Source organism: Paenibacillus sp. TY11 (assembly GCF_059772165.1).
The window spans coordinates 57,672-288,357 of the sequence record NZ_JCBAIQ010000003.1; the positions used below are offsets into that span (position 1 = coordinate 57,672).

Genomic DNA, 230,686 nt, shown 5'->3' on the forward strand with positions numbered 1-230,686 from the left:
ATCCTTAATGCAACATGGGGTTAATACCAAGCAAAGTATAGAAAGAAGAGGTGTATGTATGACGATTTTGGAAGTCAAAAATGTCAGCAAACTCTTTGGTCCTCACGCAGAGCAAGGTGTTCCGCTCCTGGAGCAAGGCTGGGGCAAGGAAAAGCTGGCCAAAGAAAAACAGATTACTGTTGGTGTCAATAAGGCCAACATGGAAATTAAGCAAGGTGAAATTTTCGTGATTATGGGACTATCGGGCAGTGGCAAGTCCACTTTGGTGCGAATGCTAAATCGCTTGATTGAGCCTACCTCCGGTGAAATTCTGGTTCACGGCAAAGATCTCCGTAAGATGAACAAAGAACAACTCCGCGAAGTTCGTCGTAAAACCATCAGCATGGTTTTTCAAAAGTTCGCCTTGTTCCCACATCGGACTGTATTGGAAAATGTAGAATACGGTCTTGAAATTCAAAAGGTAGAAAAAACACAACGTCAGGAAAAGGCGCAACAAGCGCTGGAATTGGTTGGTCTTAAAAACTGGGGCGATAAAATGCCTGATGAATTGAGTGGCGGTATGCAGCAGCGTGTCGGTCTGGCACGGGCGCTGGCTAATGACCCTGAAGTGCTTCTGATGGATGAAGCGTTCAGCGCATTGGACCCTCTCATTCGCCGTGACATGCAAGATGAGCTGCTGGAGCTTCAAGATAAAATGAAGAAAACGATTGTGTTTATCACCCATGATCTGGATGAAGCGCTGCGGATTGGTGACCGGATTGCATTGATGCGGGACGGGGCGGTTGTACAAATCGGTACACCGGAAGAAATTATGATCCAACCGGCTAACTCTTATGTAGCCCGCTTCGTCGAGGATGTGGATCTGTCCAAGGTATTGACGGCTGCTCATGTCATGCTTCGTCCAGAAACAATCACCTTGGATCGGGGTCCGCGTGTTGCTCTGGAATTGATGCGGGAGCGTGGGATTTCCAATCTGTTCGTCATTGACCGCACCAAAAAGCTACTGGGTGTTATTAACGCCGAGGATGCTGTTCATGCACTGCGCAACAATTTGAAGATTGAAGATATTTTGATAACTGACGGACCGCAGGTTGCTGCCGAGACTGTCATTAATGATTTGTTTGAAATTACAAGCTCGTCCAAGGTGCCGCTGGCTGTGGTCGATGACAAGCAGAAGTTGCTAGGCGTTATCGTCCGTGGAGCATTGCTCGGCGCACTTGGTGGAGATGTAACTACTACAACTAAGGAGGTGAATGCCCATGATACCGAAACTGCCAATCGCTGAGTGGATTCAATCCATTGTAGACTGGATGGGTATTCATCTGGCTGGATTGTTTAATGTTATTTCTTCCGTTATTGAAGCCGTAGTAGGCTTTTTCTCTGGCCTGTTCATGCTTCCGCACCCTCTGGTGTTCATCGTGATCATCGGGATTATTGCCTTTATGATCGGGCGGGTTCAGCTTACACTGTTTACTGTCATCGGCTTCTTGCTGATTGATAATCTCGGCTATTGGAGTGAAACGATGAATACGCTCGGACTGGTCATCACGTCTGCGCTCGTATCCATTGTTATCGGGATTCCAATCGGGATCTGGTGTGCATACAGTAAATCCGCGTCACGCATTATCACGCCTTTACTTGATTTTATGCAGACGATGCCTGCGTTCGTGTACTTGCTCCCAGCGGTTACCTTTTTCAGCTTGGGTGTTGTACCGGGTGTTATCGCATCTGTTATCTTTGCTATCCCCCCAACCATTCGCATGACAAACTTGGGGATTATGCAAGTATCGGGTGAGCTGATTGAAGCCTCTGATGCTTTCGGTTCAACATCGGCGCAAAAGCTTTTCAAAGTGCAGCTTCCTCTGGCATTGCCTACCTTAATGGCTGGTATTAACCAGACGATTATGCTGTCACTGTCCATGGTTGTTATTGCTTCCATGATCGGTGCGGAAGGCATCGGTGCTGTTGTGTACCGTGCTGTGACACAGCTGCAAATCGGTAAAGGTTTTGAAGCCGGCTTGGCTGTCGTCGTCCTGGCAATTGTGCTTGACCGTTTTACGCAAAACCTGTTTAAACCTACGCAAAGAGGCAAAAGCCGCGTATCCAGCAAGCAAAAAGTATGGATTACTTCTGCAGTTACAGCTGTCATTTTGATCGCTGGTGCATCCCAATATTTTGTTGGAACGGATCATTCCGCATCTGGCAAAGGTAACGCTGCTGCCAATCCGGTTGGCGAAGAGGTTAATTACAAAATTATCGGTATTGATGCCGGGGCAGGTATTATGAAATCGACTGCCAAAGCAATTGAGGACTATAATTTGTCTGATTGGAAGCTGGTAGAAGGTTCCGGTGCAGCCATGACGGCCACACTGGACAAAGCCATTAAAGCGAAAAAACCGATCATTATTACAGGTTGGACTCCTCACTGGATGTTCAACAAGTATGATCTTAAATATTTGGAAGATCCTAAAAAGTCTTATGGTGAAGCCGAGGGTATTCACACGATTGCCCGTAAAGGATTGCAGCAGGACGCTCCTATCGCTTATGAGTTTCTGAAACGTTTTAAATGGACACCAGAAGATATGGGTGAAATGATGGTCGCCATTCAAGCAGGAACCAGTCCTGAGCAAGCTGCCAAGGATTGGGCAGAGAAGCATGCCGATAAGGTTCAGGAATGGACTCAAGGACTGCAACCTGTCAATGGAGACACCTTCAAGCTGAGTTATGTGGCTTGGGATTCCGAAATTGCCAGTACGAATTTGCTCAATTATATTTTGGAAAACAAATTGGGCTACAAAGTAACCGCGCTGCAAGTTGAAGCAGGTCCTATGTGGACGGGTGTCGCCAGTGGTGATGTAGATGCCTCACCAGCTGCATGGCTGCCGTTAACACATGCGGATTACTGGGCTAAATACAAGGATAAGCTCGACGATCTTGGTGCTAATATGACTGGGGTTAAAACGGGGTTGGTTGTTCCAGCTTACATGAATGTTAAATCCATTGCGGAATTGCAGAATAACGGAGCTGCTTCGGCTCCAGCTTCCGCCGCTGCTGAGGACTTTGGCAAGGAGGTCGGCTATCGTATTGTCGGTACCGACCCTGGCGCCGGACTGATGAAGCTGACCGCTAAAGCTATTAATGACTACGGCTTGTCCGACTGGAAGCTGCTTGAAAGCTCTGGGGCTGCCATGACCGCTACACTGGATAAAGCAATCAAAGCCAAGCAGCCTATCGTCGTAACGGGTTGGACTCCTCACTGGATGTTTAACAAGTATGATTTGAAATACTTGAAAGACCCTAAAAAAGCGTATGGTGATAAGGAAGAAATCCATACGATTGCCCGCAAAGGCTTAAAGCAGGATGCTCCTGTGGCTTATGAATTTCTAAGCCGCTTCAAGTGGACTGCGGAAGATATGGGTGAAGTGATGATCGCGATTCAGGGCGGTACTGCCCCACAGCAAGCCGCCAAGAACTGGGCCGATAAGCATCCTGACAAGGTACAGGAATGGATCAAGGGCTTGCAGCCCGTCAACGGTGATCCTTTAAAACTGAGTTACGCTGCTTGGGATTCTGAAATTGCCAGTACGAACGTATTAAAGTATGTATTGGAGCAAAAATTGGGCTACAAAGTAACGGCCCTACAAGTGGAAATCGGCCCGATGTGGACCGGCGTGGCCGGCGGAAGTGTGGATGCTACCGCTGCCGCCTGGCTTCCATTGACGCATGCCGATTATTGGGCTCAATACAAGGATAAAGTAGATGACATCGGAATCAGCATGACTGGCGTTATGTCCGGACTTGTCGTTCCATCCTATGTGCCGATTGATTCTATTGAAGACCTAAAGACGCAATAATATTTATTCCGCTTTTATACAATACGAATAAGCAAAAGGCAGATCAGGTTTTACTCCTGATCTGCCTTTTTATTATATTCATAGTTAGAGTTGCTCTCAGCTTTTGAGCGTGAAACCTTCTTGAGCGGGCACATCGGCATGCTGCCCTGTCGTCTGATGCTGTCTAAAGAATAACGGATAGATGGCAAAGGACACCAGCAGACTCACACAGCCAATGACGCCCAGAGCAATCATATCCTTGAAGACGTATGTGATATCCAGTCCTTTGAGAGTAATGTTCCGTACAGCATCCAGGTAGTACGTCAGTGGCAATATTTCAGCAAGCCCCCGCAAGAAGCCGGGCATTGCTTCCAATGGCCACGTATAGCCTGACAGCATAAAGGAAGGAACAGCAATCAGCATCAGGGTTTGGGTCGCATCCACTCTAGTCTTGGAAAATAGACTGAATAGGAATCCTAATCCGCACAAAGCAAAGTTAAAGACCAGCGACACCAAAATCAACGGCAGTACCTGTCCCCTGAACGGAATATCGAAGCATAGAGCGCTGATACTGAATACAGTCAGCACATTGAAGGCTCCCGCCGCATAATACGGTGCCAGCTTGGCAATAGCCAAACGCCAAGGGGTATTTTTCCATGCGCCAAATCTTCCCCAAGTCCCTGCTTCCTTATCACGCGTGCATGACAACGCAATACCAAGCAGCAAACACTGCTGGAGAGCCGCAGAAATAACCCCTAATGGCATGAAAAGCTTATAATCATATACTGGGTTAAACAGCACTCTGGATCGGAACGGGATGGTACTCAGCGTCGAGGCGGCCTGATCGGCGTTCATTCCCTTTTGCTTCATGGAATTGACCGATACTCCGGCGCTCACGCTACTGATGACCTGATTAGCAATCCGGCTGGCGCTATTGGAATACATCATATTACTACCGTCAATCAGCGTAAGCACGGGTGGATTTTCCCCATGCTTAAGCCGAGTGGTGAAGTTGTCGGGAATGACGATTCCGACCTTAGCTTCCCCGGTCTCCACCTGACGGACTGCATCTTCCTGATTGGTCGCTTGCCGTGTCACGGCAAATGAGTCGGTCGAATCGAACGCTTGAATGATTTGGCGACTGAGCTGCGAATTATCTCCGTCATACACCGTGACAGGCATCTCGGTAATCCGCTGATGTGAATACAGGAAGCCGAACAGTATCGTATACACAATCGGCGTAATCAGCAGAATAGCCATAAAGCGGCGGTCCCGGAAGATGCTCAGCCATTCCTCGCGAAACACATCGCGGATACGAAGTCTTTCCTGTGGATCCTGCATATTACTGCGCCCCTTTGCCTGTAAACAGAACCGTAGAGCCCGTTGGAACCGAAGCAGCAAGATCCGGCAATGCTACCTTAACGCCGAAGGAACGGACATCCTTGTCACCGGAGCTTTGGCTCGGTTTTTGAATGGCAAAGTCAGCAGCAGATTCTAACAGAATTACTTTACCCTTCAGCTCCTTGCCGCCCGACAGCAATTTAATTTGGACCGTATCCCCTGCTTGAAGACCGTTCAGAGACGTTTCCGGTACATAGAATTTAGCCCAACGCTGTGTCGAAGTTTCAATGGTATAGACCGGGAACCCTGCGCTAGCCATTTCACCCAAGCTAAGCGACTTGGATTTTACTATTCCATCCTCGGACGCACGCAGCGTAGTGTAGCTCAAATAGGTCTGAGCTTCCTGAAGTGCGGCTTCCGCTTGGGCTACCTGTGCATTGGCACCTGCAACCGCAGATTGTGCCTGCTCAACCGTGGATTGCGCCGCCTTCACAGCGGATTGCGCTTGTTCTACCGAAGCCTGAGCGGCTTTGACATCTTCCTGCTGCAAAGCAACTTTACCTGCACCTGCCTGTGCTTCCTTCACCGCGGCCAATGCCTGACGGTACTGTGCTTCAGCCGCCGTAATTTCTTCCTTGCGGCTTCCCTCACGTACCATATTCAGTTGTTGAGAAGCAGAGTTGTACTTGGCTTCTGCCTGTTGATGGTCAAGCGTCGCTTGATCCAGTGACGCTTGTGTTGCTGCCCCGGCCTCTTGCAGCTTTTTGGCGCGCTCCAAATTTTTAACGGTCAGATCCAGTGTTTCTTTGGCTGCTTTCACAGCTACTTGCGCTTGCTCCAGCTCTTGTGGTCTTGCGCCGCTCTTGAGGGCGTCCAGCTTTGCTTTGGCTGCGCCCGCAGCCGCTTGTGCCTGTTCAATCTGGCTGGATGAAGCCTGTGCAGTCACGCCGACCGCTGTCGACCCCTGGCTCTTTTTGGCCTGAGCTGCGCTCACGGTAGCCTGTGCCTGGCCTACTCCTGCTTGAGCCTGCAACACACCGGCTTTTGCTTTGGATACATTACTCTTGGCTGCCAGCAATGCCGCCTGTGCCTGCTTCACTTTATCTTCCAGCTCACGACTTTCCAGATGGGCTAACACTTGCCCCTTTTTCACCTGATCGCCTTCTTTGACGAGCATCTGGTCAATCCGTCCTGCCATTTTAAAGCTGGCATTGAGCGTATCCGACTCCACATAAGCCGTAGGAATGGAAGAAGACTGATCCGCAGACAAGCTGCTTCCATCTCGTTGAAAAGCGGTCAAAGCATAAATTCCTACCGCGATTAAAACAATAAGTACGGCGAAAATCGTATATTTTTTAGCTTTCATGTTCTCATCACTCCACCTGTCTATTAATGTTGCATTCCCAGCGCGTTACATACAAATACTTCAATACTTTCGCGAACCTCCTGCAGATTCATAGTTTCGCCCCAAACCATCGACCGCATCGGAGCGAAAATGTAAATACCGAATAAGCAATTGGCCGTCGTTTTGGCATCCAGCTTACTTGAAATTTTCCCATGAAACTTACCGGAATCGATCTCTGCCTCCATAAAATCAAAATAGTCAGCCAGTACCTGCCTAATATTAAAATGCTGTTCCTGTGAGACCCATCCCTTACTGACCAGGAGACGGCAAAAGTCCGGCTCTCTCCCAATGAACTCAATATGTACTTGGATCAACTTGCGAACCCTAAGTTCTACCTGATCCATAGGAACCTGAGCCATCGCTTCATGGATATCCTGGACAAAACGCTCCATCCCCATTTTCAGAATGTAGATGTACAATTCTTGCTTGTTTTTAAAATTGTAATACAGGGTTCCCTTGGCTATGCCGCATACCTTGGCGATTTCCTCCATATTTGTTTCATTAAAGCCTCGTTCGGAAAAAGCTTTGAGTGCGCCATTAAAAATAATTTCCTTCGTCTGCTGTTTCATGCTTCCTCCTTTTTTGAACTGACCGTCCAGTACAAAAATTATGTATTTATTATAAGCCCATTTTTAGTTATCCAGCAATAGGAAATGTGCAAAAATGGCCATTTTAGACAGATCGTCTAAACGCTTATTCTAAAAGGGGAAATGAAAATGCAAAAACGGACCGAATAAGTGAGGGGGTCACTCATTCGATCCGTTATTTCATAAAATCGGCTGATAAGGGGGCGCATACTACGGTTTATCAGTCGATTTTAAGGGAAGGCCGACTATTTTTTCACAGTTTGATTGTATTGCGCAATTTTGCCTGTAATTTCTTGTGCGGCTTGATCCAGTGCCTGTTTTGGCTCTTGCTGACCACTCAGAACTGCCTCGATTGCACCTTCAACGATTTGACGCGCTTCTGGGAATACGCCCATCACTGCGCCTTGGGTAGCGGTGGATTGCGCCGATGCGTGCAATTGGTCAACCGCCGTCTGGAATTGCGGGTATTTTACCATATTGTCTTTGAGTACCTTCTCGTCATAGGCCGCTTTCGTGATCGGGAAGTACCCGGTATTCACACTCCATTGTGCCTGTACAGCTGGGGAAGCAACGAATTTAATGAACTCCCATGCTGCCTTTTGCTGGGCTTCAGGCTTGTTATTCATGATGTACAAGCTCGCGCCGCCTACAACCACACCGCCTTCTTTGGCTTCATTGGCTCTTGGCAGGAATCCTGTGCCTACTTCAAATTTATCGCCAACCTGCTCCACGATATTACGCAGCGAAGCGGTGGAATCCAGCGTCATAGCAATTTGTCCTGCGGAAAAAGCTTTTGCGGTATCGTCCGAGTTACGTCCCAGATTGGATACGACCTTCTCATCCATCATTTTCTTCCACCACGTCAGCGTTTTCACACCGGCATCGGAATTCAGCAGTGATGCCGTTGCCGCTTGATTGCGTCCATTGCCATTATTCACATAATCCGCGTTCTGATTGGCAAACAGTTGCTCCATAAACCAGCCGTAGATGGCAATGGATGCACCGGATTTACCATCCTTGCTCAAGGCTTTGGCAGCTTTTTCGAATTCATCATACGTTTTCGGAGGATTGGCCGGGTCAAGTCCCGCGGCTTTGAATGCATCCTTGTTATAGTATAAAATCGGGTTTGACGTATTGAACGGCATTGCGTTCAATTTACCATCAATCGTGTAGTATCGTGTAATATTCGGCTCAAGCTGCGACAGATCGAACTTGTCTGCATCAATAAATTGTTGTACGGGTGTGATCATTTTGGAGTCGATCATGAATTTACTACCGATTTCATATACCTGAATGATGTCCGGTCCACTGTCGGAACCAAGCGACGCTTTCAGCTTGTTCAAGCTGTCATCATATTTGCCTTGATATACTGGCTCTACCTGAATGTCCTTATGACTGGCGTTAAAGTCAGTAGCGATCTGCTTAATCGCTTTTTCACCGTTACCGGACATCGAATGCCACCAGGTCAGCTTCACTGGAGAACCGGCTGCTGCCCCTGCATCACTACCATTACTCGGCTTCTCTGCCGCTGTATTGTTGCTACAACCTGCTGCAACCACCATGGCAGTCAGAATAAGCAGGGTCAAAGCACTTTTCAGACGAAAAAATCTCATAATCTCTCTTCTCTCCCTTGGATTAAATGATTCTTGAATTGGCATTCTCTTACGAGATTTTTGTGTAGTAAAGCTCTGTATATAGGCTGCTTGCGCAGGTGTTGCTGTTCACTTGAAGGTAAATTCTCTTCAAACAATAGATAAGAAGCTTAATTGGGCATGTATGTTCAGCCTTTAAGTGCACCCGCTGCCATTCCACGTACCAACTGCTTTAGTCCAAAGATCAGCAGGAGCAGAGACGGTAAAATGACAAGTGCCGTACCCGCGAACACAAGATTCCATGAAGTCGATTCCTGAAATTCGAGCATGGATATTCCGATCTGTACCGTACGCATACTCTCGCTATTCGTGATCAGTAAAGGCCAGAGGTACGAATTGTACATGTTCAGGAACGAATACACAGCCAATGTTCCGAGCGCAGGCCGCGATAACGGAAGCACATGGAACAGAAAGTAACGGATATGTCCGCACCCATCCATACGAGCTGCCTCAAACAGTTCCTTTGGAAGCTGGAGAAAAAATTGCCTTAACAAGAATGTCCCGAATGCCGTCGCCAGAAAAGGGACCGTTAACCCTTGATACGTATCAAGCCAGTTCCAGCTCCGTACCGTCAGGTAGTTTGGAATAATGGTGACTTCCCAGGGGATCATCATCGTCGCTACAAACATGCTAAATACGAAGTTCTTTCCCTTGAATTCCATTTTGGCAAAGGCATAGGCCGCCAAGCTGGCTGTAATCAGCTGCCCAATCATGGTCAGACCCGAAATGAGAAATGTATTTCCAATAAAGGCTGCAATCGGAACGATTTCAAACACTTCAGTAAAATTGGCCATATGAAAGGAATGCGGGAAAAAGCTTGGTGGGTAAGCACTCGCTTCCTCTGGTGACATGACCGCCATAAAAAACGTATAAATAACCGGATATAAAATCAGAGCAGCTGCAATCGTAAGCAGCACATACAGCAATGTTGAATTCAGGTGTCGTTTCATTGGTAATGCACCTTTCTTTCCACCCATTTGAACTGAATCATCGTGAGCAGCAGAATGACGGCAAACAAGACAATGGCCTGCGCGCTCCCCGTTCCGAACCGGAAATTAACAAAAGCTTCGTGATATATGGAATACACGAAGACATTCGTACTGTTCACCGGACCGCCTTTGGTCAAAATGTTAATTTGAGCGAAAGACTGGAAGGCTCCAATGATGGAAACTACCGTCACAAAAAAGATCGTCGGCGATAACAGTGGCATGGAGATACGCCAGAACGTAACCAGCGGGCCAGCTCCGTCCATTTTGGCACTTTCATACATGTCATCTGGAATCCCTTGAAGTCCGCTCGATAAGATAATGTAATTGAAGCCAAGATTCATCCAGATGGTCATCATGGCTACTGAGAACAGCGCCCAATCCGGGCTGGTCAGCCACGGAACCGGATTAATATGTAGCAGGGAAAGCACATAGTTAAACATCCCCAGTGTCGGATGAAAAAGAAATTTCCAAATGACCGCAGATGAACCGACCGACAACACCATCGGCAGCGAAAAGGCAAACTGGAAGATACGCATTCCCCGTAGTTTACTATGTGTAAGTGCAGCCAGCACCAGCGCCAGTAAAATACCCACAGGTACCGTCAATAGCGCGAAAAGGAGCGTGACCTTAATCCCTTGTAGAAACTGTCCCGAGCTGAAAAGTGTAGCAAAGTTCTCTAACCCCACATAAGCTGCAACGTTTCCTGCAGGATCTGTAGAATGCAAGCTGAGATAAACAGACTTCATCATCGGGTAAAACATAAATACAGCAAACAAAATGAGCGATGGAGCCAAAAAGGTATACGCCAGCGCGTTTTCGCGCAGTCTTTGAATTTTTAGTGAACCCGTGCGTATGCGGGCTTTAGACGAAGCCCGTTGCTGCCCCCTCGTCCCCAGTCCCATAGATTTGTTAAGCTCACCCAAAACGGAACGCCCCTTTCTTTTCAAACCAACCTCAGTAAGTGTATCGTTTCGATGTAAAGGGAACATCAAGTGGACTGGAGTAAAATGTTAATGTTTTGTCTCTTTGTAAAAGCAACTCCCTATAGAGCGGCTCCTTATCGTTCCTATGCCTACAACAATGTTATTCTGCCGCTGATTCTGTACAATCTGCTGGTAACACTGTTGAGCTAACGTTTGATCCATTCAGTCAGAAGACAAAAAAACTCCAGCTTCGTAATATGCCGATGGTCGGCTGTTCACGAATTTGGAGGTTTAACGTATTTATTTTACATTTGATAAACGAAGGATTACATATGAAATGAATGATCACTTACCTCTATACCCGATTCCTGGCCCAGAACAGCTATAAAATACTCCAACGTGTCTGCATTCGGAAGATACATAAATACCTCACGCACATTCCGGTTCATCAGAATAACATTTTCGCTTGAATCCAATAAATCCTTTTCCAGCTTGGTCCGATGAAATATGATGATAGTTGATGAACTTCACCCATGAAGTACCGAAAGTGGAACAATAAAAAATCAGCCGTTTGGGCGTCACCGCCAGTATTTCACAGCACGGTGTGTCCTGCGGGCTTGGTTGCCATTCATTAGAAGAAGGGGAGGCGTGGGGCAAAAGCTGGTACAGAACAAGGCAACAGCCACATTTGTAGACAGTAATCGGTTATATTTCATTAGACATCTTCTCCATTCTGACGTTTTCTCACATTAACCTGCCAAGGTGTAGAAATACTCCCTGACATTGTGAAACGGGTACGAGAAGAAAGACATGAAGTCTGCAACCATACCTTTCATCATCCATCCTTACATCATATTTCACATAACAAAGCTCTGTCTGAATGGATCAGGGCTGGCCAGCATCGTTTAAGCAACGGGTACCGAAACCCATCTTTTCCGTCCACCGAGTAGTTCCTATACCGACTCGCTCGTCAAATCATCTAAAAAAGGACTGAAAAATGATTTTATGGTCTTACCATCATGTACTTCGTAATGCTCGTAACAGTGACATCGTCCTCATGCACGATTATGTACATCAAAGTACATAAATCGTGATGCTTTAAAAATCATTTTACCTGAGCTGAAAAAAGATGCTTTACCTTCGTTACCGTATCCGAGCTGCTTGCCAATCGCAAGAAGCTCGAAAAACTTATTGAGGTGAATAAGTAGCTGGATGAGGGTGGGATTTGTAAGATCGTAAAAAAGGCTTCCCAGAGTTTATTTAACTTGGAGGAAGCCTTTTCTGTTTCTCACTTATAAATAGAATAATAAGAAAAAATACAACAAATTATTAAATTAATATGTTTGTAATTGTGAGCTTGCTGAACTGTTGTTAACATATAAAAATAATTTGTATGTAGAGCTAAAGTAACCATTTATTTTAACCCAAGTAAATGTAAAGGTTGCACGAGCAGGTCTTGAGTCAGTCTGTTTAGGTTGATCAACAACCAAATTTTCTCCACTTGAGTATCCCCCAATTATATCAACATAAGGATCATAAGCGTATAACCAGTTCCTCCTGAGGCATATCCCCCTGAAACATCATTTGGAGTAACAACATTTTCTTCCTTTATTTTCGCGTTTGTAAGATCTATTGTTGACTGAATTACGGAACCATCAGGAAATGTGGTTCTTTGTATTTTCAAACCATCCGATGACTCTATTTCACTTGTAATACCAGTACCTTTTTTTTCTGGATTGTCAGAATGAGGAAGTTCCCCTGCCTTAATCTTTTCTATTAGGCTTTGTTGTACTTCTTCAGAAAGACCCAAATCATTTAAATGATCAGATATCTTATCTTAATCCTGACTTGGAAATGTAACAGAAGGGACCTCACTTGCAAAACTCTAACGGGTGCCACTGAAAGTAAAAGAGAAGCGTACAATATTGCAGATGCTACAACTTTTTTCATGTTCTTCCTCCTATAATATGGTATGATACTGTCGAAGATTAACATATTATAGATTTATATGTAGAATTCACTTAAAGATTGGAGAATATTTTATGTTTGACAAATTATTTCTTCATGAAATATCTATACTTTTTCTCTTAGGAAGTGAAATACTGCTCTTAATTTTTGCGCTCATTTTTATCATTAACATTTTCAAAAAAAACAAAGCTATGCATCGATTGGATGAGATTTTGGCAGAAACAACCCAACTAACAAAATCGCAGTAAGGAGAGGATTCTAATAGGGACCTGGACTATATCTGTAACCATGATCTACTGGTTCTGCTTTATTCATATTTTTATATGTTCATGTGCGTTGATCTACCTCTTTAAAATAAGAAAAACAAATAAATTATTCCATAGAAAAATAGAATTGCTCAGTAAGCATTTAGAAATACTAAAAGAGCAGCTAGACAAAAAATATTAAGTTCCAGAGAGGTTATTAATATTAGACACTATTCGGCTACCTTGAAAAGCTAACTGAGTTGTCTTGAGGAATATATAATCTTTTTCAACAAAATCACCAAAAAATGCCTCTCACAAGTTCAATGAACTCATGAGAGGCATTGATCTACTTCAGAGTGATCAAACAAGGTTATCTTTAAGCGGAAATTCCCTTATTACATCATGCCACCCTCTTAGATTTAGTCTCATCAATCACCGCAATTAATCTTATGACCTGTTCTATAGCTTGTTTCCTTCCCTTTACCAAAATTTTAATTACTACATTCGTTCTCGTTCTACGAAATTATGATTTTTCAGTGTGACCTTTTGTGATTTTAAAATATCGTATTGATCCCACAGCAAATCGGTCTCATCAACAGCTTCTTTACAATTTTTTATTGAGGTATACAAAGTAGCCACAATTCTCTTCCTGAGGTCTAATATGCCAAAGATAAATTTCAGAAACGAGGAATGGCATACGCTTCTTCTTGGCAAGCTAATGTGAGAATACGTAAGAACGGAGAAGAAGCCTGATGAAATATAACCGTTTGCTGTCCGCTGGAATCGTTGTTTCTTTGCTGTGTGTCAGCTCTTGCCCCACTCCATATACGAATGCACAAGCTACATCATATGCCTCCCCTGCTCCTACAAAGGGAAGAGCCTATTACGAAGAACGGGGCGACATTGTATGGGAAGTTCCTACCCATCGTAAGCTTATCGCTCTCACATTCGACGACGGACCGGACGAAAGCAATACGCCTGCCATTTTGGATTTACTTAAAGAATATGATGCTAAAGCGACATTTTTTGTCGTCGGCAGTCGTGTAGAAAAGCTTCCACATCTTGTAAAGCGGGAACGAGAAGAAGGACATGAAGTTGGCAACCATACCTTCCTTCATTCATCCTTTCAGTATATTTCCCGTAACAAAGCTCTGTCCGAATTGGATCAAGGCCAGGCGAGCATCGTTCAAGCAACTGGTGCAGGAACGCATCTTTTTAGGCCCCCCGGCGGCTCCTATACCGATTCGCTCGTTAAGCTCTCCAAGGAGAAAGGGTTGAAAATCATTTTATGGTCCTGGCATCAGGACACCCTAGATTGGCGAAAACCCGGTGTACAACGTATCGCTAATAGAGTGCTTCGCAACGCCCGTAACGGCGACATTGTCCTCATGCACGATTATGTACATCAAAGTATACAAACCGTTGAAGCCCTGAAAATCATTTTACCTGAGCTCAAGAAGAGAGGATTTACCTTCGTCACTGTATCCGAATTACTCTCCAACCGAGAAAAACCAGATGGGCTGATTGAAGTAAATAAGTAGTAGATAGATACCAAAAGACTCCGCCAAACTTACTCACCGACGGAGTCTAATATACTATATGTATCAACTAAACTCTAAAGATCGAGCACCGGTACATTACCTTCCAGCCAGTTTAGCTGACTGTCTACCATAAACTGAACAGAACCATGAAGTTACATGGTTTATCAGCAGCCCCTTCTAAACCATTCATTCTGGGAAAGAGACCTAAGCATCTTTAAAGACAAATCGGGCTGGTTCACTTCCATATTCAGCTACTTTGCGGATATAACCAGGAGACGCATTTGCCATCCACATACCCGCCATCGTATGAACAAGAATCTGTTTCAAAAAAGCCTAGCTTACCTGCTGAAAATGCTGTCAACAGCCGCTTGATGATATTTATAAATAGAAAGTAACCTCCAATACTTCATGCTACAAAAATAGTTACCACTCTGAAAAGCACAGCACAACAAAATCCTCGCCGGCCAGTTAAGGTCAGCGGGGATTTTTAAGGTATTTTCGAGTTGTTATTTACGATTATCTTTTTCCAACATTGCGGTTATCACCGTCGCGACGTCTTAAACCTGCCAATCCAATTAACCCCAAAAGACCAAGCCATCCCCAATTATCATTATCATCATCATCGTTATTATTAGTAGTCTGCATTTGTGTTGTACCATTGTCGTTTGTGCCCATATTTGTTCCATTGTTTTCAGCAAATGCTACTGCCGCTCCAAAACATGAAATCATTAATGCAACAACGACCATTATCTTCAATTTTTTTAACATACCTAAACCACTCCTCTAAGTTGTGTTTGCAATCAATTCTTTAATGAATTTAGTATGCCCAGTAGAACTTAATTCGTATACATTATTTGTAATGACAGTTTTGCTCTTACCTTCACATTAAATCTTCACTACTGGGAATCATAAATTTGTACATCAAAAAATAAACAAGGAGTGATTTTTACAATGGGTATCCTAAGTGGGAATCCAAAAGACGAGCCCATGCACTACGGAGAAATTTATAGTGTGTGGCAGTTTTCTGCATTAGCAAAGGGCAGCGTTTCATTTTACCAGGCATTTTTAAACCACGCAGGAGACAAAGAACTCAAAAAAATACTGGATGATCTTATTGATCAAGCTAAACTGGAAATCAAAGAATGCGACACATTGCTTACTGATAATGGTATTGCTCCAGCCCCTACTATGCCTGAAAGACCGCCTGTGAAACTTGAGGATATCCCGGCTGGTGCAAGGTTTACTGATCCCGAAATAGCAGCTAAAATCGCATTAGATACCTCTATGGGATTGACATCTTGCAGCCAAGCTATGGGTCAATCCATTAGAGAAGACATCGGGGCTTTATTTGCGAAATATCATCTCACTAAGACTGCTTTGGGAGTTCGTATTTTACAAATGAACAAAGAAAAGGGTTGGCTGATACCTCCCCCTCTTCAATTAAAACGACCAGAACCTGTTAAAGCATAAATTTCTGTACGTTTCTTCAACACACTGGTCCTTAGATTAGATTCTTCAACAAAAATCCCCGCTAACCTTAACTGATCGGCGGGGATTGGAAATTTACGGATTCTACTTTCAAGAACAGAAAGAGCGGCGGCGATGTCCTTTAGCTTCATCTCTCCGCCGCTCTCCATCCACATCTGTTTTGCCTTGTCCTGCTCGGGACTGCGTTCTCTTGCCCTGTTACACAATCCCCCTAGCCATTCGTTCAAAAGCTTTTAATTGCTCCTACTAGTTGGCTCTCTTGATTGAATTTGTTTTCCTACATGCTCATCCAAAAAGCGATCTACTCTTTGGAAATATTCAGTAGGGTAATGGTTGACGGCATCGATGTGCTCCGTATTTTGCGGGTACCATACTTCTGCACTTGGGTTATCTTTTAAGGACTCGTAAATAATTTCTGTATTTTTATAACTAATTTGCTGATCTCCAGTACCATGAATGAGCATAACTGGCTTGTCTTGCATCTTTTTTACCGCATCCATAGGAGATATGGAATCAAGATCAACCTTAAAGACCCAATTTGCCATCCATGTCGATGTATAACTGAATGGAAACGCAGGTAACCCTGAAAAGAAGGGCAAACCCTCTCTCAAAAATAGACCAGCATTGCGAAAAGGGCTATCCGCAATTACGGCTTTGATGTCATCAGTTTCACTTGCGGCTAGCAAAGAAGTAGCAGCCCCCATTGAAAAGCCGATAACTCCAATGTTATCACCCGTATGGTCTCTGGATTTTAAATAGCTTACAGCTCCTAGCAAATCGTATTTTTCATTGAGGCCCAGTGTAATCAAATCACCATCGGATTTACCTTGCGAGCTAAGGTCAAATGCCAATACATTGTAGCCTTTGGGAACAAAATGCTCTACTAACTTTTGGGTCCGCCCTTTGACTAAACGATTGCTCGTATATCCATGGACGACAATAATCGTCTTATTATTTGCTTTACCAGAAAGACCACTTGCAGGAAAGAAAGAACCTCTAATCGTATTATCATTTTTCAAACTCTTGAACTCGACCTCTTCATAGGGAGTTTTATCGATATTCAATCCGTAGCTGACATTAGTGTCTCTAGGATGGTGCAACAAGGTGTCTACTACTTTATAAGATATAAAAAATACAAGAGCCATTACAAGCAAAAGCACGATTCCTAGGCTCCATAAAATTTTCTTCCGTTTTTTCACACGAACGTTAAATGTCAGATCGGGTTGTAATGATGTTTGACTCATTCAGACTCCTCCAGTTTTTCTTTAGGTTGTATGGGTGCGAACAAATAAAAGGCATGCCCCTTCAGATTTTCCCACTCGGGATGATGAATAATACTTTCTCCAAGAGTTAAGCCCACTCCATTTAAAAAAGAGATATAGGCACGAGAGATCATTGCTGGAGAAAAGCTTTTGTTGAATTCTCCCATTAACTGTCCCTTGGCATAGACGCATTCGATCGCATCTGTCATTACCTTTATACTTTCAAGGACCTTCTGTGTAAGTTCAGGGAATCTTATTCGCTGTCCTAAGACAGATTGAGCAAGCCGCAATTCATTTGTATAGAAGTAGATATGGTTGAATTGTTCTTCCACCATGTTCTTAATCAATACGCCCGGCGTCCCCTCTTGTTGTAGACAAGCAAGCGATTTCACCTGAATATCAGCAAGCGGCTCAAGGACAGCGGCGTAGAATAAAGCTTCTTTGCTAGGGAAATATTGAAAAATGGTTCCAGGAGTCACTCCCACACTCTGCGCAATGATAGCCGTTGTGGTAGTAGAATATCCACTTTCTGCGAACAGGACAACAGCCTCTTTTAGGATACGTTTACGCCGCTCCAGTCTTTTTTCTTCATTGATGGGTCTTGCCAAATGTATTCCCCTCTCTTTAAACTAAACTTTAATTAATTAAATGATTGGTTATTTAATTAATAATATATCTTTAATTACGACTTAAAGCAAGGGTAAAATTTATCTTACTTACGAGCAGAATGAAACTCAACAAATAAAAACAGGCCGGAGTGCTGCCCAGCATGCGCCTCCGGCAACAGAAGCTCCCACCAGCATATGTTGCAAGAGCTTCTACAATAATTGATTCACGCGAACATCTCACCAATGACAAGTTAACTTAAGCCTCACTACGATGTAGTAGTGCGTCATGTTGTTCGGTGTCTGTTCCCATTGTGCTTATCCCTCGACTTTCCGTTATGATGGAATGCGAGATAGCGGATGTCTGGAAAATGCCACGCGTGGCGAGCCGCTATCTCAGCAGTGGATACCCTGGATTGATGGAGGAACGTTAGTGCATCCCTCTTTTAATTTATCTGGGCATAAGAAAAAACCACCCAATGATAGATAGGTGGTCTCATAAATCATCATTTTCAATTGGTAAAAGGAGCTGTCTTCTCCCAGTACCGATCAGCTTCTGAAAGGTGATTTATAACATCATTTGTAACACTAAGGTAGATATTTTCACGGGACTTAGACTCGTCATAACGAAACCAATTTCCGTTGTTGAGTCTCATACGATTATCAGGATGTAAATCATGTGCCGTAACTTTGTTAGGAGGTATCTTCTCCCCCCAATAACATGTGAATCCCTCTGAAGAGCAAACTGCGATTTCAATAACAAACTGTTTCCTTTAAAGAACTGATCATAGTGGCTCTTTTAATTGACATACCGGACCTCTATTCGTTTAAGTGTTAAGCCAATTATAAACTATTGATGATTTAAACTGTTGGCCAAACCATCAAAGCAACACTGGCTTAATTCCAGTAGCTTCCTGGTGTGATTTTATAGAAAAGGGCTCCCTCTCGGGAGCCCTTTAAATAGCGGTATTACAGGGTTTTTGGACCCTTTGTTACATCATGCCGCCCATTCCACCCATGCCGCCCATGTCAGGCATTGCAGCCTTTTCTGGTTCTGGCTTGTCGGCGATAACCGCTTCGGTAGTCAGGAACATAGCCGCTACGGATGCAGCGTTTTGCAATGCATAACGAGTTACTTTCGCAGGGTCTACAATACCAGCTTCGATCATGTTTACCCAGTCGCCAGTAGCTGCGTTAAAGCCTACGCCAACTTCTTCGCGTTTCAGACGCTCAACGATTACAGATCCTTCTTCACCTGCGTTAGCAGCGATGGTGCGGATTGGGGCTTCCAGAGCGCGCAACACGATGTTAACACCTGTTTGCTCGTCTCCTTGCAATTCAACAGCTGCAACTGCTTTGTATACGTTCAGGAGCGCTACGCCACCACCGGATACGATACCTTCTTCAACCGCAGCACGGGTTGCGTTCAGGGCATCTTCGATGCGCAGTTTGCGTTCTTTCAATTCTGTTTCAGTAGCCGCACCGACTTTGATCACTGCTACACCGCCGGACAATTTAGCCAGACGCTCTTGCAGTTTCTCTTTGTCGAACTCGGAAGTGGTTTCTTCCAGTTGCGTACGGATTTGGCTAACACGAGCGTCGATGTCGGCTTTGTTTCCAGCGCCGTCAACCACAATCGTATTTTCTTTTGTGATACGCACTTGACGTGCTGTACCCAGTTGGTCTACGGAAGCTGTTTTCAGGTCCAGACCCAGTTCTTCCGTGATGACTTGACCGCCTGTCAGGGCAGCGATATCTTGCAGCATTGCTTTACGACGGTCACCAAAGCCTGGAGCTTTAACAGCTACAGCATTGAATGTACCACGCAGTTTGTTAACAACGAGCATGGCCAGCGCTTCGCCTTCGATGTCTTCAGCGATCAGAACGAGTGGCTTGCCTTGTTGTACAATTTTTTCAAGCAACGGCAAAATTTCTTGTGTATTTGTAATTTTTTTGTCTGTGATCAGGATATACGGATTGTCCAGTACAGCTTCCATTTTGTCCGTATCTGTAATCATGTACGGGGAAATGTAGCCACGGTCAAACTGCATACCTTCAACCACTTCCAGCTCTGTTGCAAAACCGCGGGATTCTTCAACCGTGATTACACCGTCTTTGCCCACTTTTTCCATAGCTTCAGCGATCAGTTCGCCTACTTCATCATCAGCAGCGGAAATACCGGCTACTTGAGCAATGGATTGTTTGCTTTCGATTGGTTTGGAGATGGCTTGCAGTTCAGCAACAGCTGCTTTAACCGCTTTGTCGATCCCTTTACGGATACCGATTGGGCTTGCACCAGCAGTTACGTTTTTCAAACCTTCTGTGATGAGGGCTTGAGCCAAAACAGTAGCAGTAGTAGTACCGTCACCAGCTACATCGTTAGTTTTGGTTGCTACTTCTTTAACCAGTTGAGCGCCCATGTTTTCGAACGCGTCTTCCAGCTCGATTTCTTTTGCAATCGTTACACCGTCATTGGTGATGAGCGGGCTACCGAATTTTTTCTCCAGTACAACGTTACGGCCTTTCGGTCCGAGTGTTACTTTAACAGCGTTAGCCAATGCGTCTACCCCGCGCAGCATGGAGCGGCGAGCGTCTTCACTGAATTTAATGTCTTTAGCCATTTGTGATAAACCTCCCTATGGATTATGAATGATTTGTTTCGATTCCTATATTCAGGTCTTGTCCGGGTTCCGGTTAACCGATGATCGCGTGGATATCGCTTTCTTTCATAATCAAATATTCTTTACCTTCATATTTGATTTCCGTTCCAGCGTATTTAGAGAAAATGACACGGTCGCCTTCTTTTACTTCCAGAGGAATACGGGCACCGTCTTTCAATGCGCCTGCGCCAACCGCGATAATTTTGCCTTCTTGCGGCTTTTCCTTGGCAGAGTCAGGAAGTACGATCCCGAAGGAAGTCGTTGTCTCTTGCTCAATTGCTTCCACCAATACGCGTTCACCCAAAGGTTTGATCATGAAAAAATAGCCTCCTTATTAAGTGTTTTATTCTGTAATTTGGTTGTTATGTTGTATGTATTAGCACTCGACAGTCGTCAGTGCTAACAACCAACTTTATGATACTCAACTTGAGATTGAATTTCAAGTCCCTAATGTATTTTTTATGGGAATTTTTATGGACAGCCCTTCTCGATTATATCCATCTATCTTAAAAATAACCGTTGCCTCAAGGCTAATGGTTATTTTTAAGGCAGCTAAGCTGCTCTATATACGCTGTTCATCATCTGCAAGTTGCCATGTAGCTAGCGGATCCGAATAAATCATTTACTAAGCCAATTCAGGTCCTGCCTTATTATTCCGCAGCTATACGCAATTTGGCCTCCCGTTCCTCCTGTGCACGCAGTTGCCTGCGGTACACGACCGATGACAAATATACGCTCACTTCATACAATACCAGTAACGGAATCGCCACCAAAAAATCGGATATAAAATCCGGCGGGGTGATAACAACCGCGACAAAAACAAGCAGAAAATAAGAAATTTTCCGCCATTTGCGAAGCCTCATCGGAGTTAATACACGAATCCCCGTCAGAAACATGATAAGCAGGGGGAGTTCAAACAGTAGCGCTACAGGCAGCACAATATTAAACATAAAGGTGAAATATTGTGCGATACCGTACGTTTCCTGCAATCCCATACTTTTGGTGACGGACGACGTAAACTGAATCGCCATCGGGAAAATAATGAAATAGGCAAAAGCTGTCCCAATGATGAACAAAAGCAGCACATAAGGCACATACCGCAAAGTCGCACTCCGTTCTTGCGGCCTTAATCCGGGGCTGACAAACTTCCACAGTTGGTAGCAGGCAAACGGTAGCGCCACCGCAATCCCAATGATCATAGCGATCTTCATGTAGATACCAATCCCGTCCCAAAAGGAAAACGCGTTTAACTGAAAAGCTTGCGCCGAACCGGAGCGAATAAGCCAGTCATAGACAGAACCCGCCGCGAACAGACCACCAGCCAGTGCCAATACAAATACAATTAGCACATAGATAATTCTGCGGCGAAGCTCACCCAGATGTTCCATTAACGGCATTTCATGCTCTGATGGTGTCAAGTCCATTCCTCCTTTCTGAACGGAACGCAGCAGCGCCTCCTAAAAAATAAAGCCCTTCACTGAAGAAGAGGCTCTTGTTCATTGTACAAGCATGAAGAATTAATAACTAAATCTATGACAAGCGTTTATCTTCAGACTGAGGCTGAACTTCTGAAGACGTCGTTTGCGATGCTTTGACCACGCTATCTTTGCTGTCTTTACGCTCAGTCCGTTCATCTTCAGATAAAATATCGCGTGCCCCGTTTTTAAACTCACGGAATGTACGCCCTACAGCTCGACCCAGCTCAGGCAGCTTGTTCGGACCAAATAGCAGCAGCGCCAGAATAATCAACAAAATATAACCCGGTGCTCCAATATTGGGCATGTGTAGTAATCCTCCTTATGTTGACGGACAAAATAAGAACCTTCGCCCGTATATGGCCTTATAAATTCTTACAGGTATCATACCACACACGATGTGCTGCCTTCTACCGGAACTGGCCTGTCACCATAAGCAACGCTTCCGGGAGTTGATCCATAATCGCCGCCAAATTTTCATGCACACCTTTGGGCGTTCCTGGCAAATTGACGATCAGTGTACGTCCGCGTATCCCCACAATTCCACGGAATAGCATGGCCGCCGGATTTTTCTGCATCACGATCATTCTCATGGCTTCCGCCATGCCTGGCACTTCCCGTTCCACGACCCGCCGAGTCGCCTCGGGTGTCACATCACGGATCGCCAGCTCGGTTCCGCCCGTAGTTAGCACCAGGTCTGCATGAAAATAGTCAGTCATTTCGATTAAAGCTGCAATAATTTCATCCGGTTCATCGGGAACGATCCGGTATTCTACAATCTCTCCGCCCAGTTCTTCTTCGATGAGTTCCCGGATGACCTGTGCGCTTGTATCCTCACGCTCTCCCCTTGCCCCTTTATCACTGGCTGTCAGGATCGCCGTTTTCCACACCATAAGATCACCCTTCTCCTATCATGAAAGAATACTTTCTCTTCTGAAAATCAGAAACAGCCACGCTGCATCCTCCATCACATCACAGTACCCTCTCGGCGACAATGTTGTCTATGTCAAGGTTCCCGGTGGTCCTCCCTTTGAAAATCCCCATGCTTGCCACCTGTTTTCGATTGCAGCATGGTAGGGCCGATGATCATATCTTTTTGCAGCGCCTTGCACATATCATACACGGTTAACGCTGCGGCTGAAGCCGCTGTCAAAGCTTCCATTTCTACACCTGTCTTGCCCTCAGTCTTCACTTCAACTTCAATGTGAAGCACATCATGTCCATTATCAGAAAAAGTAATGTTCACGCCTGTCAGGGCCAGCGGATGACACATCGGAATCCAGTCCGATGTTTTTTTCGCGCCTTGAATCCCTGCGACCTGGGCCACAGCAAGAACATCGCCCTTGCCGATTCTTCCTTCTTTTACAGCCGTCAATGTAGCCGGGTTCATCGTAATCTGAGTCACGGCGACTGCTGTACGAATCGTAGACGTTTTACCCGAAATATCTACCATACGAGCCCGTCCCTGTTCGTTAAAATGAGTAAAGGAATCCACGACTCCCTCACAGCTCCTTTCACATACCCAACTTTGCTTCATTCATCATTAGTCGATTTTGCATGATCACAATCTAAGGGCCCTTCTGGAGTAAACAGCACGTCCACTCGCAAATCCCTTGGCTCCATGGGCACCTGCTCCAGCAATTGTCCCGGCAGCAGCAGCGAGACATAAAGCGGACCCGCGCAGCCGTTGTTACGCTTCTCTGCCTCTACCTGTACGGTAAAGCGGTCATAGTAGCCTCCGCCGTAGCCGATCCTGCCCCCACGACGATCAAAGGCCAAGCCTGGCACAACAACCCAGTCGATTCCCGCCCACATTTCAGGCGACCATTCCTCGCATGTGGGCGCAGGCTCAGGGATGTTCCATATACCGGGCACAATATCCCCGTGCAGATCCATCTCCCTCAGCTCCATGGTCCGGGTTACCGGGTTCACTCTTGGAGCCAGGACACGATCTCCCTGTGACCAGCAATGCTCAATGAGGGGGGTCGTCGAAATCTCGCTGCCAAAAGAGAGATAGCTAAATAATGTTAGCTTATCCCCGTTTCTGTCTATTCTAAGCTGCTCCCATGCCTCGATTGCATGCCGACAGGCCACAGCCGATGCCTTCTGCCTTGTCAGCGGGTCCATGGAGTCCCGCGCTTCCCGTTGCTGCAAGCGCAGCGCGTTCTTCACATTATAGACATCCATACATCCGCCCTCCCGCACAATCTTCGATAATGATTTAAAACGTTACTATTGGTTCATTTGTCAGTAAGTGCTGTACGTTGCAAGTTTTTTTCATTCTTTTTCACTTCTCGTTTAAGTTTATCATTGTTTATACAAATTGACTACACGCGGCTCAAGGGTTTACGGGGTGATAGCAGTGCAATAGTGGGTAATTTCATGTAAACTGGAAGGAAGGTACCTGCGAAGAAAGCAGGGAGAACTGTGCAAAATGTAATGGAGGAACGATACGCTATGCTATTGCAAGTAACCGGAATTACAAAATCCTATGGAATTGAGCCCGTTCTGAACGGGATTAACCTTCAAATATTGGAACGTGAACGCATTGGATTGGTAGGTGTGAACGGTGCCGGCAAATCGACCCTGCTCAAAATCATTGCTGGTGAAATATCCTATGACAGTGGACAAATTTTCAAGGCGAAGGAGACCAGCATCGGTTATTTGGCGCAAAACAGCGGCTTGAATTCTGACCGTTCTATCTGGGGAGAAATGATGCTGGTGTTCACTCCGCTGATCGAAGCGGAACGGGAACTGCGGCAAATGGAGCAGGAAATCGCCGACTCGGCCAATGCTCAAAACGAAAAACGCTACGCAGATCTGCTTGAACGCTATGCACGACGATCAGACTGGTTCAAGGATCACGGCGGTTATGAAATGGAGACCCGTATTCGCAGCGTGCTGCACGGCATGGGCTTTGGCTCATTTGCACCTGAGACGCCTGTAGCTACCCTGAGCGGGGGACAGAAAACTCGGCTTGCGCTAGCGCGCATCCTACTGCTCGCCCCAGATGTACTTATGCTCGATGAGCCTACCAACTATCTGGATATTCAAACACTGACCTGGTTGGAAGACTATTTGCGCGGCTACTCCGGCTCTCTGCTGGTCGTATCACATGACCGATATTTTCTGGATCGACTGGTAACGACTATTATTGAAATCGAACGCCATCGTTCCACCCGATATACAGGCAACTACAGCCGCTACATGGAGTTAAAGGCTGCCGAGTACGAAACGAATCTTAAGCATTACGAAAAGCAACAAGGAGAAATCGCCCGTTTAGAAGCATTCGTACAACGTAATATCGTGCGAGCTTCCACGACCAAACGCGCTCAAAGCCGTCGCAAGCAGCTAGATAAAATGGAGCGTATGGATCGACCCATGGGGGATTTGAAAAAGGCTCATTTTTCCTTTGAAACAGCCCATATGTCAGGTAAGGAAGTGCTGGAGGTGCGCGATCTCTCCGTGGGGTATGAAGGTAAGAAGCCTTTATTCCAGCACGCATCGTTCGACTTAAAACGTGGAGATACGGTAGCTCTGATTGGTCCGAACGGGATCGGGAAATCGACGTTGCTCAAATGTCTGACCGGATCACTTAAACCTGCTGCCGGATCCATCCACTGGGGCACGAAAATCAAAATCGGTCTGTATGACCAGGAGCAGACGAACCTGAACCCCGCCAATACCGTACTGGAGGAGTTGTGGAGCGAGTACCCTCATATGGAGGAAGCACGGATACGTACAGTGCTGGGTAATTTCCTGTTTAGCGGTGATGATGTACTGAAAAAGGTAGCTGCATTAAGCGGCGGGGAAAAAGCCCGCGTATCTCTGGCTAAGCTGATGCTGCGCGAAGCCAACGTATTAATTCTAGATGAGCCTACCAACCATCTGGATCTGTTTAGCAAGGAAGTGCTGGAAGCTGCTTTGATGGACTATGACGGTACGCTGTTGTTCATTTCCCATGACCGTTATTTCCTGAACAAAATGGCGGAACGTGTCATTGAGCTTCATCCTGGAGGGATAGAACATTTCCTGGGGAATTATGATGACTATGTAGCCAAAAAACAGGAGTTGGAGGAAATAGCGCAGGAAGCTCTGGAGGCAAGTCAGGCCACACGCGGCAAACCATCGACTGCCTCTGCATCCGTGACAGACGAGACCACGCCCAAATCACGCGCGGCCACCTATGCGGCAGACAAACAAGCCAAAAGCGAGGAACGCAGCCGTCAACGCAAGCTGGAGGCATTGGAAAACCAGATCAAAACGCTGGAAGAACAAATTTTAGGGCTGGAGGAACAAATGACCCTGCCTGAGATTTATCAGGATTATACGGCGCTTCAGGATATTCAAGCACAACTCGACACCCATAAACAGGAATTGACTGAAACCTATGCGTCTTGGGAGGAACTGTTAGAGGAATAAAAGCTACTGCATAAAATCTTAGCCTTAAAAATTTCACATTTTCCTCATCTATCTTTTTGCACACAACATTATCCACAGCTTATGTTTACGAATGATTTTGAAAAATGGCCTTTTAGGCCATTTTTTTATTGATAAAAAGCCGTTTTCAAATGAAAACCAAATTTATCCACCCTTTTATCCACATTATCCACAGATTTCACAAGAGCTAAAGGTGTTAAATATCCCCCAACTTGCTATCTCCAAAAAGTCTTAGCCTGCTTGCTTCGAGCTTGATTATCCACATTTCAAAGGGTGTATGTGGATAACTTTGTTCACAACTTGACAAATCACATCATTGTTCGGGCAATATCAAAACTTCAGATTTTTTTGATGAATCATGAAAAATCGTGAACGATTGTGACGAATAATGCGGGAGAATGAGATGCTGCAATTCATTTGCTCAAACTCCTGTATTTTGTCCTCTTGAATTTATATTTTTATTATTTTATAGAGCGGAACAAAAAAAGACACGACCTCAAATGTGCCGTGTCCTGCCTATTCTTCTTCAATTAAGTTTGAACAGACCACTCTTCCAGAGACAGCCCTGGATCAGCTTTCATGTCCAATGAGGTAAATTCTCCGCGCTTCCACTTGGCATATGCCGCGGCACCGATCATCGCTGCATTATCTGTGCAATATTTCATGGATGGTACAAGTAGCTCAATTCCTTCACGCTCACAGCGCTCCCGCAATGCTGTACGTAGTCCGCGATTAGCAGCAACACCGCCGCAAAGTAGCAGCTGCTTCGCACCGTATTCACGCATGGCACGAATCGCTTTTTCCACCAGCACCTCTACGACTGACTCTTGAAAGCCTCTTGCGATCGCTCCGGCATGAACGGTTTCACCGCGCATTTTCGTCTGGTTAATCACATTCAGCACGGCAGATTTCAAACCGCTAAAGCTAAAATCATAAGAATCCGGCTCCAGCCATGCACGCGGCAAAGTAACAACTTCTTCCGATTCATGGGCCACACGATCCACATGCGGACCGCCGGGATACGGAAATCCAATCGCTCGCGCTACTTTGTCGTAGGCTTCCCCCACCGCATCATCCCTTGTACGACCAATGAGTTGAAAATGACCTTCGGACTCCATCAACACCAGCTCTGTATGCCCTCCCGACACAACGAGAGCAATACACGGATATACGATATCATGCTCCAGCTGATTCGCATAAATATGTCCCGCTATATGGTGCGTCCCGATTAACGGCTTGCCGAACGCCATAGCAGCACTCTTGGCGGCAACAATACCTACCAGCAATGCGCCAACCAGTCCTGGTCCTTGTGTCACGGCAACCGCCGAAATCTCGCGGGGGGTAATTCCCGATGTTTGCATGGCCTCGTCCAGCATGTAGGTGATGCTCTCCACATGTTTGCGCGATGCCACCTCTGGCACAACACCGCCAAAGGCTTTGTGTGTTTCAATCTGACTCGAAATCAGATTCGAAAGCACCTCTGTGCCATTTTTCACGACGGAAACAGCCGTCTCATCACAACTCGTTTCCACTGCCAGTATATAGCAAGGCTCGCCGGAGGCGGAGCCTGTACCTGCTTTTTCCTCTTGCGTCATTGCTTCTGCACGCTTCCTTCCTGTTCACCGGATGCCCCATGAGCGGGAAGATCCGCCCACATGATCACGGCATCCTCATTATTATCCGAATAATAGCCTTTGCGCACACCTGCGGGCTTAAAGCCTTTTTTCTCATACAATCCCTGAGCGATCCGGTTCGTTACCCGAACCTCCAGCGTCATACGTTCCATCCCTAAATAAGAGGCGGTCTGCATCAGCTCATCCAACAGCTTGTCCCCAAGCTTGCGTCCGCGATAAGCCTCACGAACCGCAATATTCGTAATATGGGCCTCATCCATAATCGTCCACATGCCTGCGTAACCAATGGCATGTCCGTCTAGTTCCATAATCATATATTTAGCGAAATGATTCATCGTCAGCTCATTGCGGAATGCTTCCTCCGTCCACGGCAGCGTGAACGCTTCATGCTCAATCTCCAGCACATCGGGAATATCATCCAGTTGCATCAAGCGAAACTCAAGCTTTTCTTCCCGCTGTATGTTCTTTGCCATGTTGTTCACCGCTCTCTTCAGCGCTGACGAAGCAGATTGGCTTCCGCCTCCGCCAGCTGGGTATAATTCGGAACCAGCGTATGTAGCTCGTCATGTTCCTGACGAAGCAGCTTATCCGCCCCAAGGCGGCCAACCCATCTTCCTTCCAGCTCATAAGGTACGATACGAAGCTCGCTCCATGCACGCAGGCGCTCGGCTGTTTCGGCGTGAACCGCCGTTTCACCGACTAGCCAAATGACCGGAGGACGCTCTTCAGAAGGCAAAGCCTCCAGCCGTTGCAGCAAGTCATCGGTCCAAGTGGTCATCAACCGGATTGCATCTGGCTCCAGCCGTTGCGGGCTCTCGGTGTCCTCAACTGTATTCATGGCGAACAGCCCCGTGTAAACCTGACCACGGCGCGCATCCAGCACAGGCACAACCCAGTCTCCTGCCTTCGCTCCGGACGGACCGTTATTCACAAACTCAGCTTTATCTTCTTGCCCCTTCATCTCAATGCCGCGATTCCAACCACCCCACGCCAAAGCCTGTAAAGTGGATATGGACGTCACCGGGATGCCCCAGGCCCAAGCTAGTGTTTTGGCTGCGGTCACCGCAATCCGGATACCGGTGTAAGAACCCGGTCCGACACCTACTGCAATGCCATCTACATCATCTCGTGTCAGCCCATCTTCGTTCAGCAGCCGTTCCAGCTCGGAAATCACATGCACTGAGTGATTACGTTCGCCATAGATGTTGCTTTCTCCCAGTAGCTCTCTTCCGTTCATCAAGGCAGCCGCCATCACGGTCGTCGCTGTATCTAACGCCAAAAACCGCTCACGCGGCTTTACATTCACATCTGTATGCTCTCTTTGCATGGTTCAAACTCCATTCTCCCGCAAACTGCGGCACCATTGTTCATAAGGCTCGCCGTACCCGGTCAGGTGAATCAGGCGCTCCCCCACATCCGTTGTTTCTATATACATGTGAAGCCGCTGCTCCGGCAACATATCCGGTATAATACTACCCCATTCCACCAGACATACTCCTGTCCCGTAAAAATATTCATCCAGCCCGAGATCCTCCGCCTCGTCCTGGGTAATCCGGTACACATCCATGTGATACAAAGGCAATCGGCCTTCGTACTCCTTAATGAGGGTAAAAGTTGGGCTATTTACGATACCCGGCACACCTAAATGGCTGGCAAAAGCCTTGGAAAAAGCAGTTTTACCCGCTCCCAGATCTCCATCCAGCACAATCACCGTTCCGGGAACCGCCTGGGCTGCCAAAAAACCTGCCAAAGCCCCGGTCTGTGCCTCTGAGACAGAACGGAACGTAAACTGTTCCTGCGAAATTGTCATATCATTTAATCACCTTTCGTCCGAATCGGACCGTTCCAACTTGTTCTTTATTATATAGTTCACCTTATGTCGCCGCAAGGCATGAAGACATGCTATTGTAAGTTAGGTGATACACACAGGGAGGGAATGAACCGATGGGACAAAACGTTCTACTCATTATTGATGTTCAGCAAGCTATGTTCATGTATGATGAGAAGCTGTATCGTGAGCAGGAAGTTGTAGCGCATTTGCAACAGCTTTTGGCCAAAGCCAGAGCTGCAGGTACACCAGTGATTTTTGTGCAGCATACCGATGAAGCGGATGAGGATTTCCGGGAAAACAGTGTAGGCTGGGCTATAGCCGACGTGGTGCGTCCTCTTCCCCATGAACGAATTGTCCGTAAATCGTCCTGGGACAGCTTTTATCAAACCGAATTGGAACACGTACTCAAGGAATTGGGAGCCGATCAGCTGATTATTGCCGGGATGCAGACCGAGTTTTGTCTCGATACGACTTGCCGAAGCGCCTATAGTCTGGGATACCAGAACAATGTGCTTGTATCAGATGCACATAGTACTTTTGATAGTAAGGTGCTGAGTGGCGAACAAATTGTAGCTCATCACAATGCGATGCTCGGTAATCGTTTTGTGCGTTTGCTTGCGACAGCGGATGTACATTTTTCGTGAGTTGTTGAAGTGAAACTTTTACGTTCCAAGCCGATTGCTTTCAAGCAAGTCGGCTTCTTTTTTGTTTACCCCAAAAACCACAGAATAAAAAACACTGACGTTATAACGTCAATGCTATTTCTAACACAGGTATATGGATTCTACATAATCAATGCCTGTTTTTTTAGGTGCTATAAGTCGGTTATGAATCTGCATAGGGAGGGCTTTTTTATTTCTCAGCGATGAGCTAGATGCCATTTGCGAAGAAAACTTTTTCACGTGTTGATTGGAAATTTCATTTTTAACATAAAATCCAATTGATAATCATTATTTTCAGAAAAACCAAGAAATTAACAGAAAACATTAGAATGGCCTATATATTTTGGAGTATATGGCTTTATAAACAAATGTATATAGATATATGTATATATTTGAACATTGAGCAAAATCTGCATTGGGACTATGATGAAACTGGTTTTAATTTCCAATGTAAGAAAGAAGGCGATCGAACCGTCACACTCTCCATCTTAGGCACCATGATATGCCCGCATGCAAATGTACCTTGCAGTCGTTGCGTTTCGTAAGTAAGAACGGAAATTACCAATTGAATTGCAATCATGGATGTATTGTGTCTTGAACACAGCGAAAGGAATGTGAGTTTTTAATGAAAAAAGTAGCTTTAGTAAGCCCGTTGAGAACAGCGGTCGGCTCTTTTAACAAAACCCTTGCGCCTCTAAGCGCTCCTGAACTGGGAGCAACTGTGATGACAGCATGCCTTCAGCAAAGTAAATTAGAGCCTTCTTTGATCGATCAGATTTATTTGGGAAATGTTCTTCAGGCGGGCAATGGCCAAAATCCTGCCAGACAGGCGGCACTAAAAGCCGGTATCCCTATTGATGTACCCGAAACAACGATAAACACGGTTTGCGGTTCAGGACTTCATGCCGTTGCTTTAGCTTACAATTCAATATTGGCTGAACAAGGCAACATCGTCTTGGCCGGAGGCATGGAGAGCATGTCGAATGCCCCTTACCTGCTAAGGAATGCAAGAAACGGCTACAAACTTGGCAACGGTGAGTTGGTAGACTCCCTGGTGGCCGACGGTCTTACGTGCCCGATCAACCATTACCATATGGGAATTACCGCAGAAAATGTTGCCGAGAAATATGGAATTTCAAGACTTGAACAGGACGAATTTGCCTATCAAAGCCAGCTAAAAGCCGTAGAAGCAAAAAACAAGAAGCTTTTTGAAGAACAAATTGTTCCGGTCATGATCAAAACCAAAAAAGAAACTATTTCTTTCACAGAGGACGAACACATAAGAGGAAATACAACGCAAGAAAAACTTTCTCAATTAAAACCTGCGTTTAAGGAGAACGGGACGGTTACCGCCGGAAATGCTTCAGGAATCAATGATGGCGCGGCGGCCGTGCTTGTAGTGTCGGAAGACAAATGCAAGGAACATGCATTAAAGCCATTGGCATATATCAAGGGTTATTCACTTGTTGGCGTTGACCCTGCATATATGGGAATGGGGCCAGTGAAAGCCATTTCGACACTTCTTAAGCAGCAAGGTATATCTATATCCATCGATGCCATTGATCTTTTTGAAATTAATGAAGCGTTTGCCTCACAAGCATTAGCGGTAGTGAAAGAGCTAGGGGTCAGTCCGGAGAAGGTGAATGTCAATGGCGGCGCAATCGCAATCGGGCATCCTGTCGGTGCCAGCGGTGCTAGGATATTGACTACGTTGGTTCACGAAATGGTGCGAAGATCTTCACGCTACGGCATAGCCTCGTTATGCATCGGAACAGGAATGGGAATAGCCATGCTGGTTGAAAATGCGCTCATTTAAAGTGCGTGTTCAGGATGACTTTTAGAACTATCTCTTAAAAGGAAGGGAGATCGCTATGAATCAAAAAGATGTACTTTCACTCCAATCTATGCCTGCGGCCAGCGGCAGCTACGGGCGCCCGCCATACCGCTTCATCAACCGGGAATTTTTTATCATTACCTATGAAACCGACCCCGCTGCGATTAGACAGGCGGTCCCGGAACCTCTTCAGCCGGATGGAAGCAACACGGTTTCCTATGAATGGATCAAGATGCCCGATTCTTCCGGTTTAGGCTGCTATGAGGAAAGCGGTATTGTCATTCCGTGTACTTTTCATGGAGAACCCTGCAATTTTGTTGCCCAAATGTATTTGGATAACGCGCCTGCTATTCTTGGGGGACGTGAAGTCTGGGGATTTCCGAAAAAATGGGCAAAGCCTCGCCTGATCGTTGAGGATACGGAGACTCTGACGGGTACATTGCATTATAATCACGTCCTGGTGGCCATGGGAACCATGCCTTTCAAATATAACATTCTTGATGAAAAAGAAACGGCTAAAGCCATCGCAAAAACGCAAGTTAATTTGAAATTAATTCCTGATGTTGACGGTACCCCCAAAATCGCTCAGTTAGTAGCGTATAATCTCGAGAACATTACTGTAAAAGGCGCCTGGTCAGGGCCTGCCAGGTTAAGCCTGATCCCCCATGTCAATGCTCCTGTGGCAGATTTGCCGGTTAAAGCTTATATTGGCGGAAAACATTTTATTGCTGATTTAACTCTTCCATATGGAAGAGTCCTCTACGATTATCTCCAATAAAGTTTGCCTTCCTAAAAATATATATAAGGAGAAGGAACCATGAATAACAAAGTAATCTCCGCTGAAGAAGCAGTTAAGAAGGTCAAAAACGGAAGCACGGTGATGGTCGGAGGTTTTCTGCAAGGAGGCTTTCCGGAGGAGTTGGTGCGTGCGCTTGTCGACACAAATTCCGCCGACAATCTTACGATTATTTCCAATGATACAGGCACACCGGAATTATCTATCTATAGACTTGTTAAAAGCGGCAGAGTAAAGCGAATTTTTGCATCCTATATCGGCTCCAATCCGGAAACGGGAAGACTCCTTATGACGAAAGAAGCCGAGGTTCAACTCTTCCCGCAAGGCACGCTCGCTGAAAAAATACGCGCAGGGGGAGCCGGGCTGGGCGGTATTTTAACTCCTGTAGGTGTAGGCACCATTGTAGAGGAAGGAAAACAGAAAATCAAAATTGATGAAAAGGAATACTTGCTCGAACTGCCGCTCAAAGCCGATGTGGCATTAATTAAAGCCCATAAGGCTGATGAAGCGGGGAACCTTGTCATCAACGGCTCATCACGCAACTTCAATATGGTTATGGCTACCGCAGCCGAATATGTAGTTGCTCAGATAGACGAATACGTAAAGACGGGAGATATTGACCCCAATCATATCAACGTTCCCGGAATATTTGTTGACGCGATTGTAAAGGTAGGTGGAGACCATGAATAACAGAGAATTAATTATTCGAAGAATAGCCCAGGAATTCAAGGATGGCGAAGTGGTCAACCTTGGTATTGGATTGCCTACAATGGCGGTGGACTACATCCCTGATAACGTTAATATTATGCTGCAGGCGGAGAACGGAATTGTCGGCGTTGGCCCCAAAGCAGCTCCGGGAAAAGAAAGACTCGATTGTATCGATTCAGGCGGAAACTACGTTACTACCGTGAAAGGAGCCTGCTTTCTCGACAGTTCGCTTTCATTTTCCATCATCCGCGGAGGGCATGTGGACATCACCGTTCTGGGTGCTCTGGAGGTCGATGAGAATGGCAACCTTGCTAACTGGATGATCCCAGGGAAAAAGGTGCCGGGCATGGGGGGAGCCATGGATTTGGTGGTCGGAGCCAAGAGAGTGATTGTAGCCATGGAGCATGTGAACAAAAATGGAGCGCCGAAAATACTGAAACAATGCAAGCTGCCCCTGACCGCTGTAAATGTTGTAAAGACCATAGTAACCGAAAAGGCTGTCATCGATGTTATTCCGGGTAAAGGGCTGTTGCTGAAGGAAATTGCTCCAGGGTTGTCGGTGGAAGACGTTCAAATGGCTACAGAGGCTAAGCTGATGGTTTCACCACATTTGAAGGCCATTGCAGTGTGAAGTCATGGGAACGGAACAAGCCCTTAAGGGGAGATAGAGACTGACCCCTGTTTGTAAGACAGGGATCAAAACAGCATTTCATTGCTACAAATAAGGTTCGCTAATTGCTCATTGAGCAATTGCGAGCCTTTTGGGGTTGGAGCGGGACCATTCAAGCAGCATTCTACGATGAAAGCCTACAGCTGTCCAAGATCAAGCCACCCTACACCCCATACTATGTGAAAAAATCTGTTTGTTGCCCATCTCCTATTGTTCTTCCAGACGATCCACACGAACGGTTTGGGTATTGCCGGGTCTGCTACCTATCTGTACAGTTGCCATACCGTTCGCTTCATCTACATGCTCAATCCAAATCGGTTTTCCATCCAATTGTACGTCAATATTTTCGGATGAATCATAAATGGCTTTTGCTCGTTCTACGTTCATGCTGTTTTCCCCCTGCTGATTGTTTTTGTGTGTATCAATTTAGAAATATAGGTGAGACCTAGTCCTCATCTATAATCCGTTCAACGTCCAGTGAAGGGATGCTATGAGAAGGCGAAGTTGAAACCACAGCCTCCAAATCCACATGACCCACAGCTACGGGAAAAGGCGGCTGGATTCCATGGGAAAGGGCAAACTCGGGTGGCAATGCATCCTGTTCGCCTGCGGCGTGCCCCCGAAAAGCGATATGACTTTGACCCACACGATGACTGATCTGCCGAGGATAGGATTTTTCGGACATAAATTGTGTACCTCCTTCTGAATCGAATATGCCTTACTATGCACTAAAATTGCTCCAACCATGCGTAGGCGACGAGAATTCGCAGCCTTCATTTGCACCTCATACAAATCCTTTGTACGAAGCATAAAAAATGATTTGCTCACAGCCAAGGCGTTGGAATCGAAGGATGCAGATGCGGATAGCTCATCACTATGCGATGCTCGGTAATCGTTTAGTGCGTTTGCTTGCGACGACGGATGTACATTTTTCGTGAATTTAAACATAAAACAGCCCCAGCTTCTCACGAAGACCGGGGCTATCTATGATTCCATCCCATAAATGACGTACGTATTATTTTTAGGCTTTAGCTGCCCAAATTTCAATTTCAATTTTTATTTCAGGCAATCCTAGAGCAGTAAGGTAGCCGATAGTCATTGCAGGATAATCATTCCCGAATAACTTTTCCCATTGGGAATACATGTAATCCCAATCTATCTGCTCAGTTGCCCATACATTTACTTTTATAATATTGTCAGCGGTTAATTGTTCGGCGTCCAAAACTGATTTAATGTTATTAAAAGTATTGCTGATTTGTAGGTTAAAGCTTTCTGGGAATTTTAGTTATATGTGTGTAATTCCCTACTGGTTTCGGCATACCTGCCGGGTTTTTTCTAGTTATTTTTTCATTTTTCATTTAATCGACCTCGTCATTTTAAAATTTTTCTACCGTTTCTTCTAACCATTTTTAGGCAGACTCCACCAATAAAAATGATTTTAGAAAAAAACAGCAGTAGAGTATCCATATCCAAAAGATATAAAGTTTAATGATCTTTTCTTCATGACATGAACACTCCTTTCTTATAAAATGTCAAAATCGTTGGTTATCCCTTATCTTAATATAACTAATGTAACTTAACAACTTCATATCATTGTGTTATGCGATGTAGTCATACCTCAGAAGGCAGATTAGTTGGCTTGCTCTTTTCTTTACACCTCATACATTCCTTTCTCCGAAGCATACTAAGTGAAAAATCTAAGTGAAAAATGGATATGCTCACAGCCAAGGCGTTGGAATCGAAGGATACAAAATGCGGACTAAAAAAAGGAGGATTGGCGGTATGCATACAGTCTGGAAAGGCGCGATCAGCTTTGGGCTGGTTCATGTGCCAGTTAAAATGTTTTCAGCTACGGAGGATAAGGACATTTCCATGCGCTACATTCATAAGCAGTGTGGAAGCCCACTTAGCTATGTACGAAAGTGTCCCGTTTGTGACAAGGAGGTCGAATGGGAGGAAATTGGAAAAGGCTACGAATATGAAAAAGGAAAATTTGTCATGTTCGACAAGGAAGAACTGGAGCAAGTTAGCGGACAAGCGGATAAAAATATTGTCATTTTGGATTTTGTAGATTTGCAGGAAATTGATCCGATTTACTTTCAGAAAACGTATTATTTGTCCCCGGATCAGGCTGGCTCCAATGCGTATAAGCTGCTCATGAATGCGATGAAGGATACCGGAAAAATCGGGATTGCCCAAATCTCCATCCGCTCTAAAAGCAGCCTGGCGGCTATTCGAGTGTTGGATGAATGTTTGGCGGTGGAGACGATGTTCTACCCGGATGAAATTCGTCCAATCGCTCAAGTTCCTAACTTACCGGGACAGGAGGAGGTTAAAGAGAAGGAGTTGACCATGGCAAAAATGCTGATAGAGCAGCTATCTACACCTTTTGATGCAGCCAAGTATACGGATCAGTATCGAGAGCGTCTGCTGGATCTCATCCAGCATAAAGTGGCTGGTGAAGAAGTGCGAATCGCCCCAACACAGCCACAGACCAATGTGGTGGATTTAATGGCCGCCCTTCAGGCCAGCATCGAGGCAGTGAAGCCTGTCGTTACCGATCCCGGTCCTGCTGCGAAAAAACGCCCGCGTAAACCAGCAGCCCCGACAGCACAGCAGGCGGTGGCAGGCGATGACATCTCTCCGACTCCAGTCAAAAAGAAAAGAAGCACCGCCAAACGTAAAGAAACTTGAGCCGAGTTACAAAAAAGTCTAGCTAAGGGGTGGCGGTGACACTGCTTTGATACGATAGTAGCTGACTGAACGCCCCCCGCTCCTCTTGAACCAGTTGGCGGTAGTTTCCCTGTTGTATGACTTCACCTTGATCCAGTACGACAATTTGATCTGCATGTCTGATGGTCGACAGGCGGTGAGCGATGACGATCAACGTCATTTGACCTTTCATCCGCTCCAGTGCTGCCTGAATTGCGGCTTCATGCTCACCATCCAGCGCACTTGTCGCTTCATCCAGTATGAGTACCGGAGGATGATGCAAGACAGCCCGCGCTAATACCAGCCGTTGACGTTCCCCTCCAGACAGACGAATCCCGCGATCTCCAATGACCGTGTCCAGCCCTTCGGGCAGTCTGGCAACAAAGCTGTCGGCAGCAGCAAAATGTAACGCCTCCCATAGCTGCTGCTCGCTAGCATCCCTATCCGCCAGCTTCAAATTTTCGCGGACAGTCGCATGAAACAGAAATGGGTCCTGTGATACGTATCCAAACGACTGCCGCCACTGTGGCAACAATTCGTCGTCCAGAACACGTCCGTCTATTTTAATCTGCCCCCCAGTTGGACGTAAAAAACCCATCAGGACATCGACCATTGTACTTTTACCCGCTCCCGATTTCCCTACAATGGCTGTCATTCCCCGGGCGGGTATGAACAAATTAATATGACGCAGCGCAGGCTCTTCTGCACCATCGTAGCGATAATCCAGACCGCGGCATTCAATCCCATTACGAAGGGACAGGGGTTCCCGTACAGATACAGATAGATTGAGTACCGATGAATCGGATGGAACGCGATTCTCAGAGGATATAAGCCCAATCAACGACGGATCTGAGAAAGCTTCGCACTCCTGTTGCACCTTGGTTACACTTTCAAAAGCAGAGATCATAGACATGATATATTCCAGACTCGCTTGAATAAGAGCAAATCGGGGCCATAAGCGGGAAAATATAAGAATCAGTACAATCAGTTTTTCAGGTGTAACATGCAGCCACTGCAGCGACACAAATATGACACAAGCTACAAAAACAGCTGCCGCGGTGCGATGAAAGAACTGTGTGGTAGCATTTTGCCGGACAAATTGGGTCGTATTATCCTCCATGCGTTGCGTCAGTGAGCGAAACCAATCTATATTCGCGGCTTCCAGCAGATTGCTTTTAATATCTTTCATTCCGTTCATATGATCCGTAATTCCGGCAAAATAAACCTGCGACAGCTCAGTGGTACGGTCACCTAATTGTTTGGCATTTCGAATGGAGCGGCGGAACACGACAAACAGCCCCAATCCACTCAGGAATACCAGCCCGGTTAAAGAGGGGGACAACCAAAAAGCCAGCGCAATCTGGATCAGCGTAAACATAACGGCTGTGGTGAGTTGAAGAAGCAAATTCGTTCCCTGACTGACACGCGCCAGCTCGGTCGTCATCACGTGGCTAAAATCAGATTTACGCTGACGCAAATAAAAAGCCCACTGCGCCTTCATAAAGGAAGTGTATACGTCTATTCGAAGGGAACGCATAAAACACTGCTGAATCCGCGAGTTCAGGATGGATTGGTAACGTTGAAGCAAAGCCTGCCCTGTAAGCAGCACTACAAAAACCATCAACATCCCCGGCAACAGCCAGCTTTTAGGAATGTACGGAAAAAAGTGATCAAATCCATCAGACAGAAATGGCATCCCTGAATGACCGACAAATACGCCGATGGCTGCCAGCATAGGAACAAGCATATAAATGCCAAAACCCTCCAGCAGGCTGACGATGATCATACATCCAATATTGAGAAATAACGCACCGCCGTTCACGCTATACAGCTTGGTCATATATAATCGCAGGTGAACCATAATGCACACTCCTTATCGGGTCAGTGCTTTGAAAATCGCCGCTTCAGCCAAAGAAATGGACGTAAAGGGATATATAAAAAATGCAGCTGGCGAGGCAGTGGAAAAACGGCCGAATCCCCCGTAGAAGGAAACAAACGGCTGATGAGGTACCATAGTCTGTGTCTTGGCTCCTTTAAGGAAAGCAAGTAAGTGCGGCTAACCTGCTGAGAGGTGACCGCTGTTGTTGTAGCTCCAGCTCCAGCAGGGCTCGAAGCGACTGTAGCAGCACTTACTGCCCTGGTGAGACTGCTCACTGCAGTGTTCACTGTATTCACCGTGTCTTCTGTGACGTTACTGACGTCTTTCGCGCTGCCAGCAGCGTCACTGGCAGCGTACAAAGCAGCTTCGCCAGAGGCTCCGCTAACTGAAGCACCGCCACCCGAAGGGGCGGTCTCCGCTTGCTCCGTCAAAGCTATGCTTTGCAGCAGCTCTGACGGAGCAAGTCTGCCTGTACCCGCTCCGTTGGCAACCGGGTACGGCGCGGGTACGCTGGCCTGCATGAAGGCCAGCGCACTCATCGCGAGCCTGCGCGCCTGCCGGGTAGCCGATACCGGACGCATCGGCTCCGGTATCGGCGTACCCAACAGTGCAGCAGCGAGCGCCCAAGCCTGCCCGCCAGCAGGCAGGCCCCCGTAGCGGCGCAATAGCGGCAGTAGCGCCTCCCAATTGACATCGCGCACCGCAAGCCTGTCGATGTCAACCAGCCAGCGCAGCCTGAACCAGCCGTGACGCGCTCCGTGTGCGCTCAAGTACAAAAATTGATGCTCGCTGCCAAGTGTGTACATACAGGACGTCATCGCTGTCCTGTTGTCGGCAGATGCCAACGGTACCATCCGACTGGCTCCTGCTGCTTTACCCATTTGTCGGCAGTTCCACAGCTCGTCAAAAGAGGGTTCCCCACCCCCATCGGGGTGAAGCCGCCAATGCAACTCGATCTCTACCCGCTTTTGCGGATGTAGGAAGGACGCATGATGATCCTTCCACTTCCAACTGCCAAGGACACGCACTTCTCCGCTCTTGGATCTATACCCGGCTTCCTTCATCCAATGCTCCGCCTCATCCATGTCGTCCGGGGCAATAAGTAAATCTATGTCCTTGGAGGTACGCATAGAAACATCCCCGTACAATTGCTGCGCCAGAGCAGGCCCCTTCAGCATAAGCACACGGATACCATGAGCTACGAGCAGCCTGGTCAGACGCCCGGCTTCTGCTTGAAGATGGAGCATACGCAGCGTGTTTCGATGATATTGCGCCTGAAGGTTTCGCAGCAATTCTGCGGGAATGAACGGATGATTCAACGTTTTCAGTTGGAGATACACCGTAGGTACCACTCGATGGTGTTCTGTCAGACGCAACAAGCGGGCCCAATCCATCTCATGCAGTTGGGTAGCAGCAAACGTATCCTGCGAAAGAGTAACGTCTTTTCGAAGCAGAGAAAGTAATAACGTTAATTCCTGATCCTCATTCCAATTCGCAAGTTCCAAAACAGACTTGGTGGGCATGCATTCTTCTCCTTCGATTCTTTGAACATTCTTTTGTCTCATCGCACTAAAGCAAAGAACTGCCTTTATCCGCCATCTTCGTATTTGTAGCCGTCGTAGCACGTCTCCCGAATATCCCCACCACAGTAAATGCTCCCATCTCCCGTTCTCCCGTTACATAAATCGGTCCGCTACGTACCCATGCATGTGCTGCCAAGCGTCCCGCAGCATTTTTGGCTGTGCCCAGATACAGCGTGCAGTCCAGTTTTCTGCGCCCCAGCAACGTCATCGCGGCAGCTGCTTGTACAAGACAACTACTGCGCCACGGAGTATAACGGCTTGCCAGCTCCACAGCGTGTGAAATCTGACGAATGGACTTCTCCTGCCCGACATCACACTGCCAGGGGGTTTCTTCCATACATATGCCCCAACTCCCTGAGTAATCCCCAAAAGAACGACGCTGGCGAAACCTCGCCCATCCCAGCTCCAGCCAGGCTTCCGGCAACAATCTCCTGACCTCTGGAGGCAGGAGAAGAAGCCGTTGTATCCGCATGTTAGACCGTCTCCCGCAGGAGCTTCAGCAGTCCTTCTCGCTCCAATTCAGCCACAAAGGTATGTACCTGCTGTTTGCACTGTTCCTCGTCCACCTCATATTCATTCGTCAGGACAGTTACAATATCTCCAAGGGAAGGACCGGACTCTGCCAGTTCCCAGATTCGTCCTCCTGTGAAGCCTAAGTTATAATATTTACCAGTATTAATGCTCATCATCACTTTTTCTCCGTCCATATCACTAACATAGACCTCTTCACCGTAAATGACGCGATAATGATCGTTAGCTGGATTAGTAGCTGCCATAGCTATTTTCCTCCTTACGAATGATATCAAGTACCCGTTGTACAACCTCGGACGCAGTAAAGGCGGAGCTATCCCTCAGCACCCGCCAGCCCTCCACTTTCCGAGCCATTCGGGCAGCCGTATCAAAATACCACTCACCCAAACCCATGCGAGGAATGGTCACCCTACGATATGTATGCTGTAGTAATATATGCAAGCACTCCAGTACGTTCAAGGGCTGTTCCGTAACCGCCACTAGCTCCCCTTCGCGCATCAACTCATAGTTTGGAGAATCTGCCACAAGCTCGAATACGCCCCCCAGGGGAAGCGGATCGTTATAAAATTCATCCACGGCGGGCACGGCATATTTATTTAGCTCACCTGCAAGCTTCCGCAGATCTCCGTATTGTGGCATCACAGGATTGCCGTCAGTTAGGGAAAGCATGTGCTTTCTTTTGCGTATATACTTGTTCTCCCGTAAAGCCTCCAGTTGGAGCAAGCTTTCCAGCCCTAGCTTTTGCTGCGGATAAGCCGGATAAACGATGGCTTCAGAAGCCGTAGCTTTTACAGCAATAACGTCATCACTGACCATCTGATAACCTGCCTGCCTAAAAGCAGCGGCCAGCGTCGATTTCCCCGTACCAGATTCACCCACAAATGCGTAGGCCCTCCCCCCGATGACGACCGCACTTCCGTGAATAGGTAATATCCGTCTTTGCATCAGCAGAACGCCCATGCATGTACCCAGTACAAACAGCCGCACGGTGTCAGGATCGGCCCCGGGGAATATGCTTACCTCGATCTCCTTGCCTTCCCTGACGGCATAAATGGCCGTACCCGGTATTTGGAACATAAAGCGCTCACCCTGCATCACAAAATTGGCCTGTTCTAGCTGATCACTCCAAACAGTCAAATCAGCCTGTCGAACGACTACATCCTCTACCGCTCCCGGCGCTGCCAAGATCAGCTCAGGTAGATTCAGCTCACTGGCAATCCTGAGTCCAAAGGCTGTATATTTCGCCCAACTAACATTTGCACTCCTGTCATGCACGATAGGACTCACCCCTCTGTCCTTAAAAATCCCGTCTTTATTTCTTTGAGCAAAACCTCTAACCCGAAAGAAATAAAGACGGCTTTGTATTGAATACGAGTTCAATGGATCATGCTATTCTCGTTCATTCAATCGTTATCGGCCCAGCTTTCTGACTTTCAGCTAACATAGGCTTCATGTATAACTATCTTGCTAGCTTGGATTACGGAGATCGGCATCGTGGTCGGACACCCAATCAATCTGTTTCCAGCCTTCACCCGCCATGGTCTGGTTAATATCCAGCACTTCTATCGTCGGTTCCTGCCATTCTTTTTTACTCATCTCATCACCTCCCCTCCAACGAATGGCGAACTGTCTGACCGGATAGGTTCAAATCAGTTCAATCCACAGAGAAAACGGTACACGATCAGGCTATGCATTAGTAATCGTATATTTGGATCAGATGCTTGCTCGGGGCGGGGGTGGCGAAGTTTTGCCATAGCCGTCTTAATAAACTCAATATTGAGATATTCAGCGGCTCGTAAATCATGACACATCAGTTGAAGCTCTCCCATAAACGTATCCCAGCAAGGAAGCATACGATGTAGCCAATCTGCAGGCTGCACGCCGCGTACCCGCTGGTTCAACCGAACATCATCAGGTAGATGATCACGCATGGCTTTACGGATAAGGGCACGGTCCCGACCGTTTTGCACATACTGCTCAAAAGGCACCGATAAGCAAAAGCGAATTACCCGGCTGTCCCCAGTCGGATCACGTTCCCACAGGCCATAACGTAATGAAAGTTTGGTCGCGACCATACCATTTTTGTTGGCAATCGCCAAATTTGAGAACTTCTCTTTTCTTGTCTGATCGGCATTTTTCATCCAACCTGTTCCGCTCAATACAGGAATATCTTCTACATTCATCCGTTTGGCAAACTCCGGGTGAATCAGTGAAGGAACAGGACTCCGATTGCCACGCCGCAGCCATGAACGGGATTCAAGAGAAGTCGCTTTTTTCAACATCATGGGTAGTAGATGAGACATACGCCTGCCCGTAAGCTTGCTGTACCGCCACAATCCCTGAAAGGATTGCAACCAGTGCAAACGACGAAACTGACGGGCATAATAGTCCAGTGCAGGGCCCCACGATACGGTAAAATTGCCTCGTGCCCCGGTCAACAGTACACCGACATTGTGCTCCTGTGCTTTTTCATAAAAACCTCTGATCCAGAAGGAGTTTTCAAAATATTTGTAGGGAGCTTCCATCAGTTCAAGCCAAATATCAATTTCTGAAAACGGACTTTTCCCCTCAAAATCCATATAATTTTCGTGAATGTTGCCCACATAGCGCGCCGTAGACTGAATATAGCTTCGTTCGTTCGCCAGCAATGTAGGCGGTGTCCAATCTGTAAAATCTTGAACAGGCACATAGCTGTAGGCATACAGCGGCTTTTGTTGCAAGTGCAGCGATGGCGCGGCAAAGCTGGCAACTGCTCCGGAATCCAGCCCCCCACTCAAGGCAGCCCCTACGGCGCGATGCGTCCGTAATCGGGCAGTGACCGCCTGTGCGAACACCTCGCGGAAAGCTTCTATGTACTCGCCCCCTGTTTTGAGCCGCAGCGGCTCTACCGCTTCCAGACATGCATATTTATGAAGGGTTCGCTTTCCCTCCTCCATAGTGAACCAATGTGCAGGAGGAAGCTGGTTTATATGCTTGTAGGCGGTCGTCCCAATGTCGACGGATTCCTGCATCGCACGGATGGACAAGAATTCGGCCAGCCACGGTTCATGCAGTTCTTTTCTCAGAGAGGACAGGGCCAAAAGCGGAGCTACTACCGTGCTAAACGCGAATCCTCGGTCATGTTGGTAGGTGTACAGCGTACGATTTCCTGTCATATCTCGAGCGCCATATAACCGATGTTCCTTGGCATCCCAAATGACAAAGGCGAAATCACCTATCAGATAAACAGCTGCATCCACTCCCCATTTGTCATATGCCAGCAAAATCAGCTCGCTGTCCGTGATATCTTGCCGCCGCTCATGCTCAACTCCCAGCCGTTCAAACAGCTCGGAACGATTGTCGATAATCGCATCCGCCGTGATTGCCAAATCTCTTAGCTCATCATAGAAGGGAAGACGCTCATGGACAGATTCCGGGGTCACATGCTGGGCATGACAGCCTAAAAAAATGGAGCCTTCACACCAAGCGCATACGCGGTCAGCGGGATATTTTCGCAAGGCTTGCATCATTTTCCCGCCTTCTTCGGTGCATACGGACTCATGCCCAAAGCTGTAGATTCCGGCAATCGCACTCACGTTCTTCCTCCTTTTTCTTTTCCGATACTTGATAACGCTAGAGACGCCCAGCGCCCGAGCTTACGGGCAAAGAGGCTGCGAGACCGGAGACCTTGATTTGGGCGTTGATAGCTTTGGAGCTGAGCGATAAGACGGTTCCGCTCCTCATAGCTATGTGCCAACCTGTTTTCCAGTGATTGGATCCGTCTATCGTTCACGATCTGTGCCATATCCATCCTTGCCGGGTCGTAAGGTGCAGCATGATGGGTTGCATTTATCACGAGTTCTCTGTTATCTGCATCTTGTTCTTCCAGCATCCGATAAGCTGTCTTCCATTCAAAGCCGCTTTGTTGCAAAAATTGGTGTGTACGTCGACTCAACAGCTCTACATCCGGCTCATCTTCAAAACGGACTCCAGTCATCTGCTCAGCCTGTTCCAACGCATCTCCGTAACCAAGCTGCCTAAACATGCGGGATCCAATGCTTCTGCAATACAGCTCAATTTCCATTTTACTCAACAGATGTTGCCAGCTATGTAGCGAATCCTGATGCGCCTGTTCATGCTCCACTACGAACGGATCACCCGCTCCCATACTATAAAACAGACTGGATTTGGGCGTTTCCGCAAAATCCCCGTACTTTTCCATCCCCGGCTCATAATGGATCCCCAGAAAACCGCACAACTTCTCGATCTCCATCGTTGGATTGGATACGAGCTGTTCATACATAAGCGGGTATGCAAGTGGATGAGGTGTGGCAAAATAATGAGCGTATCGGAACAAACCAACCGTAATATCCGTCATTTTCATATTAAAATGCGGACTCCCCAGTTCCTCCAGCAGTTGAAAACGTCCACCCCGTAGCTGATTGACCTTTTTGAATGAGGCCACGATGGCCAAAGGATTCCGGATCAGCCACACCCTGCGGGCAGCAGGGAATAATCGGTCTATAAATTCAAGCATTGTATAGTAACGCGGGGATTTGTCGATAAGCATATCTGCTGTTGTTCCTTGAAGCAGACCATTATATATCTCAAGTGCATAAGAACGGGACGCCTGCTCCAATACATACGGAGGGACCATACCTTTAAAAAATTGCCGGAGTATTCCGGTTCCTCCATATGGCCGTGCATGTGACTGAGGAAGATCATATAAACTGAGCAGAAACCACATTTCCTGCGTGGCAAACAGGCGGGAATGGTTTTGCAAAATGGCGGTAAGCAGCGAGCTTCCACTTCGAGGGACACTCAACAGAAATACCAGCCCTCCGCCTTGCTTTTCAATCAAGAAAATTCCTCCTCTACCTCTGCTCAAGACACTTTAATAGATACATATCGTATTTTTATTATAAATTTATGATACATAATGTATCTTGTCAATCCTTTTGATGGATAAATTCAGCATTTCACGTTCATGTTAAATAGTATGTAGATCTATAAGTGCAACAATCAACCTGTAAATAAAGATTTTGCTGCATGTTAGCCAAAGGAGCGTAGCGCTATGGGACAAGCTGTTAAAGGTACCATTACAATTGAAGGTCAGGAAATTCCTATCACAAATCCGGATAAACCACTGTGGCCCGAAGCAGGCGTGACTAAGGCACTATATCTTCGCAAGCTCGCTGTATTGGCTCCCTTCCTGCTCAAATATTGCCATCATCGCCTACTGACTGTCATCCGTTGGCCACATGGTATCCACGGGGATTTTTTTTATCAGAAAAATGCCCCACGTCCTCGGCCGGACTATATTGAAACCGCTCTGCATGATGGTATTGAATATATCGTGCTCGGCAAGCTGCCACAACTGCTCTGGCTCGGTAATCAAGCTGCGTTGGAATTCCACCCCTCCCTGCATGAAGCAGGAAGCAAGCTGCCCTGTGAATGGATGATTGACCTTGATCCATCCAGAGAAGTCGAGCCACGTATTATGGAGGCAGCCTCCATTGTCGGGGAAGTACTGGCTTCGCTTGGATTGGACTCCGTCCCCAAAACTTCCGGGGCCACGGGTGTACAAATTATTGTCCCGATCCGTACAGGCGTAACCTTTGACGAGCTTCGCAGCATCGGGCTATTAGTCGGACAGTTCGTAACAGAAAAATATCCGCATCTGTTCACACTGGAACGATTAAAGAAGGATCGTGGGACAGCCATCTATTTTGATTATTTGCAGCATTATCAGGGGAAAACCCTGGCCGCTCCTTATACTCCACGGGCACGCCCCGGCGCTACGGTCTCCACCCCGCTAACATGGGAAGAGGTACGGCAAGATGTATCACCACTTGACTACCATTTGCTGAATATTGAGGAACGGCTAAACCAGGTAGGCGACTTGATCGACCAGGTTCCTCCCCAGCCCGTAGAGGATATCCTCAAGCATATGCGCACCAAGGCACATCCATCCTGACCAATGCTTTGAAGAACAAAAAAGGGGACGAACTCCGCAGCCATAGCATAGGCTGAGAAATTGTCCCCTTGCGCTAGTGTATTCCTTTTTTCTTAAAACGTCCGCCCTTCACATCGTGAATGTTACCGATCGCAATGAAGGCGTGCGGGTCCCAATCTTCAACGATGCTCTTCAGCTTCGCTTCCTCCAGTCGGGTAATGACGACGAAAATCACTTTCTTGCTTTCGCCCGTAAAGCCGCCTTCACCTTCCAGATAAGTTACGCCCCGTCCAAGACGATCCGTCAGGGCATCCCCGATATCGCGGTATTTATCACTAATAATCCAGACCGATTTGGACTGATCCAGACCCTCAATCGTAATATCAATCATTTTCATAGCAATATAATAAGCAATCATGGAATACAGGGCATTCGGCCAACCGAATACAAAACCTGCACTTCCCAGAATAAAGATGTTAACAAACAGTACGATCTCACCGACCGAAAAAGGAGTTTTTTCACTGACGAGAATAGCTACGATCTCTGTTCCATCCAGCGAGCCGCCGGACCGAATGACAAGACCCACCCCAACGCCGAGAATGACACCCCCAAAGATAGCGCCCAGCAGTGGTTCGCCAGGAGTCAATGCACTTACATTGTGAAGTAACGCGGTTCCGATGGACATAACGATAATGCCGAATAATGTGCATAAAGCGAAGGTTTTACCGATTTGCTTGTAGCCGATAATCAAAAAGGGAAGGTTCAACAGGGTCAGGAAAATGCCGAGCGGGTAGCCAGTAATCTTGGAGGCCATAATGGAAATACCTGTGACGCCCCCGTCGATAACGCCGTTAGGAACCAGGAATATTTCCAATCCCACTGCCATGAGCGCCGCTCCAAAAATAATCATGGTCGCACGCTGGAATAGGCGTTTTGCTTTATTTTTAGGATTGGCTGGTATTTTGCTGATCTTGGTCAACTCTCCGGTCACATCTGTGATCTCAGACAGATTTTGGACTTCCTTGCTTACTACACTCATATATAAATCCCCCCGTTACAGTATGGTATATTGGACCGAAAAAGGGGCTGCTATCCGCAGTCCCCTCTCCTTTACGGCGCTTGTGTTATATGAATAGTATATCATAAAACTGTGATTTTGCGTAAAAAAGTTAGTAAAAAGCACATAAATCACAATAAAGAGGGATTATATTGATAAAAACGCCGAAAATCGCCTTTAAAGGAGCGGAGAGAGCATGCGAGTTAGAATTTCAGCTGTTTTCTGAGATCGAGAGCGTTTGCGGAACACGTCCAAATCTATGCGCAAGGAGTTAGAAATGTCCTCTTCAAAATCTGCCGAAAGCCGTTCCAATGCTGACCGTGCAAAGAGAACAGCGGTTAACTCAAAATTATAGAAAAAGCTCCGCATGTCAATATTGGCGGTCCCGACCGAGCCAAGTAAATCATCCACTATCACGACTTTGGCGTGAATAAATCCTTTTCGATATTGGTAGAACCCCACCCCCGCCTCCAGCAATTCTTGAACATAGGATAGAGACGCCAGATGAACCAGCTTCGAATCCGATTGATATGGAATAATAATCTTTACATCGACACCACTGACCGCCGCCAGCTTAAGCGCCTCGTAAATCCCCGGATCAGGAATAAAATATGGCGTTGTAATCCAGATCCGCTTTTTGGCAACCGTGAGCGCTCCAAAGCACATTTCCTGAATCGTATCCCATACCTGATCAGGGCCGCTGCTCAAAATCTGTACCTCCTCATCTCCGGTGCAGGTATGCGGCGGAAATAAATTCACATCCATCAGCCTCTCCCCCGAGGCCAGCTTCCAGTCGCTAAGAAACACATTTTGCAGAAAATAGACGCTATCTCCTTCAATCTGTAAATGCGTATCCCGCCAAAATCCCACTTTGGGGTATTTACCGAGATAATCGTCGCCTACATTGATTCCCCCCACAAATCCGATCTTTCCGTCCACCACCACGATTTTACGGTGATTACGGTAGTTAATCCGGCGATCCAGCGTGGCGAAAAACGGTGGTAGAAAATAATGAAATTCCACCCCTGCCTCACTACAGGTGCGAATAAACGAATAGGGCAAATTGTAGCTCCCTACACCGTCCACAACGAATCGTACTTTTACTCCCTCACGTGCCTTACGGATCATGACCTCTTGAAACTTTTTTCCGATTTCGTCTGCCCGAAATATGTAAAACTCCACATGGATATGATGTTGTGCATGTTCCATCGCTGTCAGCATGGCCTCGAAGGTTTCCTCCCCGTTCGTCAGTACACGTGTGCGGTTGCATCCAGTCAACGGATTTTCCGACATACGAATTAACTGGTTAAACAGACGCTCCTGATGCATGAAATGGGGATTGTGCATTTGCTCCACATGTTCAATCACCTTGGATTGCGCCCACAGACGCTCACGGAATTCACGAAACAGCTGTGATCCCCCTTTTCGAACCACTTTGCGCTTCTGATAATCCTGTGCAACAAAGTAGTACACGACAAAGCCAATGAGCGGGAAGCAGAACAAAATAAAAAGCCAGGCTACCGCTTTGGACGGCTTGCGAAATTCAAAGAGCAGGATCGTCCCGGTCTGAAAAATAAAAATAATTAAAACCAACAGCAACCACAGCATATCTAAGCCTCCTTGTATATCTACGTTTTATACTAAGCTCCAATTTTTTTGACATGTTTGCCTCTTAAGCTGAATAGATAGTAACCAAGCACTATAGGAGCGATGTCCGGAAAGGAGCGATTATGAAAAAAGGAAGCCTAAATCGCCGGATGACCCTGCTTGTCATTCGGGATGCACAGCAACCGCCCAAGCAGCTACAATGCTCTACAGCCGCTGTCATTCTCGTCCCGACCCTTGTGATCGCGTCTATCTCTACACTCGTGATCGGGCTGCAAATCCGTTCTTCCCATATTATTTCCCAAATGGAAACGAATCTTGCTGTCCAGAGTTTGCAGATGGAGGTTACGGTAGCGGACAAGGATGCAGCCATCGGGCGACTACGGCAGGAAGTCATGGAGCTGACGAATCAAGCCACCAGTATTCGTGAACGCCTCCAGCGCGTAACGGAGCTGGAACAGCAAATGCAGCAATTCATTCGTAAACACGGAAACTCATCTGCCACAAGTAACCATAAAACGACCATGACTCCCCTCTCCCGGGATGCTTCCGGCCATACCGGGGGAGAACTGATCGCAGTGCATGAAAATACAGCCCTCCTAACCCGCCAGGCTATGGATGATTTTCAGGAGATCGAATCTCTGCTGGACACGGTGGAACGTACGGTTCCCCGCTCTATTCAGCAGGCGAATGCCGTACAGCAGAACCTGGAGCGCAAACAAGCCGCGCAGCTACTCCAGACCCGCAGGCTGGCACTTGCCGAGCAAGGGAAACCCTCCGTTTGGCCTGTAGGTTCGCGGAGAATGACCTCCAGCTTCGGCTATCGCAGCGACCCATTTACGGGAAGATCCGCCTTCCATTCAGGCGTGGACATTGCCGGACAAACCGGTGATCCCGTCTACGCGGCAGGGGCAGGCACCGTCCTGGAGGCCGCTTCTAGCGGAGCACGCGGCAAGTGTATTATCATCCAGCATCCTGATGGACTCCAGAGCTGGTATATGCACCTGAGCGGTATGCAGGTGGCTCCGGGGGACCGTGTCCACAAAGGACAGACCATCGGTCTGCTGGGAAGTACCGGGAGAAGCACAGGACCTCATCTTCATTTTCAGATCGTCAAGCATAACCAGCCTGTCGATCCATTACTGTATGTACAATAAAGGATTGGGGGAAAACCATCATGTTCAAGGAATCCAAAAGAAAGCTCTCTGCCCCAGCTACGGATACACTGCTCGCTAACGGCACCAGCTTTGAGGGTACGGTTGAGGCAGAGGCCAATATTCGGATTGACGGTCATTTTCGGGGTGATATCCACAGCACTCGTACTGTCGTCATTGGAGAATCTGCTGTTGTACGTTCGGACATCATCGCACGGGACGTCATACTTGCCGGTAAGGTGTTCGGCAGCATCACCACAGAAGGACAGCTGACCATTACGCCGACAGGCGAACTGTACGGAAATACGGCGACCGCCGTATTAGTCATTTCTGAAGGCGGCGTACTGGACGGCACGAGTCAAATGAACAGAACAAAGGAAGCAGAGTCGTCAGCTTCTACGGATGATTCAAACGATGAAACCCAATCCAGTTTCAGTAATAACAAGGAGAACAGCCAAACCTCCCTGCAATCAGAAGCGGGATAAAATCCGGCTTGTACTTCTTTTAATCCAGTACATCCTCCATTCATTCCATGATATCCTCCACTCTGCGTTCCAAAAATAAATGGTACACCTTGCGTATGACGATTTTGCCGCACATATACAATGGAATAACCAAAATGATGCCCAGGATCCCGAGCAGGTCACCACCAACCAGCAGTAAAATGACGACCGTCAACGGATGAATATCCAGCTGCTTGCCAAAAACAATAGGCGAAAGCCAATTATCCTGAATTTGCTGTGCAGCGATCACAACGACCAGCGACCAGAGCGCCATGGAAGGTGATTCGAGAAATCCAATGATAACTACTGGTATAGAAGCTGCTACTGCTCCCACATAGGGAATAAAATTAAGAAAAATCGAAATGACGGCGAGCAGCAAGGCATAAGGCAAACCTATAATCAAAAATCCAAGGAACATCATCACACCCAACGCGACATTGATCAGCACCCGACTGACGATAAAGCTGCTGAGCGCGCTATCAATATCTTCCATAACCTCCAGGGCGTCCTTGTGATATTTTTTAGGAAAGAAGTTTAGCATTTTGGGGCTAAACTTGCTCCCTTCCTTCAGCATGTAATAGAGCAAAATTGGAAAGGTAGCCAATACGATAAAAAAGTAGGACACGAACGATACCAGCTTGACCGAATAATCAGACAGAGCTGATAAGGCTTCGTTCAACGTATCTGACAGTTGTGACAGCGGATCTTCACCCGGAGGCAGCACTTGTCTCAAGGATTGATTATGCCGCCATTGGCTCAATTGATCAACCAGACTTTTAATGAGCTTCGGCGCATTTTCAAATAAATTGGTTACCTGATCACGCAGCGTAGGCCATACACCCCATGAGAAAACAAACAATAACACTCCAATGACCAAATAAATCAGCAATATGGAGATGGATCGTTTGATTTTTCTCCGTTCCATTACATCTACGATCGGCCTCAATAAATAGTAGAGGAAAAAAGACAGCATCAACGGTACAACCAGCAAGCTGACCAAGGATACGAGAGGGCTGAATATAAAACTTACTTTGGTGCCCAAGTAAATGATGAGTAATAGCATGACGATACCTGTAGTCAGACGAAAAAAACGATTGTTTTGCAGCATATCATGCGGCCCCCTCTATTCTGTTTCTCTCTACTTCTTTAAACGCAAAACGACCCTATTGATTGATTCTTGCTGAAAATAGATTACAATATACCCCCGCATGCAGGATGTGTAGCAAAAACGACATAGATACAGGATAAAATAGTGTTAAATGAGGATTTGCAAAATCCTGAAATAGCAAAAGGACGTCCAAATGCTAGGCATTTGAACGTCCTTTGTGTTACTCTAGGGCACACGGATTTAGGTTGAAACATCCCGTTTTACGAAAACAACCCAGGCAATTGCGATAAAAACCACATAATAGGCGGCCAGCACGGTGAGCGAAAAGGTTAGACCAGAGCTTACCGTACCCGGCGGCATGTCTAGATATTTTTTCAGATCCATATGTGTAAAAAGTACGTATTGAGTCCATGTAAAACGATCTGTGTTAAACAAGCCAATGGAATTATAGACCGTTTTGGTGAACATCATGAACAGCGACAGCCCAATCGCTAAGGCACTGGAACGGAAAACAGCGGACAGCATAAAGGCAAAGGCCATCGTCACGAATAAGGCGATATAGCTATACAAGAAGTTCAGCGTTACGTAAGATATCGGATCACTGAACAGCGGAACAGAACCCGCTGGTGCATCCTTGGATAACATCAGCCATGAGGACAGTGTAACCATCAAGATCAAAATGAACGTTCCAAGCAAACTGAACAAAATAACGGATATATACTTGGACAACAGAATTTTACTACGGGTCCAAGGTCGGATGAGCAGTAGCTTGATAGTCCCCCATGTAAATTCGCCGGCCACCGAATCAGCGGCTACAATGACCGTAAACGTCGTATTGAGGAAAAATGTAAACAACGTCGTCAACGCAATCCCATCCCACACACTGACCTGATCGGAAACCAGAGAAATCAGCATCGGAATCACAGCGGTGATGACCGCCAGCAGCCCTAGCATAATCCATGTGCGCACACGCAAGTAGATTTTAAGATTCTCGTTATGTACCAGCTTAAAGAAATCAGCCAATGGACCCGCCTCCCGTCACTTCCAAAAATTGATCTTCCAACGTACGGGAAACCGGGCGAATCGCATACACCTTGACTCCATTTGCAGCCAGCAGGCTGTTCATCTCTGCGATCTGTTCCCGCTCCAGGTGAAGCAGTAGTTGATTGCCTTCGACGCGCCCTGCTCCAGCAAGCGCATAAGCTTGCTCGGCATCATTTACTTCAAAAGCAATTTCCGCCGTCTGCACTTCTTCCCCTGTATTCTTCAGCTGCTTGATATCAACCAGCCGTCCGCTCTGAATAATGGCCACACGGTCGCACATCAGCTCCATCTCGGACAACAAATGACTTGATACGAATACGGTAATTCCTTCCTTACGAGTCAATTGACGTAAATAATCCCGCAGTTCACGAATACCCTGCGGGTCCAGGCCGTTGGTCGGCTCGTCCAGCACGAGCAGCTTCGGTCGATGCAAAATCGCCTGAGCTACCCCGAGTCGCTGCCGCATCCCGAGCGAGTAGGTTTTTACTTTATCGTGAATTCGGTTTCCGAGTCCTACCAGGCGAATCGCCTCATCCACACGCTCTTTGGTCACCCCCGGAGACATTCGCGCAAAATGCTGCAAATTTTGATAGCCTGTCAAAAATTTGTACATCTCCGGGTTCTCAACAATCGCGCCGACATGGGAAACGGCCTTTTCAAAATCGGTATTGATGCTGTCTCCACAAATATGAATATCGCCCTTGCTGATCGAAATCAGGCCAACCATCATACGGATGGTGGTCGTTTTTCCCGCACCGTTGGGTCCGAGGAAACCAAATACCTGCCCCGCCGGAACCTCCAGCGTCAGATCGTCCACGATCGCTTTTGAGGAAATGATTTTACTCACACCCTCCATACGTATGACGGGAACCTGTCCTGTCGCTTGCTGCATGCTATGAAACTCCTTCCATCCGGAGTGAAGCTGTCATCAATTTTACTGTACATTTCCGGTTTTGGAAGTATTGTACCATATTTAACCTTTTAGAAACACCACGCAACCTCTATTCCTTTTCCTTGTACATCCAAAGTACCCTCCACTCCTCATCTTCCTGCGTCACATAACAAGGCTGTACGATATCAAAAGTACCGAATCGGGTCTTGTAATGCTGAGTGACCGTAATACGGTAGACCTTCCCTAACTCTTCTCCATTCTGATCGGTACGAATGTCATATTCAGCCTGCGGCTCCCCCAGTTCAAACGTGAACGTATCCGTCCCCATATCCTGCATAAAAACGTGCGCACGCTGCTGTACATACGTGGACTTCTCGAATTTCTTCTTCATCTGCGAATGAAAAAGCTCCCATGAGCCTCCGAAATTTCCCGATTGCTCCATCGTGTAAAACTCGTTCAACGCTTCTACCGCTTGATCACCCTCACCTGTAGACATCACCCCACGCAGTCCCAGCCACAGTAGCCATAACAATCCACATATGATTGCAAAATTCAGCAGCTTACGGACGAACGCCGAAGCCGCTCTCCTTCTAAACAGCACACATTGTCCCTCCCTCTGTTGGACTATACTGAATACTCTACAGATGTATGTGGGACAAGCCTTATTTAGAAGGGAATAGAAGACTTTAGAAGAGAATAACGGGTGACCTCCCTAAAGGACACCCGCCTGTATAAGGATTACCTAAGGTGATATGGCAGTGGTGAGCATATGCTTCTCTAGCACTCCATGGATACGCTGTCGTTCCTGCCCATCCACAATGTAATAATACACTCCGTTGATTTTACTCCCATGTCCCTTCAACTCAACGGTATCGATCTGCTGGAGGGACGGGCCGATCCGAGTCAGGAAGGTCTTCATATCGTCAAAGGTAATGTCTGTGCGAATCTGCTCCCCCGCTGCCTCCAGTATCGGTTTTACCCTCAACAGCCCCTCCGTGCTGATGGACTGGGCAAGAATTTGCTTGAGCAGCTCCCGCTGGCGGGCATTTCTCCCGAGATCCCCACGCGGATCATCAAAACGCATACGGGCATAGGCCAACGCTTCAGCCCCGTTCAAGTTCAAATTACCCTGCGCAAAATGATGGCCCTCATACTGAAATTCAAGTGGATTATGAACCTCGACGCCCCCCACAAGGTCGACCATTTTCGCAAACCCTTCCATGTTCATCTGTACATAGTAATCTATCGGATGGTTCAAAAAATGCTCTACCGTACGGATCGACATATCCACGCCCCCAAAAGCAAAAGCGTGATTGATTTTGTCCTCACGCCCCCTGCCGATCAGCTCTGTTCGCGTATCACGTGGAATGTTGAACATCAACATAGATCCTTCGGCGGGATTAACAGACAGGACGATCATCGTATCCGATCGTCCCGGATCGCGGGGCCGCTGATCTACGCCCAGAACCAGCACGGTGAACGGCTTGAACTGGGAGATGGCTGCAGGATTGGGTGTACTTGATCCAGTGTCTGTACCTACGGATCGCCCTGCTCCGCCCGTTGCAAGGGTAGAGACCGCCCCAGGCTGCACGATGCTGCGCGGATGATACATCGCATTTGCCGCCGTTTTAAAGGAATGATACACATAAGCGGTGTAGGCAGCAGCCCCTACGACCAATAACGCAGCAGCCCCCAATGTCATCTTCAGCCATCGTTTCATACGCAGCCTCCCCTTTACGGATTCACTACAGACTGATGACGATCTATATCCAGATTGTTCATCTGTGGCCTGCCGACAGAATAGTATGCAAAGGCGGATTTCCTGATTTGCTCTTCGCTGTACACATTGCGTCCGTCAATCATAATGGGATACTTCATAAGCTCGTTCAGCTCAGCCAACCCGACCTCACCAAACTCCTCCCATTCCGTCAATAGACACAGTGCGTCGCATCCCTCTGCCGCTTCCCGCGCGCTATCGGCCCACGTTACTTCCGAGCTGTCGAGCAATCTGCGGAAGTTAGCGGTAGCAACCGGATCATATGCACGAATTTGCGCCCCTGCCTCCAGCAGCGACTGCATGATATCCAGCGCCGGGGCATCTCTTACGTCATCTGTATTCGGTTTAAATGCCAGTCCCCATATGCCAATCGTCGCTCCTTCCAGATCACCCAGTGCCTCTTTGAGCTTACGAATTACGTTAAAACGTTGTCCCTGATTCACTTCCACCACGGATTTCAGCAGCTTAAATTCATAGTCCACGTTGCCCGCAATTTGGATCAGAGCTTGTGTATCCTTGGGAAAACAGGAACCGCCATAGCCGATACCAGCAGACAAAAAGGAGGAACCGATCCGCTGATCCAGCCCCATGCCGTGTGCCACGCGCGTAACGTCTGCGCCCACCTTTTCACAAATATTCGCAATCTCATTAATAAACGAAATTTTGGTCGCCAAAAACGCATTGGACGCGTACTTGATCATCTCCGCCGATCGGATATCTGTGGTTAGGATATTTGTCGTCAGCGGCTCGTGCAGTGCAGTCAGCACTGCGGCCACATGCGTGTCGGAAGCTCCGATGACGATGCGATCTGGCTGTAGCGTGTCTATAACTGCCGAGCCTTCGCGTAAAAATTCAGGAACTGAAGCCACGCCAAAAGGATAGTTCGTGCGGCTAGCGATTAGGTTTTGAATACGTTCGTTCGTTCCGACAGGCACCGTGCTTTTAGTGACAATCACTTTGTAGCCATTCATGGCGTCTGCCACCTCGCATGCGGCTTCTTCAATATAGGACAGGTTTGCTTCCCCACCTGGCAATGAAGGCGTACCGACCGCCAAAATAACAATTTCAGCTGCCTCCACTGAAGCTGCCGTATCTGTTGTAAAGCTCAGCCGGCCCTGCTCGACATTATCTTTAATTAGGGCCTTTAAACCCGGTTCATAAATCGGCACTCCTCCTGCACGCAGCTGACGAATTTTATCCTGATTTTGATCCACACAGACGACGGTATTCCCAAGTGCGGCAAAACAGACCCCCGACACCAGCCCGACATACCCGGCACCAATTACACATAGCTTCAAAGCTACTCCCCCTTTTACATGCTGTCTCATTGCATCATGCTTTTACCAACTTCACTTCTCTATATCTCTACCTGCATGCCGATTATGATAGAGCGTAAGCCGTTTGTTTTGCCGATAAGATTTAAGAAAACGGTATACATACATCGGATTGTTATAGGCATACCTCTTCCATAAACGCTTCGGTTCGCAGATCAGACGGTACAGCCACTCCAGCCCCAGCTTTTGTACCGTTAGCGGCGGTCTACGAACCTTTCCAGTGATATAGTCAAAGGCCGCCCCTACTCCAATCATCACGCCACGGATGCGATCTTTGTTACGATACATCCATATTTCCTGCTTCGGGCAGCCTAAGCTGACGAATATGATATGCGCGCCAGACGCATTGATTTCATCAATGATCCGCTCCTCCTCATCTGGCTGAAGCTCACGAAATGGCGGTGAAAAGCTGCCCGCGATGCGGATTCCAGGGTAATCCTGTCTTACCCTTTCTTGTAAGCTATCCAGCGTATCCGGCGTACTGCCGTAAAAATATATACTCACCTTCGTCTGTGGCGCACGTTCGCACAACTTGAGCATCAGACTGGGACCATCTACCCGATCCTGACGCTCAAATCCGTACAGCTTGAGCGCCCATACCAGCGGCATACCATCCGGAGTACACAAATCAGCTTGAGTGAGCGCTTCGTGGAACTCGGGATGATTGCCGGCCGTGACAATGGAATGCGTGTTGCAAATACATACATAACTGTCCTTTCGTCCGACTGCCCATTGTTCCAGCGTGTGTACTGTCTCCTGAAACGTAAGCGCTGCAATATCTGCGTCCGCAATTCTTCCAACTCTATATTGGGGCAGCTGCTTCATAATCACGCTCCTCCATTGCCTCGCTATATATATTCATCAGCTGCTCAACATTCACTTCTTCCGTATAGCGTGCAGCATAGTTTTCCGACACCTTCTGTCTCATTGCTGCATAGTTTTCATAGGCTACTGCACAGCCAATCACGGTCTTTATATTTTCCAGATCATCATGTTGAAAATGGAAACCCGTCACCCCGTCCTCCACTACTTCCTCCAGTGCGCCGATCCGGCTGCATAATACCGGGGTTCCAACAGAATAAGACTCTACAATCGTCATGGGAAAGCCTTCATACCAAATGGAAGGCACCATGACATACATAGCCCGGCTCATGCAATCCAGCACTGTGTCTCCATCCTGCTTGCCGAGAAACCGAATATCCTCCTGCGGATAAGCAGCGGCCAGTTCAGCCTTTTCCGGACCATCTCCGATGATGACCAGCCTCAAACCACCCCGGTCCCGTAGCTGTGTCCAGGCTTGCAGCAGATTGCGGACCCCTTTTTCAGCTGAAATCCGCCCTACAAACAACAGATAACGATCATTCGGGTCATACTGGGTTTTTACCGTTTTATGATGGATAAAATTCGGCTTTACCGCGATACGATCCAACGGAATACCGCTTTCTGCAAATTTATCTCGTGCAAACTCCGTCAGGGCAATATATCGGCTTACCTTGTGCTTCCATGTGCCGATTAGATCGTTGAACTTAATCATCGCCGCCACCGGAATCGTCTGAAGCTGTGAGCCTCGGTAACATCCATGACGGATGGAGTGCAGCAGCGTGCCGTGCAGGCATTTTTCACAAACCTCATTCCCTCGCATAAAGGTCGCCGCCGGACAAATCAGCCTGTAATTATGCAGTGTCTGGACAACCGGGATCCCCAGGCGTTCACAGGCATGATAGACCGAAGGGGATATAACCGGGAAAAAATTATGCACATGTACCACATCCGGTTTCACCCGCAAAAGCAGCTTCTTGATCCTTTTGAATTCCGGCAAGGACCATGCCGCCTCTACTGCCAGCTTTGCCATATTGGCCAGCCCTTTGCTTTGAATGCTGTCGTTATGCACATAGTAATGCTCTGTCTCTATTCCTCTGGAACGCAGCATAGCCGATTCTTGCTCGACAACCTTGTCTTCTCCCCCGCTTTGCTGATAAAAGTTATGGATGATCAGCACCTTGCTCACAGGAGGGCTCATCTGTCTGCTGACCTGTTGGCTCACGTGGCGGCCCCTCTTTCCTGCGTTGATTGCATAGCGTGGTTCGAACTCGTAGGTTTGATCCCTTGATGGCTTACTATTTCATCCACAATGCGATCCCACGACATACGCTCGACCGTAAGGAACGCCTTCTCCGCCATATTTCGTCTCAGCTCAGCATCGTCCAGCAAAGCGCCTATTCGATCAGCCCATTCCTCTTCTGAAAAGCTTCTCAGCATCACTCCGCTCACTCCGTCCTCAATCAAGGTAACCGAGCCACCGTTCACCGAAGAGATAATTGGGACGCGAAACAGCATGCTTTCCAGCAGCACCATGCCAAAAATATCGTATTGGGTCGGAAACAGCATCACATCCGCCGCTCCGTAAACCTGCCACAGGTGACGTTGCTCCACTCTTGAAAAATGTATAATGCTGTCCGTCAACCCCAGTTCATGAGCATATGCCCAATAGCGATCTGTATCTGTCTTCCGTCCATTTCCGACCATTAACAAAAGGCAGCTAGGATGCTTTTGGAGTACCCTTTTGAACGTACTCAGCATAAAACGTATATTTCTCCGTTCCTCCAGTACACCGACATATAGCAGCACCGGACGATCTCCGATTCGACGCAGCTCATTCGCGACCTCATGGTTTTCCTCACGGTTTTCCTCATGTTCTCCGCTTATGTCGTCACTGTTGTTACTGGAGTCACTGTTGAATTCTCTCTCCACTTTGCTGCGATCCAGTCCGACCCCAATCGTAACCACGTTGTCAAAGCCTTTATTCTCCAGATAGCGCTTGGCGAGATCGGATTTGACATAGGTACGGCGTAGAGACTTTGCCACCTTCGGCAGCAGCATAACATCGTACAGTTTGCGGATCAGCGCGTGCGTGTTATCCCGGTATGGGCCGTGATACAGCGCCAGCTTATCGGAACATTTGCGGGAAAGCAGATAGGTCATGATCTGGTTGTATTCTGTAGTAATGACCAGATCATAAGCAGCCAGAAAAGAATCTTTGAGAACATCTCTGTAGATGCTGTTGCTTAAGAACTTAAACCCGTGGAGCCAGATAATGCGCAAGGTGCAGTCTTCGTGACGGTAGACCTGTTCCAGATGGGTTTCCTTACGATCGTTGTAGTAAACAATATCGCAATCGTAGCCTTTTCGAACGAGTGCTTTGCCTAAGCCGACTTCCTGCAAATTGTATGAGTCCCCGTTCACCTTGCTGGCAAAATTGCGGAGATACAATATTTTTTGAATCATCATCAGGGCTCCTGCCATTTCATATTGGATGAGTTATGGAGCACGGAGGGTTCAGAGAACGCTGCGCGTTCCATTTGATCTTCCGATCGCTGTTGCAGTGGGATTCCTGGATATATAAAACATTCCGAGGTAAGAATCCCACTGCAAAGGCGAACGCTAGCGCTTCTTCAGATTCAAATGGACCGCTCCGCTACTGACCGCCGGGTCCATAAAGTCACCCTATTTTAAAAAAGGGAATGCTGCGCAAGAAGTGCCCCCGCTGCGCGGATATACGCGAACGGATGCATGCAGAGCGTTGACTGCGCTAACTTGTATGCTGATGCAAAAGCAGTAAACGTTTGAACAGCATGGAGCTACTACGCTGGGCTGACCACGAGGCCTTAACTATGGCTAGATTGTCGCCTACCCAGATTGTTATCCACCGAACGCTGTCATCCTGACAGAGAACTGTGCTGAGTGTGCCCTACACGGGCATGCATGCCCGACGTGAAGTTCGAGTCGATAGGGCGAAGCTATCGCCAGGCGGCTCTTACCCCCCCACCTTATGGGCTGGGGGAAATTCTTTTTGGCGGCGGTGGGTAGCGGAGGGTAAGGATTTGAATCTGGAGAAGCGTCAGCGTTCGCCTTTGACGTGGGATTCCGCCCTCTGTAGGGCTTTATTCAAACAAAGGAATCCCTCGTCAACAGCGATCGGAAGATCAAATCCGTCCCGAAGCGGACTTCCATCCACAATAGTCGCTCCAGGATTAAACCCGTCCCGAAGCGGTCTCTCCCCTCCAAACCGAATGCTCACGCTGCCTTTCCTCTGTCATCTGCATAGAAAAATGGTCTGCCCCTTTGAGCTGAGCAGCTGCCATATCCGCTACTAGAGCCACGCTCGATTCCATCGGCACAAAGCGGTATTTGTAGGCCGTGAGCCGATGGTCCGTTTCGTGAAATAAAATATCCTGGGCGTAATTCCCCCATCGGTCCTTGGGCATCAAATCAATGGTCATGCCGGCATGTGCAGAGGGCAGCAGCATATTGGAGCCGTGAATGCCGATCACTAATCGGCTGGCTGCGTATACCTCGCATACCCGCAGCTCACTTTCCCGGTCGAAGCGTGCGACGCGCTCGTCAGAAATCCATGCCGGGAAGCTGCCGGTGCGCCCAAGTCCAGCAACTGTAAAACGATGATCGGGGAAGCTTTCTCTCAGCCTGCGGAACAACCGGATGATTTTGCTGCGCTGATGATAAATTAGCGGTTTCAGCCCACGTTTGAGCTGCGGAAATTTCTGCACCGCTCTTGCAATATGATGGCTGCCGCTCCACAAGCGGTCTTCCCTCCATACGAAGGTAATGCGTGGCTCCGTCTCACGTTCCTCGTCATAACGGGAGACACCTGTAAACTGCTCAATATCAAACTGGTTGGGATGTGAATAGGCCGGGCTGACATATACCTCATCAAAACGCATCAGTTCCTCAATCATCCGATGATGTAGCACAGGATAAAAGTTTCGTGCCTTGCTGAATGGCACATCGATCGTCCAAATTTCAGACACATATGTCGGTACCATCCACTCCAGCGACTTTTGCACAATGACGATGATACCCAGGTCAGGCGATTGCTCGTATTCGCGTTGCACATTGAGCAGTTTGAGCAAAGCATGGCCATACAAATAATCCATTGTGTTGACGATGATCACGCGCGTAGAAGCTTTCATTTTATGCACGGTCATGCCGACTGCTAAATCATAGGAAGGATTCATCAACGATTGCCGCAAAGGCTCTCCGAGCCATTTTCTCGACTTCGCATCACCGGTCAGGATATAGTCAGGCATTTCTACACGATAAGGTGAATACGTGGCATGACCGACCCTCATGTCCTCGAGATATTCACGTCCGCAATCCTCACACTCAGTGCTGACACATACGTGGATTCCCTGCCACAGCACCTCTCGACCACGTACCTTACCTCCACAATGCGGGCACTGTTCCTCATGCCGAACAAACGGTTTAATGGGTATCATGATTGTTCTCTCCAACTTTCGGTACTGTAATATGAACACGCCAGAAGGTCAGGATGGACTTCATCATCCAACTCAAATTGGCTTTGACTTCCTTAAACAGCAAATCTAATAGAAATACAGATATTGTAAAGGACAAGATCGTCGCCACTAACGACCCTCGGACACCAAGCAACGGGATCAGTGCGTAATTAAAAGCGATATTCGTAACCGCACCCACTACCGAAGTCAGCAGCGTGTATTTGAACAAATTTTCATTGGTGATAAACAAGCTTTTGGCGACACTGAAGTTGGTGAAAAACAGACGAACCGCAAACAGTGACAACAGCGAACCTGCTTCAGTAAATTCTCTCCCATACAACACAACCACTACCCATTGGGATAGAAAAAATAAAGGAACCGAAGTCACAAGAAAGCATATAAACATCAGCCGATACACGTTAGACAACGTCTGTCTGTATTCGTCGCTTCCTTTCTGCTTGGAGCGGGTCACCACCGGGGCATAGGCCGTCGTTAAAACAACCGGAATGAAGCCCAGCACTTCGATGAGTCGGAGTGCAACGGAGTATTGCCCGACCGCCGCATCCCCCAACAGTTCACCGATAATGACCTGATCAATCCGTGCCTGTACATATACAGCGGAGGAGGACAAAATAAGCGGCCAGCTGTGATTCATAATTCGCCGAGCTGTCGTTAAGCGGAACGTCCACCTGTTCACACGTCGTCCTTCCTTACGGAAGAAATACAGCAGCAGCAGGCTCCCTAGCAGAAACTCTCCATGAGCACACAACGCCACCACCCATATCGGAACACCGGACAACAACAGAATGATTTTGACGGTGGAGGCGAGGACAAAGGCGGTATTCTTGGCAACGACCGTGTATTTGGACAACATCTGCGCACGGAACCAGTAGTCGATGATATCAAACAACTGAAATACCGAGGCCGTGGCCAGGATCAGATTGATCAACCGCACCGAACTGTCTTCCGGTCTGAGCAGTGAAATGAAGGAATAGGACAGTACAATGGCTACCAAAGTACCTAACAACTTCAGCAGAACCGCCGTACCCAATAGCTCGTGCTCATCCTTGGGGTCTTTGACAAGATCGCGTACTAATATAGAATCAAAGCCAAGGGTCGTGAAAATCAGAAACATCCCGAAAAAGGATTCCGCATAATTCCACTTTCCCAGTTCCTCTGGTCCCAACACTCTCGCCATGATGATGCTAACTGCCAGCCCGAACACCATGCGGATCATTTTGTCACCAAACAGCCAGGATGTATTCACCAGCAAACTTCTGCGCGGTTTGGCGCGTTTTTTGACTAATGTCATAGGTTCTACTCCATCTTGAAAAATGACCTTGCGCACAGCTTTAAAACCTGCTGATCTGTCGATGCAGCTACAATCATGTACAACGAAGAGACCCCCCGGCCAGGCGGGTGGCCTCTCCATCTTTTATACGACGACAGAAGCTTCGACCGCAGCCTGCCTTTTTACCCGCTCCAAGTCTGAATCCACCATCATATGAACAAGCTGCTCGAAGCCTACTTCCAATCCCCAGCCCAGCTTTTCTTTCGCCTTGGCACAATCGCCGAGCAATAGATCTACCTCTGCCGGACGGACAAATTCAGGATCAATCACGACGTAATCCTCATAATTTAAACCTACATGGGAAAAGGCAATTTGCAGCAGTTCGCGTACAGAATGCATTTCTCCCGTGGAAATGACGTAATCATCCGGTTGATCCTGCTGAAGCATCAGCCACATAGCCTTTACATAATCCCCTGCAAAACCCCAGTCCCGCAGCGAATCCAAATTTCCCATGCGCAGCTCCTGCTGCAACCCCAGCTTGATACGAGCTACAGCATCCGACACCTTGCGCGTTACAAATTCCAGCCCTCGGCGGGGCGATTCATGATTGAACAAAATGCCGGAGCAAGCAAACATATCAAAGCTTTCGCGGTAGTTCACTGTAATCCAATGGCCGTACACTTTGGCGACTCCGTAAGGACTACGTGGGTAAAACGGGGTCGTTTCCGTCTGCGGTGTCTCCAGCACCTTACCGAACATCTCGCTGCTTGACGCCTGATAAAAGCGCGCTTCCGGTTTGGCAATCCGAACCGCTTCCAGCATATTGGTGACGGATAGCGCTGTAATCTGCCCTGTAGCCAAGGGCTGCGGCCATGAGGCTGCTACGAAGGATTGAGCAGCCAAGTTGTAGACCTCGTCCGGGTCGGACTGACGGACGGCTTCGATCAGTGAAGCCAGATCGGTCATATCACCGGAAAGCCAGTGGATGTCATTCTGGATATGCGCTACATTTTCAAAGTTCGGTGTGCTTGTTCGTCTACGCACCCCGTACACCTCATAATCCTTGGACAGCAGCAACTCAGCCAGATAAGACCCGTCTTGTCCGGTAATCCCTGTGATCAGCGCTTTTTTCATTCCAATTCCCCCACCGTTTTTTATTGTTCAACCAGATCCAGACCTTGAAATGCCTGATACACAGACCTTAATCCCTCTTCTAATGAAATACGCGCCGACCAGCCCAGCTCGGAAATTCGGGATACATCTACCAACTTACGCGGCGTTCCGTCAGGAGCGGATGTATTAAAGGTAATTTCGCCCTCATAACCGACTACATTCTTCACTCGTTCAGCCAGCTCACGGATGGAAATATCCTCACCCACGCCGATATTTACAATCTCATTTCCCTCATAGTTGTTCATCAGGAACAGACAGGCTTCAGCCAAATCATCAGAATGAAGAAATTCTCGGCGCGGCGTACCAGAGCCCCATACTTCTACAGTCGGAGATTGATTCAGCTTGGCTTCATGAAACTTGCGGATGAGCGCAGGCAGCACATGTGAGGTCTGGAGATCGAAATTGTCGCCCGGACCGTATAAATTCGTCGGCATCACAGAAATAAAACGAGTTCCATACTGACGGTTGTAAGACTGACACATTTTAATCCCGGCAATTTTAGCAATCGCATAGGCCTCATTAGTAGGCTCCAGTTCACCCGTAAGCAGATATTCTTCCCGCAACGGCTGCGGAGCAAATTTGGGATAGATACAGGTGGAGCCGAGGAATAACAGCTTGCTTACATTCGCCCGATATGCCGCATCAATCACATTCGTTTGTATAAGCAGATTGTCACGGATAAAATCAGCAGGATATTCGTTGTTCGCCAAAATCCCACCAACCTTGGCCGCTGCCAGAAATACATAATCCACAGTTTCTGTTTCAAAAAAATGGTCTACTGCCTCTTTATTGCGTAGATCCAGCTCACGGCTTGTGCGAGTAATAATATGACGGTAACCCGCTTCCTGAAGCGCTCGGACAATAGCGGAACCCACCAGTCCGTTGTGCCCTGCTACATATATGTTGGAATGAAGATCCATACTTATCCCCTACCTTCTTCTCTGAATTGACTTTAATACGCATCCTTGGAGCCTAGCAGTACACGAAATGTTTTCAGCATAATGATCACATCCGTGCGGAAACTGCGTCTGGATATGTACTCCAAATCCAGTTCTACCATCTGGTTAAAGCTCAGATGATTACGACCGCTGATCTGCCATAGACCGGTGCAGCCCGGCGTAACCGTCAGACGCAGCTTATCCCTCACCGTGTAATCATGGACTTCTCTTGGCAATGGAGGTCTGGGTCCTACCAGACTCATCTGCCCACGCAGGACATTGAACAGTTGTGGCAGCTCGTCGATGCTCGTTCTGCGAAGAAAGCGACCCACACGGGTAATTCGGGGATCGTCCCGCATTTTGAACATCGCACCCTCAATTTCATTTTCCACCAGCAGTGCAGACAATCTGGCCTCGGCATCAGACACCATGGAACGAAATTTGATCATACGAAACGGCCGCTCATTTTTACCAATACGTACTTGATAAAATAACGCACTTCCTTTTGGGTCCTCCAGCTTAATCAGCAGAATGACAAGTAGAAATACCGGGCATAGCACGATGATTCCAATGAAAGACAGTATAATGTCCATGCTTCGCTTCACGAACGGATATACGCTCCATCCTTGCCGCCGTTCAAGCCCATGAGCGACCGAATATACATCCACTGACGCGCCCAACGCTTCGGCCTCGTTCGAGCGGGAAGAAGACACGTCTCATCACCTCGCTCCTTATTTATTAATATTATTTATTCATTGTTAAAAGAATTTTATATTCCTTTATTTTCCTCCTATTTATTCATCAGATTGCGTTCCTCCATACCACGCTCGGCGCGGGTATTCGATCGCTTCACATTATTGAGCACTACACCCAGAATGCGCGCCTTTACTCTTTCCAAATTCGCTTTCGCTTTCTTAACGACATCCTTTTTGACTTTTCCTGCCTGTACCACCAGAATGACACCATCACACATGGAACTTATAATGAGGCCATCCGGAAAGGACAGCAATGGCGGCGTATCCATCAAGATCACGTCATAATGTTCTTTTAGCTCAACCAGCAGAGCCTTCATTCTGCGGGAACTGAGCATCTCAGACGGATTGGGTGGGTTCGGTCCGGCTGTAATCGCATGCAGATGGTCAATCCCGGTTTCCTGAACCACCTCCTGCCATGCCTGTTGATTGGCAAGTACCCGTGTCAGCCCCGTATGATTACGCAAACCAAACATATGGTGCAAAGAGGAGCGGCGCAAATCCATATCCATAACCAGCACCTTTTTCCCCTCTTGCGCATAGGTTACAGCCAAATTGCTAATCGTGACCGTTCTGCCTTCACCCGCCTGAGCTGACGCCACCATCATAACCTCAATCGGCTCGTCTATAGAAGAAAACTGGATGTTTGTGCGAAGCATACGGTACTCCTCCGAAACGGAAGACTGAGCATGCAGGGATGTGACGAGCTGGTTATTGATTAATCGCGGCATATTGTCCTTCACCTACCTGTTTAGGAGTTGTAGTAGAGCTGTCGGAGCGTCTATCTTCTTTTTTCATTTTCGTAATCAGGGATAGGGTAGGCAGGCCGAGTTCTTTTTCAATATCCTCTTCATTCTTAAATGTATCATCCAGTACCTCCAGCAAAAACGCCAAGCCTATTCCCAACAATAAAGAGGTGGCAAAAGCAATAAATATCTGTATAGCGGGATTACTGTTCACGGGAACTGCTGGATCATTCAGACTGGCTTCGCTTAGAATGGTGACATTGTCCATTTTCATGATAGAGGGGATTTGTCGTTTGAATACTTTGGCTACCGCATTGACGGTTTTCACAGCCTTCGTATACGATAAGTCGCGGATCGTTACATCCATGACCTGTGAATCACCTGCGGTGTTCACTCTTAATTTTTGCGCCAAAGCTGTCGGAGTGACCTTGAGATCGGGGAAGCTGGCGACGACCTGATCCATAATTGCCGAGGAAATCATAATTTGCTTATAGGAGTTCGTTAAGGCTATATTCGTTTGAACCACACTGTAATCGACGACACCTGCATGATCCGGTCGCGGCGTCTGGTTGATAATGAGCTTTGCGGTCGCTTCATAAACCTGCGGGGTAAAATATACATTTTTTATGCCCACAACAGTACACACCAGCAGTACGATGCTACCAATCAACCACATTCTTTTTCGGATCAAACGGATGTACTCTTTTAACTGCACAAGACCAGTCCTCCCTGAATGACTTGTTTTCGATGCAATAACGCTTGTACTGATCCTCTGCATAACGGGGAAAAGAACGATGCATGACCCTCTAATCTATAGTAAAATGTTGTATAATAGCGCATAGAAGGTCTAGCCAGCGAATAAGCACAAAATGCTCAATCATCGGTGGCCTCTTAGGGTATATAAACGAAGACATAAGTGAAAACTACGAAATACAGATACGTTATGTAACTTACATAACTAATTTATGATACAATTCGTATCTTGTCAAGCATAAAATTGCTTTTTTTACCTTTCTTAACCTTGCATTCAGGAGGAAAAACAGATGAATTATGGGACCCGCATCGCTGAATTACGAGAACATAAGGGATTAAAACAAGAGGAACTAGCTCAATCCCTCGGAATTACGCGGGCGGCTCTATCTCACTATGAAAAAAATCGGCGCAAGCCAGACTTTGAGACCCTGACCAAGCTCGCCGATATTTTCGGGGTAACCATTGATTACTTAGTGGGACGTACGAGCCACCCGGCTGCAATATTAGATTCAGATGTGAGGGAATTTGTGGACCAGCTTGAACTGTCCGACGAAGATATTCTGCAACGTTTCAACCTGACCATTGACGGACGCACCTTATCTGAGGAAGAAGCCAAACGTTTTATCGCGTTTGTCCGAATGGAACGAATGATGGAATAAAGAAAGCGATCGGCTGCTTTACGTCTCTCTCAAGTAGGACCGGCAACTGGAATTTGCACGCATTATCCTTCCCGGCACTTGGTTTCGTCAGCGTCGCTCTCTAGCCATTCTGGCGTCGTGATACCACATTGGAGCAAAATGTCCCGGATGTCCAGGTGGATGGCAGCTTTGTCTGCTTTCCGTGCGTTGTTTCGAAGAAGAGGGCTGTTCACCCCTAATTCTGTCTCCTTGTTCATTCAGCACTAACCTCACTTTATTATTCTTGGTCACCGGAAAGAGATTTCCCACAAACCATGTATGTATAGTCATGAACAAAACTATTATATATGAATACATACCTGCAATGTTGTCGTCTTATGACGAGAATAAAAAAGGATTTTCTTATTTTTTTCTCCATTATACGTAAAGAATTGGCAAATCAGAACGATTTACAAATAAAAAAGAACCTCTCAGGTCCTATTTTCTCCTGATAGGTTCTTTTTTGTTTTATTCCGAAATGATGTTAGATATTCGTTTGCTAGGGTCCTATATGCATTCCGGTGTGATTAAGCGACCTCGGCTGCCTGGGAAACCTGAGTGCCTCCGGTCGCCCGGACTTTGTAGACGTAGTGACCTCCGGCTTTTACCGTGCGGTCCGTATATGTGCTTCCCGCTACTTGCGAGGCAATCACCTGATAGGCCCCGTCTGTCTCATCAGCACGCAGCACATCATAGGAAGATACGCCTTCTGCCTGAAGCCAATTAATCTCTACCGCCCCATCCTGAACAGAGGCAGCCTTCACCCCTGTTGGGGCTGAAGCTGCGGCCTGATCTGTACTTTTTAATTCCAAAATATATTGCACCGATTCGCCGGGACCCAGTTTTTCTTCAAAATCGAGGGCAGGAGAAGCCTTGAGTCCTGATATGGAACGCTGTGCCTGACTGTAGGTGGAGCCAGCTCCAAAACGTTCACCTGTGTACAAACCGGCTTTTGGCATCATCACCCGTACACGAATTGTCTGCGTGGTGGATTCGAAATTCACTAGATTCACCAGCAGTTTGTCCGAAGTAGCGCCGCTACCCGCCAGCGGTTTAAGCTTGGACGTATCCACCGCACGAACATAGACCATCTTATCCTTGGTATCCTCTGGATTCAGCACAGTATAAGTCAGAGGTTTACCATGGGTGGCATAGGCCAGACTCAAGCGTCTCATGATCTTAACGCGGGTGTCCTGTCCTTGCCCGAACGGATAGATTTCTGTATTTGCCGGGTTGTGACTTTGCAGATCAAAGCCCGTTTTAAACAGCGTATAATCCTTATAAAAAGCAGCGTGCTGGATAAACATATCGGCAAACCCGATTTGCGAACGCATAATCCGGTCGAATGCGGCTGCTTGTGGCTGACTAGCCCCGTAATCAGGATTGTCCCGATGCGTATCGTTGGTACCGAACTCCGTGTTCAGCATCTTCTTCGCCAATCCGTTGCTCGAACCGCCGAAGGTTTTCAAATTTTGGACGAAGCTGCCTCCGCCCTCTTCATTATACGATTCACCATAGGCGTGTCCGTTGGTCAGGTCGGTAACTTCCTCCAGCTGTTTACGCTGCTCTGGGTCCCGTTCCCATCCATCCGGGTCACCGCATTTTTGCGTACCTCCGGTTTGATTTTTGCACGCCTTGGTGGAGTACGTCGGCCAGTAGGCCCAGCCCGGCGCTACGGTTTTGAGATGCGGTGCCAATTGCTTGCCTTCCGTATTCAACCAGTTGGCCACAGCCAGGTTCACCGCCTTGGAGCGGTTAAACAATCCAGGTTCGTTATCTACTTCATAATATTGAAGGTATGAACCGTATTTTTTTACATAATCGCGCAACTTTTGCTTGGCCGTCTCTGGCAAAGAACCATCTTTTTGCAGCTTAATATCACCTGTATATAAATACAAAGCAGACGATTGCATATTATACTGCTTTAACGTTTGATAGTAATCATCCACGTCTGTACATGCCTTGCCCACATTACTGGCACAGGTGACCCTCATGACGTTGCCACTATAAGCAATTCCCAGCCATTTGAGAACGTATGGTAAATGCTTAACTGCACCCTGATCATAATAAAATTCTTTATTGTTCACATTCGTTCCAGTCAGTATATATTTACCATGTACCGGTTCGGTTGCAGGTGAAGCTAACGTCTCCAAGCTCAAGTCATCCCAAGTCCACCACACATTTTTATCTTCTGCAGAGGAGCAGTATAGGCAGCGCGCTGTCTTTAGCTTGAGTACGTTAACACCGCTTTGCAATTGCTCTTTGGGTATATACAGCTCGTAGTTGTTTTTGAAATTATAAGTACTCCCAGTGCCGGATACCCCGGCAATCTGAATAATACCGGACAGCTGTTGATTTGAAAATACAGCCATTTGCGGGACCGCTTTGCCCGCATCCAAAATCCGAACACGGAATATCATACCATTGGGAGGAATCTGATTCAGCTTATACTGGAGTGTCAGTTCAGGATTCGTGGACGCATTCAAACCTGGAGGAATATCTTCACTGCTAAGCAATACCGGAACTGTTGTATTCTCTGCTACCGACAACGCTGACAATGTTTCTTTAGCAGACGATTCGGTAGAGGCAGCTGCTGCAGAAATATCGATATTATCCCTACCGACCACACCTTTGAATTCCGCTGAAGAGTCATCCCTCTGGCCCAGCTTCCATACTGGACTGGCGGCCGCTACTTTATCCGTCTGCAATTCTGCACTTCTTGAAGGCGTGTATATAAACCAAGCGATCATCGCTATAGCTACGACCGCTAGTAGTCCGGATAATACTGCCGTATACCTATGGGTCAACCATTTTTTTATCATATGATTCACTCTCTCTCCTCAAATTTTTTGACCGGGAAAGAGTATCTATCAAGGAAGAAACAAAGCGTTTCCGGGAATTACCGCTTTCGCTTCATGCTGACTTTCCCACATTAGACGTGCCATCGCGTCGCCATTTTCATCATAGTATTCCACTTTTAGATCTACCATTTTGCCTGCTTCCAAAGTAATACTGCCTTTACGCTCTGTCCAGCTTTGTTTGAACCAGCTGTCAATAACCAACTTGCCGTCTACCCATACGCGAATACCATCATCGGATATCGTTGTGAACGTATAGGTCTCACTATATTGCGGTTTGATTTTACCCGTCCAGCGAACCGAGAACTGATCGGCATTCACCTTTGGATCAGCTGCAATGGCGCGCCAGTTGTAGTCCAGCTTGCTATCTGTACGGATCAAAACAGGACTACCATTCAAATTCATATTGTTAAAATATTCGCCACGCAGCCCGTTCGTGTATACCACATCAGGAACGGAAGGAGGAGTCGGAGCTGGGGGCAGGTTCACTTCTGGCGCTGGGATCGGATCATTTTGTCCCGCGTCCGGTACAGTCGGTGACTCTGTCACAGGTTGTTGAATTGCTGCCAACCCATTCTTCACATCATCCCGCGTCAAACTCTTCGAATCATTCATATAATCCTGAATTTGATTTGTTGTGTTATTCTCGGTCAGCATCTTGCCCCAAGTCATGGAATATACCCATTTAGGCTGAGCCTGCAACACCTCAGAACTAGGCATCTCACCGTGCTCCCCAATGGCAATCGGCTTATTCCCTGCCAATCCGAGCAGACCTTCGTAATGACTTTGCTTAAAATCATTGTTGTAAATGTCTACTGCCAAGATGTCCACTTTGTCATTCCCCGGGTATTTCGGGGTATACGGGAAAGTGTAGGAATTGGGAGCATTCGGACTCCATACCCACAGCAGATTGTTCAATTGATGTGTGTTTGTAAAACGGTCGTACATGATATTCCATAGCTGATTGAAATTGTTTTTGTTTCCCCACCAGAACCAGTCGCCATTCATTTCGTGGTAAGGTCTCCATAAAACCGGAACCCCAGCATCATGAAGCTGCTTTAACGATACAGCGACCTCATCCAGATCGGCAATGAGGAGGTTATACTGCGTAGTGCCTGGCGTCACGTATTTATTGAACTCCGTCTGACTCACTTTTGCTTGCACATTGGCCCAAGTCAGTGGCCTACCCGGCAGCGCTTCATGAAAAGTCATCGTCACAATGCCACCGGATCTGCTCCAACGGATAGCGCTATCGACGACATTTTTACGTTGTGCTGCTTCCGTAGCGGCAGTTTGACCGGAGATGGCTCCCATCTCATAGCCGTGCACACCCACATACGCCTGACTGATTTTTTGGACCTTGTTACTTAATTCATCCGGACTTTCCAAATAATCATGCTGACCAGTGACTATTTTTTTCCCAGAGATGTTGAGCAAATAATTGTATAGTTCACGGGCCTGAGTAGAGGCGTCCGAATTAACAGGTTGTAATGTAGCAGCATTCGCCACGGACAGAGAATCACCAAAACCGACGGGCAACAAAGAAAAAAGCATAACAACGGGGAGTACATGACGTATCAGTCGATACAGAGGAATAAAATTGAATCTCACTTTCGCTCTTCCTTTCGGTAGCCAGGCTGCCATCCTTACGGAAGGCCCTTTAGCTTTGCGTACCTGCCTTTCGACAGGGCTGCCTTTATCGTTGGAAGGAGTTTGGATTCCTTCTTACCCTAAGTATCGACTTTCTTTTACCAAAATTTAATAGGTCTTGTTCATGAATTTACAGATTTTCGCCCAATTTCGACAGTTTGGACTATGAATTTTCATCAATTCGTCTTTTTTTCATTTTTACGAAAATAATTAGGAGATAAATTGGTGACGGGAAATTTCATTCCAATCCATACAAAAGCGGACAATATCTTCTTCAACCAACTCAGAGCCAGTCTGCACCTCAATCAAATCCACATCGGTCACAGCCAAAATGCTATGCTTCGTCCCTTCAGGGATGCGGACAACATCACCAGCCTTCACTTTGTGCAGCTTCTCATTCAAAATAATTTCCGCTTCACCGCTAATAATGGTCCAGATTTCACTCCGTTTGAAATGAAGCTGGTAGCTGATATTTTTGCCTTTCCGTACGCGGATTCGTTTGGTCAGTACCTCGTTGCCCTCGTCATACTTTACATAGTCCACAACCCGATACTGCCCCCAACGACGTTCTTCATACATTGGACGCTGATCATGAGCCTTGAGCACTTCCTTGATGCGAGGACTTTCTGCCTTATTGGTCACAAGGATGCCATCCGGGCTAGCAGCTACAATCAGATCATTCGTTCCGATGATCGCCACGGGAATGTCCAACTCGTTAATAAGACTCGTATTGACACAATCCTCCGTTACTACACCTCTGCCCACTTGCTGATGAGACATTTCTTCTGTGAGCGTATTCCAGGTGCCCAAATCCTTCCAAAAGCCATCATACGGAAGAACTACGATGTCCTTCTCCTTCTCGACTACTTCGTAGTCAAAACTGATTTTTTCCAGAGATGCGTATTGCTTTTGCATTTCTTCATAATTCAGCGGCAAGCCCTTGGATGCCAAGATATCAAGCAAATAGCTTAATTTGAATGCAAAAACCCCGCAGTTCCATAGAGCATTGCGTTCCATTAGACGCTCCGCCTGCTCCCGGTCGGGTTTCTCTTGAAAATGGCTCACTTCGCGGTAGCCTGTGCTACCTTGGGTGGCATCGTTTTTTGGAATAATGTAACCATATTTCTCAGAAGGATAGGAAGGGACGACCCCGATTAATGCAAGCTTACCTTCACTCTCCTGAAGCGTATGTTCCAGCTGGGCTACTGAAGCAAAGAAAGCATCCTCTACATAAGGGTCTACAGGCAATATAGCAATGATTTCATCAGGCGAAACACCAGCAATGGAATATAGATAAGTCGCTGTCAGCGCAATCGCAGGAAAGGTATCTCTACGTTCTGGCTCAACAATGATGCGCGTATTCGGTCCGACCTGACTCTGGATCATTTCGACCTGTGCTCTCCCTGTTGCAATAAACGAGGATTCTGATAATCCGTTGTCTCCTAATTGTCTCCATACCCGCTGTACCATAGATTCCGAATTACCCTCCGGGCTCTCCAGTACCTTCAAAAATTGCTTAGAACGGGAATCGTTGGACAAAGGCCATAATCTTTTACCGGAACCACCAGACAAAAGTACGAGCTTCATAACTCTCCACTTCCTCTCTATATTGGTTGGATGATCTTTCTGATGATGAGTTGACTACCCGTTACGGTATGAATTTAATCTTACGATCGCTGTTGGACCGGGATTCACTCAATTATATGAAGTCATAAAAGGTTTGAATCCCGGTAAGCTTATGCTTCCGATGCGAGCTTTCCTTTGGAAAGCTTTCAGGCGAACGCTCCGCTTCCCCAGATTCAAATCCATCCCTGCGCTACTCAAAAATGCATCATGCCGATCATACCGTTTATTGCAAAAGGCACGACCGGACATTATTAAGTCCGGTCAGCCTGTAAAGATGCGTGCGCGGCGTATCCGCCTGGAGCTTTGATCGGAAGGAGCGGCTTCAACCGTGCCGCTCCTTCCGATCTGCCCTTCTACTCCCCCCATAAGGTGGGAGTTTAAAAACTGTGACTCCACGGCGAAAAGCAGCGGAGCGGTCCATTTGAATCTGGAGAAGCGCTAGCGTTCGCCTTTGCAGTGGGATTCTTACCTTGGAATGTTTTACATAATCCAAAGAATCCCGCTGCAACAGCGATCGGAAGATCGAATGGAACGCGCAGCGCCTCCAACACCGCCACAGTCACTTTTTAATCTGTCACTTTTAAGCCTCAACCTTATCTCTGTTCCACCCGCTCATCCGCGGACGACCCACGGAGTAGTATTCCAGCCCGGAGCTTTGAATCTGATCCTCCGTGAATACATTACGACCGTCAATCAGAACAGGTTTGTGCAACAGGGAAGCCAGTTGTACAAGGTCGACTTTTTTGAATTCTTCCCAATCGGTTAGCAGGCACACAGCGTCGCTTCCTTCGGCGGCTTGCTGCGGAGAGGAGCACCATACAATATTCGGGTGATCCACGCGCTCCTTGAATTTATCCATCGCAATTGGATCATACAGCTTCACAATAGCACCTGCCTGAATGAGCGTTTCTACGATTTCCAGTGCTGGAGCTTCGCGGATGTCATCTGTATTTGGCTTGAAGGCGAGGCCCCAAATGCCAATCGACACGCCGTTCAGCTGACCCAGCGATTCTCGCAGCTTGGATACAATCATGAAGCGCTGGTCGGTATTCACCTCGACCACCGATTTCAACAACTTAAATTCATAGTCCACATTACCCGCAATTTGGATGAGCGCATTCGTATCTTTCGGAAAGCAAGAGCCACCGTACCCGATCCCTGCTTGCAGGAAAGAGGAGCCAATCCGTTTGTCCATGCCCATACCGTCAGCCACGCAGGTGACGTCTGCGCCAACCTTTTCACAAATATTAGCAATTTCATTAATGAATGAAATTTTGGTTGCCAGAAATGCGTTGGATGCATATTTGATCATTTCAGCACTGCGGATATCCGTCACATAGATTTTATCCGTGAACACCTGATGCAGGGTAACCATCGTTTCACGCAGCCCTGCGTTGTCCAAACCAATAATGACGCGATCCGGGTGAAGCGTATCGTTGATGGCTGAGCCCTCTCTCAGAAATTCCGGTGCAGATACGATGTCGAAGGACAAATTCGTATGGTGGGCCACTACGTCCTTGATCTTTTCGTTCGTTCCGACAGGCACGGTACTCTTGGTCATAATAATCTTATACCCGTTCATGGCTTTCCCGACATCAGCGGCAGCCTGTTCGATGTAAGACAAATTCGCCTCGCCGTTAGCCAGAGAAGGCGTACCTACCGCCAAAATTACGATATCCGAGCGTCGTACCGCATCGGTCAAATCCGAAGTGAACTCCAAACGGCCAGCTTCCAGATTCAGCGCGATTAATTCCTCAATACCCGGTTCATAAATCGGAGATTCCGCCCGATTCAACATGTCGATTTTGTGCTGCTCCAGATCGACACAAATCACCTCATTACCTTTATGCGCAAAACACACACCCGAGACGAGCCCAACGTATCCAGTACCGATTACAGCCAGCTTCATTCCATTCATCCTCCTTTTAGAAAGTTCACATAGGCTTGTTCTACATACTTTTTCAATTGATCCTTGAACGTATCTTCATCAAATTTGCGGGCATGGGTAATGATATCGTCCACATTCCATGCATGTTGCTCGACCTTTGCGACTGCCTCCAGCACATCCTCTACTTGATGCTTGCGGAAAAATACGCCGTTCACATGAGGAACAATCGTATCCAGCGCTCCCCCACCCTGAAAAGCGATGACAGGCCGCCCGGCCGCATTCGCCTCCAAAGGCGTAATACCAAAGTCCTCTTCACCCGGAAAAACGAGCGCCCGGCATTCTGCCATCAGCTTGTTAACCTCTCCGTCCTCAAGCCTGCCGAGGAACTCAATGTTCGGGGCAGCCATGCCTTCGAGTCTTTTACGATCCGGCCCTTCACCGACAATGAGCAGCTTGAGACCGTTGCGTTTGAATGCCTCGATCGCAAGATCAATGCGCTTGTAGGACACCAATCGGGATACGATCAGATAATAATCACCGATGCTTGTAGCGCGTTTAAAACGGGATGTATTAATAGGAGGGAAAATGACATCCGCATCCCTTTGGTAATAGTGCAAAATTCTTCGTTTAACAACCGAAGAGTTGGCGACAAACTGGTCTACGTTGCGAGAAGTTTTGGCATCCCATGTTTTCAACCGGTTCATGTACAGCTTTAGCATGCTTTTGAGCAGGTTGGATTTGGACTGCCGGGCCATATATGTATCGTAATCCCAGGCAAACCGCATCGGTGTATGACAGTAACAAATGTGAAACGTATGTTTGGGTACCTGGATGCTTTTCATAAATGCGCTGCTGGAGCTTAAAACAATGTCGAAATCCCTAAAATCAAAATCACGGATAGCGATGGGATACAGCGGCAGCACTCCTTTGAAATTGGCCTTCACTCCCGGGACGTTCTGTAACCAGGTAGCTCTAATATCCGCATCCTTCAAGTTGCTCGACAGGCGGTCGTCGCTGAACACCGTTGTGAAGATGGGAGCCTCCGGATACATATCGTGGAATACCTCTACTACCCTTTCCGCTCCGCCCATTTGGATTAAGTAATCGTGTGCTATCGCTATTTTCATCTGAATCATCCTTTAACGCGAATGTCGGTCAGACTCCTGCCAACAAACCCTTATAGTAATGAACTATATCCTTAACTGTGTTCTCGATGACAAAATGCTTCTTGACCCGTTCCATGCCTTTCTCACCCATCTGCTGACGTTCCTGTGGATGCTCCAGCATCCAGCGGATGGCTTCTTCCAGCTTGGCTGGGTCACCCGGTTCAATGAGCAGCCCGGTTTCATTGGGTACCACCGTTTCCTTGGGTCCACCCTCATTTGAAGCGATCACTGGCAGACCCGCAGCCATGCCCTCAATAATGACCTGACCAAATGGTTCCGGTGTAATGGAGGTATGAATTAGCAAATCACAACGCTGCATCAAACCTTGAATGTCATCGACGTGTCCCAGAAGATTGACGTTAGCCAACCCGTATTCGCGCATCGTGGATTCCAATCGTTGTTTGTATTCCTCTTCTCCGAACAACGCATCTCCAGCCAGCCAGAATTTCACTCGCTGATCCGGTAAAAAGGAGCGTGCCGCTTCCAGTAAAATATGTTGCCCCTTCCATTCCGCCAGTCTGCCGACCAATACGACGTTAAACGAGTCATCGCCACGTAAATGCGCAGCCGTATCACGAGCCGTAATCGCTTTGGCAAAAGCGGAATAGACGACGAGCGTCTTTTTGTCCGGGGGTAATTCCAACGCACTCAGCGTGGATTTGGAATTGGCTATCACTCCGTTGGGCAAAAAGCGGGACATCAGCCGAATCCCTTTCGCTACAATCGGCTTCAGATACGGCGGACCGATGTGGTCACGGATATGCCAGATCAACGGCAGCTTCGCCGATTTGGCGGCTACTGCACCATACAGTGCGGACTTAAGCGAGTTCGTGTGAACGCACACGACCTTTTCCTCACGCAGCAAGGGTGCAAGTTTTCTACCGTAAGCCAGCAATCGAAAGGCTGCTGCAGGCGCACCTAGATTAACGGCGTTCCGTCCCCGATTGCGAATCGAATCGTCCAGTGGAAGGATGCGCACATCAATATCACGCTGCCGAAGCCGATCCGCCAAATCGCCCTCCTCTGCCAAAATAACGAGCGGGTCGATATGTTCACCGATGTTCGTCAGTATGTTATACAAAGCGACTTCGCCGCCGCTCCATCTTGCCGTGTGGTCAATATAAGCTACTCTCATCATTTCGCCGCCACCTTTCTGTCAAGGACCTGTCGGAACACCTCTTCCACCTGCTCCGCTACATGTCCCCATGTATATCTGCTCAGGACATGGTCCCGGCATTCCCTTGCATTTGGTAGAAGTTCACGATGATCCAGCACACGCAGCAACCCTTCAGCAATGGCATCACTGTCCGTTCCCTGGAACAAAAGCTCGGGACGGAATCCTCTTAAAATTTCCTTGTTACCCCCCACAGGAGTGGCCAGCACCGGCAGTCCCGAGGCCATCGCCTCCACCGTGATCAGACCGAAACCCTCCAGCGCCTGTGTTGGTACAACGAACAAATTAGATGCTTGATGGTACAGTGGAAGTTCCTCATCTGACACATAACCCAATAGCCTTACATGGTTATGAAGATTGTATTCCGCCACCTTGGAAGCCAATTCCTCCATCAAGGGACCCTTCCCTCCAATCAGCAGCAAATGATCAGGATGACGCTCGGTTACCCGTCGCCATGCTTCGAGCAGCTGTAACAGTCCCATTCGGTTAACAAGACGACGGACGGTCAGCACAATTGTCGCATTCTGTGGCAAATTCAGCCGTTCCCGCACCGTTCCCCGATCTTCTGCCGGATGGAACCTTTCTACATTCGCCGCGCCTGGAATAATATGAATTTTGCTGAGTGGAACCTTATAGTGCTCATGCAAAATATCCCGAAAGGTTTCGCTCAGCACTATAAATTTATCCGCCAGACCGTAGGCCTTCATTTCAATGGATTTGGCCAACGTCGTTTTTAGGAAATGCTTAATGCCCTGTCCTTCAATCTTCATTTCCTCCGTCCACGGTCCGTGGAAGGTGGTAACTACCGGGATCCCTCTTTTTTTCGCCTCCAGCGCCGGTCCGACACCATAGGGAGCAAAATGGGAATACAATACATCCATAGGTTGCTTGTCGAACAGCTCTGCTGCATATTTTTGCATCAGCTCTCGGCGCTTCCAGATGGATTGCTGCTTGCTGCCAATCGAATGAATCCGAATACGGTCGGGCGCCTGCGGCTGCTCGTCACTACAGATTAGAGCATCCAGCGTATTGCGCTCTAACGTAAGCTGCTCACAGATGGATTTGAAATATGTGTTGAGACCTCCTGGCTGCAAGGACGGCCAGCTAAGGCCCGTTGCCGCAATACGAAATCCGTTATTGTACGACATAGCTGGTTTCTCCTTTCTGCTCGGTCTGTCCATCATCCACGATTTCTATCTTTTTTCGCCGCCGCTTGGTTAGCTCATAATGCTTGAAGCAGACGAGAAACTCATACATTACCCAGAAAACCGCTACGGCAAAACCCGCCAATCCCTTGCGGTATAAGCCTTGGACAAAATACTTCTGCACAAAGCGGGCAGGAGGCCGCCACAACAGTCTGGTAATCCGAAAGGATCTCCCTTTGTTAAATGCCGTCTCTGCTTCCAGGTCCGTATATTTGTTAAAACGGGTCATATGATCACTGATGCTGCGGAAGCCGTAGTGCCATAACACGCCCTCCAGATTGACAATCTGGGAAGAGGCTACATCCGGCATTTCATGAACAAGACTATTCGTAATGCCATAAATACGCCGATTGTACAAACGAACCAGGTATTCGCCTTTGTTCATCCATTTGCCAAGAAAATCGCCAATCCGAAACACGGAATATGCTTTGGCCGGATCGTGGAGCGTTTCCTTTACTTTCAGCAAGTCTCCAAGCAACTCTGCATCCACTACTTCGTCCGTATCAATCAGGAATATCCAATCAAATTCCGCTTTTTCAACACCAAACATGCGCTGCTTGGCATAACCGGGCCACGGGTTGGAAAACACCCGACAACCCAATGATTCAGCTACCTGAATCGTATTGTCCTTGCTCCCTCCGTCAATGACGACGATATCGTCCGCAAAGGGCTTGCAGGATTTAATGGCGGCTGTAATTCGAGTGCCATCATCCTGAGCGATAATAACTACGGATATCCGGTTGTCCGCGGGAACGCTAGACATGTGGTTCATTAGCGGGTGCCTCCTTCTTTATCTAACCGTTAACTGGCTTTTTCCGGATGTAGTGCGACATCGTTGATCGGAGCCATTGAAAATCTTGTTTGGAAATAAGCAGTCTTGGAATTTTCATTTTCAGAACGAATTTAACATTACATAAAATGAAAATGAACCGTAGAATCCCCGAAGACAGCATTGCTATCCCTGCACCCGTCAATCCATATCTCGGCACGAGTATGGACAGCAATGGAATGACGAGCGCCAATCCGACACCCTGTAGAATGGTAACCAATTTGGGCTTACCCAACGCCATAAATTGTTGTGCCAGCACCATGGTTCCTCCACTGATAGCAACCTCAAGCACCAGAAACCGGAACACCGTAAGCGCTTGTTTAAACTCTTGACCATATAACAATGTAAATACGAACGGAGCAATCAGCATCAGCATCACCGCAGCCAGAAAGGTTGCCGTTGAAGTCACTCGAAATGCCCGAAATGTTATGGCCACCGCATCTTCCTTATTCAGACCAGAGGCTTTGGGAAACAGCACGACAATGATCGAAGTTGAAAATACATTCACCATCCGGGCCAAGCTGACCGCTACTGCATATAAACCGAGATCAGCGGGTCTGAGCAGACCCGCAATCAAAATCTGATCAATATAAGTGGAAACCTGCCCCATGAGATCATTTCCGTACGAACCCATACCGTAGGTAAAGAGATTTTTAAATTGCGTCCAGCTGTTCTTTACCTTTGGTTTGTACAGCCGAATCATTCGAATCGTGACACCGATATAAATCGGCAAGCCTGGCAGTAAATAGGCCAGTGCCGAGGTGTACGGATTCATATTCCCGGTCAGGATCAGGATCGCCAGACCCAGCAGCGTACTTAGTGGTACCAGATACCGGAATAAATTGTACTGCTTATATTCCGATCGAACTTGAAGCAATGCATTATTGATCTGTGAAATCGCTATGAGCGGACACATCATCATGGAGCACTGCGCGAAAAGTATGACTGATGAAGAAAAAGAGCGCAGCCAATAAGGAATTAGAAATACTCCGACGAGTGTCGCCAAGCCCCCGAACATCGCAGCCAGCAGCAAGGCCAGACCATACAGCTTGCCCGTTTCCTCAGGTTTCCTTTTCGCATTGTAAATCAATGCAGACGGGACACCGAAGCTCATGCAGAAGGCGAGAAATTGGGACCAGTTCACCATCGCTGTCTGTTCCCCGCGTCCAGTAGGACCCAGGAATCGTGCCGTCAGCACACCAGTCAGCATATTCACGACGAGAATCAGCATACTGAATATCATCGTTTTTACTGCTGCAGAGCTGCTATCCTTGCTTTTGGCAAACCGTATCACCGTGGACCATAGTGTCCGGACAGGTGCGGATAATGCTTGTAAGTTTTGCACAGCCTTTACCTTCTTTCCGCGATGACATCTTTTGCCCATAGTCCTATTCCGATCATCATCCAGATCAGATAGCCGCGCATACCGGGGAAACCATTATCCGATATGAGACTGGCTACAGCTCCGGCCCACGTAGCCAACGCCAGTCTGATATAAGGCTGACTGGAATCTCGTTCGGCAATACGGACGAGAAGGCGCTTGACGATAACGAACAGACCACCGAAGAAAAAGAATGCTCCGAAAATACCGAAGGTGAGGAAAATGGCAATATATCCATTATCCATAATCCCAAGTTCGCCGAGATCGCCGCCGTTATCAAGCTTGGTTCCGATTCCTACACTCCCGATCCCCTGCCCGACCGGATTGCCGACAATCGCCGGAAGCATCGTATGCAGTAGATCCAAACGTTCATTGTATGAATGATCCTGTTGAATATCTGTCAACGTCTGCATGCGAGCCACCAAACCCTCTGCCCCCGGAAGTTTTGGAACAATGATGTAGAGAAGAAGACCGACGACAGCTAGTTGAAACAAGGTCTTCCACTTTCCCTTGGAAGATGAACTGAGAATGTAAGCCAGCAACATGACGAATGCAATTAGCCAGGCTGAACGTACCAGCGTGATCAAAAGACAAACGACCGTCAGCAGGATTCCGATCCATCCCAAAGTGCCGCGCCACCGTTTTTCCATTAGCATGGGTACAAGTGCCATCGCCAGGAAAATAGCGCAGGGACCGGGCGAGTTCATGGAAGAAAATACCCTAATTTGAAGCGGTTCTGGTACGCCAATGGAATTCATTTCCACATGATTCATCCAAAATGCATCCCAGGGAGGCACCGTCAAATACTGGATAATGCCGTAAATCGCCACAAGAACAGCAATGTTGGCATATGAATACAGCAGTCGGTCCAGCTCCTTCGCTTTCATGGGCTTAATCGCAAGATAAGGCAACAGGATCAAAGGAACTACATAATTGGCTAAATCATAAGCAAAAACAATACCATTTTTGAACAACCCGACCACACTTCCGTAGGCCAATTCTATGCCGAAAAATACAGCAATTCGGGTCAATGGTTTCTCCGCCTGATGAATGCCCCGCAATACAGGAATAATCAACATGCTGCTTACCAGCAGCGGCGCCACGCTCAACAAGGAAACCGAGTGATATGTTCCCTCCAACCAATCCGCAATACGGCGGATTTCCGGGCCTACTGCCCACACCGCCAGTGTGTAAGGAATCAGTAGCCGCGATTGCAAGATCGCCAGCAGGAAGGCCGGAAAAACGAGCGCCAGCAATATGGCTCCCTGCTGGCTCATGGTGGGATTCATCTTGGCGCTGACAAATCCGATGGCGAGTGGCAGCATACAAGCCAGCAAACCCATGCCGATTCCACGCCGATTTCCTAGCCAAACGGAAATCTGCTGATCTGCCAACCGACTCATGTTTCTCACCCCTGACCTCCCTTCATTCGCTTCCGCTTGAACATCTCCTTAAACAGCAGAACGAGAAACTGGGAATCCTCAATCAAATATCTTTTCCACAATCGTTTAGGCTCCTGAGACAACCTCCAAAACCATTCAAATCCCGTCTTCTGCATCAGCTCCGGTGCCCTTTTCACATTTCCCGACAGGAAATCAAAGGTCGCTCCTACCCCAATCGAAATCGGAGCGCGGTAAGTCTCATAATATCTGTAAATCCATTTTTCCTGTTTAGGTGCGCCTACACCTACAAAAACGATGTCCGGGCGAGCCTCTTGAAGCAATTGGATAATGTGTCTGTTCTCCTCCTCGTTTTTCTCAAAGCCATAAGAAGGAGAGTAGCAGCCCACCACATTCATGTTCGGATACGATTCCTGGAGATTGAGCATAGCCTTCTCAGGAATACCGTCAGCTGCACCCAGAAAAAATAAACGATAGCCTCGATCCTCAAAAGCCTCTCCCAGCCGGGTGAACAAATCTGACCCTGACACCTTTTGTTTGAGGGGCTTTTTCAGTAACTTGGACGCCCATATGATAGGCATCCCATCGGCCACTACAGCTCCGGCATCCGAATACACCTTGCGGAATTCATCATCCTTGCGAAGCTTGATCACATGATCGACATTACAGGTCAAAATGTAGGAATGACGCTGATGCTCAATAGAAGTATCTATAAATTCGAGTAGATCATTAAAATCGTAATTATCAAAGTTGACATCGAACATGTTCACTCTGCTCATCGTATCACTTCTCTTTGCGAAAATCGGTTTGAGTAGATGTCTGGTATAACGCGTTCAAATACCAGCAAAACGGAATAATCATCTGAACCGTCGACAACGTATTATCTGAAAACGAGTAGATCAGAAAGCCTGCAATTAAGCTTGCAAAATAAGGTTTGATGGACTTGGCAAGCGACTGGTAAATGAGAGCGAACACGATCAGCAATGAAAGTATTAATAACCCGCAACCGATATATCCCGTGTCAAAATAAAAGCGTATATACTCGTTATGCGGTACAACAAAACCATTAAATAACGTCCCGTCGTTCGCAACCGTTACCGCGCCAAGGCCTCTTCCTGACCAAGGGTAATCATGTACTCTGTTCAAAAAATATTCCCATGCCTCCGAGCGTCCCGACAGGTCAATGCCTGTGTCGGTCTCCCGTTCGAAGGAGCGTTTTTTTAAATTGTTCCATTGCAGGGCCACCGCCCCCAGAGCAACCAAAAACGATCCGGCCAGCGGTAGCAAATAATTGACTTTACCCTTGAGGTACTGACGGGCAATATCAAACAGATACACAGCAAACATTAATAACAATGCCAGAATCGGCCCACGTGTACCGGTGGCGATCAGAATCAGAAAGTTCAGTGCCAACACCGTATAATAAAAGGCGGCTTGCTTCGGTTTGCGCTTGACCTCAATCAGAGAGACGGCAATTCCGAGAAAGGAGAGCATTGCCAGATGCGGTGGTATATTTGCTCCCTGTACTCTGACTGCGCCCGTAAATTCTACATCCGTAAACGAATGCAGCCCTACAACCTGCAAGCCCAATCCAATGATCACACTAATAATTGGCAACAGACTGATCAATCGGATATGTCTTTCCGCCACATCCTTTTTCCACTGGATCAGTAAAAAAAAGAAGGGGAGCGATAATCCGACGAACGCCTTGACGGCGATCGAGGTCGTTAACAAAGGCAGCCATGCTGAAAATCCAAATGTAATCCCCAGCATGATCACCAATGCCCAGACCGGATAGCTGAACTTGAGACGTATCCCATACACGAGCATGCACGGCACCAGCAGAGCCAAAATGCCTAATTTGTACAATGACAAAATCTCAATGCCGAACACGCCACCCTGATACAGAGAATCGACCGAAACTGCTGTACTTAGCAAAACCGCATAGCTGATGCGCTCCGGATGATGGATAGAAACGGCTAGCAAGAGCAATAAGCATACTGCCGCAATACTGACCACCGGCTGATAGGTAGCCGCAATTCCTACAGCAAGAGCGCCTAGTAGAAAAATGAAAACATGCTGTATGGTGTTTATTCTGGAAGTCCAAGGATAGTTACTCATGTTCAATCTTTCACCCCGCAGCTGACTCGCTTTTCCGGTTGCGCAGTGTATCCAGCGTCCCACGGATACTTTCAAGCCTGCACCGGTTCAACAGCTTCCTGCCCTCACTACGTGCCAGCAGGGAATCCACCGTGATGTATAACACTTTGGCTGCCGTCTTCGCCATCAGCATCGCGTTGCCGCGCAGACCTACGGCCTGAGCAGCGTTAGACATGCCCTGACAATAGTAGCGGTTCATGATCCATTCTTTCGTTAACCGTGCAGCCGGAACAAAATGTTCCACAGACATGTGCGGATGATACATAATCGTTCCACCATTTTTACGGATTTGCTCGAATACCCACGATTCTTCACCAGATAGAAGGATATCTCCCTTTCTGCCCAGATGAAGCGGGAACATGACGGCGGCAAAAGCCGTTTTGCGCATTGCCATATTTGCCCCGAATGGATTCAGTCCCGCCGGATATTCACGGACGGCTTTCCCCAGATCAATAATCGTGTAAGGCAGTTCAAGCGGGCCTGTCAGCCAAACCGGTCGTTCCGTCTCAAACATAGGATCAATTTTCCCGCCCATAGCCGTCAGCTCTGGATTGTTCCCAAAGGCCGACATAATCGTTTGCAGCCATGTAACACACGGAATTGCATCATCATCCAGAAAAGCAATGACTTCTGCTCTCGATAACGTAATGCCCGCATTACGAGCGGCAGACAGTCCTTGTTCGCGCTCATAATGATATCGGAGATGAATATTCTGACCATGTGCGACGGTGAACCTTTTGATCGTCGCCGCTGTATGATCGGTGGATCGGTTATCGACCACAATGATCTCAGCCAGTGCAAGGTCTTCCAACTCCAGCAGGGACATTAACGTTTTCTCCAGCAGGTCCGCTCGGTTATAGGTGCAAATAACGACGGACACTGCGGGACATCGCTTGAATGCATCCATCAGTAAGCATCCTTGGAGAACAGCATTTTAACGCCTGTTTTCATGATGATTTTCAAATCGAGCCACGTATTGCGAACATGAATATACTTCAAATCCATTTGCACCATTTCTTCGAAGCCTACACTGTTACGTGCGCTCACCTGCCAGTAACCCGTACATCCCGGTGTTACAATCAGGCGCTGCTTGTCATAATCGGAGTATTGCTCGACCTCGCTGGGTAACGGTGGACGCGGACCGACTAAAGTCATGTCCCCAACCAACACATTCCACAGCTGCGGAATCTCATCAATACTCGTCTTGCGCAGAAAACTGCCAATTTTCGTGATCCGAGGATCATTTTTAATTTTGAACATGGCGCCGCTCACTTCATTCAGCTCCATCAAGTCCTTTTTCAATTCCTCGGCATTGGACACCATTGAACGGAATTTATACATGTTGAATAACTTCTCATTCTTGCCCACCCGAGTTTGCTTGAAAAATACGCTTCCCTTTGGGTCTTCAAGCTTAATCAAAACGCCTACCACTACAAAAAGCGGAAGCAAGACGATCAAGCCCACGAACGACAGCAGCATATCAAGGAGGCGTTTTGTGACCAGGTAGGACGTTTTATCCTGAATTTGTGTATTTCCGTATGGCATGTAAAACGCTTTACCTGACATGACAGCCTCGCCGTCCTCCGGTAAATTTTCCATGCTCATGCTGACGTACCTCCTCTCAACCTGCCGTGGTTGCTTTCTCGGTCTTTTTCAACCATTCATTCATGGCCTCCATAACCGGATACTTTAAATCATCGCTGGCAAGTGCAAATTCAAGTGTGGTTAAAATATATCCAAGACGTTCACCTACGTCATAACGTGTGCCTTCAAAGTCGTAGGCGTACACGCGCTCACTCTGATTCAGCTTTTGGATCGCATCCGTCAACTGAATTTCGCCGCCAGCTCCTTTTTCCTGAAGATCAAGATATTTGAAAATTTTCGGCGAGAACACATAGCGACCCATAATAGCCAAATCGGATGGCGCTGTGCCTGGAGCCGGTTTTTCTATAAAATTATTCACTCGGTACAATCGTCCGTCCTGCTGATCTGGTTCAATAATGCCATATCGGTTCGTGAATTCCTGCGGTACCCGCTGCACGCCGATAACAGAATTTTGTGTTTCCTCATACTGATCCATCAGCTGGCGCAGGCAAGGCTTCTGACCTGTTACGATATCATCGCCCAGCAATACACCAAACGGCTCGTCCCCAATAAAGCGTCTTGCGCACCATACCGCATGTCCAAGACCTTTAGGTTCTTTCTGGCGAATGTAGTGAATTTCCACTCCCGAAGAACGCTGTACTTCCTCCAGAAGCTTCAGCTTACCGTCCTCGAGCAGTTTGGATTCCAGCTCAAATGCGTTGTCAAAGTGGTCCTCAATGGCACGTTTGCCTTTACCCGTAACGATAATAATGTCCTCAATACCAGAAGCAATCGCTTCTTCCACGATATATTGAATCGTAGGCTTATTGATAATCGGAAGCATTTCCTTAGGCATCGCTTTTGTGGCAGGGAGGAAGCGCGTACCCAACCCTGCTGCTGGAATAATGGCCTTTTTCACTCTTTTCGTCATCGCACTCATTCTCCTTGCTTCATCGAATTTTGGTGTTGCTTACTTCACCTGATTCATCACAATTCCAACCAGCGTCGCACTGGCCTGTTCCATGAGTTGCTTTGTTTTGCGTAGATCTTCCCGTTTGGTTCGGCCATGTCTGGCAACGAGAATCACACCATCCGTCAAGCCTGCAATCAGGCGAGCATCCGTATAATTCAGCGCCGGAGCCGAATCGATTAAGATGATGTCATATTCACGTTTGAGTTCTTCCAGCAGCTCAGCCATACGTTCGCTACCGAGCAGATCTGCTGCGTTGTACAGGGTGTCTCCACCGGGAACAACCGATAGCTCCAGTCCACCATGCCTAACGATAGACTTGGAAGAAGCCCCACCGCGCAAATAAGCCGATAGACCTCCGGTATTTTCCATTCCGAATATCTCGTGCAGCGCTGGTTTGTGCAGATTGCAATCCACCAGAGCCACCTTCTTGCCTTCTTGTGCAAAGGAAACTCCGATGTTGGCGAGCAGAGTTGTTTTACCCGCTCCGCTTTCCGGCGAGGTCAACAATAGAACCGTCCCACGGTCCTTTTGCCCAATCACCTGCTGCCGGATGTATGTACGGAGGGATCGAAATGATTCCGAGATATACGATGATGGATTACTTTCTGTAATCAACATGTCATTCAATCGCAGCATATTTACGCTCCCCTACCCGTTCTTTGGAATTTCCGGCTGCTCCGTCGATGTCCTTCTTGCGAATGATTGGAATCGATGCAATTACCGGAATACCTATGTCTGCATCCGCCTCTTTTTCCGAGCGCAGCGTGCCGTTAATGCTTTCCAGGAACACAATCGTGCCCAGCGCAATCATCAGCGATACGAGAAAACTAATCGCAATATTCATGAGCGGGTTCCCATTAATCGGATCAGGATTGGCCTGTGGGTCCGCTTCATTTAAAATTTTCACATTATTTAATTCCATCAATCCCGGAACCGTCTGCACGAATTTCTGGGTTACCGCGTTTACAACCGCTGCGGCCTGTGGATAGCTCCCTGCCTCAAACGTTAAGCCGATAACCTGACTTTTATCCGAGGATTTAATCTGCAGCTTTTCTACCAACTTCTGCTGCGTCAAACCGAACTCAGGATGAGTCGCTACAACAGCGTCCATAATTTTAGGTGAAGTGAGAATTTGCTTGTAGCTTTCCACCAAATTAAGACTTGTGTTGACGTCGTTCAGATTGTTGCTCCCCTGCTTGCCGGAAATATGATTAACCAGCAGTTGGCTTGAAGCGGAATAGACTGGCTTCACGACATTGTCGCTCACAAAGTATGTTGTTACGCATGAGAGAATGACAAAAATCGCAATCAGCCACAATCTTTTTTTGATCAGGACTAGATAATCCAAAATGGTTTTCTCCACAAAAATCCTCCCTCCCATACAATTTCTCTTCTTATTTTAAGTATGATCTAATTGTAACAATACGTTGTGTGGACGACATGGAACCGAACGGCACTTTCTCCCTCACTACGGGGGGAGGGGAATGTATACTTTCGGATACGGCATGGTATACTTTTGTACCATAGTTTGTCGATTATGGAAAAATAAATCGAAAAAAGCCTCAAAAACCACCAAGCTTGGTGATTTTTGAGGCTTTTCCTATCACTCGCACATGAAAGTGCAGCGTAGTTTATCGAGTCAGCGCATCACGATGTTTGTTGGCTCGTACTTCGCCAGACCAATTGCATTGGCATACAATGCTGCCTGTGTACGATCCGCCAGCCGCAGCTTGGCCAAGATCTGACTGACATGCTTTTTGACTGTGAACTCACTGATAAATAACCGGGATGCAATTTCACGATTGCAAGCTCCTTGCCCCAGCTCGACCAGCACTTCCTTTTCCTTCGGTGTCAGGTCGTCCGTCAGATTGCCCGCATCTTCACGCAGCTTGTTTTCGAGAATAGCCGGATCATAATATTTGCGTCCTTTGTTGACAAGATGAATCGCGTAAATTAGTTCTTCAGGCAAAGCCTCCTTAAGCACATAACCGTCCACGGAAGCTTCCTCCGCTTTCAGAAAATCTTCACGTGTTGCAGAAGAGGTCAGCAAAATAAATTTGCTTCTGAACCCGCGTCCGCGCGCTATCTTGATAATATCCAGACCCGATTCATCAGCTAGTTTCAAATCCAGCAGCACCAGATCCGGATCAGTTTCCTCGATCACCACAAGTGCTTCTTGTTGATTCTGGGCCTCTCCCGCAAACTGAACATTGGGCTGCATGGATATAACCGCAGCGAGTCCTTTCCGTACTAAAGGATGATCATCGACAATGACAATTTTCATGATTCGGCCTCCTGTCTACAGTTCAGGATTTGCATAATCCCTATGTATCCGATTGTTACCGCAGATTTTGTATTGCAGAATGTTCACACATTTTATTCAAGGATTTTGCAAAATCCTCATTCATAAGCATTTACCGGAATGGACAATCGGATCTGTGTTCCCTCTCCGATTCGACTTGAAATATCAAATTCGCCTCCCATCGATTGAGCTAAATATTCCATATTCATCATGCCCAGGCCCCCGCCTGCACTGACCGCCTCACCTCCTGCTACCATTCTCGCCGTCTCAAATCCTACTCCGTCGTCATGAATAGACAGTCTAATCACTTGGGGCGTTAATTTTAACTTCACATCAATTCGCTTGGCCAATCCATGACGGATTGCGTTCCCCGCCGCTTCGGAAATGATGCGGAACAAAGCCTTTTGGTACAAATATGGAAGTGAATAATGATCACCATGAATGTCAAAATCAATTTGTACATGGTTCAGCTTGGAGAGTGTATGCAAATGACTTTTCACCGTCCCTAACCAAGTCGAGCCTCCGCTTTTTTTCGAACTTAGACTATGGATCGCCCCTTTCAGCTCTCTGACCGCTTGGTTGGCAGATTGCTGAATTAGATCAATTTGTTCCTCCACCTGCTCCTTAGGCTGATGACACCAGGTTTGCCGGAGAGAATGCGTTGCGTACACAATACCAAAAAGACTTTGTGAAACATTGTCATGCATTTCATTTGCAATTCGGTTCTGCTCGTTCGTCACAATCAGCTGATTTTCAATACGCTCCAGCTCATAGCGCTCCAAAAACACAGCACTCAGCTCAGCCAAGAATATCAGTTGTTGCACGAGCCAGCGTCTTCCCGTCAGACTTTGATCCGGACCCAACTTGAGGCCGATCGTCGCTACAAAACGGGTCGTCATCGGTACTGTGATCATGAGGAAATCGCCCCATTCTGGCAGATGTCTGAAAAATGGTTCACGCTCTTCCCTGAATTCCTCCCGATAATTCCCCAGCTCCTCGAATAGCTGCTCCTCTTCCTCTACCGTCCAACCGGTCTGGCTGCTTTCCGGTGCATCCTCCTCCTGACTATCCAGCCAGAAAAATGCACGGCTCTGCTTTGTTAGCTTGACGGTATAGTCCGAGATGACCTGACCCAGATTTAAGGCCTCATTATGGCTGGTCGTCTCCATGATGTGGTAAATCGACTTGATATGATCCATCGTCTCATTGGCTTGTTCTTTAGCCACCCTCAGTTCGTCCTTCATGACGCCGATAACCTGCATTGCCATCATAGTTACGATCAGTACCAGAAACAAATTGATGTTCTGCAATACAAGATCCCACAAAAAATATTGACCTGGTGTAAAAAAGATATAACAAATTGTAAGCACCAAGCCGATATAAGAAAGGAGGAGCGTCCAACTGTACCTCATAGATAGATGAGCACAAGCCACCAACATGGGGGTAATCACATACCATTTGAACGGGCTATCCATTCCTCCGGTCGGTAATAACAACAAGATGATCCCTGCGGTTTCAAGCGCAATGCTGCATTTCAATACCATATCATGAAGTCTGTACTTGCGGTAAATCCAAGTAAATGCTGTAACGGATAAAAATAGAAAACCAATCAGTAATAGCTTCTGCCACACGATTAATCTAGATGGTTCGAACAGAAAAACAAGTGACGTTAAAGATAGTGATACATAACGGTACAAAAAAATCATTTTGTCTTCTGCTGACTTCTTCAACTTCATCCTGTCACCCTATTCTGTGTTTTGAAGGGACGATGGGCATATTAGGTTGTTTGTGTACTAAAAAAATCATAACCAATCCAAAAATAAATAACAAGACATAAACTCTTACGTAAACGGTTACATTCCAAAAAATTTGGTACTTTTTATAACATATTTACCGTTTCAGGAAAACATTTTGGGGGTAATGTCAGAATTTATAACGTTTGTCAAGGAAATAATTCACATTTTTATTAACCTAAAAAAAAGACTTGCTGGTACCACCGTGATTATAACAGCGGTATTCAGCAAGTCCTTTTTTTAGTGAATTTGTTGGTCTACATTTTAGCCGCCGGCACGCGCCAATTCACGCATGTTGGCTTCAAATGCTGCCAACAGAGCTTCATCCCCGCTCAAACCAGTTGCCTCTTCTTTTTGGATCTGTTCAACCATACGCTTGTAATCCTTTGGAATCACCCGTACAAACTGCTGAATCGCAGTCTGCCATTCATCCAAAATACGTTGTCCCGCTTCACTACCCGTGTAAGTGACATGGCGCTGAATCAAGCCGCGCAAATCCGCTGCTTCTGCAGGGTCTTCCACACCTTCCAGCAACACCATTTCCAGATTACAACGGCTCAGGAACGTCCCCTCAGGGTCATAGACATATGCAATACCTCCGGACATCCCGGCTCCAAAATTTCGTCCGGTTCCACCCAATACAGCTACACGTCCACCTGTCATATATTCGCAGCCATGATCACCCACGCCCTCAACAACAATACGTGCGCCGGAGTTCCGAACGGCAAAACGCTCGCCTGCGATTCCGCTAATGTAAGCTTCACCGCTGGTCGCTCCATACAAGGCTGTATTTCCGATAATAATGTTCTCTTCTGCCTTAAAGGTCGCTTTGTGAGATTTCTTCACAATAACCTTACCGCCAGATAGCCCTTTACCGACATAGTCATTGCTGTCGCCTTCCACGCTCAGCGTGATGCCTTTCGGAATAAATGCCCCGAAGCTCTGACCTGCCGATCCAATAAAGTTAAAACGAATCGTATCCTCAGGCAGACCCGCCGCCCCATACTTACGGGTGACCTCGCTGCCCAGAATCGTACCTACCGCCCGATTCACGTTTGTAATAGGCAAGGTGCCCTCAACAGGCGTTCCGTTCTCCAGCGCCTCCGCAGCCATCGGTACGAGCTTCTGCATGTCGAGTGTTTCTTCCAGACCGTGATTTTGGCGTTGTACACGGTAACGTACACTACCGTCTTCCAGCTCAGGAACATGCAGCAGCAAGCTCAGGTCTATGCCCTTCTTCTTCCAGTGCGAATCGGCGTTAACGGTATCCAGACAATCCGTACGTCCAATCATTTCCTGAATAGTACGGAAGCCCAACTCCGCCATAATTTCGCGGACATCTTCTGCGATGAAACGCATAAAATTCACCACATGGGCAGGATCACCCATATAATTTTTGCGCAGCTCCGGATTCTGCGTAGCTACACCAACCGGACATGTATCCATTTGGCATACCCGCATCATAATACAGCCCAACGCCACGAGCGGCGCTGTAGAGAAGCCGTATTCTTCCGCGCCCAACAGGGCAGCTACTACCAAATCGCGGCCAGACAGCATCTTGCCGTCTGTCTCCAATACCACGCGGTCGCGCAGGTTGTTCAGCATCAGCGTCTGATGCGTCTCAGCCAGACCCAGCTCCCAAGGCATACCCGCATGGCGGATGGAGCCTTGCGGGGAAGCGCCTGTACCACCGTCATAACCGCTGACGAGAATAATGTCAGCACGTCCTTTGGCTACTCCTGTAGCAATCGTGCCTACGCCTACCTCTGACACCAGTTTCACGTTAATGTCAGCACGCGGGTTGGCGTTTTTGAGATCGTAGATGAGCTCTGCCAAATCCTCGATAGAATAAATATCGTGATGCGGCGGTGGCGAAATCAAACCTACTCCTGGCGTAGAACCACGTACCTCAGCGACCCAAGGGTACACCTTACGTCCTGGCAGTTGTCCACCTTCGCCCGGCTTCGCGCCTTGAGCCATTTTGATCTGAATTTCGTCGGCGTTCACCAAGTAATTCGATGTTACACCGAATCGGCCCGACGCTACCTGCTTGATCGAACTGCGACGAGAATCGCCATTGGCATCCGGTATGAAACGTGCAGGGTTCTCCCCACCTTCACCCGTATTGCTCTTGCCACCAATCCGATTCATCGCAATCGCCATATCTTCATGCGCTTCCTGACTGATAGAGCCGAAAGACATGGCTCCTGTCTTGAAGCGACGCATAATAGATGCAGCGGATTCCACTTCATCCAACGGCACAGGCTCACCCGCAGGCTTCAACTGAAGCATCGAGCGGATCGTCAAATGCTGTTCCGTTTCGCCCTGCACCAGCTTGGCGTACTTTTTGTAAAGCTTGTAGTCACCCGAGCGAACTGATTGCTGGAGCAAATGCACCGTTTGCGGGTTAAACAAATGCTCTTCCCCATCGTTACGCCATTGGTATTCGCCGCCCGAATCCAGCACTTTGTCGTTGCCGTCCTTGTCGGTAAAAGCACGGTTATGGTGAACCAGCGCTTCCGTAGTCACTTCCTCCAGACCAATACCGCCAATGCGGGAAGGTGTCCAGGTGAAATAACGGTCAACAAAATCCTGCTTCAGACCTACAGCCTCAAAAATTTGCGCTCCACGGTACGACTGAATCGTGGAAATACCCATTTTGGACAATATTTTAACGACACCCTTCGTTGCCGCTTTAATATAATTTTTAACTGCCTTTTCGTGCGAGATGCCGCGCAGCAAGCCCTGCTGAATCATGACATCCAGCGTTTCAAACGCCAGATACGGATTAACCGCGCTCACACCGTAGCCAAGCAGCACCGCATAATGGTGAATATCCCGTGGCTCCCCGGACTCCAGCAAAATGCTCACACGTGTGCGTGTACCCTGCTTAATCAGATGGTGATGCAGACTGGAAACAGCTAGCAACGCCGGAATGGCCGCATTTTCCGCATCCACTCCACGGTCGGACAAAATCAGGATGTTATGACCCTTGTCAATGACACGGTCAGCCGCCTCAAACAGTCCTTCCAGCGCCTTGCGTAAGCCCTCAGCACCTTCCTTCGCTTCAAAGAAGATCGGAATCGTCATTGATTTGAAGCCCGGACGGTGTACGTGGCGAATTTTGGCAAACTCCTCATTCGACAACACCGGCGAATCCAAACGAATCTGACGACAGCTTTCCGGTTCTGGATGCAGTAAGTTGCGCTCCGGTCCAATTGTAGTTGCGGTTGACGTTACAATCTCTTCACGAATGGCGTCAATCGGCGGGTTCGTAACTTGGGCAAACATTTGTTTAAAGTAATTGTACAAACGTTGCGGACGGTCAGACAGTACCGCCAATGGAGCATCGTACCCCATCGAGCCAATCGGTTCCGCACCTGTGAGTGCCATCGGCTCCAGAATTTTGCGCAGTTCTTCAAACGTATATCCAAAAGCGAGCTGAAGCTGATTTACATTTTCATGTTTCGGCTCCGGCTGTTCCAGTGCTTCGGGCAGTTCATCCAGATCCACCAAATGCTCATCCAGCCATTGTTGATAAGGTTCCTCGGAAGCGATACGTTCCTTTAACTCTTCGTCAGAAACGATGCGGCCTTCTTGAGTATCAACCAACAGCATACGACCCGGACGGAGACGATCCTTATAGAGTACATTTTCAGGAGCAATATCCAATACGCCCGCCTCTGAAGACAGTGCGATCAGATCATCCTTGGTCACATAGTAACGTGCAGGACGCAGGCCGTTGCGGTCGAGAACCGCCCCGATTTGGATACCGTCTGTAAACGCCATCGCAGCCGGTCCGTCCCATGGCTCCATCATGGTGCTGTGATATTCATAAAATGCCCGTTTCTTCGGGTCCATGGTTTCATGCTTGTTCCAAGGCTCTGGCACCATCATCATGGCTACATGAGGAAGGGAACGTCCGCTCAGATACAGAAACTCCAGCGTATTATCGAACATAGCCGTATCCGAGCCATCCGGATTAATGACTGGTTTTACCTTCCCGATATCTGCACCAAATGCTTCACTTTCAAACTGCGCCTGACGCGCATGCATCCAGTTCACGTTGCCGCGCATTGTGTTAATTTCACCGTTGTGAATCATAAAACGATAAGGATGCGCACGGTCCCAACTCGGGAACGTATTCGTGCTAAAACGGGAATGGACCAGCGCGATCGCCGATGTCACCCGCTCATCCTGCAGATCCAGATAAAATTTGCCTACCTGCTCGGTTGTCAGCATACCTTTGTATACAACCTTGCGACATGACAAACTTGGAATATAGAACGACTCACCGCTCTGATCCTCTTTGTTATAGCGAATAGCAAGCTCTGCACGTTTGCGAATGATATACAGTTTCCGTTCAAAGTCCAGCTCTTCTTTCAAATCGCTACTGCGACCGATGAACACCTGACGTACGCCCGGTTTAGCCGCTTTTGCCGATTTACCCAGCATTTCGTCATAAGTTGGAACATCGCGGAAGCCCAGACAATTTTGACCTTCGTCCACAATGATATCTCTTAGCTTCTGCTCATGCACCTCACGAACTTTTGGATCATTGGATACAAAAAGCATACCAACGCCATAATGTCCGGCCTTTGGCAATTTGAAGCCCAATCGCTCCGCTTCCTCTTGAAAAAACAGATGGGGGACCTGAATCATAATCCCCGCTCCGTCACCGGAGTTTGGTTCACTTCCCTGACCGCCCCGATGCTCCATATTCACAAGCATGGTCAAAGCCTGACTTACAATATCGTGCGATGGTTTTCCCTTGATGTGGGCAACAAAACCCATGCCGCAGGCGTCTTTTTCGAATTGGGGATCATATAGTCCCTGTTTGGGTGGTAAACCTGTCTGTCTCATGGAACGCAACCTTTCTGTTATAAAGTCATGCTGGCCTGAAATACAGGCGGCCGAATAGAAGACAGTGGCAACAAGAGGTAACTCAAAGAACAACTACGAGGAATGGGGGACAGAAACACTGACGTATTCAAGGCGGTACGGTCCGCCGAATACGTATATTTTTCAATAATTATGCAATGGCTTGACTTGAAAAATACGTCGATTCCACTGATGAATCTAATTAGTTCTATCATTTTATCATTGACCTACCATGTTAGCAATTCAAAGTTTTTATAATTGCGATAATAAATCTTTTACGTTACAGCTTCAACGTATCAATGCAAATATATCTCATTTTTATGTATAAATATTCATTTTAAAAAGTCAGCCTTTCCTATTCCTCTAAGGAACAGAAAAGGCTGACAAAGGATATTTGATGAGCTAACAGACCATCAAGTGTATTCCCGCAATTCGTTAATACGTATTAAAATTCGAGACTTTCGCCGGGCTTCAAGGCTTTCCCTTCAATACCTTCTTTGTGCAGACGGTCACAAAAGCCATCTCCGTCCTGCTCTATACCGGGGAATGTATTGTAATGCACCGGTATCACACGGCTTGCCCGTAGCCATTTCGCTGCCAGCAAGGCATCCTCTGGTCCCATGGTATATCCGTCACCAATAGGTAATACCGCAGCATCTATCGAATGGGTTTCTCCAATGAGGCGCATATCGCCAAACAGGGCGGTGTCGCCAGCATGGAAAAATGTTTTGCCCCCCATGGTCAATAAAATGCCCGCCGGCTCACCCATATATATCGTTTGTCCATTCACCGTCAAAGAGGAACTGTGGAACGCAAGCGTGAATTTTACATGGAAACCGTCAAATTGGTGACCACCACCCAGGTTCATACCGTGAGCTTTGGCCCCCAAGGATGCACAATATTCAGCCAGTTCCGCGACCGCGATCACTGGACAATCATTGCGCTTGGCAATTTCAACAGCATCTCCAAAATGATCGGCATGACCGTGTGTCAACAGCACTGCATCCACCTGAATATCCTCGGCCTGTACGGTTGCTTTAGGATTACCCGTCAAAAAAGGATCGATAATAATCCGTTTCCCCTCTGCCTCTACCAGTACAACTGAATGTCCATAATATGTGATTTTCATATCGTCTGCGCCTCCTTTGTCACTTTCATTATTTAGGTTACTTTCCTTTACCTATTATACCTCTTTTGCATACCGGCTTCACCTGTACACACAAAATACGCTCACGAAGCTGAACCCTATTGTTTAGAAAGGGCTGTTATTCGTAGAAGGCTGCCAACTAAAGCGTTTCGATCTATACATTGCTGATTTGAAACCGCTCTGGGGATTTATGCAAAATGCTCATTTATAAAAGGTGTGATGACCGATTGTTTTCACCTTGGTACGCGAATGATGAACCGTAAGGTCCTGGGCCAACGTAAGCGACAGGAAAAAACAGGTGTTATCAGGCACGGCTTTATGGCCGTTCAAAGCAGCAGTAACCGCACGGATGCTGTCCTGGTTGGGCTGAACACGATGAAGACGCCCGTTCGCGACCGGACTAAATTGCGCTTTTTGATAAATCACTGCCTGAATCGTATCGGGAAATGAGGCTGACCGCAGCCGGTTTAAGACAACGTTGGCAACTGCCACTTTGCCTTCGTACGGTTCGCCTTCTGCTTCTGCCATCACTATTTTTTGCAGCAGGAGCAGTTCTTTAGCGGAGACAGGATAGCTCCAGGTAGACAACGCCTTGTCATTCTGAGTGAGCATTTTTGTCTTCGTAAAGTAGATGGTTGTAGGAGGGGTTAGGATTGCGGACTTGCTATGCTGGACTTCAGGCTTTTTCGTGCCTGTGGTAACCTTATTCCGAGCTTGTTCCGCCTGCTTCATCTGGGAAGCGGGTAACGGAGTCGGCATGATTTCTTTCCAGCTTGGCTGCCCATGAGCCGCGACAAAGATGGGGCTTGTCCTGTTTGACCCGTTATGGGTCCCCATCCTGTCGCTATGCGAAGGAGCCGAAGGGTTCCCTGACCAGCTCAGAGATTGCAATGGTGCATTTTTATGATTTTTCCGTGTTTGCTGAACCTCAGCGTAGAGGCCTATCCCCAATATACAAACAAGCAGCACACTCAAAAGAGGTGCAAACCAACGATGTTCTTTAACGATTTCCATAATGTTCCTCCCGTTAACTTTAAGCACATTCCTCAGATATGTAACCCAAAATGCGCCTTTTGAATAACGCTGAAACACTATATCACTAAATTCGCTGATAGATCAAGGGTTTCACCTCAATAATGGGAATGTTTGAATTATTTGGTACATTGGTCTTTGCCCCATTCGTGTTGCATATAAAACAAATTCTCCCACTTCCCACGGCTCGCCGCATCGGTCATTTGGCTGCCAAACAGACGCTGGAACGGGCTGTTCCCCTGTGTACGAACGTGCTACGGTGATATGGGGTCGATAAGGTCGTTCCTCGGGTTTAAAACCGAGCGGTTCGGTAGCCCGGAGTATGGACTGGTACAGCTGATCCAGCGACTCTCGCTGCCCAGTCACTCCCCTCCACAATACACGCGGAAATTCTTCACGGCCAAAAAAGCCTGCTTCTCCAATGCCGAGCGTGAACGGGCCATGCTCAGCTGCAGCTTGAACTAAAGCCTGCTCAAGTTTCGGTATAACCGGGGTCTCCACATCACCCAGAAACTGAAGTGTCACGTGGTAATCTCTGAAATCACTCCATTTGCGAAAAGACAGATCATCCAAATCCTGCTCCACCCAATGGCGTAACTTCTTCTTATGCTCATTCGGGAGAGCAATAGCTGTAAAAAGTCTTTGCGATTCATTTTTCATCAACCTTTTCCTCCTTTCCTATGGATATCCCGTGTATATCCCAAAAAGTAGCTGTTTGATTGTCCCTAATCAAGGTAAAGCCATTTGTTGTTATATATAGTGACACCACGAGCTCGTTTTTACCCTTCTTATGCAATTTTTCCGGCAATCTGTTATTCTTGAAAGGATGGTTCGCCAGAGTATATTGGAAACTCCAAGGAATCAAAAATCGAGGAGGCTATGAATCATGGGAAACATTTTAAGTTTACATCAACTTACGGAAGAACAAAAAAAACAAGTTCATGCAGCGGCTCCGGGCTACGAGTTGATTATTGGCAAAGCTCAGGAATTGGAGTCTAAACAAATCCGGGAGGCCGAGGTTATTCTAGGCTGGTCCAAGCATATTGCCGACGAGGCATTACATCCAGACAGCAAGCTGAAGTGGATACAAACTTGGTCGGCTGGGATTGATAAGCTACCGCTTACCGAATTGGAAAAGCGTAACATTTTACTCACAAATACGAGTGGTGTGCATGCAATTCCAATTACAGAGCAGATCTTTGGAATGCTGCTATCGCATACACGCTATTTACAGCAAGCAGCTCTCTTGCAGCGTCAGAAAACATGGCAGCCACCGAAAGGCCAACTAACGGAATTACGTGGTAAAACGCTGTTGATTACAGGCGTTGGCGAAATTGGCCGTGAAACAGCGCGGATTGCAGAAGCCTTTGGCATGCGGGTAATCGGGGTTCGCCGTTCTGGCAAGAAAGCTCCCCATGTAGAGCATATGTACACTAACGAACAATTACATGAAGCATTGGGAGCTGCGGATATTGTGGTAAATATTTTGCCATACACCGAGGAGACCCATCACTTCTTTGACGAAAAAGCATTTGCAGCTATGCGTAAGGGGGCCTTCTTCATTAATGTAGGTCGCGGTGGCACCGTTCATACGGATGCGCTTGTACGCTCTTTAGAGCAAAAGCATATTGCCTTTGCCGGACTGGATGTATTCGAAGAAGAACCACTACCTTCGTCACATCCACTATGGAGTCTGGACCATGTCCTGATCACACCGCATATTGCAGGCGATACGGACCGATATGCTGAACGAGCGGTAGATATTTTTATTACTAATTTGAAAGCCTATGCCGCTGATCAGGAACTGCCGCTGAATTTGGTTAACTACAAAACTCAGTATTAACAAACTACTTACAGATCCAGATTTCCCGACTCATACCTGTCTTATGTATGCGGCATTGCTCCGTAAGGGTCCAGCCTGACTCAGATAGCAATGTTTCCATCGGCTCCGTGCTCACGACCACTGCCCGCGTGGCCAGGTGTCTCAGACTGCGCAGCATCTTCTTTTGTTCATCAGCAGGGAGCACGGAGCACAGGTTATAGGGCATATCCAATATGGCCGCATCGTATGTGCCTTCGAGCATATTCATATCCCCGAGCTTCACCAGATCTTCTTCATATCCAAAATGACGCAAATTTACTCGTGCCCCACGTACTGCCAACGGGTTGATATCACAGCCGCGAATATCCTTTCCCATACTCAATGCCTCAATCATCACATTGCCCATACCACAACACGGGTCCAGCAATTTCAATTGCCCTGGCTCCCCCTTCGATGCTGTTATATCAGTTGCTGCCAAATTCACAAGTGCCCTGGCTACCAGAACGGGTAGTCCAGTAGAATAATTTTGCGGCTTCTGACGACGCTCCAGCCACGATCTGTCGCTATACTCACACGTGCCCAGTAGCCACCGTTCTCCTACCCGTATAACACCTAGGGTGACATCCGGTGTCTTCATTTGCGCCTGCCCATGAATACGTGCACCAATCCGGCGCTCTATCCCACGCCGCTCGTCATAGTCGGCCTCATTGTCACCTTCTTTAAGGCACAACACCTTGAAGGTCTTTCCCTCCTCAAGTTGTAACATGGAAGCCGCTTCGCATAGCTCTTCCAGCGTACCCACATCTGTGATTACATCCAGCCGAAGATGGATAAACGGGCTGGTCCCCGGCTCCAGCCGCCGCTCTGACAACAGCACGGAATCATGCATGGGCTGCTGACCGAACAAGCATTTTAATTCCAAAAGACACAACTCACGTTCCGTTTCATGACACGCATAGGTATATATGTAGCTTGGTTTTATTTCATCCATATTCGTTTCCTGTTTATTCATGTCAGATCTCTTTTCATTTGGAATCAAGGCTAAAATTTACGGCCTCCGCTATTAGACGGTAAGAGTGAAGCCGCTGCTCATAATCTGGAATCGGCGTGACCAACAAAAACTCATCATTATCATATGTAACCTGCAAGCTACGCAGCCGTTCGGCAATATCCGACGGCGTTCCCACGAGCCAGCTGGCTCGTGTCGCCGGATCGCCGAATGAAATCTGTGCAGCCCATTGCTGCGCCAGCTCATCCGTCGAGGCACATACTGCCCCTACAGCAACCATGGTACATGGCTTGTCCATACGTTTGGATGGTTGAAAGCTGGAGCGGTAAATGCTTAGCATTTCTCCCGTTTGCTGTTCACTCATAAATTGACCGAATACATAGCCCGTTGAATACCGGGCGGCATATTCGGCACTTTTTCGGTTTGTACCCAGCATCCACAGTGCTGGCGGCTGTTCAGGCATCGGCCGGGCAAACACGGGCACCTGTTCATATTCGTATGTGCCTTCCAGCAAAGCCAATAGAGCTTCCATCGTCTGTGGTAGCTCAGCCACATGTTGAAGAAAATTGCCGCTCAGTGCCATCGAAGCATGAGGTCCCCCGCCAGGTGCTCTTCCAAGGCCCAATTCAACCCTGCCCGGATATAAAACGGCCAGCAGATGAAACCATTCCGCGACCTTGACCGGACTATAATGCGGGAGCAAAATAGCACCCGCACCCAGTTTGATTGTCTTCGTCACCGCCCCGATATGAGACAACAGCACTTCCGGACTGGAGGAAGCCAGCCCCTCCATATTATGATGCTCTGAGGTCCAGTAGCGTGTATACCCCCACGCCTCCGCCTGTCTGGCCAGTTCCCTCGCCCATTGAACCGCTTGCTCCGGACGGTTGCCGGGCAGCAACGGTACCATATCAAGTACACCGAGATTCAACGATTTTATAGCTAAAGACTGAGATTGCATAGACATTCCTCCCTTCTATCAGTAAAAAACAAGTTTCTTCTACTATATAAGGTTAATTGAAACGTCAGTCCAGATCATAAATGGAACCCACCTTCAGGCCATATAACTCATTATAGATTTTTTCAGCAAAAGCATCGGTCATTCCTGCAATATAGTCAATGACCATATGCTCCCATGTCCAGATCGGTTTCGCCTTGCCTTGGTCGCGCTCATAGCGCTGGAGCCAGTCGCTTGGAATAATAGACTTGGATGTCTCTGGGTCCAGAAAAGCCAACCACAGCCGTCTGAGCATCCATTCACTCCGCTTTTGCAGTCTCTGTACGCGCAGATCGCGGATCATCGTGACCCAAGCAAAGCTTTTCAATACACTCACAGTGCGCAGCATATCCAAATCCTCGCTGCCATCCCGTATGAAGGTCACCTTTTTCCAATTTCCATCATCAATTACACCCAAGCTGCTGACAAACAGGCTGACCCAGTATGCCTTCACTTCACGGCGGGTGCGGGAATAATCGTGTTCACACATCGGCATTTTGCCATTCCACACCTTCAAAAATTCGCTCAGCACAGTTGCTACCTTCTGCTCAATCTGAGCCAATTGCCAGCCTTGCCAGAAGCTATCCTCCAACGTGGTGATTTTCTCCGTAATCAGACGAATCAAATACGGATCATATAAGAAGTGCTCGTGTACCTCAATTTTCCCTGCCTTAATCCCATCCTCCAAATCATGCGCGGAATAAGCGATATCGTCGCACAGGTCCATGAGTTGGGCCTCCAACGTTTTTTTACCGTCAGGGATTCCCCAATCCTCACGGATGGAACGTATGTATTCCCACTCATGCAGGTACATCCCTTTTTTGTTCAGAATCCCCGGATACGGGTACTTGTTGATCCCCAATAACACAGCGTCCGACAAATTCAAACCATCCACGTCCTCACGCTTCTCCAAAAACATAATCAGCCGGAAATTGTGTGCGTTCCCTTCAAAATGCTCATAAATTCGTCGCTCTCGTGCATACGCCTCCTGCCCACGTTTGGACTCCGGCGTGAAGCCTCCGGTGGATGATATCTTTTCTACCTTCGTCTCAATCAATTGATCCAAAATCCCGTCCAGCACCTCTTCTCCCTTGTGTCCGAACGGCGGATGCCCGAAGTCATGTGCAATGGACGCACATTCCACCACCTCAGGGTCAATGATCAGTCCTGCGTTATTTGCCTGTTCCAGCTCTACCTCGGGATGGCGGCGCAGCAAGCTTCGTGCTGCTTCGCGCGCAATTTGCGCTACCTCCAAAGAATGCGTCAGCCGTGTGCGGTAATAATCGCCCGTGCCTGCGCCAAATACCTGTGATTTGCCTTGCAGCCGACGGAAAGTCGGTGAATGGATCAATCGGGAGTAATCCCGTTCATATGCTGCCCGCGAAGCGTCGCTTCGTGTCTGTTCCGCAAATTGCCGATGCTCTCTCTTGTTCTGCCATGTCATAAAGCCCACTCCCTACGTACTCAATTGGAGTGATTATACATTTTTTTCACGCCTCAGGAAAGCTTACATGGCTTTCATCTATATAAGCTGTACGTAAAAGTTACTTTTTGCGCCACTGCGCAGTCAGATGGTGCTTTCCATCGCCACCGAATTTCTCGAATAAAGCCTATGATCAGGGTAGAAATCTGGGGACAAAGCACCATTCCGTCTACTCCGATTTTTATGTACTTTTTTAGTTCAACTCGAACACGAAAATATGATGTAAAAAAGGTGTTCCTTCAGCCGCGAGATTCAGGCCAAGGAACACCTTTTTTCTTCTATCACATAGAACGAATAGATACCTCGCAATTCTTGCTCTAACGCTTCGCCCTCGGGTCCAATACATCCCGCAGGCCGTCCCCCATCAGGTTAAAGCCCAATACGGTCAGCATGATGGATATCCCCGGAAAAATAACCGTCCACGGCGCGTTCTGGATATATTGCCGCGAATCGGACAACATTTTGCCCCACTCTGGCTCAGGAGGTTGTGCACCCAAGCCCAGAAATCCAAGCGCTGCCGCTTCAATGATTGCCGTTCCGATCCCCAACGTTCCTTGTACGATGATCGGCGTCAGGCTGTTAGGCAAAATATAACGGAGTATGATTCGTGAATTATTGGCTCCAAGCGCTCTGGCAGAAGTGATATACTCCTCCGTTTTGACACTCAGCACCTTGGAGCGAACTAACCGTCCATACGTTGGCACATTGACAATGGCAATGGCGTACAACGCATTTTCCAATGAAGGCCCTAAAATGGCCACAATAGCAATGGCCAGCAAAATCCCCGGAAATGCCAGTAAAATGTCGAATAGCCGCGAAATGGCCATATCTGCCCATTTTCCGTAAAATCCTGCGATTAAACCTAAGGCTGTTCCTACAATCATTGAACCAATAACAGACAAGAAACCGACCCACAACGAGATTCTGGCTCCATACAGCGTGCGAGTCAGTAAATCTCGACCGAGATCATCCGTACCGAACCAATGCTCCGCAGAAGGAGGCTGCAAACGGCTCACCAAGTTTTGCTCTTTATAGTCAAAAGGAGCAATCCACGGCGCGATCAAAGCAATGATGACAAAGAAGATAATAATGCTCAGGCCGACGAACGCCATTTTATTGTGACGGAAAGCCCTCCACGCGTCTCTCCAAGGGCCAGACACGACAGGCAAATGCGCCAATGTACTGCGTGTCGTCGGTATGTTGTTGGGTTCCATTGAAAATTGTGACATCGGACAAGCTCCCCCTTGACCAATTGACGACTTGATTACTGATAACGGATACGCCGGTCGAGAACCGCGTACAGCAAATCGACAATCAGATTAATGATGACGAACAGGAACGCAATGATCAGAATTCCGCTTTGAATAACCGGATAGTCACGCGAGCTGATCGCTTCAAAAATGTACCGTCCGATGCCGGGCCAGGCAAAAATGGTCTCCGTCAGTACCGCGCCTCCCAGTAGTGAGCCGGTCTGAAGACCGATGACGGTAAGCACGGGGATAGCAGCATTTTTAAGCGCATGCTTGTACACGACTTGAAAAGATGCCAGCCCCTTCGCCCGAGCCGTGCGGATATAGTCCGCATCCATAACCTCCAGCATGCTGGAACGGGTAATACGCGCAATGACCGCCATTGGAATAGTTCCCAGTGCGATGCTAGGCAGGATCAAATGCTTGATGACGGTCCACACCTGATCCATACGTCCACCTATGAGCGCATCAATAACGGCTAAATGTGTCACGGCCTCCACCGGATCACGGGAATTCATACGTCCGATGGAAGGCAGCCAATGCAGTTTATTTGCAAAGATCCACTGCTCCATCAAGCCCAGCCAAAAAATCGGCATCGATACTCCGACCAGTGCAATGACCATGCTCACATAGTCAAACCAGGAATTTCGCTTCCAGGCGCTCACGATACCGGCGTTCATTCCGACTACAACGGCAAAAAACATGCTTGCTACTGTCAACTCCAGCGTAGCCGCCAGATAAGGGACCATTTCCCGGGCAATCGGCTGCTTGGTGCGAATGGAATCGCCCAAGTCCCCTTGTGCCAACTCACCTAAATAGGTCCCATATTGCTGTAACCACGGCTTATTCAGCCCCAATTGCTCGCGTAGCGCCTGCTTGGACTGTTCCGTAGCCTTGTCTCCTAGTATGGTTTCCGCCGGATCTCCCGGAATGGCATGAATAATCGAAAATACGATGAGCGTCATGCCCAGTAATACAGGAATCAATATAGCCAGTCTTTTCACAATATATGAGTTCATATCAGATTCACCGCCTACTTGCGTTTGGGCTATTCAAAATAAATATTTCCGTACGCTTCCATACCTGCCGGAGAAGGTACAAAACCCTTGAGGTTCGCTTTACCTGCCATCAGCGGGGTGCTGTGAACCAATGGAATCCACGGGGCATCCTGTTTAATAATCACTTGTGCTTGTTTATACAGTTCCGCACGCTTGTCCTGATCGACCTCAACCTGCGCCTTCACCAATATTTTGTGGAGTTCCTCATTCACATAAAAACTACGGTTATTGCCTGGAATCGTATCCTTGTCCAGCAATGTATAAAGGAAATTATCCGGGTCACCATTATCCCCGTTCCATCCCAGCATATACAGATCATCCTTTTTCCCCGCCTTAACATCATCCAGATACGTAGCCCATTCCGGGGATTGGATGTTTACTTTGACGCCTATTTTTTCAAAATCGGCTTGAATGGCCTCTGCCACCTTTTTGCCGTCAGGCATATAAGGACGAGATACGGGCATGGCATAGAAGGTTAACGGCTCGGGAAGCCCGTTAGGGAAGCCCGCTTCCGCCAGCAAAGATTTAGCCTTATCCAGATCATAGGCGTAGTCCTGAATACTATCGTTATAACCCCATAACGTAGGTGGCATTGGATTGACCGCAGGCTTAGCCTGCCCCGCAAACAATGCATCAATAATGGCCTGCTTGTTCACCGCATGGTTCAACGCCTGCCGCACCTTGGGATTATTGAACGTCTTTTTCTTCAAATTAAAGCCAATGTACGCCACATTAAAGGAGGGACGGTCAATTTTCACCAATTCGCTGTTACCTTCTAATTGCTTTGCATCATCCGGGTTCAAATCCTCCATCAGGTCAATTTCCCCGTTTTGCAGAGCATTAAATCGCGCGGTATTATCGGGTATAGAGCGAACAATGACCTTAGCCAGCTTCGGCTGCCCCTCTTTCCAATAGTTTGGATTTTTCTCCAGCGTGATGGTATCGTTCCGTTTCCATTCCTTAAATACAAAGGGCCCCGTGCCGACCGGATTACTCTTGAAATCGGCCTTTTTCTCCTGAATAGCCTTGGGACTTGCAATACTAAAGGATGGCATAGCGATATTTTGTAAAAAAGGCGCCTGCGGTTTGTTTAGTGTAAACTGGACGGTGTTCGCATCTACCGCTTTGACCTCCTTAATCACCCTACTTCCATCAGGCCCGAACATAGAATCATAATAATCAAACGAGTCACCTTCAAATTTATATGGACTTTTCGGATCAGACCAGCGGTCAAAGTTAAACACAACCGCTTCTGCGTTAAAGTCACTTCCGTCATGGAATTTCACACCCTGGCGCAGCTTGAACGTATAGATCAGTCCATCCGGTGATACTTCCCAGCTCTCTGCGAGCCCCGGCTGAATCTCCGTTGTGTTTTCCTTGTATTCCAGCAGTGTGTCGAACACTTGCAATCCGATTTTTAGCGACTCGCTTTCAGTCACAATGGCAGGATCTAGCGCCACGGAATCTCCGCCGCGTCCATAAATGAGCGTGTCCTGCACGCCCTCTCCTGCTCCGCTTGGTGTTTTCCCTGCCTCTGGCTTTGCTCCTTCACCTGATCCCCCACAACCGGAAAGCGCCAAAACAGCTCCTAGCGCAAGCACCAGCAGAACGGTCCAGATTTTGTGTTTTGCATACTTTTTGCTCATGCAGCAAACCCCTTTCACACCTTATATATTGTTAATTCGTTGATACCGGATGAATGCCAATTCCTTTAGATTGACATGACAAGCTTGTCCTCAAGCTGTGGTCCCAAATTCCGAGTTCATCAAATAGGTGTAGTAGGACAGAAGTGTTCATAATCTAGTGGTGTAAGAGATGCTGTAGGGTAATGAATAGATGTGATGTAATAAATAGAAAGAGGAGTATGTCAGGTCGTGGTGAAAGTGTGATATATACTCACAAACAGTGAATATTATGCTCAAACAAAGTTGATTATTGGATACTTTACTATAAAATCTGGAAGCAGACAAGGGGGTTTTTCATACATTACCATATGTTTTTATACATCATGTCAATTAATATTACAAACCAATTTACACAATCATATCAAATAAATACTCCTGCTTGGGGTCATCAACCTCCAAGCAGGAGCATGATCTTACCTCAAAAATGTATTCAGCACCAAACCTACAGATACGGCTTGGGCTCCTTTTACGATAGAGAAATGATCGCCAGGCACTTTATGCGTGAACATTTCCCCCTTACAATACAATTCCCATCCTTTATATCCTAATTCCCAGGTATGTTCCGAAATAAACAAACATACAGGGGCCTTTACAGCTCGATCCGGCTGGTAGACATGCTGCATTTTCACCCAATGATTCACACTTTTAAAGCGTTCGAGTTCAGCTTATGTAGAAATCATGAAGAACATTACTTTACAATAAGTGCAGGCGGTTGCCTTTGAACCGCCTGTCAATTTACGTTTCAGGTGTATGGCTTGGTTCACATGAAAATAATCCCTTCCGGGCATAAGATTTGCAAAAGATCATTTATTTTTTTTAAACACACCCAGACGGTTCAGTACGACCAGTAAGCGATAAAAATCGTAACTGCTTGGCAGTTTCGCATCCACAATCGGGCTTGCCGGATTAAATGCAACAGCGGCAGCCATCGCTTCCTTCGCCCAGGTCGGTACAGGCATAGCCTGACGCGCCTCCAGTTCAGCTACCCGCTGATCCACCTTTTTAATATAAGCGCTTTGTTCATTCAACGTCTGCTTGAGCACATCTTTGCTGTTTTCAAGAGCGGCGATCTGCTGCTGCAGGGCCTTAAATGCCGCTTTTTCCTCTGCTGTCATTGGCTCATCCTCCTCTTCTCCTGCAAATGCTTGGCGTAGCTCGGCCTCTGTTCCGGCGTATACATTCAGGTCAACCGGCCCTTGAATTCCATCAACCCGTCCACTATCGCTGTATTGCCAAAAGTCCCAGTTCTTCCATGCTGTGGTGTCGCCGGGCACCCGTGTACTATAACGTGCAATCCACAGCTTATAACTACCCAATGGCGCTTTGAAATGGGCGGCAAAAGCATTCCCTGTATATACCATCGGCTTACGGCCGCTTACCCGTTCAAATTCCGTTACAAATGCCAACGCAACCTCATGAATCGCGGCCGAGCTAAGCCCTCCCGGATTATTTTCGTAATCCATTACCGCTGGCAAGTCCAGCGCTTTCGCACCACCCACCTGATCCAGCACCTCGGCGAAATGCCTGGCTTCCGCTTTTGCTGCATTTACAGTGGTTGCATCTACAAAATGGTAAGCTCCCAGCAGAATCCCGGCTGCCTTGATCCCTTTTGCATTCGTGATAAATGTCGGATCGACGTAACGCTGTCCTTGACTCGCTTTAATAAATGCAAACGATTTACCATCGGCTCGTACACGCTTCCAATCAATTGTTCCCTGATATCGGGACACGTCAATGCCTTCGGCAGCGTTAGGGCTGCGATTTTGCATAAGGCGTCGCCTCCTTATCTATTTGTGATCAAGTATCCCATCTATGTCTTGGTTATCCATATGCTTGGACCACTGAAACGGTCCGGGCTTTTCCATCTTTGTGCCGAAAATAGGGCAAAAGTGGATTCCGTCACTGCTATCCTTGTACTGGTTGCCGATGACGCTTTATGAAGCTTTATTTCCTTTGTCGGAAGGGTCAGTTGGCTTTATTTTTTCTCCACTCGACTTGGACTCAAAAATGGCTACCGCATTCCGCAAAATATCCGGCATCGGCACTCCCATTCTGCCCACATTTTCTATAATGGACAACAGCTCGTTCGCTAAATAAAAGAAAACGACGGCATCCCGGAAGTAATGTGCGTCCCCCAGAATACCGTCGATCAGATGAGCCACCGTAATCATCAAAAACACCGTAACCTTACGAAAAATACCGTAATAACCGTCTCGGCTTTTCAGTTCTCCGTTAATCCAGGCTGCAGCCCATCCGGTAAAAAAGTCAATAATGACCATCCATAACAACAACGTTAGCATCGTCGTCCACCCCCCGAAAAAATAACCGATCAAGGTCCCCGTGGAAAACCCCAGCCAAATCTGATCGATCTTTTCATGCATGTTTGTTCCCCCTTTTGAACCAAGGTGTAAAGTGAATGCCCTTGGTTGATCCAAGGGCATTCAAAACCATTAGTTTTGTTCTCTATACTGTTTTCTTACGGAAAATAGAGTTATACCATTTAACCGTTTCTTCCTGTTCATTCAGAGCATCAGTTGATGACGAATCATCTACGTTGCCCGTTACCAGATCAGAACGCTTGGATAAAATAATCTTCATTACTTGTTCACGTTGCTTTTCATCTAAAACGTAGCTTCCCATGATCGTTACTATATCACCTTCTCCGCGATCATAGCGGGTGATGCATGCATGAGCACAAATACGCATTTGAGCCTCTGTTAAAGCGGTCATAGTTATGACTTCACCTCTTTTATATAAAAGTAAATAATGGTCAGTACACGTTATTTTCCTGTGCTACCAAGCATGAGCTGGGTCAGTGTTACTTCGAGATCTGCAATACGCTGCTTTAACTGGTCTGTCTCGCTTGGCTGTTGTTCCGCTTTTTGTGTCAGTTCCTTAATCGCTTCAGCACTTAATCCTTCACTCCAAAATGTCGTCGGGTCTCTTCGTTCTGGAGCCGTAAAAGCCGGAGCAGAATATATAGGTTCGTCCCCACGTTCGTGTTCCGCCTTGCTCTGCCATTCTTCATGCAGCTTCTGAAATGAAGCATGAGATTCCTTGCTGAGTTGCTCATACGTCTTCTGGACCTCTATCAGCTTTTCGTCGTATTCTGCTTCACAGGTTAACCAGCCTTGAATATCAAAACGAGGATGATATAAACCCTGTGGCACTGGAATTGCTACCGTGTAGCCAGCAGGGATAGTTTCGGGAATTGCTTCATCTATAGCACTCGAACTATCGGCAGTAAAATGATAGGTGTCTAGCTGCTGGTCTGTATCTGATAGTGTGAGCGAAGATGGAGTATAAAAAGGGACGACACCCGAAAAGGCATCGTCCACTAACTCGTCCTCCAGATAGAGGCCGTCTGTATTTACTTTAGGGACTGTTTTCATGTGCTTACCTCCTTATTGTTCTGCTAAAAAAGATATACCGTCAAACCAAGCACCCCTATTGAACCAAGCGTTTTGCGTAACTACCACGCCTGATGCCTTAATAATAATTGTAGAGTTAAGCGCGTCGTTTGACCCATCACTTGTTCTCACCCGTATCTCCATGTCTTTTTTGGGCCGATAGCCTGCGGACAGAGTAAAAAGGTGCGTGCCTGGCGGGGTCGCTCCGTCTCGAATACCACCTCTAAACAACACCAGACCTTCCGACAAACGCAAATATTGAACCTCACCTGCCCATCCATTAAGCAAAGTCGGCATAAGCCACGATGGGTTATCCTTGTCCGCTTTCTTATTCTCCAGCACTGACACCCGTGAGTTGGCTTGCTGCACGCTCTCCACTAAGTCAACCAAAATCGTCTTCTCGTTGACTGCGTATGTGCCTGTGAACGGTACGACGGGCGAACGGTCAAGCATAAGGTATGTGACACTGTAAGCGGATTCTCTATCTTCATCTGATGCATATAGGAGTTGAGCCAAAGCGCCTGCATTTGTAACCCAGCCGTTGCTTTTAGACCACCTCATATCTAAAGCCCCATTTTTATACACCGATAGCATTTGCGTGGTACGATTTTTAAGCAAGCGAGCGCTAAAACTGGCGTTATTTATGTTCATCCTGTTGCCATAGGAAGTTACAGTTTCCGTATATACGTCAGCCGATTCACGCAGCACAATCCCCGTACCTACTTCAACCTGATTATCGCCCTCGTTAAACGTAAGTTGACCCTCAGATACGATAGGCTCAACAGTAGACGTAGCAAGTTGATATACGAGTTGGTACGGTGTAAGGCCGTTCAGTGTGTACGCTAAAGGCCCCTCGCTTGAGATTCGATTAAGGTCTTTAACTTCTCCGACATAGGAAGGAGTATTCCTAGCGTATGCCTGCTCGACCCACGCCTTTGTACCTGTACCATCGTACGTAGAACTAGCAGCCTGACCGGATATTTTCATTTTCCAGCCATTGAAATACGCCTTAATATCGTCTGCTGTCGGCGTGTAGTTGTCGCCCCATCCGCTGTCTGCGCTAGATATGGAAATGTCAAAAGCGTCTTTAGTTGCTTGGTTCCTAAAATAAGCATTGTCTGCTGAGGTCATGCCGGAATTTTTGCTTAGTATCTTACCGTCGTATTTTGTAACGTATAGAGCGTTCCAAGCGGCTGCGGCAGGGAGTCCAGAGATACCCACAACCTTGTATCCTGCATAAGAACCTGGTAATTCCCAGGTAAACGATCCATCCAGCACAACACGGTGCCAATTCTTATACTTAAAGTATTGTCCTTCACGCTCGAACACCGTGTCCGCATTAGCTCCTGTTACCGGATCGGCGTACAGATCCGTTTGCAGCGCCAACATGTAATCGACGCGTGGTTTGAATGGTTGGGCTGTGCTGCCGATGTTGAGCATAGGGTTAGAGATAGTCACCACTGTCGTCGCTGCTCCTAGCAAACGAACGTTAATGTTGGTTTCTCCGGCAGGTACAGTAAATGTAACGCTCAATAGTCCAAAACCCGTTTTATCCGCAAGCATAGTAGATTCTACGCTATTGGTGATGGATATCCGACCATTTACATCGGATGATTCAACTGATAGGGTATATGTCTTACCGGGGACTACTGGAGAAACATTGTGTATTAGTTTATTGTCCGATGTAACTAAAACACTTTTCAGGTCCAAAATTACGGGATTCCCTTGTTTTACTGACCACTCATAAAATGACGGTAGTAAGTTTTCCCCACTTCGGATCGCGTATGGATTACGTACAGGCGTTATACTGTCTACATAAGGATACTTCGAGGCTATTTGTTCTGCTGTCATGTTGGTCAGTGCTGTGTATTCAGCGTCGGAAATCTCATATAATCTAAGGGCATCTGCATAACCAACCTGACCGGCTGCTGTAACATTAAGTCGTGCCATCGCTTGGATGTTATTAACATCCACTGAGGGCGAAAATGCTACATAAGTGAATTCCCACTTGTTTTTGGAAGTAACCAGCGGAGTTGAGAAACTAGTTTTCTGAATAACAATTTGCATATTACTACCAGATTCATTGTACAAATTCCCAAGAGCAATATACTTTTTGCCTGCTTTTATTGTCGTTGTTGTATTGCCAAAACCATCAGCAATAGCATTGGCAAGTTCTGCTGTTATCTTTAAAGATCCACCGCCTACTATACTTTTTTTCATCTCAATATCCAACGTAGACTGAAAGCGTCCGAACCTCGAAAGGGTCTTTGATACTCCCCAATCTCTACCCGCCAAGTTCACTAACGTACGCCCGCTTAGCCCAGCGAGAGAAAATGGCGCGGCCTTTTCCGCATGAACAATTTGCACCCCGGGTTCCAAAGTTACCGCCTTACGTTCCATCGTATCCAGACGCTTTTTGATCGCATTCACACCATCATTCACATCACCTGCAAAATCGTCCACAGCGCGCCAGTTTTGGTCCAAATACTTCTCCAGATCAAAATACGTTGTTTTGGGCGATGTGCGGTCAATTTGATTTAAACCAAGATTCGGTGTTTTTTCGCTTGCCATATTACGCGCCACCTCCTAAATATCTATCCTGTGTTGTATGTTCATTTTCATAGAGAGTCATAGACTCAACTTCAGCAATGGTCAGGTAGCGTAATTTGTACTCTACTGCCATGTGAGCGGGCTTGATCTCCTCAATGGCTGCTTTAAGATCCTCCACGTTAGGCGGAATCCCGATCGTATCGATAAATTTGACGGTGAATCCCCATTCGGCGGGGTGAAAGGTAACATCAACTGTACCACCGTCATACGCCTCTGCTACATTTTTTACAAGCCGGCCGGAAAAAGTTCCTGCCCCTCGCAGCTTCGATTCCACCACCGCACGCCGTTGGTCCAATGGCTTCGCCAGGTCGGTTTCGATCCCCAGCTCCATTTCCCAGCGTTCTAGTCCCCATGTGGCGGTACGTACAAAAAACTGTCCCACCGTCGCATCCATTGCCAGATACAAGGCGTCCAATTCGCTTCCTTTAGCATCCATATCGGAACGCATCACACGTGAGGTTTCATAATAGGCAGGCAAATAGGAAAGCAGCTCGCGTCCCCGCAAGCTGCTCATTTGGCCCTCTGTATCTCCCGCTATAGTTACCTCATTAGCAAAAGAGTCACTATAGTTTGCAACATTTCCCTGGCTTGGGTTATTGAAAAAATCTTCAAAACTGTTCGTTCCATTGTTACTCACTGACGCTCACCGCCCCCAGCACTGCCACCTGACCTGATCCAATCTCAATATTCTGATTGCTCTGTCCATTGATTTTCAGTTCAGAGAAATCAATAATAATCGGAATGTCCAGCAGCACAGCAGAAATCCGGGTATATCGTACCAACGGGTCTTCCTTGTAAAAAGCAAGCTGCTTCAAATACGTCCGCACACCGCTTTCGATCAGCTTTTTGATTTCATCCAGTGTAGACGGCTTCTCCATAGTACGCTGTACCTTGACTGAGATGTTAATTTCCACTTCTGTCGCTGGCATGATCGTTACCACAGGACCCGCTGGTGCCAGCCCTTCGCCTTGCCCATCCTGGGTCGGATCAATATATTTTTGCACCGCGGCGACGATATCCGGGCTGGCAGCGCGTTTATCCGTGTCCAGCACATATAACCCCACTGTTCCTGGCCCTTTCCAGAGCGGAACAACCTCTACACCGCCTACTCCGGCAATTTCATTCGCCCACTGGGTATACTGTGCTTTGTTACCACTTGTGCCCTGGTTCCGCACCTTGGCATAAAATCGCTCCAGCAACAGCTGGTCGCTCTCAACGTCTGTACCGCTTTTTGTTTCCTCCGTATTGATCACAGAGGCAACCCCGCTAACCGGGGTTGCCATCACTTGGATGACACCCGCAGGCACATTACCGCTACGCCCGGGATTGACCGCCCGAATAGCTGCTTCCCCGGCACCTTGTTCATCCAGCGTAACCGAAGTCGTGGTCGCATACTCAATAGAAGCTTCCCCGGATACATCATCTGCCGGGGTTGCCACCAACGTTCCTGCTGGGATGGTCGTTCCCGCTGTGCCTGTAAACGTGACTGTACCTGAGGCGGAAACCGCTTCTCGCCGTGTCAGCCCATGCTCTGCTGTCCGCAAATCCAGCTCAGGTGAGCGAAAATCTGGATTATCGCTGGCTGCGGTGCTGGCAAAGCCCCGACGTAGCAGCTCCTGCGCCCAGATTGCCGCTTCGGATAGCATAAATGCTACTGGCGCCTGCGCATCCCAAATAAAAGAGCCCTCGGACTTATCCATGTCCGAAGGCACTTTTTCCAGCATCCGATTTAAAATTTCCTCTTCCGTCTGGTCTACCAAATATTCCGGCAAGTCTGCCATTAGATCACCACACTTTCCACAATTTCCGTTTCATCTCGCACGTTCGTAATCTGGCAGCTAAAATGGCACGCCTCACCTTCCCAGCGAAACGTGAATTGATCCACACTAGCCGTACGTGCATCTGCTGATAACGCCTCTGTGACCATGCGTTTAATTTCACTTTCCTGCACACCGTGCCCATAGCTGCTGCCAATCAGCTCCTCCAGCTCGCTACCATAGTCAGGTGAATAGATCACATGCCGGTAGCGAGGAGTGCGAATCGCTTTTTCACACCACTGTACCCAGGCTTCTTTCTCGCCTGTAGTCACGATTTTACGACTAGGGCTCATAACAAACTCACCGGCTTCAAAATCAAACCGCCAGCTTCGCCCAAATACTGCACGGTTATCCTCCAGTACATCCGGGTCGGTCATATCAGTATCTGTCCAGATCATATCATCCGTTTCGGGAAATAAATTAGCCACGTCCACTCACCACCTTGCACACAACAACTACATCGTTACCGCTATTCACCCGAACCGCAAGTACACGATCTCCGGGCTTGAGTCCTTCGTTCAAGCTAAGATTCACATCCTCCAGCTCGTCCTCCCCAATATAAAAGGAAGTTTTCAGCTCTTTGCCTTCCCAATTTTCCGATTCCACTGCGGTTGAGGTGCCTTTATACATATGACGTGGTACAGACAGCAGCCCCGGCAGCTCGGCGACCAGATAATCCTGAAGCTCATGTTTAAAATCGTCCAGCTTGAGTCCCGTGGAGGTGATCGTGCCTAGTACTGCGCCCACTCCACTCAGCGCTTGCTTGGTATGCTTATGAAATGAAGATTGCAGCGCAGTAGCCAAATGCCCATAGGGGTCCTTATTCAAGGTAAAACCTCCTTTTTACATCGTCATACGTTCCGAGCTCCAGCGACATACTGCCGGGGTTACCTAATTCCCTGCTCACCGAAATGACCAATAACTTTAAGGAGCCTAACATTACCGCGTCTCCTGCTCGAATCGTGTTCATATCCGGTGCATTTACTGATATCGTTTGCTGTATGCCTCTCAGCTTACTTTTGGCCAACTCACGTGCTGCTGCACCAGACTTGACTTCGTCATCCTGTACGATCACCTGAAGTGTCCCATATTTGGCAATGTCCTTCTCCTCAAGCGCCATCACCTTGGACGGTACCTCATTGCCTGTTTCACTGGCAGCCGTAGCCAGTACCTTCACTCTCGTGGCCGCACCTTCCAGCGTACGGGACTGTGTCGTATCAGTCACTCTCTCCAAAACATACACATCTTTGTTCGTTCCCAGCTCGTACAGCTCCAACCCGGAAGAAATCATCCGTGGATGATACAGCTTTCCCCCCGCCTTTGCCGTTTCGCGCAGATCTCCCAGCATCATAGAATAAATGGATTGTGTGCGGTATACGGCGCGTCCCAGCGTTTTTTTCGTATCTGGCAATGAAGCGATTTTCAGCTTCCAGTCCCTAGCATACTTCTGAAAACGCTGAGTAGCTGTCTGCTTGGCAGGAAGTAAATATTCATCTTCGGATTTATCCAAATACACCGTACGGTCATATAACGTCAGCGTCATACGTTTGAGCCCGTTGTTAGATGTTTCCACTTCCCAAATCACCGCTGGAGACAGCAAGGAGACATAATCCTTTTTGCCATAAGGAATCCCACTAACCCGGATCGACATCCCTGGAGAAATGGGCGGCATATCCGACGTAACGACCAGATTGACCGTTCCCTGATAGGCGATTTGCTCCAGCGAATCCCTCAAATTAATGTTCTCCACAAGCGGCGACAAATCATATTTATCCTGTAAAATGACTTTATAACTCATGACAGCACCAGCTTTTGCCCCGGTTTAATTGCATTCGGATTTTGTCCAATGACTTTTTTATTAAGCTGATAAATACGACTCCATTGCGAACTGTCCCCTAACTCGATCTTGGCAATTTTGGACAAGGAATCCCCGGACTTAACCGTATATGTTTTTTTCTTTTCTTTCATATCTGTGCGAGGCTTTTTGTTGACCGCAGCCGCCTTACTTCCTGTGCCACCAGTTTTTTTGGCAACTTTCATATCACTCCAGGTCCGCAGTGACAGATCAAAATTCACATCCCCATACTCGCCGCCTCGAAAGGTGGAATTATGAGATGCGACAATTACTGGCACATTCACGGCTGTCTCCGTGATGATAAAACGTAGCGGATTCTTGGATAACAAAAAGCCATTCAACGTGTTCATGGCCTCCTGCGGATCAGGGATATCTTCATATGTGCAATACGCTGGATTGTATTCTTTCGGAAAAAAAGAAGAGAAGGAGATTTCCTTCACCTTCTCCCCTTGTGGGAAGTCAAACTCCCCATAGGATAAAATCGTCGTTGTATCAAATCCTTTTTGCCGTGAGATCGTCACTTCCTCAGGATTTACTGGAAACTGAAACTTTTTTCCTTTACCATCCGTCAAACTAAATTCCATCTCTTTCCTCCTTCCCCATTGCTACCATCTACTGCACTACATAGCTCCAGCGCTCGCTGGCTTGGTGTTCTGCGTTGCACGCAGAATTTCAGCTTTGAGACGGTAGCCAATTTGCGTAATAAGCCCATCCACATCCAGCTTGTTCTCATGTACAGTGACCTGTACAGCCCCCGCAGGAAGATTGAATTGGTTGGTGGTTTCCGTTTTAAAATCCTTCAAAAAGCCAGACAGTGTTCCCATTTGTTCAGGACTAATCTGAACTACTTGAGGTGTCGGATTACCATTACCTTTGCCTTTAGCTTTGACTCCATTGTTCGCATGAGCCGCAGTATTCAACAGTGGGCTTGGGTTTATACCCTGGTTAGCGATAGCCATCGGTCCATAAGGATTAGGGACGCCTTTTACGCCTGGTTGCTGATGTCCATACATCACTTGAGAGCCGGGTGGTAACCCCGGAAAAGGTGGCATAGGTGTTAATGGTTTGGTAGACACAGCTACAGCCGGTTGAGGTGGTACGGCAGGTTTAGGTACTTCAGGTGGCTTAGCTGGGGCTTTCTTAGGTTCATCTTTTTTACCGAAAGAAAAGAAGTTAGAGATGCTATCACCAAAGGCTTCGCTCTTCTCAGAAAGCCATCCGGTTACTTTGGATGCCTTTTCCTTTATTTCAGAGCCATGGTCTGAAATCCAACCGCCCACTTTGCCCCCTAAAAAGTCACCTGCTAAACCGCCTACATATGAGCCAACAGCAGTACCGACACCTGGAAGCAAAAATGTTCCGATTGCTCCTCCGACTGTACTCCCAACCGCCCCACCTACGGTAGAACCAATCGCTTGTGCGCGTTCCTTGCCCGGAGCTGCTGTAGCTATGCTTGCTGCATCTGCCAGAACCCCCAAAGGCCCACTAATGAACTTTTTGCTCACACCAAGACCTTTACTCACTTTTTCAACTAATCCGCTATCGCTCACCATATCCAGGACAGAAGAAGTATCTAATTCCGTTCCACCAGATAGCAAGTTGCCTGCAAAGCTAAGAATACCACCCGACTTGGAAGAGCGACGATTACCAGGATTTCTGGGATTATTTCTTGGACTGGGAACTCTTCGGGCAGGATTAATCCGTGGATTGGATTCTGCTGAGCCTCCGGCGCTTTGTCGTCCGCTTCTGTTCCCTTGTGTCGAGTTCCGATCTCTAGTATTAATCCTTGCAATCTCTCCGGCTCTTGAATTAAAATCTCTTTGACCACCCGAAGACCGACGACCACCGCCTCTGTTACCAGACCTTCTGCCCCCGGTACGTCTGTTTCTTCTTCCGGGCCCATTGCCACCAAATCCGCCACCAGTAGACCTATCTGACGTAACTTGAATTAATTTTTTAATCAATTCTTTAATCTCCGAAAGGTCTTTATTGCCTGATGTTCCTTCAGTGTTTCCTTCTGCAGCTTCTTCTTTTTTTGAAGAAAAGAGAGTTTTTAGTGCACCTTTTGCCCCGCCTTCTCTCCAGGCGTCTTTGGTTGCCGTCCATTTTTCTTTTCCTTTTGAAATTGTATCAGGAATTTTCAGGATGGTTTGAGCACTTAAATCCTCACCTGTAACCCCTTTGTATACTTCCTGGACAACCTTAGCAGGTTCATTATACTTTTGCAGTGCCTCAGCCCAAGCAGGAAGCTTTTTGTCTTCTTCCTTAGGAGGCTCATCTTTTTTAAATATATTTGAACGGGAGTTGCCTTTAACTGCTTCTGTATTCTTATCAAGAGCTGCAACAAGACTACTGACTTTGTCAATGGACACATTACTGCTACTCTTCACCTTTAAATCCACACTTCCCGAAGCGTTAATAATCTGGGATTTGACCCGGTTAATCTTGTTCAACAGATTATCCAATCCTTTGGAAGCCATATCGTTCAGCACAATTTCCGGGGCCATGCGAGTGCGGCCGATTTTCAACACACGTCCTTGAATCCGCTCAAAATAGCGTTCCATTGCGCGCAGTTCTCTGTTCGCCTTAATGACGTTTTTAGGATCAATCACAAGGTTCATGCGGTAATTTAATGCTTCTGCCATCTATCATGTTCACCTCCTTGTTTATGCTTTTGAAGCTGCTATGTTATCCATTTCCTGTTCGGCAAACGCCAGCAGCAGCATGCGTTCACCGCGGGGAAGCTGCCAAAAATCTCCGGGGCGGAGGTGGTGCCGGACCCATAAGTGGTACAGCATCGTCGTCATTCCCCCGGAGCCGATTAGTTTTTTAGATCAGCAATCTCAACGCCAAAACCGGACAGTTCCAGCACCTTATCTCCTACTGCATCCAGTTCACCCGCCAGCAGCATACGGCGGACAGACTGTTCGCCACCGGACAGCTTCAAGCGGCTTGTAATCCGGGGATCGCCCCAACCGTTAAGGGACAAGCCTTTCACTTCCAGCTTGCCGGTAGCTTCCGAAATCAATAAGGCGTTGAACGTTTCAGTATCTACTTTTTCATCTACCGCACCCTTTACGGTTCGGCGAATCGTGCAACGTTCACGAATACTGTCCACCTTGCTCGAAGTCAGGCCGTGCAGCACAATTTTCATATCGAGGCGCTTGATACGAACCGTTTCCTCCGGCAATTTTTCAGCAGCTTCAAACAGACTGTCCAAAATTTGTTCTTCTGTCATATTCTCATTTAAGCTCATAAGTCATTCTCCCTTATTTTTAATTTATATTGGGGAACGGAACGCCTAACAGCATCCCATCCCCCGTCTTCCAATTTAGTTTGCTACAATCGGATCCAGCAGCTCATAACCTTCGAAGGTGAAGGTCGTTTCTTCCTGTACTTCTTCTCCTGCTGTCCAGTTGGCCAGTTGGATTTTGTCAGGAGTGCAGCGAATGAGACGAATACTTTCATGTCCAAAGGCTTCAGGATCATCCAGTTTAGTAATAATCTCAAAACGGTTAAAACCGCGACGAATCATATCGGATGTAACCTTGTAGCCACTCATTGTTCCCGTTCCTTTTTTGATACCGCGCTTATGCACTTTCCACTCATTGCCCACGAGATTCAGCTCGCGTTTTTCCATTTCCACGCTGGCTTCCAGCTTATTGATATTCGTCTGCCAAACCCCATCCACATGCGCCTGACCATACGTACCTAAAATGACTCTTGAAGCATCCAACATTTCTTTTTCCTCCTCAAAATGATCCATAATATAGTTCGGGATTTCACAAAATCCTCGTTGTTAAAAAGCTACTTCATTCCTGCTGATTGCCTGCGAAATGCTTATTGCACGTAAAATGTGCCGAACAGTTGCTCCATCACGTCGGTGAGCTTCACGTTCCATTGCAGGAACACTTGATCTGGCTCCGGTTTGATGACTGGCGCATCGCCGTAGTAGGCCGGGTCGAGAATGACATCGTAGCCATCCGCCTCAATAACGTTGCTCAGCGACAGCTGTGCCAGGTATTCTTTGATCGCACCGATGAGTGCCAGACGGCCTTCCACGGTGTTGTTAATTTTGCCAATGTAAGTCTCTTCGGATGCACGCTGCAAGTCAGCGTTAATAGCGTCCATGACACGGATGGAGCGGATTTTCTTCCATGCGTTGTTTTGCCCGGCAGACGGGTTCACCAAGCTGTTGATCCCACGCAACGCTTTGACCTGACGGCCGTCGAAGAACAAGAGGAAGACACCGTTACGGACAGCCTGCTCCTGCTCGGAACGTGTCCAGCGGCGGGTTACATCCTCAAAAGGCGTAACCGCATACGTCGCGGATTGATTCAGACGTTGGCCTGCAATCAGTCCGGCTACATAAGCAGCCGTTTGGGCGGAGCTGTAGTCCGTACCTGCCAGACGTACGCCCGTACCGACGTTCACGATGCCTTCATGGTTCAGCGCCAAGGAACGTGCAGAGGCCAAGCTGACAGCCGTTTTGGACACATCATCTGCCGCAGAACCGCCGAACACGGCGATTACGCCCTTCCCTTCGTTGCGGACACGCTTGATCCAGGCGGCAAAGCTTTGCAGCAATGCCAGATCAGCTGCATAATCCAGGGCCAAGACATTAAATTCCTGTCCTTCAAGTGCCTCCTGCATCGCGATGTAATCGGCATTAACCAGCTTGCTATTGCCGCTGTTGCCGCTAGTGAGGTGTACGCCGCTGACATCCACCGGAATGCCGCCGTCGCCGACAACCTCAGCCTTCACCCATACGTTTTCGCTGTTCTCGTTCATGGCCTTGGCAATGGAGGCAGCCGTACCGTCACTGCCTTTGTACGTGCCGAGCAGCTTGGTTCCTTCATAGAGACGCACCTCACGAGCTTGCTCATCACCCAATGTTGGCTGTACAGTTACAGCAAAACCATTACCGCGGCTACCTGTGTACAAAGCCTTCAGGCGCAGCACATCTGCCGGTGTCTCACCGCCGCTTTTCAGCGTCACAGATGCTTCAGCAGCTGTATCATCTGCCAAACGGTAAGCTAACAGCTTTTTCGGACCGCCCAGCAAAGCCAGATACAGCGTCGAATACGCGGTCGCCCCGTCCAGACTGTCACCCGAAAAGATTTGGCTGATTGCCGTTTCACTGCCGATCTCTACAAACTCACGTACAGGGCCCCAATTCGCCTTAACGGGTACAACGACCGTACCACGTGAGCCACCTTGAATCGCTGAAGCTGCTGCTGCCTGAAAATTCATATACAAACCCGGCAATACCGGTTTATTCGTGTTTTCCCATGTTCCGCCTGCCATAATTAGTCCACCTTCGCTTTCATAAATTGTTCGATTTTAGTGTGTGCTTCTGCTACCGTAAACAGCTTGTCCTGTGTGCCAAAAAAGGCGCCTGCCAGTACTTCTTCTTTCACAGAAAACAATTGTTCTGCGTGTTCCTTTAGCTCCACTAGCGTGTAGCGGGGGCCACTTGCTTCCTGCCCGGTATATACCGGGGCCTTCTCATGGTTTTCCAAGGTCACTCGGACCACCTCATTTCAAAATAGGATGAATTTCCACTCTGCGAATCAACGCCGCTTCCTCAGCTGGGCGCATACGCCGCTGTACCAGCGTCAGCCGAAGCTGACCGTCTAAAATGGCATCCGCCTGCAAATCAGCTGAAGCTTCAGCCGTAGACATATAACGGCCCTTCTCCTGATCCAGAGGGAGCTGAATTTGAGCGGCAAAGCCCTCGACCAGCGCCGAAGCCGCGCGGTTTTCTTCCGTGGTGTCCAGGGCGATAATATGCCCGATGAACCGTTTGCGAAGCTCATACATGGAGGCTCCCGCCATCCTGGTTTCGCAGCCACTCAACCGCCATAGGACCGCGTGCCGTCCCGGCTGTGCGGGCCATGCGTCGGCGTATACCGACCACGTTTCACCCAGTTGCTTCTGCGTCCAGCGGACCAGCGCGGCCAGCCACTCTTCCGGCTGTGTAGCACCGTTTGCTGGAGCGGGTGAACCACCTTCCGTCTCAGGCACGTACACGCCAAAACGCAGCGTTCTATAGGCCTTGCCCGTAACAGTGTCCAGCTTTTCTGCATCCCGCACGCCCAAATAGTGCGCGGTAAAAGCCGATGTGTCCTCACCCGCACCTGTCACTGGTTCCCGGTGCAACCCGGCAATCAGGGCATTCGCCCATACATCAGCCTGCGCCAGCCCGGCTTGTCCTGCGTACAGCTTGATGCGAACAACCTGCCGATAGCCGGCCCAGGAAGACTTCCAGATTTCCTCGCCCAGCGCCATAACAGCATACGGCTCCTCTGCCGTCTGCGATGGTGGCTGAACATCGTATACACGCCCTTGCAGCGCTGGAATAATTTCAATGAGCTTTTGCTTAAAGGCTTGTCTCATCCTGCGGCATGCCACCTTTGTGTATCCTGCGCTCGCATGTGGTGGCTGCTTAGCCAGGCTTTTTTCCACTTCCGTGTTCTCATCCGGCGCAGCCTCGTATTCATGCATTGCAGCATCCCTTGCTTAGGCAACACGACTCCTCCTTTCTATTCAACGAATTCCCGGGAACCGACAGAGACGATCACCGCATGAAAAAACCGGCCCTAATGGCCGGCTAACGTTTGACTGTGTGTGTCTTCGGTATGTCCTCTTGTCTTGATTCCCGATGATATAATCTTACACCCTAATAACGAATGCGTTGCCGGGGAAATGGACGATAAAAGCAGAGACTAGGGATGATGTTGGGAGGTTTTTAGAGAACGTATGTTCTTATTATAAAAAAAGGCCTTGATCCCTGATATTACAGGAAATCAAAGCTTTTTAGGAAACGATTTTAAAATAGAAATGAGAACGAATGGATAATTATTACACTAACCTAGTTTTCGATCTGCGCCCTTCTGCAAACCTGCCAGATTCAAAACGCCTTGGTCCGCCAGCGCTAGCGCCATTTTGTAAAAAGCACGTGTGCGAAGCTTCGTATACGTATCCTTGCTGACTGGCGGATCTAACACGTAATTGTAAACCTTGTAATCAAACACATCGTCATCCTTTAAATAACGTTCACGGATGAGCAGCTGTTCGCGTTCATTCAAGCGACTCACTACGGCATCCACCATTTCGCAATAGGCCAAGCGGGCGGCAGGAGCATCTACATTATATACGGCTGTCCGGGCCGTTGGATCGCTTGTCACGTTCGTTGGCCCGTTCGGGCGCTCCGTATAGCCAGCAGTAATAAAGCTTTCCCGGTCCATAAAAGTAATCGTTTTATAAATCCGGTATTTCTCAAACACACCCTCCAATGCATTCTGCGTTTTGCGACGGTCCAATTCGGGTAAGTTATTTCTCATGTAAAGCAACACTCCTTATCTTATGCCTTTTGACAATGATGTATTTTTAAATGAGGATTTTGCACTTCGAAGCGACTGGAATCGAATTTTGCAAAATCCTGAAATAGAAAAACGCTCATGTTTACATTGTGTTCCCCTTTTGTTCGTATCTTGAGTATAACATAACATTATTTAGGATAGGTATCCATCTTCAAAAAAAGCAGTATAGCTCCAAAAACAGGATATTCGCTTTATTTTTCTATGCCTTTTGGCATATTACGTGCTTTTACTATTTACCTAATGGTATAATAGAACTAATCTATGATTCTGTTGCAGAAGGGAGACCCCATTGTGGAACAGCCAGCATTCGGAACTTACTTAAAACAGCAGCGTGAGCACAAACAATTGAGCATCAACCAATTGGCAGATGCCGCAGGTATTAGCAATTCACAAATTTCCCGCATTGAAAATGGGCTGCGCGGAATCCCCAAACCCTCTACTCTCCGTAAAATAGCGGACGCGCTCAGCGTATCCTATACCGAAATGATGAAGGTCGCCGGATATTGGGGAGACGATGATTCAATAGAGCAAAGTCCACATGAACTTTATCGTTCTACTGTGCCGGAATGGGCAACCTCCAAAGACCGCCGGGATTTTAAAAAAATGCTGGAGGAAGACGACGAATTAATGTTCGATGGCATTCCACTGAATGAACAAGACCGTCAACGAATCAAGGACGTGCTGACAGGTCTGTTCTGGGAAGCCAAGCAGATGAACAAACATAAAAAGCCCAAAGAGCCCCGGGCGGGCAAAGATCAGGGATAGCAGGTGAGCGCATGAACGAACTCATTCACAAACTTGTCCGAAAATACCAAACCAACTGCCCCTTCGATATTGCGAAAGCCCTGGGTATCCATATCCGATACTGCGATCTTGGCCCCACAACCAAAGGGCTGTATTACCACAAGCTGCGTAGAAGATTTATCGTCATTCACAATGGCCTTACACCGGAATGGGAACGATTCGTCTGTGCGCATGAATTGGGACATGACCGACTGCATAAAGGCATTAGCCGCTTTTTTATGGAGGAGCATTCCTACTTTTCTCCAGGAAAATTTGAACAGCAGGCCAATCGGTTTGCCGTGCTTTTGCTGAGTGAAGGAAAACCGCCGCTGGCTGACGAAACATTGGACCACTATTTCCCCCGGATCGGGCTGCCCAAAGAGACTGCCCTTTTTTTCGACCACAAAACGGAACATTAGTTCTCATTATATGAGTTACTGTTTATTACTTCCTCTACAATATAGGTAATCGGACGATGGATTTAACAACCGATATATCAAAAAAATTTTAGTGCTTTGATATAAAATAGAAGTTATTTTTACAATCATCTGATAAAATGTGGACGTAAGCGGTTTCTCTAATTCATTCATTTTATGGGAGGTTGAAGGTACAACATGAACTCATGGAAAAAACTCTCGTCGATATTGACGACCGCCGCACTTCTACTTGGATGTCTCGGCACAGCAGCAGCGGACCCTGCAACCAATGCGGGAACACCGGGAACGGCAACGACTCCAGGCAGCGGTAAACACATCACCATCCTACATACGAACGACACCCATGCCCACGTGGTCGCGAACGACAAGGAAATGGGATTCGCCAAGCTGGCGGGCATCATTGATCAGTACCGGACTTCCAATCCCAATACATTGCTGCTAGATGACGGGGATACCGTTCACGGAACGACCTTCGCTACTTTAGTCAACGGTGAGAGCATTGTGAAAGTGATTAACAAGCTGCGCTATGATGCTATGGTTCCGGGTAACCATGAGTTTAATTATGGTTGGAAGCATCTTGTTGAGCTAAGTAAGGAGATTCAGTTCCCTGTGCTCAGCGCCAACATTAAACAAACAGACGGAACACGTTTGTTCAAACCCTATGTTATTAAAGAAGTGGACGGCGTTAAAATCGGTATTATCGGCCTGACTACGCCAGAAACGGCATATAAGACTAATCCCAAAAATGTTGAGGGTATTCAATTCACCGATCCTGCGGCTGAAGCCAAAGCGGCGGTTGACGAAATCCGCAGCAAAGTGGATGTCGTTGTTGTTCTTGGTCACCTGGGACAGGATGCGTCTAGTAAGGACACCAGCCTCAAGGTTGTTAAGGAAGTGCCTGGCATTGATATTTTCATCGATGGACACAGCCATACCGTTCTGGAAAAAGGCCTGGTCAGTGACAATGGTACACTGATCGCTAGCGCAGGTGAATACACCAAGTATCTGGGTGTTGTGGATTTATGGGTCGACGGTGGTAAGGTTACCCAAAAGCAAGCCAAGCTGATTGATTCGACTCAAGCAGCCGACGTTCAGCCCAACGCTGAAATTGCTGCATTGATCGCCTCCATTCAGAAGGAGCAGGAGCCTATTCTTAAAGAGGTTGTAACGCAAACGAGTGTGGATCTGGAAGGAGCACGCGAAAAGGTACGTGCGAGTGAAACCAATCTCGGCGACCTGCTCACCGATGCTATGCGTGACGTTTCGGGAGCAGACGTGGCCTTAACCAATGGCGGCGGCATTCGGGCTTCCATCAAGACGGGGACGGTAACCAAGGGAGACATCATCACTGTGCTTCCCTTCGGCAACCAGATCGTTACCCTGAAAGTGAAAGGCTCTGACATTCAGGCCGCACTGGAAAATGGCACAGCCTCCTATCCAGAGCCAAGCGGGGGTTTCCCGCAGGTATCAGGTATTTCATTTAAAATAGACACATCAGCGGCCAAAGGTAGCCGCGTTCACTCCATCCTGATCGGCGGAAAGGCACTTGATCCTGAGGCCACATACACACTGGCCACCAATGATTTTACTGCCGTAGGTGGTGACCAATATACGATGTTCGCTAAATATCCACAGGCAGGTATGTTCGGATCGCTTGATGAGGCGTTAATCCGCTACATGCAAAAGGTGGGCTCCGCTAGCCTGCAAGGACAAGCGGACGGTCGTATTCAAGAAGCCAAGGCAGACGGAAAAACTTCTGTCCCTGCCACACAAGCTGTGCCTTCTGCTCCAACCGCAACACCAGCACCTGTGCAGGAAAAACCGCAAACCGTCCCTACACCGACTGCGAAACCAGCACCTGCGAAACCGGCACCAGCAAAGTCTCAAACAGCCAAGCCACAGCAGCCATCGGCTTCTGCACAAGCTACAAATAGCCATGTATATGTTGTGAAATCCGGGGATACGCTGTATGACATTTCCCGCAAACACGGTACCACCTGGCAACAGCTTCAGCAGTTGAATAAGTTGAAGAATCCTCACCGCATTTATCCGGGACAAAAGTTAGACCTCCCGGCCTAATTCAATAGCTAGCAAAAGCAGCGTCCGGAATCCTAATGGTTTCGGACGCTGCTGTATGTCAGGAGGTTTTATGTATGCGATAGTCCAAGCTCAGTTGGACATCGCATATTTTTTTATAAGACAAGCCTTTTAACCGCTGACAAGTTGTAAACCGAGAGGTATGATGGAGAAGAGCCATTCGGGCAGAGAACATTCGTCCCGGTATCCATCGGGATCAGTTATGTGTGTGAAAGGAGTCCAGAAATGCAATATATTATTTATGATCTTGAATTTACCGTTAGCCGTAACGCCAGATATTCCTCCGAAATTATTGATATCGGTGCCGTCAAAGTTGTTCAGGGAGACGATGGTCTATTCGTTGCGGATACGTTTCACAGTTTTGTAAGACCCTCGAATCGGCCTGTACTCTCTACAGATACCGTTCAGTTCACGGGTATTACTCAACGAGATATTGATGCCGCCCCACTCTTCCCTGAAGCTGTGAAGCAATTTATAGCCTGGCTCGGTACGGATTCACCCTATTATTTATGCGCATGGGGTCCAGATGACCGTCAGAAGCTGGTATCCCATTGTCGTACCCATCATGTAGATCTTGGATGGATTCATAATACCAATGATATACAGAAGCAAATTTCCCGTCTGTTTGGTTCCAATGGAAAGTACCGTCAGTTAAGCCTGTCTCAGGCGCTGGAATTATGCAACATTGACTTTGACGGTCAACAACACCGGGCACTGGATGATGCCGTGAACACCGCTCAGGTTTTCATGCACCATTTTGATCGTATTACATTAGTTCATAATGCTGCTGACGATGAGGAAAGCCGCGGCTCCAAGCTCGTCTACTCCTCACCAGAAGAAGAACAGGAACAGTACAGTCCTTTTGGCAATCTCGCCAACCTGTTTAAGGACCGTTAACGGATAGCTCCCCGGCCCGTTCCGGGGGATCTCCTCCTGTTATCCTTAATTTCCTGCCTTTTTATCGAAATAAAATGTCCCCCAGGCCCGCAGCATTTCTTGCATTCGTTTGCGGTACCGCAAAGGCTCCAGGATCTCGGCCTCAGCACCATAGGAAGTGAGCCAATCCAAAAATTCACGGTCATGATTGACCGTCACCTCAAACAACAAACTTCCATCCGGCAAATCCTTAAGAAAAGGCTTGATGAACAACTCCTCTTCTTTGACTCGATATACAGATTCGGCAGAAAACCGCACTACAAACCGAATATTTTGATTTCCTTTGGTTACCGACCAGGTCCCTTTAAAAAACATTTCCATTTCATTTGTATTTTTTTGAAACGTATACGGCAAAATTCTCATATTCCGAAAGCGGCTGATCCGAAAGGTTCTCATAGCGGATTGCTTATGGCAAAAACCAAGCATATAGAACCGCCGATCTTGTGGAACCAAACAATAAGGATCTACCTGAACTAGTGATACATCTTCATTTTGAGGTGAGCTGTATTCCGCTTCAATCGTCTGCTGCGTAAGACTCGCCAAAACAATCAGCCTGAGCAGATAGGGCTGGTTTTCCCGATCAAGTGTCGAGCCGAGCCGGATGATATTTTTCATTTCCTGCGCGAAGCTCGTCTGGTCCATCTTTTTTTTCTGACTAGAGGCCATCACTTTCTCATAAGCACTTTCAAAAGCTGGCGGTAAGAGAGGCTTTACCGTTTCCATAATCTCTCCCAGCTTGGTAAAAGCCTCTGCCTCTTCTTCCGTCCAATTCAGAGGATACAAAGCAAAATTGCTAATAAAAATGTACCCTTTGCCATGCCCCATATTCGTAATCGGAATATGCATAGCGCTTAGCGCCTCCATATCTCGGTATATGGTACGTTCCGATGTTTCACAACGTTCGGCAAGCTCTCTTGCCAATATCCCCGGATTTGCCTGAACAATAGTAATAATCCGCATTAAACGTATCAACCGATCAGTCAAGGAAGTCTCTCCTTTACAAAAAGATAGTAAATTAGACTCACTATATTACACAAATAAACTAGCATAATTGCCTATCTTAAAATATCAAGTTTCAGTAAAATGAACATCTCCTACCGATATCGCCTTATTAAAAAAGACCTTAGAACTATACGCTGTAAATGATACAAAAGTACTGCTCCATTTATTACGTATGGCCAGAAGTAACTCGGCTTCCTGCAGGTAGTCCATGTCATCGCTTCTTGCTGCACGTATAAGCAATTCATCTGCTTGTCTGGTAAGGATGAACGCTCCTCGCTCCTGTTCCCCTTTCTCGTACATACGCAATGCCTTTTTTACAATTGGGGACGTCTCATTCAGCTTTATGTATTTTTCCACCTTCGGGTTGGATGGAGAGCTCAGCAGACCAAGATGATGCGTGTAATGGATATAGAGCTGGTCTGTCCGGATCAGCGTTCGCTTTTCCTGCGATGGCTTGCGCCAGCTCCACTCCATCGTTCCAATAGTATGTCTTCCGGACGAGTGAGCCGGTATAGAAAACGTTAAAATAGCCTGTCTATATTTTCCCCGCCGCACATCCCCACAGTGAACAAACATGCTATCTCCGTTTTCTGAGCGTTTAAAACCGAGCCTCACCCCTTCAGCTTTTAATAGACTTACCCCGTTTTCTGGAACGAACTGGAGTTGAAGGTCACATCCCGCTACTTTCGGTATTAGATTCCCTTTTCTTTTACGTATAGCTCCATAGCCCCATTCTATCAGTAGATTTACTTGTTTGGACCCATTCGCAGATATGGACTCTTTGTCCCATGTGTACGTTACATTGAGCATTGACTTCACCACTGGTAAATTCCCCCTAAAAGAACATGTAACTCTAAATTAACAGTGTTATCTGACACTATATTGTCAGGGAACGTATGTTTGATTGTGAAAATTATACATGGGAATCTTTATGAAGGGGGACCTACTTTGATAAATAGCATTTTAATCCATTTGGATTACATAAATACGCAAAAATAGCCCGGCTTATGCCGGGCTACATTATAGTCTACTTCCATATATAAACTTATGAGATTGTAGTCTCCGTTTATGAGATTGTAGTCTCCGTTAAAGGAACATTCGTTTTTGTGCAAATATCGGTTATAGGTGCAAAAGTAATGCTATCCACTATGAGATCCTTCGATAATGGCTTTCCATTTACAGTGATTTTTAAAGTTTTATAGTTTTGTTCTCTCTCGTTCATCTTCCAAAATCTCCTTCTGTATCTATTTTTAATATATTCCAGTTCATATTCATATTAAAGCCCTGATCAGGTGCGGACCGTTCTTTACTCGTTTGCTGGGAAAAATACCGGAATGTTGCCGCTTCCTTGATATACCCGTTTTAAGGTACACTTAAACTAATATATCGACTTTTTTTGAGAACATTTTCCCCGTATTTGTCGTCCGTTTATCTAAAATCTGCATCCTAATCACTATATTGTACGTAACCATGTGATATGGGTAATGATGTGTATCATCTAACATCTTGGTTTACTAAAAGGGGGACCATCTCTTGGCACGGCTAACTTGTCGCTTTGCTTTGTACCACCGCATTGTCTGCGCTGCTATAGCACTTTTGTTTATTTTTGGAGTAACCCGTGTACCCGGAGTACATGCTGCTTATTGGGATGATGTGTACCAAGGCTTCGAGCAATTTTCGCGGTTGCCCGGCGATGTATATCAGCTCAAGGAAAGCTACCGACAAACGCAAGAAGATCTGGAAAAGGCCCGTAACAGCATAGAAGCCTATCAGGAGCAAAACGCCCAACTGCTGGAGCAAAACCGCAAGCTGACCGACACCGTCACAGAATTAAAAAATCTCCAAACCCAGCGCGATCAGGCTTCACACCGAAATAAAATGCTCATCATCACCGCTATAATTCTGCTGGCCGGTTATTTTATCGGTATCCGACTGTTGCGTTACGGGATGCGTCGACGTTCGGGAAGATACTAACTGTCTGAAAGGATGAAAGGTCTGAATGGACATACAAGCAGGACAACACCATGATGAAAGCGTCGGTTCGGTCGTAACGCTCGATCTGGCGGAAGGAGAAAAGCTGCACGTTCTGCATCCGCAGCAAATCATCGCATACCGCGGACCCAGCTCAGGCCGCAGTGATAAACTGATGAATATTAAGGGCATGTATCGCAAACACAAACTGATTCAGGCCGATTTCACAGGAGCTTGTCGTCTAATTGCCGCACTTCCTCCTGGCTTTAGTCTGAAAATGATTAAGCTTGAAGGTAGCGACGATCTGTTATACGATTTTCGGAATCTGTTCTGGTACAGCTCCGGCATCCAAATGCGTACTAAGCTGCTAAGCATGAAAAACATGTTATTTAGCCGCGATGTTATTAAAATGAAATTTGACGGTGTTGGCCAAATTGGTCTTTTGACGCAGGGATTGGTATGTCAAGAACAGCTTCATCCGACAGAGCCGATCTATGTCGACGCGAGCAGCGTCATTGCCTATCCCGAAAATGCCAAACTGGAGTTGACCGTGTACGGCAACCATCTGGCCAGCCAGCATATGAACTATCATTTTAAAATGACCGGACATGGTACCGTACTATTTCATGCCGGGGAACATCATCGACGGCTCCAGCAGGATATGAACGACGATGGCGTGATCAAACGCTTTTTAAGGGAAGTCATTCCATTTGGTGGAGTGTTTATCAAATAGCCCTGGCATGCTATAATGACAATGCTAAAGCCGTCTGTCCTCGTGGCAGACTCTAATGAAGAAAATCCATGTGTTACGCATGGGAGAGGTTCGCGAACTCCCTCTATAAAAAACTAACGATGCTTTGTCCTCCGCAAGAAAAATGAATTCGCGGGGCAAGGCCTGTTTTTTGTTGAAGTCGGTTCAAGAACTCTCCTTCTTCCAAGTGACAAGACTCCGTGTCTTGCACCATTCCAAGAAGATCGAGAGGTTTTTTTATGTTTGCAAACGAAAAAGCAGTCGTCGTATTCAGCGGCGGCCAAGACAGCACAACCTGTTTATTTTGGGCAAAAAAACATTTTGCTGAAGTAGAAACTGTGACGTTTGATTACGGTCAACGCCACAAGCAGGAAATCGAAGTAGCCGCCGGAATCGCCCGCGAGCTGGGTGTTCCGCAAACGGTACTGGATATGAGCCTGCTCAATCAACTTGCCCCTAATGCCCTCACACGCACCGACATTGACATTACTCAACAGGAAGGCGAGCTGCCTAGCACCTTTGTAGACGGTCGCAATCTATTGTTCCTGAGCTTCGCGGCAGTTCTCGCCAAGCAAAAAGGAGCGCGCCACATCATTACAGGCGTTTGTGAGACGGATTTCAGCGGCTATCCCGATTGCCGAGATTCTTTTATTAAATCGCTGAACGTCACACTGAACCTTTCGATGGACTATCCCTTTGTTATTCATACCCCGCTCATGTGGTTGAACAAAGCCGAAACCTGGCAAATGGCCGATGAGCTGAAAGCTTTTGAATTTGTAAGAACCCGTACACTAACGTGCTATAACGGCGTCATTGGCGATGGCTGTGGCGAATGCCCTGCTTGCAAACTTCGTCGTGCCGGACTGGAGCAGTATCTTACGGTTCGCGGATCTTCGTCCCAAGGAGTTGAAGGCCATGCGTGAGCCAGGTACCTTTCGTATTGTCGACAAGCTCCAGCAATTCGGGACAGACATTGAGCGCTCTCAGCTGCGTTATCACCGCAAACGTGTACTGGTCAGCAAGCAATTTACGTTCGATGCAGCACACCATTTGCACTGCTACGAAGGCAAATGCAAAAATCTGCACGGACATACCTATATCGTTGTTTTTGGCATAAGCGGCATACCGGGCGAAACGGGTCTAACGCTGGATTTTGGTGACATCAAAACGATCTGGAAAGAGCGGATTGAGCCTTTTCTGGACCACCGTTACTTGAATGAGACGCTTCCCCCAATGAATACAACGGCGGAAAATATGGTCGTCTGGATCTTTGAGCAAATGGAGTCCGCCTTGACCTCAGATGCATACCGTTCCCGTGTAGAAGGTGGACGTACCGAGTTTGTACGATTGTTTGAGACACCTACCAGCTACGCCGAGTTCCGACGGGAGTGGATGCTCGATGAGTAATACCGTGACTACTCACCAACCAATGGTAGCCTCCCACGGAGCCAAAATAGCCCCTATTCCTGTACTGGAGGTGTTTGGTCCCACCGTTCAGGGCGAAGGTATGGTCATTGGTCGTAAAACGATGTTTGTTCGCACCGCAGGCTGCGATTACCATTGCTCATGGTGCGACTCCGCCTTTACCTGGGACGGCAGCGCCAAGGATCAGATCCGTCGTCTGAGCGCCACAGACATTTGGCAGGAGCTTAAGGCCATCGGCGGTGAACGGTTTTCGCATGTGACCCTTTCCGGAGGCAATCCTGTCCTGCTGCCGCAGCTTGGGGAGCTAATCACCCTGCTGCGCAGTCAAGGCATTGCCACCGCCGTCGAAACACAAGGCTCCCGTTGGCAGGAATGGCTGTACGATATCGACGAGGTAACCTTATCCCCGAAGCCGCCCAGCTCTGGTATGTCGACCAACTGGGATGTGCTGGATGATATCGTCGCCCGTCTGTCGAACCGGAAGATTGCTGGGGAGTCCCGGACAGCATCCAACGTCCCAACCGCAACGTGCGCAAAGGAACCCGCTAATGAATCTGCGCGGCTCTACACGGGAGCTTGCAGCTTGAAGGTCGTCATCTTCGATGACACCGATCTTGCATATGCCCGCACCGTTCACGAGCGCTATCCACACGTACCTCTGTTCCTTCAGACTGGTAACCCAGATGTGAACACGGAGAACACCGGACAGATTGCGGAGTCCCTGCTCCATCGTTATGAATGGCTTATCGACCGCGTCATGGACGATTCCCGCCTAAACGACGTAAGAGTACTCCCGCAGCTCCACACCCTCGTATGGGGCAACAAACGCGGCGTATAACACTTATATGTAATATATTCCGTATGAGCTGTATGTGATACACAAGATACGCCAAATTAGTCGAAATACACCTTCGACATCCAAAAGAGAAACCCTCGTCCGTAAGGGCGGGGTTTCTCGCAAAATAACGCTCCTTTCATATAGGAGCGAGCATTATTCACTTCTGCCCCAACCAATATGTAAACGGGTAGGGACTTTATGGTGTTGACGGCGGTCGGCAGCGAAGCGGAGGAATTGAAGCTGGAGAAGCGATAGCGCTCGCCTTTGAAATGGGATTCTAACCTATATCTTTCATCTTATCAGAAAGAATCCCATTTCAACAGCGATCGGAAGCTCAAATCATTCGCGGAGCGACCTCCCACCACCATAACTCCCTATCTCGTTTACCAAACCAAACTAAATTTAAGGAGCCTCATCCATATGACCGGAAGAACACCCGAAGAAATGACTGACGTTACCCTGCTTGGCAATCAAGGTACACAATACACTTTTGCCTATGATCCCGCCATTCTCGAAAGCTTTGATAACAAACATCCGTATCGGGATTATTTTGTAAAGTTCAATTGCCCGGAGTTCACCAGCCTGTGCCCGATTACAGGACAGCCTGATTTTGCAACCATCTACATCAGCTACATTCCTGATATTAAAATGGTAGAAAGCAAATCCCTTAAGCTGTACCTGTTCAGCTTCCGTAACCACGGCGATTTCCATGAAGACTGCGTCAATATCATCATGAATGACTTGATTAAGCTGATGGACCCTCGCTACATTGAAGTATGGGGCAAATTCACGCCACGCGGCGGCATCTCTATCGACCCTTACACCAACTACGGCAAACCGGGAACGAAGTATGAGCAGATAGCGGAGCATCGCATGATGAATCATGATATGTACCCGGAAAAGGTCGATAACCGATAAGCTGATACTCCCCATCCTTAAACAGTGAAGTGCACCCCTAGAATACACGCTGGAATAACCTTCTGGTTTACCCCGATGCATTTTAAAGGTGCACTTCAATTGTTGTATACCGAGTTTATTACGTTTTACGTAGTGACTTTCAACTGAACACTGTCAGCTGTATAGATAACCTTCACTTTATAATTGCTTGGTAAACCTACCGTTTCAATGGAAGAAAATGCTCCATTCCGTTTACCAAAAGTTAAGATCGTAGCACCATTAGCCGGTACATATTTGTTTGAAAAATTCAGGCGTAATTTCCCGTTGAGTGTGGCTGTTCCCTTCACTTTGAGCACATCATTTTTACTGCGCAGGTTAAGCTCAAGTGTTCCCTTGGCAGATTGTCTGTAATTTCCGCCAATAATCAGCTTTCCAGAAGTATTTTTAAGCAGAGTTCCCCCGTTATTCGTAATTCCACCACTTCCGAAAGCCGTTTCCGTATTTCCCTCCAGAGTACCTTGGTCGATCTGTGTACCGCCAGTATACGTATTGTTGCCCTTTAGCTTCAACGTACCTGTTCCCTTTTTAGTCAGCTTTCCAACGCCGGAGATATTGTTGCGCCAGCGATCCAGTGCATTGAATCCGCCTTTGGAAGCGTCCATATTTACCGTCACATTATTGGTGAAAGCACCGTAGCCATCCGCAGCAGAAAACAGGTTCAATCGTCCCCACCCCTCAGCATCATCAAGTACAGGATAGCCGGAAGGAATCCCTGTAGTAGCCAAAACCCAACGACGTTGTGTGCTATCCAGGTAAGGCAAGCGTGTCTCCAACAGTACCTCAGCTCCCTTAGGCACTGTCATTGGCGTCGTAGTTGGATTAACCTGACTGAATCCGTATGTTAATCGTTGATTATAATTTTTTTTGTTTGTGGCATAATTGCTGAACCGATCTGGAGCTGTACCTTTTTGAGACAGCAGTTGTTTACGAGCATCCTGATAAGCCGCTTTCTTCAAACTGCTATTGGCTGGATCAGACAGGATAGCAGCAGCCATCGCCGTTGCCATGACACGGCCTCCCATAACATCAAGCGGTGAGTGCATACCGGCAACAACACGGTTATTGCCCAGCTCCGAAGCTCGTGTCAGCAGTTCCTGATAACGCTCCGGCACGGCATAGGCCATAGCAATAGAACTGAGATACGCAGCATTGGTATGGCCGCTAGGAAAGCCGCCATCGCTAGTAGCATCAGCTTTGAGAGCGGGGATAAGGCTTGGAACAACCACTGAGTTATCGCTCCAGCGAAACGGGCGAGGATAGCTAAAGTAAGACTTAGCCGGGTTCGTCGTAGAGTATTCCCCGCGCAAGGTATTTACCAGATTTACGATGTTGCCAAGATTGGAACTTGTACTCCCTGCATTGGTCCCATCATCTTCATATTTTTTAGTTGAGGCATCGGCCGGAATATCCTTGATCGTTGTATTTGCACCCGCATTCTTTCGATATACATCAGTGAGTGAACCCAGACCGTCGATCACACTGTAGCTCTGATTTCTGCGATCATCCAAATAAGCCGCATCGGCCCCACTAGAAGTGCGGCGGGCAGCCATATCAATCACTTTTTGAATATTGGCGTCCAGTACGCTGCTGTTTAGCTTGGTACCTGTATCCCAGGTAGCGCCGGGAGTCCAAAGCTTATTAAATTCGGAGAGCAACCCGAGGGTCGGATTAGAGCTTTCCGTCTTATTTGCAGAACTATTATTTTTATAATGATCTACGAAATATCCCCACGACGGTTCTGTTGGAGTTACCGTTGTTGGTAGGGTTGCCGCACTCGCATAACCTCCACCCAAGGAACCTAGAAGTAATGGTAAAGATAGTAATGCAACTGATAATGGTTTCCTTAGCGATTTCATCTCAAATCAGATCCTCTCTTCTCTTGTGCTCTTCATACTTTCTCTACGGAGCTATTATCTATACAACAAGTTGTATGACATAAAGAATCATATCTTAAGTTTGTTAAATAAAGAGCTTAGTTTTGTTAAATTCTTCTTGCTTATTTATATGTCAGGATTTTGAAAAATTCGATTCCGGTCGCTCCGAAGTGCAATATATAGACGAACTAAACCATTTCGATCTATATCTTGTTCATTGGAAGTCGCTTATGGGATTTTTGCAAAATCCTCATGTAAAAGAATATCAACAACACTCAACATAGAAATAGTTTTATTGTGTTTGTAATACTTTCACCATGTTGATATTTCCTTATGATCAATATAGTTGGAGCAGTGGACCATAAAATTTAATTAAGGTAGGTTGTCTTATGAACGAGAAAACTATTGCTTTCAAGTGTGGAGCATGCAAACAGGTACCAGATAAACCCCTATTAGAAAACAAAGATTTTGAGATTGTAGCCATCGAAGATGCTATGGACTGGGCGGATTTCAAACATGATACTCCAGATCTAAATAGTGAAATATGGGAAAGAGCATTGAAACCCCCGGCAAAAGGTGACTTAAAAAAAGTACAAGTATATTTTCCTTTTCATATGTCCGTTGGAGAAACTTTTTGGACTTTATTCAGACCTGCTTATTCAAACTTTAATGGTTGGGATGAGCAGCCTGATGAGATCAACTTCTCTGCGTTTATTAAATGTAGATTTGAAGACATCATCTCCAAAAATGAAAAAAGAGCTTGGATCACTGTCAGAGTGGAGGAAGTCCTGTTATTGAAAAATGTATGTAATGAAATGCCACCCCGTGATGGAACAGGCTATTTGGATTCATTTCATATGTTTGGAGAGCCTCAGCTATTGCAATACAAGGATTGGATTCTTCTTGATGCAAACGCACAAAGTAATCTTGGGATTTGGGCATTAATCAAAAGAGTTAAGGGTTATAACCATTTGGTGGCATATGGCGAATGGGAATTTCACTCCAATATGGTCTACTGTGGAAATCTAATAATTCCTGAAGATGAGTTGAACCCATTAATGCATATTAGCGAGTAAAATGATAAGTAAAGGATATCTTATATCAGATACAATGCACCCAGAGCAAGATAATCTATCGTGAATTAAAGGATCGAGCAATGAAGAGTATCCATCAGGATGGGCAAGCAGCAATGAGTAAAGTGGGGCTTTATCCCACTTTCAGCCATTTGCTGCAAACGGATCGCTTCCTATATCTTAAAATATACATACATATTCGGAGGTTGCCATGACTAGTAAATCTGCTACAAAAAATGAAACGAGCCAATCGCTCCCCCTCCCGGGTCCGCAAGCGAAAGGCACCGTTTTTGCGATTCTGATTGCGATCAGTTTCGTCCATCTGTTCAATGACTCGATTCAATCGGTCATTCCAGCGATCTTTCCGATCTTAAAGGAATCTATGAACCTGAGCTACACGCAGATCGGCTGGATTTCATTCGCGATCAATTTTACAGCTTCAATCATGCAGCCCGTGATTGGCTTGTTTTCGGACAAACGACCTACGCCGGCTATCCTTCCCATCGGTATGGGCTTTACGCTGACCGGCATGCTGCTGCTCGCCTATGCTGCTGATTATAAAGCGGTGCTGATCGCAGTCATCTTTGTGGGTCTGGGCTCGGCTGCCTTTCACCCGGAAGGCTCGCGCGTATCCCATATGGCGGCAGGTTCACGCCGGGGCTTGGCACAATCCATTTTTCAGGTTGGCGGCAATGCGGGCCAATCGCTGGCGCCGATGCTCACGAGCTGGATTTTTATCCCGTTGGGACAATTTGGTGCGATCTGGTTCACAGGTATTGCGGCAGCGGGAATTGTGGTGCAAACGTTCATCGCCCGCTGGTACGGTAACGTCCTGCGTACAGAAGGCATTGCACGCAAAAAAGCGGTGGCACGCCGCATGAAGCCCGAAGTGCGTAACCGCGTTATGTTTGCCATGATTGTCCTCATTCTACTGGTATTCGTTCGTTCGTGGTACTCGACCTCGGTCGGAAGCTACTATTCGTTTTACCTGATGGAAGTATTTAAAATGCCATTGGCTGATGCACAGCTTTACATTTTCCTGTTCCTCGGGGCTGGAGCGCTTGGCACCTTCTTTGGCGGTCCGCTGGCGGACCGTTTTGGTAAACGGAATATGATTTTTCTGTCCATGGTATTAGCTGCACCACTCGCGTTGCTGCTGCCTTATGCCAACCAATTCTGGACGGCAATCCTGCTGGCAATTATCGGATTTATTATGCTGTCTAGCTTTTCGGTCACAGTCGTATATGCACAGATGCTCGTGCCCGGCAAAATCGGGACCGTGTCCGGTCTCATTACGGGCCTCGCTTTTGGCCTTGGTGGTGTGGGCGCACTCGTGCTCGGCAACTGGATCGACAAAGTAGGCATCACTCACATCATGTTCCTATGCGGCTTTTTGCCGCTGCTCGGCATCTTAACCTTCCTGCTTCCTACAGATAAAACCCTGAACCGCTGGGCGGAAGAAAATGGAGCCGAGGTGTAACAGACAAACGTGCAGCGGCCATCTTGGTCGCTGCACACCTTTATAGCGAACTAATGTGATTCCCCACCGAAAAGAATATCCACTTTTACACTAAAGTTGCAATCCATTCTCCACTTTAGCTCCAATCAATTCTCTACTTCTGCCAAACGCATCAAAATACGACGCTTCCGATACAGCATTTTCCCTGCTTCAGCTACGTCACGAATAGCGCTTCGATTCACGATGGAGCCAAACAAAATGCCCGCAATCGGAACCATTTGAAGCAGCTTTTTCCATCCAAACTGATCGCGATAGGTGTTAATGACCTCTCTCCACCCCTGTATCTGGGAAAATACCTGCGCCTGACGTGAAGGATCATCAAACAAGGCCAGCTCCTCTAATACAGCCTTTTTGCCCACAATATCGGATGAAGCGAATTGCATACATTTAATAATAAAAATGCGTTCCTGCTTATCATTGGGATTAAAGCCATAGCATAAGGCTATTTCCTGAAGCACTTTGAGCGACAAGCCGAGCAAAAGAGGAATATCCGCCGCAATCGTAAACACACCGCCAATCCCCGTTGTTGCTCCCTGAGCGGTGGCAAAGGTAATGCGACCCGACGTCATATCGTCAGCGGTCTGATCCATGATCGTTAGCGGGAGCTCCGCCGCCTGCTTCAACTCCCACGTGGATTCGGTACTACGTTCCAAATCAGCGTTCTCCCCGGCACGTGGCCGGTCCTGCGTATCCAAAGCGGAATCTGCGCCATTTTGCTGAATCACATGTTCACGGGCCGTCTTTTTCAGCCTGTTCAGAACCGTCTCTTCTTTCACCAAATATTTACCGCCGTTCTGAATGAAGCTACCCATCTCGTTAAGCAGTTGCTCCAGCTTGTCTTTAATGATTTTGGGCGTCAGCCGATCCAGCAGCATAAAAGGCCATCTGCCGATTTTTTCCCAGAAAAAAATGTCCTTCTGCTCCTTCTCCCATTTCTCAATATTCTTCAGCTCATGACGCAATACGTCCTGACTTTCCCGATATTCTGTAAGCTGCTTCATAACTGTAGACGTCTCCTTTTGACTATGCTAGTTTATGTATGGGTAATACGTAAGTAGTGCGAGTTCAGGTTTCTTTTTTCAGCAAACTAGATGATATAGTAAGTTAAAAATACGTAGAATCGGAGTGTAATGATGAATAAACGCACATTCGCCTCACGGTCTTCTTCAACCGCTAGTGTAGAGCTTGTCCCTTACCATTGTGAGCATGATGCCATTTTACATACCTTTTACTTGCCTGAGGAGCAGAAGCAGTTTACTGGAATGCCGGATGAAATGCTGGCACTGGCCAAGGAAGATCCGCACCGCCATCCTGTCGTGATTACGGCTACCGGAAGACCGGTTGGTTTTTTCATTTTATACGATGGAGATGAATTAGCGGACCATACGAATACTTCTGAGGCACTGCTGCTGCGCGCTTTCTCTATTCATTACGCAGATCAGGGACAAGGGTTCGCTAAAAAAGGGCTGCTTCTGCTACCGCAGTTCATCTCCAAACACTTCCCACATATTCGCGAGATTGTGCTGGGTGTCAATGCCCGTAATCTGTCTGCCCAAAGTCTGTATCTCAAATGCGGCTTTAGAGATGAAGGTAACACTAAAATGGGACAACACGGCTTGCAGCATATTTTAAAAATGAGCCTATAACGCTGGCTTCGATAGCCCTCGCCAAATAAAAGCTTTCGGCACAAACGCCGAAAGCTTTTAACGTTAAATTTCGCCAATTGAAAAACTCAATTTGTAATTACCAAACTTCGTAAGTTCATCCAGCATGGTATTTAACTCTGCCTGTGACGACATGCGCAACCGCATCCAATAACAGCCCTCCCCACTCACCCGATGGATTTCGACAATATAGGGATGTTCCCGTGCAAAAGCCTGGAAAGCACTGTGAGTCGTTCCTGAATTTAAAAAAACCGTAATAAAGGCATGAATCGTCTGTCCAATTTTTTCAGGGTTCCATCGCAGCGTATAGCCCTCGATAATGCCCGCATCCTGCATTTTTCGAATACGCGCCCCTACTGCTTGGCCCGTCAAATGAACAAGCTGACCGATCTCCTTGTGAGATAAAGAGCTGTCTTCAATTAAATGATGAAGAATGCGCAGGTCGGTGTCATCAGGTGCGAATAGTTCCATAGTTATTTTTCCTTTCATGATGAAACGAGAATGCTGGTTTTCCTTTCAGCAGGCCGTAGCCTGTATCTCCTTGCGTCAGATATGATTGTAACAGAAATAAAGAACCGCCGAAAATACACTCGGTCAAAAATAAATCATTCACTACCAAAGGAGCTTCCATATATGAAAATCACACTAATCCGCAACGCAACCTTATGGCTGGAATACGCTGGCGTAAAATTTCTGATTGATCCGATGCTGAGCGATGCTGGCGTAAATCCGCCGGTTCCCAATTCGGAAAATAACCTCCGGAATCCGCTGGTTCCCTTGCCGCCGCAATGGCAGACGCTCGGACAGCCTGACGTTGTCATCGTCACACATTTGCATCCGGATCATTGGGACCCGGCAGCAGTACGCTGGCTGGACAAACAGATCCCCGTCTTCTGCCAACCCGGAAATGAAGAACAGATCGCTGCTGACGGTTTTACACAGGTTAGTCCGATTGGGGTGCTTGGTTCTGTGGGAGAAATTGAGATTATCCGTACAACCGGGCATCACGGTACCGGAGAAATCGGGGAACAGATGGGCCCCGTATCCGGCTTTGTATTTCAGGCTCCAGGTGAGCCTGTCGTCTATTTGGCCGGGGATACGATCTGGTGCAATGAAGTCGCGGAAACACTGAATAAATACCGTCCTGACTGGACGATCGTGAACGCTGGAGGAGCACGGTTTACGGTTGGTGATCCCATCATTATGACTGCCCAAGATGTAACGACTGTTGCGCAACATGCCCCTTATACACAAGTGGTTGCTGTCCACATGGAAGCAATCAACCATTGTCTACTATCTCGCTCCGAGCTTACGGAACATATCAACCGTGAAGGTTTGGAGGGGCGTGTCCATATTCCGGCAGATGGAGCGACAGTTTCGGGATAAGGCGACAGTCCTGAATCACCGTTTGCGCCCATTTTGAATATATTGGATTTTAAAACGCCTAAAGAAGGGATTATCAATGAATTGGCAATATCCTTATTACGGTACAGAAACCCAATGTAAAGAAGTTCCGATTGCGTTTCCTCCCCAGCATCAATATAGACAGCCGGGGTTGGAATACCTGATGGTTCCACGCCCTATTTATGATAATCCAAAGTATATCGGCACCGGAAAGCTTCTGGATCGGGTGGCTATTATTAGCGGCGGAGACAGCGGTATTGGTCGTGCGGTTGCTGTGGCTTTTGCCAAAGAAGGGGCCGATCTGGTCATTGCCTATCTCGATGAGCATCGAGATGCTATGGAAACCCGTGATGTCATTCATAAGCTCGGCAGACGTTGTTTGTTAATTCCGGGTGACCTGAGGCAAAAAAGCAACTGTGGTCTGGTTGTCCAAAAAGCGATGGAAACCTTTGGCCGGATTGACATCCTGATTAACAACCTGGGTGTTCAGTTTGTGCGCGAATCGTATCTGGATATCAGCGAACAGCAGCTTCGTGATACGTTTGATACAAATATTATTTCCTTCTTCCATATGACTACAGAAGCACTGCCGTATATGCGGGCTGGAGCCAGCATCGTTAATACGGCATCGGTTACAGCCTATGTAGGTCAAAAGAATCTGATCGACTATTCAGCGACCAAAGGAGCCATTGTCAGCTTCACCCGCGCTCTGGCTAATAATCTGGTCGATCAGGGCATTCGCGTGAACGCCATTGCTCCCGGTCCTTTCTGGACTCCGCTGAATGCCGCTACACAGCCGCCTGAGGCGATTCGCACCTTTGGCACCAATACGCCGATGAAGCGTGCCGGGCAGCCCTATGAATTGGCCCCCGCCTATGTGCTGCTGGCTTCGGATGACGGCTCCTACATTACAGGTCAAACGCTGCATGTTAACGGCGGACAAATGGTGACGACTTAGTTGCGCAGGCTGATAGCTACAAGGCCCAACAAACAAGAAACCTCCAGCATCCACATTTCAAGTGGGACTGGAGGTTTTCTTGTTTTACGATATTCAATATAAGCTTAAGCTGATCTTTTGTTTTTGTTGTAGATATCGAAGGCAACCGCCAGCAGCAGCACCAAGCCCTTGATGCCTTGCTGCCAGTCAATACCCAGGCCGATCAGAGACATGCCGTTATTCAGTACGCCCATGACCAAACCACCGATAATGGCTCCAAAAACCGTTCCGATCCCACCGGATGCCGAAGCACCGCCGATAAAGCAAGCTGCGATGGCATCCAGCTCAAAGTTCGTACCTGCTCTCGGCGTAGCTGCGTTCAGACGTGCAGCGAAGATCAGACCGGAAATGGCGGCTAGCACGCCCATGTTTACAAATACCCAGAACGTTACTTTTTTCGTTTTGACACCGGACAGACCCGCTGCCTTTTCATTTCCACCCAGCGCATACACATGGCGCCCCATAACCGTGCGGTTCATGACGAAGGAGTATACAACGATCAGTATGAACAGCAGAACGAGAATGTTAGGTATCCCCGCGTAGCTCGCGAGCATGAAGGTGAACAGATTGATGACAGCAGCTACTACAATCAACTTGAGTACAAATAACGTCTGTGACGGAACCTCGAATCCATATTTAAGCTGAGAACGGCGTTCGCGAAGTTCGTTCACGATAAACCATACTGTGAGTGCAATGCCGACAATGATGGATACCAGGTTATAACCGGTAGATGCAAAATCCGGCAGGAAGCCTGAACTGATTTTCTGGAATCCCCCCGGAAAAGGAGAGATAGATTGACCTTCCAGCACGATCATTGTCAATCCGCGAAAGAGCAGCATTCCTGCCAATGTTACGATAAACGCGGGGATGCGTACATAAGCGACCCAGAACCCTTGCCATGCGCCAATTAACGCCCCGACCAGCAAAGATGCAATCACAGCAACCCACGCCGGAAGCTGCCAATCGACCATCATAATGGCGGCAACCGCACCGACAAAAGCGGCTATTGAGCCGACAGACAAATCAATATGTCCAGTGATGATAACCAGCACCATCCCGATGGCCAGCACAAGAATGTAGCTGTTTTGCAGAATTAGATTTGTAATATTAATCGGCTTCAACAACAGGCCGCCTGTCAGCACCTCGAACAAAATCATAATGACGACCAGCGCAATCATCATGCCATATTGGCGGATGTTATTTTTAAATAGTTTAGTTATGGTTTCCATGCTTCACGCCTCCTGACTTGGTCATATATCTCATCAACGTTTCCTGCGACGCGTCCTCACGGCTAACCTCTCCGGTGATCCGCCCGGCATTCATGACATAAATCCGGTCACACAAACCCAGTACCTCTGGCAGCTCGGATGAAATAACCAGCACTCCCTTGCCTTCAGCGGCAAGTCGATGAATAATCGTATAAATTTCATATTTGGCGCCCACATCAATGCCGCGTGTCGGCTCATCTAGAATCAGAATATCCGGCCCGGCAAAAATCCATTTGCTCAGCACCACCTTCTGCTGATTGCCGCCACTCAGATTACCCGTTTTCTGTAAAATGCTCGGCGCTTTGATGTTCATACTTTTTTTCATATCCTCTGCAACGACAACTTCCTCCTGCTCATTGACGACAGCGCCCTTCGTCAGCTTGTTCAGGCCGGTCAGCGAAATATTACGCTTGATGTCATCCATCAGAATGAGGCCGTACTCCTTGCGATCCTCCGTCACATAGGCAAAACCGTTGTTGATCGCGTCCGTAACCGTGTTATTCTGGATCGGCTTGCCGTCTTTAATCAGTTGACCGGAAATGTTGCGTCCGTACGACTTGCCAAAAATGCTCATCGCCAGCTCGGTGCGTCCCGCCCCCATCAGTCCGGCAATACCGACAATCTCACCACGGCGGATATTCAAATTCACCTGATCCAGCACCTTGCGGTCTGCATGATGCTCGTGATACACCGTCCAATCCTTCACTTCCAAAATGACTTTGCCAATCTCGGCATGGCGCTCTGGATAACGGCTGGTCAGATCACGTCCAACCATCCCGCTAATAATCCGATCCTCCGTGACCTCATCTTTTTTCATATCCAGCGTCTCAATCGTCTTCCCGTCCCGCAAAATCGTAATCGAATCCGACACCTTTGCGACCTCATTCAGCTTGTGGGAGATGAGAATGCAGGAAATGCCCTGTCTTTTAAATTCCAGCATCAAATTAAGCAGATTTTCACTATCATCCTCATTCAACGCCGCTGTCGGTTCATCGAGAATAAGCAGCTTTACCTTTTTAGAGAGCGCTTTCGCAATTTCGACCAGTTGTTGCTTCCCGACCCCGATGTTCGTAACTAATGTATTGGGATTCTCGCTCAAACCGACCTTGGACAGCAGCTCGCGTGTACCCACAAAAGTCTCTTTCCAATCAATCACGCCGCCGCTGGCGCGTTCGTTGCCCAGATAAATATTTTCCGCAATCGAGAGATATGGAATCAGCGCCAGCTCCTGATGGATAATGACGATGCCCAATTCCTCGCTCTGCTTGATATCCTTGAACTCACACGTTTTGCCCTGGAAAACAATATCCCCTTCGTAGGTTCCATGCGGATATACACCGCTCAGTACCTTCATCAGCGTCGATTTGCCCGCACCGTTCTCACCGCACAGGGAATGGATTTCGCCTTCCTTGATCTTGAGATTTACATTTTCCAATGCCTTCACGCCGGGAAAGGTTTTGGTAATTCCCTTCATTTCCAAAATGATTCCAGTCATGGGATACGCTCCTTTCGGTTGGATTCTTACTCTTATTTCAGTCCGATTTGCTCTTTGGTGTAATAGTGACTGCCGACAATATCCTTCTCCACATTCGTCCGATCCACCGAGATCGGATCAAGCAAGTAAGCAGGAACTACCTTTTTACCGTTGTTATAGGATTTGATATCATTCACTTCCGCTTGCTTGCCCTGTAAAATACTGTTGGCCATCACGACCGTTTGCTCAGCCAGCTTGCGAGTATCCTTAAATACGGTTTGCGTCTGCTCCCCAGCTACAATGGACTTGATGGAAGCCAGCTCCGCATCCTGCCCCGTAATGATCGGCAGCGGTTTGTTCGCTGATCCGTAGCCAATCCCCTTTAGGGATGAAATAATACCGATGCTGATTCCGTCATACGGGGATAGCACCGCGTCCAGATTGGCCCCCGAATAGTAAGCGCTAAGCAGATTATCCATCCGCGACTGGGCCAAAGCTCCGTCCCACCGCAGTGTAGCGATCTGCGCCATTGTCATTTGCTTGCTGCGCACGACCAGTTTGCCGGAATCCATGTACGGCTTGAGCACAGACATCGCACCGTTAAAGAAGAAATATGCGTTATTGTCATCCGGTGAACCGCCGAACAGCTCTATATTGAAGGGTCCTTTGCCTTCCTTGAGTCCCAGCTTTTTCTCAATATATGCCCCCTGTAGCACGCCTACCTTAAAGTTATCGAAGGTCGCATAATACGTCAGATACGGTGTGTTGCGAATCAGACGGTCGTAAGAAATGACCTGAATCCCTCGGTCGTGCGCCTTCTGAATCACATCCGTCAGCGTGTTTCCGTCCACCGAAGCGATCACCATGACATTGACACCCTTGGTGATCATATTTTCGATTTGGGAGATTTGGTTTTCCACCACGTCCTCGGCGTACTGTAAATCCGTTTTATAGCCTTGCTCCTGAAACAACCGGACCATATTCTCCCCGTCCCCTACCCAACGCTCGGACGATTTGGTCGGCATGGAAATGCCCACATAGCCTTTTTCCTTGCTGCCCGTTCCACTCTCCGCCAAATTACAGGCCGAAAGCATCAGGGCCAAAACCAGAAGCCAAACAACAACAGCTCCTTTTTTCATATGAAGTTCCCCTTTCCTCATGTGATGCGGGTCAATTTGAAGGTAAGGATTTTGCAAAATTCGATTCCAGTCGCTCCAAAGTGCAATATATAGACGAACTAGACCATTCGATCTCTATATTGTTCATTGGAAGTCGCTTATTGGATTTTTGCAAATTCCTCAGGTCAGTGCTGATTAGAGTAGAAATGAGATAGCGCTTACATAAGTGAGGCAACGAGTGCCTCTCCTTTTTTTATGTGCAAACACATGGTATCATTCCAGCCCGGGAAAGGTCTTTGCTGGTTTTGAACTTTTTTTATAAAATTTTAACCTTTGTGTGGGGGGAGGGTGGGAACACTAATTTACCCGCATACACAAAAAGGACTTTACCATTTTAATACTGGCAAAATCCCTATCTACACAATTATCAAAATATTATCTAGAATAAAAAAATATAGAAATAAATTCATTTTATCGTATTTATTGGTAAATAATCCATTTATCTATGTCTACTCGTCATTCTGCTATAAATTTACTGAAGCTAATGAGGTAATAATTGTTCTTTGCCTTAGAACAGCGATTTTTTCTATGAATATATTACTATAACTCTAATTTATTATTTTATTGTTTATAGAAAAAAGATCCTAAAAATAAAAATAATATAACATTTCCAAGCATAAGTTCTCTTGGAACTGGGACAAGAGTATTTATAACTGTAGTTACTATTATACCCAACAGCGATAAATACGAAAGATACTGCAATCGTATTTTCCAACTTGCACCTAACCGCCAGATTTTAATAAGCTTTATAAAACACCAAATAAACCCTATGCTTGAAGCAAGCAATACAAAAATATTTTTTGCTAGTTGCTCATCATTATCAAATAAAATGATCCACAGTTTTATTATTTCTTCAATGACAGTGTTAATAAATACTTTTAAATTCATTAATAAACGGGGCATGAAATAGAAGTGTGAAACGATAATAAGTACCACAGATGATATTACAATAAGCTTTGTTAGGATCCACTTTGGTCTTACGTATTTATGATAATAATATTTATTTAGTAACCAACACCGTATATCTACATCCAAATGTTGGCTAAACCTAAAATCGTCTGAAACGTTATTTACTCGTTTGTTTTTTTTAAGTATTTTCACGATTCTTAGGCTTCTACTCCAATCAATAGAGAATTTATCTGCCATCATCTCATCAAAAATCATCCTGAACATATTGGAGGCAATATTTAAAAATAAAAGAAGCATCATTACAAAATAATTTAGAGTATGTAAAAAGCTATTAATTTGAAAATAGCGGTACAAAATTTTTCTTTTTCTTTTTTCATGGTACTTTATTATTTTCGAATTAATTTCCTCAAGCATTGAAGCAATTTCAAAATTTATGAAATGAATTGTCCAATGCTTCACATGGAACAGCTCATGTAGTAATATAGCTATAACATCCTGACGTTCACGTTGAAGAAGTCCTTTGCTTAAAGTAACATTTGCATAACGCTTATTACTTTTGGCTTTTCCGTTAATACCTTCAAAATCATTTATATAAAACTTGATATTCTGCTTAATGTCAAGTTGACTCACTAGGTGCAACACTTCATCTTTAAGAGAAGGATACAATTCAAATAAAGGCATTTCATTATTCTCAGGATCTATAGGTTTAGTACATCTTTTTCTAAATTTATTTAAGTAAATGATTGCTACCCCTAAGGTTATTAGCCAAGGCAAAAATTTGTCGAGTTCCTTATTTGGGAATATTACAACAATAAATATTTCAGGAAATAAACTGGTAAACCAACAAACTCCCCAGAAATAAATTAAAGAAACTAGAATATAAATTCTATTCATTTTTCCTCCTTAAAGCTATACATGAAAATACTACATTAGCCATTCAAGCACTTCATTTAAATTCACAAAACCTTGCTGTTTTAAATCATACTTTAGTAAGCCAATTCCACCAACAATACTTTCTGTGAAGTCAGGCGAGTCCAATATACATAAAATCCCCTTTACTTCGCTTTGATTATCATTTCCCTTTAAATATTTTTTGAATTCAGAACATTGGTCTTTCAATTGACCAATTGCTTTATAAAATAGCTCATATTGGAGAATTGGTTGAACTTCTAAGATAATAGTCCTTTTATTACTAGTTAGAACAGCATCGATCACAAGTTCTTTCTGATTAGATTTGGTCAATATTTGATTAAACTTTATATTATCGAAATTAAGTGTTTCCTTTTCAAACTCGATTGCATGCAGAATTTTGTCTTCAATAGACATTATGAGATTTGCTTGTTGTTCCAAAGGAGTTTCAGACGAATTAAATTCACTATCCATAGCCTGATCCGGTATTATCACACCAGACCCTGTTGTAAATGTACGCTCAATCTCCTTTAAATTTTTATTGATACGTCCTTTAGCAGTACCAGTTGTTAAAGTGTAATTTTGCTTTCTAAACGTGATTTCTAAAATTCTTTCCAAGAATTTCGGAACAGTAATTAAAGTGGAAGCTACAATTGTTACAAGAACATAAATAGTCCAGTTATTAATAAAAAGTGCAAACCCTGATATCACTAATACCCCAAAAAACTTCATAGCTTTAGAATCAAGATTATTTCTTTTGATACTGATTAGCAAATAAAGAACTGCGATGAAACAGGTACTGCACAAAAATAAAGAAGCCAGCAATTTATGAAATGAATTGCTTTCAACGACATACATTAACTCTTGCATTATAATCCCTCTACCTTCATTTACATATACTATTTCTATTAATATCTTATGCATTTCATTTACATAAATTAATCTTACCTCCCGCATTCTAGTATATAAAAACTCGATCATTTTGTAACTATTTCCATAAGTATATCACCTCATCCGCCAAATTATCCGTAATGAGCTTGACATTAAGCTTCGTCGACATCAATTAAGAACACCCGCTCCTGGAATCCGCCCCGTGCCTCGGCTTTGTCCGCCCGTAGCTTGTCCAGCTCTGCTGCATTCGCCCCATGTACTTCTGCCAGCGCTCGGATGACTTCCAGCATATCCGCCAGTTCTTCCAGCGCATCCTGATCTTTGTCTGCTTCAAAATACTCCCCGGCTTCTTCACGAAGCTTCGTTCGTAGTTCCTGCTTATATTCCTCTGGGTCCAAAATGCGTGTCCGACATTCCTTGCCCTGAGACATAATGATATGCGGAATCCGATCCCGCACCAGCTTGTTGTATGTAGGCATATGAAATAACACCCTTTCTGATGTGGAGGCTTTAGGCCGTAGCCAACATCTCCCTTTTCGTCATTATATCATTAGCTCAAAAAGAATCGGGTAATATTGATAAAAGATTTAACGATTCATTAAATGGACTTTCTTTAAAAATAGATGGATACCGCTTAGACGGATCAGCTACGATCCGCCGTGATAGAGACTCTAGAATAGAGTCCGTTTTATAAAGCAACTTATCTACTTCCTCTAGCTTTATCGGCCTTTTAGATACATCATCTTCTCCAGAAACAAGATAATGTATCGTACCGATAAACAGCACTATATCTAAATTGGGCTCAGCATCTGTGTGAATTAACGGGAGCAGGTCGGGCATGGATAAACTAATGGATGATGGAATGATTTGATTTCGATAAATATAAATGGCCTTAGCCATAGAAAACATCGCACGATCACAAAGAATGAGGCAGTTTTGGAATTGATTATGGTTGCGCATGATCTGTGCAAGCTTTATCTGGTATTGGGCAAGCTTTTGAAAATCCATCATGCAATTCAGTAGGTTGGTGTCGCTGTACTTGGGCAGTTTGAAATTGGATTCACTATGTAGTTGCTTGCTTAAGGAGTAATTTTTCATGGGGAATCAACTCCTGAATTTAAATTTCATAAACAGTGTGAGCAACGTAGCACAATTATGGAACCATTAAAATGTATAATTTTCTAGCTATCGGACAAGCTTCATAATAAATATTACTATATAGTAGTTTTTAATTCAATTTACTTATTAAAAGTTATTAATTACATGTAATTCTTTCTCTACACTTCTAACTAAAGAGAGGTGTAATCATGTCCGAACTTCTGGAATTAGTCGGTACACGTATTCGCGATATTCGGAAATCCAAAGGGCTTTCTCAGGAAGCTTTAGCCGAAAAAGCAGGATTTAATTCAAGTTATATCGGTTTTATCGAGCGTGCAGAGAGAAATATATCTTTGAAAAATTTAGAGAAAATAGCGAAAGCATTGAACGTGAGCGTTTATCAATTACTTACATATGTGAAGGAAAATGATGAGCTTACCGAAGAAGATTTGAGTATCAAAAATATTTTGACCCTGCTGAGAACGCGCGAAGCCAAAGATACGGAAATGGCATTAAAAATTCTTACGGACATATTTATAAGATTTGATGAACGATGAATAATAAAACAGTAAGCAATAACAAAAAAGGAACTGCGCTTTGCAGTTCCTTTTTCCCAACCCTTATGACAACGCCAGCATCGCCTTCATATCTTCCTCTGCTGTTGTAATCAGCTTCAAGCCAAACATCTCCACAAGCACATCCAATACACCGGACGAGATAAACTCGGGCGGCTTCGGCCCAATACGAATATCCTGAATGCCAAGGCTGAACAAGCCTAACAGGATGGCAACCGCTTTTTGCTCAAACCAAGACAATACAATGCTGACAGGCAGCTCGTTCACTGTACAGCCAAAAGCATCGGCTAGCGCCAGAGCAATTTTCACAGTAGAACCCGAATTGTTGCATTGCCCCAAATCAATATAACGTGGTATGCCCGTATCCCCCACAGTGCCGTAGTCCACGTCATTAAAGCGGAATTTACCACAAGACGTGGTCAAAATGACGGTATCATTCGGCAAGGAAGTAGCAAGCTCGCGGTAATAGTTGCCGCCCTTACCCGGTGCATCACAACCTGCAATAACGAAGAAACGGCGGATATGTCCGTCTTTAACCGCCTGAATAATCTCAGGAGCCAGCCCGATAACCGTCTCATGATGGTATCCTGTCGTAAGCACCTGTTCAGACTCTACATCTGCGGCTGGCAGGGCCAACGCGCGCTCAATCAGTGGAGAGAAATCGTCGTTCACAATTTTGGCAACACCCTCCAGCCCGGCTACTTCATAAGAGAAGAAGCGGTCTGCATACGTGCCTTTAATCGGCATGACACAGTTCGTCGTGGCAAGAATCGCGCCCGGGAACTCCTCGAACAGTCTGCGTTGATCGTACCAGGCCTTGCCGATATTGCCTTTGAGATGTGCATATTTCTTCAACGCCGGATAACCGTGCGCCGGGAGCATTTCTGAGTGGGTATAGATGTTGATGCCTTTTCCTTCGGTCTGCCGCAGCAATTCCTCCAGCGCATACAAGTTATGTCCAGTCACGACGATGCATTGACCTTCGATTTTATTCTGGCTGACCGTAATCGGCTGCGGAATGCCAAAACGATCTGTATGCGCACGATCCAGCACATCCATGATCCGTACGGCCGCATTTCCGACCTTCATCGCCATCTCCAAATGCTCTTGTACATTAAAGTTAGAATTGGTTAAGGTCATATATAACGCTTCGTGCGTGATACGATCCACCTCGGGATCGGTATAGCCCAACTGACGAGCATGTGTCGCATAGGCGGCAATACCTTTTAATGCAAAAATCATCGTATCCTGCAAGCTCGCTACCGTTTCATTCTTACCGCACACGCCAACTACGGTACATCCGCCACTCGGCGTTTGTTCACACTGATAACAAAACATATTGTTTTCCTCCAAATATTGATAGATATTTGTTCGTTATCCCCAGCGTAACAAACCCCTGAATGTGTAGGTGTGATTACACACACATTTTTTAGCACAATTCATTATGAGACAGTGTGGAATCGCTTCCAATCTAATCAACAAATTTAATTTGATCGGCAATAAACTTATTTTTTGCATTATCGAATTTATAAGTGATATGGAAATCACCTACGTACTGGGGAGATGTTCCAACACTTGCACCTATTTTGGAGACTATTTTTTGATTCTCCAATTCATAAATAGCTACACCGCCGAAAGCGAGTTTATCTTGATTGTAATTCGGCGCTAGTTCAACATTAGAATTGAAGTTATATTCTTTTTCTTTCGTCTTAACTGTAATGGCTAAAGTATCATCATCATTTTTAGCAACATGCGTTTCAATCTGATCAGCAACAATTTCCTCATAATTTTGTACTTTAATTTCGGTTAAATCCTTTGCATTAAGTACATGAATATCATAAGTATTTAATCCTGTACCTCGACCTGTATTGATTATGATTACGGCTTCTTCCTTACCGTCACCCGTAAGATCAGTATAGAATACCTGCGGTTTAGTTCCTGTATTTAAGATGTTCCAATCAAATTCTTTCTGGCTGCCGTTAATCTCTACCGTAACCCCGTGGACTTCGCCGTCTGTTTCGTTGACAGCATAAAGCTTCACTTCTTCATTTTCGGAAGCCTCAATCAGTTTCGCATTAGTCTCTTGTTCCGGCTGCGTGGTTACCTGTTTACTGGGAGACTCGCCTGACCCTTGCGTAACAGACTTATCTGAACCACATCCCGAAAGCAAAACAACACCCAGTAACATCAATACACTAATTTCTTTTTTCAACTCTATGTGCTCCTTTCATCTTACCTAGCGAAATTATATCAGAGCAAATAAAAAGATGATTTACAAAATTAACAATATTTAAGAATAAAGTTGAATTAACGTTGACATACCTCAAGCATCAATTCAAACAATACGCAGCTCCCGGAAGCGCGCCGGGCACTCCCCGGCAGCACTGGCTCTCTCAAAGCACGATGATGAGCAAAATGGGGTGGTGGAGCGAATTCGGAAGCAGGGAATGCAGCGTTCATGGTGTTTTTTGCCCTCCCTGATCCCGCTTTCTAGGCCCTTCGCTCCATGGGCCGCGACGATAGCGAGCGCCAGGAAGTCGATCAAGTGCGTCCAGGTATAACAAATCCCCTTCCCGAAGCATAAGCCGCATGGCGTTATATCGGACCCGGTTAAAGTCTTTTCCGCTTTGCTTGTCTATAAAAGTAAACCGTTCCTCAATGCCCAACTCCCGGAATTCAGGAGCTGCCTCTCTGGATTTTGATCTTTGGCCGACACACGCCCATAAACCATATCTACCATCTAACGCTTCCCTCCTTTATGTACCAAAAAAGTGTGCCCTTAATAATGGAACGTCCCAATATTGTTTTTCATATATTTTGGAACGCTAAAATAATCAATTTAAAACCGTTATCTGACTCATTCATTAAGCTAACGGCCAGGTTAACGGGAGTTGATATATGGTATTTTATAGCGTAATCAAGTTAAAGTTCGTATGTTATAATGAAAAAAACATGCCAGGACTCATAAAAATGAATCCCCACTGATGAAGGAGGATAAAAATGTATAATTTTATTGCCCCCCCAGTAGAACCACAACAGTAGAATCTACTGTCAAGGTATCTACATGAAGTCTGATGGTCCTTTTCCATAGATTCTACTGTATGCAAGGGCAGACTATATCTTGTCGGTCTAACCATCATATTAGTAGAAAGCGGGAAAAAAATTGAAAGAAAAAATGTATTTCGTTTTGTCTATGGTGATTTTCGGTGCAGTTGGAGTTTTTGCAAAGTATATCGATTTGAGTTCAATTGAAATAGCTTTATCCATGAGTCTGATTGGTAGTTTTTTGTTGTTCGTTATTTCCATCATAACCAAGAATAAAGTATCTTGGCTTAACGTGAAAAAGAATGCTCTTGCATTATTACTTGCAAGCATCGCCTTGGGTGGAAATTGGATTTTTCTCTTTCAGTCGTATAAGGAAACAACGATCGCCAATGCCGCTTTAAGCTACTATTTCGCTCCTGTATTGGTAACAGTGATGTCACCTATTGTTCTTAAAGAAAAACTCTCACTCAAAAAAGTTTTATGTGTCTGTGGAGCCCTTTTGGGTTTGATTTTAGTTTTGCAGAGCGGCAGAAACGGCGAGAACGGCAGCCATTTGATTGGTATCGTATATGGACTTATTGCGGCAACTTTTTATGCAATCCTGACTTTGACCAACAAATTTATTAGGAATATGAATGGACTGGAAATCACGATTGCACAACTATTATTATCTTCGATATTGTTGATTCCTTCCCTTTTTATTACTGAAGAGAAATTAGGATTATATCAGTTATCAGGCAATTCCGTTATCCTTATTTTGATACTGGGTATCCTGCATGCAGGTGTAGGGTTCTACTTATTCTTTTCTGGAATGAAAGGGCTAGGTGGTCAAAGCATCGCTATATTAAGTTATGTAGATCCCCTAACATCATTATTGATTTCAGCACTTGTGATAGGCGAAAGTATGACGTTATTTCAAATATTCGGCGCTATCCTGCTACTGGGATCAACATTTATTAGTGAAGTAAGCATAAAAATAAAATATCCTTATAGGACTAAAAATGAGTAACCTCTCATTTTATTGAAGTCAACTTCAACAAATAATCGAAGGCAGCCGTCCAGAAGGGATTGGCTGCCTTTTTTGATATTAACGGGTTAAACTTGGGTAGTTTCTATGATTTCAACCATGCAATGCAGCTTAAGCTAACGGGAAACAATAGCACAATAAGAAATGAAATCAACAGCAGCCGGATATTCGTCTGCCGTTTTTAATTAACGGGCTGACAATAGGGATCGTTGCAAAAATGTTCCTTTTTGTATGCTTTTAGGGATACAAAAAAATGACCAGCCAAAAAGCTGTCTTTGTAGGATTTAATGGTGAGACACAATAGTATTGTTTGATTGAAAAATGCTATAATTACAGGCATCTTACAGTTTTTAGAAGAGGTGAAATATCATTACCAAACCAAGTTTTCAACGCCTTCTGATCTCATTCTTGAGCCTGTTGTTCCTTGCAATTATTGCTACATCGATTGCATTCTACATGGATGGTAAGCAAGGAAATAATCTTCCATTTTCTTTGTCAACGGGTGAATCCGTTATCGTATTTTTAATAGGCTCTTTGTTTATGGTATATCCAATTCTTATTGTAGCTTTTGCATTACCATTTTTAATTCTGAAGCATTATGACGTAAACATAGGGATGCGCACATTGGTTTACTTGGTTACTGGGGTGATCTGTATGATGATACCTACTACTTTAAACAACTATGGTTTTTTCTATGTCGTGATAGCTTTAAACTTTGCTTTGATCGACTTCATATGGTCAAGAAGAAGTATGGCGAGGAATTGATAGATAACCAAAGAAAAATAGTAATGTGGTTGTAACTCCTTCTTTATTTTTTCCCTATATATGCAAGGGTGAAAACACCTTAATAAGTTTGTTTAATTTAATACATCCTCTAATAAAATTCATTGTGTGGTGGGGGAATTAGTTTTGCATAAAAGCTTCCTACTCCAACGTATTTTCTTGAATTCCACCGCCTTTACGGTACTGGACGGGGGACACGCCCATGGTCTTTTTAAAAGCGGTGCTAAAATAGTGCTGACTGTCGTATCCCGTACGTTCTGCTATATCATAGATAGACAACGTCGTGGAATCCAGCAGTTGCACCGCTTTACGGATACGGGCGCGCGTGACGAGGGTCACGAAGCTGTCGTTGAGCTCCTTTTTGAGCACACGGCTGAGATACACGGCGGATACCTGTAGACGCGAGGCAAGGGCTTCCAGCGTCAGCTCCCGGTCGGCGTAGCCTTCCTGAATAAGCTGTCGAGCCCGGCGTACGATGGGAGACAGCTGCAATTCACCGTACACTCGATCACGGCTCACCCGGAACGCGTCAATCGCACCTTCCAGCCCACCCGCGTTTGATTCCACATGCGTGTGAACCGCTATATTCAGGTAGCGTCCAATCGCCTGCTCCATGGAAGCGCCGATCGTCTCGGGTGCCTCCTGCCACAGGCAGATGCCGATCAGCCCGTTCGCATCGCGGAACAACACATGCGGTTGGCCCTCCAGCAGTTCGCCAATAATATTTTCAGCGGCGAAAAGAAACAACTGGCGATCATTCTCGCGCATAATCGTCTGCCGTGCCTCTGCCGCAGGCCACCGCACCACGCCGATCTGAACAGGTGGCCGGGATGGAAGACGTAAAAACTCCAACTGCTCCATCACGTCTTTTCCCGTGTGTTGCCCTTCCAGCCATTCCAGACAAAACCGCTGGCGCAGCAGCGGAATATTCCGCTCAATCTGCCCGGCAGCTTGTTCTACATAGGCGGCACGCTTGCGCTCTTCGTCCAGTCGCTGACTGAGCCGCGACAGTGCAGCGTGAAGCTGCTCCGCATCTACCGGCTTCAAAATATAATCCTCTACGCCAAGTCGGACGGCCTCCTGTGCATAAGCAAATTCATCATGCCCGGAAATGATCAGGCAACGGCATTCCGGATGTTCTTCCCGCAGCCGCCGAATCAGTTCAATGCCGTCCATGAACGGCATATTCATATCGACCAGCACGATGTCGATGCTAAGCTGACCAACCAGCTCCAGCGCTTCTTCACCGTCCTCCGCCTCAGCTGCAACCTCCATGCCCAGAGCCGCCCAGTCTACGCAATCCCGTATCCCTTCACGAATGATCGGCTCATCATCTGCGATCAACACTTGGTAACGTTTTGCCGTCCCTATCGTCACTTCCGTTATGGCCTGGTCAATCAGACTCGCCGTTGTCGAGTTGTCTGTGGTCTTTGATTTCGTCATCCTGACCCTCTCCTTTTTCATGTGGCTTCTTCAGTTGCGCCATATCCAGCAGCAACGGATGAATGATCGTAACGCAGGTGCTTGCCCCTTCTTTACTGTCCAGTACAATTCCGTATTCCTCGCCAAAAGACAGCCGGATACGCGCTTGTACATTCAGCATGCCGTAGCTTCTGCCATTCGTACTGGCTCCACTTTGCTTCTGCTGTCCTTCCATCGCCTCCAGCGGTATTTCCAGCAAGTCACGCAGCTCACGCAGCCTTTCTGCCGTCATCCCTGCGCCATTATCACGTACTGTCAGCAGCAGCTTGTCTCCCTCGGCTTTGGCTTCTACCCAAATCGTGCCCGGGCCGCGTCTGGCCTTGATGCCGTGGTAAATGGCATTTTCCACTACAGGCTGAAGCATTAGCTTCAATACGAACAGATCCTTTAGCTCGTCGGGTACATTTAATTCCCAGCGAAGTCGGTCACGATAGCGTGTTTGCTGGATTTGCATATAGCTCGATATATGCTCAATCTCGGAGCGCAGCGGAATAAAGTCATCCCCCTTGCTCAGCCCGAGGCGGAACAATCTCGATAGCGCCCCCACCATGTCGGATACGTCGTCTGCTCCATTTTTTCGGGCCATCCAATGAATCGTATCTAGCGTATTGTATAAAAAATGCGGCTTAATATGCTCCTGAAGGCTGCGCAGCTCAGCATCCCGTTTTTGCCGCTCCCTCAGTTCGCTAAGCGACATGAGACGGCGGATTTGCTCCAGCATCCGGTTAAAGCTCCGACCCAGCATTCCGACTTCATCCCCGCGGTCACTCCATTGGCGAACCGTAAGATCCCCCGTCTCTGCCGTCCGCATATAGGACATTAGCCGGAAAATCGGCCGCGCAATGGAGCTCGACAATCGCAAGGATGCCGTTAACCCAAACAGACATACAATGAAAACAAAACAGACGACATAGAACTGAATTTGCCGCACTTCCAGTGTAGATTCGCGTGCCGGGAATACCCCCACTGTTCTCCAGCCCGTAAACTCGGAAGCCCGGAACATGAACAGCAATTCCCTACCTCCGGCTTCACGGGTAAACATCCCGCTGTCACCTGCCCCGAACCATTGCGGGGGAATGCGCTCAATCAAAGGCATATCTGGCATGTACACGCTGCGTCCCTCAGCATCTGTCACCATTAAATATCCGCTTTTGCCCAAGGTTACGTCTCTGGCGGCCTGCGACACAGCCCGCAGCTTGAGGTCAATCATAATCACGCCTAGCACGCGTCCGGTTTCCGAATCCGTAACCGAACGGACGACGGATACAATTTCACTGTCCTTGTACCGGACATGAGTGGTCACATTACGGTGGCTCGGCTGTCCTAGCACAGTGAATATGCCTGCATGCTGCGCCGCCTGTTGGTACCAGCCTTCTTCCGTCAGGCTACGCGTACTTCGGGCATACATTTCGTTGCTGATATAGTCGCCGTTTTCGTTCACGATCAGTATCCCGGCAATTTCGGGATATAAGGTAGTAAAACCCTGCAGAAATTGCTTCATGCCATATAGCGTATCCTGTGCCTGCACAGAACTTGCTGCCTGATTGGGGAGAGATGCCGAGCTCTGTGCCCGCTCTCCCGGATTTTCAGGTTTTACTGTATTTGCAGGACCTGCTTGATTGGCATGACCTATACGATTCGCAGGATCTGCATGACCCGCGTGGCCGTCGGCCAGCGTCCGGCCTTTCCAGAACTCCCCGATATCGGGATTAAAAGCAATCAGATACGTCATGTTCTGCAAATTTTCCATTTTGGTATCCAGTGCTTCGTTCACCTTGCCAATCAACTGCATTGTATGGTTTTCCACCTGCCGTTCAATAATCCGTTCCACCGTCCAATTGACCAGCAGACCTAATCCCAGCGAAGGCACAATGCCAAACAGCAGGAACAGAAGCATCAGCTGATAGCGTAAAGGCATATTGCGCAAGCGTAACCGCGGCATCGTTTGGCGCACCCCTAATTGGATACGTTTCCAAAATTTATTTCGCATAATAATCATCTACATTCGCTCGGGTGACAACAGAAATTCCAGTATCTACCCGTACGGGCAGCGGAGTGTTGTCTCGAGAGGAAGAAGGTGCAGGAATCGTTAAATGATGACGCAGATGGAACAGATATTGAAGCGACCAATAGCCCATATTCCACGTTCCCTGCGCAATCGTTGCCGAAATCGTTCCACCGCGGATCATATCCAATGTCGCTTTATTCGTATCAAAAGAAATGATTTTCAGCGGATGGCTGTTTTTTTGGCTCAGCACCGCTTCACCCACACCTGTTCCTCCCGTTGCCTCGGTCACAAAAATACCCGCCAGCTTCGGATAAGCCTTCATCAATCGAAGCGACTCATTCCGGGATACTATCGCGTCTGCGTGACCATCTGCCACTTCTACCACCTTCATAGCAGGATACTGCCGCTGAATGGTATCACGAAAGCCTCGCGAGCGTTCCTCATGATTTTGCTGACCAGGCAGGGTCAGAACGGCGACTTCACCTTCCCGCCCCAACATCTCTGCCATTTTATCCGCAGCGGTCACGCCCGCCTTATAATTATCCGTGCCCAAAAAAGAATACGCCCGGCTCCCCGGTGCTCCGGCATCAAACAGCACCACAGGAATGCCCGCGTCCAGCGCCTTATTAATCGCCGGGATCAGGGAGTGCGGATCAATCGCTGATATGGCAATGCCTGCGGGTTTACGGGCAATCGCCTGCTCAATGACAGTCGTCTGCTCCTGGGCATCATAACCGGTAGCTCCCCGATACTCCACAGTCACCCCCAAGGCATCCCCGGCATCTTCAAAGCCCTTGAGACCGCTTTTCCAATACTCCAAACCAGACTTGAATGTAATCATCATATAGGTTTCTCCGATGTTGCCTCGCAGCCCTTTTTCCTCCCAAGTGCCATTCAACGGCCCGGATTGTTCATACCTGAACACATAGAGAGCAAAGGCCGCAATCAACAGCATATATACCAGCAGCGTTTTTTTCATCCTTCCTCTCCTCTTCCTGTGTGTATCCTTAAGTTATGAATTCACTTTGAATTTATTTTGATTTTACTTAGATTGTAAACGCAATCATATCAAATTGGAACTACTTCACTCTTCCAACTTTCAGGTAACGTTAATCCTGCACTAATGTTCCTACGTTACAATACCTACAATTGTGTTACGGAAAACATATGCGAATCTTTTGGAAAAGGAGTGATATGGATGAGCAAGCCGCGTATCGCGGAGTGGACAGAACTACGGGGTCTTGCCTACCTCGCTGTCGTGCTTCAGCATTGCATTGGCGAATATATTTATCGCAGCGACATCCAACAACCAGATTCCGTTATGCTTGCGATGCTGTATCATTTGACACGTTTTGGCACACCGACGTTCGTTTTCCTGTCTGCGGCGCTGCTTTTTTATAACGGTAACAAACCGATTGGTTATCCTCGTTACATTGGCAGGCGGTTTCGAGATATTTATGTTCCTTTTCTCTGCTGGACGGTTGTTTATTGGGTATGTACTCAGAACTGGTCAACGGCGCAGTGGGGAAATATTTACTTTTACAAAGGTATGTTCGAGGAAATGATCATCCCCGTCAGCGGATATCATCTATGGTTTGTAGTGATGATCTTTCAGTTTTATATTTTGTTTCCTTTATTTTCAAAAGCGACCGGACACGTACAAACGTTTCTACGTCGCTATAGTACGAAAAGGCGTAAACAGATGGTTCTGGTCGTCATGCTGATAGCCGCTACGGCTTATGCTTTGCTGTTACAATGGTCCTACTATGACATGTCTGCATGGAGCACTGGGTTACCGTCCTTTTGGCAGACCCTGCTGGACTACCGCACCTATAACTTTGTCATGTACTTTTTCTATTTTATGCTGGGCGCAGTATGTGCTTACATGACGGACACCTGGCGTGGACTGGCCAAACAGACGTTACCATGGAATGTATTTGTCTTTATTGGTCTGTTCATGCTCATGGGTCACACGATGCTGATCCAGTCGGGCGATACGATTAATCTCAATATTTCTACCTATCTTAAGCCAAGCACCTTTGTGCTGATTGTCTCGCAGCTGCTGTTGTTGTACGGACTACTGCTCCATTTGCAAAAAGATAAGCGATCTGAGCCGTTTCGCCGCATGCTGAACTGGATCGGACGTTATTCCTTCGGAGGATATCTGGCCCATGCACTCGTGTTGGCCTTCATATCCTACTACACCCGCCCGCTTTCACTGGGTGATCATCATTTTACAGCTACGCTAATTACGTTTATCGTCGTGGCAAGTGTTTCGCTGGGCATTAGCTGGCTTTTTGCTCATCTGCCTGGAGGCAACTGGATTGTTGGCTCAAAAGGCAAGCAACGGCTAAACTGGCCGTTTCGTTTCCAGCTACCTTTCTCCAATCGTGCTTCCAAAAGCACGCAGGAGCTTGGCTAATCTTCTACGTCTGGTTTCCAGTTCGGAGTTCTACTTCAAGTATTGTTAAGACTTTGCAGGGCTCTCTTATGGAGCTCTGCTTTTTTTGTTGACTTGGTTCGCCGCGCCATCTCCCCGGCTTATTAACATTTTATGACATGAACATGTATTTTATTTTCAAATAAGTCATTTTATACAATAATGATAAACGTTATGTGGGAGAAGTCACAGTTTTGCATAAAAAGAATGGGGGGGGATGGACTGAACATAGCATCGTCGTTGTCAATGATTTGGCTCTAAACATAGTGAGGCAGCTTCCTGGTCTGAAACATACGGTTGTACTGATTAATCAGTTCATCCAAAAGCATAGACTGCTCAAGTACACAAGCGTGTCCGAAGCCATACTCTTCGTAAAGATCATGCAAGTGTTGTCTGGCGTGTTCCATCTGTTGAATTAACGTTAACGTTTCATCCCTGTTCATCCAGCATACCTCCTAATGAATCTCATTTTAAGGAGGAATGTACAAATACGTCATGATCTTTTTTGAACCAAAAAATTACAAAATAATACAAAAATAGACCAGCAATAAGCTGGTCCATGGTAATGAATTAGTGCTTGGTCAAGATCCACCAACGTGTCCTTGTGTTTGGATCGTGCCATGGCTTAGATTTCCAGCCTGGACTGGTACTGTGAATACCAGTAAAAAGCTAGTTACCGCCAAGAAGAAAGCCATCCTTTTGATCATTTTTCTCCCACACCTCCTCATAAATAGATTGGAACTGTGTCTGTGTTTCGGGAGCCGCATGTGTTTTGAAGTGAAAAAATAATCCAAAACAATTGGCAATAAGTAGTACATGGTTAATTGTAACAGCTTTTTCGAACGCGTTTATTAAACATTTGAAACCATATGGATATCTACCTTTATTTAGGCTGTACTTAGCCATTTTGTACCAGAAGCGTACGTATTCTTCCGGTAAAACTTGTTGTGTATACATGTCAGAAGACAACGGTTCCTGATAAGCTGCAATTTGGGATTCAAAACGCTGAAGGATATGGTCTACATCTACATTGTACCGATTAGCAACTTCAAGAACGTTTAGTAGCTCGGCAAAAATCTCATTTTCGGCAGCCATATGTTCTACGTAATCCGGTAGAACACTTATATCCCCGGACATAAGCCTGTTGACGTACGTATTAATTTTCGCCCATTGCTGATATTGTTTCTTCCAATAAAGTGAATCAGGGTCCTTCTCCTTTACCCAACTTAGATCAGCATAACCGCGAATGTGTTCTAATGCCTGTTCATGATCACCTTTTGCATCGCAAGCATTAGCACACAGCAATTCGGCGTAAACTATGTATACAAACAGCGGCCTACTTAGCTTTTTTTGTGGTTCTGTTCCTTTTCGCTTGGAATTATGAATTAAATCATATTGAATCCGTCCCATCTGACCCATTTGATGTGCAAATTCATAAACCTTGTCCCACAGGCTTAATGATCTATACACGTTCGCCAAATCTTTTAAAGCATCTAATTGCTCTATCTCATCTAAGCGATCAACAAAAGGGGCAAATTCAATGGCAGCTTGAAGATTTACAGCCCTATCCTGTCCGACGTTGATTTGGAACAAACGATACTGGCAGATCGCCAATCGCTCTGAGTGCTGCTGCTTCTCACTTTCAGCCACCTTTTTGTAAAGGTATGCCGCTGCTTCATTGTAACCGTCTTTGTACACATTTTCTGCAACTTCAAAGAGCGATGGCGGATAATTAGGGTTATCCAACAACAGAATTACAACGCGCTGCAAGCAATCCAGTCGCCCTAGCTCAATGCATCGGTATAGGAATGGGCTGATTTTTTTCCAGTTGAGCGGAGATTCTTCAATGCACTCTTCAATGTAACGTTCGTAAAAATAATCCGGTGGTAAATTCATTCCCGCAGTAATACAGTCCAGTTGGTGAACAGAAATAGATCGGTTGCCCGTCACAATGCTACTAACTGTACCTACATTCAAATCAATCGTGTGACCAAACTTGGTCATAGTTAAGCCTTTTCGTTTCAGATAAGTTTGAATTTCTGCCTGTATCGTAGGTGTGATTTCCATGGATAAACCACCCTTTCAGCATTTTCATAGAATTCCCATTTCAACAAAAAACATAGTTTGTAAACTTATAGTATAATTATTGATTTTCCTTCACGATAATACCATCTTTTGGAACAAATATAAATGCTTTTACTTTATTGATTTTTATATTTTTATTAGGAGATCATTGGATGTTGGACAATGGAAGGAGAAGATCACTTGAAAAATACAGGTATGACACGTCCATTGGATACGTTAGGTCGGATTGTTGTTCCTAAAGAGATGCGAACCTCTATGGGTATTCAAGCTGGTGAGTCCTTAGAATTTTATTTAGATGTTGAAACAGGTTTATTGAGTATGCGGAAGTATATTGGAGTCTGCTGTCACTTATGCTATTCGATTCAGGATTTAAGCTATTTCAGGGATTCATTTTTATGTAAAAAATGCATAAACGATCTGAAGGGAAATATAGGTGTGAGTCAATTACCTGTTCCTGTCGTAAATAAACCTGCGTACAAAGAAAAAAGTAACCATCGGTCGTCTTCACAACAATTAGTTGAAAATCTAAGAAAACTCATGCGCGAGCATCCAACAGCCAAGCAAGGCGAATATGCTGAATGGCTCGGCGTATCCCAAGGCCGTATTTCCCAGCTTAAAAAGCTGTTATAGGTATCGCTCAACTCATATTCTAGCCATGCTAAATAACCAGTCGCTGGTTGATCTCGTGCGACTGGTTATTTCTACTTTCCATTAGTAGGAAGGACTACAGGGGATACATCATGATAGACCGACAGAGCTGACTGCTGTGACAAATATCGCTTACAAAACCTACCACTTTTGAGATGGTGTAGATACACGAAATAGTACACGAATGGAGAACTTATGAAAACGACAGGAAAGAATAAGAAATCTTCGCAGAAGCGATCAGCCTCAGTCTGTACCTGCATCAATCTGCGCCGTTCCTCGATGGCTATTACGGGACTGTATGACCGGTATCTGGCCCCGAGCGGACTCAATATTAGCCAATTCTCGCTGCTCAAGCACTTAACTGCACTGGGCCCCGCAAGTGTAAGTGAATTGGCGCTGGAGATGCGACTCGACCGGACCACGATTGTGCGCAATTTGAAAGCGTTGGAGCATAATGGGTATGTGGAGGATACATCTGCTGAGGGCAGTCGCAACCGCTGCCTTACTCTGACGGAGAGGGGAAGAACGGTATACAATGACGCAGCAGGGCTTTGGGAAGAGGCGCATCGTTTTTTGCAGGAGTCATTGGGAATCGGACAGTTACAGATACTCAACACACTCTTATCCAAGATTGAAAATTTGGATGGATATTAGCTGGCTCTTCATCCAGGTGGGGTTGTGTTCAATTCGTGTATATACACGAAAAAGATTGAAATGTTTATTGCGGTATCGAGGCTAGAGAAGTCTTTAAAATGCTATTATAGCGATCGCATTGCACTTGATCACCACCGCGGGTCATCGGAGAAGTACTTCCAGCTGTAGTAAGAGGTCAGTGATATACATTAGCCCGCCACAAGACTTCTGAAGGGAAGCTTTACTGTGAACAATAACCACGGAGAGGAATGTGGATAGGATGGTTGAATCCGTACCGGATTTGAGAGAAAACATCGCAGCCGAGATGAAAACCTATGTGAGCGAAGACAAAGGCAATGTTTGTGAAGAACTGCAGAGTCCTTATTACGAGGAGCCGATTATCCAATTTGCCGCGGCTAACGATCCTTTGTTTGAGGAGTACAAAAGAGTGGTGGGGCCCGATCACGCCACGCCGCAGGAAGCATTTGAACGCTCCTTTGGAACGGGGAGTTTTGATGGAGGCACCGTTATCAGCGTTGTGCTACCGATTAGCGAGACGATCCGTAAGGCTAATCGTGCGCAAAAAGAAAGAGCCTCAAGGGAATGGGCGCTGCTGCGGACCTTTGGCGATGAATATTTTGTACAGTCTGCAAGGCGGCATTTGGCGGGATACTTAACAGGCCTTGGTTACCGTGCGTTTGCACCGCTGGATACGGATTGGTACAGCATCCATGGCGCCGAGGGGGGGCCGATCTCCAACTGGTCGGAGCGCCACATTGCATATGCTGCGGGTCTCGGCACCTTCAGTATCAATGACGGCTTCATCACCGAAAAAGGAATTGCCATCCGCCTGCTGTCCGTGGTGACCGATCTCAAGGTGCCGCCTGATGCCAGAATATCAGCCACAGGACATACTGGTAACTGCCTGCTATGCAGCAAGGGCATCTGCGGTGTGTGCATTACCCGCTGCCCTGTGCAGGCCATCAGCAAGGACGGCGGACATGACAAAATCGCCTGCATGAATTTTGTGTACGGCCAGGCATCACGGGACTTTGCGGTTCTAAACGGCGGCGAGGCCAAATCGGGTGCTGGCTGCGGACTGTGCCAGACCAAGGTACCCTGCGAGAGCAGGAATCCGATGCGGACCGCCCGGTGAAATATGGAAACCTTGAGGACCGCCATTCTCAAGGTTTTTTAGTGCAAAAAGATACATTTAGTTTTCGTTAGCCGAGGTTGAGGGCGTCCCTGCCTCATGTTTTAATTGAGCTTCATTCGAAGCCCCGGACTTACGATCGAATGTAATCGGGCCTTTACGGTTCACAAGCCGTTTCAGATCCACGGTCATTTCATTCTTCAATTTATCAATCAGCTGGTCCTCTTTGATGCCTTTGCTTTTAGCAACCTCGGCCAACGACTTCCCTTGTCCCAGCTCTTTCTCTAACTGGACAGGAGTGATGCCCAGCAACCTAGCTACTTTCTCGTTGAGATGGTGATTCAAGCCGCCAGGCCTTTTGCCGTGTCGATGTCTGTGAACATGCCCATGTCCGTGGTCGTCCTGTGGTTCAACATTCCATTGGCGGGCTGCCCCTTGGATAGAGTCGTTGGGAGTGAGAGTTTGCAACGAATTACCCGGTTCGGTCCCGGAAGCTCCTGCTGCACCCGCAGTACCATACATCATCACTCCTACATATAGGATAGCAGCGGTCAATTTCAATTGTTTTTTCATGTTGCAGACCCTTCTTTCATCCTTTTTCATCTATATTTTCTCTTTCTGCTTTTTTTATTCATTCATATGTTTTTCGCATAATTGTTAATGTAAAAATAACAAAATCTTGAAAATTGCAATCTGTTTTATAATGGCGGGTAACAACTAGAAATCGTTATAAAATTATTCATAAGAGATGCGGGTGATAGCGATGGAATGGTATTTTGCATACAAAGACGAATTGGAAAATGTATTTCGTCAAGCGGAAGAACGGACAGCCGCGTTTCCTACTCCCTTTCAGCAAGAGGGCTTGGACTACCTGGCGCGTTTTAATCCGTTGCGGGAAGACAGCACGCGTAATTACATATGCTATTTGCTTCCATTTTGGCTGCAAGAACTCACCGGACTGCCCCCCGAAACATGCCGCAAGCTGTCACTCGGCAACGTGTTCGTCATGGCTCACTATTTAATTCAAGACGATGTGATGGACACAGCAGCAGACAACCGTAAAACACAACTCGCCTTAAGCCAGCTATTCTATACCGAGTGTCTAAGCGTATATCAGGACCTTTTTCCGGCAACCTCTCCTTTTTGGTCATATGCCCGAACATATGTTGATGAATGGGCCGTTAGTGTGACATCCGAAGGAACAGAGGACTATTTTCAAGGAGAAAGAAATAAGGTCGCGCTGAAAGCAAGTCCATTAAAAATGGCCGGAACGGGTGCTTTACTGCTCGCAAGCCGTGCCGATCTGATCCAGACTATTACAAATATGACGGACTTGACGCTACTCGTGCTCCAAATGTCGGATGATTGGGCGGACTGGGCAGAAGATTTGGTGGAGGATAGCTATAACTGTCTTTTGTCCCATATCAGTGCCGAACAGAAGACGGCTTACTGTGAAGGATTGGGACCCAAGCAGATTCAGGAAGCGATTTATGTACGCGGCGCGCTCGCCAGCTATGTGAACATTGCCGATCAAGTAGTCCAGCAGTTAGAGACTATGGAGCCTCCCATCCACGGCCTGCATAGGTTTGCACATTCCATCGCAGCAGAACTGGGCGAAGAGGCGGCGGAAATTGAAGCCGGACGCTCGCATTTGAGAAGAGGCGGACTTGATTATTGGCTCACCAAAAATATGAAATAATGCTAGATTTTTCTGAGTCTTTCGTGGTATACTGACTAGGTAAATATAACCAATTGAATGAGAGGGTGATTTTTGATGGCTACTGAAGTTCTTCAAACACAAGTCATTCAAAAAGCTTGGGAGGATGCCAGTTTTAGAGAAAAGCTGATGACAGATCCCAAATCTGCAATTCGTGATGTGTTAGGAGTCGTGATCCCCGATCATATCCAAATCAAAACGTTAGAGGAAACGCCTGATCAGTTTTATCTGGTAATCCCCCCAGACCCTTCCGGCGTGCTCGCCGCATCCCAGAAACCTCGCGCGATGTGGTAGATTGGTTGTTGTAACTTATTTAATCTATATTTCTTAATCACATGCGGGTGGGCTCAGCAAGCTTCCCTCCGTTATCTCCGAACGCAAAAAAGCCGGATATTATCCGGCTACGGGGAAGCGGATGGTCGCTTCTGTTCCCACCCCTTTTGCACTTGTAAAAGTTATTTTGCCATTCATCGTTTCAATAATCCGAAAGGTCACCATCATCCCCAAACCCGTGCCTTTTGTCTTATTCGAAAAATAAGGCTCACCTAGTCTGGATAAGGTCTGAGCATCCATCCCTTCACCATTATCCCGAATATGAATGACAGCTTCTCCATTGTCCACATAAGCCCATATATGAATATGTCCCTGATCTCGCAGCGCTTCAATACTGTTTTTGATGATATTGATGAACGCCTGCTTGAACTTGGAGGAATTCCCGCGTACTTTGATTTCCTGGGGAATATCCAGCGAAATTTTGCCACCTTGCAAATTAGCCATTGGGCTGATGATTCCTTCAATATGCTTGAACTCATCCAATATGGTCAACGTTTTGGCATGGTCAAACTCTGGCTTGGCAAAAGTCAGAAAATCGGTAATAATCGCGGAAGCTCGATCCAACTCCTCCAGAGCGATATGCAGATAATCTTTGTTTTTACCATCCTCCTGCTTGCTCATCAACTGAAGAAATCCACGTGTAACCTGAAGCGGATTGCGTACTTCATGAGCTACAGATGCAGCCAGATCGCTAATAATCTCCATTTTCTCCGAACGTTGAAGCTCATTATTGAACATTTCCAGTTCTCTGGAATACCGAACCACCTGCTTGTGCTTTTCTGCCAGCCTTCTGCCCAAAATCGCAATCAACGCCAGTACAAAACCGAACACGCCCCATTTCCACAAAAACATATTGTAGTGTCCGTCCCGAATGAAGAACCAGCTTAGTTCTGCGATGGAAATGACTGCGAAAAATGCAAAGCCTGTCGATAAAATAATTGCTTCGTGGTCTCCCTTAAGTGCCATGCGAACTGAAGCGAATACCAACAGTACCAGTAAGGCCACGAGTAATATACCCAGGATGATTACACTGAAAAAATAATATATATCGTTCAACCGCTCCTGAGCTCCTAAATTCACAATCATCATGGTGAAGCAGAACAAAGAGTAGGCGGTTAACAATTTTCTAAATTTGCGAATCAGTATGATCGAATTGATATTTTGCTCAAAAAAGAAAGCTAATGAGGGCAGCAGAATAAACAGTGCCACATCAAAAAGTTGTAAATACAGCTTGCCGTAGCTGCGATAGAACGTATACAAAAATGGTGAATACGTTACGATCATCAGGCCAATAGACAATACAATCGCGCTTAGGGACAGCCACATGGCCATGCTCGGACGGAACAGGAAGAACGAGCAGATCAGTAGCACCATGGCGATAAAGATAAACGTGCTGCCCAGTACAATATCCAAAACATCCATTCTGACCAAGGTTCCCAACAAGTCACGGTAATCACCAGTCATCACATTTCCGATAATGCCTAGTCTATTCTTGCTGCTTTCCGTCCATATGTATAGTGTTTTACCGCTATCTTCTGGCTTCAGCGGAATCAGAATACGATTATTCTCATAATTGTACCCACGGTAGGATTCGTAAAAATTGGTACCATCCTTATACAGCGTAATATGCCTGCCATAAATATTTTCAAAAAGCACCGCTGGCGTCTCATCATTTAGCGACGGTAACCGAATACGAATCCAGGCGGAGCCAATATTGCCGGGCTGCTTGAGCAGTTGTGTATCGTCCTCAATATGCATCCAGACCTTGCTGGGATCCCTTACCTCATCTAAAGAGCCATCCTCGCCTTCCGCACCCCATCTCATATCCCAGGAGGATATCTTATGTTCCCTTTCCGGGGTCGTTTTGGCCGCATAGGCAGGGTAGCCCAGCGACAACAGCATCACAATGACCGCCAGCAGGGCGGCGACAGCTTTGGGCACATGCCTCATGTTAAGCACCTCAAAGTTACATAGTAGGATTTACAAGTTTGTATACGTTTTAACATTTTCAACGTCCTGAGATTATATTATTCTATACGATGATGTTCATACCTTCTTCATAAGAAGGGTATCATGTTCTTTTTATTCATTATTTGTAAAATCTTCATATTGATTAATGATCATTTCCTGTTCGCCAAACATGTACCATTCCAATTCATATCCCTCCATATCCTCTTTATCATATCACAGCAGTTACCAAAAAAACGCTAATTGAGAATGGGCATATCCCTATTCGTATGATTTTAACTTCTTACAGACACACTAACTCAAGGTTTAGCCGTTCTGCTGTTTGGGTAAGGTCGAAATAAGCACCAAAAAGTAAAGGAGCTGATCAACATGGCAAATCGTGACGATCGAACTACTGAGCTGCATGACCATGATTTTGAGCCTTCCCTGCAAAATGCGGAAACCAACTGGGAGAATCTGACCGAAGGACCGGATACTCCTCTGGAGGACGTCCCTGATGCCGATGAACTGACACCGAACAGCCCTGTTGATCCTTCTGCTCCTGCTGAATTCCTGCATGGTACAGATTTGCTGAACGGTACCGATGGGGATGAAGAAGAGCAACTGGACAGTGACGATATTCTGGATTAACCACTTCATTTTATCAGGGTACAAGAAAACGATTACCAATCCTGCTATGCGGGTAATGAAGTGTATAAACCGAAAGGAGTTGGCTGATCTCCTATGTATAAGGATCCGATGTCTCAGGCCGATATGGAGTACAAACGCTACAAAGCCTTGAATCCTGTGGAAGAGGACGACCGCAGGTCTGCGGACAAGACAACTACAGATGATACCTCGCAAAGTCTGGCCGAAGACAACCCACGAGGAGTCGCATCCGCAAAGCCCGTACCCAGGGATCGAGGAAGATGAAAGAACAGATAGGGAATGCAAAAAGGGTGCTACCCAAGCCACACAGATGATACATGGCTTAGGGCACCCTTTTGAACTTCATATGTTTACAATGGCAGCAACGCTACTGTCGATTTGGCCTCCAATCCCTCTACCATTTCATTCCAGGCAGCAGGCTTGTTTGGCAGCACTGTATAGTAACGACGAAGGAAAGCTGCCACCAATTCAGCACTCACTTCTTCCACGCTATCATCTTCAGGCATAAAGCCCAAATTCAGCCCTTCTACTGCCACTCCATCGTTATTCCAGGACGGATGTACATAGTCCAGGTCCAATCGTTTATAGCCCAGATGAGACAGTACCTCACGGCGCACGTACGGGTCCATCGGCTTGACGCCGCCAAAAGTATGATCGTTGCCACGGTAAGGGTCATAGATTTCAGCAAACATCCCCTGCAACTGCTGTCCGCTGGCCTGAGCAAGCGCGTGCAAGTCATTTTGGCGTCGTGTCCAAAGAAAACGTCCAATGCCAAGTCCCGGCTGTCCGATGATCGTAAAATCTGTCATGGCTACATTAAAATCCTCATAATAACGATACTCTGTTGCACCTACTACCTTACCATCCTGTACCGCAACAAAGACACGAATACCCGGATCTTCCAGCGGTTCTTTCCACAGGCTGTACTCCAGCACTTCCTCTGGTGGAAATACTTCCTGCATTAACTGATGCATGCTCGCAAACAGGGGGTCTTCAATATGAGTAATGCGATGATATTCCATAGGGCACACTCCTCTTCAATTAGTGATGGGTATGAAACGGATTTCGCCATTCCATCAGAGCAGCATAATTACGTGATTGTTCATCATCCAAATAATTTGGCAGGATACAAACAGGCATCCGTCCGCAACGAAGCAGAAAAGTTAATACCGGGTCTTTCAGTTTACCAGACACCACGGCATCCACATACGCTTCTGCACTCAATTGGTCGGCATGATCTTGATAACCAGGCATACGCCCCGCCCCCAGCAAACGATCCAGTCCCCGTTCAATCACAAGATGGTATAAGGAAAATATCAACCACTTGCCCAGTCCCAATCTACGGTAAGTAGGACGTACGGCCAGGTCAATCACATACAGCGCCTTACCGTCCTCACGGTGCGTACGAATATAACCGTCGTCCGCAACTTCCTCCCATGTATGCTGAGGATGTTCGGGGTTATAATGCATCAGCAGGCTGGTTACCGAACCTGCCAGTTCCCCCTCAATTTCCACACACAACGCTCCATCTGCAAAATGCTCTATCTGGCTGGCAATCTGCTCCCGGCTCCATAACAACTCCTGCGGATAAGGTGGCGGGAAGCTCTCCTGTTGAATACGCAGCAACCCCTCATAATCGGCTGTAGAATAATTGCGAATCACCGCCCGCAGCGGTCGATCACCGTCAAATATGAACCATTCTTTGCGATACATGGCTTAAGTCCTTTCATTAGCTCCAGTCTGTGTACAAATCTGTTCTACGGTCACGCCAGGTTGTCACCGAGCCACGCTCGCGCACATCGTATAACAGCTGCAAATCGAGATCTGCCGTTACGATCATATCGTTGTTCAGTTCACCCTCCACCATAATGCCGCGTGGCGGAAAAGGAATGTCATTGGGTGTAATGACTGCGGCCTGCCCATAATTGGCACGCATAAAATCAACCGTAGGCAAGGCGCCGACAGTCCCCGTTGAAACGACATACACCTGATTCTCAACCGCTCTGGCGTGGCTTGTATACCGTACTCGGTAAAATCCGTGACGATCATCCGTGCAGGAAGGGCAGAAAATAATATCTGCTCCCTTCGCCTTCGCCATACGAACGATTTCGGGAAACTCAATATCATAGCAGGTCAGCATCGCTATTGTACCCTTGGACGTCTCAAACACATTCAACCCTTCACCGTGAGCCATATTCCATTCATGCACCTCAGTCGGTGTAATATGAATTTTGTCCTGAGTGGCTACGCGTCCATCGGGGTAAAACAAATGTGCTGTATTATATAAACGTCCGTTGCGTTGAACGACATGGGTACCGCCGATAATATGCATCCCGGTCTGACGGGCAAACGAAGTGAATAATTCAAGGTACCGGTCGGTAAAATCCGGCAGGTCGTTGATCGTCAGAGCCTTGCCTTCACTGTCACCGATCGACATAAGCTGGGTCGTAAAAAACTCAGGAAACAGAACAAATTCTGCGCCAAATTCCTCGGCTGTTTTAATATAATGCTCCGATTGCAGGGCAAATTGCTCGAATGAGTCAATCGTATGCAGATGATATTGAACCGCCGACACTCTGATTTTGCTCATAATTCCTCCTCATACATCACGTCTTTTAGATTGCAAGGGATTCCCGTTGCTGATCACATTATAACCGATTCAAAAACTGGACGGGAACTGAACCGGATAAACAGGGCTTGCCTTCTGCACCTACTTTGTTTAAAATAAGGTCAAATCTTTGAATACCATGAACAAAGACATGGACGGAGACAAGTAAACGTCTAACCGGGTTCCCACAGAAAGGTACGAATTGCTGAGAGCGTACCGTAATCCCGCGTTGAAATTCACTCCCGAGTCGAGCCTTGAACCGACAAAAGGATTCATTCCTTTGTCCGCATTAGAGGTTTCCGGAAGCCCCCGTTACGGGCATCAAGCTCAGAAGTTACTGCCGTCGACTGAATTGACGTTGACGACTCGTATGTATACTTCTGTAATTAGGGTGGTACCACGGCATTCGTCCCTTGCGACGAGTGCCTTTTTGTGTTATTTTCTGCAAAAAAAGTCCATGGGCTAACAGAAAAAACAAATTTAAATTCGGGAAGGGTGTACTGTATGTCGACCAATGAAAATTCTTTGGAGCTGTTGCGGGAACAACTCGATGCTACAAACTTGCAATTGCTGGAGCTGCTGTCCCAACGCGCTGAACTGGCGGGACAACTTGGAAAATTGAAGGAAGCACAAGGGGTACCTGACTTTGATCCGGTACGTGAGCAACAAATGCTGGACAAGCTGATCGCAGCTAACCGTGGACCATTTGACGATGCTACGATTCGCCAGTTGTTCAAAAATATTTTCAAGGCATCTCTGAACTATCAAAAAGAAGAACACAAAAAGCATTTGATCGTCAGCCGCAAAAATCAGCCGGATAGCACGGTTATCAAAGTTAAAGATACGCTGGTGGGCGGCAAAGCCTCCATCATGGTTGCAGGTCCCTGCTCGGTGGAAAGCTACCAGCAAACCCGCGAAGTGGGTGCGGCTCTCAAAGAGGCAGGTGTGCCGATTCTTCGTGGCGGTGCGTTCAAGCCGCGTACGTCTCCGTACGATTTCCAAGGGCTGGGCGTTGAAGGTCTGCAAATTCTCAAACGTGTAGGCGACGAGTTCGGGCTGGCTACAATCAGTGAGATCGTCGATCCAAGACATTTGGAGGAAGCGATCCAATACATCGACATTATTCAAATTGGCGCGCGCAACATGCATAACTTTGAGTTGCTCAAGGCTGCGGGTGAAACTAGAACTCCGGTTCTACTCAAACGCGGACTGGCTGCAACAATGGAAGAATTCCTTCATGCAGCGGAATATATCGTTTCTCGTGGTAACACGCAAGTCATGCTGATTGAGCGCGGTATTCGCACGTATGAAAAATGGACCCGCAACACGCTGGACATTTCCGCTGTACCGATTTTGAAAAAGGAAAGTCATCTGCCTGTGCTGGTAGACGTGACTCACTCCACAGGACGTAAGGACATCCTGGCCCCTTGCGCCAAAGCTGCCCTGGCTGCTGGAGCCGACGGTATCATGGTGGAAGTTCATCCGAACCCGGCAGTCGCTTTGTCCGATGCTCAGCAACAGCTGAACATTCCTGAGTTCCACAACTTCCTGTCTGAAGTCAAAGAATCCGGTTTATTCAAAGCGTAAAACTAATTTTATGCCGAGATTCATAAACCGCTTTCATTTTCTCGGATTATGTTGTAAAATCGAATCAGGATTGTGACTGATCATGCAGGCAAAACCTAAATGTATATATGCTCGACTTTTGTTGAGACATATATATGTTTAGGTTTTTTTTATGCCTAAATCTTGAATAAAAAGAATACCTACATGGTTATAATCCTAAAAAACATCATAGGAACGTTCAGAGAGGGGAACAGAAATGAGAGAAAGAAAAGGGTTAAACATTTTTCTATTAGCCATGATATGTATTCTGATCATCAGTGGCTGCAGTGGTAAGGCGCCCGCCGTTGTGAAAGATGAAAGCGCTGCTCCAACAGAAAAACAAACGGAAAATAAAGTAGAAAATACAGCGACCAAGGCCAGAACGGTTATCACTACCGATGGAGAAGTAGATGATATGAACTCTGTCATTCGTTTTCTACTCTACTCCAATGAAATGGATTTGTCCGGGATCGTACTGACTAGCTCCGTATATCATTATGCAGGTGATGAAAAGGCCGGCATCAAGCCATTTAGATGGACCGGAACACAATGGGTAACGGATATGATTGATGCCTACGGAGAGATTTACCCCAACTTAATCAAACATGCCGAGGGGTATCCAAAACCTGAATATATTAAAAGCGTTACCAAGATAGGAAACATTTCAAACAAGGGTGAAATGGACAAGGAAACGGAAGGTTCCAATTTTCTTAAAACACTTTTCCTAGACGATGACAAAAGAGATTTGTACGTTCAAACTTGGGGTGGAACCAATACCACAGCCAGAGCTCTAAAGTCTATTGAAGACGAATATAAAAATACAGATCAATGGGAAACGATCCGGAAAAAAGTAAGTGATAAACTCGTTCTGTACATCATTTTGGACCAGGACGATAGCTACAATAATTACATTGCAAAAAATTGGCCTGACATCAGAATTATCAATGATCAATCTAACTTCTGGCATTTCGCTTATGCCTGGAAAATGCACACGGAAGAAGTAAACAGCAAGCTGCACGGGGAATGGAACTTCAAAAATATTAAAGATGGTCATGGCAAGTTGCTGAATATGTATGCCTTGATGGGCGATGGAAATATCATCAAAGGTGAATTGGATGAAGAACAAAGAGGCAGTGACGCCTACTTAAAGAAAAATCCTCAATACGACAAGTATGATTTTATTTCGGAAGGGGATTCTCCGTCCTTCTTCTATCTGATTGATAACGGCTTGCGGAGTATGGAAAACCCAACCTATGGAGGCTGGGGAGGCCGCTTTGGTGTCGTTAACGATAAATTATTTAGAAATACCGTGTTGGATTATGATGTATATACGAAAAGATTCGAAGCAGAATACTCTCTGATGCGTTGGTTTGATGATATTCAAAATGACTTTGCTGCTCGTGCGGATTGGGCGATTGCATCCGACTACAAAGATGCCAACCACAATCCAACGTTGACTATTAAAGAAGGATTGGATCTCACTGCTAGTCCAGGGGAAAAAATTACGCTGCATGCGGAAGGCTCCGATCCAGATGGGGATCCATTAACCTATAAATGGTGGAGATACTTTGAAGTAGATACGTATGAAGACTCTAAAGTAAAGCCTGCACAGATTAAACCTGAAATGCTGGGTGATTTGCAGATCGGACTTCATCAAGAAGTAGCGAAGGGCGAGAAGGTAAACACGATTGACTTGCAAGGTAGTGATACGAATGCAGTAAGTTTCACAGTTCCTGCAGATGCTAAGTCAGGGAATACGATTCATATCATTGCAGAAGTGCAGGACAATGGAAAACATCCTTTAAAACATTATCAACGTGTGATTGTAACCGTAAAATAATAGAACACAACATTCAATAAAAATAGGCTCATGGAATAACACTCCATGGGCCTTTTATTTTTGCACATCGGACATCGGACAATTCCTTACACATTCAATGCTTTTTTTCAGTCAAAGGAACATAATATCCTTTACCATTCGGACCCATGGCGAATTTATTGCGAAGATGGATTAGATTAGGGCCGAATTTCGCTTCCAATTGTTCACGGAACTCATACAGTATTTCCATGATATAAATATCATGGATAATCACTTCAGTAATCGGCATCACAAGACCCGGATGCAACGTCCATGCAGCGCGGCTGTCATCACCAAGTGAAAGTATACCAGCTACAACTTCCCGGTCGTCTACGCTAAGTACAATCCACCGACCGCCAATTTCGGACGTAATCTCCTCACTCATATCATGGCGGTAAACGGTAGCGAAATCAAAGTTAAGTTCCCCATACGCTACAATGATAACTTCAATTCCTTGTTGAGCAACTTGCTCTAAGGCATCTCGGAACACCTCGGCATCCTCTTTCCAAATTTCCAGTAAAATTCGGTGTTTTGCTCCCTTCATCCCTTCATTTATGCGATTGATAATGGCTTCATACCCCGAAATGTTCCAAATATTTTCTCTGTTTTGAAACGATGCTGTGTACTGCTCCAAACTCTCTTGCGCCACATTGAAAATCTGCTCTGCTTTGCGTTTTCTCTGGGCAATCAATTCATGTGGCGGGAGCGGCACATACAGAGGCGTATTTTCTTGACTTACGATGATGTCCCCACGGTTGACCATTCCCGACAAAACCTCATAAATTTTTGATCTCGGTACCCCAGAATTCAATGAAACGGCGTACCCTGAAAGTGGAGAGCTTTCCAATAAGGTCACATAAGCCTTGGCTTCATATTCACTAAAATTCAAATCACGTAGAATTTCTAATATATTTGGTTTTGGTTTCATGACGTCTTCTCCTCAATTCGTGTTCATCCTTACTATATCACTTCCCCTTGACAAAAACTGATATACACACTATCTTTTTAGTAGTGTTTTTATAGTAGTCACTATAGTAGCTACTATTATTATTTCACAGGAGATCACCTCAGGGAGGATTTAACTTGAACAAAGTCATAGCTCACCACAGCGAAAGCAACCGGATTTACTACGGTGCTACGATTCTGGCCCTATTGATCTGGAGCACATCGTTTATTGCCACCAAAGCAGCCTACACGACGTTCCCCCCTCTTACTTTGGGTCTATCCAGATTTATTATAGCTTCCGTTGTGCTAGGTATCGTTTTGCTGATTAAAAAAGAACATGTCAAAGTAAAGCCAAAAGATTTGGCTACGATTTCGTTTAGTGGTGTTTTGGGAATCACTCTTTATTTCTCAATGGAGAATATAGGGGTTAGCCTGACTACTGCTTCCAACGCAGCATTAATTGTTGCATCATATCCCGCAATTACATCGCTGCTTGAACTTATTTTGTATAAAGTGAAAATATCCAAATATAAAATTTGCGGCATAGCACTGGCCATGATCGGGGTATATTTCTTGACCTCGGTTGGCGATAGTTCGGATAGTAAGAATCAACTCATCGGAAATTTAATATTGATTGGGACGGGTTTTGCGTGGGCGTTTTACACTTTCATGACGCGCAAGGTTGTGGACAAATATCCACCCGTGACGTTATCTTTTTATCAAACCGTTGCAGGTAGTATATTTTTCATACCGTTGGCTCTATTAGAAAAGGATAGTTGGCAGGCTCCGACAACAGGATCGTTTATGTTGTTAGTATATCTGGGCGTATTCTGCTCCGTTATCGCATTTTTGCTTTACAATTACGGATTAATCAAGCTGTCACCGAGCAGTTCCGTTTCTCTGATGAATTTGGTTCCGATATTTGGAGTCTTATTCTCAGTGTTACTATTGCAAGAAACGATTACATGGCGCCAAATCATTGGCGGTTTGGTCGTCATTATAGGTGTCCTATTGAGTGCTCATCAAACGAACAGCAAATAGAACGATGGTATTTATGAAGAGTCAATACGATGTCCTTCCGACTTCATACTGCGAAGCTAAAGGGCTGAACATGCTACAATAAAAGGGCGAGTGACCTCACCAAAAGTTTCTCGCCCAGTCGGTTGCATTTATGCAGTCGGCTTTTTTTCTTTTATATAAAAAAGGTGGTTATATTGATTGATGAGGTTATCCATAATTACAGACTGTCTGAGCACACTGGCATGATTAAAACCATGTTTTGCTTGCAAAATATACAGCTTTTGACGAGCTTTCTCAAGCTGTTGACGCAAAATGTCGTCTCTTATCATAATATATCCCTCCTTGTCATATTTTCAGTTTAGAGGGTTATGAATAAGTTTACTAAAAGTAAAGGTTTGGGATAATTATCAATATAGATGCATGCTGCCACACGTCCCTTCTGCTCATTCCATTATTACCCTCTAAATTAGAAAAGTCTACCGCAAACCACATCCTTCAATCGTGGAACAACTGCGAAGAAGCTGATATAATCGAATGGAATGGAGATGATGACATGGCTAAGAAGAGAAATTCGTCTTCCCCTGCTCCTGCGGCTCAGGACAAACCTGCTACGTTAAAGGATCTGTTGAGTCAGGACGTGCTGAATAAGCTTAAGGCTCAAGCCAATGAAGCTCAGGCAGAACAGGACAAGCGTAAAGAAGACGAACGGCAGCGTGCCGTCGAAGCAAAAAAAGCTGAACAGAAGAAGCTAGACAACAACTTCGAGCATCTGCTGAATAACAGCAATTTGGACTGGCATAAATATAAATAAGCCAAAACCATTGCGGTTTTGGCCTATCTTTACGCTTTATGTTATAGCCAGTCACGAATATGTTGTACCGAGTACAGCACCCCTACCCAAACCGGCAGACTGAACGCCATACCCCATATGAGACCTTTAGCCAGCTTTTTGTCTACCTCCATCGTGATCCTGCCCCTTTCCTTGGGAATAGCAGCAGTATGGGTTAAGAATACGGATTTCAAACCCGTATTTCCTTATCCCCAGCAAAAAAGGTATGATAGAAAATGGAAAAGTGTTCTGCGCTGCCCCCAAACTATAATTTAGGATGTTACACCATCCAACCTTTCAGGAGGAATAACAATGAACCGAAAAACGATACGCCCATGGTACACGTTGTGCCTGCTGGCCATCATGCTCGTGCTGGTTGCCGGGTGCGGCACAAAAGCGGCCGATGTGGAAGCCGCAAGCCGGACAAGCACTACAACTCCCGCTGCGACTAAAGACAAAAGCAAGGCTGTTTCTCATCCGATTGTCACGATTGTCATGAATGATGGCAAGAAAATTAAGCTTGAGCTGTATCCCGAAGTAGCGCCGAACACGGTTAACAATTTCATCTCTTTGGTGCAAAAGGGAGCTTATAACGGTACCATTTTCCACCGTGTCATCCCAGGCTTTATGATTCAGGGTGGTGATCCGCAAGGTAACGGTACAGGTGGCCCCGGCTACAGTATCAAAGGCGAATTCAAGAGCAATGGTGTTAACAATACACTCAAACATACACGTGGCGTATTATCCATGGCCCGCTCAGCGGATCTGGATTCGGCCGGGTCGCAATTTTTCATCATGGTTGCCGATGCGGACTACCTCGACGGTCAATATGCAGCTTTCGGTAAAGTAACGTCCGGGTTGGACGTGGTCGATGCTATCGTCAACTCCAAGCGGGATAGCACTGACAAACCAATCAAACCAGCTACGATGAAAAAAGTCACTGTGGATACGCTGGGTAAAAAATATCCGGCTCCAGTCAAAGTAAAGTAATATAGTATCTGGATGACAACAACGGCCCTGTGCGTATGCATGGGGTCTTTGTTTGGCTGCTGCCTCTGTGATGTAGTAAGAGTATATACACAAAAGGAAGCGTTTTCAATCATTATTTTTAAAGCTTTTTTACTGCTCAATGGGCCTGCCAGCGTTCGACAAAAAGCTACTGTATGAGCAGTAAAGTCGTCTAATTGGATTTGGTCTCTACTGAACGAATACCTTCCATCTCTTGAAGCAGTGACAGCAGTTCCTCCACTCCCTCTGAACGGGACAGCTTTAAAAGCATATGAACCATCAACTGCTCGCCGTTATTGATGCGCTCGACGTGAAAGCTGTGAATCGTCAGCTTCTTGTGCTCCAGCAGTTCTTTGATTCGATTCAGTACGTCCGGCTCATTATCGACCTGAACAACCACTTGTCGCGTAGACGGGGTAGCCAGCTGATAAAAACGACTATGGAGCAAGGACTGAGCCGCCAAAATAAACAGCGTCACACCCGCACCTAGCCCATACATTCCCGCACCGACGGCAATACCAATCCCGGCGGTAGTCCAGATGCCCGCAGCGGTGGTGAGTCCTTTGATTCTGTTTTTTTGTGTGAAAATCATCCCTGCGCCGATAAAGCCGACTCCACTTATAACCTGTGCTGCTATTCTGGAAGGGTCCAGCGACAGATTAGACCATGCTGTTTGATCCTGAAAACCGTATTTAGATACCACCATCATAAGCGACGCACCAATACCCACAATGAAATGCGTGCGAATGCCAGCCTCCTTCATCCGGCTTTTGCGCTCATAGCCAATTAACGCGCCGCACAACCCGGCGAACATGACCCGAATCAGATAATCCCAATCCCACATACTTTCTTCACTCCACTATATTTTATGTTTTGAAAAGATGCTGCTCCTAAAAAATATACATTTCAAAAATGCTACGGCAAATGAGCCGTTTATACAGCTGTTATTTTGTTATTACCCAAATTTTAAGGAACCTTCACTTCAAGCTCCGACAGATTGCGATGTGCCTTCCTTCCCTTGAGCAGCCACAGCTCCGGTGTATCCTGCACACCATCAAGGCGCAAGCTGAACGCCTTCGACGGTAAATTGCGTATACGCAGCAATAGACGGTTTCCGTCTGCTACTGCATCCACAAGCTCCAGCAACGTTAGTGAATCGTTCCTTAGCTTGCGGCTCAGATCGCGAGTTGTACCCGCTGTGTCCTCCCGGCTCCAAATACGCAGCCCATCTACAGACGGCGTTGCAATCCGCTTGCTGAAAGAAACAACCACCTCATCTTCGGCTGACCGTTCCGCCCTAAGCGGTCTGGGCGGCTCATCGTACATGTAGCCGCCCAGATGGTATTCATAGGCGGTCCAGGCGTCGTAGTCACCCTCCAGGGCGGTAGCCCCAAACCGCCGCGTCCACTCGCGGTCCCGAACCATACGCGCGAGGGAACCGATATCCGCCTGCACCCCGAGGGACAGGCCCGGATAAGCGGCGCGTATTGACTGCGCGATGCGGGCGTAGCCGCAAATATACTGCGGCGGCAGACGGCGGCGCATCCAGTCGGGCCAATGGGTCTGGAGTACGTGCATATCCGGGGCTACGCACCCGATCATGGCTACTGCGTCCAGACCCTGCCATTCCCGCAGCTGGCCGGGAACATCGCCGCGTCCGCTCACAGCAAGCGACCATGTCGCCACGCAGATGTCCGGCCGGACATCACGCACACCGCCTGCGCCGTTCACCAGCTCACTGATCAGCCCGTTCACGGCGTCCACGCGCAGATCGACCCACTGCGCGTACAGCTTCGGAACCTTCCGATAGTAATTCCGCGCATGCTTGTCGCGGAAATCCGGAATGTCCTCACCGCTACGCTCGCGAAAGGCACGCTGTGCATGCGGCCCAACATCCCCGTACACTCCACTGCGCAGCCCGTTCCATTCGGGGAAATAAGGCTCCGCCACCTCGAACCCGTCGAACGGAATGTCGGTGACGAGCCGGGCAGCGGCTTTCTTTTTCCATTCCACATACTCCTGGGCAAAATGCGAAAGCCGCTGAAACCCGTCGTTCGGTTCGCGCAGCAACTCCATGCGCCATCCTTTCCACTCCGGCGGCAGCTGCGACACGCCAAAAGAACCGTTGCCCAGCACCATCGCCCACACCGCTATGCCTCTGCGTTGAAAAGCAGCAACAAGCGCTCCATCCACTTCATTTTCACGCACGACAAAATAATGAACGGTCTGGTAGCCCGCAAGGGCGATCTCATCTGCTATACTGTCCCGCGAACGGTTGGCGTAATAGGGAAACAACGGATCGATTTGAATACTGGGGCCGCTCAGTGCCCACGGTTTCATTTTTCCGATCAGTGCTATAGAGTTTGTCGATTCGGGTCGGTCATTTGTGTTATAACTCAATTCAATCCACCTCCGTCACTCGCGTCTTCTCCGATACTTGTTCCTGCTACATGTTTTTGCTGTATGTTCCTGCTGGTTCCGCCTATGTTACCATATTTCGCAAATTCAATGAAATATAGCTGCTACTGTTTCACCATCAACGAACAGAGGTATTGGAATAACGAGTCAGGTTTAGCTTATGAACGGAATGGGAGGAATAGTCAATGGCAGAGCAGCGATTGCAAGGAAAGATAGCTGTGGTTAGTGGTGGAGGTTCAGGAATCGGCAAAGCGACCGCGATCCGTTTTGCAGAACAAGGCGCCAAGGTGGTCATGCTGGATCGGACACCCGAGCATGCAGAGGAGACCAAAGCCATCATTGAGCAGGCTGGCGGTGAAGCGCTTGTGCTGGAATGTGATATTTCCAAGCCAGACATGATTCAGCAGGGGTTCGCTAAAGTCGTGGAAACGTACGGAAAGCTGGATATATGCTATCCCTTATCTAAAAGAACACGGCGGCAGCATTATCATAACCAGTTCCATCAACGGTAACCGAACCTTTTCGGGTATTGGGTTCTCAGCCTACGCCTCCACCAAGGCGGCTCAGGTTGCTTTTATGAAAATGGCAGCGCTGGAGCTGGCACGTTACAAAATTCGGGTCAACGCGATATGTCCCGGAGTCATCGACACAGAGATTGATGATAACACTTACCCTTCGGAAGACTTGAAGAAGGTACAAATTCCAGTCGAATTTCCGAAGGGCGGAGAGTACCCGCTGGAGGATGCTCCCGGTGAGCCAGAGCAGGTGGCCAATCTGGTCCTGTTTCTCGCCTCAGACGAATCATCTCATGTATCGGGTACGGAAATCTATGTAGACGGAGCAGAATCACTGCTGCGTTAAGTATAGAATGGGATCGTTGTACCCATGCAAACTACTGTTTAGGCCATCCAAGCAGCCTTATCCCTGGTCAATACTTGTGGAAAAGGCTGCTTGGATGGCTTTACAACGGCTTTATGATGACCTGTCAGCGCCATGCACAGCTCCTTTGTGAAAGCGGGCATACAGCCTGCCTCCTGGCAGCACCTCGAACAACAGCATTAGAAGAGAAAAGAACAGCAGTGCAATGGCCTCTTCTGCCAGAATATAAAGAGGATATGGCCCCAAAACATCCAATATCGACGGTGTCGACGGCTTTCCAGCCAGAAACATGTAGTTAGCTCCGAGAGCATCGTCTACGATCCACACCATCAGCGCCAGGCCATTCAGAAAAAGCATCACTCCTCCCACACTCTTCCACGTCGGTCGGAGTCTTTCTATCCAGGTCATATACAAGGCTGCCAGAATAATAGCACTATGAGCTATGAAAAATTGGATAAAACGATAATGCGGAAATGCGTATGCCAAATTAGGCGTGAGTACTGCTTGAAGCGCTCCCCCAATTCCGGCAAAAAGGATGATCGGATATAACCAGCGACTTCGAAAAATGAGCATCAGGATAGACAACAGCAGTGTCACACTGCACAGTTCCAGCGGCAATGACGTCTGAACATCCCAAATATGCTGCGTCACATACCATATATTCAGAGTCACTTCTGACAGAATGAGGACCGTAATTAACAACCAGCGAATTCCCTCGCTTATAGGCTTGTTCGACCGAATCCATCCCCGAGTCAGCCACAGCATCAAAGCGCATACAATGAGTCCCAATATAGCCAACCCATGTGACGGAGTAAAAGCCTCGAACCCTTCTGGCGCGTTGGCATCGAACCAAGGCCCTGACCACGACCTATCCATAGCTAGCCCCCTTTGATCTCTTTCTCTCTTCGTTGCATTCTATTTTATACCCACTAGCCGATTATGTTCTAGCCGTGTTTCTTGCTTGTTCCATACCTTACCTTTATGATAAAAGATATTATATTCAAAGGAGAACCCTCATGGCCATTAATCGCCGATTAATTACAGATCAGGATTTCAGCGAGGCACTGGAACGTCATCTTCGTGTCCGGGTATTTCAGGATGACCAATTGATTGGCTCTGGCGGAATCATAATCCGTTTTGACGATCAAACCATTGTCGTGCAATCCAGCGTCAGTGATCTGGCTTACCACCCCAGAAAACAATGTGAGTTTTTTGAAATTAAAAAATAGCCACTACACACCGGGGAACCATTTTGCTGCGTTTTCCGGTGTATAGCGGCTATATTTTGTTTGTATATATCATGCCTCACATGATGGTTTCTGTTATAGTTGCATTCCACGTGTTTTCATCATGAGTTTATTCGTAAGCACTTTCAAATCCTCGGAAGAAGACGAAATTTCCTGCATAATAGCCGTCTCCTCATGAGCAGCTGTATAAATTTTGTGAGCACCTTCAGAGAAAGCCCTTGACATTTGCTGAATACGATGGATCTGCTCAAAGGTTTGATCCACCCGATTCGTCTGCTCTGTCACGGCTTCTTCCATCGAACGGATGCTCTCGACAAATTCACGTACAATGGCGTTCAAACGGTTCAGCGTCTGATCCACAGAGCTTGTCCGTTCCGCCTCAGCACTGACCAACGCCGTTTGCTGATGCATCAACTGCACGGTCTCTACGATTTGCGATTGCACACGGCTAACGATGGCATTAATTTGCTGCACAGACTCCGTACTTTGGGCGGCAAGTGCGCGAATTTGGTGAGCCACTACAGCAAACCCGTTCCCTTCTTCTCCTGCACGCGCCGCTTCTATGGAAGCATTCAACGCCAGCAGATGGGTCTGTTCGGCAATATCCTTCACGGTGCTTGTAATCGCTTCAATTTGGGAAGCTTCCTTTTCCAATCGTGCAATAACCTGTTGCGAACGACCATGTGAAGCTGTCAACTCTCCCATTCCATCCATAAGGGATGAAAATACAGTCTGCGTCGAATCTACTGAATGCTCCATATGGCCTGACAGTTCCAGCATATGCCCCGATTTGCTACGCATCATTTTAAAATCGCCCAGCATTCGATCTGCTGTTTTAATAGATTGGGCAGATGCTTGTTTTTGCTGCTCCACGCCATCCAAAATATCTTCTACCACCGAAGACATGGACTCAATTTGTGTCGTAGCCTGTACTATAGCCAAGCTTAGATTTTCCGCACTTTGCGAAGTTGTTCTGGTGCTGTACGATATCTCGTTGAACATATCTTTAATGTTCAGCATCATATGCCGAAATGCATCATACAACACTTTGATTTCATCCTCCGAACGACGTTCAGGAATCACAACAGACAGGTTCCCCGCCGAAGCTTCTTCTGCCGCCTTTGCCAACCTAACAATTGGCCGTGTGAGTAATTTTGAGATCAACCAGCCCAAAATGCCACTCCACAGGACACCCAATAAGAGAATGATCGAAGTGTACACCCATTCTTGTGCACCTTGAGCAAGCCAGTCCTTGAGTACAAAAATAAAAAAAGCGCTTGTTCCATAGGTTATTGCGGAAATTGCAACAAATGCAGTAACCATTTTCGTACCTAGTGACATCTTCATGTACTGTAGCCCACCCCAAAAAACTTAAATTTGATTCCATTTTACCATAAAATTGCTACAATTCTAGTAGTATTTTTCACAGACAGCTATATTCATGAGCATAAAGATATAGAGACATAAGACCCCAGCCCTAACGAAAAAAACAACATGTTATCAGGCAGCAGCTTGCATTATAAAATGGACGAATCGCGCTGCTACTTACTTTACAGGTCATTTGTCACATTTTAAGTGATCTATTGCTCGACAACGTCATTTTCCATTATTAAAAATCATTGTCATTTTCCTGTTCAACGACTGTTTTCTTAATCGCTTCAATTGTGTCTATTTGGTGACCGTTTTTTTCCAGTACGGTAAACTCCCACAAACCGATGGTCAGCTTCTCTCCTTGCTGGATATCAAAACGCTCTGAAAGCATCCAGCCGCCAATCGTATATACGTCCCCGGCCTCAATATCCGTCTCCAAGCGCCGATTGACCTCATGAATGAGCGCCTGTGATTTGAGTATGTAACGATGATCATCTGTTTTTGTAATGAGTGGAGTTAACGCTGCGGGGGTTTCGGTATCGGTATACGAAGGAATGTCACCAACAATCTCCTCCATAATGTCCTCCAGTGTGACAAGTCCAGACGTTCCACCATATTCGTCCACCAGCACCGCTACAGGAATACGTCGTTTTTGCATCTGAATCAGCAGATCCCGAGCCTGAACCGTCTCAATAACCTGAAGCACCGGGTGAATATAAGAAGCCATCGTCGTATTCGCTGTGCTGTGCCCACGAGCCAAATCATGCAGGGCTTCCTTGACGCGAATCATCCCGATAATACGATCCCGGTCGCCATGTTCAGCTACAGGTAGAAAATTATAGACCTTGTCCTCGATCAGCTCCATAAACTCGGCCACCGTTGCCTGGTGAGAGATGGATCGGATGTGGATGCGTGGTACCATAATTTCCTGCGCCGCACGGTCGTCAAAATCAAATACATTGTTCAGGTATCGATATTCTGTTGGTGTAATTTCACCACTACGAAAGCCTTCAGATAACGCCAAACGAAGCTCAGCTTCACTGAGTGCTGCATCTTCTTCAGATACCTTTTTCAGCCCGAAGAGACCCGTAATGACACGCGAAGAACGACTGAGTACCCAATTCAGGGGATACGTCATTTTATAGAATATCGTAATTGGACGGGCAAAAAACAAAGCCATCGGCTCAGCAATCTGTATGGCGAATGTTTTGGGTACCAGCTCCCCGATGACCACCTCGAAATAGGTCAAAATCAGAAAAGCCAACAAAAAGGAGAGCACTCCCGTCAGACCAGCCGGAATATGTGCCAACACAAACAGGGGGTGTAGCAGCTTTTCAACTGTAGATTCCCCTAACCAGCCTAGCGCCATTGAGGTTAATGTGGTTCCGAGCTGACAAGCGGATAAATACTCATCCAGGCGAGACAGAATGTTTTTGACGGCTCTCGCATTTTTGTTGCCTTCAGAGGCCAGTTGATTGATGCGAGATACCCGTACACGAATAATGGAATACTCCGAGGCCACAAAAAAAGCAGTTAATGCGATAAGTAAAATAACTAGAATGATATTTATCGTTTCCATAGCCTTCTCTTGCTCCGTTTATGACGAAGCAAGAAGCACCCCCTTATGACATTCATTTTTGGATGGAACCATAACATAAGTAATGATGTCCATAATCGTGTATTACCCAAAAATGACAAAGAGTAGACTATGTATGACCCTGTTAGCAAATTGCCAGCGGACTCTTTTGCACGATATCTATCCATTGATCAGCTATCAACTGGTGCCCAACCGCTGTCGGATGAACCCCGTCATGCAGCCAATAGGAGGCGTCCGCCTTCGTAGCGGCTTCGTTCAGCATGCTTTGGAGCGGCACAAATACGGCTCCAAATTCGTCTGCTAGCTGACGCACAACACGCTGGTACCCCGTTATTTTTTCTTGCCAAATGTCCCATCGCGCCTCGGTAGCTCCCGTTTTCAAAATAAACGGCTCACACAGCACCAGCCCGATATCGGGCATCACTTCACGCGTTTCTTCCAGAAGGTGGCGATAGGCTCGTTCAAATCGGTCCGTCACCCCGGACGGCTCCTGCTCCACGATCCGCCAGGCATCGTTCACTCCGATTAGAATACTGAGCAGATCCGGCTTCAGGCTAAACGTGTCCTCATTCCAGCGTGCATACAAATCCGAAACCCGATCCCCCGAAATTCCCCGGTTCACAAATTCTGGCTGCGTAGCAGTCAAACGGCTCCCCAGTGCACCTGCGATCAGATACACATAGCTCTGACCCAGCCAATGGTTCGCGTCCTCATTCCGTCCTCGTCCTCCGTCTGTTATGGAATCCCCCTGAAAAAGAATACGTGCATGCTCTGTACTCGTCATCTTCCTAACTTCCCCCTTCGCCTTTTCCAATAATACCCTTATCATACCTCGCATTCTCTAAGTTGGAAAGCGGTTTCAATATAGAAGAATGTCAGATTTGCCATATGGCCGGATTCACTAGCTTTAATTATGGTAGGAATCCGGGGGCAAAGGCGATCAAGTCATTTCACACCGCTCGGTACTTACACACCTCACGAAAATTACAGCCTCCGCACGCTCTGCGTGAAGGCATCGGAGTGAAGAAAGATTCGGGCTTGGGTCGATTATAATAATCGTCATCGAGACAGGACTTCATTTCCTCGATGTATCGACCTACATTGCCAACTACCTTGTCAATATCCTCTGATGTGGGACGATATACTTCATGCTCTCCTGTCATCAAATATTCCACACGCACCTCGATCTTCTCCAATGGAAGCTGATAGTGCTCCTGCACATAGGAAGCATATAAAAATAATTGGTCGGAGAAATCGCCTTCCTTGCCTGTTTTCCAATCTACGATGACCATGTCTCCGTTGTCTCTACGGTAGAGCAGGTCCATTTTGACATATACTTTCGTCTCGTGAAGCAGCATCGTATCCCACTTCTCCACTTCGACAATTCGGGCCTCACCCTGTTGCAGCTCACGCCAAACCGCGGTACGGTACAAATTGTGCACCACTGCGTGCTGTCGCTCCTTAATCCGGGCGATCCGTTCCGGAAGCACCTCGTCGTCGTAATAAATCTCTGCCAGCATGACACGATTTTTCGGATCTTGCAGCCATAGCTCACGGTGTAACGATTCCTTGTAGCTGTCATTCAGCATATTCTTCATAGCAGTTTCCAGGTATGCTGTGCGCGGGATAGCACCTTTTTCCATCCATCCGCGTATGACCGATTCACACATTTGGTGCGTAATATTCCCGAATAAAATATATAGGTTGCTCAGTTGCTTGAGCCGATACAACGTAACTTGCTCTTCAGTGCCCTGTGCCGAATTCCAACCGTTATGCGAGCCGTAATAATGATAATAGTATTTGCGTAAGCATTCGTCGAACGTTTGGGCCCTCGATTGTGAATAGGACCAGGACGGGTATATAGCCATGACAGGCCCTCCTTCATTAGAACTACCATCTCTCTATTATAACGCAAATCTGGGCAGTATCGGCCTTAAAAAGGACGAAAGACTTTAACCAATTGGTTAATTGGTTAAAGTCTTCACCTGATTAGTTAGCAAACTCTCAATGATTCCGTTCAGCATTTATCAAATCACTAACATTAACGGCACCGTACTCACGGACGTTGACAACGAGTACTGGAGTTCCCAGCATTCCGCTGATCCACGCCTTATAATCATCAACCTGATCATTGGGAAGAATCGTCAAGATGACTCCAGCGAAGCCACCACCATGTACCCTGCATGCGCTGTTATCTATTGATTTTAAATACATTTCCGTTAAAGCCAGTGCAACCGATACGTCTTGTTCCCGGGCAATCCCACTTCTATATACGTTTTGAAGCCATTTCCATGAGGAATTACCAGATTCGGTAACGAGCCTCAGGAAATCAGTAAAGCGCCCCTCCTCCAGTGATTTCACCTGTTCATCCACACGTCTATTTTCTTCAAAAAAATGCAACGCCCGCAGCACTGCACGGTCTCCTGCTTTTTCCCTGACCATTTTAAGGTTGGCATATAGATCCTCTGGCAATAAGTCACGGCAAACCGAAGCGTCTAAAGACTGAGCCACTGCAAACATTTCGTTGGGCACCGCCGCGTAATCGTCCGTTAAATCAGCATGATCTCCGTCTGTATTTACGATAACTAGGGAATATCCGTTTTGTTGAAAATTCCAATGTATTGGATTTACGATCGGTTCCTTGGGGTTTTCAAAGTCGATGGCAATCAATCCCCCGTATGCACAAGCCATTTGGTCGAGCAGGCCCGACGGCTTGTTCCAATAGCCATTTTCCGCGTACTGGCCGATTTTGGATTTAGAGACAGCATCTAACGCTCCCTCGTTATAAAAATGACTTAATATCGTACATATCAACATTTCAAAAGAAGCGGAAGAGCTTAATCCTGAAGCAGAGAACACATTACTTGATATATAAGCTTGGAATCCTCCGATGCGGTATCCGAATTCAAGTAGACCAGCGACAATACCACGGACCAGCAACATCGTACCGTCATCCTCCGGTTTTGGCGACAAGTCGGTTAAATCAATGACGTATTTCGTTTTGTAGCCTTCAGAAAAAAATGTAATTACGGACTCCTCCACTTTAGTAGCTACAGCGATGGTATCAAGTGTAATACTGCCTGCCAGCACCTTCCCGTGATTGTGGTCTGTATGATTTCCTCCAATTTCGCATCGCCCCGGAGCACTAAACAGTTCAATGTCCCCTACACCAAAATGCTCCCGATACGCCTTTATAAGTGATTGATATCGAGTCATTTGCTCGGAAGTTTGCTGTTGACCGTACATTCGGGCAAGCACCATTTGTCCCTCGCTAGAATTCAATAGTTCCATATCTTTCATCGTCTATCCCCCTAGTTGTATGTGATTTCCACCGCCGCCCGGCAGCATATGTATGGCACTTCTCATAGGATTTTCGCACCTCCTTTTTGCCACGCTAGAATGACACTATCATTATCTCAATTTTCTCTGTATAAAAGTATGGCACTATTTTAATCTGTAAGCGCTTATTTAAATAGCTTTTCTGAGCACTTTACCAATATAACTAAAAAAGAACCGGCTCCTGATCGGGCCGGTTCCTGTGTTTATACCTGATTCATTCCATGTACTAACCATACAGTCTGAGGACAGGTATATTAAATCTCTTCTTAGTCGCGTTTCAGTACATATTCCCCAGCATTGTTACGAGTTACAGTGGCGCCAAGCGCCTCGGCAACTGGTTTGAAAGGAACGTACAATGTGCCATATTCATCCGTATATGGAGCTTGTGGCAGCGTCAATGCGCTTCCTTCCAGTACAGCCTGCTTGGAGCCACTTTTCAGCTTAATTGTCTTACCAGTAATATCATCAATTACAGTAGTTTGTTTGGCAGCTGCATCCCATTTTAATTCGGAGTTCAGTTCGCTCGTCAGTTCACGCAGTGGGATGAAGGCCGTACCTCCACGATTCTCCAAGACGTAGTAATCGTCTTTAGGATCGAAGGTTGTTTCTACTTTTGTAATTTCCAAATCATTTTTTAAAATGTTGTAGATCGGAGAATTCGCTTCAAAATTGCGCAGCGTCGCTCCCGGTGTTAATTCAGCTTGTTTATTCAAGTCAATAACGCCGTTAGAAATATCCACTTTGTCAGCCGTCACACTACCATTGACGTTCCATGATTGAGTCTCGGTCAGAATTGTGAAGGACTTCACCGGAAGACCGTCCACATCTGGCAAAGCAACCGTCAGGTCTGTCGCAGCTTTGCGAACATTTCCTTTTTCATCAAAATACATGTCGCTTTTCAGCACAGTGTTAGCACTCAGAACCGTTTTGATTTCAGGGGACTGTGCATACATGGTGCTAACTCCTACATCATACTGATCAACAGCCAGATCCAAATACTTTTTAACTTCGGTGTAAGCCTCATTAACCATTTTTTCTTTGTTGGCACTCAGTTCCGCTGTTACTTTATCACTACCTTCAATATTCATGCCGGAAGCGATAGTTTTAGTCATATCAATGGCTTGCCCGATCAGCTCTTTCAAGCCTGCTTCGTCCTTGGCCAGATTCGCCAGGAACGGTTTTACCAATGTTACCAGCTCATCACCACGAAGTTCAGCATGCAGATGGGTCAGTTTCACTTTGTCTTTTTCACCGTATACTTCCTCGGTTACAGACGTTGCAGAAATGGTCGAAGGGTTAGGCGCATGCTTGAGCATAAGTGCAGCGGCTGTTTTCGTCAGTTCTCTCACGTCTTTGGAATATACATACGGATCAAATCCAGCAGGCAGACCGTTCAAACTCTCTTGCGAGTTCAAAGATATGTAATAAGGTTTTTTGGCACCTTCCAGTTGAATAGCCAAACCTTGACGGTCTAAAGCAAGTTCAAACGGCAAATTATACTTATCGATGTGCAATGTACCCTTGGCGGAAGCAAGTTCCTCCGATTGTACCTTGGCTTCATCCACAGTGACCGAAATCGAATTAATCAAATCTATGATTTCTTTATCTCCTTGCGTGATTCCTTCTCTTGGAGTCAATTTAAGAGAGATCTTCTCCGTGGACTGCTGGGATTTCACATCAAGTGTTCCCAATAGACTTTTACTTACATCAAATCCGCCTACTGCCTGGCAACCTGTCAAAGCTATCATTAACAGAATAAGAGGGACAGCGATCCATTTTTTTATATTCATATTAATCCCCTTTCAAGATATTTCCGTACTCTCTTCTATTATCTCAGTGTTAACACGCATTGTAAATGAGTAGAATGGAAAATAGAACTAGTTATTTAGGATCAATTTTCAGCCTGAAGCATCCGGTAAGCCAGTAGTGCCATCTCCAGACAGCGACGTTTGTCAGGGTCTGCCAAATTTCCCTCTACGATTTCATTAATTTTATCCAGCCGATTATAAAGGGTCTGTCTGTGAATGTACAAAATCCCGGCGGTATCACGCTTGGAGCCATGGCATTGAAAGTAGGCATCCAGCGTATCCAGAAGCTGCATATGGTGCTCACGATCATGCGCAATCAGCCCGCCCAAATGGTCCTGTACAAACTCTTGTAGAAAAGGGATGCGGGGCACCGCCTTCAACAACTGATAGATTCCGATGCTGTCGTAAAATAGCCGATCTTTCATGACTGGGACGCTTCGTGCCACTTCAATGACCTGATATGCCTCTTCAAAACTGCGGTCCGTCCCCGTCATACGATGCCTTACTTTACCAAAGCCTGCATGAATGCGTACCTTATCAAGCTGTCCTGCGGCATAGTTCTGAATATATTGGACCGTATGGGCAAGCACTTTTTTCATTTGCGCGGCGGAACGCAGTGTTAATTCCTCCTTGGCACAAAGGATGTAACATTGACTCCCTTTCATCATCAGCAGATTGTGCAACGTTTCTTTTTTTAACAAAGAACGAAGCAGCACTAACACATCCTGATTGATGGATTCCTTACGCACCTGACTGGCGTCCTTGTCCTGATGTTCCACCTCGATGACCCCTGCCCAAAATAAATACTGCCCCTTCGATAACAATCGCAGTCCCATCCGGGTCTGGGCCTGTTCTTCACTGGGAAGCTGTCCGTTCAATACATCCTGAATCAGTTCATTTTGATTACGTAGCAATCGATCTTCAAGAAACTGTGTTCTCAGCACCAATGTAGCGGCTGCCTTGGCTGTGTAATCGAGGAGCAGCGACAGTTCTTCCGTCGGCATTTCACTATGCAGCACCAAACCTACAGCAGAAAACACCTGACCGAAGCATACAACGGGCTGAAACAAGACGGCAGTGGATTCATTCAGGTGAAACAGCAGGTGTCCCTCCCGGTCGGCAGTCATACTAGATTCCACTTCATTGGCATAAAAATCTGCAATACGGTCCGCCAAATCCGGCTGGACGGAAGGTACGAATCGATTGGTGTCAATGGAAGACATGTAGATGACCTGCCGGGCAGCATAGTCATGAAGCACACGCATGAGGGCGTTCATATCAGTGCTGCGCAGGGTTTCCTGCTGAAGCTGACGTGAAAATCGCTCCAGATCTTTTAGTAGTTCATGATGTCGGTTAATAAGTAGGGAATGAATATCTTGTGTAATTTCAACAAAACGCACAGGCTGCTCAAATACGATGACCGGGAAATGATGTCGTTCTGCCAACTCCAGAATTTCCGGGGGGATCTCATGAATACTCGTGCCCAGCTCCACACACAATCCCGCGGCTTCCGAGCGGATCAGCTGCTCCATATACTCGGTGCGCTCTTCCCCCTTCCGGGTTAGCCACAGGCCGGTCGTCAAAATCAGGTCATGACGGCTCACAAACGGGGAAACATTTGTGATTTCTAGCACATGGACCCAACCCACACGGCGATTTACGCCCTGTTCCCCCGCCGCCAGCTTCGCCCGCCGGAAAACGGGACGTTCCAGCACATCCGCAATGGTAAATGTCTTTTTACCGTTCATCGGCATTCTCCTTATGTATATGTCTTTGTGTCATTTTATATGACATATATTCATCAAAAAGTCGAGCCTTTAAGTCAGATAATCCGACAAAATGTATGATGTCAAGGAGCTTCTCCCCTTGTAAACTGTACCTAATCTAACATGAATTGCATTTATCAGCTTGAGTCCATATAACTAATCGGCAGGCTGCACAAAAATGATAACATGACCAACAAGCACTAACACAGCAGCGTAGCTGCCCTAAAGAATAATCATTTGCCGTTGAATCCATTTCATAAATGATTAAACCTACGAAATGTATACTACATATAGACAATTCAAACCATTTTGATCTATATGTACTCTTTATTAAAGCTACTGAAGGTATTATGAAGTGGATTCGTTGGATAACAATTATTTTTAGGAGAGGTGAACGAAATGAAAATTGGGATTCCGAAAGAGATTAAAAACAATGAAAATCGTGTCGCTCTGACGCCTGCGGGTGCAGCTCAAATGATTCAACACGGACATCACGTGTTTGTGGAAAGCCATGCAGGTGTTGAAAGCGGCTTTACGGATGGAGATTATGCCACTGCGGGTGCGACCCTTGTGCAGCAAGCTGCGGATGTGTGGTCCCAGGCGGATCTGATTATCAAGGTAAAAGAGCCGCTCCCTACAGAATACGGGTATTTTCGACCAGGATTGATTTTGTTCACCTATCTGCATCTGGCTGCCGAGCCAGCACTGGCCCGGGCTTTAACAGACAACGGCGTAGCCGCCATTTCCTATGAGACGCTAGATGTTGACGGAAGCCTCCCGCTGCTTACTCCGATGAGCGAGGTTGCAGGTCGCATGGCTGTACAAATTGGAGCACAACTGCTGGAAAAACCAAAGGGCGGCAAAGGCATCCTGCTGGCAGGTGTGCCGGGGGTCAAACGCGGTAAAGTGACCATTATTGGCGGAGGGGTGGTCGGCACAAACGCTGCCAAGGTCGCCATCGGTCTTGGCGCAGATGTGACACTGATCGACCTGAGCCTGCAACGGTTGCGCCAACTGGACGATATTTTTGGCAATCAGCTCCATACGCTGGTGTCCACCCCGTCCAACATCGCTGAAGCCGTGGCGCAAAGTGATTTGCTGATCGGTGCTGTCCTGATCACCGGTGCCAAAGCCCCGCGGCTCGTAACGGAAGCCATGGTACAGACGATGCAGCCAGGTTCTGTGATCGTGGATGTCGCCATCGACCAAGGTGGCATTGTCGAGACGATTGACCACATCACGACACACGATCAGCCGACCTATGTAAAGCATGGCGTCATTCACTATGCGGTAGCGAACATGCCGGGCGCGGTACCGCAAACCTCGACGCTGGCCCTGACGAACGCGACGCTCCCCTTTGCTCTCCAGCTCGCGGATCTGGGTGTGCAGGAGGCGCTTCGCAAAAGCAAGCCGCTGCTTAGCGGAGCGAATGTCCTAAACGGACATATTACCTACGAAGCGGTCGCCCGTGATCTGGGATATCCTTATGTTCCCGTGGAACAGGCATGGCAGGCGAAAGCCCTTCAATAAAAATAGAAGCAGCTCAAAAAGAACCTCACACTCTTCCCAGCAGGGATTAAAGTGTGTGGTTCTTTTTGAGCTAGCTGTGTCCACCATACTTACCGCATTTCAGACGGCTTCTGACGAAAGAAACGTTTGGAGACGGCGATAAATATCTGTGATTTCTTCCAGCGACATGCGCACCAGTCCGCTAGACGAAGGTGCCACAAATTCATGCATCTCGGGGATTAGCGGTTCAGGCTGAAATCCCCAATCTACTTTGGATTTTTTACTGTATTCGGTGTACACGCCTTTGCCGACAAAGCAAGCAACCTTCGGGCGGTATTCCTTTAGCTTCGCATACAGTTTCAGACGTCCTTCGGCGTATTCCTCGCGTGCAATGTCCTCCACTCCCCTTGTGGGGCGGGAAACAATGTTCGTAAAACCGAACCCTAGCTTCAGCAGCTCCCGATCTTCCGATGGATCGTACAAGCGAGGCGTTAAGCCCGCTCCCTCCAGTATGCGCCAAAAGCGGTTGCGCGGATTCGCATAATGATGTCCTACCTCGCCTGATTTCAAGCTGGGATTAAAGCCGATAAATACAACGGATAATCCATAGTCGAGATGATCATCTACCTCGTGCAGTTCTGTCTCTCGCTCTGTCATGGGCCCCTCCCTCCTCAAACGATATCCAGCGGCTGCTTCCGCGTTGGCGGAGGAAAAGCTTCGTCTATTTGTTGAAGTTGTTCAGGGGTGAGCCGAATACTTGCTGCCAATGCATTTTCTCGTACATGCGATTCTTGTACCGCCTTGGGGATTGCCCAGACATTACTGTCCCGTATGACCCACGCGAGCGCAATTTGGGATGGAGTTACCCCATGGCTGGCAGCAATGTCTACCATAACGGGATGCTCCAGCAGCCCCCGTCGCAGGCGTCCACCTTGTGCAATCGGGCAATAGGCCATCACTGGCACCCCATGCGTGCGGCTCCAAGGAAGCAGATCATATTCGATGCCTCTCGAAGCCGCGTGATACAGCACTTGGTTGACAGCGCAGGCCTCGCCTCCACTCAGGCTCCATAGCTCCTCCATGTCGGACTTGTCCAGATTAGACACTCCCCAGTTACGGATTTTGCCCTGCTCACGCAGTTTTTCCATGCCTTGTATCGTCTCTTCCAGCGGAATATTCCCGCGCCAATGCAACAGATACATGTCCATGTACTCCGTTCCCATTCGGGTTAGGCTCGCTTCGCACGCTTGAGCCAGTCCTTGGCGGTCCGCATGATAAGGATAAGCCTTGCTGACGAGATACACATCACCCCGGCGGCCCCGAATGGCCTCCCCGACAATCTCTTCCGCGCCGCCCTCCGCATACATTTCAGCCGTGTCCACCAGTGTCATGCCTAGCTCCAAGCCAAGTTGAAGCGCACGCACCTCTTCCTGCCGGAGTGACGCTTTTTCACCCATATGCCACGTGCCCTGCCCGATTAGCGGTACTTCACGACCGTCAGTCCATGTAATCACACTTTTCTTATGTTGGCTCATATGCATTCCCTCCTTAGGAGCCTGATGCCACAGGCTTGTCAAATACATGACTCTGCGTCCAATGCTGACCACCATCCGAGGTGGTATACATGACTGGTGCCTGCTCTGAATCCGAGAAAATAGCCCAGCCTTCCTTGGCATTTGCCATCCCGATTTGCTGATCGCCATAACCGTCAAAGCCTTGCTTGCCATTGTTCCACGTCTTGCCACCGTCAGTCGTCCAGCCGATCGTATTGGGCTTGTCGCACGGTGCGCAGTAGCCGCCCATCCATGCGGTACTGCTGTTAACCGCATAGAGCATACCTGGTGCCGCCCCTTCATTTTTGGGAACCTGGTTGTCTTGCTGACTAATACCAGGTGCCGGGCCGCCGCCAGCGGTGGCATTCGCCAGCACAGCACGCCAGCTTTGTCCACTATCGGCAGTATGCCAAAGCGAATACGACGTCTGATTCATCCCCGTATCTCCAACCAGCTCGATCCATGCATTGCCACGTTCTACCGAACGGATAATTGCCCCGTTTAGAGGAGCCTCGGTTGTCCGTGACATGACAGTGGTCCACTTTTGGCCCCCGTTAACGGTGTGTAAAATCTGGAACGAGCCGTCTGTGTTCTGAGTTACCGCCCAGCCGTTTTGCCGATCATGATAATATGGCTGCCCTACCGTGTGGTCAGGCACGGGGAGCGAAGACCAGCTTTGCCCGCCGTCCTTCGTATATTGGTTGCCACTGAATCCTTCCTTGGATGATACAAAGTGTAAAAAGCCCGCTTGTCCTTGCTCAGGCACAGTCCCGACAGCCTCCCAGCGTTTGCCGCCATCGCGAGTGGCCAGCAGCGACCCGCTATCTGCCATAACAGCCCAGGCCTGCTGCCCGTTCAAGGCAAAAATCTGCTGAACCGTACCTTGGCCCTGGTATTGCACATTCCACGCCGATCCGACTGAACTGGATGTAGCTGCGTCCGTTCGGGCAATCCAGCCATTTCCGCCGATCCAGCCGGATTGGCCGTCGATCAAACGCAGCGCGGTAATATTGTCCATGCGAACCTTCGCTATAGTAGCGTCTGTGGTTGCTTGGTCTCCCGTCTTCGATGCATTGCCAGTGCTGGACGGGGATGTACCATTTTTTCCATTAGAAGCAGTCTGCTGTTCCGGTGTATCTACAGTCGTTCCCGAACCATTCGCTTGTGCCGATGCGGAATCCTTTTGCTCATTCTGAGCCGTTTGTCCTGTTTGTGAGCCTGTTTCACACCCCGCTGTCATCATGGCTACGGCGAGCAAAAGCACCCAGACCGATGTTCTTTTCTTCATTTTCGTTCATCCCCTTATGTTGGTGATATACATGCTGCGCGGGTATTGTATTCACAGCAAAGCATATTCTATGTATTACCCTGCTGTCTTCACTTCACTCTTGCGGTGAAAATATGGAGTGGACTGTATCCGAACCCTCGTTACAGGATTACGAGTTTACAGGAACAAAGCCGCCCTTTTCGATGGCCCGGGTTCCTTCTTCGCTTTGCAGCCATTCGAGTAATCGTTGCATCGAAGGGCTTGGTTTCTCGCCTTCCCGTGTGACCACAAACAGTTGAGCTGTGAATGGATATTGTTTTGAACGAATGTGCTCTTTGTTCGGCTCCACTCCATCGATAGTCAAAAATTTGACCTCTTGACGATTATGCATCACATTTGCAAAATAATAAAATGAATATCCGAGCGCGTTGTGATCCTTGTTAAAATCTGCGACTGCATTAATCATACCACCCATAATGCCAATTCGGCGTTCCCGAGGCGGTTCAGCCATGTCATGGCCTGCCATCACTTTCTTTTGCATATACGTCTGACTTCCTGAATTTTCTTCTCGCTGATAAGCAATGATCGGCTGATCCTTGCCCCCTACTTCATTCCAATTGTGAATAGACCCTTCATATATGCGGCGAACCTGCTCCGAAGAAAGTCCGTCAACCGGATTGCCTTGATGAACGAGAAAAATAAACGCATCCCGCCCAATGGGGGTGAGCTTCATTTGTATTCCCCGGCTTTTTGCCAGACGCAGTTCCTCATCGGATGGACCGGCCACCAGAATCAGATCCGCCTTCTTTTCGATCAAATTGACATATGCCTGATGTGTCGTGTTGAATCTCAGTTCGTGCGCCGCGCGCGCCTTGCTCATTCCGGTCAATTCATGCAGCATATCCTGCGCGAACGGGATGGCCGCTGTAGCCCCGTCGACTACCGGAAAATCCCTCTCCGCGATGTACGGACGTTGAGGAAGCATCAGTGTAATCGTCAGCACAATGACGAGCGCAGCAGATATCGCGGCAACAACCCATTGCCATCTACGATCCACCTTTCCGTTCTTGTCGGTCACCACTGGATAACGATCTACCCCAACACCTACTACCATGCCAGCTATCGGCAGCAGTGCAGCCAGTAGAAACCAGATTTCACCATGCTGTGTATATGGCTCCAATACCTCCAGCACAGGTTCCGCCCAAGCGTGATAGAGTGAGAAGAGCTCCCACGACCCTCCCCATACCTCAGCAGGTTGACCGCCAGATCCTTGTAGTCCTACAAGCCACAACCACAGCCCGCATAATAATGATAATAGCCCGGTCAGCATCAACGGAAGCTTGCGCATGCTGGAAATACGCGCACTCAAGGCACCATAAGCTGCAAAAATCAGACCGACAATCCATGCATATAGCAGCATTATTACAATTACAGTTGTATCCGTCACACCTTCATGCCTCAGCAGAAGCTGTACTTGGGGTGCCACAACCATACTCCAAACTACATTAAACATGACTGAAAACAATCCAAACATAAACGTACCGCCCAGCCATGGCCAAAACCATGCTATCCGCACAGACTCATCCTGTTCCGGCTTGGTTATAACTCCCTTTGGATCAGACATGTACATCCCCCTATATCTTATGAATGAAATGAGACTGTAAGCCATTGCTTCTTCATTGTACAATTATGGTAAAGATTAGTATACGAGAGGAGGGTAAAAATGTCCTTATCCGATCACCCGAATAATACATCTGATGTTGCATTGCTCCGAAAAGCACACGATGATCTATGGCATTCCTTACAGCATATTCCGAACGAGGAGGCGCTCAAGCTGCATATGACAAAAAAAGGCCTCTCCCACGGGAAAGGCCTTTTTTGTATCGAATCTTTATATTGCTCTGGCATGGATTAAAAAACGGTGCTGCTTCACGTCCCAATACCCATCACGTTGGATATCCAAATACAGACCATACAGCTGTTCTATATATTTCTCTGGCTGAAAGTCTGCAATCTGCCATTCAATTGCTTTTAAGTAGTAGACAAGTGCTCCAATATCGTAAAACCGTTGTATCGGAAACTGTTCCTGCTGCTCCACGATTTCAAAGCCATTGCTTTTCAAACCTGTAACCGCTTGAGAAAGACTCCAGTCCGCATACTCGCTATAAGGCGCTCGCAAGCGGTCGTTAATGCCCGCACAATCCAGGCCCCCCACCTGTTGAGTCAAAAACGTCCCGCCTGTACGCAAAATACGTCGTACCTCCGCTGGCGAAAATGATTCATGCTTATTCAGCACGAGATCGAACCCGGCATCGCCAAACGGAAGGGAATCGTCATCATGGATAGCCATAACGCGCACGCCCAGCGGCTCCAACCTTTCCTTGGCAATAGGAACGTTTGGTGCATACGCTTCTGTCGCACATACGATTTCTGGATAAGGGCGTAGCCGGGATAATAGCTCTCCCCCGCCTGTACCCATATCCAGCATCGCCTTGGATAAATGGATCAACGCCAAAGCCTTGCTGACATAAGACCAGTCCAAAGGCTCGCTCGCCACTCGTCCCGTATCCGAGATAAATGAGAAATCCCATCCGGAAAAAGACTCTTCATGGTGCTTTAGTAGCTGTAGAAACTCACGATCTTCTGTATGTTTCATATCTTGTTGCTCCTCCCTGCATTGAGCTAAACATTGTTGTTGTCACTTTTCTGACATCAAGGTTCTACATTCTGTCTCTCTATACCTCTATTTACGTCAGCCCAATGCGGAGGAGCTCTTGCCCGTCGGTGAAGTTGTTATATGTCGTGTCGGAACCATTCCATGTTCATCTACCTCCGTCCATATGCCATCCAAACCAGATTGAGTCCCTCGTAAGGACTTAGGGAACTGCTGGTAAAGCCTTTGCAAGCTCCGGTGTGATGTCGTTTGGAGTTAAAAGGTAATAGCCTGTGTGGGGATCTGAACTAAATAAAGGTTTGATTTTAACCTGAAACAGGTATGTGCCCTTCACCATATTAGGAGTAAGGTTATAAGATCTACGCTTTTCCAGTACAGTGCTCCAGAGCTTTGGATCTTCAATCGTTATTGCTTTGTGCTTTTGTTGAATACTTCTAAATAGCTTATAGTCTTCAATATATTGATTGGGTTGATAAGGCTCCATTTCCTGAGAAATAATAGGAACAGCCCGTATTGAGAAAATATCCTTGGAATCAATGATCACCTTATCCGCATACCCCTTTTGCTCTAGCCAACCTGTAAGCTTGTGATATGAGGCCGGCCAACTAAATGAAATTTCACGCTTCCAGCTCGGTTCTTTATTGGTAGAGGATGACTCTTTATTTGTAATAGAAACATTCCCCAGAGGATATCGATGTGATTGCATTTCGCTATAACTCATATTTAATACTTCTTCTCTGAGTATATCTTCAAATTCACGAGTTTCTTTGGGATTGGTCAAAACCACTCGTCTTTCATTATCATCTATGGATTGGATATTAATCGTCTCTGCTTTTCCTTGCAGCTTATCCAGCTCGTATCTTACCGTTTTATAAGGCTCTGCTTCCATCACCTTAGTCAGTTCTGTCCTGAAAGGCTTTTCTGGGAATGTATAACGCCTAGTCATGGTGGAACCATCATCCAAACGGTAGACTATGACTGCCCTTTCAACGGCCAGGTTTTTGGACAACGATTTCTCGCCAGCTGCATGTGCACGTACGAGTTCACGATGTAAATTCAGCACAGAGGCGATATAGGCCCTGTCTTGGGAGTAATAAGCTTCTTTTTCTGCATCTCCCCCTAAAGGCTCCTCTTGCCCCACATAAACTTTTTCTACGGAGTGTGCTGTTGGAATCCGTCCCTCATAACCCAACCAACCTGAAATCGGGATATATAGTACTAGCCCCATGATCACACCGTAAACGACCATTTCTATCAAAGCGCGAACGCGCACAATTTGCCACGTTTTGCGGATGACCATCTCTACAATGATATAGCCTAAAATAGCTCCAAGTGCATACCCAAAAATCGACCAATTAGCTCCTCTTGTACCTGCATTATAAAAATAATCGCCTAGTACAAGCATAGCGCATAGTATAACCCCTGCCTTGAACAAAGGTTGAAAGAAAGAGAAAGCCATTGCCTGAGTCGCCTTCTCGACCAAGCGTTTACGATACAAACCATAACTCGAGGCGACAAACAGCAGGGAGATACCTATATAGGCAAGTAGCTCCATGTAAGAAAAGGCGCGATTCGGCAAGTTGTCCATAATGCGTACAAACGGCGATAAGTTTTCCCAAATATTATTATTGCTGCGAAACTCCGAACCGTTAATATATTGGACAATGGTTTCTTGCACCCGCACATATCCGTATAAATTACGCTCCAGAAAACGCCCCATCATCATGAATAGAAACTGAGGCAATAGCAATAAAACATACACTACTACGGTCTGTAGCAACGATTGTCCCACACAAATACCTACAAACACGGTAAAGGTAAAAAAGAAAATCGTAAGGACGGATACGACCAGTGCCCATGAACCAATATCATGGATATGAAAAATATAAGGCAGTTCGACTGACGTGTTAACCCAGGCAGTTACTCCCGCAGTCAGCCATACAGGTACAAGTAAAAGAATAAGACCGCTAATCAAATGTGCCGTTAATAGATGCTCTCTACGCAAAGGTAGGCTATGATACAAATCGGATGGCCCCTGTCTCTGAATAAAACGAAGCAGCATCACACCTGCCAGCACCGGTACGGTCACTAAAATTAATTTTTGCAATTCATTACCTGAGTTTGTACTATCGAATAAGCTTTTTAAAACCACTCGAGGTTGTTCATCACCAATGCTCATAAACAATGGCAGCGGTACTGTAAACAGTAATCCCGCCAAGTACAATAGACCGATCCAGCCATGCTGTCTCAGACTTTGGCGAATTACGCCGCCGCTACAGAAGAATCGGTTGGATGTCATAACCTGCGTCCTCCATTTCATAAATGAAAATTTCTTCAAGCGTCAGCGGCAGCAAATCGAACACATGCGGCTCATACGCTTCAATCGTCTCTGCAATCCGCTCTCGCTCACCCCGGATAATAAGCAGCAGAACACTGCCTCTCCGCTCCTTATGTACAACCGAAAGTTGTCCACACACGGCTTCCTCATGCATGCTGTCCCGAAAGGCAACTTGTACCTTATGCGTGTCGGACTTGAGATCGTCGACCTCTTTTTCCAACAGCATCCGTCCTTGGTGCATAATGCCGACATGATCACACATGTCTTCAATCTCACGCAAATTATGAGATGAGATCACGACGGTCATCTCACGTGCAGCGGTTTCTTGGAACAAGAGATTTTTGATCATTCTACGCATTACCGGGTCCAGACCATCAATGGGCTCATCCAAAACCAGCAGTTCAGGCATGCAGCTCAAGGCAAGCAAAAAAGCGGCTTGACGCTTCATTCCTTTGGAAAAACGGTGAAGTTTACGCTTCGGGTCAAGCTTGAAAATGTCTGTAAGCTGTATGTAGCGTTCCTCACTCCAACTTGGATAAATGGAGCGGTAAAACCGGGCCATCTGACGAATTGTCGCTTGCGGGAAAAAATAGGGAGTATCCGGCAGAAACAAAATGCGCTGCTTGACTTCCGGCTGCTCATACACCGGCTGTCCACCGATTAACACCTTGCCAGTATCCGGTCGGTAAATCCCGGCAATGATTTTGAGCAGTGTCGTTTTCCCTGCCCCGTTCGAGCCCAGCAGTCCAAAAATGGAGCCCTTCTTCACCGTAAGGGCGAGCTGATCGACAGCCTTTTCTTCTGTAAATGTCTTTGTGACTTCCCTTAACTCAATCAAGGGACATCCCCCTTTCCTTTGTTTGCATAGCTTCCACGTATATATCGTCCACTTCCTGCTGTGTAAAACCGAAATGGACGGCTTCGATCATCTGTTTTAACAATGCCGCCCGAATCTCATCCCGCTTTATTTGTTGAGGCTGCTGTCGGGTAGGCGTGACAAAGCTGCCTTTGCCCTGAACGGAATAGATATATCCTTCGCGTTCCAGCTCGCGATACGCCTTCTGAATCGTATTCGGATTCACCGTTAGCTGAGCGGACAATACCCGTACAGAAGGCAACTGCTCATCTGGCTGAAGTGATCCATACATGATCATTTCCTTCACCTTCTCGATAAGCTGTTCGTAGATCGGCTTGCGGCTGCGGATATCCAGCTCGAACATGGACTTCCTCCTTTCAACACTGGCTCAAATTCATTTGTATATGTCAACTGTTCTAACTGTACTATCATTAATAGTACAGTTAGAACAGTTTGTCAATCTTTCTTTGGATGTTTATTACAAAAATAGCCGTGATGCATCATGCATCACGGCTATCTTTTAGCATTCCTTCGGCTCATAAGGTTCGTCACGGCTTATATTCGCAAGTGTTTGCCCTTCCGGCAGCATGAGATCCAGCTGGAACCGGAACGTCGCTCCTCTGGCCTCCTCACTATCCACACCAATGGAACCCCCCATCAGGTTAACCAGGTTTTTGCAGATGGACAACCCCAGACCTGTCCCTCCATATTTCCGGTTCAGTGCCGGATGGAGCTGGGAAAAGGGCTGAAACAATAGATGCTGGCGGTCTGCAGGGATACCGATGCCAGTATCGGTTACACTGAACTCGATCAGGCACCTCTTTTTACGACGGCTGTAAGCCTTTCTCTCCACAAAGATATTTACACGCCCTCGCTCCGTAAATTTGATCGCATTGCTCACCAAATTCACCAGTACCTGCCGGATACGCACATGATCACCGACCAGCATCCCTGGCATCTCCTGATCCACATGCCATTTCAGCTCAATGCCTTTTTCCATAGCCTGCGTCATGAATAGGTCAGCCACACTGCCGATCACATCATCTAGCACAAAAGACTCGTGCAGCAACGACATTTTGCCAGCTTCGATTTTGCTCAAATCCAGTATCTCGTTCAAAATCTGCATTAAAGCACCGCTACTGCTGGTAATAATATCTATATAGCTACGCTGCTCCTCATCCAATTCAGTATCTGCAAGTAACCCTGCCATGCCTATAATGCCGTTCATCGGTGTACGAAGCTCATGACTCATCACAGAAAGAAACTCTGACTTGGCCCGATCGGCGCGTTCGGCGGACTCCTTGGCCCGAATAATTTCCTTTTCATTCGTCATGTCTACAAAAACCATCACAGCCCCTTTTCGCTCGCCATTATCCATCAGAGGACTGATCCGATAGGAGGCCAGGAAGCTGGACCCGTCTTTTTTCCAAAATACAGCTTCCTCTGCCTGATAAGAAGCTCCGCTACGAATCGCTTTAAGAATAGAGGGCTGTTCGTCCGGAAAATGACTACCAATTTCGTCAGCATGGCGAATCATGTCTATGCATGCGCTGTTCAGCAGATTTGCCGATCCAACGCCGAACATCTCGGCAGCTGCCGGGTTCATAAAGCGGACATGTCCTTCGGTACTTAAACCCACAATTCCTTCGGATACCGCATTCAAAATAAGCGAATGCTCGTTACTGAGCTTTTCAATTTGAGCGATGTAGCTTTTGAGAGGGGTAACATTTTCTATAATCCCGTAGCAGCCTACAATTTCCTCTTGCACGAAAATCGGGATATTGGTCATCTTGATGAATAGACGCTCCCCCTCCTTATGTATGAATTCCGATTCATAGGTTTGCGTCTCACCCTGCTTGGCCAACTCCATGTGACGCTTGATTTTGTCCTGTTCCTCAGAGGAAGCCATTATAAGTATGTCGGCCCCAAGCAGCTCATCCCTCGTATAACCCGTAAGCTCCTCCAAACTCGGATTCACACTCATGATATGACCTTCCATATTCACGGCGCATATCCCGAGTGGATTATGCTGAAACAGTGACTTATAACGGTTTTCACTTTCACGAAGGCGCTGCTCTATTTTCCGGTGCTCTGTAACATCCTGAATCATACCAACCACTTGAACGGGCTTACCTGCATGCTCGTCCATTTCAGCTTCCCAGATCGAACGCAGCACTTTTTGTTCACCATTGGGCAATACAATTCGGTAAAAGGTTTCTTCGCGAATTCCCTTTAATATAACGTTGGTAATGATCTGTTTCATCCGCTCTGTATCTTCTGGGTGAACAGCCGCCATGAGGGCGTCAATACTTGTTTCAACCGGCTTGACACGATTGCCAAAAATGCTGCGAAATTCCTTGGAAAAATGCATAACGTTGTTGACCAGATCCCAGTCCCATGAGCCAAACATCGCCAACTGCTGAGCTTTCGCCAGATTCTCCTCGCTCTTCTGGCGCTCTGTGATGTTGCGCCCGATGGATAGAACTCGCTTGATCTTACCCTGTTCATCCCGAATAATGCGGAACGATACTTCCAGCCACAAATAGTGCCCGTCCTTATGACGAACACGCCGCTTCATGATGCCTGTTTCCTTGAAAATTCCATGTACACGCATATAATCGGCATCTTCGATATGATAGAATTCGAGCCTTTTTTTGCCGAGCATTTCCTGCTTCGTATAGCCAAGGAGTTTCTCCACTGAAGGAGAAATATATTGAAGCTTGCCGTCCGGCGTGCTGTATGAGATGACATCCGGCGTATTTTCCGTAATCAGCATGTACAAATCCTCATTATCCGAGAGCACCTGCTCCATATCTTTTTTCTCCGTGATATCCATTGCATACGCAATCAAATAAGATTGATCGGTAGCCTCATCATCAAATATGGTTAATTCCAGCGATAGCCAGACGGTTGTTCCCCTTTTATGTTTCAAACGCAGCTCTGTCTTGTAGACTTGATCCGTAGCCTTTAACCAACCTGCATAGGCCTCTCTCAACCCTTGTTGATCCTGAGCTTCTTTATACAAGAGATGGTAATATCGGATATCCAGTAATTCCTCCTGCTCATATCCGACCATTTTGCAAAAGGCGGGATTGACGTACAGGCACTTCCCCTCCCTCGACAAAATAACTATCCCTGTCGGGGCATGATTATACATATGTTCCAGCAAAGGCAGTCGTTGAGCAGCAGAAAACACAATGAATCTCCTCCTTTGTGGTCCGGCAATTTTTCTAACTATACCTATTCTACATGATGGAATTTTTATAGAGAAGAGTCCGCCTCTAGTGTGAGAGCCGCTAAAACATGGATGCACAAAAGATTGCCGATGTAGGTTCATCGGCAATCTTTGAATTATTTTTTTTATACCACCCGGCTAAGAAAATGACGCAAAAATCGCTCCGCATCTACTTTAAGTGCCACTTCGACACTTGTCTGTGCATGAGCTTCATTCTCATTTGGCATCTCACGGGTGCGACCGACCTCGGCGGAATCCCCCACCTCGACGGCAATGCGCATTGGACGCGTCTCCACAAAACTGGAATCAATAGCCAACCCTACGGCTAAAGGATCATGCAATGCACATCCTGCAATACCAGGTCTGAAATTGCGATAAGCTTCCATATAAAAGTCCGTCATATCTGCCATAAACATGCCCAGCTCGCTCCCTTGCTCACGCCATTTGTCCACATCTTGCTGAGGAAGCAATGTTTGCATCGTGACGTCCAGTCCAACGAGTGTAAGCGGAAAGCCCGCTCCAAGCACATAGGCTGCGGCTTCTGGATCGGCGTAAATATTCGCTTCAGCCGTCGGAGTTACATTCCCCTTCACTGTTACCGCGCCGCCCATGATGATCAGGCGGTCAAGCAATTGGGGCAATTCCGGACAGCGATCCAGCGCAATCGCAAGATTAGTCAGCGGTCCCACTGCTACCAGGGTAAGCTTTCCTTCATAGCGACGAGCCTGTCCGATAATAAAGTCAGCCGCATCCCCAGACGCAGCCTGACGGGATGGTGTCCCTTTCAACTGATTGCCAATACCGTCTTCACCGTGAATATGGCGGGAATAAGGTTTGAACAGCTCACGAGCATACGGCTTGTGAGCGCCAGATACAACCGGAGTCTCTACATCCAGTTTTTCCAGCAGGATCAGTGAGTTACGTGTTGCCTCTTCCACCGAGATATTGCCAAAGGTAGTTGTAATGCCGAGTAGTTCCAATTCCGGCGAATGGACCGCGTACGCAATAGCAAGCGCGTCGTCGATGCCAGTATCTACATCTAGAATTAACTTTTTGCTCATGATGACCCTCCACAGTAGAACAGCATTCTTTTTTTCATTATACACAATTTGAATGATTATTCCCTTGGTCATCAGATTCTTTATCCGAAGACACTCAAAAAAGGCTACGGCAGTTGTGCCGTAGCCTTCCTTCAACACTTTTCAATTTGCTCAAACGCACATATTCTAAGGCTCGATTCCCCATACCAGCTTATCATTGTGGAACAACGTTACTTTGTTCCATTCTGCATAAGAGGTTTTGGTTGGATCGAAGGAGTAGTCATTGGATTCGTCCAGGTTAGACCAGTCGCTATTGTTCATGCGGATCTGGATATCACCTGTTTGCGCTCCAGCCGCAAGTGTACCGGCAGCAGCGTTGAAACCAATTTCAATATAGTTGTCTTTAATGGTACGCAGCACGTTATCATTACCTACTTGCGCCCAGTCTACTGCAGATTGCAGCTCTTGGCTGCCATCTTTCGTGAAGTAATAGCGGATCTTGAGCTCACTCAGCTTCACTGGTGTTGTCCCTTTATTTTTCAGGTTAAAGAAAGGCTTGGCAGCGTTATTCGCTGGATCAGTGTCCCCGGCCCGATACATTACAGCCAGATCACCCGCTGGTTCTGTAGGGTCTGTAGGGTCCGTTGGATCAGTCGGTGTACCTTTAGGTTCAGCGCTTACCGTTGCGGAATCCTTACTTGTTCCTTTCGCATTCGTAGCACTTACAACATAGAAGTAAGTTGTTCCGTTCGTCAGTCCCTTATCCGTGTACTCTCTTTCCGTTACAAGAGGCGCAACGGCTGTAAAAGGACCTGCTTCGCTAGTGGCACGTTTTACCGTGTAGCTATCGGCACCAGTAGACGCATTCCAAGTCAGCGTTACTTGAGCATTGCCCACAACAGCCTTTAAACCTGACGGTACAGCTGGAGCTGTAGGCGCTGGGTCCACACCACCAGTGGAAGGCACGATTGCAGGGTACGCATTTTGTACCAGCATCACAAACTGATCATGGAACCATGCTCCTGAAATAGGTGCATTCGGTAAAGCATCTGTTAATGTGCCATCCTTGGTTGTATAGGTAGGATCACACATACGGTCAAAGCCTTTACCCTCATCGTTCGGAATGAGTGAGCTGGAACCATCGGAATCACCCGGAGGTTTCGCCCATACATAGGCATCAATATGGCCAGCTGGAGCCGTTTGTGGCGGTGTTCCCATACCTGCTCCGCTGTTATTACACCAGTTACCACGGTGCGAGCGTTTGTCAACACGGCCTGAGTTTACATAGGAGTTAATATCATTGCCGACTGCGGAAGTCGGACGGTTAGGTCCGCCCCATCCGTTACGGCCTGTATCAATTAACATACCGAGTGAGCTCGGCCAGCCTGCGCTGACAAAATCTCTATGCAATGACTCTGCGAAATCCGATTCATCGAAATTAGGATTCCATTCATAGTACTTGGACGATTTGATCGGCTGTCCACCGATATTCAGATTTGGATCAGGCAAATTAGGCTCTGTCAGCGGTGAAGTATTGGCTGTATTCGTGATAAAGCCATCTACACTGGACAGACCTTTGCTAGTGTCTCTGAAGATAGTTGTAAACAGGGATACAGTTGCTGCACGGTTGTTATCCCAACCTAACCAGCCAGAGTGACCGATATCTACGTATTTGTACACATTCGGAATCTCGTTCAGCTTATTCATTGTGTACTTAACGCCAGCTTCATAAATCCCTGTAGACTTGGCTTGCGCACATTTAGGATCATCCAGATTGGTTACCAGGTTTGGCAAACTATCTGGTTCAATGATCGCTACGATGCGAATATCCTTATATTTGGGATTTGCAAAAATAGAAGCAATTTTGTCGACATAGTCCTTTTTATACGTTTCCAGACCTGCCTGGGTCAGCGGCAATTCACCATTGGAAGCCAAGGCATGACAATCCCGCCCCGGTAGATCATATATAATAAACTCTGCCGTAATCGGTGTGCTACCTTTCTTTTGCGCCAATACTTGGTCCAAATGCGCTTCCAAACCGAGCTTACCTCCACCGCCGTTAATGGCAGCGATACGATCAAGCCATACGGCTGTAGGGAATGTTTTGACAGTTTGCATTTTAGCTTTCAGATTGGCATCAGTAATTTTGGCAATCGATGTGTCAACACTAGCCGCATAATCAGGACTAACATATTTTGTCGCCCCTTGGTAAGGATTGTCCACATGGGATTCTGCATGTATTTTATCCGTAAATCCTGCACCTGGTAGAAAGCTGCTTGCGACGAGTGATAGCGCAAAAGCATACTTCATGCCTTTACGAAGCACTTGGTTTGTTTTCAATTGCTTCACCTATCTTTCCGTAAATTTTATTGAATCTTCCTATGTCGGCACCTGATTGTTACATGATTAAATGTGTGTTACGCCTACTTCCTCCAACAAAAGCGGCGTTCATAGTTGCGAAAGGTAAGCGCTTTCCATTTTATACTGCGCTCACATTTTCCCCTTTTTGTCACCTCCTATGTTAGATTATAGTGAGCTGGAAATCTGCTGTAAATTGAATAAATTAAGGACTAGATTATTAATTAGGCACATGAATTACCACTCTTCCATTTCTTTCGCTCTCCCCATTTCCGAGAACCAAGTCCTTCATATGATGAATAACCCCGCTGTGACAAGCTTTCCCAAGACTCGGAATCGACACCAAAGGAGCGGATTTAGAAAAAATAAGGGTACATTCTTTAATTTCCGTCAGCTCAAATCGACAATGATAAACTCCAGGCTGCCATCTATGGCAAATCGTTAGATCTATCGACAGCAAAAGGGTGTTTTCAGGCCCTCATGACCATGAAAACACCCTTTTATTGTTGTGCAATCAATCTCTGCTCATCAATCAAGTAAATGGAGTGAGCGTTACAGCAATTGTGCTAAGTAGCTGTTAGGCCTTGCTGTTCTGCACTTTTTCGCGATCCTTGCCTTTATCGGATTGCCCCGCATTTTTGTTTGCCGCATCCCGATCCAGTTGCATTTCTTCAACCGTCTTCACCTTAAGCCGTGCTGCTCCCTCATAAGATCGGGTTGGAATCAGATCGTCTGCAGCCAGACGTTGGCGAGCTGCGGATATCGCTGCTTCGTATTGTGGAAGCCATGCTTCCTGCGCTACCAGCATTTCATCGACCATCTGCCAAATTTCTTTCGGGTTACAAACCGCACCCACCAGCGGATCCATCATAAACGCTTGCCGCAACAGCTTATCATCTCCATGTACAGCTGCTTCGACAGCCAAACGCTGGACGGAAATACTTACATTGCAGACGGCGGCAAGACCGAGGGGAAGGTCCCCTACATGTGGCATGGAGATACCATTGCGATCCACATATCCAGGGGCTTCAATAATCGCATCGTCCGGCAGATTGGAAATCACTCCGTTGTTAACCACATTAAAATGCCCCCGGTATACACGTCCGGTTTCCAGACCTTCGATAATGTATGAGCCATGCTCTTCACCGCGATTCTCCGCCTTATACACCAATGGGTCTTCTTTCATCCAGTTGGGGAAATCGGTTTCAAACCAGTTACGTCCTTCCGTACATACACGCAGATAGCCGCCTGTTTCTCCGTTGATCCAGCTGCCCAGATCAATCCAGTCCAGAATTTCATCCGGACGCTTCCGGTACCAAGGTACATATTCACTTAGATGACCATTCGACTCTGTACTGTAATAGCCAAAACGACGAAGCATGTCGATGCGTACCTTTTCGGTACGGCTATATTCGGGATGTTTTTCAAAAGCCTCCAGCAGTCCGGCTGTCAGATCCTTGCCTTCATGTGACGCCTGAATGTACCACGTCTGGTGATTGATTCCGGCGCACACAATGTCCACATCCCGCTTCTCCAGGCCATACACTTCAGCAATTTGGTGATGCCCATGCTGTACGCCGTGACATAGACCAATCGTACGCACACCGCTGTATTTGTTGCAGGCCCACGTAATCATCGCCATTGGGTTCGAGTAGTTCAGCAGCAATACATCTGGAGCACTTAGCTCGCGGATATCCTTGCAAATGGCCAGCATTTCAGCAATACCACGCTGACCGTACATGATCCCTCCTGCACACAGTGTATCGCCAACGCATTGATCCACGCCATATTTCAGCGGAATATCCACATCGGTTGCAAAGCCCTCCAGCCCGCCAACCCGGATCGTACAAATGACGTATTTGGCATCCTTTAAAGCAACTTTGCGATCCGTAGAGGACTGTATTTGTATGGACAAACCATTCTCTCGAATATCCCGCTGGCACAACTCAGTGACCATATTCAGATTGTGCTTACTGATGTCCGTAAAAGCCACTTCAATATCATTAAATTCCGGCACCGATAACAGATCTCGCAAAATTCCACGGGTAAAACCAATGCTTCCCGCTCCAATAAAAGCCACTTTAAATGACACGGCATTCAACCTCCGGTATTAGAATTGTAATATACCGTCATTGTAGCAACATGTCTGTGGAAAGCGTTATCAAAATCATGACTAGATTCGTATTTAGGTGTCAAAAATCCTAACTTTCATGCCAACAGATGGTTGTCTATTTACATTTCGCTCCATTTCGTTTTCTCGTTGCTTTGTTGTATTTTTTCAGTTCAATATATACTTTAAGTTAAGTATATGTAGTAACATAAAAGAAAACATTCGACAGCAAGGAGCAGCCTAAGATGAACAAAAAGATAATCTTTTTAGATATAGATGGAACGCTAGTGGATGATGACGGTATGATTCCCGAATCTGCAAAAGCAGCATGTATCGAAGCGAGAAAGAACGGACATCTCATTTATTTATGCACAGGCCGATCCAAAGCGGAGATTTATGATTTTATCATGGAAGTCGGTTTCGACGGGATCATAGGAGCTGGCGGGGGCTTTGTAGAAATCGAAGGAGAGATGTTATATCACCACAAAGTATCGGATGAAGATGTAAAACATATGGTCGATTACTTTGATGAACATGATTTGGACTTTTATTTGGAATCGAACGGGGGACTGTTTGCGAGTAAAAACTTTTTGCCCCATGTGGAACGGCTTATTTATGGTGATGTGGACAATGATCCCGTAGCCAGAGAAAAAAAAGAACACCGCCCGCACCCTTTTATCACCGGCCTAACTATAGGAGAGGACAACCTGTACCGTAGTGACGTGAACAAAGCGTGTTTTTTGGAAAACAAAAACGTTCCTTTCGAACAAATCAAAAAGGAATTCGCGGGGAAATTTGAGGTTATTCAATGTACTGTATCTGCTTTCGGGCAAGACAGCGGCGAGCTAATGGTTCCGGGTATTCATAAAGCCGTCGCCATTGAGAAGCTTATTCAGCATTTGGGCATATCCAGGGAAGATACGATTGGAATCGGGGATGGCATGAACGATGCTGAAATGATTGAATATTGTGAGCTAGGAATTGCTATGGGAAATGCCAAGCCGGGCCTCAAAGCCATGGCCGATGAGATTACGGATGCTGTAGATGAAGATGGACTGTTTCATAGCTTTAAAAAGCATGGTCTGATTTAGTGAGGTTATTTTTTATACTTAAGCCCCTACAGCAGTTTCTGGACTTAAAAATGTCCTGATCCGTTTCATTTGACACTCGGTAGCCCACCAAAATTCAATTAAGATAGCTCTAAATATTGGAATCTAAATTCCAATATTCTTATTTTTGTATTTTTCCAATAAAATCCTCAAACATTTTCCTGGTTGCTACACTGCATCTTGGAAGTGTTTTTTCAATCCGTTCTTCAAATGTCTGTTGTTGCTTACCCTTCAAGATTTCTACTTTGATCATGTACCTTGATTACAATATGGAATTCCTCCTCAATAACCGCCTTATGCTGACGATAGCTGCGTGCGGTTGTTTTGTTGCTGTATAATGAGTTGAGTCTGTAAATATTCCCAAAGGAGCAAGACATGTCAAACCGTAAATGGACATTTATCCTTATCCCCGTCTTCCTGCCATTTGCCTGGCTGCTGCTTCAGTTCACTCTGTCTTCTCTTCAAATTCACCAATTTGCAGAGCAATTGAAGACGGTTTCACCAAAAGACGGGGTTTCCGATACAAAAGTGGTATTGATATCGCAGGAGTTAGACAATTATTACTGGCGGTCAATCGAACAAGGAGCCCGAAAGGAAGCGGAACAGTACGGTATGCGGCTCGATTATATCGGGCCGGACCGCATTAATCCGTCCGAGCAGATCAAACTGCTGGATAAAGCGATCGCCGCCAAGGCGGATGCAATTCTGGTTCAAGGGATAAATGATCCGGAGTATCGCCGATTAATCGACAAAGCGGCCGGACTTGGCATACCCGTCATCACGATCGATACGGATGAGCCGGACTCCCGAAGACTGGCTTATGTCGGAACGGATAACGAAGGAGCAGGAAAGCGGATGGGCGTGCTGTTGGCAAAAGCTTCTGGAGAGCGTGGCGACATTGGAGTTATGATCAGCAACGAGCGCGTCGAGAACCAGCGGCTCAGGCTTGCCGGCTTTCGTTCCGTGATCAGTCGCTATCCCAAGCTCCGCATTGTGGAGATCCGCTCCTCGGACATTTCGCGGCTTCAGGCAGCCCAGCAAGCTCAGAACATGCTCATCCGGTATCCGCAGATCCGCTACATCGTCGGATTCAGTGCGCTGGACGGCCCTGGCATTCTGGAAGCCTCGGAGCGGAGCGGAGCGCGGAGTTTGCAGATTTTCGCTTTTGACGATATGGCCGATACGTTGGAAGCCGTCAGAGATTGCAAAATCGAACTGACCCTTGTTCAGCAGCCTGTGGAAATGGGCGCTAAGGCTATAAAACTGCTGAATGATTATTTAAAGGGGAATGATCCCCAGGAATTAACGTACACCAGGGTATATGAAGTGCATGCGGACACTCCCGACAACATGGCCGGAGATGACGGACGATGACGATCAGAACGAAGCTGCTTCTGTTCATCCCCCTCCTAGTTGTGTTCGCCAATATCATCGCTTATTTTGTATTCCAAAGCGGAAAGGTCGTACAACAGAGCTACGATGAAATGCTTGGCCGAATTCTGCTCATCGAGCAAACCTCCGAATCGGCGGAGAGCAACTTAAAGCTCCTATACGCCTATCTGCTTAATCCGAGAGACGATAAGGCTGTGCAGGGCCCGACAGAAAGCCAATTGATGCTGTTGAAAAGCAGAATTCAGGAAGTTGCCGACTCGACCGACCCTTCTTTCGCGGAGGAGGACTACGTGAATCTGTTGTCCACATTTCTTGAACAGAAACTGGCCGCAGTTCTGGACGCAAATGCACAAGATCCTCAATCGGCTTTTGAACATTATATTGAAGCGGAGAAAACCGTCAGCTATATCCACGAGGAGGGACAACGACTGATCGATGCTGAACTAGCTTATTACCGGCCGATCATCGAGAACATCCGCAGCAAGAATGAGCGAATGAACGGATTGGGAGTGGCGTTGTTCGGCATGAACGCGCTGATGGGGGTTTTGCTTGCAATCTGGGTCTCGCGCAGCATTACTGGCCCTGTCGGCAGACTTGTCGGACTGGCGAAGCGAATCGCCACAGGCGATCTGAATATCGAGCCCCAACCGCGACGGGATGACGAGCTAGGCGTACTGTCGGACGCCATTTCGCAAATGTCCGCCGATTTGAGCATCCTCATCGAGAAGGATAAACAGAGTCTGGAAATGCGGCGGCTTGTGAAGGAACTGGAGCTTCTGGCTCTGCAAAGTCAAATTAACCCGCACTTTTTATTCAATACCTTAAATGTGCTCTCCAAACTGGCGATCCTGGAAGGGGCGGAAAAAACCAGCGACCTGATCGTTTCGCTGTCCAATCTGCTACGGTACAGCCTGCAGAAGCTGGACAAGCCCGTAACTCTCCAGGAGGAACTGGATCATATCCGCGAATACGTAACAATCCAGCAGGCGCGGTTCCGGGACAGAATTCGCTTTGATCTTCACTTTGACGCTTCCGTACTTCAGCAGCAAATTCCGGCCCTGACGATCCAGCCGTTCATTGAAAACGCTTTTCTTCATGGTGTGGCGGATATGGAAAACGGAGCCATTATCGCGTTGACGCTGTCGAGAGCGGGCGAGGATGTGCAAATTAAAATTTCGGACAACGGAAAGGGCATGGCTGAGGAAACCCGACTGTCCGTGCTCCGTCTTGAAGGCGGAGCCGAAAGCGACAGTTCAACGGGACTTGGAATGCAAAATGTATTTAAGCGGCTACAGTTGTTCTACGGAAAGGAAGGAATGGTTGAAATCAGCAGCAATACCGGACTAGGTACTGCCATAACAATACGAATTCCAGTCAAGAAGGAGAGTGAGCGGACTGATGTATCGGTTGTTGATCGCGGATGACGAGGCCTTGGAGAGGGAGGGTCTGGAATTGACAGTGGAACGGGCGATGCCGGGGGTATTCCGGTTTATTCATGCCGGCAACGGCCGCATGGCGATCGAATGCGCGGAAGAGCACCGTCCCCATATTGCCATTCTGGATATCAACATGCCCGGAATCAACGGGCTTGAAGCGCTTCGTGAATTAAAGGAGCGGCTTCCCGATACCCGGTTCATGCTTGTCACCGCCTATGATTATTTTGCCTATGCCCGGGAGGCGCTCTCTTTGGGCGTAAAAGAATATATTCTGAAGCCGGCGAAGCGAGAACTAGTCATCGGTACACTGAAACGACTGATTGAAGAAATTGAGCGCGAAAAGCGGGCACGTACGGAAGAATTGGAGCTTAGGCACAAAATCTCACAGTTGATGCCGCTCGCAGAAAATGAGCTGGCTTTAATGCTTATGGTCGACCAGACGGTGGATTCGAGTGCTTCCCAGCTGTCGGAATGGCTGAACTTTCCTCTTGATCAGGGAAGCGCCATCATTGCCGCCTTTGACGGATATACGGACGAGCAGGATAAAAAGAAAATTTACGATCATTTCCGTAGCTTTGTAAAAACGCATGGTCCGAATTCCATTGTAAGCTCCTTGATCGACCATCATGTAGCCACTTTTTTACGAAAGCCGTCTACCATCGGCGAAAACGACTGGCGGCAATTGGTTAAACACCTTGTCCAGCAGCTCTCCGAGCTTGCCCGGCAGCAACTTGGCATAAAGACGGCCATTGGAATCGGATCGCTGCATAGCGGCGAGGAAGGACTTCGCAAGTCCTATTTCGAAGCCGTTTTTGCCTCCACCCTACGCAAGCGGGATGGGGGTTACTGCCACTTTGACGAACTGAAGTCGTCAGAGGCCGGAAACGCTTCTTTGCTTGCCGTCAAAGCAGAGAAAGGAATGCTTCAGCAGACGTACGTCATGTCAGCACTGCAACGGATACGCGAACAGCGGGAGGTTCAAACCCTGACTATGCTGGGCAGGGCGAAAAGATATATCGAGGAACGGTTCAACGATGATCTTTCGCTGGAAGAAGTGGCTGATTTCGTCCATTTGAATCCTCACTATTTCAGCAAAATTTTCAAACAGGAATACGGAGAAACGTTCATCGACTTCGTAACCCGACTGCGGATTGATAAAGCCATTTCTCTGATTAAGGCCGCTAACCTTACTCTTAAGGAAATCAGCTTTGAAGTGGGTTATAAGGATCCGAACTATTTTAGCCGCGTCTTTAAGAAGATAACGGGCGTTCCTCCCACTGAGTTCAAAGGCCAAAAATAGTAGAGATTCATCCATGCCGACCATCGGCATGGATTTTTTTAAGCTCGAATGACAAGGTAATGCTAGGTTCAGCCCCTCCGTCTCCAATTCGGGAATCAAAGCCAAAATCGTGCATGAAAAGGTCTGTTTATTGAAGACGATAACCGGCCTTTCTTTTATAAGCGCATGTTATACTTCTCCTCGAAGAACGGATTGAGGCTTTAGGAATCTGGAGGGAGACGGTAAAATGGGAGTAATCATCAATAATGAAAGCGCTCAAAAGAAAGCGCTTCAGTTAGAAAAACCCAATATGCTTTTTGTGACGCTAGTATCCATCGTAGCTGCGCTCGGGGGTATCCTATTCGGTTTTGATATCGCGGTTGTTTCGGGAGCAGTCGAATTCCTACAGCAGCGTTTTTCGCTGAACGAATTTCAGGTTGGTTGGGCAGTGTCGAGTCTGATTGTCGGGAGTGTCACGGGAGCGGCTCTCTCCGGCTACATGAGTGAAAGGATCGGCAGAAAAAAGGTATTGCTGGCCGCCGGATTTTTATTCGTCGTCGGCTCGATCTGCTCTGCACTTCAAGATACGTTCACCGGGTATGTTATCTTTCGCATGATCGGCGGCGTTGGCATAGGAATCACTTCCACCATTTGTCCGGTATACAACGCGGAGATCGCTCCCGCCAAATACCGAGGCCGTTTGGTTGCTTTAAATCAGCTGGCGATCGTAACAGGCATTTTCCTGGTTTATTTTCAGAATTCTTGGATCGTCAGCATGGGGGATGAAGCCTGGGGTGTCTCAACGGCCTGGCGCTGGATGTTCGGAGTGGGAGCCGTTCCGGGACTGATCTTTATGCTCTTGATGCTCTTCATACCCGAAAGCCCGAGATGGCTTATTAAACGGAATCGGCCTTATGAAGCGCTGCCAATTCTGCTGAAAATTCATGGTGAAGAAGCCGCTAAACAGGAAGTGCTTGATATCAAGGAATCGTTCAAAAATGAGAACGACTCATTGAAACAATTGTTCGCTCCCGGTATTCGGGTCGCTCTCTTTATCGGTGTCATGCTCGCCATTATGCAGCATATTACCGGCATCAATGCCATTTTGTATTACGCGCCGGTTATCTTTAAAGGAATGGGACTCGGTACGGACGCCTCTTTGACCCAGACCATCTGGATCGGGTTGATCAATGTGTTGTTTACCATCGTATCCGTATGGCTGATCGACAAAGCGGGACGAAAAGTCCTGCTGATGATCGGCACCTCGTTGATGACCCTCTCTTTGGTCATTATCGGAGCCGCATTCAAAATGGGTTTGACCACCGGACCGCTCGTGCTCATCATGATATTGATCTACGTGGCCTCCTACGCTATATCGCTTGGGCCGATCGTATGGGTTATGATCTCGGAGATCTTTCCAAACCGCGTTCGCGGCAAAGCGGTCGCCATCGCTTCGATGGCATTGTGGGCCGGCGATTATCTGGTATCCCAGGCATTCCCTCCCCTGCTGAGTTCAGCCGGTCCGTCCAATACCTTCTGGACATTCGGAGCCATCTCGCTGTTCGTCGTAGTCTTTATATGGCGCAAGGTTCCCGAAACCAAGGGGAGATCACTTGAACAGATGGAAAATATGTGGCTCGGGAAATGACACGACTTTAGCTCTCAAGAAGCCCGGACACGTGTTATAATGCTTAAAAACACATGACCTCTGAAGTCATACCGACTTAAAATCGGCAATGCTTCAGAGGCTTCTTATTGTTTATTTGTAATTTACCCGCGTCCGGAATATTTTTACGTCTGGATATATTATCCCCCTCCTCCTCCGCATAGTTCCACACATGGCGTTCTACAGCAGAGCGGTATTCAACAGGCGTCTTGCCTGTGTGCTTTTTAAATAACATATGAAAATACTGCCTGCTGGCCACGCCTACATAATCGGCAATTTCTTGAATGGGAATGTCCGTTTGCTGAAGCAGCATTCGGGCCTTGTCCATTCGCAGCATCGTTAAATACGCGGTGAGCGTTTGCCCAGTATGTTTTTTGAATATACGGTGCAAATACCCTGAGTGCAGATTCACAGCTGCTGCCATGTCCTTGACCACAATATTCTGGTCATAGTTCAGATGGAGAAATTCAATGCATCGTTTGACGTACATATCTGTTTGCTGCGTGTTGTTGCGCTCTGCCTCTTCCCGTAGACGCGCAATTCGGACCAGCATTTGCATAAAAAGCAGCTCTGCCATTGCACCCGGATGCTCTTTTCGTTGATCCAGCTCCAGCACGAGACTTTTCAGCGCATAATATACCTCTTCCGGGTCCGATAGGACAAGATACGGGAATGGACGCGACATAAGGGCCGTGATCCCCTGCTCCTCCGCTGCCATTTGTCGGATTGACGGTCCTACCCTCACTCCCTCTGTAAAACCAAACTCTACATTTAGCATCCGGCACGATTGTTCTCCCTCCACCACCAGTCGGTGTGGTACGCCTGCGTCCAGCATAATAAACTCACCTTTACGCAGCGTAATGCTTTCCGCCTTCCCTCCCGTTTGCACATCCACCCGGCACAGACCAGAAATCATGTACATAATTTCAGTGGAATGATGATCGTGGTAAGGCATGGTATAGTCATGCCATTGCTTATAATAGTAAGCAAAAAAACGGGGAGTATAATCCCCGTCACGCAGCCGTGGCTCAAACAGACTTCCGTTCATCCCCGCACCTCCGCAAAATAGATAAGGCTAACACGGCAACGTATCTGTAACCGTTCTATTTTCACAGTTTAACAGACCCGGCCGTGTTATTCTATTTCGCTCCACCTGACTATCTAAAATCCTTTGGAATACGCCGGGCGGTTCCCGTGAGAATAGCCGCTTCAATCACAGACTTCCTCACCTCAGTAACGACCTGTTCGTTGAATATGCTCGGAATAATGTATTGCTCGTTTAATTCCCGTTCACTTACGACAGAAGCAATGGCGCGGGCGGCGGCTAATTTCATCGGTTCGTTGATGTGACGCGCTCGGCAATCGAGTGCCCCCCTGAAGATACCCGGAAACACAAGCACATTGTTGATTTGGTTGGGATAGTCGCTACGCCCCGTTGCAAATACACGGACATGCGGAATGGCTTGCTCGGGAGCAATTTCCGGTTGTGGATTGGCCATAGCAAAAACAATACTGTCCACCGCCATACCCTTTACATCTGAGGCATTCAGCAAATTACCGCGTGATACTCCGATGAACACATCCGCATCCCGGATGACCTCCTTTAGGGTGCCTGACTGGGACTCTACTTGCGGCTGATCCGCCAGCCACTGCCACATGGGATAGGGATAGGATCCGCCTCGTACAATGGCTCCATCCCGATCTACCGGAACAAGGCGGCTTACCCCTGCGGCGAGCAGCATTTTGCATATCGACACGCCTGCGGCCCCTATTCCGTTTACAACGATCCGCACATTTTCGATTCGCTTTCCAACCACCTTCAACGCATTCAACAGCCCGGCAATCACGACCACCGCCGTTCCGTGCTGATCATCGTGAAAGACGGGAATATCCAATTCTTCCGCCAGGCGGGTTTCGACCTCGAAACAGCGCGGAGAACTGATATCCTCTAAATTAATTCCTCCGAAAATCGGACTGATTGCTTTAATCGTGCGAATGATTTCCTCCGTATCCTTCGTATCCAGACAAATGGGGAATGCGTCGACTCCGGCAAGCTGTTTGAACAGCATCGCTTTGCCTTCCATCACGGGTGCAGCTGCATGCGGGCCGATATCGCCAAGCCCAAGCACTGCGGTACCATCGGTTACAACCGCGACCGTATTTCGTTTGATGGTCAAGGAATACGCTTTTTTCGGATTTTCATGAATGGACATACAGACCCGGGCTACTCCCGGCGTATATACCCGCGACAGGTCATCGCGATTTTTGATCGGCAAATTGGGTTGGATTGATATTTTGCCCCCCAGGTGCGCGAGAAACGTGCGGTCAGAAACGTTAATGAGTTGAATGCCTGCTAACGACTTAAGTGATTCGATGAGTGAAGTCTCTGCTACTTCAGCGACGTGGACGGTGATGTCACGAACAGACGAATCCTGTCCGGGACGAATAACATCAATGGAAGTAATATCTCCCCCAGCACGGCTGATGGTTGATGCGACATCACCAAAGTTTACTTTGGAATGAACAAGCTCCAATCGAAGAATCAGACTGTTAAAGGCCACGGTACATCCGCTCCTATTCTATTGATAGCACGTGTGCTTCCCAAAGGCAGACACGTGCGTTGTTCGTGTCCAGACGGGAACAGACACAAAATTTGTGTACAGTCAAATGTCAAGTACTCAGGTAGCCCCCAGCCGCACCTCAGCACTCGCCTTTTCATCTGTGCATAATCATGTAGCTCCCCGGCTTTTACATGTTACCGCTTTCATAAAAGCATTGGGAAGCTTTTGTCCATATTGTTACTTATGGTCATTTTGATCACGCAGCAGCTCATACCGATTAACCGGACGACCGACTCCACCGTAATTTACGACAAGACGCACGATCCCTCTTTTCTCTAGATAATCCAGGTACCTTCTTGCCGTTACACGAGCAATACCTACCCCCTCCGCGGTTTCTTCCGCAGATAGCTTGCCGCTATGCTGCTCCATGACCGCAAGCACCTGCTTCAGAGTGGCAGCATTCAAGCCCTTTGGCAGCTCATCATAAGACATCGCCCATTCCTCGTATAATGGAGTAGGGACTACCACTTCCTTAGCAGCTTCTCCTTTTTGTATAATGAGATCCAGCTCTTCCTGTGTTCCCACTTCTTCCGCCCATAATCCAGCCTGCTGCTCCCGATAACGCTCCAGCGTATGGTGGATACGCTCTACCTTGAACGGCTTCATGATATAATCGAAAGCTCCGTTTCGCATCATTTCGCGGATCGTCTCCGTATCCTTCGCGGCGGTCACGACAACTACATCTACAGGCAATGCCATGGAACGGATGCGCTGCAAGGTCGTAATCCCGTCCAGCGACGGCATGAACACATCAAGAAAAACCAGATCAGGCTTTAGCTCCTCGATCAGCTCCAACCCCCGAAGCCCATTGGAAGCCAGACCTACGACCTGAAACCCGTCAACCTGTTCGATAAAAAGTCGATTCACCTCTTGTACCATCGGATCATCCTCGACCAGCAGCACACGAAAAAGTGATTTAATAGGTTTACTCATCGTCGCTCCCTCTCTCCTTCAACGGAAATAGAATCTCTATCGAAGTTCCCAAGCCAAGTGAAGACTCGCATGTCAGGCGGCCGTTCCCCTTAGTGACAATCCCGCTCAGTAAATGCAGCCCCATGCCGCGGCTCTCTCCGTCCTTGGTCGTAAATCCGCGTTCGAGCATTCGTTTTTTCGTTGTCTCCGACATGCCACAGCCATTATCCTCGACCAATATGGACATATATTCGTCATCCTGCTGAATGCTGACATAAATCTCCTTGGAGCCGACTTCTGTATCCGCGAGTGCATCAAAGGCATTCTCGATTAAATTCCCGAGTAACAGAACGAAATCATGTCGGTCAATCAACCGGGGAAACTGATTCATTCTGCTGTCAGGATCAATCCTAATATCAATGCCAAGCTCTTTACCACGGCTAATTTTACCCAATAGCAGACCTGCAACTCCGTCATCATCGAAATGCCGTTGAAGGAAGCGTGTAATCTCCTCCTGTTGTTCGGTCACCTCAAACAGATAGCTCAAAGCCTCGTTCTGCTGCCCAAGCTGGAGCAAGCCGGCGACGGTATGCATTTTGTTCATATGCTCATGATTTTGTGCACGAAGCGCATGAACAAACTCTTTGACACCTGTGAGCTCCTCAGCCATTCTCGTCACCTCGGTCTTGTCCTGAAATATGGAGATTGCCCCCAAAGTAACTCCCTGTTCGCGAATGGGAATTCGGTTGCTCCAAATAATGGTTCCGCCAATTTTGAGTTCCTGGCTCAGAATCGCAACTCCCGAATCCAGCACTTCCGGCAAACGGGTATCCGGGATGACCTCACGGATCGGCAATCCCGCTACATCGCGGTGCACATCGAAAATTTGTTTGGCTCGTTCGTTGAAAATCGTAATGATACAGTTGCGGTCAATGGCAATAACACCCTCGTGCATCGCCTGAAAGGCGGCGCTTCGCTCACGAAACATTCTCGCAATCTCCTGCGGCTCCAGGTTGAACATCTGGAGCTTAATATGACGGGCCAGCAATGCAGAGCCAATCACCCCAAACATCAGCGACAGCAACGAAGTCATGACGATAGATTGTTTCTCCTGACGGATAATCTCCGTCACACTTGGCAGCAGACCACCCGCCACGACGACGCCCACCTGCTCCGAGGAAGCATTCATAATCGGCACAAAGGAACGCAAGCCGATGCCCGCTTCGCTGCGCACTTTGGAGACATACGTATGTTCAGCAAAAGCTGCATCATCATCCCGAGCCTCAAACGTTCCGCCGATTCGCTCTGAAAGTGGATGAGACAACCGTTTGCGGTTCATATCGAGCACGACGATATAAGCCGCATCGTTTAATATCCGAATTTTATCCGCCATAGGCGCAATCACGGCAGAAGCATTCGGATCGTCAATTCTTTCCACCACGTCCGGCAGGTTCGCAACCGTCTGAGCCGTAATCGTAAGCCGCTGTTTGAGTTCTTCTTCCTTGAGCCGGGTGGCGCTACCAAACAGAAAAAGACCGCCGATCAAAAGAGAAAAAAGAACGACTCCAAATGAAAGTATCATTATTTTCCAATACACACGAAGTCTGTTCATCCTCTTCACCTTCCCTTTAAACCGTTTACCTTTGAATATCATTGTGGAATAATGGGTCTAAAATAGCAACAGGTGGGAGGTTTCTTTGTGAAAAGAGCTGCTGGATTCGGTGTTTTGCTCGTACTGGGTATCCTTACGGCTTATGTAATCGGTTTTCAAAAGAATTTTGGTGAAGAGCTCCCTTATGATAATGAATTTACTGGTCTTAAAGATCGGATCGTGATCAAATTTAGCCATGTGGTGGCCGAAAACTCGCCCAAAGGACTGGCCGCCGCTCATTTTGCACAGCGGGTTAAAGAAAAATCCAATGATCGGATTGAGATTCAAGTATTCCCCAATGGAATGCGCTATTCAGAAACCACGGAAGTTGCTGCACTTCAACGAGGAGAAATCCAGATGATAGCTCCTTCGTTTTCCAATTTGAATGCAATTGACCCAGCCTGGCTAGTGATGGATCTCCCGTTTGCCTTCGAGGATCAGACTGAAGTCGATCAAGCACTGAACGGAAAATTGGGCAAGCGTTTAACGCAAACACTCGAACCATTTGGAATGAAAGGCGTCGCTTTCTGGTCAAACGGCTTTCGACAGATCACTAACAACGCCCATCCAATTAGCAAACCCGCAGACTTTACGGGCTTGAAATTCCGTATCCAGCCAAGCCAGGTGCTGGAACGTCAGTTTGAAGC

The 230,686-nt window shown here is 47.1% G+C and carries 208 protein-coding genes, 3 pseudogenes, 2 riboswitches and 1 other annotated feature (1 of these 214 running past the window's edge); of the genes and pseudogenes, 56 read left to right on the forward strand and 155 right to left on the reverse strand.

Annotated elements, in window-relative coordinates; genetic code table 11:
- Positions 1-58: 58 nt before the first annotated feature.
- Together AC6EJC_RS04500 and AC6EJC_RS04505 are read left to right on the forward strand one after the other, a co-directional pair.
- Positions 59-1,285 (forward strand): quaternary amine ABC transporter ATP-binding protein, encoded by a 1,227-nt coding sequence (locus tag AC6EJC_RS04500; RefSeq protein WP_444952921.1) that lies wholly within the window; start codon positions 59-61, stop codon positions 1,283-1,285.
- Entirely contained in the window at positions 1,260-3,854 is a 2,595-nt protein-coding gene (locus AC6EJC_RS04505) for a glycine betaine ABC transporter substrate-binding protein (RefSeq protein ID WP_444952922.1), read from the forward strand. Before AC6EJC_RS04500 ends, AC6EJC_RS04505 begins: the two co-directional genes overlap by 26 nt.
- Positions 3,855-3,950: 96 nt before the next feature.
- Here AC6EJC_RS04505 and AC6EJC_RS04510 read toward each other — a convergent pair whose 3' ends face one another.
- The 7 genes from AC6EJC_RS04510 to AC6EJC_RS04540 all read right to left on the reverse strand — a co-directional run bounded on the left by AC6EJC_RS04510 (position 3,951) and on the right by AC6EJC_RS04540 (position 11,206).
- Positions 3,951-5,174, reverse strand: coding sequence for an ABC transporter permease (locus AC6EJC_RS04510; protein WP_444952923.1), 1,224 nt, complete (start codon positions 5,172-5,174; stop codon positions 3,951-3,953).
- A gap of 1 nt (position 5,175) precedes the next feature.
- Positions 5,176-6,540 (reverse strand): HlyD family secretion protein, encoded by a 1,365-nt coding sequence (locus AC6EJC_RS04515; RefSeq protein ID WP_444952924.1) that lies wholly within the window; start codon positions 6,538-6,540, stop codon positions 5,176-5,178.
- A gap of 23 nt (positions 6,541-6,563) precedes the next feature.
- Entirely contained in the window at positions 6,564-7,148 is a 585-nt protein-coding gene (locus tag AC6EJC_RS04520; protein ID WP_250243773.1) for a TetR/AcrR family transcriptional regulator, read from the reverse strand.
- 263 nt (positions 7,149-7,411) lie between these two features.
- On the reverse strand, positions 7,412-8,779 hold the full coding sequence (locus AC6EJC_RS04525; protein WP_444952925.1) for an ABC transporter substrate-binding protein: 1,368 nt from the start codon (positions 8,777-8,779) through the stop codon (positions 7,412-7,414).
- Between the two features lie 167 nt (positions 8,780-8,946).
- Positions 8,947-9,768 (reverse strand): carbohydrate ABC transporter permease, encoded by an 822-nt coding sequence (locus tag AC6EJC_RS04530; RefSeq protein ID WP_444952926.1) that lies wholly within the window; start codon positions 9,766-9,768, stop codon positions 8,947-8,949.
- On the reverse strand, positions 9,765-10,730 hold the full coding sequence (locus AC6EJC_RS04535; protein ID WP_444952927.1) for a carbohydrate ABC transporter permease: 966 nt from the start codon (positions 10,728-10,730) through the stop codon (positions 9,765-9,767). Before AC6EJC_RS04535 ends, AC6EJC_RS04530 begins: the two co-directional genes overlap by 4 nt.
- Positions 10,731-11,056: 326 nt before the next feature.
- Positions 11,057-11,206 carry a hypothetical protein gene (locus AC6EJC_RS04540; RefSeq protein ID WP_444952928.1) on the reverse strand — a complete coding sequence of 50 codons (150 nt, stop codon included), beginning with the start codon at positions 11,204-11,206 and terminating at the stop codon, positions 11,057-11,059.
- Positions 11,207-11,500: 294 nt separating this feature from the next.
- Between AC6EJC_RS04540 and AC6EJC_RS04545 the strand changes: the two genes are divergently transcribed.
- Positions 11,501-11,680: a polysaccharide deacetylase family protein gene (locus tag AC6EJC_RS04545; RefSeq protein WP_444953174.1), complete on the forward strand. Its 180-nt coding sequence runs from the start codon at positions 11,501-11,503 to the stop codon at positions 11,678-11,680.
- Between the two features lie 566 nt (positions 11,681-12,246).
- Here AC6EJC_RS04545 and AC6EJC_RS04550 read toward each other — a convergent pair.
- Positions 12,247-12,540, reverse strand: a complete 294-nt coding sequence (locus AC6EJC_RS04550) for a hypothetical protein (protein ID WP_444952929.1) — start codon at positions 12,538-12,540, stop codon at positions 12,247-12,249.
- Between the two features lie 1,155 nt (positions 12,541-13,695).
- Between AC6EJC_RS04550 and AC6EJC_RS04555 the strand changes: the two genes are divergently transcribed.
- Positions 13,696-14,484 carry a polysaccharide deacetylase family protein gene (locus tag AC6EJC_RS04555; protein ID WP_444952930.1) on the forward strand — a complete coding sequence of 263 codons (789 nt, stop codon included), beginning with the start codon at positions 13,696-13,698 and terminating at the stop codon, positions 14,482-14,484.
- A 516-nt stretch (positions 14,485-15,000) separates the two neighbouring features.
- Here the strand turns inward: AC6EJC_RS04555 and AC6EJC_RS04560 are convergent.
- Entirely contained in the window at positions 15,001-15,252 is a 252-nt protein-coding gene (locus AC6EJC_RS04560) for a WGxxGxxG family protein (protein ID WP_444952931.1), read from the reverse strand.
- Positions 15,253-15,435: 183 nt separating this feature from the next.
- Between AC6EJC_RS04560 and AC6EJC_RS04565 the strand changes: the two genes are divergently transcribed.
- The gene (locus AC6EJC_RS04565; protein ID WP_444952932.1) at positions 15,436-15,954 is read left to right on the forward strand and encodes a DUF3231 family protein; all 519 of its coding nucleotides are present in this window, start codon (positions 15,436-15,438) and stop codon (positions 15,952-15,954) included.
- Here the strand turns inward: AC6EJC_RS04565 and AC6EJC_RS04570 are convergent.
- From AC6EJC_RS04570 to AC6EJC_RS04615, 10 genes are all read right to left on the reverse strand, one after another.
- On the reverse strand, positions 15,921-16,199 hold the full coding sequence (locus AC6EJC_RS04570; RefSeq protein WP_444952933.1) for a phage terminase small subunit-related protein: 279 nt from the start codon (positions 16,197-16,199) through the stop codon (positions 15,921-15,923). The two genes, AC6EJC_RS04565 and AC6EJC_RS04570, sit on opposite strands and share 34 nt — an antisense overlap.
- Before the next feature lie 6 nt (positions 16,200-16,205).
- Entirely contained in the window at positions 16,206-17,216 is a 1,011-nt protein-coding gene (locus AC6EJC_RS04575; protein WP_444952934.1) for an alpha/beta hydrolase, read from the reverse strand.
- Complete coding sequence (locus AC6EJC_RS04580; RefSeq protein ID WP_444952935.1) at positions 17,213-17,842, reverse strand: TetR/AcrR family transcriptional regulator; 630 nt, start codon at positions 17,840-17,842, stop codon at positions 17,213-17,215. The genes AC6EJC_RS04575 and AC6EJC_RS04580 overlap by 4 nt, the downstream gene beginning before the upstream one ends.
- A gap of 989 nt (positions 17,843-18,831) precedes the next feature.
- On the reverse strand, positions 18,832-20,460 hold the full coding sequence (groL, locus tag AC6EJC_RS04585; RefSeq protein ID WP_013369880.1) for a chaperonin GroEL: 1,629 nt from the start codon (positions 20,458-20,460) through the stop codon (positions 18,832-18,834).
- Between the two features lie 73 nt (positions 20,461-20,533).
- Positions 20,534-20,815, reverse strand: a complete 282-nt coding sequence (gene groES, locus AC6EJC_RS04590; RefSeq protein WP_007429271.1) for a co-chaperone GroES — start codon at positions 20,813-20,815, stop codon at positions 20,534-20,536.
- A gap of 334 nt (positions 20,816-21,149) precedes the next feature.
- Positions 21,150-21,917, reverse strand: coding sequence for a twin-arginine translocase subunit TatC (tatC, locus tag AC6EJC_RS04595; RefSeq protein WP_444952936.1), 768 nt, complete (start codon positions 21,915-21,917; stop codon positions 21,150-21,152).
- A gap of 112 nt (positions 21,918-22,029) precedes the next feature.
- Complete coding sequence (locus AC6EJC_RS04600) at positions 22,030-22,281, reverse strand: twin-arginine translocase TatA/TatE family subunit (RefSeq protein ID WP_444952937.1); 252 nt, start codon at positions 22,279-22,281, stop codon at positions 22,030-22,032.
- Positions 22,282-22,384: 103 nt separating this feature from the next.
- On the reverse strand, positions 22,385-22,867 hold the full coding sequence (locus AC6EJC_RS04605; RefSeq protein WP_013309212.1) for a MogA/MoaB family molybdenum cofactor biosynthesis protein: 483 nt from the start codon (positions 22,865-22,867) through the stop codon (positions 22,385-22,387).
- Between the two features lie 113 nt (positions 22,868-22,980).
- A complete protein-coding gene (gene moaC, locus AC6EJC_RS04610; protein ID WP_013309211.1) occupies positions 22,981-23,469 on the reverse strand; it encodes a cyclic pyranopterin monophosphate synthase MoaC in 489 nt (162 codons plus the stop codon).
- A 38-nt stretch (positions 23,470-23,507) separates the two neighbouring features.
- Positions 23,508-24,161 carry a 5-formyltetrahydrofolate cyclo-ligase gene (locus tag AC6EJC_RS04615; protein ID WP_444952938.1) on the reverse strand — a complete coding sequence of 218 codons (654 nt, stop codon included), beginning with the start codon at positions 24,159-24,161 and terminating at the stop codon, positions 23,508-23,510.
- A 270-nt stretch (positions 24,162-24,431) separates the two neighbouring features.
- Here AC6EJC_RS04615 and AC6EJC_RS04620 point away from each other — a divergent pair, with 270 nt between their 5' ends.
- Positions 24,432-26,396, forward strand: coding sequence for an ABC-F family ATP-binding cassette domain-containing protein (locus AC6EJC_RS04620; protein ID WP_444953175.1), 1,965 nt, complete (start codon positions 24,432-24,434; stop codon positions 26,394-26,396).
- A 548-nt stretch (positions 26,397-26,944) separates the two neighbouring features.
- Here the strand turns inward: AC6EJC_RS04620 and tsaD are convergent.
- Genes tsaD through tsaE form a run of 4 tightly spaced genes read right to left on the reverse strand, consistent with a single transcriptional unit; the run spans position 26,945 to position 29,858 of the window.
- On the reverse strand, positions 26,945-28,009 hold the full coding sequence (gene tsaD, locus AC6EJC_RS04625; protein ID WP_444952939.1) for a tRNA (adenosine(37)-N6)-threonylcarbamoyltransferase complex transferase subunit TsaD: 1,065 nt from the start codon (positions 28,007-28,009) through the stop codon (positions 26,945-26,947).
- Positions 28,006-28,521 carry a ribosomal protein S18-alanine N-acetyltransferase gene (gene rimI, locus AC6EJC_RS04630; protein WP_444952940.1) on the reverse strand — a complete coding sequence of 172 codons (516 nt, stop codon included), beginning with the start codon at positions 28,519-28,521 and terminating at the stop codon, positions 28,006-28,008. Before rimI ends, tsaD begins: the two co-directional genes overlap by 4 nt.
- Before the next feature lie 17 nt (positions 28,522-28,538).
- A complete protein-coding gene (tsaB, locus tag AC6EJC_RS04635) occupies positions 28,539-29,375 on the reverse strand; it encodes a tRNA (adenosine(37)-N6)-threonylcarbamoyltransferase complex dimerization subunit type 1 TsaB (RefSeq protein WP_444952941.1) in 837 nt (278 codons plus the stop codon).
- A gap of 3 nt (positions 29,376-29,378) precedes the next feature.
- A complete protein-coding gene (gene tsaE, locus AC6EJC_RS04640) occupies positions 29,379-29,858 on the reverse strand; it encodes a tRNA (adenosine(37)-N6)-threonylcarbamoyltransferase complex ATPase subunit type 1 TsaE (RefSeq protein WP_444952942.1) in 480 nt (159 codons plus the stop codon).
- A 134-nt stretch (positions 29,859-29,992) separates the two neighbouring features.
- Between tsaE and AC6EJC_RS04645 the strand changes: the two genes are divergently transcribed.
- The 5 genes from AC6EJC_RS04645 to AC6EJC_RS04665 all read left to right on the forward strand — a co-directional run bounded on the left by AC6EJC_RS04645 (position 29,993) and on the right by AC6EJC_RS04665 (position 34,510).
- Positions 29,993-30,523, forward strand: a complete 531-nt coding sequence (locus tag AC6EJC_RS04645) for a cysteine hydrolase family protein (RefSeq protein ID WP_444952943.1) — start codon at positions 29,993-29,995, stop codon at positions 30,521-30,523.
- A gap of 643 nt (positions 30,524-31,166) precedes the next feature.
- Entirely contained in the window at positions 31,167-32,357 is a 1,191-nt protein-coding gene (locus AC6EJC_RS04650) for an acetyl-CoA C-acetyltransferase (protein ID WP_444952944.1), read from the forward strand.
- A gap of 55 nt (positions 32,358-32,412) precedes the next feature.
- Positions 32,413-33,153, forward strand: a complete 741-nt coding sequence (locus AC6EJC_RS04655; RefSeq protein WP_444952945.1) for an acetoacetate decarboxylase — start codon at positions 32,413-32,415, stop codon at positions 33,151-33,153.
- Between the two features lie 39 nt (positions 33,154-33,192).
- Positions 33,193-33,861, forward strand: a complete 669-nt coding sequence (locus AC6EJC_RS04660) for a CoA transferase subunit A (protein ID WP_103048893.1) — start codon at positions 33,193-33,195, stop codon at positions 33,859-33,861.
- Positions 33,854-34,510: a 3-oxoacid CoA-transferase subunit B gene (locus AC6EJC_RS04665; RefSeq protein ID WP_444952946.1), complete on the forward strand. Its 657-nt coding sequence runs from the start codon at positions 33,854-33,856 to the stop codon at positions 34,508-34,510. Before AC6EJC_RS04660 ends, AC6EJC_RS04665 begins: the two co-directional genes overlap by 8 nt.
- A gap of 246 nt (positions 34,511-34,756) precedes the next feature.
- Here the strand turns inward: AC6EJC_RS04665 and AC6EJC_RS04670 are convergent, their stop codons facing one another.
- The 3 genes and pseudogenes from AC6EJC_RS04670 to AC6EJC_RS04680 form a co-directional block, all read right to left on the reverse strand.
- Complete coding sequence (locus AC6EJC_RS04670) at positions 34,757-34,936, reverse strand: H-type small acid-soluble spore protein (protein ID WP_444952947.1); 180 nt, start codon at positions 34,934-34,936, stop codon at positions 34,757-34,759.
- A gap of 58 nt (positions 34,937-34,994) precedes the next feature.
- Positions 34,995-35,234 (reverse strand): hypothetical protein, encoded by a 240-nt coding sequence (locus AC6EJC_RS04675; protein ID WP_444952948.1) that lies wholly within the window; start codon positions 35,232-35,234, stop codon positions 34,995-34,997.
- A 336-nt stretch (positions 35,235-35,570) separates the two neighbouring features.
- Positions 35,571-35,907: pseudogene (locus AC6EJC_RS04680) on the reverse strand (RidA family protein).
- Positions 35,908-36,331: 424 nt separating this feature from the next.
- On the opposite strand from AC6EJC_RS04680, the gene ku reads away from it, so the two are divergent.
- The gene (gene ku / locus AC6EJC_RS04685) at positions 36,332-37,243 is read left to right on the forward strand and encodes a non-homologous end joining protein Ku (protein WP_444952949.1); all 912 of its coding nucleotides are present in this window, start codon (positions 36,332-36,334) and stop codon (positions 37,241-37,243) included.
- Between the two features lie 22 nt (positions 37,244-37,265).
- Here ku and AC6EJC_RS04690 read toward each other — a convergent pair whose 3' ends face one another.
- The 8 genes from AC6EJC_RS04690 to AC6EJC_RS04725 all read right to left on the reverse strand — a co-directional run bounded on the left by AC6EJC_RS04690 (position 37,266) and on the right by AC6EJC_RS04725 (position 46,094).
- The gene (locus AC6EJC_RS04690; protein WP_444952950.1) at positions 37,266-39,122 is read right to left on the reverse strand and encodes an ABC transporter ATP-binding protein; all 1,857 of its coding nucleotides are present in this window, start codon (positions 39,120-39,122) and stop codon (positions 37,266-37,268) included.
- A 20-nt stretch (positions 39,123-39,142) separates the two neighbouring features.
- Positions 39,143-40,663: a nucleotidyltransferase domain-containing protein gene (locus tag AC6EJC_RS04695; protein ID WP_444952951.1), complete on the reverse strand. Its 1,521-nt coding sequence runs from the start codon at positions 40,661-40,663 to the stop codon at positions 39,143-39,145.
- Between the two features lie 46 nt (positions 40,664-40,709).
- Positions 40,710-41,195: a lasso peptide biosynthesis B2 protein gene (locus tag AC6EJC_RS04700; protein ID WP_444952952.1), complete on the reverse strand. Its 486-nt coding sequence runs from the start codon at positions 41,193-41,195 to the stop codon at positions 40,710-40,712.
- A 1-nt stretch (position 41,196) separates the two neighbouring features.
- The gene (locus tag AC6EJC_RS04705; RefSeq protein WP_444952953.1) at positions 41,197-41,499 is read right to left on the reverse strand and encodes a lasso peptide biosynthesis PqqD family chaperone; all 303 of its coding nucleotides are present in this window, start codon (positions 41,497-41,499) and stop codon (positions 41,197-41,199) included.
- A complete protein-coding gene (locus AC6EJC_RS04710; RefSeq protein ID WP_444952954.1) occupies positions 41,486-42,529 on the reverse strand; it encodes a serine kinase in 1,044 nt (347 codons plus the stop codon). The genes AC6EJC_RS04705 and AC6EJC_RS04710 overlap by 14 nt, the downstream gene beginning before the upstream one ends.
- A 192-nt stretch (positions 42,530-42,721) precedes the next feature.
- Positions 42,722-42,850, reverse strand: a complete 129-nt coding sequence (locus AC6EJC_RS04715) for a paeninodin family lasso peptide (protein WP_444952955.1) — start codon at positions 42,848-42,850, stop codon at positions 42,722-42,724.
- Positions 42,851-42,903: 53 nt separating this feature from the next.
- Positions 42,904-44,829, reverse strand: a complete 1,926-nt coding sequence (locus AC6EJC_RS04720) for an asparagine synthase-related protein (RefSeq protein ID WP_444952956.1) — start codon at positions 44,827-44,829, stop codon at positions 42,904-42,906.
- Positions 44,826-46,094: a sulfotransferase family protein gene (locus tag AC6EJC_RS04725; RefSeq protein ID WP_444952957.1), complete on the reverse strand. Its 1,269-nt coding sequence runs from the start codon at positions 46,092-46,094 to the stop codon at positions 44,826-44,828. Before AC6EJC_RS04725 ends, AC6EJC_RS04720 begins: the two co-directional genes overlap by 4 nt.
- 213 nt (positions 46,095-46,307) lie before the next feature.
- Here AC6EJC_RS04725 and ligD point away from each other — a divergent pair, with 213 nt between their 5' ends.
- The gene (gene ligD, locus AC6EJC_RS04730; protein ID WP_444952958.1) at positions 46,308-47,210 is read left to right on the forward strand and encodes a non-homologous end-joining DNA ligase; all 903 of its coding nucleotides are present in this window, start codon (positions 46,308-46,310) and stop codon (positions 47,208-47,210) included.
- 73 nt (positions 47,211-47,283) lie between these two features.
- Here the strand turns inward: ligD and AC6EJC_RS04735 are convergent, their stop codons facing one another.
- Both AC6EJC_RS04735 and cls read right to left on the reverse strand, forming a co-directional pair.
- Entirely contained in the window at positions 47,284-48,228 is a 945-nt protein-coding gene (locus tag AC6EJC_RS04735; protein ID WP_444952959.1) for a YitT family protein, read from the reverse strand.
- A gap of 195 nt (positions 48,229-48,423) precedes the next feature.
- On the reverse strand, positions 48,424-49,854 hold the full coding sequence (gene cls / locus AC6EJC_RS04740) for a cardiolipin synthase (RefSeq protein WP_444952960.1): 1,431 nt from the start codon (positions 49,852-49,854) through the stop codon (positions 48,424-48,426).
- 122 nt (positions 49,855-49,976) lie between these two features.
- Here cls and AC6EJC_RS04745 point away from each other — a divergent pair, with 122 nt between their 5' ends.
- Both AC6EJC_RS04745 and AC6EJC_RS04750 read left to right on the forward strand, forming a co-directional pair.
- On the forward strand, positions 49,977-51,008 hold the full coding sequence (locus tag AC6EJC_RS04745) for a M23 family metallopeptidase (RefSeq protein ID WP_444952961.1): 1,032 nt from the start codon (positions 49,977-49,979) through the stop codon (positions 51,006-51,008).
- Positions 51,009-51,028: 20 nt separating this feature from the next.
- Positions 51,029-51,490, forward strand: coding sequence for a bactofilin family protein (locus AC6EJC_RS04750; RefSeq protein ID WP_444952962.1), 462 nt, complete (start codon positions 51,029-51,031; stop codon positions 51,488-51,490).
- A 40-nt stretch (positions 51,491-51,530) separates the two neighbouring features.
- Here AC6EJC_RS04750 and AC6EJC_RS04755 read toward each other — a convergent pair whose 3' ends face one another.
- From AC6EJC_RS04755 to AC6EJC_RS04830, 16 genes are all read right to left on the reverse strand, one after another.
- The gene (locus AC6EJC_RS04755) at positions 51,531-52,616 is read right to left on the reverse strand and encodes an AI-2E family transporter (RefSeq protein ID WP_444952963.1); all 1,086 of its coding nucleotides are present in this window, start codon (positions 52,614-52,616) and stop codon (positions 51,531-51,533) included.
- Between the two features lie 240 nt (positions 52,617-52,856).
- Complete coding sequence (locus AC6EJC_RS04760) at positions 52,857-53,639, reverse strand: ABC transporter permease (RefSeq protein WP_444952964.1); 783 nt, start codon at positions 53,637-53,639, stop codon at positions 52,857-52,859.
- Positions 53,632-54,552, reverse strand: a complete 921-nt coding sequence (locus AC6EJC_RS04765; RefSeq protein WP_444952965.1) for an ABC transporter ATP-binding protein — start codon at positions 54,550-54,552, stop codon at positions 53,632-53,634. Before AC6EJC_RS04765 ends, AC6EJC_RS04760 begins: the two co-directional genes overlap by 8 nt.
- A gap of 109 nt (positions 54,553-54,661) precedes the next feature.
- Positions 54,662-55,153: a hypothetical protein gene (locus AC6EJC_RS04770; protein WP_444952966.1), complete on the reverse strand. Its 492-nt coding sequence runs from the start codon at positions 55,151-55,153 to the stop codon at positions 54,662-54,664.
- Positions 55,154-55,294: 141 nt separating this feature from the next.
- Positions 55,295-56,272: an LCP family glycopolymer transferase gene (locus AC6EJC_RS04775; RefSeq protein ID WP_444952967.1), complete on the reverse strand. Its 978-nt coding sequence runs from the start codon at positions 56,270-56,272 to the stop codon at positions 55,295-55,297.
- 14 nt (positions 56,273-56,286) lie between these two features.
- Positions 56,287-57,627 carry a UDP-glucose dehydrogenase family protein gene (locus tag AC6EJC_RS04780; RefSeq protein WP_444952968.1) on the reverse strand — a complete coding sequence of 447 codons (1,341 nt, stop codon included), beginning with the start codon at positions 57,625-57,627 and terminating at the stop codon, positions 56,287-56,289.
- Between the two features lie 51 nt (positions 57,628-57,678).
- Positions 57,679-58,488 carry a WecB/TagA/CpsF family glycosyltransferase gene (locus AC6EJC_RS04785; RefSeq protein WP_444952969.1) on the reverse strand — a complete coding sequence of 270 codons (810 nt, stop codon included), beginning with the start codon at positions 58,486-58,488 and terminating at the stop codon, positions 57,679-57,681.
- Complete coding sequence (locus tag AC6EJC_RS04790; protein ID WP_444952970.1) at positions 58,466-59,707, reverse strand: glycosyltransferase family 4 protein; 1,242 nt, start codon at positions 59,705-59,707, stop codon at positions 58,466-58,468. The genes AC6EJC_RS04785 and AC6EJC_RS04790 overlap by 23 nt, the downstream gene beginning before the upstream one ends.
- A complete protein-coding gene (locus tag AC6EJC_RS04795) occupies positions 59,704-60,948 on the reverse strand; it encodes a glycosyltransferase family 4 protein (protein WP_444953176.1) in 1,245 nt (414 codons plus the stop codon). Before AC6EJC_RS04795 ends, AC6EJC_RS04790 begins: the two co-directional genes overlap by 4 nt.
- 746 nt (positions 60,949-61,694) lie before the next feature.
- Entirely contained in the window at positions 61,695-62,957 is a 1,263-nt protein-coding gene (locus AC6EJC_RS04800) for a hypothetical protein (RefSeq protein WP_444952971.1), read from the reverse strand.
- On the reverse strand, positions 62,944-64,287 hold the full coding sequence (locus AC6EJC_RS04805) for a flippase (RefSeq protein ID WP_444952972.1): 1,344 nt from the start codon (positions 64,285-64,287) through the stop codon (positions 62,944-62,946). The genes AC6EJC_RS04800 and AC6EJC_RS04805 overlap by 14 nt, the downstream gene beginning before the upstream one ends.
- Before the next feature lie 123 nt (positions 64,288-64,410).
- A complete protein-coding gene (gene gmd, locus AC6EJC_RS04810) occupies positions 64,411-65,400 on the reverse strand; it encodes a GDP-mannose 4,6-dehydratase (RefSeq protein ID WP_103048916.1) in 990 nt (329 codons plus the stop codon).
- Positions 65,401-65,420: 20 nt separating this feature from the next.
- Positions 65,421-66,359, reverse strand: a complete 939-nt coding sequence (gene fcl / locus AC6EJC_RS04815; RefSeq protein ID WP_103048917.1) for a GDP-L-fucose synthase — start codon at positions 66,357-66,359, stop codon at positions 65,421-65,423.
- Between the two features lie 32 nt (positions 66,360-66,391).
- Entirely contained in the window at positions 66,392-67,090 is a 699-nt protein-coding gene (locus AC6EJC_RS04820; RefSeq protein WP_103048918.1) for a sugar transferase, read from the reverse strand.
- Between the two features lie 77 nt (positions 67,091-67,167).
- Positions 67,168-67,860: a CpsD/CapB family tyrosine-protein kinase gene (locus AC6EJC_RS04825; protein ID WP_444952973.1), complete on the reverse strand. Its 693-nt coding sequence runs from the start codon at positions 67,858-67,860 to the stop codon at positions 67,168-67,170.
- Positions 67,841-68,590 (reverse strand): YveK family protein, encoded by a 750-nt coding sequence (locus tag AC6EJC_RS04830; protein WP_444952974.1) that lies wholly within the window; start codon positions 68,588-68,590, stop codon positions 67,841-67,843. The genes AC6EJC_RS04825 and AC6EJC_RS04830 overlap by 20 nt, the downstream gene beginning before the upstream one ends.
- Positions 68,591-68,918: 328 nt before the next feature.
- On the opposite strand from AC6EJC_RS04830, the gene AC6EJC_RS04835 reads away from it, so the two are divergent.
- Positions 68,919-69,287, forward strand: a complete 369-nt coding sequence (locus tag AC6EJC_RS04835; protein ID WP_103048921.1) for a helix-turn-helix domain-containing protein — start codon at positions 68,919-68,921, stop codon at positions 69,285-69,287.
- A 62-nt stretch (positions 69,288-69,349) separates the two neighbouring features.
- On the opposite strand, the gene AC6EJC_RS04840 is transcribed toward AC6EJC_RS04835, so the two are convergent.
- From AC6EJC_RS04840 to thpR, 24 genes are all read right to left on the reverse strand, one after another.
- Positions 69,350-69,523: a hypothetical protein gene (locus AC6EJC_RS04840; RefSeq protein ID WP_167686529.1), complete on the reverse strand. Its 174-nt coding sequence runs from the start codon at positions 69,521-69,523 to the stop codon at positions 69,350-69,352.
- A 309-nt stretch (positions 69,524-69,832) separates the two neighbouring features.
- A complete protein-coding gene (locus AC6EJC_RS04845; RefSeq protein ID WP_444952975.1) occupies positions 69,833-72,127 on the reverse strand; it encodes a PD-(D/E)XK nuclease family protein in 2,295 nt (764 codons plus the stop codon).
- 48 nt (positions 72,128-72,175) lie between these two features.
- Positions 72,176-73,774: a glycosyl hydrolase gene (locus tag AC6EJC_RS04850; RefSeq protein WP_444952976.1), complete on the reverse strand. Its 1,599-nt coding sequence runs from the start codon at positions 73,772-73,774 to the stop codon at positions 72,176-72,178.
- Between the two features lie 13 nt (positions 73,775-73,787).
- A riboswitch (cyclic di-GMP riboswitch) is annotated at positions 73,788-73,868 on the reverse strand.
- A 155-nt stretch (positions 73,869-74,023) separates the two neighbouring features.
- Positions 74,024-75,400 (reverse strand): sugar phosphate nucleotidyltransferase, encoded by a 1,377-nt coding sequence (locus tag AC6EJC_RS04855; RefSeq protein WP_444952977.1) that lies wholly within the window; start codon positions 75,398-75,400, stop codon positions 74,024-74,026.
- 619 nt (positions 75,401-76,019) lie between these two features.
- The gene (locus AC6EJC_RS04860) at positions 76,020-77,348 is read right to left on the reverse strand and encodes a UDP-glucose dehydrogenase family protein (protein WP_444952978.1); all 1,329 of its coding nucleotides are present in this window, start codon (positions 77,346-77,348) and stop codon (positions 76,020-76,022) included.
- A 5-nt stretch (positions 77,349-77,353) separates the two neighbouring features.
- Positions 77,354-78,454 carry a glycosyltransferase gene (locus AC6EJC_RS04865; RefSeq protein ID WP_444952979.1) on the reverse strand — a complete coding sequence of 367 codons (1,101 nt, stop codon included), beginning with the start codon at positions 78,452-78,454 and terminating at the stop codon, positions 77,354-77,356.
- A 28-nt stretch (positions 78,455-78,482) separates the two neighbouring features.
- The gene (locus AC6EJC_RS04870) at positions 78,483-79,631 is read right to left on the reverse strand and encodes a glycosyltransferase family 4 protein (protein ID WP_444952980.1); all 1,149 of its coding nucleotides are present in this window, start codon (positions 79,629-79,631) and stop codon (positions 78,483-78,485) included.
- Complete coding sequence (locus AC6EJC_RS04875; protein ID WP_444952981.1) at positions 79,628-80,815, reverse strand: glycosyltransferase family 4 protein; 1,188 nt, start codon at positions 80,813-80,815, stop codon at positions 79,628-79,630. The genes AC6EJC_RS04870 and AC6EJC_RS04875 overlap by 4 nt, the downstream gene beginning before the upstream one ends.
- Complete coding sequence (locus AC6EJC_RS04880; RefSeq protein ID WP_444952982.1) at positions 80,802-81,644, reverse strand: glycosyltransferase family 2 protein; 843 nt, start codon at positions 81,642-81,644, stop codon at positions 80,802-80,804. The genes AC6EJC_RS04875 and AC6EJC_RS04880 overlap by 14 nt, the downstream gene beginning before the upstream one ends.
- 22 nt (positions 81,645-81,666) lie before the next feature.
- Positions 81,667-83,046, reverse strand: coding sequence for a lipopolysaccharide biosynthesis protein (locus AC6EJC_RS04885; RefSeq protein WP_444952983.1), 1,380 nt, complete (start codon positions 83,044-83,046; stop codon positions 81,667-81,669).
- 5 nt (positions 83,047-83,051) lie between these two features.
- Entirely contained in the window at positions 83,052-84,485 is a 1,434-nt protein-coding gene (locus AC6EJC_RS04890; RefSeq protein ID WP_444952984.1) for an O-antigen ligase family protein, read from the reverse strand.
- 5 nt (positions 84,486-84,490) lie between these two features.
- Positions 84,491-85,261, reverse strand: coding sequence for a WecB/TagA/CpsF family glycosyltransferase (locus AC6EJC_RS04895; protein WP_028543109.1), 771 nt, complete (start codon positions 85,259-85,261; stop codon positions 84,491-84,493).
- A gap of 4 nt (positions 85,262-85,265) precedes the next feature.
- Entirely contained in the window at positions 85,266-86,603 is a 1,338-nt protein-coding gene (locus tag AC6EJC_RS04900) for an O-antigen ligase family protein (RefSeq protein WP_444952985.1), read from the reverse strand.
- Between the two features lie 10 nt (positions 86,604-86,613).
- Entirely contained in the window at positions 86,614-87,549 is a 936-nt protein-coding gene (locus AC6EJC_RS04905) for a glycosyltransferase (protein ID WP_444952986.1), read from the reverse strand.
- Positions 87,549-88,247: a sugar transferase gene (locus AC6EJC_RS04910; protein ID WP_444952987.1), complete on the reverse strand. Its 699-nt coding sequence runs from the start codon at positions 88,245-88,247 to the stop codon at positions 87,549-87,551. The genes AC6EJC_RS04905 and AC6EJC_RS04910 overlap by 1 nt, the downstream gene beginning before the upstream one ends.
- Positions 88,248-88,263: 16 nt before the next feature.
- Entirely contained in the window at positions 88,264-89,157 is an 894-nt protein-coding gene (gene galU / locus AC6EJC_RS04915; protein WP_013309151.1) for a UTP--glucose-1-phosphate uridylyltransferase GalU, read from the reverse strand.
- 39 nt (positions 89,158-89,196) lie between these two features.
- On the reverse strand, positions 89,197-89,835 hold the full coding sequence (locus AC6EJC_RS04920; protein ID WP_444952988.1) for a CpsD/CapB family tyrosine-protein kinase: 639 nt from the start codon (positions 89,833-89,835) through the stop codon (positions 89,197-89,199).
- Complete coding sequence (locus AC6EJC_RS04925) at positions 89,819-90,562, reverse strand: YveK family protein (RefSeq protein ID WP_444952989.1); 744 nt, start codon at positions 90,560-90,562, stop codon at positions 89,819-89,821. Before AC6EJC_RS04925 ends, AC6EJC_RS04920 begins: the two co-directional genes overlap by 17 nt.
- A gap of 276 nt (positions 90,563-90,838) precedes the next feature.
- Positions 90,839-91,483, reverse strand: coding sequence for a response regulator (locus AC6EJC_RS04930; RefSeq protein ID WP_444952990.1), 645 nt, complete (start codon positions 91,481-91,483; stop codon positions 90,839-90,841).
- A 116-nt stretch (positions 91,484-91,599) separates the two neighbouring features.
- Positions 91,600-93,237: a sensor histidine kinase gene (locus tag AC6EJC_RS04935; protein WP_444952991.1), complete on the reverse strand. Its 1,638-nt coding sequence runs from the start codon at positions 93,235-93,237 to the stop codon at positions 91,600-91,602.
- Positions 93,238-93,558: 321 nt separating this feature from the next.
- The gene (gene gltB / locus AC6EJC_RS04940) at positions 93,559-98,157 is read right to left on the reverse strand and encodes a glutamate synthase large subunit (RefSeq protein ID WP_444952992.1); all 4,599 of its coding nucleotides are present in this window, start codon (positions 98,155-98,157) and stop codon (positions 93,559-93,561) included.
- A 463-nt stretch (positions 98,158-98,620) separates the two neighbouring features.
- Complete coding sequence (locus tag AC6EJC_RS04945; RefSeq protein ID WP_444952993.1) at positions 98,621-99,304, reverse strand: metal-dependent hydrolase; 684 nt, start codon at positions 99,302-99,304, stop codon at positions 98,621-98,623.
- 219 nt (positions 99,305-99,523) lie between these two features.
- Positions 99,524-100,336, reverse strand: a complete 813-nt coding sequence (locus tag AC6EJC_RS04950) for a cell wall hydrolase (RefSeq protein ID WP_444952994.1) — start codon at positions 100,334-100,336, stop codon at positions 99,524-99,526.
- A 111-nt stretch (positions 100,337-100,447) separates the two neighbouring features.
- Positions 100,448-101,014 (reverse strand): RNA 2',3'-cyclic phosphodiesterase, encoded by a 567-nt coding sequence (gene thpR / locus AC6EJC_RS04955; RefSeq protein WP_444952995.1) that lies wholly within the window; start codon positions 101,012-101,014, stop codon positions 100,448-100,450.
- A gap of 226 nt (positions 101,015-101,240) precedes the next feature.
- On the opposite strand from thpR, the gene AC6EJC_RS04960 reads away from it, so the two are divergent.
- Positions 101,241-102,197 carry a D-2-hydroxyacid dehydrogenase gene (locus AC6EJC_RS04960; protein ID WP_444952996.1) on the forward strand — a complete coding sequence of 319 codons (957 nt, stop codon included), beginning with the start codon at positions 101,241-101,243 and terminating at the stop codon, positions 102,195-102,197.
- A 4-nt stretch (positions 102,198-102,201) separates the two neighbouring features.
- Here the strand turns inward: AC6EJC_RS04960 and AC6EJC_RS04965 are convergent, their stop codons facing one another.
- The 25 genes from AC6EJC_RS04965 to AC6EJC_RS05085 all read right to left on the reverse strand — a co-directional run bounded on the left by AC6EJC_RS04965 (position 102,202) and on the right by AC6EJC_RS05085 (position 126,696).
- Positions 102,202-103,188 (reverse strand): RNA methyltransferase, encoded by a 987-nt coding sequence (locus AC6EJC_RS04965; protein ID WP_444952997.1) that lies wholly within the window; start codon positions 103,186-103,188, stop codon positions 102,202-102,204.
- 13 nt (positions 103,189-103,201) lie between these two features.
- Positions 103,202-104,146: an MsnO8 family LLM class oxidoreductase gene (locus AC6EJC_RS04970; RefSeq protein WP_444952998.1), complete on the reverse strand. Its 945-nt coding sequence runs from the start codon at positions 104,144-104,146 to the stop codon at positions 103,202-103,204.
- A 64-nt stretch (positions 104,147-104,210) separates the two neighbouring features.
- Complete coding sequence (locus tag AC6EJC_RS04975; RefSeq protein ID WP_444952999.1) at positions 104,211-105,626, reverse strand: deoxyguanosinetriphosphate triphosphohydrolase family protein; 1,416 nt, start codon at positions 105,624-105,626, stop codon at positions 104,211-104,213.
- Positions 105,627-105,982: 356 nt separating this feature from the next.
- The gene (gene nikC, locus AC6EJC_RS04980; RefSeq protein WP_444953000.1) at positions 105,983-106,894 is read right to left on the reverse strand and encodes a nickel transporter permease; all 912 of its coding nucleotides are present in this window, start codon (positions 106,892-106,894) and stop codon (positions 105,983-105,985) included.
- A gap of 35 nt (positions 106,895-106,929) precedes the next feature.
- Positions 106,930-107,934, reverse strand: a complete 1,005-nt coding sequence (locus AC6EJC_RS04985; protein WP_444953001.1) for an ABC transporter permease — start codon at positions 107,932-107,934, stop codon at positions 106,930-106,932.
- Between the two features lie 29 nt (positions 107,935-107,963).
- On the reverse strand, positions 107,964-109,619 hold the full coding sequence (locus AC6EJC_RS04990; protein ID WP_444953002.1) for an ABC transporter substrate-binding protein: 1,656 nt from the start codon (positions 109,617-109,619) through the stop codon (positions 107,964-107,966).
- Positions 109,620-110,461: 842 nt separating this feature from the next.
- Positions 110,462-111,427 carry a glycoside hydrolase family 25 protein gene (locus AC6EJC_RS04995; protein WP_444953003.1) on the reverse strand — a complete coding sequence of 322 codons (966 nt, stop codon included), beginning with the start codon at positions 111,425-111,427 and terminating at the stop codon, positions 110,462-110,464.
- Between the two features lie 165 nt (positions 111,428-111,592).
- Positions 111,593-112,039: a phage holin family protein gene (locus tag AC6EJC_RS05000; protein ID WP_444953004.1), complete on the reverse strand. Its 447-nt coding sequence runs from the start codon at positions 112,037-112,039 to the stop codon at positions 111,593-111,595.
- An 82-nt stretch (positions 112,040-112,121) separates the two neighbouring features.
- A complete protein-coding gene (locus AC6EJC_RS05005) occupies positions 112,122-112,388 on the reverse strand; it encodes a hypothetical protein (protein WP_444953005.1) in 267 nt (88 codons plus the stop codon).
- Between the two features lie 50 nt (positions 112,389-112,438).
- Positions 112,439-113,050: a hypothetical protein gene (locus AC6EJC_RS05010; RefSeq protein WP_444953006.1), complete on the reverse strand. Its 612-nt coding sequence runs from the start codon at positions 113,048-113,050 to the stop codon at positions 112,439-112,441.
- Positions 113,051-113,062: 12 nt separating this feature from the next.
- Complete coding sequence (locus AC6EJC_RS05015; protein WP_444953007.1) at positions 113,063-115,639, reverse strand: hypothetical protein; 2,577 nt, start codon at positions 115,637-115,639, stop codon at positions 113,063-113,065.
- Between the two features lies 1 nt (position 115,640).
- Positions 115,641-116,315 carry a YmfQ family protein gene (locus tag AC6EJC_RS05020; protein ID WP_444953008.1) on the reverse strand — a complete coding sequence of 225 codons (675 nt, stop codon included), beginning with the start codon at positions 116,313-116,315 and terminating at the stop codon, positions 115,641-115,643.
- Positions 116,308-117,459, reverse strand: a complete 1,152-nt coding sequence (locus tag AC6EJC_RS05025) for a baseplate J/gp47 family protein (RefSeq protein WP_444953009.1) — start codon at positions 117,457-117,459, stop codon at positions 116,308-116,310. Before AC6EJC_RS05025 ends, AC6EJC_RS05020 begins: the two co-directional genes overlap by 8 nt.
- Positions 117,459-117,923: a DUF2634 domain-containing protein gene (locus AC6EJC_RS05030; RefSeq protein ID WP_444953010.1), complete on the reverse strand. Its 465-nt coding sequence runs from the start codon at positions 117,921-117,923 to the stop codon at positions 117,459-117,461. The genes AC6EJC_RS05025 and AC6EJC_RS05030 overlap by 1 nt, the downstream gene beginning before the upstream one ends.
- On the reverse strand, positions 117,916-118,323 hold the full coding sequence (locus tag AC6EJC_RS05035) for a hypothetical protein (RefSeq protein ID WP_014280222.1): 408 nt from the start codon (positions 118,321-118,323) through the stop codon (positions 117,916-117,918). The genes AC6EJC_RS05030 and AC6EJC_RS05035 overlap by 8 nt, the downstream gene beginning before the upstream one ends.
- A complete protein-coding gene (locus AC6EJC_RS05040) occupies positions 118,316-119,293 on the reverse strand; it encodes an XkdQ/YqbQ family protein (RefSeq protein WP_444953011.1) in 978 nt (325 codons plus the stop codon). The genes AC6EJC_RS05035 and AC6EJC_RS05040 overlap by 8 nt, the downstream gene beginning before the upstream one ends.
- On the reverse strand, positions 119,290-119,934 hold the full coding sequence (locus tag AC6EJC_RS05045; RefSeq protein WP_444953012.1) for a LysM peptidoglycan-binding domain-containing protein: 645 nt from the start codon (positions 119,932-119,934) through the stop codon (positions 119,290-119,292). The genes AC6EJC_RS05040 and AC6EJC_RS05045 overlap by 4 nt, the downstream gene beginning before the upstream one ends.
- 36 nt (positions 119,935-119,970) lie before the next feature.
- On the reverse strand, positions 119,971-121,995 hold the full coding sequence (locus AC6EJC_RS05050) for a glycine zipper domain-containing protein (RefSeq protein WP_444953013.1): 2,025 nt from the start codon (positions 121,993-121,995) through the stop codon (positions 119,971-119,973).
- 21 nt (positions 121,996-122,016) lie between these two features.
- Complete coding sequence (locus tag AC6EJC_RS05055) at positions 122,017-122,148, reverse strand: hypothetical protein (RefSeq protein ID WP_444953014.1); 132 nt, start codon at positions 122,146-122,148, stop codon at positions 122,017-122,019.
- A 23-nt stretch (positions 122,149-122,171) separates the two neighbouring features.
- Positions 122,172-122,606, reverse strand: a complete 435-nt coding sequence (locus AC6EJC_RS05060) for a phage tail assembly chaperone (protein WP_007429164.1) — start codon at positions 122,604-122,606, stop codon at positions 122,172-122,174.
- A 75-nt stretch (positions 122,607-122,681) separates the two neighbouring features.
- Positions 122,682-123,089, reverse strand: a complete 408-nt coding sequence (locus AC6EJC_RS05065) for a phage tail tube protein (RefSeq protein ID WP_007429163.1) — start codon at positions 123,087-123,089, stop codon at positions 122,682-122,684.
- Positions 123,090-123,190: 101 nt separating this feature from the next.
- Positions 123,191-124,657, reverse strand: coding sequence for a phage tail sheath family protein (locus AC6EJC_RS05070; RefSeq protein WP_444953015.1), 1,467 nt, complete (start codon positions 124,655-124,657; stop codon positions 123,191-123,193).
- 2 nt (positions 124,658-124,659) lie between these two features.
- On the reverse strand, positions 124,660-124,878 hold the full coding sequence (locus AC6EJC_RS05075) for a YqzN/YkzM domain-containing protein (RefSeq protein WP_444953016.1): 219 nt from the start codon (positions 124,876-124,878) through the stop codon (positions 124,660-124,662).
- 10 nt (positions 124,879-124,888) lie between these two features.
- A complete protein-coding gene (locus tag AC6EJC_RS05080; protein WP_444953017.1) occupies positions 124,889-125,857 on the reverse strand; it encodes a hypothetical protein in 969 nt (322 codons plus the stop codon).
- Between the two features lie 362 nt (positions 125,858-126,219).
- Complete coding sequence (locus AC6EJC_RS05085; protein ID WP_444953018.1) at positions 126,220-126,696, reverse strand: ArpU family phage packaging/lysis transcriptional regulator; 477 nt, start codon at positions 126,694-126,696, stop codon at positions 126,220-126,222.
- A gap of 330 nt (positions 126,697-127,026) precedes the next feature.
- Here AC6EJC_RS05085 and AC6EJC_RS05090 point away from each other — a divergent pair, with 330 nt between their 5' ends.
- From AC6EJC_RS05090 to AC6EJC_RS05105, 4 genes are all read left to right on the forward strand, one after another.
- Positions 127,027-127,500, forward strand: coding sequence for a helix-turn-helix domain-containing protein (locus tag AC6EJC_RS05090; protein WP_444953019.1), 474 nt, complete (start codon positions 127,027-127,029; stop codon positions 127,498-127,500).
- An 11-nt stretch (positions 127,501-127,511) separates the two neighbouring features.
- On the forward strand, positions 127,512-127,937 hold the full coding sequence (locus tag AC6EJC_RS05095; protein ID WP_444953020.1) for an ImmA/IrrE family metallo-endopeptidase: 426 nt from the start codon (positions 127,512-127,514) through the stop codon (positions 127,935-127,937).
- A 195-nt stretch (positions 127,938-128,132) separates the two neighbouring features.
- Positions 128,133-130,034, forward strand: coding sequence for a 5'-nucleotidase C-terminal domain-containing protein (locus tag AC6EJC_RS05100; RefSeq protein ID WP_444953021.1), 1,902 nt, complete (start codon positions 128,133-128,135; stop codon positions 130,032-130,034).
- A gap of 243 nt (positions 130,035-130,277) precedes the next feature.
- Positions 130,278-130,949, forward strand: a complete 672-nt coding sequence (locus tag AC6EJC_RS05105) for a 3'-5' exonuclease (RefSeq protein WP_444953022.1) — start codon at positions 130,278-130,280, stop codon at positions 130,947-130,949.
- 45 nt (positions 130,950-130,994) lie between these two features.
- Here the strand turns inward: AC6EJC_RS05105 and AC6EJC_RS05110 are convergent, their stop codons facing one another.
- Both AC6EJC_RS05110 and AC6EJC_RS05115 read right to left on the reverse strand, forming a co-directional pair.
- Positions 130,995-131,972, reverse strand: a complete 978-nt coding sequence (locus AC6EJC_RS05110) for a helix-turn-helix transcriptional regulator (protein ID WP_444953023.1) — start codon at positions 131,970-131,972, stop codon at positions 130,995-130,997.
- Between the two features lie 84 nt (positions 131,973-132,056).
- A complete protein-coding gene (locus tag AC6EJC_RS05115) occupies positions 132,057-132,812 on the reverse strand; it encodes a hypothetical protein (RefSeq protein WP_444953024.1) in 756 nt (251 codons plus the stop codon).
- Positions 132,813-133,523: 711 nt separating this feature from the next.
- Between AC6EJC_RS05115 and AC6EJC_RS05120 the strand changes: the two genes are divergently transcribed.
- The 6 genes from AC6EJC_RS05120 (at position 133,524) to queF (ending at position 137,893) form a co-directional block, all read left to right on the forward strand.
- Entirely contained in the window at positions 133,524-133,964 is a 441-nt protein-coding gene (locus AC6EJC_RS05120) for an SH3 domain-containing protein (RefSeq protein WP_444953025.1), read from the forward strand.
- A gap of 25 nt (positions 133,965-133,989) precedes the next feature.
- Positions 133,990-134,694: an AIM24 family protein gene (locus AC6EJC_RS05125; protein WP_250243614.1), complete on the forward strand. Its 705-nt coding sequence runs from the start codon at positions 133,990-133,992 to the stop codon at positions 134,692-134,694.
- A gap of 79 nt (positions 134,695-134,773) precedes the next feature.
- A riboswitch (PreQ1 riboswitch) is annotated at positions 134,774-134,817 on the forward strand.
- A gap of 134 nt (positions 134,818-134,951) precedes the next feature.
- Positions 134,952-135,635 (forward strand): 7-cyano-7-deazaguanine synthase QueC, encoded by a 684-nt coding sequence (gene queC / locus AC6EJC_RS05130; protein ID WP_444953026.1) that lies wholly within the window; start codon positions 134,952-134,954, stop codon positions 135,633-135,635.
- The gene (queD, locus tag AC6EJC_RS05135) at positions 135,628-136,119 is read left to right on the forward strand and encodes a 6-carboxytetrahydropterin synthase QueD (protein ID WP_444953027.1); all 492 of its coding nucleotides are present in this window, start codon (positions 135,628-135,630) and stop codon (positions 136,117-136,119) included. The genes queC and queD overlap by 8 nt, the downstream gene beginning before the upstream one ends.
- Positions 136,112-136,975, forward strand: coding sequence for a 7-carboxy-7-deazaguanine synthase QueE (gene queE / locus AC6EJC_RS05140; protein ID WP_444953028.1), 864 nt, complete (start codon positions 136,112-136,114; stop codon positions 136,973-136,975). The genes queD and queE overlap by 8 nt, the downstream gene beginning before the upstream one ends.
- Positions 136,976-137,395: 420 nt before the next feature.
- Complete coding sequence (queF, locus tag AC6EJC_RS05145) at positions 137,396-137,893, forward strand: preQ(1) synthase (RefSeq protein ID WP_029516147.1); 498 nt, start codon at positions 137,396-137,398, stop codon at positions 137,891-137,893.
- 125 nt (positions 137,894-138,018) lie between these two features.
- Here the strand turns inward: queF and AC6EJC_RS05150 are convergent, their stop codons facing one another.
- On the reverse strand, positions 138,019-139,788 hold the full coding sequence (locus AC6EJC_RS05150) for an acid phosphatase (protein ID WP_444953029.1): 1,770 nt from the start codon (positions 139,786-139,788) through the stop codon (positions 138,019-138,021).
- Between the two features lie 407 nt (positions 139,789-140,195).
- Here AC6EJC_RS05150 and AC6EJC_RS05155 point away from each other — a divergent pair, with 407 nt between their 5' ends.
- Both AC6EJC_RS05155 and AC6EJC_RS05160 read left to right on the forward strand, forming a co-directional pair.
- Positions 140,196-140,882, forward strand: coding sequence for a hypothetical protein (locus AC6EJC_RS05155; RefSeq protein WP_348624573.1), 687 nt, complete (start codon positions 140,196-140,198; stop codon positions 140,880-140,882).
- 208 nt (positions 140,883-141,090) lie between these two features.
- Positions 141,091-142,359, forward strand: a complete 1,269-nt coding sequence (locus tag AC6EJC_RS05160) for an MFS transporter (protein WP_444953030.1) — start codon at positions 141,091-141,093, stop codon at positions 142,357-142,359.
- Between the two features lie 125 nt (positions 142,360-142,484).
- Here the strand turns inward: AC6EJC_RS05160 and AC6EJC_RS05165 are convergent, their stop codons facing one another.
- On the reverse strand, positions 142,485-143,399 hold the full coding sequence (locus AC6EJC_RS05165) for an EcsC family protein (protein ID WP_444953031.1): 915 nt from the start codon (positions 143,397-143,399) through the stop codon (positions 142,485-142,487).
- 132 nt (positions 143,400-143,531) lie between these two features.
- Here AC6EJC_RS05165 and AC6EJC_RS05170 point away from each other — a divergent pair, with 132 nt between their 5' ends.
- Positions 143,532-144,044 carry a GNAT family N-acetyltransferase gene (locus AC6EJC_RS05170; RefSeq protein WP_444953032.1) on the forward strand — a complete coding sequence of 171 codons (513 nt, stop codon included), beginning with the start codon at positions 143,532-143,534 and terminating at the stop codon, positions 144,042-144,044.
- Between the two features lie 63 nt (positions 144,045-144,107).
- Here the strand turns inward: AC6EJC_RS05170 and AC6EJC_RS05175 are convergent, their stop codons facing one another.
- Entirely contained in the window at positions 144,108-144,533 is a 426-nt protein-coding gene (locus tag AC6EJC_RS05175; RefSeq protein ID WP_444953033.1) for an Lrp/AsnC family transcriptional regulator, read from the reverse strand.
- 162 nt (positions 144,534-144,695) lie between these two features.
- Between AC6EJC_RS05175 and AC6EJC_RS05180 the strand changes: the two genes are divergently transcribed.
- Entirely contained in the window at positions 144,696-145,448 is a 753-nt protein-coding gene (locus tag AC6EJC_RS05180) for an MBL fold metallo-hydrolase (RefSeq protein WP_444953034.1), read from the forward strand.
- 76 nt (positions 145,449-145,524) lie between these two features.
- Positions 145,525-146,424, forward strand: a complete 900-nt coding sequence (locus AC6EJC_RS05185; protein ID WP_444953035.1) for an SDR family oxidoreductase — start codon at positions 145,525-145,527, stop codon at positions 146,422-146,424.
- A gap of 104 nt (positions 146,425-146,528) precedes the next feature.
- On the opposite strand, the gene mmsB is transcribed toward AC6EJC_RS05185, so the two are convergent.
- From mmsB to AC6EJC_RS05220, 7 genes are all read right to left on the reverse strand, one after another.
- Entirely contained in the window at positions 146,529-147,692 is a 1,164-nt protein-coding gene (gene mmsB, locus AC6EJC_RS05190; RefSeq protein ID WP_444953036.1) for a multiple monosaccharide ABC transporter permease, read from the reverse strand.
- Positions 147,676-149,226 (reverse strand): multiple monosaccharide ABC transporter ATP-binding protein, encoded by a 1,551-nt coding sequence (gene mmsA / locus AC6EJC_RS05195; RefSeq protein WP_444953037.1) that lies wholly within the window; start codon positions 149,224-149,226, stop codon positions 147,676-147,678. Before mmsA ends, mmsB begins: the two co-directional genes overlap by 17 nt.
- Before the next feature lie 32 nt (positions 149,227-149,258).
- The gene (gene chvE / locus AC6EJC_RS05200) at positions 149,259-150,344 is read right to left on the reverse strand and encodes a multiple monosaccharide ABC transporter substrate-binding protein (RefSeq protein ID WP_444953038.1); all 1,086 of its coding nucleotides are present in this window, start codon (positions 150,342-150,344) and stop codon (positions 149,259-149,261) included.
- A 600-nt stretch (positions 150,345-150,944) separates the two neighbouring features.
- Complete coding sequence (locus AC6EJC_RS05205) at positions 150,945-152,186, reverse strand: M48 family metalloprotease (RefSeq protein WP_444953039.1); 1,242 nt, start codon at positions 152,184-152,186, stop codon at positions 150,945-150,947.
- A 30-nt stretch (positions 152,187-152,216) separates the two neighbouring features.
- The gene (locus AC6EJC_RS05210; protein ID WP_444953040.1) at positions 152,217-153,182 is read right to left on the reverse strand and encodes a hypothetical protein; all 966 of its coding nucleotides are present in this window, start codon (positions 153,180-153,182) and stop codon (positions 152,217-152,219) included.
- A 62-nt stretch (positions 153,183-153,244) separates the two neighbouring features.
- The gene (locus AC6EJC_RS05215; RefSeq protein WP_444953041.1) at positions 153,245-153,571 is read right to left on the reverse strand and encodes a nucleoside triphosphate pyrophosphohydrolase; all 327 of its coding nucleotides are present in this window, start codon (positions 153,569-153,571) and stop codon (positions 153,245-153,247) included.
- 76 nt (positions 153,572-153,647) lie between these two features.
- The gene (locus tag AC6EJC_RS05220) at positions 153,648-154,190 is read right to left on the reverse strand and encodes a hypothetical protein (RefSeq protein ID WP_444953042.1); all 543 of its coding nucleotides are present in this window, start codon (positions 154,188-154,190) and stop codon (positions 153,648-153,650) included.
- Positions 154,191-154,399: 209 nt separating this feature from the next.
- Between AC6EJC_RS05220 and AC6EJC_RS05225 the strand changes: the two genes are divergently transcribed.
- Positions 154,400-154,747 (forward strand): helix-turn-helix domain-containing protein, encoded by a 348-nt coding sequence (locus tag AC6EJC_RS05225; protein WP_444953043.1) that lies wholly within the window; start codon positions 154,400-154,402, stop codon positions 154,745-154,747.
- 63 nt (positions 154,748-154,810) lie between these two features.
- Here AC6EJC_RS05225 and hcp read toward each other — a convergent pair whose 3' ends face one another.
- From hcp to AC6EJC_RS05245, 4 genes and pseudogenes are all read right to left on the reverse strand, one after another.
- Positions 154,811-156,103 (reverse strand): hydroxylamine reductase, encoded by a 1,293-nt coding sequence (gene hcp, locus AC6EJC_RS05230; RefSeq protein WP_444953044.1) that lies wholly within the window; start codon positions 156,101-156,103, stop codon positions 154,811-154,813.
- A 133-nt stretch (positions 156,104-156,236) separates the two neighbouring features.
- A complete protein-coding gene (locus tag AC6EJC_RS05235) occupies positions 156,237-156,977 on the reverse strand; it encodes a hypothetical protein (RefSeq protein WP_444953045.1) in 741 nt (246 codons plus the stop codon).
- A 95-nt stretch (positions 156,978-157,072) separates the two neighbouring features.
- Entirely contained in the window at positions 157,073-157,225 is a 153-nt protein-coding gene (locus AC6EJC_RS05240; protein WP_444953046.1) for a hypothetical protein, read from the reverse strand.
- A gap of 74 nt (positions 157,226-157,299) precedes the next feature.
- A pseudogene (locus AC6EJC_RS05245) lies at positions 157,300-157,496 on the reverse strand (recombinase family protein); the annotation flags it as partial.
- 432 nt (positions 157,497-157,928) lie between these two features.
- Between AC6EJC_RS05245 and AC6EJC_RS05250 the strand changes: the two are divergent.
- Positions 157,929-158,819 (forward strand): DMT family transporter, encoded by an 891-nt coding sequence (locus AC6EJC_RS05250; protein WP_444953047.1) that lies wholly within the window; start codon positions 157,929-157,931, stop codon positions 158,817-158,819.
- Positions 158,820-159,761: 942 nt separating this feature from the next.
- Here AC6EJC_RS05250 and AC6EJC_RS05255 read toward each other — a convergent pair.
- From AC6EJC_RS05255 to AC6EJC_RS05265, 3 genes are read right to left on the reverse strand one after another with little or no spacing between them, the layout of a single operon-like run.
- On the reverse strand, positions 159,762-161,063 hold the full coding sequence (locus AC6EJC_RS05255; protein ID WP_444953048.1) for a response regulator: 1,302 nt from the start codon (positions 161,061-161,063) through the stop codon (positions 159,762-159,764).
- Complete coding sequence (locus AC6EJC_RS05260; RefSeq protein ID WP_444953049.1) at positions 161,014-163,044, reverse strand: cache domain-containing sensor histidine kinase; 2,031 nt, start codon at positions 163,042-163,044, stop codon at positions 161,014-161,016. The genes AC6EJC_RS05255 and AC6EJC_RS05260 overlap by 50 nt, the downstream gene beginning before the upstream one ends.
- Positions 163,045-163,081: 37 nt before the next feature.
- Positions 163,082-164,089, reverse strand: coding sequence for a substrate-binding domain-containing protein (locus AC6EJC_RS05265; RefSeq protein ID WP_444953050.1), 1,008 nt, complete (start codon positions 164,087-164,089; stop codon positions 163,082-163,084).
- 219 nt (positions 164,090-164,308) lie between these two features.
- Between AC6EJC_RS05265 and AC6EJC_RS05270 the strand changes: the two genes are divergently transcribed.
- Positions 164,309-165,532, forward strand: coding sequence for an acyltransferase (locus AC6EJC_RS05270; protein ID WP_444953051.1), 1,224 nt, complete (start codon positions 164,309-164,311; stop codon positions 165,530-165,532).
- Between the two features lie 275 nt (positions 165,533-165,807).
- Here AC6EJC_RS05270 and AC6EJC_RS05275 read toward each other — a convergent pair whose 3' ends face one another.
- On the reverse strand, positions 165,808-165,993 hold the full coding sequence (locus AC6EJC_RS05275; RefSeq protein WP_444953052.1) for a Spo0E family sporulation regulatory protein-aspartic acid phosphatase: 186 nt from the start codon (positions 165,991-165,993) through the stop codon (positions 165,808-165,810).
- A 226-nt stretch (positions 165,994-166,219) separates the two neighbouring features.
- On the reverse strand, positions 166,220-167,617 hold the full coding sequence (locus tag AC6EJC_RS05280; RefSeq protein ID WP_444953053.1) for a helix-turn-helix domain-containing protein: 1,398 nt from the start codon (positions 167,615-167,617) through the stop codon (positions 166,220-166,222).
- Between the two features lie 198 nt (positions 167,618-167,815).
- Here AC6EJC_RS05280 and AC6EJC_RS05285 point away from each other — a divergent pair, with 198 nt between their 5' ends.
- The 3 genes from AC6EJC_RS05285 to AC6EJC_RS05295 all read left to right on the forward strand — a co-directional run bounded on the left by AC6EJC_RS05285 (position 167,816) and on the right by AC6EJC_RS05295 (position 170,072).
- Positions 167,816-168,265 (forward strand): AbrB/MazE/SpoVT family DNA-binding domain-containing protein, encoded by a 450-nt coding sequence (locus tag AC6EJC_RS05285; protein ID WP_444953054.1) that lies wholly within the window; start codon positions 167,816-167,818, stop codon positions 168,263-168,265.
- 213 nt (positions 168,266-168,478) lie between these two features.
- Positions 168,479-168,937, forward strand: a complete 459-nt coding sequence (locus AC6EJC_RS05290; protein ID WP_444953055.1) for a MarR family winged helix-turn-helix transcriptional regulator — start codon at positions 168,479-168,481, stop codon at positions 168,935-168,937.
- Between the two features lie 259 nt (positions 168,938-169,196).
- Positions 169,197-170,072, forward strand: a complete 876-nt coding sequence (locus tag AC6EJC_RS05295; RefSeq protein ID WP_444953056.1) for a (Fe-S)-binding protein — start codon at positions 169,197-169,199, stop codon at positions 170,070-170,072.
- A 57-nt stretch (positions 170,073-170,129) separates the two neighbouring features.
- Here AC6EJC_RS05295 and AC6EJC_RS05300 read toward each other — a convergent pair whose 3' ends face one another.
- On the reverse strand, positions 170,130-170,642 hold the full coding sequence (locus AC6EJC_RS05300) for a hypothetical protein (protein ID WP_444953057.1): 513 nt from the start codon (positions 170,640-170,642) through the stop codon (positions 170,130-170,132).
- A gap of 190 nt (positions 170,643-170,832) precedes the next feature.
- Here AC6EJC_RS05300 and AC6EJC_RS05305 point away from each other — a divergent pair, with 190 nt between their 5' ends.
- Both AC6EJC_RS05305 and AC6EJC_RS05310 read left to right on the forward strand, forming a co-directional pair.
- Complete coding sequence (locus AC6EJC_RS05305) at positions 170,833-171,768, forward strand: hypothetical protein (RefSeq protein WP_444953058.1); 936 nt, start codon at positions 170,833-170,835, stop codon at positions 171,766-171,768.
- 75 nt (positions 171,769-171,843) lie between these two features.
- Positions 171,844-172,080, forward strand: a complete 237-nt coding sequence (locus tag AC6EJC_RS05310) for an NHLP leader peptide family RiPP precursor (RefSeq protein ID WP_444953059.1) — start codon at positions 171,844-171,846, stop codon at positions 172,078-172,080.
- Between the two features lie 99 nt (positions 172,081-172,179).
- Here AC6EJC_RS05310 and AC6EJC_RS05315 read toward each other — a convergent pair whose 3' ends face one another.
- A complete protein-coding gene (locus tag AC6EJC_RS05315) occupies positions 172,180-174,069 on the reverse strand; it encodes an ATP-binding protein (protein ID WP_444953060.1) in 1,890 nt (629 codons plus the stop codon).
- A 387-nt stretch (positions 174,070-174,456) separates the two neighbouring features.
- Here AC6EJC_RS05315 and AC6EJC_RS05320 point away from each other — a divergent pair, with 387 nt between their 5' ends.
- Positions 174,457-174,717 carry a hypothetical protein gene (locus AC6EJC_RS05320; protein ID WP_444953061.1) on the forward strand — a complete coding sequence of 87 codons (261 nt, stop codon included), beginning with the start codon at positions 174,457-174,459 and terminating at the stop codon, positions 174,715-174,717.
- A gap of 93 nt (positions 174,718-174,810) precedes the next feature.
- Positions 174,811-174,999: a hypothetical protein gene (locus tag AC6EJC_RS05325; RefSeq protein WP_444953062.1), complete on the forward strand. Its 189-nt coding sequence runs from the start codon at positions 174,811-174,813 to the stop codon at positions 174,997-174,999.
- An 86-nt stretch (positions 175,000-175,085) separates the two neighbouring features.
- On the opposite strand, the gene AC6EJC_RS05330 is transcribed toward AC6EJC_RS05325, so the two are convergent.
- From AC6EJC_RS05330 to AC6EJC_RS05340, 3 genes are read right to left on the reverse strand one after another with little or no spacing between them, the layout of a single operon-like run.
- Positions 175,086-175,757, reverse strand: coding sequence for a GNAT family N-acetyltransferase (locus tag AC6EJC_RS05330; RefSeq protein ID WP_444953063.1), 672 nt, complete (start codon positions 175,755-175,757; stop codon positions 175,086-175,088).
- Between the two features lie 19 nt (positions 175,758-175,776).
- The gene (locus tag AC6EJC_RS05335) at positions 175,777-176,448 is read right to left on the reverse strand and encodes a GNAT family N-acetyltransferase (RefSeq protein WP_444953064.1); all 672 of its coding nucleotides are present in this window, start codon (positions 176,446-176,448) and stop codon (positions 175,777-175,779) included.
- 16 nt (positions 176,449-176,464) lie between these two features.
- The gene (locus tag AC6EJC_RS05340; protein WP_444953065.1) at positions 176,465-177,325 is read right to left on the reverse strand and encodes a carbon-nitrogen hydrolase family protein; all 861 of its coding nucleotides are present in this window, start codon (positions 177,323-177,325) and stop codon (positions 176,465-176,467) included.
- A gap of 161 nt (positions 177,326-177,486) precedes the next feature.
- Positions 177,487-177,760 (forward strand) — a binding site (T-box leader).
- An 87-nt stretch (positions 177,761-177,847) separates the two neighbouring features.
- On the opposite strand from AC6EJC_RS05340, the gene AC6EJC_RS05345 reads away from it, so the two are divergent.
- Together AC6EJC_RS05345 and AC6EJC_RS05350 are read left to right on the forward strand one after the other, a co-directional pair.
- A complete protein-coding gene (locus AC6EJC_RS05345; RefSeq protein WP_013309063.1) occupies positions 177,848-178,930 on the forward strand; it encodes a bifunctional 3-deoxy-7-phosphoheptulonate synthase/chorismate mutase in 1,083 nt (360 codons plus the stop codon).
- 235 nt (positions 178,931-179,165) lie between these two features.
- Positions 179,166-180,788 (forward strand): DUF1593 domain-containing protein, encoded by a 1,623-nt coding sequence (locus AC6EJC_RS05350; protein ID WP_444953066.1) that lies wholly within the window; start codon positions 179,166-179,168, stop codon positions 180,786-180,788.
- Positions 180,789-180,882: 94 nt separating this feature from the next.
- Here the strand turns inward: AC6EJC_RS05350 and AC6EJC_RS05355 are convergent, their stop codons facing one another.
- Positions 180,883-181,734, reverse strand: coding sequence for a TrmB family transcriptional regulator (locus AC6EJC_RS05355; RefSeq protein WP_444953067.1), 852 nt, complete (start codon positions 181,732-181,734; stop codon positions 180,883-180,885).
- 155 nt (positions 181,735-181,889) lie between these two features.
- Here AC6EJC_RS05355 and AC6EJC_RS05360 point away from each other — a divergent pair, with 155 nt between their 5' ends.
- Positions 181,890-182,792: a DMT family transporter gene (locus tag AC6EJC_RS05360; RefSeq protein ID WP_444953068.1), complete on the forward strand. Its 903-nt coding sequence runs from the start codon at positions 181,890-181,892 to the stop codon at positions 182,790-182,792.
- Positions 182,793-182,920: 128 nt separating this feature from the next.
- On the opposite strand, the gene AC6EJC_RS05365 is transcribed toward AC6EJC_RS05360, so the two are convergent.
- Positions 182,921-183,100, reverse strand: coding sequence for an aspartyl-phosphate phosphatase Spo0E family protein (locus AC6EJC_RS05365; RefSeq protein WP_025723205.1), 180 nt, complete (start codon positions 183,098-183,100; stop codon positions 182,921-182,923).
- A 224-nt stretch (positions 183,101-183,324) separates the two neighbouring features.
- Here AC6EJC_RS05365 and AC6EJC_RS05370 point away from each other — a divergent pair, with 224 nt between their 5' ends.
- The gene (locus AC6EJC_RS05370; RefSeq protein WP_023987317.1) at positions 183,325-183,582 is read left to right on the forward strand and encodes a YqkE family protein; all 258 of its coding nucleotides are present in this window, start codon (positions 183,325-183,327) and stop codon (positions 183,580-183,582) included.
- A gap of 330 nt (positions 183,583-183,912) precedes the next feature.
- A complete protein-coding gene (locus tag AC6EJC_RS05375; protein WP_444953069.1) occupies positions 183,913-184,590 on the forward strand; it encodes a peptidylprolyl isomerase in 678 nt (225 codons plus the stop codon).
- Positions 184,591-184,780: 190 nt separating this feature from the next.
- On the opposite strand, the gene AC6EJC_RS05380 is transcribed toward AC6EJC_RS05375, so the two are convergent.
- Together AC6EJC_RS05380 and AC6EJC_RS05385 are read right to left on the reverse strand one after the other, a co-directional pair.
- On the reverse strand, positions 184,781-185,452 hold the full coding sequence (locus tag AC6EJC_RS05380; protein WP_444953070.1) for an MgtC/SapB family protein: 672 nt from the start codon (positions 185,450-185,452) through the stop codon (positions 184,781-184,783).
- Positions 185,453-185,574: 122 nt separating this feature from the next.
- Positions 185,575-186,948: an N-acyl-D-glucosamine 2-epimerase gene (locus AC6EJC_RS05385; protein ID WP_444953177.1), complete on the reverse strand. Its 1,374-nt coding sequence runs from the start codon at positions 186,946-186,948 to the stop codon at positions 185,575-185,577.
- Between the two features lie 263 nt (positions 186,949-187,211).
- Here AC6EJC_RS05385 and AC6EJC_RS05390 point away from each other — a divergent pair.
- Positions 187,212-187,887: pseudogene (locus AC6EJC_RS05390) on the forward strand (SDR family oxidoreductase).
- 111 nt (positions 187,888-187,998) lie between these two features.
- Here the strand turns inward: AC6EJC_RS05390 and AC6EJC_RS05395 are convergent.
- On the reverse strand, positions 187,999-188,781 hold the full coding sequence (locus AC6EJC_RS05395) for a YwaF family protein (RefSeq protein ID WP_444953071.1): 783 nt from the start codon (positions 188,779-188,781) through the stop codon (positions 187,999-188,001).
- Positions 188,782-188,921: 140 nt separating this feature from the next.
- Between AC6EJC_RS05395 and AC6EJC_RS05400 the strand changes: the two genes are divergently transcribed.
- Entirely contained in the window at positions 188,922-189,134 is a 213-nt protein-coding gene (locus AC6EJC_RS05400; RefSeq protein ID WP_025723740.1) for a hypothetical protein, read from the forward strand.
- A 93-nt stretch (positions 189,135-189,227) separates the two neighbouring features.
- Here AC6EJC_RS05400 and AC6EJC_RS05405 read toward each other — a convergent pair whose 3' ends face one another.
- From AC6EJC_RS05405 to AC6EJC_RS05435, 7 genes are all read right to left on the reverse strand, one after another.
- Complete coding sequence (locus AC6EJC_RS05405) at positions 189,228-190,499, reverse strand: methyl-accepting chemotaxis protein (protein ID WP_444953072.1); 1,272 nt, start codon at positions 190,497-190,499, stop codon at positions 189,228-189,230.
- Positions 190,500-190,761: 262 nt separating this feature from the next.
- Positions 190,762-192,102 (reverse strand): hemolysin family protein, encoded by a 1,341-nt coding sequence (locus AC6EJC_RS05410; RefSeq protein WP_444953073.1) that lies wholly within the window; start codon positions 192,100-192,102, stop codon positions 190,762-190,764.
- Positions 192,103-192,244: 142 nt separating this feature from the next.
- Positions 192,245-192,904 carry an SGNH/GDSL hydrolase family protein gene (locus tag AC6EJC_RS05415; RefSeq protein ID WP_444953074.1) on the reverse strand — a complete coding sequence of 220 codons (660 nt, stop codon included), beginning with the start codon at positions 192,902-192,904 and terminating at the stop codon, positions 192,245-192,247.
- Positions 192,905-193,070: 166 nt separating this feature from the next.
- Positions 193,071-193,988: a PD-(D/E)XK nuclease family protein gene (locus AC6EJC_RS05420; protein WP_444953075.1), complete on the reverse strand. Its 918-nt coding sequence runs from the start codon at positions 193,986-193,988 to the stop codon at positions 193,071-193,073.
- 136 nt (positions 193,989-194,124) lie between these two features.
- On the reverse strand, positions 194,125-195,420 hold the full coding sequence (locus AC6EJC_RS05425; protein ID WP_444953076.1) for a galactokinase: 1,296 nt from the start codon (positions 195,418-195,420) through the stop codon (positions 194,125-194,127).
- Positions 195,421-195,725: 305 nt separating this feature from the next.
- Positions 195,726-197,249 (reverse strand): copper amine oxidase N-terminal domain-containing protein, encoded by a 1,524-nt coding sequence (locus tag AC6EJC_RS05430; RefSeq protein WP_444953077.1) that lies wholly within the window; start codon positions 197,247-197,249, stop codon positions 195,726-195,728.
- Positions 197,250-197,350: 101 nt separating this feature from the next.
- On the reverse strand, positions 197,351-199,015 hold the full coding sequence (locus AC6EJC_RS05435) for a PucR family transcriptional regulator (RefSeq protein ID WP_444953078.1): 1,665 nt from the start codon (positions 199,013-199,015) through the stop codon (positions 197,351-197,353).
- 417 nt (positions 199,016-199,432) lie between these two features.
- Here AC6EJC_RS05435 and ald point away from each other — a divergent pair, with 417 nt between their 5' ends.
- Positions 199,433-200,563: an alanine dehydrogenase gene (gene ald / locus AC6EJC_RS05440; protein WP_444953079.1), complete on the forward strand. Its 1,131-nt coding sequence runs from the start codon at positions 199,433-199,435 to the stop codon at positions 200,561-200,563.
- A gap of 99 nt (positions 200,564-200,662) precedes the next feature.
- Here ald and AC6EJC_RS05445 read toward each other — a convergent pair whose 3' ends face one another.
- From AC6EJC_RS05445 to AC6EJC_RS05500, 12 genes are all read right to left on the reverse strand, one after another.
- Entirely contained in the window at positions 200,663-201,199 is a 537-nt protein-coding gene (locus AC6EJC_RS05445; RefSeq protein ID WP_444953080.1) for a mismatch-specific DNA-glycosylase, read from the reverse strand.
- A gap of 14 nt (positions 201,200-201,213) precedes the next feature.
- Complete coding sequence (locus tag AC6EJC_RS05450; RefSeq protein ID WP_444953081.1) at positions 201,214-202,077, reverse strand: aldo/keto reductase; 864 nt, start codon at positions 202,075-202,077, stop codon at positions 201,214-201,216.
- Between the two features lie 13 nt (positions 202,078-202,090).
- Positions 202,091-203,383, reverse strand: coding sequence for a WD40/YVTN/BNR-like repeat-containing protein (locus AC6EJC_RS05455; protein ID WP_444953082.1), 1,293 nt, complete (start codon positions 203,381-203,383; stop codon positions 202,091-202,093).
- Between the two features lie 148 nt (positions 203,384-203,531).
- Positions 203,532-204,986, reverse strand: coding sequence for a PstS family phosphate ABC transporter substrate-binding protein (locus tag AC6EJC_RS05460; RefSeq protein WP_444953083.1), 1,455 nt, complete (start codon positions 204,984-204,986; stop codon positions 203,532-203,534).
- A 267-nt stretch (positions 204,987-205,253) separates the two neighbouring features.
- Positions 205,254-206,018: a class I SAM-dependent methyltransferase gene (locus AC6EJC_RS05465; protein WP_444953084.1), complete on the reverse strand. Its 765-nt coding sequence runs from the start codon at positions 206,016-206,018 to the stop codon at positions 205,254-205,256.
- Positions 206,019-206,238: 220 nt separating this feature from the next.
- Complete coding sequence (locus AC6EJC_RS05470) at positions 206,239-208,335, reverse strand: multidrug ABC transporter permease (RefSeq protein WP_444953085.1); 2,097 nt, start codon at positions 208,333-208,335, stop codon at positions 206,239-206,241.
- Positions 208,310-209,212: an ABC transporter ATP-binding protein gene (locus tag AC6EJC_RS05475; RefSeq protein ID WP_444953086.1), complete on the reverse strand. Its 903-nt coding sequence runs from the start codon at positions 209,210-209,212 to the stop codon at positions 208,310-208,312. Before AC6EJC_RS05475 ends, AC6EJC_RS05470 begins: the two co-directional genes overlap by 26 nt.
- Positions 209,205-209,594, reverse strand: coding sequence for a GntR family transcriptional regulator (locus tag AC6EJC_RS05480; protein ID WP_444953087.1), 390 nt, complete (start codon positions 209,592-209,594; stop codon positions 209,205-209,207). Before AC6EJC_RS05480 ends, AC6EJC_RS05475 begins: the two co-directional genes overlap by 8 nt.
- Before the next feature lie 156 nt (positions 209,595-209,750).
- Entirely contained in the window at positions 209,751-212,426 is a 2,676-nt protein-coding gene (locus tag AC6EJC_RS05485; RefSeq protein ID WP_444953088.1) for a PAS domain S-box protein, read from the reverse strand.
- A 164-nt stretch (positions 212,427-212,590) separates the two neighbouring features.
- Entirely contained in the window at positions 212,591-213,526 is a 936-nt protein-coding gene (locus AC6EJC_RS05490; protein ID WP_444953089.1) for a nucleoside hydrolase, read from the reverse strand.
- A gap of 165 nt (positions 213,527-213,691) precedes the next feature.
- The gene (locus AC6EJC_RS05495; protein WP_444953090.1) at positions 213,692-215,854 is read right to left on the reverse strand and encodes a glycoside hydrolase family 6 protein; all 2,163 of its coding nucleotides are present in this window, start codon (positions 215,852-215,854) and stop codon (positions 213,692-213,694) included.
- Between the two features lie 586 nt (positions 215,855-216,440).
- Complete coding sequence (locus AC6EJC_RS05500) at positions 216,441-217,955, reverse strand: alpha-glucosidase/alpha-galactosidase (protein WP_444953091.1); 1,515 nt, start codon at positions 217,953-217,955, stop codon at positions 216,441-216,443.
- Between the two features lie 263 nt (positions 217,956-218,218).
- Between AC6EJC_RS05500 and AC6EJC_RS05505 the strand changes: the two genes are divergently transcribed.
- The 5 genes from AC6EJC_RS05505 to AC6EJC_RS05525 all read left to right on the forward strand — a co-directional run bounded on the left by AC6EJC_RS05505 (position 218,219) and on the right by AC6EJC_RS05525 (position 224,837).
- Positions 218,219-219,064, forward strand: coding sequence for a Cof-type HAD-IIB family hydrolase (locus tag AC6EJC_RS05505; RefSeq protein WP_444953092.1), 846 nt, complete (start codon positions 218,219-218,221; stop codon positions 219,062-219,064).
- Positions 219,065-219,457: 393 nt separating this feature from the next.
- Positions 219,458-220,456, forward strand: coding sequence for a substrate-binding domain-containing protein (locus tag AC6EJC_RS05510; RefSeq protein ID WP_444953093.1), 999 nt, complete (start codon positions 219,458-219,460; stop codon positions 220,454-220,456).
- On the forward strand, positions 220,453-221,898 hold the full coding sequence (locus AC6EJC_RS05515) for a sensor histidine kinase (protein ID WP_444953094.1): 1,446 nt from the start codon (positions 220,453-220,455) through the stop codon (positions 221,896-221,898). Before AC6EJC_RS05510 ends, AC6EJC_RS05515 begins: the two co-directional genes overlap by 4 nt.
- Positions 221,873-223,210 carry an AraC family transcriptional regulator gene (locus AC6EJC_RS05520; protein WP_444953095.1) on the forward strand — a complete coding sequence of 446 codons (1,338 nt, stop codon included), beginning with the start codon at positions 221,873-221,875 and terminating at the stop codon, positions 223,208-223,210. The genes AC6EJC_RS05515 and AC6EJC_RS05520 overlap by 26 nt, the downstream gene beginning before the upstream one ends.
- Before the next feature lie 226 nt (positions 223,211-223,436).
- Complete coding sequence (locus tag AC6EJC_RS05525; protein ID WP_444953096.1) at positions 223,437-224,837, forward strand: sugar porter family MFS transporter; 1,401 nt, start codon at positions 223,437-223,439, stop codon at positions 224,835-224,837.
- A 76-nt stretch (positions 224,838-224,913) separates the two neighbouring features.
- Here the strand turns inward: AC6EJC_RS05525 and AC6EJC_RS05530 are convergent, their stop codons facing one another.
- The 4 genes from AC6EJC_RS05530 to AC6EJC_RS05545 all read right to left on the reverse strand — a co-directional run bounded on the left by AC6EJC_RS05530 (position 224,914) and on the right by AC6EJC_RS05545 (position 230,000).
- The gene (locus tag AC6EJC_RS05530) at positions 224,914-225,903 is read right to left on the reverse strand and encodes a helix-turn-helix transcriptional regulator (RefSeq protein ID WP_444953097.1); all 990 of its coding nucleotides are present in this window, start codon (positions 225,901-225,903) and stop codon (positions 224,914-224,916) included.
- 109 nt (positions 225,904-226,012) lie between these two features.
- Entirely contained in the window at positions 226,013-227,416 is a 1,404-nt protein-coding gene (locus AC6EJC_RS05535; RefSeq protein ID WP_444953098.1) for an NAD-dependent malic enzyme, read from the reverse strand.
- Positions 227,417-227,653: 237 nt separating this feature from the next.
- The gene (locus AC6EJC_RS05540) at positions 227,654-228,409 is read right to left on the reverse strand and encodes a response regulator (protein WP_444953099.1); all 756 of its coding nucleotides are present in this window, start codon (positions 228,407-228,409) and stop codon (positions 227,654-227,656) included.
- Positions 228,402-230,000 (reverse strand): ATP-binding protein, encoded by a 1,599-nt coding sequence (locus AC6EJC_RS05545; RefSeq protein ID WP_444953100.1) that lies wholly within the window; start codon positions 229,998-230,000, stop codon positions 228,402-228,404. Before AC6EJC_RS05545 ends, AC6EJC_RS05540 begins: the two co-directional genes overlap by 8 nt.
- A gap of 87 nt (positions 230,001-230,087) precedes the next feature.
- Here AC6EJC_RS05545 and AC6EJC_RS05550 point away from each other — a divergent pair, with 87 nt between their 5' ends.
- Positions 230,088-230,686, forward strand: partial view of a DctP family TRAP transporter solute-binding subunit gene (locus AC6EJC_RS05550; RefSeq protein ID WP_444953101.1) — the 5' portion only. The gene runs 436 nt beyond the window's last position; only the first 599 of its 1,035 coding nucleotides appear in the window; its start codon is at positions 230,088-230,090; the stop codon falls past the right edge of the window.

What these genes read in the sequence shown, in the direction of transcription:
- AC6EJC_RS05225 (WP_444953043.1), top strand. Translation starts at nt 154,400, where the DNA reads ATGTCCGAACTTCTGGAATTAGTCGGTACACGTATTCGCGATATTCGG.
- tsaB (WP_444952941.1), bottom strand. Translation starts at nt 29,375, where the DNA reads ATGCAAAGAGAGCATACAGATGTGAATGTAAAGCCGCGTGAGCGGTTT.
- AC6EJC_RS05095 (WP_444953020.1), top strand. Translation starts at nt 127,512, where the DNA reads ATGAACGAACTCATTCACAAACTTGTCCGAAAATACCAAACCAACTGC.
- AC6EJC_RS04855 (WP_444952977.1), bottom strand. Translation starts at nt 75,400, where the DNA reads ATGAAGCTCGTACTTTTGTCTGGTGGTTCCGGTAAAAGATTATGGCCT.
- AC6EJC_RS05460 (WP_444953083.1), bottom strand. Translation starts at nt 204,986, where the DNA reads ATGTCTGATCCAAAGGGAGTTATAACCAAGCCGGAACAGGATGAGTCT.
- fcl (WP_103048917.1), bottom strand. Translation starts at nt 66,359, where the DNA reads ATGGATCTTCATTCCAACATATATGTAGCAGGGCACAACGGACTGGTG.
- AC6EJC_RS04935 (WP_444952991.1), bottom strand. Translation starts at nt 93,237, where the DNA reads ATGAAGTTGAAGAAGTCAGCAGAAGACAAAATGATTTTTTTGTACCGT.
- AC6EJC_RS05175 (WP_444953033.1), bottom strand. Translation starts at nt 144,533, where the DNA reads ATGGAACTATTCGCACCTGATGACACCGACCTGCGCATTCTTCATCAT.
- AC6EJC_RS04510 (WP_444952923.1), bottom strand. Translation starts at nt 5,174, where the DNA reads ATGCAGGATCCACAGGAAAGACTTCGTATCCGCGATGTGTTTCGCGAG.
- AC6EJC_RS05420 (WP_444953075.1), bottom strand. Translation starts at nt 193,988, where the DNA reads ATGGCTATATACCCGTCCTGGTCCTATTCACAATCGAGGGCCCAAACG.
- AC6EJC_RS05015 (WP_444953007.1), bottom strand. Translation starts at nt 115,639, where the DNA reads ATGGCAAGCGAAAAAACACCGAATCTTGGTTTAAATCAAATTGACCGC.
- tsaE (WP_444952942.1), bottom strand. Translation starts at nt 29,858, where the DNA reads ATGACAATTTCGCAGGAACAGTTTACGTTCCGTTCTGTCTCAGAGGCA.
- AC6EJC_RS05180 (WP_444953034.1), top strand. Translation starts at nt 144,696, where the DNA reads ATGAAAATCACACTAATCCGCAACGCAACCTTATGGCTGGAATACGCT.
- AC6EJC_RS05070 (WP_444953015.1), bottom strand. Translation starts at nt 124,657, where the DNA reads ATGGCAGGCGGAACATGGGAAAACACGAATAAACCGGTATTGCCGGGT.
- AC6EJC_RS04705 (WP_444952953.1), bottom strand. Translation starts at nt 41,499, where the DNA reads ATGGCAGCTACTAATCCAGCTAACGATCATTATCGCGTCATTTACGGT.
- AC6EJC_RS04910 (WP_444952987.1), bottom strand. Translation starts at nt 88,247, where the DNA reads ATGAGCATGGAAAATTTACCGGAGGACGGCGAGGCTGTCATGTCAGGT.
- AC6EJC_RS04695 (WP_444952951.1), bottom strand. Translation starts at nt 40,663, where the DNA reads ATGCCCACCAAGTCTGTTTTGGAACTTGCGAATTGGAATGAGGATCAG.
- AC6EJC_RS05320 (WP_444953061.1), top strand. Translation starts at nt 174,457, where the DNA reads ATGGCAAATCGTGACGATCGAACTACTGAGCTGCATGACCATGATTTT.
- AC6EJC_RS05375 (WP_444953069.1), top strand. Translation starts at nt 183,913, where the DNA reads ATGAACCGAAAAACGATACGCCCATGGTACACGTTGTGCCTGCTGGCC.
- AC6EJC_RS04875 (WP_444952981.1), bottom strand. Translation starts at nt 80,815, where the DNA reads ATGTCGTACAATAACGGATTTCGTATTGCGGCAACGGGCCTTAGCTGG.
- queF (WP_029516147.1), top strand. Translation starts at nt 137,396, where the DNA reads ATGACCGGAAGAACACCCGAAGAAATGACTGACGTTACCCTGCTTGGC.
- AC6EJC_RS04690 (WP_444952950.1), bottom strand. Translation starts at nt 39,122, where the DNA reads ATGGTTCACCTGCGATTATATATGACCAAGCTGTATAGCGTGAACGGC.
- AC6EJC_RS05010 (WP_444953006.1), bottom strand. Translation starts at nt 113,050, where the DNA reads ATGAAAACAGTCCCTAAAGTAAATACAGACGGCCTCTATCTGGAGGAC.
- AC6EJC_RS05540 (WP_444953099.1), bottom strand. Translation starts at nt 228,409, where the DNA reads ATGAGTAAACCTATTAAATCACTTTTTCGTGTGCTGCTGGTCGAGGAT.
- AC6EJC_RS05105 (WP_444953022.1), top strand. Translation starts at nt 130,278, where the DNA reads ATGCAATATATTATTTATGATCTTGAATTTACCGTTAGCCGTAACGCC.
- chvE (WP_444953038.1), bottom strand. Translation starts at nt 150,344, where the DNA reads ATGAAAAAAGGAGCTGTTGTTGTTTGGCTTCTGGTTTTGGCCCTGATG.
- AC6EJC_RS05045 (WP_444953012.1), bottom strand. Translation starts at nt 119,934, where the DNA reads ATGGAATTTAGTTTGACGGATGGTAAAGGAAAAAAGTTTCAGTTTCCA.
- AC6EJC_RS05405 (WP_444953072.1), bottom strand. Translation starts at nt 190,499, where the DNA reads ATGAAGATGTCACTAGGTACGAAAATGGTTACTGCATTTGTTGCAATT.
- AC6EJC_RS04665 (WP_444952946.1), top strand. Translation starts at nt 33,854, where the DNA reads ATGAATAACAGAGAATTAATTATTCGAAGAATAGCCCAGGAATTCAAG.
- hcp (WP_444953044.1), bottom strand. Translation starts at nt 156,103, where the DNA reads ATGTTTTGTTATCAGTGTGAACAAACGCCGAGTGGCGGATGTACCGTA.
- AC6EJC_RS04985 (WP_444953001.1), bottom strand. Translation starts at nt 107,934, where the DNA reads ATGAACTCATATATTGTGAAAAGACTGGCTATATTGATTCCTGTATTA.
- AC6EJC_RS04520 (WP_250243773.1), bottom strand. Translation starts at nt 7,148, where the DNA reads ATGAAACAGCAGACGAAGGAAATTATTTTTAATGGCGCACTCAAAGCT.
- queD (WP_444953027.1), top strand. Translation starts at nt 135,628, where the DNA reads ATGCGTGAGCCAGGTACCTTTCGTATTGTCGACAAGCTCCAGCAATTC.
- tsaD (WP_444952939.1), bottom strand. Translation starts at nt 28,009, where the DNA reads ATGACGCAAGAGGAAAAAGCAGGTACAGGCTCCGCCTCCGGCGAGCCT.
- AC6EJC_RS04715 (WP_444952955.1), bottom strand. Translation starts at nt 42,850, where the DNA reads ATGAGTAAAAAAGAATGGCAGGAACCGACGATAGAAGTGCTGGATATT.
- AC6EJC_RS05270 (WP_444953051.1), top strand. Translation starts at nt 164,309, where the DNA reads ATGAGCAAGCCGCGTATCGCGGAGTGGACAGAACTACGGGGTCTTGCC.
- AC6EJC_RS04600 (WP_444952937.1), bottom strand. Translation starts at nt 22,281, where the DNA reads ATGCCCAATATTGGAGCACCGGGTTATATTTTGTTGATTATTCTGGCG.
- AC6EJC_RS05220 (WP_444953042.1), bottom strand. Translation starts at nt 154,190, where the DNA reads ATGAAAAATTACTCCTTAAGCAAGCAACTACATAGTGAATCCAATTTC.
- gltB (WP_444952992.1), bottom strand. Translation starts at nt 98,157, where the DNA reads ATGAGACAGACAGGTTTACCACCCAAACAGGGACTATATGATCCCCAA.
- AC6EJC_RS04650 (WP_444952944.1), top strand. Translation starts at nt 31,167, where the DNA reads ATGAAAAAAGTAGCTTTAGTAAGCCCGTTGAGAACAGCGGTCGGCTCT.
- AC6EJC_RS04525 (WP_444952925.1), bottom strand. Translation starts at nt 8,779, where the DNA reads ATGAGATTTTTTCGTCTGAAAAGTGCTTTGACCCTGCTTATTCTGACT.
- AC6EJC_RS05510 (WP_444953093.1), top strand. Translation starts at nt 219,458, where the DNA reads ATGTCAAACCGTAAATGGACATTTATCCTTATCCCCGTCTTCCTGCCA.
- AC6EJC_RS05295 (WP_444953056.1), top strand. Translation starts at nt 169,197, where the DNA reads ATGGTTGAATCCGTACCGGATTTGAGAGAAAACATCGCAGCCGAGATG.
- AC6EJC_RS05040 (WP_444953011.1), bottom strand. Translation starts at nt 119,293, where the DNA reads ATGAGTTATAAAGTCATTTTACAGGATAAATATGATTTGTCGCCGCTT.
- AC6EJC_RS05085 (WP_444953018.1), bottom strand. Translation starts at nt 126,696, where the DNA reads ATGAGAAATAACTTACCCGAATTGGACCGTCGCAAAACGCAGAATGCA.
- AC6EJC_RS04670 (WP_444952947.1), bottom strand. Translation starts at nt 34,936, where the DNA reads ATGAACGTAGAACGAGCAAAAGCCATTTATGATTCATCCGAAAATATT.
- AC6EJC_RS05290 (WP_444953055.1), top strand. Translation starts at nt 168,479, where the DNA reads ATGAAAACGACAGGAAAGAATAAGAAATCTTCGCAGAAGCGATCAGCC.
- AC6EJC_RS04785 (WP_444952969.1), bottom strand. Translation starts at nt 58,488, where the DNA reads ATGAAGCAGCTGCCCCAATATAGAGTTGGAAGAATTGCGGACGCAGAT.
- AC6EJC_RS05545 (WP_444953100.1), bottom strand. Translation starts at nt 230,000, where the DNA reads ATGAACAGACTTCGTGTGTATTGGAAAATAATGATACTTTCATTTGGA.
- AC6EJC_RS04615 (WP_444952938.1), bottom strand. Translation starts at nt 24,161, where the DNA reads ATGGATGTCTATAATGTGAAGAACGCGCTGCGCTTGCAGCAACGGGAA.
- AC6EJC_RS05340 (WP_444953065.1), bottom strand. Translation starts at nt 177,325, where the DNA reads ATGAGCAAAATCAGAGTGTCGGCGGTTCAATATCATCTGCATACGATT.
- AC6EJC_RS04870 (WP_444952980.1), bottom strand. Translation starts at nt 79,631, where the DNA reads ATGATGAGAGTAGCTTATATTGACCACACGGCAAGATGGAGCGGCGGC.
- AC6EJC_RS05355 (WP_444953067.1), bottom strand. Translation starts at nt 181,734, where the DNA reads ATGAAACCAAAACCAAATATATTAGAAATTCTACGTGATTTGAATTTT.
- AC6EJC_RS05210 (WP_444953040.1), bottom strand. Translation starts at nt 153,182, where the DNA reads ATGATCGAGTTTTTATATACTAGAATGCGGGAGGTAAGATTAATTTAT.
- AC6EJC_RS05350 (WP_444953066.1), top strand. Translation starts at nt 179,166, where the DNA reads ATGAGAGAAAGAAAAGGGTTAAACATTTTTCTATTAGCCATGATATGT.
- AC6EJC_RS05450 (WP_444953081.1), bottom strand. Translation starts at nt 202,077, where the DNA reads ATGAGCCAACATAAGAAAAGTGTGATTACATGGACTGACGGTCGTGAA.
- AC6EJC_RS04575 (WP_444952934.1), bottom strand. Translation starts at nt 17,216, where the DNA reads ATGAGTCAAACATCATTACAACCCGATCTGACATTTAACGTTCGTGTG.
- AC6EJC_RS04840 (WP_167686529.1), bottom strand. Translation starts at nt 69,523, where the DNA reads ATGAACAAGGAGACAGAATTAGGGGTGAACAGCCCTCTTCTTCGAAAC.
- AC6EJC_RS05305 (WP_444953058.1), top strand. Translation starts at nt 170,833, where the DNA reads ATGGAATGGTATTTTGCATACAAAGACGAATTGGAAAATGTATTTCGT.
- queC (WP_444953026.1), top strand. Translation starts at nt 134,952, where the DNA reads ATGTTTGCAAACGAAAAAGCAGTCGTCGTATTCAGCGGCGGCCAAGAC.
- AC6EJC_RS05400 (WP_025723740.1), top strand. Translation starts at nt 188,922, where the DNA reads ATGGCCATTAATCGCCGATTAATTACAGATCAGGATTTCAGCGAGGCA.
- galU (WP_013309151.1), bottom strand. Translation starts at nt 89,157, where the DNA reads ATGACGAAAAGAGTGAAAAAGGCCATTATTCCAGCAGCAGGGTTGGGT.
- AC6EJC_RS04960 (WP_444952996.1), top strand. Translation starts at nt 101,241, where the DNA reads ATGGGAAACATTTTAAGTTTACATCAACTTACGGAAGAACAAAAAAAA.
- AC6EJC_RS04700 (WP_444952952.1), bottom strand. Translation starts at nt 41,195, where the DNA reads ATGCGGATACAACGGCTTCTTCTCCTGCCTCCAGAGGTCAGGAGATTG.
- AC6EJC_RS05385 (WP_444953177.1), bottom strand. Translation starts at nt 186,948, where the DNA reads ATGAAACCGTGGGCACTGAGCGGCCCCAGTATTCAAATCGATCCGTTG.
- AC6EJC_RS05465 (WP_444953084.1), bottom strand. Translation starts at nt 206,018, where the DNA reads ATGAAACATACAGAAGATCGTGAGTTTCTACAGCTACTAAAGCACCAT.
- AC6EJC_RS04890 (WP_444952984.1), bottom strand. Translation starts at nt 84,485, where the DNA reads ATGAGTCGGTTGGCAGATCAGCAGATTTCCGTTTGGCTAGGAAATCGG.
- AC6EJC_RS04645 (WP_444952943.1), top strand. Translation starts at nt 29,993, where the DNA reads ATGGGACAAAACGTTCTACTCATTATTGATGTTCAGCAAGCTATGTTC.
- AC6EJC_RS04835 (WP_103048921.1), top strand. Translation starts at nt 68,919, where the DNA reads ATGAATTATGGGACCCGCATCGCTGAATTACGAGAACATAAGGGATTA.
- AC6EJC_RS05520 (WP_444953095.1), top strand. Translation starts at nt 221,873, where the DNA reads ATGTATCGGTTGTTGATCGCGGATGACGAGGCCTTGGAGAGGGAGGGT.
- AC6EJC_RS05185 (WP_444953035.1), top strand. Translation starts at nt 145,525, where the DNA reads ATGAATTGGCAATATCCTTATTACGGTACAGAAACCCAATGTAAAGAA.
- AC6EJC_RS04660 (WP_103048893.1), top strand. Translation starts at nt 33,193, where the DNA reads ATGAATAACAAAGTAATCTCCGCTGAAGAAGCAGTTAAGAAGGTCAAA.
- AC6EJC_RS05345 (WP_013309063.1), top strand. Translation starts at nt 177,848, where the DNA reads ATGTCGACCAATGAAAATTCTTTGGAGCTGTTGCGGGAACAACTCGAT.
- AC6EJC_RS04990 (WP_444953002.1), bottom strand. Translation starts at nt 109,619, where the DNA reads ATGAGCAAAAAGTATGCAAAACACAAAATCTGGACCGTTCTGCTGGTG.
- AC6EJC_RS04775 (WP_444952967.1), bottom strand. Translation starts at nt 56,272, where the DNA reads ATGAAACGATGGCTGAAGATGACATTGGGGGCTGCTGCGTTATTGGTC.
- ald (WP_444953079.1), top strand. Translation starts at nt 199,433, where the DNA reads ATGAAAATTGGGATTCCGAAAGAGATTAAAAACAATGAAAATCGTGTC.
- AC6EJC_RS04675 (WP_444952948.1), bottom strand. Translation starts at nt 35,234, where the DNA reads ATGTCCGAAAAATCCTATCCTCGGCAGATCAGTCATCGTGTGGGTCAA.
- rimI (WP_444952940.1), bottom strand. Translation starts at nt 28,521, where the DNA reads ATGGCAAAGAACATACAGCGGGAAGAAAAGCTTGAGTTTCGCTTGATG.
- AC6EJC_RS04515 (WP_444952924.1), bottom strand. Translation starts at nt 6,540, where the DNA reads ATGAAAGCTAAAAAATATACGATTTTCGCCGTACTTATTGTTTTAATC.
- AC6EJC_RS05410 (WP_444953073.1), bottom strand. Translation starts at nt 192,102, where the DNA reads ATGGAAACGATAAATATCATTCTAGTTATTTTACTTATCGCATTAACT.
- AC6EJC_RS05255 (WP_444953048.1), bottom strand. Translation starts at nt 161,063, where the DNA reads ATGACGAAATCAAAGACCACAGACAACTCGACAACGGCGAGTCTGATT.
- AC6EJC_RS05125 (WP_250243614.1), top strand. Translation starts at nt 133,990, where the DNA reads ATGGACATACAAGCAGGACAACACCATGATGAAAGCGTCGGTTCGGTC.
- AC6EJC_RS05415 (WP_444953074.1), bottom strand. Translation starts at nt 192,904, where the DNA reads ATGACGAGTACAGAGCATGCACGTATTCTTTTTCAGGGGGATTCCATA.
- AC6EJC_RS05300 (WP_444953057.1), bottom strand. Translation starts at nt 170,642, where the DNA reads ATGAAAAAACAATTGAAATTGACCGCTGCTATCCTATATGTAGGAGTG.
- AC6EJC_RS05530 (WP_444953097.1), bottom strand. Translation starts at nt 225,903, where the DNA reads ATGAACGGAAGTCTGTTTGAGCCACGGCTGCGTGACGGGGATTATACT.
- AC6EJC_RS04930 (WP_444952990.1), bottom strand. Translation starts at nt 91,483, where the DNA reads ATGAAAATTGTCATTGTCGATGATCATCCTTTAGTACGGAAAGGACTC.
- AC6EJC_RS05445 (WP_444953080.1), bottom strand. Translation starts at nt 201,199, where the DNA reads ATGACAGAGCGAGAGACAGAACTGCACGAGGTAGATGATCATCTCGAC.
- AC6EJC_RS05065 (WP_007429163.1), bottom strand. Translation starts at nt 123,089, where the DNA reads ATGTTGGATGCTTCAAGAGTCATTTTAGGTACGTATGGTCAGGCGCAT.
- AC6EJC_RS05050 (WP_444953013.1), bottom strand. Translation starts at nt 121,995, where the DNA reads ATGGCAGAAGCATTAAATTACCGCATGAACCTTGTGATTGATCCTAAA.
- AC6EJC_RS05370 (WP_023987317.1), top strand. Translation starts at nt 183,325, where the DNA reads ATGGCTAAGAAGAGAAATTCGTCTTCCCCTGCTCCTGCGGCTCAGGAC.
- AC6EJC_RS04970 (WP_444952998.1), bottom strand. Translation starts at nt 104,146, where the DNA reads ATGCAATCTCAGTCTTTAGCTATAAAATCGTTGAATCTCGGTGTACTT.
- AC6EJC_RS05455 (WP_444953082.1), bottom strand. Translation starts at nt 203,383, where the DNA reads ATGAAGAAAAGAACATCGGTCTGGGTGCTTTTGCTCGCCGTAGCCATG.
- AC6EJC_RS04900 (WP_444952985.1), bottom strand. Translation starts at nt 86,603, where the DNA reads ATGAGTAACTATCCTTGGACTTCCAGAATAAACACCATACAGCATGTT.
- AC6EJC_RS05505 (WP_444953092.1), top strand. Translation starts at nt 218,219, where the DNA reads ATGAACAAAAAGATAATCTTTTTAGATATAGATGGAACGCTAGTGGAT.
- mmsB (WP_444953036.1), bottom strand. Translation starts at nt 147,692, where the DNA reads ATGGAAACCATAACTAAACTATTTAAAAATAACATCCGCCAATATGGC.
- AC6EJC_RS04905 (WP_444952986.1), bottom strand. Translation starts at nt 87,549, where the DNA reads ATGGATGCATTCAAGCGATGTCCCGCAGTGTCCGTCGTTATTTGCACC.
- groES (WP_007429271.1), bottom strand. Translation starts at nt 20,815, where the DNA reads ATGATCAAACCTTTGGGTGAACGCGTATTGGTGGAAGCAATTGAGCAA.
- AC6EJC_RS04765 (WP_444952965.1), bottom strand. Translation starts at nt 54,552, where the DNA reads ATGCAGCAAGCGACAGGACAGGTTCCCGTCATACGTATGGAGGGTGTG.
- AC6EJC_RS04795 (WP_444953176.1), bottom strand. Translation starts at nt 60,948, where the DNA reads ATGATTCAAAAAATATTGTATCTCCGCAATTTTGCCAGCAAGGTGAAC.
- AC6EJC_RS04845 (WP_444952975.1), bottom strand. Translation starts at nt 72,127, where the DNA reads ATGATAAAAAAATGGTTGACCCATAGGTATACGGCAGTATTATCCGGA.
- AC6EJC_RS05380 (WP_444953070.1), bottom strand. Translation starts at nt 185,452, where the DNA reads ATGTGGGATTGGGATTATCTGATTCGGGTCATGTTCGCCGGGTTGTGC.
- AC6EJC_RS05310 (WP_444953059.1), top strand. Translation starts at nt 171,844, where the DNA reads ATGGCTACTGAAGTTCTTCAAACACAAGTCATTCAAAAAGCTTGGGAG.
- AC6EJC_RS04505 (WP_444952922.1), top strand. Translation starts at nt 1,260, where the DNA reads ATGATACCGAAACTGCCAATCGCTGAGTGGATTCAATCCATTGTAGAC.
- AC6EJC_RS05215 (WP_444953041.1), bottom strand. Translation starts at nt 153,571, where the DNA reads ATGCCTACATACAACAAGCTGGTGCGGGATCGGATTCCGCATATCATT.
- AC6EJC_RS04530 (WP_444952926.1), bottom strand. Translation starts at nt 9,768, where the DNA reads ATGAAACGACACCTGAATTCAACATTGCTGTATGTGCTGCTTACGATT.
- AC6EJC_RS04895 (WP_028543109.1), bottom strand. Translation starts at nt 85,261, where the DNA reads ATGAGCAGAGTGAACATGTTCGATGTCAACTTTGATAATTACGATTTT.
- AC6EJC_RS04860 (WP_444952978.1), bottom strand. Translation starts at nt 77,348, where the DNA reads ATGAAGCTGGCTGTAATCGGTACTGGATACGTTGGGCTCGTCTCGGGT.
- cls (WP_444952960.1), bottom strand. Translation starts at nt 49,854, where the DNA reads ATGCTGTGGTTGCTGTTGGTTTTAATTATTTTTATTTTTCAGACCGGG.
- AC6EJC_RS04560 (WP_444952931.1), bottom strand. Translation starts at nt 15,252, where the DNA reads ATGTTAAAAAAATTGAAGATAATGGTCGTTGTTGCATTAATGATTTCA.
- AC6EJC_RS04800 (WP_444952971.1), bottom strand. Translation starts at nt 62,957, where the DNA reads ATGATACCCATTAAACCGTTTGTTCGGCATGAGGAACAGTGCCCGCAT.
- AC6EJC_RS05315 (WP_444953060.1), bottom strand. Translation starts at nt 174,069, where the DNA reads ATGAGGCATGTGCCCAAAGCTGTCGCCGCCCTGCTGGCGGTCATTGTG.
- AC6EJC_RS04735 (WP_444952959.1), bottom strand. Translation starts at nt 48,228, where the DNA reads ATGAGTGTAGTAAGCAAGGAAGTCCAAAATCTGTCTGAGATCACAGAT.
- thpR (WP_444952995.1), bottom strand. Translation starts at nt 101,014, where the DNA reads ATGAAAAATGAATCGCAAAGACTTTTTACAGCTATTGCTCTCCCGAAT.
- AC6EJC_RS05025 (WP_444953009.1), bottom strand. Translation starts at nt 117,459, where the DNA reads ATGGCAGACTTGCCGGAATATTTGGTAGACCAGACGGAAGAGGAAATT.
- AC6EJC_RS04920 (WP_444952988.1), bottom strand. Translation starts at nt 89,835, where the DNA reads ATGCTGCGATTGAATGACATGTTGATTACAGAAAGTAATCCATCATCG.
- AC6EJC_RS04825 (WP_444952973.1), bottom strand. Translation starts at nt 67,860, where the DNA reads ATGCCGCGATTAATCAATAACCAGCTCGTCACATCCCTGCATGCTCAG.
- AC6EJC_RS04620 (WP_444953175.1), top strand. Translation starts at nt 24,432, where the DNA reads ATGCTATTGCAAGTAACCGGAATTACAAAATCCTATGGAATTGAGCCC.
- AC6EJC_RS05480 (WP_444953087.1), bottom strand. Translation starts at nt 209,594, where the DNA reads ATGTTCGAGCTGGATATCCGCAGCCGCAAGCCGATCTACGAACAGCTT.
- AC6EJC_RS05425 (WP_444953076.1), bottom strand. Translation starts at nt 195,420, where the DNA reads ATGAAAGATATGGAACTATTGAATTCTAGCGAGGGACAAATGGTGCTT.
- AC6EJC_RS05280 (WP_444953053.1), bottom strand. Translation starts at nt 167,617, where the DNA reads ATGGAAATCACACCTACGATACAGGCAGAAATTCAAACTTATCTGAAA.
- AC6EJC_RS05060 (WP_007429164.1), bottom strand. Translation starts at nt 122,606, where the DNA reads ATGAGCTTAAATGAGAATATGACAGAAGAACAAATTTTGGACAGTCTG.
- AC6EJC_RS05265 (WP_444953050.1), bottom strand. Translation starts at nt 164,089, where the DNA reads ATGAAAAAAACGCTGCTGGTATATATGCTGTTGATTGCGGCCTTTGCT.
- AC6EJC_RS05395 (WP_444953071.1), bottom strand. Translation starts at nt 188,781, where the DNA reads ATGGATAGGTCGTGGTCAGGGCCTTGGTTCGATGCCAACGCGCCAGAA.
- nikC (WP_444953000.1), bottom strand. Translation starts at nt 106,894, where the DNA reads ATGTCACAATTTTCAATGGAACCCAACAACATACCGACGACACGCAGT.
- AC6EJC_RS04755 (WP_444952963.1), bottom strand. Translation starts at nt 52,616, where the DNA reads ATGCTGCAAAACAATCGTTTTTTTCGTCTGACTACAGGTATCGTCATG.
- AC6EJC_RS05435 (WP_444953078.1), bottom strand. Translation starts at nt 199,015, where the DNA reads ATGAACGGTAAAAAGACATTTACCATTGCGGATGTGCTGGAACGTCCC.
- AC6EJC_RS05005 (WP_444953005.1), bottom strand. Translation starts at nt 112,388, where the DNA reads ATGACCGCTTTAACAGAGGCTCAAATGCGTATTTGTGCTCATGCATGC.
- AC6EJC_RS05525 (WP_444953096.1), top strand. Translation starts at nt 223,437, where the DNA reads ATGGGAGTAATCATCAATAATGAAAGCGCTCAAAAGAAAGCGCTTCAG.
- AC6EJC_RS05160 (WP_444953030.1), top strand. Translation starts at nt 141,091, where the DNA reads ATGACTAGTAAATCTGCTACAAAAAATGAAACGAGCCAATCGCTCCCC.
- AC6EJC_RS05170 (WP_444953032.1), top strand. Translation starts at nt 143,532, where the DNA reads ATGAATAAACGCACATTCGCCTCACGGTCTTCTTCAACCGCTAGTGTA.
- AC6EJC_RS05000 (WP_444953004.1), bottom strand. Translation starts at nt 112,039, where the DNA reads ATGCATGAAAAGATCGATCAGATTTGGCTGGGGTTTTCCACGGGGACC.
- AC6EJC_RS05365 (WP_025723205.1), bottom strand. Translation starts at nt 183,100, where the DNA reads ATGATAAGAGACGACATTTTGCGTCAACAGCTTGAGAAAGCTCGTCAA.
- AC6EJC_RS05080 (WP_444953017.1), bottom strand. Translation starts at nt 125,857, where the DNA reads ATGCATGAATACGAGGCTGCGCCGGATGAGAACACGGAAGTGGAAAAA.
- AC6EJC_RS04745 (WP_444952961.1), top strand. Translation starts at nt 49,977, where the DNA reads ATGAAAAAAGGAAGCCTAAATCGCCGGATGACCCTGCTTGTCATTCGG.
- ku (WP_444952949.1), top strand. Translation starts at nt 36,332, where the DNA reads ATGCATACAGTCTGGAAAGGCGCGATCAGCTTTGGGCTGGTTCATGTG.
- AC6EJC_RS05260 (WP_444953049.1), bottom strand. Translation starts at nt 163,044, where the DNA reads ATGCCGCGGTTACGCTTGCGCAATATGCCTTTACGCTATCAGCTGATG.
- groL (WP_013369880.1), bottom strand. Translation starts at nt 20,460, where the DNA reads ATGGCTAAAGACATTAAATTCAGTGAAGACGCTCGCCGCTCCATGCTG.
- AC6EJC_RS04965 (WP_444952997.1), bottom strand. Translation starts at nt 103,188, where the DNA reads ATGAATAAACAGGAAACGAATATGGATGAAATAAAACCAAGCTACATA.
- AC6EJC_RS05490 (WP_444953089.1), bottom strand. Translation starts at nt 213,526, where the DNA reads ATGAGCAAAAAGTTAATTCTAGATGTAGATACTGGCATCGACGACGCG.
- mmsA (WP_444953037.1), bottom strand. Translation starts at nt 149,226, where the DNA reads ATGACTGGAATCATTTTGGAAATGAAGGGAATTACCAAAACCTTTCCC.
- AC6EJC_RS05325 (WP_444953062.1), top strand. Translation starts at nt 174,811, where the DNA reads ATGTATAAGGATCCGATGTCTCAGGCCGATATGGAGTACAAACGCTAC.
- AC6EJC_RS05240 (WP_444953046.1), bottom strand. Translation starts at nt 157,225, where the DNA reads ATGAACGCTGCATTCCCTGCTTCCGAATTCGCTCCACCACCCCATTTT.
- AC6EJC_RS04880 (WP_444952982.1), bottom strand. Translation starts at nt 81,644, where the DNA reads ATGAACCACATGTCTAGCGTTCCCGCGGACAACCGGATATCCGTAGTT.
- AC6EJC_RS04945 (WP_444952993.1), bottom strand. Translation starts at nt 99,304, where the DNA reads ATGAAAATCACATATTATGGACATTCAGTTGTACTGGTAGAGGCAGAG.
- AC6EJC_RS04500 (WP_444952921.1), top strand. Translation starts at nt 59, where the DNA reads ATGACGATTTTGGAAGTCAAAAATGTCAGCAAACTCTTTGGTCCTCAC.
- AC6EJC_RS04555 (WP_444952930.1), top strand. Translation starts at nt 13,696, where the DNA reads ATGAAATATAACCGTTTGCTGTCCGCTGGAATCGTTGTTTCTTTGCTG.
- AC6EJC_RS04865 (WP_444952979.1), bottom strand. Translation starts at nt 78,454, where the DNA reads ATGAAAATAGCGATAGCACACGATTACTTAATCCAAATGGGCGGAGCG.
- AC6EJC_RS05205 (WP_444953039.1), bottom strand. Translation starts at nt 152,186, where the DNA reads ATGAATAGAATTTATATTCTAGTTTCTTTAATTTATTTCTGGGGAGTT.
- ligD (WP_444952958.1), top strand. Translation starts at nt 46,308, where the DNA reads ATGGGACAAGCTGTTAAAGGTACCATTACAATTGAAGGTCAGGAAATT.
- AC6EJC_RS05275 (WP_444953052.1), bottom strand. Translation starts at nt 165,993, where the DNA reads ATGAACAGGGATGAAACGTTAACGTTAATTCAACAGATGGAACACGCC.
- AC6EJC_RS05155 (WP_348624573.1), top strand. Translation starts at nt 140,196, where the DNA reads ATGAACGAGAAAACTATTGCTTTCAAGTGTGGAGCATGCAAACAGGTA.
- AC6EJC_RS05100 (WP_444953021.1), top strand. Translation starts at nt 128,133, where the DNA reads ATGAACTCATGGAAAAAACTCTCGTCGATATTGACGACCGCCGCACTT.
- AC6EJC_RS04750 (WP_444952962.1), top strand. Translation starts at nt 51,029, where the DNA reads ATGTTCAAGGAATCCAAAAGAAAGCTCTCTGCCCCAGCTACGGATACA.
- AC6EJC_RS04655 (WP_444952945.1), top strand. Translation starts at nt 32,413, where the DNA reads ATGAATCAAAAAGATGTACTTTCACTCCAATCTATGCCTGCGGCCAGC.
- AC6EJC_RS05150 (WP_444953029.1), bottom strand. Translation starts at nt 139,788, where the DNA reads ATGAAATCGCTAAGGAAACCATTATCAGTTGCATTACTATCTTTACCA.
- AC6EJC_RS05055 (WP_444953014.1), bottom strand. Translation starts at nt 122,148, where the DNA reads ATGCTGTACCACTTATGGGTCCGGCACCACCTCCGCCCCGGAGATTTT.
- AC6EJC_RS05515 (WP_444953094.1), top strand. Translation starts at nt 220,453, where the DNA reads ATGACGATCAGAACGAAGCTGCTTCTGTTCATCCCCCTCCTAGTTGTG.
- AC6EJC_RS04565 (WP_444952932.1), top strand. Translation starts at nt 15,436, where the DNA reads ATGGGTATCCTAAGTGGGAATCCAAAAGACGAGCCCATGCACTACGGA.
- gmd (WP_103048916.1), bottom strand. Translation starts at nt 65,400, where the DNA reads ATGAAAAAAGCGCTGATCACAGGGATTACCGGACAAGACGGGTCTTAT.
- queE (WP_444953028.1), top strand. Translation starts at nt 136,112, where the DNA reads ATGAGTAATACCGTGACTACTCACCAACCAATGGTAGCCTCCCACGGA.
- AC6EJC_RS04950 (WP_444952994.1), bottom strand. Translation starts at nt 100,336, where the DNA reads ATGGAAATCGTTAAAGAACATCGTTGGTTTGCACCTCTTTTGAGTGTG.
- AC6EJC_RS04605 (WP_013309212.1), bottom strand. Translation starts at nt 22,867, where the DNA reads ATGGTGTGGAAAACGGCGATCCTGACAGCCAGTGATAAAGGGGCAAGG.
- AC6EJC_RS05165 (WP_444953031.1), bottom strand. Translation starts at nt 143,399, where the DNA reads ATGAAGCAGCTTACAGAATATCGGGAAAGTCAGGACGTATTGCGTCAT.
- AC6EJC_RS05330 (WP_444953063.1), bottom strand. Translation starts at nt 175,757, where the DNA reads ATGGAATATCATCGCATTACTCATATTGAAGACCCCCTGTTTGCGAGC.
- AC6EJC_RS04975 (WP_444952999.1), bottom strand. Translation starts at nt 105,626, where the DNA reads ATGACATGGCAGAACAAGAGAGAGCATCGGCAATTTGCGGAACAGACA.
- AC6EJC_RS05430 (WP_444953077.1), bottom strand. Translation starts at nt 197,249, where the DNA reads ATGAATATAAAAAAATGGATCGCTGTCCCTCTTATTCTGTTAATGATA.
- AC6EJC_RS05470 (WP_444953085.1), bottom strand. Translation starts at nt 208,335, where the DNA reads ATGACATCCAACCGATTCTTCTGTAGCGGCGGCGTAATTCGCCAAAGT.
- AC6EJC_RS04995 (WP_444953003.1), bottom strand. Translation starts at nt 111,427, where the DNA reads ATGCAAAATCGCAGCCCTAACGCTGCCGAAGGCATTGACGTGTCCCGA.
- AC6EJC_RS05335 (WP_444953064.1), bottom strand. Translation starts at nt 176,448, where the DNA reads ATGTATCGCAAAGAATGGTTCATATTTGACGGTGATCGACCGCTGCGG.
- AC6EJC_RS04805 (WP_444952972.1), bottom strand. Translation starts at nt 64,287, where the DNA reads ATGACATTAGTCAAAAAACGCGCCAAACCGCGCAGAAGTTTGCTGGTG.